Below are 174,799 nucleotides of genomic sequence, written 5' to 3'. Positions count from 1 at the left end.
GGCCTCTTTCATGCCACCTCCTTTCGAGTAGCCTGTCCGAAACGAACGTTCAGCGGGATTGTTCCGTGGCCTATGCACGCTCCAAAGTGCGGCGAGGGGCCGTCAACGCCCAGTAAAAGCCTTCCGGCCGGAAGGCGATTTCGACGGTGCCACCAAAAGCGGCGGCGGCGTGGTTCTTGATGATCGTCGTACCAAAGCCTGAGTTCTCTGGCGCCTGCGCGGGCGGACCGTCACGCTCCTCCCATGTGAAACGAAGCATGGGTTCGCTACGCTCTTCGTCCCGCACGTTCTGCCAGCTCAGCAGAACACGGCCATGTGGCACGGAAAGGGCACCGTATTTCACCGAATTCGTTGCCAGCTCATGCAGAACGAGGCCGAGGTTTTGCACCACCTCGGGCCTCAGCGTGAAATCCTTGCCCGATATCTCGGCCTGCTCGGCAGCCTGCGGAAAACTCTTGAAGTGGATGTCGATCACCCGCCGCAGCGATGCGCCTGCCCATTGCTCGCTGGTGAGCAGATCGATCGAGCGTGAAAGGCCTTCGAGGCGATCGACTACCGCTGCCTGGTATGCCTCGACACTGTCGGCGCGCTTGGCGACCTGGCGCATCATCGCCTGCACCAGGGTCAGCAGGTTCTTGGTGCGGTGCACGAGTTCGTTCATCACGAAGTGCAGGCGGTCCTCGGTCTGGCTCCGGTCGAAAGAGGCATTGGAGAGCGCGACCGCGACCTGGTTGGCCTCGATAACGCTGGTCTCGATCGGCGCCACGATGTGGCCTTCGCCCATGCGATTGGCCATGTCGGCGATCGCGCGGATCGTCGTGCGGACCTGGCGCGCCACCACATAGGCAGCCAGAATCGCGACAAGCATCAGCGCCAGGCCGCCGATGACCAGAAAGCGCCATGTCGTCAGTATCGACGCCTGCGCAGTGGCGACGGGTCCCCAGATCACCGCCTTCCAGGACCAGCCCGGAATCTGTGCATAGCCCAACATTGCCCTCGGCAGGACCTGCCTATCTTCGTAGACGCCGCTGGAATTGACCAGCGACGGCAGGATGCTCGGATTGAAAGGTTGGCCGAAGCCGATATTCGTGGCGCCGGCGGAGGCCACAACATGGCCGCTCTGATCGATGACCGCGGCGGACCAATCGTTCGGCAGGCCTTCCGTGGTGACAAGCCTCGCAAGGTCCCTGGCGTTCTGCGTGATGATCAACGCCCTGACCTTGCCAGGCCGCATCGGCATGGTGACGTTGTAGACGAATTCGCCGCTCGTTCGCCCCATGAAGACATCCGAGGCTTCGATCCTGCCGGATTTGATAGCCGCTTCGACAGACGGGAGATTGCCAGCCTTGCCAAGAGGTTCGCCATAGTCCCGGCGGGTGTTCAGGAGCTGCTGCCCGTTTTCGTCGATGGCGATGACATAGAGATTATCTGCCCGCAGGGATGTTTCGGTGCGCGCGTGGAAGGCAGCGAAGTCGTTGCTCTCCAGTTCCGGTGAATTCGACAGCAACCTTAAAGTTGTAGCCATGTCCTGAAGCTGGCGATCGATGGACCGGGCGAGAGCGGTGGCATCCTGCGCTGTTTCACGCTTCAAAATCGAGCGCTGGTTGTCTTCCAGCTGCGCCAACAAAAGTGCCACGAGGGCGAAAATCGGCAGAGCCGTCGCAAGCGCCATCGCGATCAGGTAAGTCCCGATCGACGCCTTCGGAAAGAAGCGGAAGCGGCCTTTCATGAGCCTATACTGCGCTGGTTTACGCAGCCGAAAACGCCGGCGCGCCCGCCGCTTACGGGCATGAAAGCAAAAAACTGGATCACCGCAATTGCCCTCAACGCGCCCCGGCTCTCCTGATAGCCTGCTATCGAAACGACTGCATGTTAGGGACAGGTGTTGCTCGTTGCAACACACTAAAACATGCCGCCCGGCAATTCGCAAATTTTTGTTCGATTTGTGGTTTCAGCCAAATCTTCCGAGGCGGAAGCAAGCGAGAGATGGATCCGCATCACCCGAAAGAATCTCGTTAGACGCGAGTAGACCGACGAGCGGCGCCAGCGTCACCCCGGAGTGCATCACGGCAATATAAAGGCCGCTCTGGCCGCAATTGCCGATGATCGGGAAGCCGTCCTTGGGTGTCGGACGGTAGCCAACGGTGAAGAATTCCATGCTCAGCCGGTCGCTCTGCGTCAGGCTGTCCTTCATCTTCGCAAAGAGTGCCGAGGCCGTCGCGCCCTGGTCGGCGCCCGGATCGGTGCCGCCGAAATCGGAGCCGGCGATGATGCGGCCGTCGGCCGTCTGGCGCATATGGAGGTCGGTCGCCATCACGAGGCCGTTCAGCCGCTTCTCGAATGGACGGGAGTGGACGATCAAGCCGGGCGGCGCCTCCAGGGGAAGTGTGACGCCGACGGAGGCAGCGAGGGGCGCACTGCCGGCGCCGGCCGCCAGGACAACATGGTCGGCGCCGATAATACCGGCCGAGGATACGACCCCGGAAATCCGTTCGCCACTGCGAATAAAACCATCGACGGCAGCGTTGACGAACGTGGCCCCTCTGGCTTCCGCATCGGCGAGCAGCAGCCGCGCTGCCGCCACCGGCTCAACCGCGCCTTCCTCCGCGACCAAGAGCGCAGAATCAGGCAGCTGTTTCAGGTAAGGCTCGCGGGCCGCAGTTGCTGCGCGGTCCAGCTGTTCGATGCCATAGCCCCACGACGCATGCTCGACGGCAAACGCCTCGAGCCGATCGGGCGGCAAATCCCAGCAGATGCCGCCGCACCAGGACAGCGGCAATCCGGGGAGCTCGCGGGCCAAGCGCTTCCATTCGGCCATGGAGCGGCGGCGAAAGTGAAAATAGAGTTCCGGGTTGCCCCAGCTCGCATTGATCCAGGCAAAGGAATTGGTGGTGGCTACACCGCCGATGTCCTCGGCAACGACAGTGACGGCGGCGCCGTCACGCGCCAGGTGCCAAGCGATGGAGGCACCGACAATGCCGGAACCGACGACGACCACATGTTGTTTGCCTGTCATCGTCGGTCTCCTGCTTATACCTTAGCCGGTCGTCGCTGCGCCCACGCGGGCGAGGCCGTCCTTCGCCGGCTGGTACTTCGGATCGAGACCGATCGCATGACGGTAGGAGCGGGCTGCCTTGTCCTTTTCGCCGCGACGCTCATAAACCAGCGCCTGATTGGCCCAGGATTCGGCGACATTCCCGTTGAGCTCGATCGCGTGATTGAAGTCGGCAAATGCGTTGTCGTCGTCGTTCAACGCGATGTAGGAGATGCCGCGACCATTGTAGGGTTCCGGCGCGTTCGGCGAGAGCGAGATCGCCTTCGAAAAGTCGTCGATCGCCTTGTCCTGCTGATTGCGCTTCTGATAGATCAGGCCGCGATTGTGATAGGCGCGGCCATCGGTCGTGCCGTTCTGGATCGCCTTGTTGAAATCGTTGAAGGCAGCATCGTCCTGGCCGGCGGTGCGGTAGACGTTGCCGCGGCCGATCAGCGCCACGTCGTAATTCGGGTTGATCTGCAGCGCGGTGCTGTAGTCCTGAATCGCCTGTTGCTGCTGGCCCATGTTGCGGTAGACCAGCGCGCGGTTGGCGTAGGCCTGGTAGAAACGCGGGTTGAGCTGTAACGCCGTATTGAAGTCGTTCAACGCTTGGCGGAAATCGCCGCCGCGGCCATAGGCGGAGCCGCGAACGTTGTAGCCTTCCGGATCCTTCGGATTGGCATTGATCACAGAGGTCAGCGAGGCGATGTTTTCCTGCGAGCCCTGCGCCTTATCGATGCGGATGATGGCATCGGACGTGTTGCTTGTCGTGCAGCCAGCAAGGCCTAGCGCGGTGACGATTGCGAAAACCGGTAGAACAGCGATTTTCGGCGAACGCAGAGAGCGGGTCTTGGTGATGTCAGCCATGCGGGCTCGTTTTCCCCCAGTGCAGCCGGTCCGTTTCAAGGACGGGCTTCAGCAGCAATTAAAAAGGCGGCGGCGAATAGATCGCCCCCGCCAACATGCATCTGAAAACGTCGAAATAACGACAGCTACGCTTAGCGTGCGACGAGACCTTCGCGCTGTGCCCGCTTGCGAGCCAGCTTGCGAACACGACGAACGGCTTCGGCCTTCTCGCGAGCGCGCTTCTGCGACGGCTTTTCGTAGTAGTCGCGCATCTTCATTTCGCGGAAAATACCTTCGCGCTGCATCTTCTTCTTAAGAGCGCGGAGAGCCTGATCGACATTGTTATCGCGGACAAGTACCTGCACGAGAATCACGTTCCTTCGGTTTGGTTGGTGCCGGCGTCGGCAAGGCGCCAGAGGCAAAAAATATACGGTTCGCGCGGCCGGAGCCTTGCGATTGAGGATGCGGATAGCAGAATGGCGGGTGGAAGTCCATATGCTCTCGCGGTTCTTGCCGTAAAAAACCGCGGCTTGTCCCCAGCCCCGCCCTTATTTGAGACCACACAAGGCCGCTATCCAGCATAGCTGGGTGTCCCTGACGCCTCGCGGATTGGCGTTGGCCGACCAGCCTGAACCCAAATAGCCCGCTTCCTTGCCTTGTTTATTCCGCAGTTTGCGTTATATCTAAGTCATCGACTGTTGGTTGTGACCTTTGTCAAAGAGCGCGAAGCTCCGTCAGATTTCCTCTCAAAATCGATCTTAGCCTTGTGAATAGACGCATGGCAGTAACGACCATTGAAAGGAGATCGTTATGAATTCAGGTACCGTTAAGTGGTTCAACAGCACCAAGGGCTTCGGCTTCATTCAGCCGGATGACGGAAGCACGGACGTTTTCGTTCATATTTCTGCGGTTGAACGTGCTGGTCTGGGCAATTTGTCCGATGGCCAGAAGATCACCTATGATCTGGTTCGCGACAAGAAGTCCGGCAAGAATTCTGCCGACAACCTGCGAGCAGCCTAATCTCATTCGGCCCAGCTGACCACGGATGTACTGGCAGCTGAGAGCCTGATGGCGAAGGTCGGGGTTAAACCCGGCCTTTTATGCTTTTTGACGATCAAGACAGTTCGGTGAGACCAATGGCACGAATGCCAAGATACGCTGTCGGCGACAGCATCGTTCTGAAAGACGGTTTCGTTCGTACCGAAGAGGCGAGCAGGACCTGTAAGATTGCGGCGATTCTTCCGTCTGACGGCAGCCGCCCGCAGTATCGTGTTCGATTCGAGACCGAAAACTTCGATCGGCGCATTCTTGAGAGCGATATCGACGTGAGCCAGTCGGCATCGCCGACGCCGAGAGTTGACGCGGCTGCTGATATCCAGGGCGGATCCTGGTTGAAAACTTCAAGCATTAGGGTGCGGAAGTAGTTTCCACTCTGACCAACCGGCAAACGAGTTTGCCGCATGAAAGGAAAGAATTTGCAGGTTCTCGTTCGAGACAACAATGTCGACCAGGCCCTCCGTGTCCTGAAGAAGAAGATGCAGCGCGAAGGTCTGTTCCGCGAGTTCAAGGCGCGCAGCGCCTATGAAAAGCCATCCGAGAAACGTGTCCGCGAAAAGGCCGAGGCAGTTCGCCGCCAGCGCAAGCTTGCGCGCAAGAAGCTTCAGCGCGAAGGTCTCCTTCCGGCCCCGAAGAAGGCAGTCCGTCCGGCCCGCTGAACTACCATCGGGCAGGCTCCGTCTAGATAGAGAGAGCAGATGACTTCAAAAGACGAATTCTTCAATCCGGCCAAGCTCTCCCCGCGCGATAAGGCGGCTGCCACCGATACGACAGCAAAAGCGATCATCACGGCAGAGGCCGCGGCGCGCGAAAAGAAGACGGAGAAGCTGAGGGCGCTGCGCTTGCAGCAAGAAGCCGAAGCGCCAACGCCCGCCGCCCCTGCCAAGAAGCGGCGGACTGCGCCCAAGTCGGCTCCATCCTCCTAGGAGCCTCGCGCCAGTGCGCGCGAGGGCTTTCTTGGCCTGATGGAATAGAGCCAGCCTCTCAGTCTGGTGGGCAGTCCACTCGGATCGTTTGAGGCAGGTGCGAAAGCGTCACTGCGCCGTGACCTGTTGGAGCGTTGGCACACCATTTCCACGACGGGCGGGTTCCATTTTCCTGTCAGCGCTTCACTTTTCGGCCCGTAAAGGCGCATGGTCAGGTTGAACGGCCCTGCGGGTGCCGGTAGCCAGTTCGCTTCTTTTCCCTCGCCCGGGCTCCTGTTCTGGAAGTAGGATCAAGCGACCCGTCCGCATTGTAGGCGAACGGCATCCAGCTGCTGACGGCAAACCGGTTCAGGCTGTTGGCGACCTGGAATCCCTCTGGATCGTAAAGCGTGACGGACCAGAACGCCTTGACTGGTGGCAGGCTCTCTTTGTCGAAGTGAATCTTATAGCTGCTCGCCCCGTTTAGCGGATTTCCTTTCTCGTCGCCGAGGTTGAGCGGATAGATCGCGTCCTCCGGCAGGTTTGCGCCAAGCCCGAGCTGCGCGACATCGCCCGTTTCAAGTAGTAATTGCCGTAGGCACCCATGGTGTCGGTGTTCATCGACCAGTTGTTGGCCACGCGAGCAAGCGTTGCGATTTTCCAGTCCATCAGCTTTTGAGCTTCGGCCGGAACATCTTTCAAGGCCTCGGCGATGTCGGGCGCGACCTTGCTTTTATCGAAGCTTTCGCCCGGCTCTATCCCGATCCGCTTCATCCGGCTTATGATCGGCTGGTCGGTGGCGTGCGGCTTCAGCAGTTCCGTTGCGTAGGCGAAGAAGTCCTCTGCCGCCATCCCGTCGACTGTCTTCTTTGGCGGAGTTTTCATATCGATGTCTGGATCGATCGTGACCTTGGCCGGCTCGGCCGTCTCCCCTCAACGCGCAAAGAGCGCTTGCGCAGCGCGTGAACTATGCGCTCAAAAATTGTAAGCGCCAATACTCTAAAATAAGAAGGATGGAGAGACCGGAAGCCGACGCAGGCCGGTCCGACTTTTCCCGCTGGTGTTTACCCGCCGCGAAGAGACTACGCGATCTCATTCATTCTTGCTGTGTGTCAAAACAAAAGCCGCTTCGCGTCGCAAAAGAAACGTTGTGCCGCATTTGGATTTGCGATTTGTATGGCCGACGAGAAGGGACCTTTCCCCGAAGGAGATGAAGGCGGATGCGCAGATACTCGGTTTTTGCCGTGGCACGGGAGGCCTTGCGAGGCCACAAGGGCTGGGAGAAGCAATGGACTTCGCCGGAGCCGCGCGCCGAATACGACGTCATCATCATCGGCGGCGGTGGGCACGGTCTGGGTGCGGCCTATTATCTCGCCAAGGAGCACGGCATCACCAATGTCGCGGTCCTCGAAAAGGGCTGGCTCGGCGGTGGTAACACCGGTCGCAACACGACCATCATCCGCTCGAACTATCTCTACGAAGAGAGCATGCATATCTACGAGCATTCGATGAAGCTCTGGGAGAACCTGTCGCAGGATCTCAACTACAATGTCATGTATTCGCCGCGCGGCGTGATGATGCTGTCGCACAATGTGCATGACCAACAGTCCTTCAAGCGCCATATCCATGCCAACCGCCTCTACGGTATCGACAACGAGTGGCTGACGCCGGAGCAGGCCAAGGCCTATTGTCCGCCGCTCGATATCTCTGCCAGCGCCCGCTATCCGATCAATGGCGCTGCCCTGCAGCGTCGCGGCGGCACGGCGCGTCACGATGCGGTTGCCTGGGGCTATGCCCGTGCGGCGTCCGATCGCGGCGTCCACATCATCCAGAACTGCGAAGTGACCGGCATCCGCCGCGGCCCGGACGGGCGCGTCACGGGTGTCGAGACGAACCGCGGGTTCATCGGCGCCAAGAAGGTCGGTGTTTCGGCGGCCGGCCACACGACGACGGTCATGAAGATGGCCGACGTGCGCGTGCCGCTGCAATCGAGCCCGCTGCAGGCGCTGGTGTCCGAGCCGCTGAAGCCGATCTTCCCCTGCGTGGTTATGTCCAACACGGTGCATGCCTACATCTCGCAGTCCGACAAGGGCGAGCTCGTCATCGGCGCCGGCACCGACCAGTACAATTCGTACAGCCAGACCGGCGGTCTGCAGATCATTACGCACACACTCGATGCGATCTGCGAGCTGTTCCCGATGTTCCGCCGCGTCAAGATGATGCGCCAGTGGGGCGGCATCGTCGACAACACGCCGGACCGTTCGGCGATCCAGTCGAAGACGCCGGTTGCGGGGCTCTACGTTAACTGCGGCTGGGGCACCGGCGGCTTCAAGGCGACGCCGGGTTCGGCCAATCTCTTCGCGCATCTGATCGCGCGCGACGAGGTGCACAAGTTCAATGCCGGCCTGACGCTGGACCGTTTCCGCACTGGCCGTCTCATCGACGAAGCCGCCGCTGCCGCTGTCGCCCACTGACACGAGGACACCATGCTTCTTATCTACTGCCCATACTGTCAGGAAGAGCGCTCCGAGCTCGAATTCCGTGGCGCCGGCGATGCCCATATCGCTCGCCCGACCGACATTGCTTCCATCTCCGATGAGGCGTTCGAGGAATATTTCTTCCTGCGCGACAACCCGAAGGGGCTGATCTTCGAACGCTGGCGCCACCAGCACGGATGCGGCCGCTTCTTCAACGCGGCGCGCGACACGATCAGCGACAAGTTCATCATGACCTACAAGGCAGGCGAGCCGAAGCCCGCGATCGGCGAAGCCGCCGTTCCACACGCTCCCGTCGAGACCTACGAAGCGCTCGAAGGAGAAGCACAATGAGCGGCACGAACCGTATTGCAGGCAAGGGCCGCCTGACGCCTGCCAGAACTGCGCGCTTTACCTTCGATGGCAAGAGCTACACGGCGCTCGAGGGCGATACCGTCGCCTCGGCGCTGATTGCCAACAACATCCATCTGGTCGCCCGCTCGTTCAAGTATCACCGCCCGCGCGGCATTCTCTCGGCCGGCGCCGAAGAGCCGAACGCGCTGATCGACGTTGCGCGCGACAGCGCCCGTAAGCAGCCGAACGTGCGCGCCACGGTGCAGGAAGTCTTCGACGGCATGATCGTCGAATCCCAGAACCGCTTCCCGTCGCTGTCCTTCGATATCGGCGGCATCAACAATCTGCTGTCGCCCTTCTTCGCGGCGGGCTTCTACTACAAGACCTTCATGTGGCCGAAGGCGGCCTGGAAGCATGTCTATGAGCCGATGATCCGTCGCGCAGCCGGTCTCGGCGTGGCCCCCAAGGAAGCCGATCCGGATCACTATGCCAGCCGCTACGCGCATTGCGACGTGCTGGTCGTCGGTGCCGGCGTCGCCGGTCTTTCGGCGGCCCTTGCTGCGGCTCATGCCGGTGCCAAGGTGATCCTCTGCGACGAACAGGCGGAAGCCGGCGGTGCGCTGCGTTTCGACAGCGGCGTCAAGATCGATGGTCTCGGCGGCTATGAGTGGGCGCAGAAGACCGTTGCCAGCCTGAAGGCAATGGACAACGTGCAGGTTCTCACCCGCACCACCGCTTTCGGCTATTACAATCACAACTTCGTCGGTCTCGCAGAGCGCGTTACCGACCATGTGGCAAACCCGAGCCGACACCTGCCGCGCGAGCGTCTGTGGCAGCTGCGCGCCAAGCGTGTCATCCTCGCCAACGGCGCGATCGAGCGCCATATGGTGTTCCCGAACAACGACCGTCCGGGCATCATGTTGGCCTCGGCCGCGCGCATGTATCTCAACCAGTACGGCGTCGCCGTCGGCCAGAAAGTCGGCGTCTACACGGCGCACGACTCTGCCTACGAGGCCGCCTTCGACCTGAAACGCGCCGGTGTCGAGATCGCCGCGATCGTCGATTGCCGGCAGACGCCGGGTGCCGTCGTTCTGGCGGAAGCCCGCTCGCTGGGTATCGACGTACTCGCCGGTCAATCGGTCGTCAACACCTCGGGCAAGCTGCGCATTTCGTCCATGACAGTTGCCCGCAACGGCGGCGGCTCTCCACGCAAGATCGCGGTCGATGCGCTGCTGGTCTCGGCCGGCTGGACGCCTTCAGTGCACCTGTTCTCGCAGTCGCGCGGCAAGGTGAAGTTTGAGCCGGAAACGCAGCGCTTCCTGCCCGGCACCTATGCGCAGGATTGTCTCTCCGTTGGCGCCTGCAACGGCACGGATGATCTGCAGCAGACGATCGAGGAATCGCTTGCCGCGGGTGAACTGATGGCCCAGGCGGTCGGCAAACCATCCGGCGGCAAGATCGCCATCACCGCCGAGCAGGCGCATCAGTGGACTGGCGGCATGATCGGCGCCGCCGAAGGGGCGGGTCCGGAGACCAGCACCAAGGCGTTCATCGATTTCCAGCACGACGTCTGTGCCAAGGATATCCGCCTTGCCGTGCGCGAAGGCATGCACTCGATCGAGCATATCAAGCGCTTCACCACGAACGGCATGGCGTCGGATCAGGGCAAGCTCTCCAACATGCATGGTCTGGCGATTGCCGCCGAAATGCTGGGCAAGGAGATCCCACAGGTCGGTCTGACGACCTTCCGTGCGCCCTACACGCCGGTCACCTACGGTACGCTGATCGCGCATTCGCGCGGCGAGCTGTTCGACCCGGCGCGCAAGACGCCGTTGCACCAGTGGGAAGAAGCGCAAGGTGCAGTGTTCGAGGATGTCGGCAACTGGAAGCGCGCCTGGTTCTATCCGCGCGCCGGTGAGACGATGCATCAGGCGGTCGCCCGTGAATGCAAGACGGCGCGCGATGTCGCCGGCGTGTTCGATGCTTCGACGCTCGGCAAGATCGAAGTCGTCGGCCCCGACGCCGCCGAGTTCATGAACCTCATGTACACCAACGCCTGGGACACACTGAAGCCCGGCAAGTGCCGCTACGGCATCATGACCCGCGAAGATGGCTTCGTTTACGACGACGGCGTCGTCGGGCGTCTGGCTGACGATCGCTTCCATGTGACGACGACGACCGGCGGTGCGCCGCGCGTTCTTCACCACATGGAAGACTATCTGCAGACGGAATTTCCGCATCTCAAGGTATGGCTGACTTCGGTGACCGAACAATGGGCGGTCATTGCCGTGCAGGGGCCGAAGGCACGCGAGATCATTGCCCCGCTGGTCGAGGGCGTCGATATTTCCAACGAAGCCTTCCCGCATATGAGCGTTGCCGAGTGCACGGTCATGGGCGTGCCGGCGCGTCTGTTCCGCGTGTCGTTCACCGGCGAGGTCGGCTTCGAAATCAACGTGCCGGCCGACTACGGCCAATCGGTGCTGGAAGCGGTCTGGGCCAATGCAGAGCCGCTCGGCGCCTGCGTCTACGGTACTGAAACGATGCACGTTCTTCGTGCCGAGAAGGGCTATATCATCGTCGGACAGGACACGGACGGTACCGTCACGCCTCACGATGCCGGTCTTTCCTGGGCGGTTTCCAAGAAGAAGACGGATTTCGTGGGCATTCGCGGGCTGAAGCGACCGGATTTGGTGAAGGAAGGCCGCAAGCAGCTCGTCGGTCTCGTCACCAAGGATCCCAATCTGGTGCTCGAAGAGGGTGCGCAGATCGTCGCCAACCCGAACGAGCCGAAGCCGATGACGATGCTCGGCCATGTGACCTCGTCCTACTGGTCGGAAAATCTTGGACGATCGATCGCCTTTGCGCTGGTCGCCGATGGCCGCAAACGGACGGGCGAAACGCTCTATGTGCCGATGCCTGACAAGACGATCGCCGTCGAGGTGACTGATATGGTGTTCTTTGACAAGGAAGGAGGCCGCATCAATGGCTGATATGGCAGTTCGCAGATCCGCTCTTTCCGGCCAGCATGGCGGCTCGGCCACGGTACGGCTGACGCCAGCCCCGGCGGCAAGCCGCGTGGCGCTTCGCGCGCCGGCGGAGTCGCTCAAAGCTCTTTCCTCCGCGCTTGGTGTCACGGTGCCGGCTTCCCCGAAAACCTCCGGTCGCAAGGGTGGTCGTGCCGCCCTCTGGCTCGGCCCGGATGAATGGCTTGTCATCGACGAATCCGGGGCAGACCTGATGGGTGCGCTCGCCAAGTCGGGCGTGCTGCATTCGGCCACCGACGTCTCGCATCGAAACGTCGCGATTATCGTCTCCGGCCCCGGGGCGGAAGCGACGATCTCTGCGGGCTGCCCGCAGGATCTGTCGCTCGAGGTCTTCCCGGTCGGCGCCTGCTCGCGCACGCTGTTCGGAAAGGCCGAGATCGTGCTCTTCCGCACCGAGGACGATACATTCCGAGTCGAATGCTGGCGTTCGTTTGCGGATTTCGTATTCGGCCTGCTGGCCGAGGGCGCCGAAGACGCGGCGCATTAAGCGCTGCTAACTTGCAATGCCCGGCCGGGGATGGTGCTCTTGTGCCGTCCCCGATCGGCTTGAAGTTGTATGACGGCTGTCATTCGTGTCATCATCCACCGGGTGCGCGCGGTCCGTTTCGAAGCGGCGTCGCAACGAGTGGGGGATGTCTTCGATGATGCTGCATCACGTTTCCATTGTCGCCATGGATCTCGACCGTTCGGTCGCGTTCTATCGCAATGTCTTCGGTCTCAAGCAAATCGAGAGGCCACCTTTCAGTAGTGTTGGAGCGTGGTTCGCCTGCGGGGCGTTGCAGGTCCACATCATTGTCAATCCGGCCGGAACCTTCCGGCGTGCGGCGACCATAGACACGACCGACGGACATTTCGCGTTCCGTACCGATGATTTCGAGGGATGTATCCGGGGGCTGATTGCGAAGGGTTTTCGCGAGGATGCTCCAGAGGGCGATCCCTGGCGGTTGCGTGTCAGGCGCAATGGCCCGGCGGGGTTTCCACAAGCCTATCTGCTCGATCCCGATCGCAACATCGTTGAAATCAACGGCGCGCCATAGCGACGCGTCAAACACCGCCCACCAATGTCAAGAGCATAAGGTCTACGCGTCGTCCGGCCGGTCCTTGGGGTCGAACTGGATGATGGTGATCCACCGCGCGGTGAGCGCCGGCTTCTTCTCGTTCTCGATCTCGATTGTGACCTCATAGGTCGTCATCAGCATGCCAGCGCCGCGAAAGCGAGCTTCGGCGAGGACAAAGTGGCCGCGGATGCGTGCCCCCGATTTGACCGGCGAGAGGAAACGGACGTTCTCGAAGCCGTAATTGATGCCCATGGTCTGTTCGCGGACCTTCGGCAGGCCGTTGTAGTTCATCGCCGAGAGCAGCGAGAGGGTAAGAAAGCCGTGGGCGATGGTGCCGCCGAAGGGACTTGACGCAGCGCGCTCCGGATCGACGTGGATGTACTGATGGTCGCTGGTCGCATGCGCAAACGCATCGATCATCGCCTGATCGACGACAATCCAGTCCGAGAGGCCGGTTTCAGTGCCGACCAACCCACGTACATCCGCGAGCGAAATTTCCTTGGCCATTGATTCCCCATGAGAAAGCGGCTGCGCAAGCCTTACAATGGGATTGTGACGATTGCGACAAGGAATTGCAGGCGGGAGCCCGTCAGATCAACTTTCGAGATAGAAAGCGACCGAGCGGCGCGGCACGATGGCAGAAGTTGCGGATTTCTTCGGCGCATCCGGGGCAAGAAGCCGCCATGACGGCGGTCCGGGTAATGTAAAGATTTCCTCGCCGCCCGAGCGATTGAAGAGAACCGCCAGCCGCGTGGCCTTATTGGTTTGGCCATCGCGCGTCGAAAGCACCATTCCGAGCGTGGAAAAGTTCGGCGTCTCCCACTCTTGCACGCTCATCGGCTGACCGGAGGGCGAGATCCATTCGACATCGCCGTTGCCGTTGAGGAAGCCCATTTCCGAGAAGGCGGAGAAGCGCTTGCGCAGGCCGCAGATGAATGCGGTATGGGCGATAAGTTCGTCGTCGAGCGCTGCCCAGTCGACCCAGGTGATCTCGTTGTCCTGGCAATAGGCATTGTTGTTGCCGCGCTGAGTGCGGCCGGCTTCGTCGCCTGCCGTCAGCATGATGCTGCCGCGGGTGACAAAGAGCGTGGAGAGGAGCGCCTTCAGGTCGTCATGGCGCTTGCGAATGATATCGGGGTAGCGGGTTTCGCCCTCGACACCGTTGTTCCAGCTGTGGTTCTCGTTGTGGCCGTCGCGGTTTTGCTCACCGTTCGCCTCGTTATGCTTGCCGCTGTAGGACACGACATCCCTCAGCGTGAAGCCGTCATGGGCGGCGAGGAAGTTGACGCTGCGCGTCCCTGTCCCGGCGTTTCGGGAGAAAATATCGGAGGAGCCGGCAAGGGCGGTCGCGAGCGGGCCGGTCTTGTAGTCGTCGCCGCGCCAGTAGCACCTGACATCGTCGCGCACGCGGTCGTTCCATTCGAGGAATGGTGCCGGAAAATTGCCGAGCTGATAGCCGCCTGGGCCGATGTCCCAGGGCTCGGCGAACATTACGCGGTCCGCCAGCACATCATCGGCGAGCATCGCCGTCAACGTTTCGCCATGTGCCACGAACCCGTTTCCCGTGCGGCCAAGCACGGGGGCGAGGTCGAAGCGGAAACCGTCAATCCCTGCGCCGAGTACAAAGTGGCGTAGGCTGTCGATGATCAACTGCCTGATATAGGGATGATCGCAAGCGACGGTGTTGCCGGTTCCGGTATCGTTGACCAGTTCGCCCGGCCGACCGGGCAGGTGGCGATAGAAAGAGAGATTGTCGAGGCCGCGCAGCGACAGCGTCGTGCCGAAGCGGTCGCTTTCGCCGGTGTGGTTGAAGACGAGATCGAGGATGACGGCGATGCCTTCCGCATGGAGCGTCGCAACGGTGTCGCGTAGTTCCGCCATGCCGCCAGGGACAAGCCGCGGATCCAGCGCCATGAAGGCAATGGGGTTGTAGCCCCAGCTGTTTCGCAGGCCGAGCGGCGGCAGATGGCGCTCGTCGATCCAGGCGGTGATCGGCATGAGCTCGACGGCGTCGACGCCGATGCGCTTGAGATGGGTAATCACCGAGGGATGTGCCAAAGCCGCGACCGTGCCGCGCTGGGCTTCGGGGACATCCGGATGCAGGATGGTGAAGGGCCGGACAGCGACTTCGTAGACGAAGCCGCCCGGCTTAAAGAGGGGCTTTGCCGGTCTCACCGTGATATCGCGGGTGACGACCGCCTTCGGCACGAGATGCTGTGTCTCGGCGCCGAAGGCGCCGAGCAGGGGATCGTGGTGGAAGGGGCGATCGAGTTCCTTGGCGTAGGGATCGACCAGCAGTTTCGACGGGTCGAACCAGAGCCCGCTGTCAGGCGCATAGACGCCATCGGCGCGGTAGCCATAGCGCGCGCCTTCCTTCAATCCGTCGACGAAAAGGCGATGGACATGGTCATCGCCGCGTTCCATCGGCAGGCGGGCCAGTTCCTTGTCGTCGTCGCTGAACAGGCACAACTCGATCTGTCCGGCATTGTGCGACCAGACGGCGAAATCAACGCCGGTCTCAAAGATGCTTGCCCCGCCTTGCCCGGATTTGTTCGCCGCCATGCTGCTCCGGTCAGGTGATCACGGAGGGAGCATCGCGGCCTGTGCGGCTGCGGATATCCGCGATGGTCTCGGCGGCGGCGATAAGATCGGCGAGCGCCTGCTGCGTCTCGATGTTGTGGCGGGTGGAATCCGGTTCGTACCGCTCGAGGTAGACGCGCAAGGTGGCGCCCGATGTTCCCGTTCCCGAGAGACGGAAGACGACGCGCGAGCCGCCTTCGAAGAGGACACGAATGCCCTGATGCTCGCTGACGGACTTGTCGACCGGGTCGTGATAGGCAAAGTCATCTGCCTTTTCGACTCTCAGTGGGCCGAAGGCTTGGCCCGGCAGGGAAGCAAGCTGGCTGCGCAGGTTGGCGATCAGGCCATTTGCTGCGTCGGTATCCACGCCTTCATAGTCGTGGCGCGAATAGTAGTTGCGGCCATAGGTCTGCCAGTGCTGGGTGACAATGTCCTGGACGCTCTCGCCGCGGACGGCCAGAATGTTCAGCCACAGCAGAACCGCCCAGAGGCCGTCCTTCTCGCGCACGTGGTTGGAGCCGGTGCCGGCGCTTTCCTCGCCGCAGATCGTCGCCATCCCGGCATCGAGCAGGTTGCCGAAGAACTTCCAGCCGGTCGGCGTCTCGTACATGCCGATGCCACGGCGCTCGGCGACGCGATCGGCCGCACCAGAGGTCGGCATGGAGCGGGCGATGCCGGCGAGACCGCCGGAATAGCCGGGCGCGAGATGGGCGTTGGCCGCCAGGATCGCAAGGCTATCGGACGGCGTCACGAAGATGTCGCGGCCGATGATGAGGTTGCGGTCGCCGTCGCCATCGGATGCTGCGCCGAAATCGGGCGCATCGTCGCCCATCATCTCGTCGTAGAGTTCCTTGCAGTGAACCGGGTTCGGGTCGGGATGGTGGCCACCGAAATCGGGCAGCGGCATGAAATTGCGGACCGAGCCGGACGGGGCGCCGAGGCGGTTTTCGAAGATTTCCTTCGCATAGGGGCCGGTGACGGCGCTCATCGCATCGAAGGCGATGCGGAAGCCAAGGCTGATGAGGTTGCGGATGGCTTGGAAGTCAAACAGCTCTTCCATGAGCGCCGTGTAGTCTTCGACCGAATCGAGCACCGAGAGAATCATGCCACCAGGCAGCTCGTCCTTGCCGATGCGATCGAGGTTCACATCCGCGAAGTCGGCGATCTTGTAGGTGTCGATCACCTTGGTGCGCGCATAAATCGCGTCGGTGATCTTCTCCGGCGCCGGACCGCCGTTGCTGATATTGTACTTGATGCCGAAGTCTTCGGTGGGGCCGCCCGGGTTATGGCTGGCCGAGAGAATGATGCCGCCGAAGGCCTTGTACTTGCGGATGATGTGCGAGGCTGCCGGGGTCGACAGGATGCCGCCCTTGCCGACGATCACCTTGCCGAAGCCATTGGCGGCGGCCATCTTGATCGCCTTCTGGATGACTTCCCGGTTGTAGTAGCGTCCGTCGCCGCCGATGACAAGGCACTTGCCCTGGAACCCTTCCAGCGAATCGAAGATCGACTGGATGAAGTTCTCGGCATAGTTCGGCTGCTGGAATACCGGGACTTTCTTTCGCAGGCCCGACGTGCCCGGCTTCTGATCCTGGTAGGGCTTAGTGGATACGGATTTTATCATTTTCTCTCACTTGCCTTTGGGGGCGAGGCTTGAATAGAGGGCAGCATAGCGCTCGGCGCTCTTTTCCCACGAGACATCCGATTTCATGCCCTGCTTTTGCAATTGGGTCCAGACTTTTTGATCGGCGTAGAGATGTAGCGCGCGGCGGATGGCCTGCAACAGGCCCGATGCCGTCACAGGCGAGAATTGTATCCCGGTTGCCACTTTCGCCGCAAGAGCGGCATGGTTGGCATCGATGACGGTATCGTTCAACCCGCCGGTGCGGGCGACGATCGGCACGCAGCCATAGCGCAGGCCGTAAAGCTGCGTCAGGCCGCAGGGCTCGAAGCGCGAAGGAATGATGATGGCGTCGCAGCCAGCCTGCATGAGATGCGACATCGGCTCGTTGTAGCCGATGGAAACGCCGATCCGTCCGGGGTGGCGGGCTGCGGCGGCGAGCAGCGAACCTTCCAGCGCCGCGTCTCCAGAACCCAGAATGGCGAGCTTTCCACCCATGTCGACGATCTGATCGGCTGTGGCGGCGATGACGTCCATGCCCTTTTGCCAGGTGAGGCGGCTGATAATGCAGAAGATCGGTGCATTGTCGTTGTGCAGTCCGAAGAACTCCGCGACCGAGGTGCGGTTTTCGACGCGGCTTTTCAGTGTGGTGCCGTTGTAATGCGTGTGGACGACAGGATCGGTCGACGGGTTCCAGACGTCGGTATCGATGCCATTGACGATGCCGTGGAGCGAATCGATTCGGTTTGCGATGACACCCTGGAGGCCCATGCCGAACTCGGGGGTCAGGATCTCGCCGGCATAGGAAGGGCTGACGGTGGTGATGGCGTGGGCGGTCTGCAGGCCACCCTTTAGGAATCCGATATTGCCGTAGTATTCGATGCTTTCCGTTGCGAAGGCATGCGGCGGCAGGCGGAGGCCGGGGAAGACATCGGCGCCGAACTGTCCCTGGAAGGCGATGTTGTGGATTGTCAACACGCTCGGCAATTCCGGCGTCGGGTTGTAGCGCATGTAGACTGAGGTCATCGCCGACTGCCAATCATGCGTATGCACGAGGTCGGGTCGCCAGCCCGGCATCAATCCCGCAGCAATCTCGGCGCCGGCAAGGGAAAGCGCTGCGAAGCGGCGCCAGTTGTCGGGGTAGTCCCTGCCGGTCGCATCGAGATAGGGACCGCCGGCGCGGTCGTAATAGGCGGGCGCATCGAGCACGAGGATATCGATCCCCTCGTGCTCCACTTCCAGGACCGTCGCAGGCTCGCCGAGCAGATCATCGAACTGAAGCCGGGCGACGGGATTGCGGATCGCCTTCATGACGGCAGGATAGCCCGGCATGAGGGTCTTGGTTTCGACGCCGAAACGCTTGAGGGCGATCGGCAGGGCGCCCGCCACGTCGGCGAGGCCCCCTGTCTTGATAAGTGGGAAGACCTCGGACGAAACCGAAAGAACTTTCATTGATCACAGACCCAGCTTGTCGATCATTGGCTGCGTGATGAGGCAAATTCCGCTTTCGGTTCGCCGGAAGCGCTTGGCGTCAAGAACCGGGTCCTCGCCGACGATGAGGCCTTCCGGGATGACGACGCCGTGGTCGATCACGACATTCCGGAGCTGGGCGTGCCGGCCGATCTTGACGCTCGGGAGAACCACCGCACCTTCGAGCTTGGAATAGGAGTTGGCTCGAACGCCGGTGAAGAGGAGGCTCTTGTTCAGCGTTGCGCCCGAAATGATGCAGTCGCCGGCCACGACGGACGAGGTCGCCGAACCACGGCGGTCCTCGTCGTCATGGACGAATTTTGCCGGCGGCGAGATTTCGGCGTAGGTCCAGATCGGCCAGGACTTGTCGTAGATATCCAGTTCTGGAACGATCGCGGTGAGGTCGATGTTGGCCTGCCAATAGGCATCGATCGTCCCAACGTCGCGCCAATAGGGCTCATGCTCGAAATCGGAGCGGACGCAGGATTGCGCGAAGCGATGGGCCACGGCCTTACCGTTCTTGACGATGTAGGGGATGATGTCCTTGCCGAAATCCTTGCTGGAGTTCGGGTCGGCCGCATCGCGGCGCAGCGCATCGATCAGGAACTTCGTGTGGAACACGTAGATGCCCATCGAGGCCAGCGCGAATTCCGGTTTGTCGGGAATACCCGGCGGGTCGGCAGGCTTTTCGATGAAGTCGATAATCCTGTCGTTCTGGTCAACATGCATAACGCCGAAGCCGACGGCTTCCATGCGCGGCACTTCCAGGCAGCCGATGGTGACATCGGCGCCGGAATCGACGTGCTGCTGTAGCATCCACTCGTAGTCCATCTTGTAGACGTGGTCGCCAGCGAGGATGACCATGTATTCCGGGCCGTAGGGCTCGATGATATCGATGTTCTGGTAGACCGCGTCGGCCGTGCCTTCATACCATTGCGTCTCGGAGACGCGCTGGGAGGCCGGCAGGATGTCGAAGCTTTCGTTTCGCTCGGGGCGGAAGAAGTTCCAGCCGCGCTGCATATGGCGGATCAGCGAGTGCGCCTTGTACTGGGTGGCGACGCCGATGCGGCGGATGCCCGAGTTCAGGGCGTTCGACAAGGCGAAATCGATAATGCGCGTCTTGCCGCCGAAATAGACGGCCGGCTTGGCGCGACGATCGGTGAGTTCCTTCAGGCGGCTTCCCCGACCGCCGGCAAGAACATAGGCCATTGCGTCGCGGGCAAGTGGCTGAACACGTTTTTCTACCATTTTTATCCTCCCACCAGTCTTCAGTTCTCAGGTTCAAGCATGATCGTCGCCAGCGGCGGCAAGGTGATCGACGCGGCGATGTTGCCGCCGGCGTTGACGGCCTGAACGCGGCCGCCATTGCCCTTGCCGCTGCCGCCGTAGATGTCGGCATCGGTATTCAAAATCTCGCGCCACCGTCCCTCGATCGGCAGGCGGACTGTATAGTTCTCGCGGTAAACCGGCGTCAGGTTGCAGATGACGGCGACCGGCTTTTCGCCCGGTGCCTTGCGGATCCAGGCGAAGACGGAGTTCTCGTGGTCGTCGGCGATCAGCCACTCGAAGCCATCGCCCTCGCAATCGCGGGCATGCAGCGCCGGCTTGCTGCGATAGGTAAGGTTGAGGTCGCGCACCAGCCGGCGCATGCCCTCGTGCATGCGGTACTGCAGCAGGTTCCAGTCGAGCGACTTCGCCTCGCTCCACTCGGCCCATTGCGCGAATTCCTGACCCATGAAGAGCAGCTTCTTGCCTGGGTAGCCCCACATGAAGGCGTAGTAAGCCCGCAGATTGGCGAACTTCTGCCAGTCGTCGCCCGGCATCTTGGCGATCAGCGAGCCCTTTCCGTGCACCACCTCGTCATGGGAGAGCGGCAGCACGAAGTTTTCCGAATAGGCGTAGAGCAGGCCGAAGGTCAGTTCGTTGTGATGGTGCTTGCGGTGGATCGGCTCGCGGCTCATGTAGGAGAGCGTGTCGTGCATGAAGCCCATGTTCCACTTGAAGCCGAAACCGAGGCCGCCTTCGTGCACCGGCTGCGACACTTTCGGCCAGGACGTCGACTCCTCGGCGATGGTCATAACGCCGGGATGCTCGGCGTAGATGCGGGTGTTCATGTTTTGCAGGAAGCGGACGGCCTCCAGATTCTCGTTGCCGCCGTACTCATTCGGGATCCATTCGCCGTGCTTGCGGGAATAGTCGAGGTAGAGCATCGAGGCGACGGCATCGACGCGCAGGCCGTCGAGATGGAACTTCTCGGCCCAGTAGAGTGCATTGTTGACGAGGTAGGAGATGACTTCGGTGCGGCCGAAATTGTAGATCGCGGTGTTCCAATCGGGATGGAAGCCCTTGCGCGGGTCTTCGTGCTCGTAGAGCGCCGTGCCGTCGAACCAGCCGAGGCCGTGTTCGTCGGTCGGGAAATGGGCGGGCACCCAATCGAGGATGACGCCAATGCCGACCTTGTGGCAGCCGTTGACGAAGCGCGCGAAACCCTCAGGCTCGCCGAAGCGGGCGGTCGGGGCATAGAGCCCGGTCGTCTGGTATCCCCAGGACGGGTCATAGGGGTGCTCGGTGATCGGCAGAAACTCGATGTGAGTGAAGCCCATGTCGACGCAGTAGGGGATCAGCCGGGATGCCAACTCGTCCCAGGAGAGAAACGTGCCGTCATCACGCCGCTGCCAGGAGCCGGCATGAACCTCGTAGATTGAAATCGGCTGACGACGCTTGTCGGTCTCGCTCCAGTGCTTCAGATGCGCTTCGTCGTCCCATTCCTGCAGCAGTTCGGACGCCGCGACCGAGGCCGTCTTCGGGCGCAACTCGCTGCGACGGGCAAAAGGATCGGCCTTCAGCGGCAGAAGAACGCCGTCGCGGCCGCGGATCTCGAATTTGTAGGCGACGTCCGTCGGAACATCAGGGGCGAAGATCTCCCAGATACCGGCGCCGGAGCGGAAACGCATTACATGGCGGCGGCCGTCCCAGCCGTTGAAATCACCGACGACGGAGACACGCTGGGCATTCGGCGCCCAGACCGCGAAATGAATGCCCTGTGCGCCCTCGTGCTTGATCCAGTGCGCGCCCATCTTGTCGAAGAGGCGCAGGTGGGAGCCCTCCCGCACGTAATAATCATCCATCGGTCCAAGGACCGGTCCGAAGCTGTAGGGGTCGGTCACAGCCCACTCGGCGTCCCCGCGCCGCGCGCGGTAACGCACCGGCTGCAGCTTCGTCACCGAAACCTGTCCGGCGAAAAAGCCGTCCGGATGCTGCCGACTCAGTTCCCCGATGACGCTGCCATCGAGCGCCATCGCCGTCACCTCTTCGGCACCCGGAATGAAGCAGCGGGCGACATAGGCATCGCCCGATTTGTGAACGCCGAGAACGGCGAACGGGTTGGAATGCGACCCTGCGAGGATTGCCGCTATCTCGTCTGCCGAAATCTCCCAGGGAAGTCTGACTTCAGGGGTGGCTTTCGGCGTTTTCATCCGGCTCTCCAGATTTCCTTGGCATATTGGCGTATCGTTCGGTCGGACGAGAACCAGCCCATCCGCGCCGTGTTACAGATTGCCTTCGAATTCCATGCAGATGGATCGGTCCAGAGTTGGTCGACGTCGCGCTGGGCCTGGGCATAGGCATCGAAATCGGCAGCAACCATGAACCAGTCATGCGCATAAATGCCCTCGATCAGCGCCGCGTATCGGTTTCGGTCGTCATGCGAGAAGACGCCCGAACTGATCGCCGACAATGCCTGAGACAGCTCACGCGACGCCTCGATGATGGCGCGGGGATTGTGGCCGTCGGCACGGGCGGCGGCGACTTCGTCGGCACGCAGACCGAAGATGATGATGTTGTCCTCGCCGACGTGATCGCGCATCTCGACATTGGCGCCGTCGAGCGTTCCGATGGTCAGCGCGCCGTTGAGGGCGAACTTCATGTTGCCGGTGCCGGATGCTTCCATGCCGGCCGTCGAGATCTGCTCGGACAGGTCGGCGGCGGGCACCATGACCTCGGCCAGAGAGACGTTGTAGTTCGGCACGAACACGACCTTCAGCAGCCCGCGGACGGCCGGGTCGTTGTTGATCGTGCGGGCGACGTCGTTGATCAGTTTGATGATCAGCTTGGCGTTATGATAGCTCGGCGCCGCCTTGCCGGCGAAGAGTTTGACGCGCGGCACCCAGTCCAGCTCGGGGTGCGAGCGAATCTGATCGTAGAGCGCGACGGCCTCGATGATGTTGAGCAGTTGGCGCTTGTATTCGTGGATGCGCTTGATCTGAATATCGAACATCGCCGACGGATCGAGCTTGATGCCCATGCGGCTGGCGACAAGATTGGACAAGGCCACTTTGTTGGCACGCTTAACCGCCGCAAACTTTTCCTGGAAGCTTGCATCGTTCGCGAACTTGTCGAGCGGTTTCAGCTTTTCGGCATCATCAAGGAAGTCGGCGCCGATCGCCTCGCGGATCAGCGAGGTCAGGCCGGGATTGCATTGCTGCAACCAGCGGCGCGGCGTAATGCCGTTCGTCTTGTTGTTGATGCGGTCGGGATAGAGCTTGTGCAGGTCGGCGAAGACCGTGACCTTCATCAGGTCGGTGTGCAGCGCCGAAACGCCGTTGATCGAATGGGCGCCGACGAAGGCGAGATTGCCCATGCGCACGCGCCGCTCGCCGCTTTCCTCGATCAGGGAAATCGAGCGGATCTCCGTCTCGGAGAAGGTCTTGGTCTTGCGCGCCTCGAGCAGCACCTTGGCGTTGATCGCGTAGATAATCTGCATGTGGCGGGGCAAAAGGCGCTCGAAGAGCGGAATCGGCCAGCTTTCCAGCGCTTCGGGAAGAAGCGTGTGGTTGGTATAGCCGATCGTGCCGCGGGTGATGTCCCAGGCCTGGTCGAAGTCGAGGCCGTGAACATCGCACAACAGGCGCATCAGTTCGGCGACGGAAACGGCCGGATGTGTATCGTTGAGCTGGATCGCAACCTTGTCGGGCAGCGACGTGAAGTCGTCATACTGCTGCAGGTGACGGCGCAGAATGTCCTGCAGCGATGCGGAGGAGAAGAAGAACTCCTGGCGCAGGCGCAGCTCCTGACCGGCCGGCGTCGCATCGGCCGGATAGAGAACGCGAGTCAGGCTTTCTGCCTTGTTGCTTTCGCGCAGCGCGCCGATGTGATCCCCGGCGTTGAAGGCATCGAGCAGGATCGGGTCGATCGGCTGGGCAGACCAGAGGCGCAGCGTGTTGACGCGCTTGCCGCGCCAGCCAACGACAGGCGTGTCGAAGGCCGCGGCAATGACGCGCTCGGCCGGTTTCCACACATAGCGCGGCTCGCCCTCGGGGTTGCTGACGACATCCACCGTGCCGCCGAAGCCGATTTCGTAAGCGCTTTCGCGACGCTCGAACTCCCAGGGATTGCCGTGCGCCAGCCAGCTCTCCGGCAGTTCAACCTGCCAGCCGTCGGCAAGCTGCTGGCGGAAGAGGCCGTGTACGTAGCGGATGCCGTAGCCATAGGCAGGCACCTCGACGGTCGCCATGCTTTCCATGAAACAGGCGGCGAGACGGCCGAGGCCGCCGTTACCGAGGGCTGCATCTGGCTCGAGGCCCGCAATGACGGAAACATCGACACCGAGCGAGGCGAGCGCGTCGCGAACCTGTTCCATGAGGCCGAGGTTCGAGATCGCATCGCGCATCAGGCGACCGATGAGGAATTCGAGCGAGAGGTAGTAAACACGCTTGTCGCCGGTCGCATAGACCTTGCGGGTCGATTCCATCCACTTGTCGATGATGCGGTCACGCACGACGAGGATGGTGGCAGTCAGCCAGTCATGAGGCTTGGCGACCTTCGCATCCTTGCCGATGCGGTAGGTCAGGCGCTCGATGATTTCTTCGGCGAGAATTTCAGGCTTGGAACTGCGGGGGGCGGGGGAAGGGATGGTCGGCTTCGAAACGGTGTTCATCGTCAGTCCTCGCCAATTCTGTTTGATTTCAGTGCGTTATGTCAATTTCAATCGGTTTACCGCGCACTAAAGACGCAGTTTATGCATCGTTACAACGCTCTTGCAACAAGGGAATTACCCAAACGAGAAAATTGACGAGGCTCGACGCTCCTCTGCGGAAAGAGCTTGATTTCAATCGGTTTTCCGATTTTGATACGCGGGTTTTGAAACGAAAAGCCGCTCCGGTTGGTTCCGGAGCGGCTTATTTGTTGGGAAACTGCGCGAAGATATCAGTTGATCAAGCGTGTCGTCTGATTGGAGGTCTTTGCGCCGATCTCCTTGAAGGCGGAGAGAAGATCGGACATGCTTTCTGCCTTGAAGTAGTGATTGTCGTCTGTCGCGCAATACTTCAGCAGCGCCTGGCCATTCTCAGGCGCCATGAAGGCGACCGTGTAGATTTCGATACCCTTGCTCTTGGCGGTATTGCACGTGTCCTTGGTCAGGGTGTCATACGAACGGCCACCCGATGGATCGTTGTTGTTGTCCCCGTCCGTCATGAAGACGATATATTTCTTGGGCGTCTGCTGAGTCTTGGCCTGGTGCAGCGCGGTTTCGTTGTCATTTCCGGCGTTGTTCAGGGCGGTCAAAGACGTGTAGGCCTTGTTCATAGCCCCGCTGGAATTCGTGCCGTTGGCCGCGACCAGTGCGTTGACGTAGGTGGTTACACCACTGGTTCCCCAGGCGAGCGCGGTTTCCGCATAGGTTTTGATGTCATAGGCGACGGCACCCGTGCGGGAGTAGATGTGGGTCGGGTCCGCCTTGTCCAGTTCTGCCGTCAGATTGCCTACCGCAAGCTTCAATGCTTCAATTTTAGTGTAATAGCCTGTGCAGGTCTTATTGTTGTTCCTGCCGCAGGTATAGCTGTAGGTGGTCGTCGTGAGCTCGCCCATCGACCCCGATTTATCGAGTGCGAGAAAGATCGAGACGGAACCCTGCTTTTCGGAGTAACCGCTCGCCGTTTCGCTTGCCGCGCCGATATTGGTGGTCTTGAAGCCGATGACCTGTGCCAGGCCGCTCAGATCCATGCTGTAGGAAGATGAGACACTCACGCTGTAGCTTGCGCCACCGCTGGAGGTCGTCTTGGTCGCCGTGGCAGTGGTGGCATTCCTCAGTGCGGTCGTGTCGCCAATAAAGTTTGCCATCTGCCCGGCAACGAAATCCTTCGCGAAGGCCGAGGCGGTCGTTGTGTCGATCTTTCCGTCAGCAAGGGCGGAGGCGGTGGCAAGCGCCGCCGCGTCGGAGGCTTCCTGCAACTGATGCTTCGCCATTGCAGCGTTCGTGATGTCAACGGCGAGCGCGCCCGCCCCTATTGTGACCGGCAGCAGAACTGCGCTTATGATCCCAAAATTGCCATGCCGGTCGTTCCGCAGCCGAGACAGGCTCGACTTCAGCGCTTGAAAGGTGCTCATCATGTTCACCTGAGTTAGTGCCCCGATAATGCTTAACTCATGCGCCTCAATTCTTGAGTTCACCTTTATCAGGTCGTTAAGATTCTAACGGAATGTCACTTTCTTGTGCGCAGCCTCGGTGAAAAAGCCTTCCCTGAGGGATGTGCAGCGCCAATACACCTATCGGATCTCAATCAACTCAGCGGGATCACATCCACTGCCTGGACGGCGCGTTGGCCGCCGTAGCTCTTCAGGACGCCGATGACAGGTGCGACGTCGGCGTAGTCGCGGCCATAGGCGACGACGATGTGGTCGGTGCCGGCTGGGATGTTGTTCGTCGGGTCGAGCTCGATCCAACCGATCGTTTCGCCGCACCAGACCCTGACCCAGGCGTGCATGGCGTCGGCGCCCTCCAGCCGCTCCTTGCCGGGCGGCGGAATGGTGCGTAGGAAGCCTGAGACATAGCCAGCCGGGATGCCGAGGCTGCGGAGCGCAAGGATCATCACATGGACGAAGTCCTGGCAGACCCCGCTCTTCAACTGGAAGGCCTCGAGCGGGGTCGTATCGACGGTCGTCGCTTCGGCGTCGTAGGTGAAATCCTGATGGATTTTGGCGCAAAGTGCCGTGGCGATCTGCAGCACGGTCAGTGACGGTTCGGCGCAGGCCTTCGCATATTCCGAGATCGCGCGCGTTTCCAAGAGGCGGGGGCTGTTGCCGAGAAAGTGGTGCGGGGCATCGGGCTTCAGCGACCAGACGCCCGCGACTTCATCCGGCAGCTTCGCAAGCACCGGCGAAAAATCTACCGAGATCGAATGGCTCTCCACCTGGACGCGGGCCTGCATCCGAATGTCCAGCTTCTCGTGCGGCGCGCGCAGCATGAAGGAGGTTGCCGGGTGCTCGAAGAAATCGACGAAGTGCGCCTGCTCGTCCGGCGTCGGCGAGACCTTGATCGAGCCGGCGACCAGCCGCTGACGGTTTGGCAGCGACAAGGGCATCAGCCGCATGATGTGGCGCGCGCCGGAAGCCGGTGTGTCGTAGATGTAGCCCATGTGCAGGGAGAGGTCGTATAGCACGCGCGTCACCCGAGATATGTGCGAGCAAGAAGGTCGGACAGCAGTTCCAGCTCGCGTTCGAGGCGACGATAGACATCGACACTCATCGTCTCGGGCGTCATGACGGCAAGGCCGGAGTGCAGGCGCATCGCTTCGCGGTAAAACGGCGACATCTGGCCGTTGACCAGTGCGTTCGGCAGTTGTTCGACCTCGCGGTGGATCTCGTTCATCTGGAAGAGGATCGAACGCGGGTTGAGCGGATCGAGCGCCAGAAGATCGGTCACCGTCAGGCGGGCGGTGTTGACGTTGTAGCGACGGCGATGGGTCATGACGCTGTCGCCGATCTCGAGCAGCATGTCGAGCGCGCCGTCCGGGGCGTCCGGCCCCGACATGTGGCCGAGCAGGCGCGTCATGTGCAGGCCGCGCTCGATATGGCGGCCGAGCGAGAGGAAGCGCCAGCCGGTGAAGCGATACATGTTTTCGTGCACCAGACCGGCGAAGCCCGCGAGCTTGCGCAGCAGGATCGTCATCGCATGGCTGGCGTCGTCGCCGGGCGAGATCGTCTCGTGGAACCGTCGCGCGGTCTTGGCGAGATCGGTGAGCGCCAGCCAGCCGTCCGGCGAGAAGCGGTCGCGGATATTACTGGCGGAATAGACGGCGCTGTCGATGTTGCGCAGCAGTGAGTTTGGCACCGCGTCTGCGGTGTCGATGTCGACGGCCGCCAGATAGGCAGTCACGTCGGCCAGCAGCGGCTGGCTCGGATCGGCGGCTTCCGCAAAGCGGGCGTGCCAGGCGCGTAGGATGCGCAGCGCGCCTTCCGCGCGTTCGATGTAGCGGCCGAGCCAGAACAGGTTGTCGGCGGCGCGGCTCGGCAAACTGCCCGGCATGTTGCGGGTGAAGCTGCCTTCGGCCGGCAGCAGCGTATGGCGTTCCACCGGCTTGTCGCTAACGATCCACACGTCAGCCGCAGCACCACCCGATTGCATGGCGATGGCTGAAACGTCGTCGCTGCCGCCGATGCGGGCAAAGCCGCCCGGCATGATCTGCCAGCCATTGGCCGTGCGGGCGGCAAAGACGCGCAAGGACATCGGCCGCGGCGTCAGCTTGCCGCCGATCCAGGCCGGTGTCGTCGACAGCGTCACGACTTCCTGCCCGACGAGTTTTGCGCCGTCGGAATTCAACCAATCGCCGATCGAGTCCTTGGCGGTAGCGCGCAAGCTCGAGCCGAGCACGGATTCGCCGCTGTCGTCGAAGAAGGGCGCGCGCGAATAGGCGGGGCCGATCACCATTTTCTCGATGTTCTCGGCCACATGCTCGCGCTCATCCTTCTGACCGCACCACCAGGTCGCAATCGACGGGAGTTGCAGTTCTTCACCGAACAGCCGGCGACAGATCGTCGGCATGAAGGCCAGGAGCGCACGTGTTTCGATGATGCCGCTGCCGAGCGCGTTGACGATTGTCACGCTTTCGGCGCGCAGCGCCTCGACGAGGCCGGGCGTACCGATATGCGAATTCTGGTTCAGTTCGAGCGGATCGGCATAGGCTGAATCAAGGCGGCGCCAGAGCACGGTGATCGGCTTGAGCCCCGAAACGGTGCGGACCATGACCTTGCCGTTGACGACGGTCAGGTCTTCGCCTTCGAGCAGCATGAAGCCGAGATAGCGGGCGATATAGGCGTGCTCGTAGTAGGTTTCGTTGGCGGGGCCGGGCGTCAGGACGGCGATACGGTCGTCGCCGCTGTGCTTCATGCCCTGCAGCGAATCGCGGAACGCGCCGAAGAAGGAGGCCAGCCGGTGGACGGACGTTTCCGCGTAGATGTCGGAGAAGGCGCGGGTCGTCGCGACGCGGTTTTCCAGCGCAAAGCCGGCGCCTGAGGGCGCCTGGGTGCGGTCGGCCAGCACCCACCAGTTGCCATCAGGACCGCGGCCGATCTCGAAGGCGCAGAAATGCAGATAATGGCCGCCTGCGGGAGTGACGCCAACGAGCGGACGCTGGTACTCCGGATTGGCGGCGATGAGTGCTGGCGGCAGGACGCCGTCCTCGACGAGCCGATTCTGGCCGTAGATGTCGGCAACGATCGCCTCAAGCAGGTCGGCGCGCTGAACGAGGCCGGCGGATACTGCCTCCCATTCTCGCGCATCGATCAGGACAGGCACATGCGAGAGGGGCCAGGAGCGCTCGGCGCTGCCGGTGCTGCCATAGGCGCGGTAAAAGACACCGGCATCCCGCAGGTAGCGGTCGGCCCGGGTGAAGCGCTCAGTCAGATCCTTTTCGGGCATGCCGCTCAGATGCGCGAAGAAACGCTGCCAGACGGGCCGGATGGCGCCGTTTGTGTCGACCATTTCGTCGGCGACGCCAGGCAGAGGGGCATAACCGAGTACCGCATCGTTTCCGGTGCGGCTGCGTGGCTCTTCCCTCAGTTCTGCCGTCGGTTTTTTGCCCATTTCGCCCTAACGTCTAGAATCCTACCGGTCGCCGAAGATCCAGCGTGAGCGGGAATTCCGGTGAAGCTGTCTCGGCACGCGGAATGAATTCACCTGCCGTATGCCCCCACGGCTCGAATCGCGCCAGACGCCTTGCTTCCGCTTCGTTACCATTGACCGGGAAGGTGTCATAGTTACGCCCGCCCGGATGGGCAACATGATAGATACAGCCGCCGATCGAACGCTTCGACCATGTATCATAAATGTCGAAGGTCAGCGGTGTGTTGACCGGCAAAAGCGGGTGCAATCCCGACGCCGGCTGCCAAGCCTTGAAGCGGACGCCGGCGACCGAGACACCCGCGCTGCCGGTCGGCGTCAGCGGCACGGTCCGGCCGTTGCAGGTAACGGTATAGCGGGAGGCATTGCTGGTCTCCAGGCGCACTTGAAGACGCTCGACGGAGCTGTCGACATAGCGCACGGTGCCGCCGATTGCACCTTCCTCGCCCATCACATTCCACGGTTCCAGCGCCTGGCGCAGCTCCAGTTTCGAGCCCTCGTATTCGACCTCGCCGCAGAAGGGGAAGCGGAATTCGAGCTGCGCCTTGAACCATTCCGGGCTGACGTCGAAGCCGTTCTGCTTGAGATCGCCGAGCACGTCGAGGAAATCGGTCCAGACGAAGTGCGGCAGCATGAAGCGGTCGTGCAGCGTCGTGCCCCAGCGTACAAACCTGCCGTCGGCGGGGTTCTGCCAGAAGCGGGCGATGAGCGCGCGCACCAGCAATTGCTGGGCAAGCGACATGCGGGCATTCGGCGGCATTTCGAAGCCACGGAATTCGACGAGGCCGAGGCGGCCGGTTGGGCCATCGGGGGAAAACAGCTTGTCGATGCAGATTTCGGCGCGGTGGGTGTTGCCGGTGACGTCGATCAGCGTGTTGCGGAACAGCCGGTCGGTGATCCACGGCAGCGGCGTCGGGCCGCGCCCGGGCGTGGGGACCTGGGCAAGCGCCGTTTCCAGCTCGTAGAGGCTGTCGTGGCGGGCTTCGTCGATGCGTGGCGCCTGGCTGGTCGGGCCGATGAACATGCCAGAGAACATGTAGGAAAGCGAGGGGTGGCGCTGCCAGTGCAGCACCAGGCTCTTCAGAAGGTCGGGGCGGCGCAGGAAGGGGCTGTCGCCGGGATTGGCGCCGCCGACGACCACGTGGTTGCCGCCGCCGGTGCCGGTATGGCGGCCGTCGATCATGAACTTGTCGGCGCCGAGGCGGCTTTGCCGGGCTTCCTCGTAGATCGCCGTGGTGATGTCGACGCAATCCTGCCAGTTGGAGGCGGGATGGATGTTGACCTCGATGACACCGGGATCGGGGGCGACGCGGATGACATTGATGCGCTCGTCCTGCGGTGGCGAATAGCCTTCGATGTGGACGGGCAGGCCGAGTTCGGCCGCTGCATTTTCGGCGGCGGCAATCAGCTCGAGGTAGTCCTCGATGCGCTCGACCGGCGGCATGAACACGCAGAGCCTGCCGTCGCGCGGTTCCACCGAGATCGCGGTGCGCACCGCGCCGCCGATTTCGCCGATCGTCTGCTCGACGCGGTTCTGGCTGCTGTCATCGGTCTGACGGGACGCTTCCGGCATGGCGCGGCCGCTGGGCACGAAGACTTCGGGCAGCGGCTGGCGCGGGATCGAGGGATCGGCGGGATGGATATAGGGAAAGCGGGCCGGCGGCACATAGGGCAGGGTGCCGAGCGGCAGGCGGTAACCGACGGGGCTGTCACCGGGCACGAGGAAGATCTTGCCGCGGCGGGTCTTCCATTTCTCGCTGACCCAGCGCCTGCCCGAAGCCCTGGCATTCCAGGCCTGCACCGGCAGAATGTAGCCGGTCGGTACCGTCAGGCCGCGTTCGAAGACGCGGGCGATGCGGCTGCGCTCTTCCGGATCCTTCAGCTTGGAATTGGACGGATCGACGTTTTCGGGTAGGCTGCCTTCCTTGATGATCCATTCGGCCGGATCTTCGTAGGCGGACAGCACCATGTCGGTTTCGATCGCCAGTTCCCGGGCAATGGTGTTCAACAGCTTGGCGGCGTCCTCGGCCTTGACGCCGGTGTCCCTGCCTTCGCCGGCGATCAGATCCGGGTTCTGCCAGATCGGCCTGCCGTCCTTGCGCCAGTAGAGCGAGAAGGTCCAGCGCGGCAGGCTTTCCCCGGGGTACCACTTGCCCTGGCCGTAATGCAGGAAGCCGCCAGGGGCGAAGCGCTCGCGCAGCTTGCGGATCAACATGTCGGCCTTCTCGCGCTTGGTCGGGCCGACGGCGGCGGTGTTCCATTCCTCGGATTCGAAGTCGTCGATGGAGACGAAGGTTGGCTCGCCGCCCATCGTCAGCCGTACGTCCTCGGCTTCGAGGATGCGGTCGACCTTGGCGCCAAGTTCGTTAAGCTCGTGCCAGCTGTCGTCGGAAAAGGGCTTGGTGATACGCGGATGCTCGGCAACGCGCGCGACCTTCATGTCGAAGGCGAACTCGGTGTTGGCCTCGCCGTACAGCGCGCCGGAGATCGGAGCGGCGTTGCGATAGTGCGGGGTAGCGGCGAGCGGAATGTGGCTTTCGCCGGTCAGAAGACCCGAAGTCGGATCGAGGCCAACCCAGCCGGCGCCGGGGAGGTAGACCTCGCACCAGGCATGCAGGTCGGTGAAGTCGACTTCGGTGCCCGAAGGGCCATCGAGCGCCTTCAGGTCGGGCGTCAGCTGGATGAGATAACCCGAGACGAAGCGGGCGGCGAGGCCGAGATTGCGCAGGATTTCGACCAGCAGCCAGCTGGAATCGCGGCAGGAGCCGAGCGCCAGCTTCAGCGTTTCCTCCGGGGTCTGGACACCCGGTTCCATGCGGATGACGTATTCGATGTCGTTCTTAAGCCGCGCATTGAGGCCGACGATGAAATCCGTGGTGCGAACCGGTGTGCGGTCGATGCCGGCGAGATAAGCGGCCAGCGCCGGCTCCACCGGCTGCGGCTCCATATAGATCTTCAGGTCGTCCTTGATGTCTTCGGGATAGGAGAAGGGCCACATCTCGGCGCTCTCCTCGATGAAGAAATCGAAGGGATTGTAGACCGTCATGTCGGCGACGAGATCGACCTCGATCTTGAATTCCGTCACCGGGTCGGGAAAGACGTAACGGGCGAGATAGTTGCCGTAGGGATCCTGCTGCAGGTTGACGAAATGATTGGACGGCGAGACCCTCAGCGCATGGCTGATGACCCGCGTCTTCGAATGCGAGGCGGGCTTGAGGCGGATGATCTGAGGCCCGAGGCGGACCGGCTTGTCGTATTTGTAATGCGTCAGATGATAGATACTGGCTTTGATCGACATGTATTGCCTTGTCCGCTGCCGTATCGTTGACGGCATTTGCTGTTCCCTGATGGTAGTGTGTGCAATGCAGCGAAAGAATGCAAGGCGGTAAGGTCAAGCCGGCTGAGCCTTTAGGCAGTCTTCGCAAAAGTCACTGAGGCTTTGAGGCCCTTGCCGTTCGCGCCGGGCTCCAGCGTCAGCGCCGCATTGAAGAGGCCAGCGATCTCCTCGACGATCGGCAGTCCGAGCCCGGCGCCCGGCGCGCCGGAATCGCTGCCACGCGAAAAACGCTGCCGGACGGCGGCAAGCTTATCGGACGGAATGCCGGGGCCATTGTCCTCGACGTCGAGGCAGACGGTGTCATCCGTCTCGGATATCCGGACGGTCACCTCTGCACCCTTGCCTGCATAGGCGATGGCGTTTCCAGCAAGGTTGCGTAGCAGTTCGCCGATCAGCAAAGGCTCGGCACGGACGAGCGCAGGGCGGTCACCTTCGAAACCGAGATCGATGCCAGCCTCGGCGGCGGCCGGGATGAGCTCCCCGGTGATTTCCTGCGCGATGGCCGTCAGATCGATCGAGGATGCAGTCAGCGCCTCCTTGGCCGTTGCGGCATCGATCTTTGCCATCAGCAGCAATTGCGCGAGGATTCGCTCGGCATGAGCAACGGCCTGGTCACCCTTCAAGGCCGATCCTTGTGCTTCGGTCAATGTGCCGGCACGGGCCGATAGCGCGAGCTGCGTGCGGATAATCGCAAGCGGGGTACGCAACTGGTGGCTGGCGTTGCCGGTGAAGTTGCGAAGCGCATCGAGCGCCGATTCCAGGCGCACCATGAAGCCGTTGACCGTATCGACCAGCGGCTGCACCTCGCTTGGAACCGATTGTTCGATCGGGTGGAGATCGTCGGGGCTGCGTTCGCCGATCGCGTCGCGCAGCTTGTAGAGCGGCCGCAGGGCAACTGTGACCGAGATCCAGACAATGACGGCGGCGCCTGCAATCATCAAGGAGAGGCGGAGCGCCGAGCGGAAGAGGATGGCACGGGCAAGCTGGCGACGGGCAATCGTGGTCTCGGCGACGGTTACGGCGAAGGGCACGGAGCGGATGCCTGTCGAGGCCGAACGCTTGAGCGTTGCGACACGGATCGGTTCGCCGCGGAAGGTATCATCGGCAAAGGCGGCGTTGTCGCCGACGGTTTCGGCAAGGACGGGCAGCGCCTGATAGCCGGTGATGAATTTCCCCGGTGGCCCGTCGACGCGGTAGAAGACGCGGTCCTGTGCTGCCGAGGTCAACATCTCCAGCGCGACATAGGGGATATCGACCTCGAGCGTGCCGTCTTCCGCAACGACGACGCGTTCGGCGATGGCGAGTGCCGAGCCGGCCAGCACGCGATCCGATACGATGTTGGAGGTCTGCACGGCTTCGCGGTACGTATCGGCCAGCGCGACCATGCCGATGATGGCGGTCGAGATCAGCAGCCAGAACAAGAGCCTTCGTCTCAGCGAATAAGCTGTCGTCATGGGGCCTCGGGCAGTTTGTCGAGGTAGTAGCCGATGCCGCGTGCGGTCTTTACCGTCAGGCCGTAGGGCGACAGGCGCTTCCTCAGGCGGCTGACATATTGCTCGATCGCATTGGCCGAAATGTCGTCGTCGAAGGCGGTCAGCGACTGGATGATCGCTTCCTTGGCAACGACCTTTCCTGCGCGCATGAAGAGGATTTCAAGAAGGCCAAGCTCGCGCGCGGGAATGTCCAGCGGCGTCGAGCCGGCGGAGAAGGCGCGCGAATTGAGATCGAGCGAGAGGCCGCCGAAGCTGACGGTCGCCGAATGCAGACCGGCCTGGCGGCGCAGCAGGACGCGAACGCGGGCTTCGAATTCCGAGATGTCGAAGGGCTTGATGAGGTAATCGTCGGCGCCGAGATCAAGGCCCTTGACCCGTTCTTCCGGTGCGCCCCGCGCCGTCAGGATGAGAACGGCCGACCGGTTCTGCCGGGCGCGCATGGCGCGCAGCACCTCCAGGCCGTCCATCTCGGGCAGGTTCAGGTCGAGCACGACGAGATCGAAATTCTCGGCCGCCGTGACAGCGTTAGCAGAGGCACCGTCATGCACGACGTCGACGGCATGGCCGGTGCCGCGCAGGATGGCCGAAAGCCCGTCGGCCAGCGCGATATTGTCCTCCACCAGTAGAATGCGCACGGATGTTCCCTTTATTTTTGAAAAGGATACAGGGTGGGTGCGAAGATGTCATAGCGATTTTTCGGTTTTGGTGGGGCGCCAGCTGCCGCGGCCGGAAATGGGCTGACGTGCTGGCTTGCTGGATCGTGGCCGCTGGTGCATTGTCGCGCAATGAGGAGCGTTCTTTTCCTGTTGCTGTGTCTCTGTCCCGGTTTGGCGGCTGCGGACGAGGTGTTCTATCGCGCGCGTTCCGGCAATGCGGAGGCTCCGACGCTTGTCGTCTATTCATCGCTCGACGAGCCTCTGGCGCAGCCGATGATCCATGGGTTCCAAGAGGCGAACCCTGATGTGGCGGTCAGGTACGAAGACATGCTAACGGGGGAAATCTACGACCGCATCGTGCGCGAGACGGATGCCGGCAAGCGTACGGCGGATTTCGCCTTCTCGTCGGCAATGGACCTGCAGGTGAAGCTCTCCAACGATGGCTATGCGCAGGTGAGCAACCTGCCGATGAGCGCACGCTGGCCGAAATGGGCCAATTGGCGCAATACCGCTTACGCGCTGACCTTCGAGCCGGCGGTGTTCGTCTATCACAAGCCGAGCTTCGCCAGTGAGCCGCCGCCGAGTTCGCGCGCCGAATTCGTCGATTACCTCAAGCGCAAGGGCGACGCAGTGCACGGCCGGATCGGCACCTATGACATCGAGCGCTCCGGCGTCGGTTTCCTGTTCATGGCACGCGACCAGGAGCAGTTCGGGGATATCTGGTCGGTGATCGGTGCCATGGGGGCGGCCGGCGTCAAGCTCTATTCAACGAGCTCGGCCATTCTTGAGCGCGTCTCGGACGGTCGTTTCGTTCTAGGTTACAACATTCTCGGCTCCTACGCCGCTGATTGGGCGAAGCGTCACCCTAATGTCGGGATCGTTTTGCCAAAGGACTATACCGTCGTGATGTCGCGTATCGGCCTTGTCCCGCAGGCGGCTGGTGAGCCCGAGCTGGGACGTCGCTACCTATCCTTCTTCATGTCGAAGGAGGGGCAGACGATCATGGCGCGGGAATTGCAGATACCGGCCGTCAGTCCTGAGGTTGCGGGGGAGAATACCGCCAATACGATGCAGGAACTCTTGGGCGCACAATTGCGGCCCGTTCCCGTCAGTCCTGGATTGATGGTCTATCTGGATCAGGTGAAGCGCGCGCGACTGATCGCGCACTGGAACGAAGTGCTACGCACGCAATAGGGAGTTCCTCGCGGAATGGGCTACCGGAACAGGCAGGGCCGCTGGGCGTTGGCCAGCAATTCCTGCTTGGTCGCGAAGGATCCGAAAAGCGCGAGAAGACGCTTCTCCTCTTCCTTGTCCAACCGGTGACGGCGCGCGAAGTCGCTAACGCTCCACACCTGTCGTAAGCCCTCATTTTCGATTTGCTTGGTATCGATGTGAGAACTCATGGCCCAATCCTCCTAGGCCTTACTAACGCCCGGGCGGCGGACAAGTTCCATCGAGGCCGCCGAATCGCCCGGCCAGAGCCAATTGCGGCAAAAAAGTGTCACTATGGGGTGGATACTTGGCCGGTGTCAGCTAAATGACAGCTTGTTGTGGTCCGCTTTGCAGAACTTCAGCTCCGTGGAGGCGGAGAGGTGAAGTTTCGGGAGGAGCTTGCCGGCCATATCGGACCTTGAAGTCCGTCTGCGGTGTCCTTCCCGATTCCATCGAGAACAACGCGCGGTTTCTCAGCCGCGCCCACGGAGGACATACTCGTGAGGCATACTTTCCTTGCAACCATTTTCGCAGCTGCGATCGCGTTGCCGGCCCATGCGGCCGACTACACCATCATCGCCCCCGCCGCCCCCGGCGGCGGCTGGGATCAGACCGCCCGTTCGCTCCAGACCGTCATGCAGAAGGAAGGCATCTCAGGCAACGTTCAGGTTCAGAACGTTCCTGGCGCCGGCGGCACCATCGGTCTTGCCCAGTTCACCGGCCAGAACAACGGCAACCCGAACGCACTGATCGTTGGCGGCTACGTCATGGTCGGCGCGATTCTGACCAACAAGTCCCCAGTTACCCTCAAGGACGTCACGCCGATTGCCCGCCTCACCGGCGAATACGAGGCGATCGTCGTCCCGGCTGCGTCCGACATCAAAACGATGGCCGATCTCGTTGCCAAGCTGAAGCAGGATCCGGGCTCGGTTTCCTGGGGCGGCGGTTCGGCAGGCGGCACCGACCATATCGCAGTCGGTCTGATCGCCAAGGCAGCCGGCGTCGACCCGACGAAGATCAACTATGTCGCCTTCTCCGGCGGTGGTGAAGCTCTGGCTGCTATTCTCGGTGGGCAGGTTACCGCGGGCATTTCCGGCTACGGAGAATTCGAATCGCAGGTGAAGGCTGGGCAGCTCCGGCTTCTGGCTGTTTCCAGTGATAAGCGCATCGAGGGCGTCGACGCGCCGACGCTGAAGGAGTCGGGCCTTGACGTCGCTGTCCAGAACTGGCGCATGGTTGCTGCAGCACCTGGTCTTTCGGCCGAGCAAACGGCTGCGATCACCGCCGATTTCGACAAGCTTTCGAAGTCCGCCGGTTGGCAGGAAATCCTGAAGACCAAGGGCTGGGCTGATACCTACCTCGCCGGCGATGCCTTCAAGGCACAGCTCGACAAGGACGTTTCGGCAACCGAAACCATCCTCAAAGAGATCGGACTTGTTCAATGAGCAGGGGTAACGAACCCTTGGCAACGAAGCGCCGCCCTGACTGGGCGGCGCTGGTCATCGCCATCTGTCTTTTCGTCGTCGCCGCCGTCATGCTTTGGGATGCTTGGCACATGCGCGCCATCGCCCAGTATGACCGCATCGGTCCGGCAACCGCACCCAAGGTCGTGGCCTTCGGGCTGATCGGTCTCGGCATCTGGACCATTTTCGAAGCCTGGCGCAACGAGTTTCCGGAGCGGGAGCATCAGGAAGTCGCTCCCGTCATCTGGATTGTCGCCGGCCTTGCCGCGCAGATGCTGCTTCTCAAGACAGCAGGCTTTTCGATCGCAACCGGCATTCTCTTTGCGTTCACGGCGGCCGGCTTCGGACGTCGCAAACTTTGGATCTCGATCCCTGCGGGCATCGCCTTCAGCTTCGTCGTCTGGGTGATCTTCGCGAAGCTTTTGCAGCTGACCCTGCCTGCCGGGCCGTTCGAACGAATCTTTTTCTAGGATTGGATGCGATGAGCACCTTCGAATTCCTCTTCCAGGGCATCCTGGTCGCCATGCAGCCGATGAACCTGCTCTATGCGTTCGTCGGCGTTACGCTCGGCACTGCGGTTGGCGTGCTACCGGGCATCGGCCCGGCGCTGACCGTCGCGCTCCTTCTTCCTGTCACCTACAAGCTCGATCCGGCCGGTTCGCTGATCATGTTCGCGGGCATCTACTACGGCGGCATGTATGGTGGGTCGACGACGTCCATCCTTCTCAATACACCTGGAGAAAGCGCCTCGATCGTCACCGCGCTCGAGGGCAACAAGATGGCGCGGGCGGGACGCGGTGGGCCGGCGCTCGCGACAGCCGCGATCGGCTCGTTCGTCGCGGGACTGATCGCAACGCTCGGCCTTGCTTTCATCGCTCCCTACATCGTCAAGCTTGCGCTGATTTTCGGACCGCGCGAATATTTTGCCCTCATGGTTCTTGCCTTCGTCACCGTCTCCTCGGCTTTCGGGGATTCGGCTCTGCGGGGCCTGACGTCGCTCTTCATCGGCTTTGCGCTTGCCATGGTCGGCATCGACCAACAGACAGGACAGGCGCGTCTTACGTTTGGCGTTCCCGATCTGCTCGACGGCGTCGAGGTGACGACGCTTGCGGTCGCGATGTTTGCGATCGGCGAGACGCTTTATATCGCTGCCCAGGGCAATCGTGGTGAGGAGAAGGTCGAGGCTGTCAGGGGCTCGCTGTGGATGACGGCGCAGGATTGGGGACGCTCGTGGAAGGCCTGGCTGCGCGGCACGCTGATCGGCTTCCCGATCGGCGCGATGCCGGCCGGCGGTGCCGAGATCGGTACGTTCCTCTCCTATGCTACGGAAAAGCGCCTCTCGAAGAACCCAGAAGAGTTCGGCAAGGGAGCTATCGAAGGCGTTGCCGGTCCCGAGGCTGCGAACAATGCGTCGGCGGCCGGAACGCTGGTGCCGCTGCTGACGCTCGGCCTGCCGACCACGGCGACGGCGGCGATCATGCTCGCCGGCTTCCAGCAATACGGTTTGCAGCCGGGTCCGCTGCTGTTTGCGAACAACCCGCAAATCGTCTGGGGCCTGATTGCCAGCCTTCTGATCGCCAATGCGATGCTGCTGGTGCTCAATCTGCCGCTGATCGGTCTCTGGGTTCGCCTGCTGACGATCCCGAAGCCATGGCTCTATGCCGGCATCCTGCTGTTTGCAACGCTCGGCACGATCGGCGCCAACCCATCGGTGTTCGAGCTCGGCATGCTGCTCGCCTTTGGCGTCCTCGGCTACATCATGCGGCTCTTCGGCTATCCGATTGCGCCTGCTGTCGTCGGCCTGATCCTTGGCCCGCTGGCCGAGCAGCAGCTGCGCCGCGCGCTCGCCATCAGCCAGGGCGATGTGACGACGTTGGTGATGTCGCCGATTGCCGCCGGATTGCTGATCGTTGCCGCGGCAGCCTTCATCATCCCGCTGATCCTGCGGTTGCGCGGACGCGGCGAAGTTCTGTCGCAGCTTGCGGCAAACGAGGATTAAAAGAAAAAGACTGCCCGAACCCCTCAATTGCGGCCGGCGATGGAAACATCGCCGGCCTTTTCGTCTGGTGACAGGGGCGACAGGTCCTGCCTGGTTTGAGGAGCAGCTCTTTCTTCAAGCCAGCGAAGCCCGTGATCGCGTGTTCTTGCATAGCAGGGCTGAATTTCCGTCGCTTGTGGGGCGGCCTGCGCCTCGCCACATCCAAGCTGTCAATCATAAAGCAAAGCGAGAAAAAAATGTCCTTTCGTAAGTCCGTTCGCGATGGTTTCCTTGGCCGCGCCTTTGCGGTGATCGGTGCCGCAAATGCCGTGAGCGCCAGCATCGAAGCTGGCCGTCGCCCGAAGGCCCGCGACCTGCGCGAGCTCGGCATCGACCCGAGCATGTTCGGCAGAATCAACCACTAACTTATCTGCGCTTCGGCGTGGTTTGGCGGTCCGCGATCGCCAAATACAAAACAGCCCGCAACCGGATGGTCGCGGGCTTTATTCTTTGTTCTGATGAAGCCGCACCATCGGGTGCGGCCTAGCGGATTCAGGCGTGCAGTTCCTTGTGCGCCTGCGCGCGCTCCTCTGCCTGCTCCTTTCTATTGTAGCGGATGGAGGACCACAGCGAGATGCCGATCAGGGCCGCGCCGCCAAGGCCGGTGACGACCTCGGGAATATGGAACATCGTCTGGACGTACATGATCACAGAGAGGATCAGGATCGCGTAGAAGGCGCCGTGCTCGAGGTAGCGGTATTCGGCAAGTGTTCCCTTTTCGACGAGCATGATCGTCATCGAGCGCACGTACATGGCGCCGATGCCGAGGCCGATGGCGATGACGAAGAGATTCTGTGTCAGCGCGAAGGCGCCGATAACGCCGTCGAAGGAGAAGCTGGCATCCAGCACTTCGAGATAGATGAAGGCACCGAGACCGCCCTTGGCGGCGGCGCTCATCGTCTGCTGCGAGGCATCGAGCAGACCGCCGATCACCTCGACCGCCAGGAAGGTCAGAAGGCCATAGATGGCGCAATGCACGAAGGTCGTGGCTTCTTCGTCGCCGAGGAACGACGAGAACACGAGAACCAGCGCCAGAACGAAGGCGATCTCGATACCCTTGATCGTTGCCGAGCGGGCCATGAGCTTTTCAAGCCCGGCGATCCAGTGGACGTCCTTCTCATGGTTGAAGAAGTAGTTGAGGCCGACCATCATCAGGAAGGTGCCACCGAAGGCGGCGATCGGCAGGTGCGCGTCGTTCATGATGCGGGCGTATTCCGCAGGCTCCCGCGCAGCGAGCACCAGGGCTTCCCATGGACCGATCTTGGCGGCGATCGCGACGATTGCCAGCGGAAAGATAATACGCATGCCGAAGACGGCGATGACGATGCCCCAGGTGAGGAAGCGATGCTGCCAGACCGGCGTCATTTCCTTGAGCTTGTTGGCGTTGACGATGGCATTGTCGAATGAGAGCGAAATCTCCAGCACGGCGAGCACCGTGCAGATGAAGAAGACGGTCGCCATGCCGCCGATGGTGCCGGTCGCTTGCCAGCCAAGGGCAGCCCCCAGGATCAGGCCGAGGCCGGTGAAAATGAAGGCCCAGGTGAAATAGCTGAGCGCTGATTTTTGCGGGGAACTGTTGTTCATGGCCGCACCTCGCAGCCGAGACCGATGTCGAACAGAAAACATGTGCTTGAAGAACGCGACATACCACGAAAGGCATGCGCGTGCGGCATGGTGAGCTTTTTCATCGATGAAAAATCCGCCGGCTATAGCTGCAGGCGGTACCGACATCACGAGAGCGCCGTAAAAACTCTCGCCAGAGGGGCCCGGCACCAGGTTGACCCATCGGCCGATGTCCGAGGCCGTGGGATAAGGCGAAGGTAGTGAACTTCTCGCGCCAGTCAAGATCGGCGCGATGCGCTTTATTTTTCTTTGGAACCATCCGACATTGCGGTCGTTAGTCCCTAGTTCACCAGTGTTATGCGCAATGAAAAAGGAGGCCGACGATGCACCCCTCGACCCACACTCCCGACAAACGCACGGAGAAATCCGACCGCATGAAGCGGGCGCGCCCCAACCGAATGCAGAAGGCGCAAGTGCTGCCTCCACATCAGGTCGACCTGACGCTGCCACACGGCGTTTTCGATGACGTCCACGTTCCCGCACACGTAACCGGCGGCGATCTTTCGAAGGGTGGGCCGAAGCCGGCTGTGGAGGACGATTCCACGATCGCAAAGCCGACCCGCTGACGTAATTGGCAATTGCAACCCTGACATTTTTACTCGCGACAAACAGTGAGAAAAGATGAAAACAACTTTGCTGCCGCACGACATTTGCATGAAGCACGAGATCGAATGGTAAGCGCTTCGCGCGGCCGCTGATATTCAGATCGATCTGGAAAGAATCGAGATCATGAATTCGCTGGGCTCTCGTTGGGATCCGCCGACGCGCTTGCGGCCGGACACGGCGTCCCCGGTGTAGCTCTAATGCCTTTTTGCCCGCGGTTTTCGTCGGGCGCTCCGGAGCATGATGGATCGTCACCCGGCGAGCGGGATCGTTGGAATGGCGGTTCCGCCCGCTTGCTCTACGACCAGCAGCAAATCGCGGCCATTGTCGCAAACAACCGGTAGCGGAGTGCAAGCTTGCGCCGGAAAGCCACCTGCTGGGCCCGGATGGAGCGACCCCAACTCAGAGAAAATGTCAGCACATCCGCTGCCCCTCGTCTTCCATACGAAAATGAAGCAACTGCCAACCTTTCGGAAAGGATTGCCCGGCGATAATCCGTGTGTTCACGGGAATCGGATAGATGGCAAAAACTGCGACACGCCGCCGCAAATCATCGGCACGATCGAAGAGAAGGGGAGGCGGAAGCGCTCTTCCCTGGACAATCATCGGCGTCATCGCCGTTGGTGGCATTGCGATTTACGACAACTGGAAGAGCGTGAGGCCGATGCTGGCCGCGCATGCGCCGGCCTCCATCGTTTCCCGGCCGGCCTCGGTCGCGCGGAGCGAACCTGCACGCGATTCCAGCCCAAAGCAGACCGCCTCGATCACCGCGGCGGCGCGCATGATGCCGCCTGCCACCGTGCCCATTCCGGCCAAAGCACCTGCCGTCCCGGAAAAAGCGATCCCGGCCTCCATCTCGCCCGCGCAGGCGCAGGCGCAGACCGGCAAGGCCGCGTTCGGTTATTGCGGGCAGGGAGAGCACATCAACTGCGTCGCTGATGGAGGCACGTTCTGGTACAAGGGCGAGAAGATCGCCATTGCCGACGTCGTGAGCCCTGGAATTGAGACGGCCCGTTGTGACAACGAGAAGCGCCTGGGCTTCTCTGCCAAGCTGCGGCTCCTGAACATCCTGAACTCCGGATCCTTCTCGATGAACCCGGCCGGGCAGCCGGGCAAGGCCGGCGCGCCGCATGTCGTGTCGCGCGACGGCCGGTCGATCGGCGTGCAGATGATCAACGAGGGCTTGGCCCGCAAACCCGGCTCGAATGGCGCCTGGTGCGCCTGAGCCTGGCACGTTGCCGCAAACGGTGGCCTACTTCTGCTTCGGCGCCTTGCCATTGGTGCGGAAGCTGCCCGCAAAGGCCGTGTCCTTGCTTTCGGCCGTGCATTCGATGGCAACCGGCTTGCCGCCGTAGGGATTGCCCATCGTGCAGGTGCCGGCAACTTTCACCTGACCCGTCATCTTCTGGCCGACGCCCGTCACCACAAGATTGAGTGGCATGCGGGCGTTGCCGTTGGAGGCGGGCTTGATGGCCGTGCCATCGCCTTGAAAGCCCAGCATCTTGCCGCCCGAGGTGAAGATGAAGGTGACTTGGCCATTCACAAGCGTCACGCTCGCAAGTTCGGCTTCGCAACCCTTCGTCGCGTCGACCTTGCCGACGACGAGCTTGGCGCATTTGCCGGCGAGCGTCAGGGCACCGGGCGCGCCGGGGAAATTCTGCGATGCCGCCTCCGCTGTCGTGGTCAGCGTCGCGGCGAGCAGCGAAGCGGCGGCCAAAGTTGCCAGTCTCATGTCTTTACCTCGTAGTTCTTGTCTCAGCAGTCCTGTTTGTCGGCAGCGACTTGCCATTGTTCTGTGTTCGAAATTGGTCGATAGGCCCGACTTTCAATTCTGGCAATCGGCAAAGAAAACCCGAACGAGAACGCCGGATGATCTCCCGGCGTACTTCGCGCTCCATACGGATGTCCTCTGCATGCGTGATATGGCGCTTAGGCAGAGCGATCACGAGCGATGGCTGCACGCTCGTCTGCCAGCGAGACTGCCAGTCTAGCTAAGATTGAGGGGCTGCCGATTTGTCGGTTCGCGGAAAGCGAGTATAGTCTTTTTCCGCCATGCACATTCGGGGGAGCGAAATGGGCGCTGGATCTCGCATTGCCGCCAATGCTGCGATCCTAGCTGCTATGCTGGTACTGCCATCGGCCGCGTTCTCCGCAGCGGCACTGAACGTCGATGCGCGCTCTTCAACCTGTAGCCAGATCTCCCAGATCATCCGCCAGAACAAGAAGGTGTTCGTCCGCTCCGGCTTCGGCGGCAGCAGCTTTCGCTATCCGCCTGCCAAATGCGGCTTGGGCTATACGCGCACCACGGCCAGTTTCCGGGATGCGGCGGGCAAGCAATGCGTCCTTGACTACGCCTGCGCTTACGACAGCGGATCCTTTTACAATAACCCGTAGCGTGGCGGGAGGCCGGCGCAAAGGTTGAGACGCAGTCAAGGCTCGAGCTGCACCGGAAACGAAAAAGGGCTTAGCGGTTTCCCGCTAAGCCCTTGAATTCGAATGGTGGGCGTGACAAGGATCGAACTTGTGACCCCTACGATGTCAACGTAGTGCTCTCCCGCTGAGCTACACGCCCATCCGATGGCGGCGCATAGACCACAAACCCTTTTTGCCGTCAATAGGCTTTTTTCGGTTTTGTGACATGCGCTGCCGGAAGCCTTACGCGGCAAGCATTTTGTTCACTTCCTCGACGAGGTCGCGCAGGTGGAAAGGCTTGGAAAGAACCTTTGCGTCCTTCGGTGCCTTCGAATCAGGGTTCAGTGCGACAGCCGCGAATCCGGTGATGAACATCACTTTCAGGTCCGGATCGAGTTCGGTCGCGCGGCGCGCCAGTTCGATTCCGTCCATCTCGGGCATGACGATATCGGTCAGGAGCAGCGAGAAGGGTTCTTCGCGAAGCCTGTCATAGGCGCTGGCGCCGTTGTCGTAGGAGAGGACCTTGTAGCCTGCCTTTTCAAGCGCCTTCACAAGGAAGCGGCGCATGTCGTTGTCGTCTTCTGCAAGAAGTATCTTCTGAGTCATTATCCAGACCGCTTATCAGTAATTTATGCGTGGGCTCCAGCCATTTACACTAGAGTTCGGCCAGTAAACAACCAATGAAGAGGTCATCCAAGGCGTCATCCCCATGAGATAGTATGGACTTGCCGTGCGGCAACTGGCAACATGGGCGAAGCAGTGGCCTCCTGGCAGGGTAAAGAGGGAAAAAGGGTGCAGGAAATCCCCGAATACGCACTTTTCGAGGTCCGGGAGCCTTTGTCGCACACCATTCCATTCGTCTACAACTCGCCGCATAGCGGGCGCATCTATCCTCCCGAATTTATCGCTCAGTCCCGGCTCGAGGGCGTTTCGATACGCCGCTCCGAGGACCACTACGTCGATGAGCTGTTCGGCGATGCGAGCGCGCTCGGCGCGCCGTTCCTGCTTGCGAATTTTCCGCGCGCCTATCTGGATGTGAACCGCGAGCCCTACGAGCTCGATCCGCGCATGTTCGACGGTCTCCTGCCGCCCTACGCGAACATCAATTCGCTGCGTGTCGCAGGCGGGCTTGGCACCATTCCGCGCATCGTTGCCGAGAACATGGAAATCTATGCGCGTCGGCTGTCGGTGCAGGAAGGGCTCGATCGCATCGAGGCCGTCTATAAGCCGTATCATGCGGCGCTGCGGCGGTTGATCGCCCGCACGCATGTCCAATTCGGCTTCGGCGTGCTGATCGACTGCCACTCGATGCCCGGCAATGTCCGTGTCGCCGGCACCAATGCGCGGCCGGATTTCATCATCGGCGATCGCTATGGCACCAGCGCTTCGGCCGAGCTGTCGCGCGCGGCCGTCGCCATCTTCGAGGAAATGGGCTTCACGGCGATCCGCAACAAGCCCTATGCAGGCGGCTTCATCACCGAGCATTACGGCCGCCCGTCACGCGGGCTGCATGCTCTGCAGATCGAAGTGAACCGGTCGATCTATGTCGACGAAATTACGCTGGAAAAGCGGGCCGACTTCGCCTTGGTTGCCGGAGCGATCACCGCCTTCATGCGCCAGTTGGCGGTCTATGTGGCGCAGTTCGCGACAGACTCTGCCCTGGCTGCCGAGTAAGCCTCCAAGACTGTCAAAAAAAGACCGCCTTGCGGCGGTCCAAGTCTAGGGAGGAAACACCCAAGGAGGGTATTTACAGTCGGAAGACTGTGTGCAAACGCTACTATTGCGGTGCACAATTGTCAATCAGAATTCTGCGATGCAAAAATATTGGGCAGCCGGCTAAATGCTGCCGCTCTCGTTTGCAACCGGCCGCAATTCCGCTATGAAAAGCGCCACTCGCGCGCCACCGATGGATTTCACCATGCTTCCTGATCGCTCGTTCTTCAACCGCCTTGCGGAAGCCGCCAGGGCCGAGACGCTGCCGCGTTTCCGTTCCGGGCTTGACGTGACCAACAAGCTGTCGAGCGGCTTTGATCCGGTCACCGAGGGCGACAGGGCTGCGGAAGTCGCCATTCGCGCGCTGATCGAGGAGCATTTTCCGGATCACGGCATTCTTGGTGAAGAGCACGGCAATGTCGGCCTCGACCGCGAATATGTGTGGGTTATCGACCCGATCGATGGTACGCGCGCCTTTATTTCGGGCGTGCCTGTCTGGGGAACGCTGATCGGTCTGCAGCGCGACGGTCGGGCCATTATGGGAATGATCGAGCAGCCGTTCACCGGCGAACGGTACTTCGCGGATGCGAATGGTTCCATCTACAGCGGTCCGGAGGGAGAGCGCCGGCTGCAGGTCCGCGATTGCGGCGCCCTTTCGAACGCCATCCTTTTCACCACCTCGCCGCATCTCTTTGTAGGCGTCGAAATGGAGAAATATCGGGAAATCGAAAGCCAGGTGAGGCTGTTCCGCTACGGAACGGATTGCTACGCCTATGCGCTGCTTGCAGCCGGCCACGTTGACCTGGTGATCGAGAACAGCCTGAAGCCCTACGATGTCGGCGGCATTATTCCCGTCATCGAGAATGCCGGCGGGATCATCACGACCTGGGATGGCGGGCGTCCGGAAAACGGCGGTTCGATCATTGCCGCAGGCAGCCGCGCCGTCTACGAACAGGCGATGGCTGTCCTCAATCGATAGCAGCAATCGGCACTTCCAGAGGTCACTCGGATAGCGATCGGGCTACGTGCCAAACCCTTCGACTTCCTCGACCGCCTCGGCATCGCTGCCGGGAATGAAGGCGTGAAATGCCGCAAGCGCTGCCTTGCGGTAGACATCGCGCTCCTGCAGCACCTCATGCCGCCCACCATTGATCGGCACGAACTGAGCTGCGCGGAAATAGCGTGAGATTCGCTCCTGCGCGATATAGGGCACGATGGCGTCGCGCGTCGGCGCGATCACGACCGTTGGTATGGTGATCGAAAACAGATGGCTCGGAGAGGTCACGCGGTCGATCGCCCGGAAGGAGTCGTGCAGCCAGCGCGCGGTCGGCGGGCCAAGCGTCAGTTCCGGATGGGCCGCGGCAATGGCGACGTTGCGCTCGAACCGCGTCTCGTCCGATGTTAGGGGGTTATCGCGGAACGGCTGCTCCTTGAGTTTGCGCGTTAGCGGAAACGAGCCGAGACCGAGCGAACAGGCGACCCCGGCAAGGGCGCGGATGGTGCCTTCCGACGCCGCCTGACCTGAGAGGCCGATAAAGGGTGCCGTCAGCACCATCCGCTCGATGCGTGTCGAAAGGTACGGGGCGGCGGACATCGCGATCAGCGCTCCGGTCGAATGCGCGAGAATGAAGAAGGGCAGGCGGGTATCCGGCAAAACGATCTTCTCAAGGAACGTGTCGAGGTCATGCTCGTAATCGATGAAGCGCCGGACATGGCCGTAGGTGCCCTTCTTCAGAAGCCGGTCGGAGCCGCCCTGGCCGCGCAGATCGAAGGTCGCGACCCAGAGCCCCTTGGCCGTCAGGTCGCGGATCGTCTCGAAATACTTCTCGATAAATTCGTTTCGGCCCTGGAGGAGGACGACAGTGCCCTTCGCGACCGGTGCATCAGAGCGGAAGACGGCATAGCGCAGCCGATGGCCATCGTGCGTCTCGAAGTAGCCTTCGGTGCGGTTTTCGGGTGCCGGATTGTCGGGGGTCGAAAAAAGGACCTGTTCCATGGTCGATCGATCGTGTCCTTCGCGGATTCGCCTCTAGAGTAAAGCGGATAGGCGATCGCGCTGTCAAATCAAAGAAAAAAGCTTCGGTAACGGGCGATGGATCGGAAGTTAAGTTTGGTCGCTGCCTTGCAAATCCTTGACCCCGGACGACCGGCCCTGCCTACTCCCTTTTCGGTAGGCGTTAGCGCTATTCTCCGAAGTTCAATGCAATACAACTTATTATAACATGGGCTGGCGTTACTCTTATCAAAGGAAGCCAGCATGTCATCCACGGAAGATCCGAAGCTGCCACGCAATACCGCACGAAGGCATTTTCTAGGTGTGGCCGCCGCCGCCGGTGCGCGGCTCGCCAGCGTCGCGGCGGCAGCAACGGCAGTTTCCACGTCTCCCGCGAGCGCGATGGGCCGGCGTTGGGGGAGGGGCAACTCCGGTAGAGGCGGGAACGGCTCTGGCGCAGGCGGACACGGCAGTTCCGGCGGCGGTGGTGGCGGTGGCGCGCAGTGCTTCCTGCGTGGGACGGCGATCCTTACGGATTGCGGCGAAAAGCCTGTCGAGGATCTTCGCATCGGCGATCGCGTTTCGCTTCCGGATGGCGATGCCCGCCCGATCAAGTGGGTCGGCCGCCAAGTCTTCAAGAAAAGTGGTGCAAGCTGGCACGAAGGCGTGGTGCCGATCCGCGTCTCGCGCCACGCGCTGGATAGCCGAACACCACATTCCGATCTCTACCTATCGCCTGGCCATGCGCTGTTCCTGAATGGCGTTCTGATCCGCGTGAAGGATCTGGTGAACGGCACGACAATTGCACCGGTCGTTCCTGCGGCCGACAAGTCGATCGAGTACTATGCCGTCCTGCTCAATACGCATGAAGTCATCCTTGCCGAGGGCGCTGCAGCCGAAACTTTCCATCCCTCGGACAGCAACCACGAAAACTTCTCCAATTTTGCGGAGTACGAACGTCTTTATGCCGGCCAGGCGCGCACTTCGATGACATCCTATGCGACGGTCCTCGGCGAGGAAGGCGGCTGGAAGCATTTGAAAGCGCTTCTTCTGCTTGGCGCTTCGCATTTGTTGCCGATTAGCGATCCATTCCAGGATGCCTGCAAGAAGATTAATGCGCGCGCCAAAGAGCTATCGGCCTGATTTCCTCGTCTTCGAGCTCGACCAATTAAAAAAAGACCGGCATGCGGAACTTGAGGGGTTTCGCGATGCCGGCCGGAGATCGGGCTGAAGACGAAGGGACGATACACTCCAGCCATCGGGCCAGTGTCACCCGATGGCACGATTCCTAATCCCCCACTCATGAACGGCTTCCGAACCGGCTATTCATATGCGGTTCACGCAACGTGAGTTCGCTCCTGTGCCAGGGTCTTGAACTGCGCAAATGCTATCCCCATCTCATTCCTGCAGGCGCCAAACGGGCTTGCCGAACCGTCCCGAAGCTGCCGAATAAGGGGTTTCAGGGGCAACTATCGCAACACGTCGCTTCCTTAAGGAGGACATCATGCGTCACGTAGACTTCTCTCCCCTTTATCGTTCCACCGTCGGTTTCGACCGTCTCTTCACTATGCTCGACAGTCTCGGTCAGCCTGACCAGGGCCAGACCTATCCGCCCTACAATATCGAGCGTACCGGTGAAAACACCTACCGCATTACTATGGCCGTTGCCGGTTTCGATGAGACCGAAATCACCATCGAGGCACAGGCCCACGCTTTGACCGTCAAGGGTGAAAAGAGCGAAGACAATGCGGAAGCCAGCGAGTTCCTCTATCGCGGCATCGCCAAGCGCGCCTTCGAGCGTCGCTTCCAGCTTGCCGACCATGTGGAGGTTACTGCCGCTTCGCTGAAGAACGGTCTGCTCCACATCGACCTGCTTCGCAGCATTCCGGAAGCCATGAAGCCGCGCAAGATCGCGATTGCGGCTGAGCCGGTCAGCGCGCCGAAGGCCATCGAGGCGCAGGTCGCCAACTAATCGGTCCTCCCAGGCCAATGATGCCGGCGGCGCTCGTTCGAGCGCCGCCTTTTTGTTATCGACGTCAGGCTGGGCTTGCCGTCTCCTCAACTTCCTCTTCGGTGATCCGATGCGCGGCCTTCGCCGCATACTTCTGCGCGATCACGGCGCAGACCATCAACTGGATCTGATGGAATAGCATCAGTGGCAGCACGATGGCGCCGACCGATTGCCCGGCAAAGATGACGCTGGCCATTGGCGCGCCGCTGGCGAGGCTCTTCTTCGATCCGCAGAAGGTGATAGTGATCTCGTCGGCCTTGCTGAAGCCGAGGAGGCGGCTGCCAAACATGGTGAAGCACAAGACGAGAGCAAGCAGACCCATGTCGGCGATAATGACCGCTGCAATGTCGGCGATCGAGAACGTGTGCCATAATCCCTCGACGACCGCCTTGCTGAAGGCAAGATAGACGACCATCAGGATCGAGCCGCGGTCAACCGGCATCAGCAGGGTCTTTTTCGCGCGGATCCAATTGCCGATCCAGGGCTGGAGCACCTGGCCGACGACGAAGGGCAGCAGCAGTTGCAGGAGGATCTGTCCGAGGATGTCCCATGAGAAGCTGCCATGGCCGCCGACCGAGAAGAGCAGTCCGACGAGCAGCGGCGTTAGGAACATGCCGAAGATGTTTGATGCCGAAGCCGAGCAGATGGCAGCCGGCACGTTGCCACCGGCCATCGACGTGAAGGCGATCGACGATTGTACCGTCGAAGGCAGGACGCTGAGATAAAGGATGCCGAGATAGAGGGGCTTCGGCAGGATCCATTCCGGCACGAAGCCGAGACCGAGGCCGAGGATCGGGAAAAGGCCGAACGTTGTCAGCAGGATCGCGAGATGCAGACGCCAATGCAGCAGACCGGCAATCACGACGTCACGTGACAGGCGGGCGCCGTGCAGGAAGAAGAGGAGAGCCACCGCCAGGTTCGTCGCGATCCCGAAATAGCCGGCAAAGGCGCCTTTGGCGGGCAGCAGCGAGGCGAGGATGACGGTGCAGACCAACAGCATCGTAAAGTTATCGGGTAGAAACCGGCGCATGACGGATACTCATCGAGATCGGTAGATCATTTGTCTTTCTTCCATTATGATACAGGATGCAAGGAATAACAGTTATCGTATTTCTGGATTGCCATGCTTGATCTTACGCAGCTGCGCAGTTTTGTTGCCGTCGAACAGATGGGAAGCTTCACACTGGCCGCCGAAAGGCTCGGCCTCGGCCAATCGACCGTCAGTCAGCACATCCAGCGGCTTGAAAGCGCGGTCGGACGGCGGTTGCTGGCGCGCGACACCCACAAGGTGCTGCTGACGACCGACGGCGAGGCGCTGCTTAGCCATGCGCGGGCGATGCTGGCGATCGAGGCACAGGTTCAGTCGCAATTCAGGGGACAGAGGCTGCGCGGCAATCTCCGGCTCGGCGTGTCGGAAGACTTCGTGACCAGCCAGCTACCGGCAGTGCTCGAGGATTTCGTTCGCTCGCACCCATCTGTTGATCTGGAGCTGACGGTGGCGCTCTCCGGCACGCTCTACGAGATGCAGGATAATGGTGAGATCGACCTCGTGCTGGCGAAGCGTCGGCTCGGCGATGCGCGCGGGCGGCTGGTCTATCGCGAGCCATTGGTCTGGCTTGCACGCGATCCCGAGCACGTCTTGAGCGGTGGGCCCCTGCCGTTGATCGCCTTCCCGCCGCCGAGCGTGACGCGCAGCATTGCACTCGAAGCATTGGGGCGCAGCCAGGTCGCGTGGCGGATTGTCTGTACCTGCGGCAGCCTCAGCGGACTAACGGCGGCAGCGCGGGCGGGCATGGGCGTGCTGGTGCAGCCACGCAGCATGGCGCCATCGGGGTTGAAGGAGATCGGCAAAGGCAAGCTGCCGGTGCTTGAGGATGTCGAGTTTGTGCTGGTGCCGCGCAAGGGAGCGGACCAGACACTGGTTTCGGCCCTATCGGACGACATCCTTGGCAAGGTGCGCAGCCTTCGCGCCAACGCATGACAAGCCGTTGGCTCTCAGCCGCCGGACGAACAATCGCGAGCCAGTTTCCTAACCCCAGTTATCGAGAGGCAGCGTGTCTTTAAGACCTCAGCTTCGCTATCAAGTGGCGTTGAAGCCATCGTGATAGCTGACTTTGCCCGCAGGCGTGTCGCCGTCGAACGCCAAGCGCATGAAATATTCCGCAGGCGCAGCCTCAAAGATCAGATTGGCGTCATTCTGGAAGCCGAAGCGCATGTAGTAGCCGGGATCGCCGAGAACGACGCAGCCTTTGGCTCCAATATCGGCGAGTCGCGATAGGCCGTCGCGGATGAGCTTTCCGCCAATGCCCCCTTTTTGACGGTCCGGTCTGACCGAGACCGGTCCGAGTCCATACCAGCCCTTGTCTTCGCCATCGATCGTGACGGGCGAAAACGCGACATGCCCAACAACGGCACCGTCCTCGACGGCGACGAGCGAGACGATCAGGGCGTCCGCATTACGCAGAGCGTCGACGATCTCTGCTTCTGTTTGGCTGCTATAGTCCATCGGTGCGAACGCCGCCTTTGTTATCTGGCGGATCGCCGCGATGTCGCTTAGCTGTTCAGGACGGATTTCCACTTGGGTCTCTTTCGCCGTTTTCCGATTTCAGACCGGTGCCCCGTGATAGCGCGGCTGCGGCAGGGCGGCCAGGGATAGGTAATCAACCACGCCGATCCTGCAACAAAGCTTCATGCCGGTGCAATTCTGGTTCGCCTCTTGCCTCAAAAGTTAATGGACTACTTACCATCTTAAGGCGCTTTCAACCCTATGGGTTAGGCATCTGGTTAGGTTCGGGGTCTAGGCTCCCCTGCTGGATGGTCGATCTTCGGGGCAAGGAGAACGGACCGATGACGTATGGCGTACTCTTCGTATCCGGGCTGGTTGCCTGTGTGATGCTGATTGTCGTGGCCGGACACGACGCGAAAACGACGGATAGCGGCAAGCCGCAATCCGCGGTGACGGGGCATCAGAATTGAGCCCTGCGATTCACCCTGCAAGGCAGCCCAGGAAGCCATCGACGTCTGCCTCATCAGTCGCAAAGCTGGTGACGAGGCGGACCAGCGTCTCACCCGAGCCGACGAGTTCGGGCGTTGCCGGCGACACCGGCCATTCATAGAACTTCGCGCCCTTCTCCTCGGCGGTTTTGGCCGCGCTCTTCGGGATGACGGCAAAGACTTCGTTGGCCGAGGTCGGCCATGCGAGGCGGGCCAGGTTGCTCGCGGTGATGCCGGCGCGCAGACGGTCGGACATGCCGTTCGCATGGCGAGCGAGATCGAGCCAGAGATCGTTCTCGAAATAGGCATCGAACTGGGCCGCGATGAAGCGTGACTTCGAGAACAGCTGGGCGGCGCGCTTGCGGATGAACGGCATCTCTTTCGCCTGCTCCGCATTGAAGAAGACGATCGCTTCCGCGCACCAGCAGCCGTTCTTCGTGCCACCGAAGGACAGCATGTCGATGCCGCGCTTCCAGGTCATCTCGGCCGGGCTGACACTGAGGGAGACGAGGGCATTGGCAAAGCGTGCGCCGTCCATGTGGAGGGGTAGCTTGTCCCTTTGGGCGATCGCGGCGATTTCGTCGATTTCCGACAGGCTGTAGACCGTACCGGCTTCCGTCGCCTGAGTGATCGTAACAGCCGTTGCGCGTCCGTGTTGCACGGCCGTTTGCGGGTAAGCTGCGACCTTCTCCTTCAGTTTAGTCGGATCGATCTTTCCTTCCGCGCCGGGGACGCCGAGCAGGCGGGCGCCGCTGAAGAAGTCTGGCGCGCCGCATTCGTCCGCAATCACGTGCGCTTCGGAATGGCAAAAGGTGATGCCGCCCGGCCGTTGGACGCTGGCGAGCGACAAGGAGTTCGCTGCCGTCCCGGTGCCGACGAAGACGACGGCGACCTCACGCTCGAAGACTTCGGCAAAGCGCCGCTCGACGCGCCGGTCGAGATCGCTCGCGCCATAAGCTGCGGCAAAGCCGTCGGATTCCCGGAGCAGACGTTCGGCTATGGATCGATGGGCGCCGGCCCAGTTGTCGGATGCGAAATACATGGAAGGAAACCGCTTGGGATGGATGAGGATCGGGTTCGGGGCGGGACATTACGCGATCATCCCGGCTGGTCAAAGAGGCGGCGTGGAATCCATCACAAAAATTGACTTCGGCAATCAATAAACAAAATAGTGCGGAAAGGCGTAATTTTATGTCGCATATATGCGTTGTTTCGGCAATATTAGGTCGCAAACCGCCGATTTTTTGAATCTGCACTCTTGCGTAGACAATATGTTTCTGGCATAGATCAGGTGAATTAGGACAGTGTTGCTGTCCTATTTTGGCCGCGATGGCCGAAGAGGCGCCAAAAAACCTTACACTTGTGGGGTTTCACGCTATAGTTCTTCAAAAGCGGGCAAAAGCCCGCGTGTGGAGGCGGATGGCAGGCGCGGGAGCGCACGGTTGCTTTCCCTGGAGAGCCTGCCGCCGGCGACCGGATCTTCGATAATGCAACAGCGCTGTCACGCGCCGAACCTAGGATCAGGGACGGCGCGCGACAAGAAGCCGCCCGCAGCCCCGCGGGCTCTGACAGGAGGGAAAGATGACGAAGGCGCCATCCACGGGTTTTGACGAGTTCGCGGCAGCAACGACGCGCGCGACGGCCAATACGCGTAAATTCACCTCCGGTCTGCCGCGAAAACAGGGGCTTTACGACCCGCGCAACGAGCACGATGCCTGCGGCGTTGGCTTTGTCGCCCATATGAAGGGTCAGAAGTCGCACCAGATCGTCAAGGACGGTCTCTTCATTCTCGAGAACCTGACGCATCGCGGTGCCGTCGGCGCCGATCCGCTGATGGGCGATGGCGCCGGTATTCTCGTACAGATTCCGGACCGCTTCTTCCGCGAGGAAATGGCCAAGCAGGGTATCACCCTGCCGAAGGTCGGCGAGTACGGCATGGGCCACATCTTCATGCCGCGTGACGAAAAGCAGATCGCGCATTTCAAGAAGGTGATCCAGGACGTCATCACGGAAGAAGGCCAGGTCTTCCTCGGCTTCCGTGATGTGCCTGTTGATAACTCCTCGCTGTCCAAGGCACCTGAGATCGCCGCGACCGAACCGCACCACGTGCAGGTCTTCATCGGCGCGGGCAAGGACGCTGCGACGAACGACGAGTTCGAGCGCCGCCTGTTCACGCTCCGTAAGGTGATCTCCAACCGTATTTACGACGAGTTCGACGGCGAGGAGAGCAACTTCTATCCGGTCTCGCTGTCGTCAGCGACGGTTGTCTATAAGGGCATGTTCCTGGCCTACCAGGTCGGTGCCTACTACACGGACCTGTCGGACCCGCGCTTCGAAACCGCGGTCGCCCTCGTGCATCAGCGCTTCTCCACCAACACCTTCCCGTCGTGGAAGCTGGCGCATCCCTATCGCATGGTCGCCCACAACGGCGAAATCAACACGCTGCGCTCCAACGTCAATTGGATGGCGGCGCGTCAGGCCTCTGTTTCCTCGCCGCTCTTCGGTGACGACATCTCCAAGCTCTGGCCGATCTCCTATGAAGGCCAGTCGGACACGGCCTGTTTTGACAACGCGCTCGAGTTCCTCGTGCGCGGCGGCTACTCCATGGCGCACGCCGTGATGATGCTGATCCCGGAAGCCTGGGCCGGCAACCAGTCGATGGCGGCCGAGCGAAAGGCATTCTACGAATATCATGCCGCGCTGATGGAGCCGTGGGACGGACCGGCGGCTGTCGCCTTCACCGACGGCAAGCAGATCGGCGCGACGCTCGACCGCAACGGTCTGCGTCCGGCACGTTATCTCGTCACCAGCGACGACCGCGTCATCCTCGCTTCGGAAGCCGGCACGCTGCCGGTGGCTGAAGAGGATATCGTGCAGAAGTGGCGCTTGCAGCCAGGCAAGATGCTGCTGATCGACATGGAAAAGGGCCGGATCGTTTCCGACGAGGAAGTGAAGTCCGAGCTTGCGACCAAGCATCCCTACCGCAACTGGCTGGATCGCACGCAGCTCATCCTCGAAGACCTGAAGCCGGTCGAGCCCCGCGCGCTGCGCCGCGACGTGTCGCTACTCAACCGCCAGCAGGCCTTCGGCTACACGACCGAAGACACCAAGATCCTGATGTCGCCGATGGCGACGACGGGTCAGGAAGCCGTCGGCTCGATGGGCACGGATACGCCGATCTCGGCGATGTCCGAGAAGTCGAAGCTGCTCTACACCTACTTCAAGCAGAACTTCGCGCAGGTTACCAACCCGCCGATCGACCCGATCCGCGAAGAGCTCGTCATGAGCCTCGTCTCGTTCATCGGGCCGCGTCCCAACATTCTCGACCATACTGGCATGGCGAACGCCAAGCGCCTGGAAGTGCGCCAGCCGATCCTGACAAATGGCGATCTCGAAAAGATCCGCTCGATCGGTCACACGGAGGACCGCTTCGACACCAAGACGCTCGATTTCACCTATGACGTCGAGCGTGGCGCCGAAGGCATGCCCGAGATGCTCGACCGCCTCTGTGAGCGCGCGGAAGCGGCGGTGAAGGGCGGCTACAACATCATCGTGCTCTCCGACCGCCAGATCGGACCGGACCGCATCGCGATCCCGGCGCTGCTGGCGACCGCTGCTGTCCACCATCACCTTATCCGCAAGGGTCTTCGCACCTCGGTCGGCCTCGTTGTCGAGACCGGCGAGCCGCGCGAAGTGCATCATTTCTGCCTTCTCGCAGGCTATGGCGCCGAAGCGATCAACCCTTACCTTGCCTTCGACACGCTGCTCGACATGCATGCCAAGGGCGAATTCCCGAAGGAAGTGGACGCTAGCGAAGTCGTCTACCGCTACATCAAGGCGGTCGGCAAAGGTATCCTCAAGGTCATGTCGAAGATGGGTATCTCGACCTATCAGTCCTATTGCGGCGGTCAGATCTTCGATGCGATCGGTTTGCAGCAGGAGCTGGTCGACAAGTACTTCTTCGGTACGGCAACGATGATCGAAGGCGTCGATCTCAAGGCGATCGCCGAAGAGACCGTTGCTCGTCACACCTCCGCTTTCGGCAAGGATCCGCTGCTGGCGACCACGCTGGATATCGGCGGCGAGTATGCCTTCCGCATGCGCGGCGAAAGCCACGCCTGGACGCCGGATGCGGTCGCGACACTGCAGCATGCCGTTCGCGGCAATGCCGAAGACCGCTATCGCGAGTTTGCCGAGATGGTGAACACCTCGGCGCTGCGCATGAACACGATCCGCGGCCTCTTCAACATCAAGAGCGCCGAACAGCTCGGCCGCACGCCCGTCTCGGTCGACGAGGTCGAGCCGGCGATCGATATCGTCAAGCGCTTCTCGACCGGTGCCATGTCCTTCGGCTCGATCTCCAGAGAGGCGCATACGACGCTGGCGATCGCCATGAACAAGATCGGCGGCAAGTCCAACACCGGCGAGGGGGGCGAAGAGAGTGATCGCTACATGCCGCTGCCGGACGGTTCGTCGAACCCGGAACGCTCGGCGATCAAGCAGATCGCATCGGGACGCTTCGGTGTGACGACCGAATATCTGGTCAATGCCGACATGCTGCAGATCAAGGTCGCGCAGGGGGCAAAGCCCGGCGAAGGCGGCCAGCTGCCCGGCCACAAGGTCGATGCGACGGTTGCCAAGACCCGTCACTCGACGCCGGGCGTCGGCCTGATCTCGCCGCCACCGCACCACGACATCTACTCGATCGAAGATCTGGCGCAGCTGATCTACGACCTGAAGAACGTCAACCCGACGTCCGATGTCTCGGTAAAGCTCGTCTCGGAAGTCGGCGTCGGCACGGTTGCCGCCGGCGTTGCCAAGGCGCGCGCCGACCACATCACCGTCTCCGGCTTCGACGGCGGCACCGGCGCATCGCCGCTGACCTCGCTGAAGCATGCGGGCAGCCCGTGGGAAATCGGCCTTGCCGAAACCCAGCAGACGCTGGTGCTGAACGGCCTGCGTTCGCGCATCGCCCTGCAGGTCGATGGTGGTCTGAAGACCGGCCGCGACGTCATCATCGGTGCGCTTCTCGGCGCTGACGAGTTCGGCTTCGCGACCGCGCCGCTGATCGCCGCCGGCTGCATCATGATGCGCAAGTGTCACCTGAACACCTGTCCTGTCGGCGTTGCCACGCAGGATCCGGTTCTGCGCAAGCGCTTCAAGGGCACGCCCGAGCACGTCGTCAACTACTTCTTCTTCGTCGCCAACGAAGTGCGCGAAATCCTGGCTTCTCTCGGCTTCACCAAACTCGATGACATCATCGGCGCTTCGGAGTTGCTCGAGAAGGACGAGATGCTGGCGCACTGGAAGTCCAAGGGTCTCGACTTCAGCCGCATCTTCCACAAGGTCGAGGCGCCGAAGGATGCGACCTACTGGACAACCCGCCAGAAGCACCCGATCGACGACATTCTCGATCGCAAGCTGATCGCGGAGGCCGAGTCGGCATTGTCTTCGAAGACGCCGGTTGCCTTCGAAGTCGATATCAAGAACGTCGACCGTTCGGCGGGCGCGATGCTGTCCGGCGAAGTCGCCAAGCGTTACAACCATCGCGGCCTCAAGGACGACACGATTAACGTGACGCTCAAGGGCACGGCAGGTCAGTCGTTTGGCGCCTTCCTGGCGCGCGGCATCACCTTCAACCTGATCGGTGACGGCAACGACTATGTCGGCAAGGGCCTTTCGGGCGGCAAGATCATCGTCCGGCCGCCGGAGAACTCGAAGATTGTCGCGGAAGAGTCGATCATCGTCGGCAACACCGTGCTCTACGGTGCGACCGAAGGCGAGTGCTACTTCCGCGGTGTCGCGGGCGAGCGCTTCGCGGTCCGTAACTCGGGTGCGATCGCCATCGTCGAAGGCGTGGGCGACCACGGCTGCGAATACATGACGGGCGGTGTCGTTGTCGTGCTCGGCTCGACGGGTCGCAACTTCGCGGCCGGCATGTCCGGTGGCGTCGCCTATGTGCTCGACGAGGCGGGCGATTTCGCCAAGCGCTGCAACATGGCGATGGTCGAGCTCGAGCCGGTTCCGGAGGAGGACGACATGCTGGAGAAGCTGCATCATCACGGCGGTGACCTCATGCACAAGGGCCGCGTCGACGTCTCCGGTGACATGACGCGCCACGACGAGGAGCGCCTCTACCAGTTGATCTCCAACCATCTGCACTACACGGGTTCTACCCGCGCCAAGCAGATCCTGGACAACTGGGCCGACTACCGTCCGAAGTTCCGCAAGGTCATGCCGGTCGAGTACCGCCGTGCCCTTGAAGAAATGGAACGCGCCCGCATGGGAATTGCGGCGGAGTAATGCTCTTGAATCGCTAGGTCTATAACTGCTCTGACGAGGGGCACGGAGATACCGGAAAGGACGCTGATGAGAAATCGATGGTCGCTGTTCCACTTCTTCATATCCCTGTGCCTCGCCGTCGCAGTTTGCGCCGGGACCTCATATCTCGGCGGTGACCTGAGAACGGAATTTGCAGCCCTGGGTGCGGTCATGGGACTCGCCTGCTGTTACTGGGGACCTCTGGGTCTTGGGCTTTGAGATGATGAGGGACGAAAATATGGGTAAGGTCACAGGTTTTCTGGAAATCGACCGGCAGGTGGCGAAGTATCAGCCTGCCTCGGATCGCATCCGGCATTTCCGCGAATTCACGATCCCGATGTCGGACCAGGAAGTGCAAAAACAGGCAGCCCGCTGCATGGACTGTGGCATTCCCTATTGCCATGGGCCGACGGGTTGTCCTGTCCATAACCAGATTCCGGACTGGAACGACCTCGTCTACAACAACAACTGGGAAGCGGCGATCCAGAACCTGCATTCCACCAACAACTTCCCTGAGTTTACCGGCCGCGTCTGCCCGGCGCCCTGCGAGGAAGCCTGCACGCTGAACCTCGAAGACACGCCGGTTGCGATCAAGACCGTCGAGCAGGCGATTGCCGACAAGGCCTACGAGCTCGGCTTCATCCGCCCGCAGCCGGCGACGGTCCATACCGGCAAGAAGGTTGCGATCATCGGGTCCGGCCCGGCCGGCATGGCGGCTGCGCAGCAGCTCGGCCGTACGGGTCACGAGGTTCACCTTTATGAGCGCGAGTCAAAGCCCGGCGGCCTGCTGCGCTACGGCATTCCTGATTTCAAGATGGAGAAGAACTTCATCGATCGCCGCGTCGAGCAGATGAAGGGCGAGGGCGTGACGTTCCATTGCGGCATCAATGTCGGGGTCGACGTGATGGTCGAGCAGCTGCTCGCCGATTACGATGCGGTGCTCTATTGCGGCGGTTCGGAAACGCCCCGCGAAGCGGGTATCCCGGGCATCGAGCTTTCCGGCGTCCATGATGCAATGCCCTACCTCGTGCAGCAGAACAAGCGCGTTGGTCGCGAAAACATCGACAGCGTCGGGTGGGCGTCCGACCCGATCCTCGCCGGCGCCAAGCATGTTGTCGTCGTCGGCGGTGGCGATACCGCGTCTGACTGTGTCGGCACGGCGTTCCGTCAGGGTGCCGTGAAGGTGACCCAGCTCGACATTCGCCCGCAGCCGCCGGAGAAGGAAGACAAGCTCGCCGTCTGGCCGTTCTGGGCGACGAAGATGCGTACCTCGTCCTCGCAGGCGGAAGGCGCGATCCGCGAGTTCCAGGTCGCAACGCTCGAATTCGTCGGCGAAGACGGCCAGCTTACCGGCGTGAAGTGCTGCGAAGTCGACGAGCGCCGCAAGCCGATTGCCGGCACGGAATTCATCATCAAAGCCGACCTCGCCTTCATCGCGATCGGTTTCAGCGGTCCGTTCAAGGACAGCGTGCTGAAGGAGCTCGACGGCAAGCTGACGCTCAATACCGACCGTCGGGGCTCGACCAACGTTGTTGCCAACGACCGCGACTACAAGACGTCGGTCGACAAGTTCTGGACGGCAGGCGACGTGCGCCGCGGCCAGTCGCTAGTCGTCTGGGCGATCCGCGAAGGCCGCCAGGCCGCCCGCGCCATCGATGAAGCCCTGATGGGCTCGACGGTTCTGCCGCGTTAAGCAAAGCCGTTTTATAATGAAGTTTGGGCCGCTTCGAGCGGCCCTTTTCATTCCATAGGCTCCAGATCGGGCGTCATCGTCGGCTCTTGGGGCCGTTCAACCATTCATGGTCGGGCTGGCATGCCGCAAGGCAGGTTTTCAGCCACAGACGTTCCGAAGCGGGCCGTTTCGGCAAGGCTTGCTGGAAGTCGATTTCATCCTTCGCGCGTCTGTATTTCGCCTTGAACAGCAGGACCGCAGCCGGCTTCAAATAGGGAATACCCTCAGCCGTCGTACCAACCATCTCTGCACGCGGCCGGGAGATGGTCGGATCCCGTTTGTAGACCCAGGTCTCGAACGTTCCCGGCTCGATCATCATGTCGACGCGCCAACGTCGCTCCGCCGTGTCCAGACACCATATCTGCGAGATTGCTGCCGGTGGCTCCTCGTCTGCTGGCAGGTACTCAACAACGCCATCTCCCGCCGTATGGAATTCCATGCCTTTCAGGGCGTAGCGAAAGATGCCGAGATCTTCGCGTAGAACCGTAAACTCCAGGTCCTCGTGCTCACGAGTCTGACAGCCATGCCAAAGGTCGAGCGCCCATCCGCCGACAATGCACCAGGGCCTTGAAATGCCACTCAACCGGCCTGCCAGTTCCGCTGGATTCCAAGCGGACCATGCGCCGTGATCAGTCGGTATTTCTAATGGCATGAAGTTTGTCTCCGTCTGCAGCGGCGAGCGGCGGTTGAGGTGAAGGTATCCGCGCAACGGCAGAGGCAGTGCCTGAGATTGGCGACGGGTTTTCGCTGCAATTGCCCTGCGAGGAAGCTGCTATTTGATGGAAACCTGTGCCGTGGGCCTCATCGGCATCATGCGGTAGTCATCGACACGGCCGGCTGGGGGAGGCGCCATCTCGCCGTCCTCAACCAGCATGTCGCGCGGTGACTTGGTTACGCTGACTGGCAGAGCTCTGCCGCCGAGAAGCTCCGCGCCGCCATCGAGGTTCGGGTCGGAGAGGCTGATCGGTTCGGTGCGGCCGGGCATTGCAACCGCGTCGATCGCCGGCGCATTGCCCGTGTCGAGGCGAACGAGGTCGGGGCTTGTTTGAATGCCGAGGATGCGTCGCACGGGCTTTTCGACGTAAAAGGCGAGCTTGCGCCGGCCGGCCTCGGTGAGATTGATGCCGTCGGACGTGCGCAGGCGCACCTGCTGGCCGTTGATATCAGAGCCGGTGACGATGAAGTCACCACCTTCGCTGACGAAGCCGTCCCAGATATCGACGAACTCGCCGCCGCCGCTCTCCATCTGCTTGCGGAACAGCTGGTTGAGCTGCACGGCATCGGCGGTCATCGCGGGCGAATCGAAGGCCGGCAGGCCGACCCAGAGCAGTGGGATCTTACGGCTGGTGACCTGCTTGCCGAAGGCCACGACGCGGCGCTGATATTCTGCATACCAACCGTCGGTCCTGAATTTCTCCTTGCCTACATCCGTTACCATCTGCTGGCGATCATTCGCGCCGAGCATGACGATGACCATCGCGGGCTTTGCCTCATCCATGAATTTCGTCAGCTGTTGCGGCCAGTCATAGTAGTCGTCTCGCACCAGACCGGAGGCGACGTTGCTATGTGTCTCGACGACAATGCCGGGAGAATCCTTGAACGCGGCATCCATGCCGACGCCAAGGCCGCCGGCGAGAAAGTCGCCGACGACAAGGATCTTCTGAGCGTTGGCAAGCTTTTCGACCACCTTCTCTTCAACGACCACGGGAGCGGCTGGGCGTGGCGCTGCAGCCGCCTTCGGCGCTGCCTTCCTCTTCGGCGCAGGCTGTCGCTGCGGCGCGTTCTGAGACGGTGCTTGTGGCGGATATTCCTGGATGTAGCGACGACCAAGGAAGAAGTCGAGAATGGAGCGGCGATAGTAATAGCGCTCCTGCGCATCGGCCACGTGCACCGGCAGCGCGCTGAAGACAAGCACCAGCGTCGCAGTGCCGATCGCACCCCAGCGGAGCGTTGCCCGGTTTACTCGTTTACGCATGGTCAGCAGCCTCGCATCTGCCGGCATTCTCGCATGGAGCGGGAAGGCGCGTCCACACCCCAAAATGCATCTCGCCGATTATTCCGTCTACTTGCGAAGCGCGTTCAAGAGCGGCAGCGATGGCACTCCGTCCTGCTGCATTCCCATGCGTGCCTGGACCGCCGCAATGGCTGCCTTCGATCCGCTACCGAAGTTGCCGTCGACCTCGCCGTCATAATAGCCGAGCGTCTTCAGGCGCGTCTGCAGTTCGAACTTCTCTTTCATGTCGAGTGTGCCGTCTGGTCGGGGCCAGCGTTGTTTCATGCCGCCGTAGCCGGCGAGCTCGTCCGCGAGCAGCCCGACGCCGATCGCATAGCTGTCCGAGGCGTTGTATCTCTTGATCGTGAAGAAGTTGCTGGTCATCAGGAAGCCGGGGCCGTTAGGACCGGCCGGCATCTTGAGGACGGCGTTGCCGCCGCCGTCGCGAAAACCCTTGCCGTTGGGCCGTGTCAGGCCGAGGGAGGCCCACTGAGCCAGTGTGTGGGTCTTGCCGACCTGCTTGCGTGCGCTCGCCGGCACGACGACCTCATATCCCCAGGTCTTGCCTCTGTCCCAGCCGTTCTTCATCAGCAGGTTCGCGGATGTTGCCAAGGCATCGGGCACGGAGTTCCAGATGTCGCGATGGCCATTGCCGTCCGCGTCGATGGCGTAGAGAAGATAGCTCGTCGGAATGAACTGGGTGTGGCCCATGGCGCCCGCCCAGGAGCCGGTCATGCCATTCGGGGAAATGTCGCCATTCTGAAGGATTTTCAAAGCCGCGATGAGCTGCTTCTTGGCGAACTTCGCGCGGCGTTCATCGGCATAGGCGAGTGTCGCCAGCGCCCGCGGCACGTAATGCAGGCGGTCGTCCTTGTCGAGAACTGCGCCATAATTGGATTCCATCGACCAGATCGCGAGGAGAATCGATTTGTCGACTCCGAAGCGGCGTTCGATCGCATTCAGCGTCGCGGCATGCTTGGCGGCCATCTGACGGCCGATCTGGACCGTGTAGGGATTTACACGGGAATCCACATAGTCCCAAATTTTTGTCGTGAATTCAGGCTGATAGGCAGCCTTTTCCAGCACGGTCGGGTCCGGATCGCTGACGCCTGCGAAGGCTTTGCGATAGGTTGCCTTGCTGATGCCATTTTGAGCGGCAGTTTGATAGAAGTCCGCGATCCACTTCTGGAACTGCTGATCTGCTTTCGCATTGATGGGAGCCAGGCCGGCGGATGCGGTCACGATGAATGCAATAGCAAGACCACGAAGGGAATTTCTGTGATTTTGAGTCATCGGCGGTCATCCGTCCTTTCGTTTCAGGCACAGCAGAGCGCGAAGTTCCGCTCAGGCCCGAGACTACCCGAACGGAGTCAACAAATTCTTTACCATGACGCAGGAACGCAGTCACCATTTGCAAAACGGTAGCAAATCTCATCTAGTCCAATCAAAAATGCCTTTTATTTCAAGCGGTGTAATCATCGCAGGAGGATTGTGTGGCAGAGCATAAAAAAGTTCGCAAAGCTGTATTTCCGGTTGCAGGTCTCGGGACTCGCTTTCTCCCGGCCACCAAAGCCGTGCCGAAGGAAATGCTGACTGTCGTCGACAAACCCATCATTCAGTATGTCGTCGACGAAGCCCTTGAAGCTGGCATCGAGCATTTCGTTTTCGTCACAGGTCGAAACAAGCACATCATCGAAGACTACTTCGATATTCACTTCGAACTCGAGCAGACGCTGCGCGAGCGCAGCAAGCAGGCGGAAATGACGTTGCTTGCCGGCCAGCTTCCCAAGGCTGGTACGGTCAGCTTCACCCGTCAGCAGGAGCCGCTCGGCCTCGGCCACGCCGTCTGGTGCGCCCGCGAGATCGTCGGCAACGAGCCTTTCGCGCTACTGTTGCCCGACATGATCATGAAGAGCGAAGGCAAGGGTTGCATGAAGGGCATGATCGATCTCTATGCCCAGAGCGGCGGCAACATCATCGCCGTCGAGGAATGCGCCCCCGATCAGGCCCACAAATACGGCATTGTCGGCGTCGGCGAAGCGATCGGCGATGGCTTCCGCATCACCGGTATGGTCGAGAAGCCGGCCAAGGGCACAGCGCCGTCGAACTACTTCATCAACGGCCGCTACATCCTGCAGCCTGAGGTCTTCAAGATCCTGGAAACCCAGGAACGCGGCGCCGGCAACGAAATCCAGTTGACCGACGGCATGCTGAAGCTGCTCAAGGATCAGACCTTCGCGGGCTATCATTTCCGCGGCACGACCTACGACTGCGGCGCCAAGGATGGCTTCATTCTCGCCAACGTGGCATTCGCACTGGAACGTGCGGATATCCGCCCGACGGTCGAGGAAGGCTTCAAGGCGCTGCTGAAGGGCCTCTGAGGCAAGTCTAGATAGTTCTTGAATAGATTGATCCGCCTTCAAGTCTCCCACTTGGAGGCGGATTTCGTTTCAGCGCTTCAGTTTGAGGCCGACACCGGCCCGCCACTGTTCGGAGTCAGTGCTCGTCTTGCGAGACGTCAGTTCGTAGCCGATCGTGCTGGTCAGATCGAGGTAGCGGTTGATGTTCCAGGTCAGGCCAGCGCTCGTAGTGTAGACCGTCTCGTCGCTGGTCGGGCTATCGGAGGGGTAGTCGCGGTAGGTGATGCCGCCGAGGACGGTGCCTGTCAGATTGTCACGCAGCTGATGCGTGACGCCCGTCGTCAAGGCATGGGAAACATAGCCGGATTCACCGGCGGTCGTCGACGGGTTGATGCTTGTCAGCAGGCCGATATTGACGTCGGTGCCTCTGAGCGGCGACCAAAGGAGTTGAGCGTCTACCACGGCCGTGTCGATATCCGAAAGGCGCGGATCGTCGAAGGTGGCCGTCTCGTAGCCAACCCCAACCTCCCCGCGAAGCTTTTCGCCCATATCAAGCTCGACGCCGACTTTGGCGCCATAGCTATCCCCCGACCGGCGGAAGCCGGCCGAATCAACTCTCTCGTCATAGACCGTCTTGCCGACATTGGCCTCGATGAAGGGGATGAGCGCGGGAGACAGCTCGTAGCCGATGCGACCGCGCATCGTGCCGCTCGTCTGGTTGCGGTCGCCCAGCGAAACGGTCGTGCCATCAGACAACGTGGCGTCGGAATAGATCGCGCGGTTGAGATCGATGCCGGTACTGCCGCGCAGGATGCCGAAATCGCGTTCAATCAAGGCGCCGGCGCTGAATTCCTGGACATCCGATTGCTGGTCCGCGTTCTGCACGGCATTCGGATCATCAGTGTCTTCGCGGTAGAAATGATAGCCGCCGGTAATGTGCGCCGTCGTATCCTCCCGAAGATCAAGGCGCAGATCGCCGACAATCCTGAAATCCGGCTGCTCTTCACCTTCGCCGCTGACGTTTTTCTGCCAGGCACCGTCGGTCGTCACCAGGAGCTGGTGCAAAGCCCAGTCGGATGTCAGCGTCGTGTGCATGTCCGTTTCGAGAAACGCGCGTGTCTGCTTGACGCCGCCATCGTCCTGCGTCTCGGTGTTGATGCTCTGGGTGATGGTGGGGCGCAGTACGAAGGTGCCGATGTGGATGCCTGGCGTTTCCTCGGTAGCCGGATTCTGCTCCGGCTTGCGGGGCGGCAGCCGCTCGTCTTGCGGCGCCTCGCGCGTGTTGAGGCGAATCATGTCCTCATCAAGGATCGCCCCGGTGGTTTCATCGCTCGGCTTCTGATCGGGCGCTGCAATGGTGGCGGTCGTGGCTCCTTGTGCGGCATTATCGGTCGCTGACGCGGTGCTATTCGGCGTTTCGGGGATATCGCTTTCATCCTCCGGCACCGTGGTAGCCGGTGCGTTCGATGAGCGTATCGAGCTGTTGGAGACCGGCGTCGACTGCGCAAATGTGGCTTGGGGAACAAGGAAAGCGCCTACGGTGAGAGCCATGGACACGGCAAAGCCCACCGCGCGGAGCGGCGTGAGACTGCTCGTGTCCTTCCAATGACTCATGTCGATCCTGGCATGCTTCGAAGCGTTACCCGAACGTAAAGGCTTGTGGTTAACCATTCGTTTCCCGGGCATGCCTTGAGGATCAGCCGATGGACTCGGCCAGTGAAAACCGCTAACCCAGTGCCATGATCAAAAGAGCCGTAAATGTCATCGAAGACGGTGTCCTGGAGTCTGCGAAGCGGACGATCGGCACCGAAAGGCGGGCGCTTGAGGCCCTGGAGCGTGCTTTTGGCGACGGCCTTGCCGCGCCCTTCATGCGGGCGGTCGAGACGATTACCGGGATCACCGGTCGCGTCATCGTGACAGGTGTCGGCAAGAGCGGCCATATCGGGGTGAAGATCGCCGCCACATTGGCTTCGACAGGCACGCCGGCCTTCTTCGTCCACGCTGCCGAGGCGAACCACGGCGATCTCGGGATGATTGGCACGACCGATGTGGTTCTTGCCCTTTCCAAGGGCGGGGAAAGTGCTGAGCTTCGCAGCATCGTTGCCTATACGCGCCGTTTCTCGATCCCACTGATTGCCGTCACTTGCTCCGAGAAATCGTCACTCGCGACTGCCTCCGACATCATCTTGCTGATGCCGAACGAGGAGGAGGCCTGCCCGCATGGGCTTGCGCCGACGACGTCGACGTTGATGCAGCTTGCAATGGGCGACGCCCTGGCAATCGCCCTTTTGGACGCGCGCGGCTTCTCTGCCCGCGATTTTCATGTTTTCCATCCGGGCGGCAAACTTGGTGCGAGCCTCAGCCACGTCGCCGATATCATGCATACGGGCGATCGCGTGCCATTGGTGGCGAGGGGGACGTCGGTGCCGGAAGCCATCTCGACGCTCTCGCGCAAGCATTTCGGCTGCGTCGGGATCGTGGAGGAGGACGGTCGTCTCTGCGGTATCGTCACCGAAGGCGACGTGGCGCGCAACCTGGCGCGCAACCTCTCCGAACTGCTGGTTGACGATATCATGACCCGGACACCGAAGACGGTGAAGCCGACGGTGCTGGCAACGGCCGCGCTGGCGATGCTCAACCAGCACAGTATCGGGGCGTTGATCGTGATCGACGATGACAACCGCCCGATCGGGCTCGTGCACTTCCACGATCTGCTGCGGATCGGCGTCGCCTGATCAGGCTGCTTCCACGGTGAGATCGCGGCCGCTGCTTGCCACTACCTTTACCTTGAAGGGGTTGACGGCCGGGGTGGTGCGCGGCGTTGGCTGCGGGCGCGGCGCCGGCGGCGTCGGATTGTCGCCAAAGACCTCCTTGGCGATCGCGCCGATACCGCCGAGCGATCCGATGAGGGAGGAAGCCTCGACCGGCATCAACACGACCTTGGAATTGCCGGCGGTGCCGATCGCGGCCAGTGCCTCGGTATATTTCTGCGCCACGAAATAGTTGATCGCCTGGACGTTGCCTGAGGCAATCGCCTCCGACACCATTTTTGTCGCCTTGGCTTCGGCTTCCGCGAGCCGCTCGCGGGCTTCCGCATTCCGGAATGCCGCCTCGCGCTGGCCCTCGGCCTGAAGGATTGCGGACTGTTTGGCGCCCTCGGCCCGGAGGATCTGGGCATTACGGGAGCCTTCGGCCTCGAGCACCTGCGCACGCTTCTCGCGCTCTGCCTTCATCTGCCGTGCCATAGCGTCCACCAGGTCGCGCGGGGGCTGGATGTCCTTGATCTCGACGCGCGTCACCTTGATCCCCCACGGCTGCACCGCGTCGTCGACGACGCGCAGCAAGCGGTCGTTGATCGCGTCGCGGTTCGAGAGCAGCTCGTCGAGGTCCATCGAACCCATGACTGAACGGATGTTGGTCATCGTCAGGTTGAGGATGGCGTTTTCGAGGTTTGATACCTGATAGGCGGCCTCGGCGGCGTTGAGAATCTGGTAGAAGGAGACCGCATCGGCAGAGACGGAGGCGTTGTCCTTGGTGATGACCTCCTGTGTCGGCACGTTGAGCACTTGTTCCATGACATTCATACGGGCGCCGACGCGTTCGATGAATGGTGTAATCAGGTTGAGGCCGGGCTCGAGGGTGCGGGTGTAGCGGCCGAAACGCTCGATCGTGTAGCGGTAGCCCTGCGGCACCGTCTTGATCCCGGCAAACAGCACCAGGATGACGAAGACGACCAGAGCAATAACGACGATATCAAAGCCGCCCAGAACCATAAAACTCCCCCGCGATAGAATCGACTGTCACAACCTTAAACGAGCCGACCCCAAACGCCAGTAGCTTCGGCCGGCGACGCCGTTCGATCATGGATTCGATATGGGATGTCCGGAGGCTATTCACAACGGGGTCGCTTTGGCATAGAAGTCCCGCAGAAAATACCGGTCGCAGCCCACCCGGTCAAAACAAGGGATCCTCATTATGAAGACTATCGTCATCTGCTCCGGCGGATTGGACTCCATTTCGCTTGCCCATCGCGTGGCGGCGGAGCATCAACTCATCGGCCTGCTTTCCTTCGATTACGGACAGCGCCACCGCAAGGAACTGGACTTTGCCACGGCCTGCGCCAAGCGACTCGGCGTGCCGCACCAGATCATCGATATCCGCACCATCGGCCGGCACCTGACAGGATCGGCGTTGACCGACGATGTCGACGTGCCTGACGGGCACTATGCCGAGGAGACAATGAAGGCGACCGTGGTGCCGAACCGCAATGCTATCATGCTGGCAATCGCCTTCGGCCTCGCCGCGGCCCAGAAGGCGGATGCGGTGGCCGTTGCCGTGCATGGCGGGGATCATTTCATCTATCCCGATTGCCGCCCGGGCTTCATCGATGCCTTCCAGGAAATGCAGAACCAGGCGCTCGATGGCTATGCCAGCGTTTCGCTGCTGGCTCCCTACGTCAACATCTCGAAGGCCGATATCGTCACCGATGGCGCGAAATACGGAACGCCGTTTGCCGAGACGTGGTCCTGTTACAAGGGCGGCACACGCCACTGCGGGCGGTGCGGCACCTGCGTTGAGCGGCGTGAGGCCTTTCATCTGGCCGGCGTCGCCGATCCGACGGAATACGAGGATCCGGATTTCTGGGTGGCCGCAACGTCAGGCTATTCGCCCAGGGAGGTGAAGTGATGTTTCGCATCACCAAGGAGTTCCACTTCTCCGCATCTCATCAGCTGACGCATCTGCCCGCCGATCATCAATGCGCGCGACTGCACGGGCACAACTATATCGTCGTGGTGGAGCTAGCTGCCGCCGAGCTCGATGAGAACGGCTTCGTGCGCGACTATCACGAGCTTTCGCCGCTGAAGCGCTACATCGACGAGCGCTTCGACCATCGGCATCTGAACGAAGTGTTCGGCCATGACCGCGTGACGTCGGAATATCTCGCCAAGCACTTCTACGACTGGTGCAAGGAGCGACTGCCGGAGACCTCGGCGGTGCGCGTCAGCGAGACGCCGAAGACCTGGGCGGAATACCGGCCATGAGCGCGGCTCGCGAGACGCAGATCCGCGTCAGCGAGATCTTCGGGCCGACGATCCAGGGGGAAGGCATACTGATCGGCCTGCCGACCGTCTTCGTCCGCACCGGCGGTTGCGATTATCGCTGTTCGTGGTGCGACAGCCTGCATGCTGTTGATAGCGAGTATCGCGATCAATGGCTGCCCATGACGGTCGATGGCATATGGGCAGAGGTGACACGGCTCTCCGGCGGTAAGCCGCTCATGGTGTCGCTTTCGGGCGGCAATCCGGCGATCCAGCCGCTTGGCGGTCTCATCGCGCACGGCCATGAGCAGGGCTACAAGTTCGCGCTGGAGACGCAGGGCAGCGTCGCCAAGGAATGGTTTGCCGATCTCGATGTGCTCGTGCTGAGCCCCAAGCCGCCGTCGAGCGGCATGGCGACGGACTGGGATGCCTTCGAGGACTGTCTTCGCAAAGCGGGCAGTGGGCCTGCCATCGCCTTGAAGATCGTCGTTTTCGACGATCCCGACTACGCCTATGCCCGGGAGGCGGCGGTGCGTTATCCACATCTGTCCGTCTACCTGCAGCCGGGAAACCACACGCCAGCGCCGCCTGACGACGACGATGCGCGCGTCGATATCGACGGTATCATGGACAGGATGTTGTGGCTGGTCGACAAGGTGACCGAGGACCGCTGGTTCGAGGCACGCGTGCTGCCCCAGTTGCATGTCCTGCTCTGGGGCAACAAGCGCGGCGTCTGATCAGACCCAGCCGAGCAGTTCACGGCGAACGACCTTTTCCAGCACCCGCATGCCGTCTTCGCTGTCGTTGAGGCAGGGGATGTGGGTGAACTTCTCGCCGCCATTCTCATGGAAAGAATGGGCAGCCTGTTCGGCAATCTCTTCCAGCGTCTCCAGACAGTCGGAAACGAAGCCGGGGTTCAGCACAGCGATCTTCCTGACGCCATCCTGCCCCAGCTTCTCGACCGTCTTGTCGGTGTAGGGCTGCAGCCACTCTTCCGGGCCGAAGCGGGACTGAAAGGTCACCATGAATTTCTCCTCCGGCAGTCCCAGCCTTTCGCGCAGCAGCTGACCAGTCTTCTGGCATTGCCAGTAATAGGGGTCGCCCTGCTCGGAGTAGGAGAGCGGAATGCCGTGGAAGGACGCGAGCACCATGTCCGGCTGCCAGTCGAGCGTCGCCAGATGGTTGGTCACCGAATTGGCAAGCGCCTCGATATAGGTCTCGTCGTCGTGATAATCCGGGACGGTGCGCAGCGCCGGCTGCCAGCGCATCTTGAGCAGCTGCTGGAAGGCCTTGTCGTTGACCGTCGCCGTCGTTGCGGCGGCATATTGCGGATAGAGCGGGAAGAGAACAATGCGGTCGCAGCCTTCGTCTTTCAGCGCCTGGATGCGGGACGGGATAGAGGGCGTGCCATAGCGCATCGCCCAGTCGACTCTTACGCTGGGCAGGTCCTTCAGGCGCTCGGCTATCAGATCGGACTGGTTGCGCGTGTAGGTGCGCAGGTAGCTCTCATTCCTGTCCTTGTTCCAGATCGTCTCATAGGCCTTGCCCACCTTCTGCGGGCGGGTGTTAAGGACGATGCCGAACAGGATCGGATACCATTTCCAGGGCGACCACTCGATGACGCGCTTGTCGGTCAGGAATTCCCGGAGGTAACGGCGCATGGAGGCGTAGTCGGTGCCATCGGGCGTGCCGAGATTGACGAGCAGGACGCCCACCTTGCCTGATTTCACAGGCGGATGGTCCGCCGGGCGGTGCGCAGTATCAACAGTCGTCATTTCAACCCCGGTATCGTTTGGTCTGCCGGCTCATACGCAGCCGGGCTTGGATGGTTCACCCTATAGGAACAAAAGCCGGCCCGGGAAACCCCGGACCGACTTTCAGGATCGAGACAAATCGTCTTACTTCGACGGAATCTGCAGTTCCTTGCCGATCGTCAGGTGGCGCGGCGCCGGCGTGCCGTTGGCCTCGGAGATCTTCTTCCAGAGCGCGCCGTCGCCGTAGAACTGCTCGGCGAGATCCCAGAGCGTATCGCCGGCGGCGATGACGTGGTTGGTCGGCGTATTCGGGGCAAGCGCAGCGGGAGCTTCCGCGGTCGGTGCCGCCGGGGAGGCAGGCGCAGCGGGCGCGGGTTCCGTCGTCGCCGGTGCTTCGGTTCCGGAGGCCGCGACCTCGGTCACGCGACCGTCGGTGTAGGGCTTGTAGGGCGAGTGCGCGGCAATGTACTCGGCCGTCACATCGGCTAGGTCGGGGCCGAAGTCGTAGGCGTTCTTGCCTGCTGTCTCGAAGATCGAATAGCCATCGCCACCGGCACGCATGAAGTTGTTGGTGACGACACCATAGGTTTTCGCGTCATCGAGCGTCACGAAGGCGTCGCCCTCCTTGGCCTCGACCGATACGAGACGGTTGCCGGCGGGCCTGTTCTTGTCGAAGGTGTATTTCAGGCCCGACACCTGTGGAAACCGGCCGGCGCCCTGTTCGATCTGGCTTAGACCGTTTTCCAACGCCTTGCGGATGTCGGCGCCCGTCAGCTGGAAGGTCGCCAGCGTGTTCTGGAACGGCAGAACGGTAATGACTTCGCCCTGGGTGACGTCGCCGGCATCGATTGATGCGCGCAACCCACCGCCGTTCTGGATGGCGATGGTCATGCCCTGGCTCTTGCCGCGGTCGAGCATGGCGTCGGCAACGAGGTTGCCCATCGAGCATTCCTCGACGCGGCAGACAGTGCGGTCACCTTGGATCGGAGCTTCGCTGGAGCCGATGACCTTCTTGCGCAGTTCCTCGATCGGCTTGGCGAGCTCGGCGATCCGGGCGGTGAGTGTCGGATCGGGCGTGAAGGAAGAATCGATCAGGATCGGGTCGCCCTTGGCGTCTTTGACGACGCCGTTGTCATCGAAGGTAACGACGAGGTCGCCAAGATACTTGCTGTAGGACGCGGCCTGGACCACCGGCACCTTGTAGCCGCCGGGATTGTCGACCATCGTCGGGTAGGGGCCCTCGGCCTTCGGATCGGTATTGGACAGCAGGCTATGCGAATGACCGCCGACGACGACATCCACGTCCGGGATCTTGGCAATGGCTGCGAGGTCGCGGGGATAGCCGACATGCGTCAAAGCGATGATCTTGTTGATACCTTGCTTCTTCAGATCTTCGACGGCAGCCGTGATCGTCTGCACGTCGTCGGCGATCATCACCTTCGGGCCGGGCGAGGACAGTTCTTCCGTGTCGTTGGTCACGGCACCGACGACGCCGATCTTCTGGCCGCCGACATCGAGCACCAACGAAGGCTTGATACGGTCGCCGAGCTTGGAGCCGTCGCCGGCCAGGACGTTGGCTGAAATGACAGGGAATTGCACCTTGTCGAGGAAGGTTGCCAGGCCATCCTCGCTGTCGTCGAACTCGTGGTTGCCGACGGTCATCACGTCGAACTTCATGTCATTTAGCACTTCGGCTTCGGCAGCGCCCTTGTAGGTGGTGTAAAAAAGCGAGCCCTGGAAATTGTCGCCGGCATTGAGCAGCAGCACGTTCTTGCCGTTCAGGGCGTCGCGACGCTGGTCGATCGCGGTCTTCAGGCGGGCTGCACCGCCGAAGCATTCCTTCTTGCCCTCTTCCTCGGTGGAGCAGGTGGAGTCGAACTTGTTGATCGACTCGATGCGCGAATGGAAATCGTTGATGTGAAGAATATTGAGTTCGTAATCGGCAAAAGCGGAGCCGCTCGACAGCGCCAGCATCGACGCGGTCAGCAGACCGAACTGAAATGATTTCGTCATCCTGCTCTCCTGATTTCTGGGCGAAGCCTTTGACCCCTGCGCTGCGCCGTCCCTGCGTGATCGATGTTTTCACCTAGCACTAGCGGCGGCAAGAGAAAAAGCTGTGACAGCCTCGGTGCTTTCCAAGAGCAGTAAACAAAAAAGCTCCCCGAAGGGAGCTTTTGTCGTTCGGTGCTGGCGACTTACATGCGGCGGGTCAAGGTAAATTGCGACCCGGCGTCCGAGGTGCAGTTTAGCTGGCTCTGGGTCACCAGCGCGCAGTTGACCTTGGATTGCGTCTTGCGCACCAGCGACGTCATATTGATCTCGACCAGCGACGGAGAGGTGTTCACGTAGGTGCCGGACGCCAGAAGCTGATTGCTGTCGGTCGTGCGGGTGGTGAATGTTCCCGCCTGGAAGGTGGAGATGATGCCGTTCGGATCCGCCCATGAGCCTTCGACGCCAGACGGAGCCGGATTTGCTGCAACCGGCACCGGGCGTGGCGACGACATAGTGCAAGCAGTCAAGGCTGCGGCGGCGCCGACAATGGCAACGAGGGTTCTGATTTTCATAGGCTTCTCCCGGAGATTCGGAGCAAAAACTATCCATGTGGTTGCAGAAAACATGGCGCGAGCACCCAAGGAAGGCAAGGCTGCGTCGAGATGAGACGGCATTTATACAGCAGGCGTTACAAAAATGCCCGCCTTGCGGCGGGCACCTTGGAATGCGGTTCTGGCTAAGATCAGCGAACGAGGATGTTCTTGAACTGCCAGGGATCCTTGGTGTCGATCTCTTCCGGGAAGAGTCCCGGGCGACCGTCCAGCGGCGTCCAGTCGGTGTAGTGGCCTTCGACGGGTCCGAGGTATTGCGTCTGCACCTCGAGGCAGCGCTTGTAGTCGATCTCGTCGGCTTCAACGATGCCGGCGTCCGGGTTTTCGAGCGCCCAGACCATGCCGGCGAGAACAGCGGAGGTTACCTGCAGGCCGGTGGCGTTCTGATAAGGCGCGATGCGGCGGGTTTCTTCCAGCGACAGGCGCGAGCCGTACCAGTAGGCGTTCTTTTCGTGGCCGTAGAGCAGGACCCCGAGTTCGTCGATGCCGTCCTCCAGTTCGTCCTCATCGAGAACGTGGTGCACCGGCTGCGACGTGCCGCCATTGCCGAACATTTCGTGCAGCGACAGCACGGCGTCGTTGGCCGGATGGTAGGCGTAGTGGCAGGTTGGGCGGAAGGTTACTTCGCCGTCCTTGTCGCGAACCGTGAAGTAATCGGCGATCGAGATCGACTCGTTATGGGTGACGAGGAAGCCGTACTGCGGGCCGGGCGTCGGGCACCAGGTGCGAACGCGCGTGTTGGCGCCAGGCTGCTCGAGGTAGATCGCAGCCTTGCAGCCCTTCTTGTGCTTCTTGCCGTTCTTCGGCATCCAGTTTTCGTGGGTGCCCCAGCCGAGCTCGGCCGGCTGCAGGCCTTCCGAGATGAAGCCTTCGACAGACCAAGTGTTCCAGAAGACGTTGAGCGGCTTCGGATGCTTGGTGCGCTGCGTGTCACGCTCGGCGATGTGGACGCCCTTGACGCCGACCTTCTTCATCAGCTTTGCCCAGCCTTCGCGGTCATGCTGATCCGGCTCCTCGAACTTCAGGCCGATATCGTTGGCAAGGTTGACAAGCGCCTTCTTGACGAACCACGAAACCATGCCCGGGTTAGCGCCGCAAGTCGAAACAGCAGTGGCGCCGCCTGGGCTCTTCGCCTTTTCCTTGCGCAGGGTTTCGCGCAACGCGTAGTTGGTGCGGTCGGCGTTCTTCATGCTCTTGTCGAAATAGAAGCCCAGCCAGGGTTCGACGACAGTGTCGATGTAGAGAGCGCCGAGCTTGCGGCAGAGCTTCATCAGGTCGACCGACCCGGTATCGACGGAAAGATTGACGCAGAAACCCTGTCCGCCGCCTTCGGTCAGGAGCGGCTTCAGCAGCTCCTTGTAATTGTCCTTGGTGACATGCGACTTGATGTGCCTCACGCCGTGCTTTGCCATGATTTCGGTGTGATCTGCGTCGTCGCGCGGGTCGATGACTACCATCCGGCTCTTGTCGAACTTGAAGTGGCGCTCGATCAGCGGCAGCGTGCCGCGGCCGATCGAGCCAAAGCCGATCATCACGATCGGGCCGGTAATTTCGGCATATACCGGGTGGGTCTGTTCCGTCATTCTTTTCTCCTGTGGAAGGCGACGAAGGCGATGAGCCTTAAGAATTAGAATTCATCTGAAATGGCGCAGATAATGCGAAGTGACCGGCTCTAACCATAAAACAGCGTCACAATAAAGAGCGTTCGGGCCGGGAACACAAATATCAGGCGGGAAAGAGGGCGGCTGCGAGTGCCCGAAGCTTGGCGGCGAGCTCCGCCTTCTGCAATGTCAGACCTTTATAGGCCGCCTGATGATCATCGAGACTGTCCAGTTGCACCGCGAAGCTTTCGGCAAGTTTGCCGGCGTTCGGATGATGGGCGATCGCCGCAATTGGATCGACGTAGACGCGGATCGTGAAAAGGATATCGCCCGACCTGGGCAGTCTGCGCAGTGTCTGCCGCTCGACCCGCGCAAAGCGCTCGGCGAGCGTAAACGGTTCGGCAGACGGCGGGCGGCGGTGTTTGGAGACCGGGAGGAAGAGATCGTCCGTGACGTTCACGGACCAATTCAGTCGTTCCACTGGCTGCGAGACCCGCAGGTTATCAAAGATGCGGGTGATGAGCGCCGCGTTACGCGTCCCTTTGCCGAAACCGGGCACGTCGGCGTGGATGGCCTGCATCGGACGACCGAACTTTTCTTGCAGTGACCATGAGGAAGGGAAGGCGACGAAGCCGGCAACGAGATGCCAGCCGTCCGGCTTACGCCGCATGATGACAAGATCGTCCTGCACCAGCAGGCCGGCGCGCAGCAGGGGCGGCGCGTCCCGGTTGGCGGCATCGGTAACGCTGTGGGCGAGCTCCGGATGGCATTCTGCAAGGTGAGCCTGCAGGAGATCGAAGACTTCCTGTTGCGCCTTCGCGGTCTCCTCCCCGGCAACGAAAATCTCGTCGCGATGGCTCTCGATCAGTCGTTTCTTCTCGCCGATATAGCGCGCCCAATCGCTATCCGGTTCGATCCAGCGGGCAAGATCGAGCGGCATCAAGCCGATAGTGAACGGGCGGGTGGAGCCGTCATAGGGCGTGTGGGTTAGAAGCGCCATGACAGCACTCTATGCCGTCAATGTCCCTTGATGGAAGACCATCCGCCACCGACCATCGGCATCATACCGCCAGACGGAACTGCGCAGCGATCTGACGGGCGGGCTGGCGGGAACGGTCCGCATCGCCCTGTAGGTGACGAGCGCCAGGTCGGGAGAGAGCAATTGCATCTCGAAATCGGTCAAAGTGCGCGCTGTACCGTCCGACGGCTCAGCGAGTAGGGCAGATATGATGTCCTCATAGAGATACAGGCCACCGGAAGCGCCGATTTCCCGGAATTCTGGGGCAAGAAGGGATTCGAGCGCGGAACGCGAGCTGCGGACTTCCGGCTCGAACAACAGCTGTTCCAGAGATTGAAGGTGTTCACAGAGGTCGTTCATACCGCTGCCACGTTGGTTTGGTGTTCAGTCTTTCAGAATATCCAATCCTGCCGCCGTCGTGGTGATGGCGACCTCGGTGATCTCGTATTCGGCGATGCCATTCACCGTGAACGGGTCTTCTGCGACATAGGCCTCGATTTCGGCGCGCTGTCCGATCGCAAGGACCACGCCTCCGGTGCGCGGTACTTTGCGTCCGGAGGCGAGGAACCAACCTTTTGCATAGCCTTCCCTGACCCAGGCCATATGCGGCTCCATGTGCTTGTCGGCTTCCTCGTTCGGCTTCACATAGGTTAGGGCGAGGATGAACATCGCAGAATTTCCTTTCAGGGTGTTACGTTCCGACGCATGTGAATATTCAATTGGCGCGGAGCCATCCATACTCTTTTCAGAATTCTGCTCCAAAGTGCGAACCGTTAATGTCAGCACGCCCGGAATAATCGGATGAACCAGATCTCTGAGCGGCTTGCCGAATTGCAGGAAGACAGTGGCGTCCTGATTGCCCTTTACGATCAGGAAGACCGACTGCGCTATGCAAATTCGGCGTTTCGTTCGACCTACGCCATCGAACCCGATGAAACGCCTTTGTGGTCGGAACTGATGCGGCGCAATACGCGCGCCGGCAAGGGGACAATCATTCGCACTGCCGATTTCGAGGTGTGGCTCGTTTCCGCGCAGTCGCGCCGCGGCAAGCTGCCATTTCGCGCTTTCGAGACGGACGTCGTCGACGGGCGCTGGTTCTGGATGACCGAGACAGTGCAGAAAGATGGCTGGATGCTCTGCATTGCCAGCGACATCACGCATCTGAAGCAGAGCGAACGCGATGTCAGGCAGGATCGCGATTTTGCGCTGCGGGCCTCGCAGACGGATGAGTTGACGAGTATTTCCAACCGTCGTTTCATGATGGCGGCGCTGGAAAGCCTGATTGCACGTCAGGGGTCCGCCAATGCAGGCGTCGTCGGCTGCATCTGCATCATCGACCTCGACTTCTTCAAGCGCATCAACGACATCTATGGCCACCAGTTCGGCGACGATGTACTGATCGATTTCTCGCGCCGCGTGCAGCCGGTCATCCGGCGACGCGACAGCTTCGGGCGGATCGGCGGCGAGGAATTCATGCTCATCCTGCCGGATACGACGCTGGCGCAGGCGGAACTGATTATCGACCGTATCATCAGAATGGTGCGTGGCGCTTGTCCGATACCGACCGTGCCATCCTTCTCTTATACCTGCTCGGCGGGATTGGCGGAGCTGCGGCCAGGCGAGACGGTGCGCGAGGTTTATGCCCGTGCGGACGAGGCCTTGTATAACGCCAAGCAGAGCGGCCGGGATCGGCTGAAGATCGTGGCCTAGACGAGCCGGGCCGGGATCAGCCCGCGTAGCGAGTTGCCCATATAGAGTTTTCCGGTTGTCAGATCTTTCACGCAGATGCGTCCAATGCGTGCCTTGCGCTGGCAGATCAACTCGGTGCGCAATACACCTGCGAGCAAGCCGCAGGAAATTGGCGGCGTGCGCAGCATTCCCGATCCGTCGTCGAGAAATATGGATGTGATCGTGCCTTCGCAGACGTCGCCGCGTTCGTTCAAAAGCAAGACTTCGTCGGCTTCGGAAGCCGGATGTTCGGCCCGCGCGGTCTCGTAAACATCACGGCGCGTCGTCTTCAGCCGCAGCAGTTTGTCGGCGGAATCGAGACGGGTTTCGGCAATCCGAACCTTCCATTCGGTGCCAGCCGGGGTCGGCACGAAGGGAGCCGAGGTCACCTCGACCCGCCCCAGCCGATCAAGCGTCAGCCGCATACGCAGGGCAGTTGTGGCGCCGGTAACGGTCTCCTCCAATTTCGCGGCAGCATTCGCAGCGTCGGGAAAGCCGATACGGCGGGCGGAGCGGGAGAGGCGCGCAAGATGCAGGCGCAGCCTGATGAAGCCAACCTCCGGTTCCCATCGCAGGGTTTCGATCAGCGAGAAGTCGTTCATCGAGCGATCTCCTGATCGCCGATCGCAAACCGCGCCTTCAGAAGGCACTCTTCGTATTCGGCCTCGGCGGTGGAATCGAAGACGATGCCGCCGCCGACGTTGAAGACCGCCTTGCCACCGGCAAACAAGCTGATGGTGCGGATCGCCACCGAAAAGCGCATGACGCCGCCGGGCGCAATCATGCCGATCGCGCCGCAATAGGCGTCGCGTGGCGCGTCCTCCAGCGTGTGCAGGATCTGCATGGCGCTAAGCTTTGGCGCGCCGGTGATCGATCCGCAGGGAAAAAGTGCGGCGAAGATATCGCGGATCGTTAGATCGGGGAGGAGTTTCGCCTGCACATGGCTGACCATTTGGTGCACGGTGGGATAGGTCTCGATGTCGAAGAGCTTGGGAACGTCGAGCGTTCCGACCTCCGTGATGCGCGAGATATCGTTGCGCAGCAGGTCGACGATCATGCGGTTTTCGGCCTGGGTCTTGATGTCCTCGCGCATCGCGGCAATGATCACTGCATCTTCGGCTTCGCTCGCCCCGCGTTTTGCCGTGCCCTTCATCGGATGCGTTTCGATCCAACCTTCCTCGTCCGTGCGGAAGAAGAGTTCGGGGGAGCGGGAAAGGAGGATCGGGCCGCCAAGATCGACAAGCGCGCCGTATTTCACCGGCTGCCGTTCGATCAGCGACCAGAAGGCGGCGCGCGGGTCGCCGCTGCAGTGGGCGGTGATCGGCATGGTGAGGTTCGCTTGGTAGCAATCTCCCTGGCGCAGATGCCAATGCAGGCGCTCGAAGCGCTCCTTATAGGTAGAAAAATCCCAGCCGGCTTTGGGTTCGCTCAGGAATTCGTCATTCTCGCTGCGGTGCTCGGGCTGGGCGAGGGGATGGGTGTCAGGCTGCGGGCCATCGAAGACGCCAAAGGCGAGGAGCGGCGTTTCGCGACCTTCCTGCAGGAAGTTCGCCAGCTTTTTCTCGAAGAGGTAGCCGGCTTCATAGGGCATGTAGCCCGCCAGCCATTTGCCGGCTGCCTTTGCCTCTTCCATGCGGGCAAGTCCAGCAAAGAACTCACTCCCCGTCCGGGCAATGATGATCTCCGACGGGTCGGAAAAGAGCATCACTTGCCCGGTCGTGTCATCCCGGAACAGAACGTGGCGTTCAGCGTTGGTCATGTCTGCCTTTGGATCGAGAGCCTATGCGCTCTTATCAAGCGCTTCCAATTCGTCGATCAGCCCTTCGATCATCGACAGCCCCTTGCTCCAGAACGACGGATCGGTGGCATCGAGGCCGAACGGTTTCAGGAGCTCCGAATGATGCTTGGTCCCGCCGGCCTTCAGAAGCTCGAAATACTTTTCCTGGAAGCCCTTGTCGGCCTTCTGGTAGACGGCATAGAGCGAGTTCACCAGGCAGTCGCCGAATGCGTAGGCGTAGACGTAGAAGGGCGAATGGATGAAGTGCGGGATGTAGGCCCAATAGGTCTCATAGCCCTCTGAAATCTTGATCGCCGGCCCGAGGCTCTCCGACTGCACGGAAAGCCAGAGTTCGCCGATGTCCTCCGACGTCAGTTCGCCGGCCTTGCGGGCGGTGTGAATCTTGCGTTCGAATTCGTAGAAGGCGATCTGGCGCACGACTGTATTGATCATGTCCTCGACCTTCTGTGCGAGCATGGCCTTGCGCTCACGCTTGTCCTTCGTCGTGTCGAGGAGGGCGCGGAAGGTCAGCATTTCACCGAAGACGGAGGCGGTTTCCGCCAGAGTGAGCGGCGTCTGGCACATCAGGGCGCCCTGGGCGCCAGCCAGAACCTGGTGGACGCCATGACCGAGCTCATGAGCGAGTGTCATCACGTCGCGCGGCTTGCCGAGATAGTTGACGAGCACGTAGGGATGCGCCGACGGGACCGTCGGATGTGCGAAGGCGCCCGGCGCCTTGCCGGGGCGAACCGGCGCGTCGATCCACTGTTCGTCGAAGAAGCGCTTGGCGATCGCAGCCATCTCAGGCGCGAAGTTGCCGTAGGCGGAAAGGACGGTGTCCTTCGCCTCATTCCAGGAGATGATGGCGTTAGAGGTTTCCGGCAGTGGCGCGTTGCGGTCCCAGAAGTTCATCTGGTCCATGCCGAGCCACTTTGCCTTCATTTTGTAGTAGCGGTGCGCGAGGCGCGGATAGGCTTCCTTGACCGCGGCGGCCAACGCATCGACCACTTCGCGCTCGACGCGGTTCGCAAGATGCCTGCTATCGGCGATGTCATCGAAGCCGCGCCAGCGGTCGGAGATGTCCTTGTCCTTGGCGAGCGTGTTGGTGATGAGGGTAAAGGTACGCAGGTTCTCCTTGAACGTCTGCGCGAGCGCCATCGCGCCCTTGCGGCGGACTTCGGGGTCCTTTTCCTGCAACATGTTCAGGGTGACTTCCAGCGGCAGCTTTTCGCCATCGACGTCGAAGCGCAGTTCCGTCATCGTCTCGTCGAACAGGCGATTGAAGGCCGCGGCCGAGGTCATCGACTTTTCCAGGAAGAGCTGCTCCAGCTTGTCCTCGAGCTGGTATGGCTTGTCCTTGCGCAGATCGACGAGCCACGGGCGATAGTGGCCGGCATCCGGGTCATCAGCCATGCAGGCATCGATGACGGCGTCGTCGATGCGATTGAGTTCGAGCGAAAAAAACAAGAGATGGCTGGAGAACTCGGTGATCTTCGCCTGGGCGTCGCCATAGAGCTTGCCGTTTACCGGGTTTGATGTGTCGGAGAAATAGGTGAGGCCGGTAAAGGAGCCGAGGCGGCCGATGATGTCGTCCAGCGCCTCGTACTCCTTCAGCGCCTGGCCGATGCCCTCGGTGCCCGTCTTGGTCGCGGCGTGGGCAAGCTTGCCCTTCCACTTCGCTTCGAAGGCGATCGCCTGCTTGCCGGCCTTCTCCATGTCGCCGGTGAAGGCCGTGGACGTCGCGGAAGGGTAGAGGTCCTGCAATTTCCAGGTCGGCAGGTCGCCGAGCGCGGCATCCGTCGCGGAGGCAGCAGAACTTGCCGAAAAATTAATGGCCGTGCCGGAGAGCGTGTTTTTCATCATCGGGGTCCTCTTCCTCTTTTGCGACAGGCTTGACTGTCTAGGCGCCTAAAGGCTTGGCATCAAGGGGCTTTCGGCTGCCGATAAGCTCCGTTTCGGGTCGGATTTGGCCCCGCCGCAAACGTTAAAATGCAATTGTTTCTCAAAACTGGATGTTCAAGCCTTTCTGCCAGAGTGCTTCTCAGGTTTCGCATGAAGTGAGGCAGCAATGACCGGTTACAATGAGCTCAAGGGTGCAGCGCAGATTCTTGTCGTCGAGGACGACCCGATCCAGCGTCGGCTGCTCAAGAACGCGATCGAGCGTCACGGCCACGTCGTCCATCAGGCGGAAAACGGCCGGATCGGCCTGGAGATGGTCAAGAGAGGCAGCGGCCTTTACAACATTATCGTTCTCGACCTGATGATGCCCGAGATGACGGGCCTCGAATTCCTCGAGGCACTGCACGAATTCGGCACTCATGTTCCGGTGATTGTCCAGACGGGGCAAGGCGGTATCGAGACTGTGGTGCAGGCGATGCGTGCCGGCGCCTTTGATTTCGTCGTCAAGCCGGTTTCTCCCGAGCGGATCGCCAACTCGATCTGGAACGCCCTGAAGCTCGACCAGCGCGAGGTCAAGGCGCGCGCCGGTCGCCGGTCGCGTTCCGGCTCGGTCGGCTTTGACGACATCGTCTCGGCAAGCCCGGCGATGATCCGCGTCATCGATCTGGCACAACGCGCCGCGCAGTCGAATATTCCCGTCGTGCTCGAAGGCGAGTCCGGCGTCGGCAAGGAATTGGTGGCCCGCGCCATCCAGTCCGGCAGCGACCGGTCCGGCAAGCCATTTGTCACGGTCAATTGCGGCGCCATTCCGCACAATCTGGTCGAAAGCATCCTCTTCGGTCACGAGAAGGGCGCGTTCACAGGGGCAACCGAGCGCCACATCGGCAAGTTCATGGAAGCCGATGGCGGTACCATCTTCCTCGACGAAATCGGCGATCTGCCACTCGAGGTCCAGGTCAAGCTGCTGCGCGCGGTGCAACAAGGTGAAATCGAAACCGTTGGTGCGCGCACGGCGCACAAGGTCAATGTCCGCCTGATTTCGGCGACCAACAAGGACTTGATCGAAGAGGTCAAGAACGGCCACTTCCGCGAGGACCTCTATTATCGCCTGAACGTCTTTCCGATCACCATCCCGGCGCTGCGCAAGCGCAAGGAGGACATTCCGCACCTGGTGCGGGTCTTCGCCGAGCGCTTCTCCAGCGAGCAGAAGGGCGGCCAACGAATGTCGGTGAGCTCCAGCGCGCTGGCCCTGCTTACCGCCTACGACTGGCCGGGCAACATCCGCCAGCTCGAGAATGCGATCTTCCGCGCGGTAGTGCTGGCCGAGGGGGGCGAACTGACCGAAGCAGACTTCCCGCAGATCGCGGCGCAGCTGCCAGAATACGAGGTCGTCGATCACCTGGCGCTGGTCGCCGACAACACGCGTCTCGACCGACAAAACAACCTCTCAACCGCCGATTACCCGGCTCACCAGGCCAGCGTCGAAGAGGCGGTCGCACGAATCACGGAGGCGCCTGATAACGCGATTGCGAGCACAAATCCTGCTGGAGACGTACGAAAGCTTGCGGATGTGGAGGAGGAACTGATCCGATTCGCCCTTAAATTCTATCGGGGGCAGATGAGTCAAGTGGCCCGAAAACTGGGCATCGGACGATCCACATTGTATCGAAAACTCAAGGATTATGGCATAGATCCGGACAATCCGCAGAAAGACGCCGCATAAATCGCCTAAATTAACACTCCGGCAATCATCTTTTGTTACCAATCATAAACCACTTGTTAGCGGCCTGTTCATTATGTAAGGAAAAGGTTGATCACGTGTGGCATTTTTGCCATCGTGTGACCGCATTTAACAGCCAACGGTGTCAAAGAGGGACCATCGGCTGTCTGACGGGGATTGAGTTTGCCGGATCTGAATGGGAATACGAGGCCTTCGCGCTTGAACGGGCGCACTAGGTACACGGACCTTTGCGGAAAGGTGTTTAGGACGGCGATAGCCGCCCTTCTCGCACTCGTTGTTTCGTCGCCGGTTCTGGTCAGCTCGCCTTCCGAGGCGGCCGGCGAAACACGCAGTCTCAAGCTCTATTTCATTCACACCGGCGAAAAGGCCGTTATCACCTACAAGCGCAACGGCCGGTACGATCCGAAGGGTCTCCAGCAGCTGAACCGATTCCTTCGCGACTGGCGCAAGAACCAGCCGACGAGAATGGACCCCCGCCTTTTCGACCTTATCTGGGAGGTCTACCGCCAGAGCGGCTCGCGTGACTACATCAACGTTGTCTGCGGCTTCCGTTCGCCGGCCACCAACGCCATGCTGAAGGGCCGCTCACGCAATTCCGGCGTTGCCGAAAAGAGCCAGCATATGCTCGGCAAGGCGATGGATTTCTTCATTCCTGACGTCAAACTCGCCACTTTGCGCGGCATTGGCATGAAAATGCAGGTCGGCGGCGTTGGATTCTATCCGAAATCCGGCTCTCCCTTCGTTCACATGGATGTCGGCGGTGTTCGCGCCTGGCCGCGCATGAGCCGCGAAGAACTGGTCCGGCTTTTCCCGAACGGCAACACGATGCACATCCCCTCGGATGGTCGTCCGCTGCCGGGTTACGAGCAGGCCGTGGCCGATTACAAGCGCCGCGTGAGCTCGTCGCAGGTACAGATGGCAAGCTCCGGCGCTTATACGGGCTCGTCATCGAGTGACCAGCCCAAGCACAAGACGCTGTTTGCAGCCCTGTTTGGGGGCGGCGCCGATGAGGCCGAAGACAGCTCCGATGATGATAGCAGCGCAGCAGTGGCGGTCGCCAAGGCGTCGCCGCCGAAGGTTGACATGCCAAACGCCGCCGATCCCGGCGAGCAAGCGCCCGCGCAGGCTACTGAAGTCGCAAGCGTAAACGCGCCGGTTCCGCAGGTGCGTCCGGCGTTCGCCAATCAGCCAGGCGGTAGCGAAATGGCCAGCGCCCTCGTCGCTCCGCAATCCGGAAACGCAGCGCAACAAGCGCTTTCTACAGTGACCGAGCAAGGTCAGCAGCAGTTCGCGGATCTCAGCGCCTACAGCGTACCGGTTCCTTCTCTGCTCGGACCGCGCCGCGCTCCGGGCGACGCGGAAGTCGCTTCGGCCGATCCGTCTGCGATGACGGGGAATCTCGCAGCGGTTCCGACGCCGGCTGAACGACCGGCGCTTGCCGAAAAGCTTCTGGCAGCGGCGAATGCCGATGCTGAAGCAAAAGACGACGTGGCAGACCAGGAGGATACGCTTTCTCCGGCCGTTGCCGATGCCCTTGACCAGCAGAATGGTGATGGCGACCGTCAGGTCGCGTCCAACCAGCCGCCGGTCACGAGCATCGAGCAGGCTATTAACGCGGCAACGCCGCAAAAGGTTCCAAGCGAGAAGCCGCCGTTGCAGCTTGCCGCTCTTGCTCCCACCACGAAGTCCGCAAGCTTCGGCGATGGCTTCGATGCACCGAATCCGACCGACTCGAATGGGCTGTCGCAGGGCCTGCCGACCAAGGGCGGACGCCCGACGAAGCATGAGGCCGCAGAAGCCGACGCCAGCCGCGCGACGATTCGCACCGAGCCGAAGCTGACGCAGAAGATCATCTCGCAGTGGGCGCTTACTAACTCCCGCATGGAAATGGTCACCAAGCCGGTCAAGGCGCCGCGCTTCGTCAGTCAGACGCTTCGTGCCCAGCCGACTTCGGTCTATGCCGAAGGCTTCACCAAAACGGCCTCCATCGATCCCGGCCGCTTCAGCGGCAGCGCGGTCAACTTCATGGAAGTGCGGAAGTTCGACTCGAACTGAGGCGGACAAGGAAGAATTTGAAAGAGCCGCCGGAGCGATCCGGCGGCTTTTTTGTTTTGCGGACTGTGGCGGAAAGTCGCGCGGTGAGGTGCGGTTTCGGCACAAGCGTGGCGTTGATTTTCATTTCCATATCGAGAATATGGAGCCTATTGTATTCTCCACAAGTGAAGATATGGATCTGTCGTCAATCGAAATTTTTAAGGCAGTCGCATCGCATTGCAGCGTCACGAAGGCTGCGGCGGCGGTAGGCCGTGTACCGTCGAATGTCACGACGCGCGTCCAGCAGCTCGAAGAGGATCTCGGAGTGGCGCTGTTCTGTCGCGACGGCAAGAAGATGTCGCTGACGCGCGAAGGCTCGATTTTCCTGTCCTATGCAACGCGTCTTGCTGACCTGGCAGAGGAAGCAAGGCAGGCTGTGCGGCCCCTGGCGGCATCGGGCATCCTGCGTGTCGGAACGATGGAAAGCACCGCCGCAAGTCGGCTTCCTGACGTCATCAGGCGGTTTGGATCGCTATGGCCTGACGTCTCCCTGCAACTGACGATGGGGGCGACACGGGAGCTCATGCTGGGCGTGCTGGCCGAAGAGCTGGACTGCGCATTGGTCGCCCGGCCGCCACAGGCTTCGCTCGACGAGACGCGCTATGCCGATCTCGACCTCGGCAGCTTCGATGCACGGCGCATCTATGTCGAGGACCTCGTTCTCGTCCTTCCTCCGAAACACCCCGACGTCAAAGCCGCGGCGGACCTGCGTGTTCGGACACTTGCAGTGATGGAGCCAGGGTGCACCTATCGCCGCATGGCCGAGGAGTGGGCACAGGACGCCGCCTCGCTGCGCACGCTGGAGCTCGGTTCTTATCATGCGATCCTCGCGAGCATTGTCGCCGGCAATGCCTTTGGTGTCATGCCGCGCTCGGTGTTCGATCTGCTGCGCTGGCCCTTCGATATCGTCACCCGCGAGATCGGCGCGGTGGAAACGTTTCTCGTGCGTCGAAAGGGCGACCGATCGGATTCGTTCGAAGCCTTTCACGATGTCCTTATTGCCTCGCGGGGCAGGGACGGCCCCTCACTTCCAAGCGGCTGACCTTGCATCCTTCTCTCAATCAAGACGCTTCGTTTCACAAACTGCCGGTTCGTCATGTCAAATTCCAGCAATCCCAACACCGATCCCGGTCGGCGCCTCCGTCTCCGCCTGTTTTCGCCGATCCTCGCCGGTGCCACGCTGCGCGAGCGCATGCTTGCGTGCCTTGGTGCGCTGATCGCGATCGCGCTGACTGGCATGGTCTGCGGTTACTTCTTCGGGCAGGGCTCGCACCTGCCGCTGATCGTTGCGCCGATGGGCGCTTCGGCGGTGCTGCTTTTCGCCGTGCCGGCTAGTCCGCTTGCTCAGCCGTGGTCGATCATTGGTGGCAATACGATATCCGCCATGATGGGCATCATCGCCGCACACTTCATCCATGAGCCGATCATCGCGATCGGCGTCGGCGTCTCGCTGGCGATCGGCGCTATGTCGTTCACCCGCTGCCTGCACCCGCCCGGCGGCGCTGCGGCGCTGACCGCTGTGCTGGGTGGTCCGGCTGTTGCAAGCTGGGGCCTGCTCTTCCCCTTCGTGCCGGTAGCCCTGAATTCCTGCATCCTGGTGGCGCTCGGCATTCTCTTTCACAAGCTCGGACGGCGAAACTATCCGCATGTGGCCGCTTCCGCGCCGGTCAATAAGCATCAGACGATCGATCGGCCGTCCGCTGTGCGGATCGGCTTCCGCGAGGAAGATGTGGACGCGGCGCTGGCGAAGTTCGAGGAAACCTTCGATATCGATCGCGGCGACCTCAGTCGTTTGCTGAGGCAGGTCGAGGTCGAGGCTGCCGTTCGTTCGCACGGCACCGTCAGCTGCGCCGACATCATGTCGCGCGACGTGATCGCGGTGGGCGAGAACGCCACGGCGGAAGAGGCGCGCGCGCTGCTCCTGAAACACAATGTCCGTACGGTGCCCGTAAAGGATAGCAGCGGGCGATTGGTCGGCACGGTGGGGCTGCGGGAATTGATGCAGGCCGAGCGGCTTGCCGATCACATCGCGACGGCCGCGACCGCTTCCCCGGATGCGCCTGCCATCAGCCTGTTGCCTGACCTGACCGACGGGCACACGCACGCAGTCGTCATTGTCGATGACGGCGACCACGTGCTCGGGCTCATCTCGCAGACGGATCTGCTGAGCGCCATGGCTCACCTGCTGCCGGAACAGACGACGCGAAGCGCCGCGTGAAATGCTAGCTAGAAGACAGTGGCCAGGCCGAACTGCAGGTAGGCGGCCAGGCTGAGCGTGGACAGCGACACGGCGAGCGGCGGCGCTGGCGTCCGCATCGTCCAACCGAGAAGCGGGCCAAGCGCCGCGATCAGCATGCCGAGCCATGGCCCGTTGCCGGCGAAGGCCAATCCGAGGGCGGAGAGATTGACCGCGCTGGCGATCATGGTGAGCGGGGCGGTTGTTACGGCATCCGTTCTGGGGCTGAAGATGCTGATGAAGCGCGGCCAGCTGAGGGCGATGGCGAGAACCAGGAAGACGGGAGCGATCGTCTGGAGTTGCATCAGCGCGCTCCGACGGCCAAGCGGAAATAGCCATCGAGATGGCCGACCTCGCCGGTGCCGCTCTGGCGTGCCGCAAGCGCGCTGCCGACAGCGATCAAGACAGGATTGTCATAGCCGATTTCCTCGATCCCAGAGGCGACGGTTGAGAGTGTGCCGTGCCAATCGCGCTGTGTCGACCGGCTGACGTCGCTGATGATGATGGCCGGCGTTTCAGGCGACAGGCCTTCTTCGATCAACCGATCGGCGATAAGCGGGGCCGTCCTGCCGCCCATGTAAAAGACGGTCGTCGTATGCGGATCGGCGACGGTGGCCCAATCGACATTGGCCGGCAGCCCGCCATGCCGAGAATGGCCGGTGATGAAGCGGACCGATTGCGCGTGGTCGCGGTGCGTCAGCGAAATGCCGAGACGGGAGGCCATGGCGCTCGCGGCCGTGATGCCAGGAATGACATCGACCGGAATGTTCTCGCGATCGAGATGGGCAATTTCCTCACCGGCGCGGCCGAAGATCATCGGATCGCCGGACTTCAGGCGCACGACACGTTTGCCTGCCTTGGCGAGCCTGACCATCATGTCGTTGATGTCTTCCTGGCGGCAGCTCGTGCGGCCGCCGCGTTTTCCCACCAGCATGCGCTTGGCTTCACGTCGGGAGAGCTCCAACACCTCGGTCGAAACCAAATCGTCGAAGAGGATCACGTCGGCCGCCTGCAGGGCGCGCACGGCTTTCAACGTCAGAAGTTCCGCATCACCGGGGCCGGCGCCGACCAGCGTCACACGACCTTTGGAGTGGGCGGGCGCTTCCCGAAGCCGCTCGGCCTCCTCGACAAGCAGCCCGCGGACGCCCTCCTCCGGCGTATCCGAACTTGAAAAGGCGCGATCGACAAACTTCTCCCAGAAGGCGCGGCGCAAGGGGCCGGGTGCGAGCCGCTCATTGACCGTCTCTCGCAGCAACTGGGCCAGTTCCGCCCAGCCCTTCAGCGCTCGCGGCAGCAATGTCTCGATCCGCCGGCGAATCGCCTGGGCAAGGATCGGTGCCGCGCCATCCGTTGAGATTGACACAACAACCGGCGAGCGGTTGACAATCGAGCCGAACTGGAACTGGCAGAAGGCGGGCTTGTCTATGACATTGACCGGCACGCCGGCTATGCGGGCGGCGTCGAAAAAGGCTTGGGCTTCATCCACCTCCTCGCAGTCGGCGATGGCGATGGCGGCGCCGGCGAACATCGCTTCGTTCCATCCGTGGCAATGATGGATGAAACCGCCCTGAGGGTGTTCGGCGCCTCGCAGGATCAGTTTGTCGAAGGTGTCGGAAAGCTCGTCTGCATAGATATGGACTTCCGCGCCGCATGCGGCGAGAAGCTCGGCCTTCCAGGCGGCGGCATCGGATCCGCCGGCGACGATCACGCGCTTGCCTTCGAGCGCCCAGAACACCGGCAGCTTGGCAAGCGGCTCCATGCGGGCGGGTGTTTCACTCCGCGGCGGCTGCAAGACATCCATCGATGATCCCCCTGATCTCGGCGCGGCAGGAGCCGCAGTTGGTTCCGGCATTGAGTTCCTTGCCGACGGCTTCGACGCTGTGGCAGCCGCCGCGAACGGCAGCGACGATCTGGTTGACGCCGACGCCAAAGCAGGAGCAGACGGTGGCGCCCGGATCAGGCTTGTCGGCACCCGGGCGACCGGCGACGAGAGCGAAGCGCTTGCGCAGATTGGTGTGTTCGGCGGTGAGCTGGGAGATCGCCCAGTTGCGGGCGACGGCCACCGGTTCGCGCGCCAGGAACAGGGCCGCAAGCAGTCGCTTGCCGTCGAAGAAGGCGAGCCTCAGATCGCCAGACTGCTGGTCGGCATAGCCGAGTGGTTCGACGTCGTCAGGGATAGCGAAAGTGGTGCGGCACCATGCGCACCAGTCCTCGATCGGCCGGTCGAAGGCGAGCTCCACCCGCCACCCGCCTTCGGCCTTTGCCAACGCCCAATACGCGGCATCGAGATTGTCCGGCTTGGCTTGGGAGACCGCAAAGCCGTAGCGCGCCGCTTTGAAGCGTTGGGCAGCGACTGCGACATTTTTCGAGGCGGGTTGGCCCGAGAGAGCGTCGGTCAAAGGCGCGACGACGACGTCGATGCGGGCCTTGGCGGCAAACTGATCGTTCCAGTGCATCGGCACGAAAATACTGCCGCGGGCCTGGCGCTCCGTGATCAGGGCGCGAACCACGGCCGTGCCGTGTGGGCTTTCGATCTCGACAAGATCGGCATTGCCGACGCCGATTTCGATCGCGTCACGTGGATGAAGCTCGGCGAAGGGCTCGGCGATATGGGATGAAAGCCGCGCACTTTTACCAGTGCGCGTCATCGTATGCCACTGGTCGCGGATACGGCCGGTGTTCAACGTGAAGGGATAGTCGGCGTTGGTGCGATCCGAGGCGACCGGTTTGACGGCGATGAAGCGTGCCTTGCCGTCGGCGTGGTAGAAGCCGCCCTTGGCGAAAAAGCGGGTCACATCAGTTTCACGGCCCGCCGGCTGCGGCCACTGAAAAGGGGATAATTCGTCATAAGACTGACGGTTCATGCCGACGTATGCGCCGATATCGAAGTCGCGATTGCTGTTGTTCTCGAAGGCGGAGAGGGCGGCGTGTTCGTCGAAGATCTCGGCATTGGAGGCGAAGTCGAAGGCTTGGGAAAAGCCCATCCGTTTGGCCACCTCGGCAAGCTGCCACCAGTCGGCCCGGGCTTCTCCGGGCGCATCGAGGACGGAGCGCTGGCGGGAGATGCGACGCTCGGAATTGGTCACCGTACCGCTCTTTTCGCCCCAGCCGAGCGAGGGCAGAAGGACGTGCGCGTGACGCGCGGTATCGGTGTCCTTCAGGACGTCGGAGACGACGACGAAGGGACAGGCCTTGATGGCGGCCTCGACGGCGTCGGCATCCGGCATGGAAACGACCGGGTTGGTCGCCATGATCCAGAGCGCCTTGATCCGTCCGTCTGCAACGGCCCTGAACATATCGACCGCCTTCAGGCCCGGCTTTTCGGCAATCGTCGGCGCACCCCAGAAGCGCTGGACGCGGTCGCGATCCTTGGCGCTTTCGATTGCCATGTGGGCGGCCAGCATGTTGGCAAGCCCGCCGACCTCGCGCCCGCCCATGGCGTTCGGCTGGCCGGTGAGCGAGAAGGGTCCCATGCCGGGCCGGCCGATCCGGCCGGTGGCGAGATGACAGTTGAGGATGGCGTTGACCTTGTCGGTGCCCGACGAGGACTGGTTGACGCCCTGGCTGTAGCAGGTGACGACCTTCTCAGTCGTGGCAAAGAGGCGGTAGAATTCGCGAAGCTGCATGGCTGGCAGGCCGGTCAGTTCCAGCACCTCGTTGAAAGCGACGCCCGACGCAGCCGTAAAAGCCTCGGCAAAGCCGTTGGTATGTTCGGCAACGTAGTTCTGGTCGATGGCGTTGCTTGCGATCAGATGCTCGAAAAGGCCGACAAAAAGAGCGACGTCGCTGTCCGGGCGGATGGCGAGGTGCAGATCGGCGATATCGGCGGTCATCGTGCGCCGTGGATCGATGACGACGACTTTCATGCCGGGGCGTGCTGCTTTGGCGGCGGCCAGTCGCTGATAGATGACCGGGTGGCACCAGGCGAGGTTCGAGCCGGTGAGGATCACCAGATCGGCGAGCTCCAGATCCTCATAGGTTCCCGGCACGGTATCCGAGCCGAAGGCGCGGCGGTGGCCGGCGACGGAGGATGACATGCAGAGCCGCGAATTGGTGTCGATGTTGGCCGAGCCGATGAAGCCTTTCATCAGCTTGTTGGCGACGTAATAATCTTCGGTCAGCAGCTGGCCGGAGACGTAGAAGGCAACGCAATCGGGTCCGTGCATCGCGATAGCATCCGAAAATCGTTGCGCGACGAGGTCAAGCGCCTGTCCCCATTCCGCCCGCTCCCCCGAAATCTCCGGATGGAGAGCGCGCCCGTCGAGATCGACGGTTTCGCCGAGCGCCGAGCCCTTCGAGCACAGCCGCCCGAAATTGGAGGGGTGGTCTGGGTCGCCCTTGACGGAAACCTTGCCGTCGTCTGCGACCTTGGCGATGACGCCGCAGCCGACACCGCAATAGGGACAGGTTGTCTTGACCTCTTTTTCCATCATTCGGCCGCCATCATCAGGCTTTCGAGCGCGATGAAGAGGGCGCCGTTTTCGTTGCGCACCGGGATGGTCCGCACTTCGCCCTCATCGGCGCCCAGCGCCTTGCCGGTTTCGAGCGAGATCACCCAGTTATGCAGCGGGCAGGTGACGGCCTTGGCATGGACGATGCCCTGGGAGAGCGGCCCGCCCTTATGCGGGCAGTGGTCCTCGATGGCGAAGATCTCGTTTTCGGCCGTGCGGAAGACGGCGATCTTGCCCTGGGGTGTCTTCACGCAGCGGGCCCCCCGCAGCGGAATTTCGGAGATGTCGCCGATTGCAATCCAATTCATGTCCATCTCCTTACTCAGCGGCCTGCGGGTAGCCGATCGTCGCCATCGGCTTGAACTCATGCTTGTCCTTGCCGGAGACGCGCTCCGACCAGGGGTCGACCTGGGCGAATTTTTGCGAGAAGACGAAGCGGTCGTAATAGGCTTGGCGCTTTTCGGCATCGCCCATGATCTGGCGGCGGATTTCGTCCAGGCCGACACGCTTCGCCCATTTGTAGATGCGCTCGAGATAGCGGGCCTGCTCGCGGTACATCTGCGTCAGCGCCACGATATGCTCCAGCGCTTCGTCCTCGGTCTTCACGAGGCCGAGAACCTCGGTGCCCTTGATGTCGAGACCGGCAGCACCGGCGAAATGGATCTCGAAACCGCTGTCGACGCAGATCACGCCGATGTCCTTGCAGGTCGCTTCGGCGCAATTGCGCGGGCAACCCGAGACCGCCATCTTCAGCTTGGCCGGCGTCCAAGACCCCCACATGAACTTCTCGATGCGGATGCCGAGGCCGGTGGAATCCTGCGTGCCGAAGCGGCACCAGTCGGAGCCGACGCAGGTCTTCACCGTGCGCAACCCCTTGGCGTAAGCCTGTCCGGAGACGAAGCCGGCTTTGCCGAGATCGGCCCACACGGCCGGCAGGTCTTCCTTCTCGATGCCGAGCAGGTCGATGCGCTGGCCGCCTGTCACCTTCACCATCGGGATTTCGAACTTGTCGACGACATCGGCGATGGCGCGCAGTTCGTTGGAGTTCGTGACGCCGCCCCACATGCGTGGAACGACGGAATAGGTACCGTCCTTCTGGATATTGGCGTGGACACGCTCATTGATGAAGCGCGACTGGTAGTCGTCGGCATACTCGTCCGGCCAGTCGCAGACGAGGTAGTAGTTGAGAGCCGGACGACACTTGGCGCAGCCGCACGAGGTCTTCCATTCGAGTTCCTGCATGACGGCAGGAATGCTCTTGAGGCCCTTGGCCTTGATCAGGCGGCGGACGTCGTCGTGGCCGAGTTCGGTGCAGGTGCACATCGGCTGGACGGCGGCCGGGTTGTAGCTGTCGCCGAGGGTCAGCGTCATCAGCTTTTCTACGAGGCCGGTACAGGAGCCGCAGGACGCGGACGCCTTGGTGTGGGCACGCACGTCGTCCAGCGACGTCAGGCCCTTAGCTGTGATCGTCGAGGTGATCTTGCCTTTGCAGACGCCGTTGCAGCCACAGATTTCCGCGTCATCCGGCAAGGCTGCAACGGCCGCCATAGGGTCCAGCGGCGACCCTCCCTGATAGGCCTGACCGAAGATCAGCGTTTCACGCATCTCCTTGATATCGGTCTGTTTCTTTTTCAGATCGTTGAACCAGGCGCCATCGGCGGTTTCGCCGTAGAGCACGGTGCCGATGATCCTGTTGTCCTTCAGCACGAGGCGCTTGTAGACGCCGGCGGAGGCGTCGCGCAGCACGATCTCCTCGCGGTCGTCGCCATCGGCAAAGTCGCCGAGCGAGAAGAGTTCGATGCCGGTGACCTTGAGCTTGGTCGGGGTGTCTGAATGCACGAAGGCGGCGGAGCGGTCGCCCGACAGATGCGAGGCGGCGACGCGGGCCATCTCGTAGAGCGGTGCGACAAGGCCGTAGACCATACCGCCAACTTCCGCGCACTCGCCAAGCGCCATGATGCTGCCGTCCGAGGTCTGCATGCCATCATCGACGACGATCCCGCGGTTGACGGCAATGCCGGCATCCTTTGCGAGCCCGACACTCGGGCGGATACCGACCGCCATGACGACCAGGGTTGCCGGAATGATGCGGCCGTCGTCGAGCTCGATGCCCTCGACTTTGCCGTTGCCGACGATCGCCTTGGTATTGGCCTTGGTGATGACCTTGATGCCGCGTTCTTCAACGGCCTTCTGTAGGAGATAACCGGCCGCCGGATCGAGCTGGCGCTCCATCAGTGTCGGCATGACGTGCAGGACGGTGACGTCCATGCCGCGCGACGCAAGGCCGGCCGCCGCTTCGAGGCCGAGCAGGCCGCCGCCGATGACGATCGCTTTCTCGCGCGACTGGGCGGCAAGCAGCATCGCCTGCACGTCGTCGAGGTCGCGGTAGGTAATGACGCCGGGCAGATCCTTGCCGGGCACAGGGATGATGAAGGGCACCGAGCCGGTGGCAATCACCAGCTTATCGTAGCTTTCAACGACGCCGTGATCGGAGGTGACCGTCTTGGCGGCACGGTCGATCGCAACGATCTTGTGGCCTTTGTAGAGCGTAATGCCGTGCTTGATGTACCATCCATCGCCGTGGATGATGATCTCTTCATACTCCTTCTCGCCGGACAGAACCGGCGAAAGCATGATGCGGTCGTAGTTGACGCGCGGCTCGGCGTTGAAGATCGTGACCTGATATTGGCCCGGTGCCTTTTCGAAGAGGTGCTCGAGCATGCGCCCGGGCGCCATGCCGTTGCCGATGATGACAAGCCTCTCAGTCATAGTTTTCAGGTCCTCAAAATCAGGTGGCAGCGACGGCTTGTGCGGAGAGGCCTCGGCGGTCGAGCTGCCTGACCGACAGGTGCATCCAGACCAGCGAGATGACGACGATCGCGAAGAGCAGCATGAAACAGCTCGACCAAAGGCCGGTCATGTCCTTCAGGAGGCCAAAAGCGATCGGCAGGATGAAGCCGCCAAGGCCGCCCATCATGCCGACGATGCCGCCGACCGCGCCGACGCTTTCGGGGTAGTAGGCGGGGATGTGCTTGTAGACGGCAGCCTTGCCAAGGCTCATGACGAAGCCGAGGGCAAAGATGACGACGATGAAAACACCAGGCGTGATCCCGAGTGCGGAGCCGGTGCCGGCGGCCGGGAGCGAAAGGATCAAGGTTGCCACAGCAGACACGGCAAACATGACGTACATGACACTGCGAGCGCCCTTCTTGTCGGAGAGGACGCCGCCGAAGGCGCGGAAAATGCTGCCCGGAATGGAATAGGCGGCTGCGACAATGCCGGCGACGCCCAGATTGAAGCCGTAGACACCAACCAGATAGCGGGGCAGCCACAGCGACAGCGCAACGAAGCCGCCGAAGGCGAAGAAGTAATAAAGCGAGAAGCGCCAGACTTGGGCATTCTTCAGCGGTGCGAACTCCTGCAGGAGGCTCTTGGAGGCGACGCCGCGCTCGCGGCGGAGGCGGAAGGACGGATCATCCGTCGTGGTGAACCAGAAGACGATCGCCATCAGCGCCAGGCCGATGGCCCAGATCTGGGCAACGGCCTGCCAACCCCATGCAATCAGGATGAACGGGGCGGCGAACTTGGTCACAGCAGCGCCGACATTGCCGGCGCCGAAGATGCCAAGCGCTGTTCCCTGCCTTTCCGCCGGAAAGAATGGCGAAACGTAGGCGACGCCGACCGCGAAGGAACCGCCGGCAAGCCCGACGCCGAGGCCGGCAATCAGCATCTGCGTATAGGTGTGGGCATAGGAGAGGAGGAAGGTCGCCACGGCGGCGGCCAGCATGGTGAGCGTGTAGACGAGGCGGCCACCATAACGGCCGGTCCAGATGCCAAGCACGATGCGGACCAGCGAACCGGTCAGGACTGGCGTGCCGACCAGCAATCCGAACTCGGCCTCGTTCAGGCCAAGGTCCTGTTTGATGCGGATGCCAATGATCGCGAAGATCGTCCAGACGGCAAAACAGAGGGTGAAGGCAATCGTGGACATCCACAATGCCTTGGCTGGTTCGCCGGCGGACATGGACTGCGTACTCTTGATAACAGACATGGCTTCTCCGGGGCCCGACAAGGTCGTGCCGATCCATCGCTAGGGGTTAAAAACAAAAAGCCGCTGGTCAGGGCGCAGGCACCTGAGGTGCGCGAAATATCCTGATCAGCGGCTTTGCTGTGAGCGCCCGTCGTTGGACGCCGAATTCGTGGCCTCGTGGCCCGCCTATAGCTAAGCAAGAGCCGTGCCAGTTTATTCAAGTGTTTGTTTTTTAAAGATTAAGATCGACACCGCAAATCGGGAGGGCATCTCTGCATCAGGGCATATGCAGCAGCGGATCTAAAAATTGTGCAATGCGCATAAAATAAGCGCGCGGTTAGGATCGGCTCTGAGCCGCAATGTAGCCATCCACGTCATCGGGATCGAACAGGTTGCCGTCGAAGAAGCCATCCGGCCCGAGCGTCAGCGCGCCGCTGGATCCGACGGGCGTTTCGGTGCGAAGCGCGCCTTCCACCTTGGAGCTTGCGGCCGGCATGGCGACGTTCAACGTCCGCAGCGCGTTTCGGTAGATATCCGGCCTGTAGGTGTCATTGGCGATCTGCTGATGCTGCGCCGTATGTTCGATGTGCCCCCAGCGAACCATCTGTGTGTAGAACCACAGGGCGTGGCTTTTCCATGGGAATGTCGCGGCCTTGGCATTGGGGACGAAGAAGTCCTTTACGTTCCGGATCTCGCCCCCGCCGGTATGCAGAAGGCCGGTCAATGCGGGCAGCAGGTCTTCTGCAGGCCGGTTCACATAGGCGGGCCTGGCCAGCAGATCGGCAAGCTCCAGGTGGTTGGCGGCGTCCGCGCACCAGAGGGAGGCCTTGTAGAGCGCTTGCAGAAGGGCAGCCAAGGCCTTGGGATGGCCATCGGCCCAACGGCTGTTGACGCCGAGCACCTTTTCCGGGCTCGATTTCCAGATGGCCGCCTTGGCCGTCGCCAGATGCGCGCCACTGTTGAGCACGCCAAGTGTATTCCACGGTTCGCCTGCGCAATAGCCGTCGATGAGGCCGGCCGTCAGGGCATCCGCCATGTCAGGGGGAGGCAAAATGCCGATCTCCACTTGCCGATCGGGATCGATGCCGCTCGCAGACAGCCAGTAGCGTAGTTCGTAGTTATGGCCCGAGTAGGGGTGGACGACGCCGAAGCGGAGCCGGTCCCCTTTGCGGCGACCGATGACCTGCTTCAAGGCAAGGCCGCTGGAGCGCGCATCGAGATCGGGCGAGGCGCCGCATTCGGCCATCTCGCTCCATAGACCGGCAGAGACAGTCACGGCATTGCCGCCAAGTCCAAGGGCCATCGGTACGATCATGCGCGGGGCCGGTGCGGTCAGTCCCAGATTGCAGGCGATCGGCATGGGGGCTAGAATATGCGCCACGTCGAAATGGCTGACCGCAAGTCGGTCGCGAATCGTCGCCCAAGAGCGTTCACGCACGAGCGTCAGCTCGATTTCCTCTGCCTCTGCAAAGCCCTTTTCCTTGGCGGCGACCAGTATGGCGCTGTCGAGAAGCGGCAGAAAGCCGGCGGTGATCTGATGTGTGCTCGTCATGCTTCGGTTCCCGGATCCAGAAGGCTTGCAGCGGTAATCAGGCTTTGGGCGATCTCGACGATCTTCCTGTTCTGGTTCATGGCCGTTCGCCGCATGAGCGCATAGGCTTCGTCCTCCGTCAGGCCGCGGGATCGCATCAGCAATCCCTTCGCCCGGTCGATCAGCTTGCGGTTTTCCAGTTCGCCGCGCGTCTCCTCCAGCTCGCGGTTCAGGCGCGAGAAGGCATTGAAGCGGCTGATCGCCATCTTCAGGATCGGGCGCACCCGTTCCTGCTTGAGGCCATCGACGATATAGGCGGAAACACCAGCCTCGACCGCCGCCTCGATGGAGGCTTCGTCCGACTTGTCGACGAACATCGCAATGGGGCGTTTTACCGCGCGCGAAATCTGGAAGATGCTTTCCAGCATGTCGCGGTTCGGGTTCTCGATGTCGATGACGATGACATCGGGATTGATCTCCATGATGCGCCTGGCAAGGCCATTCATGTCGTCGATGATGGTGACATTGTCATAGCCCGCCTCGCGCAGGCCGACCTCGATGATCGACGCGCGGATGCTATTCTCGTCGATGACGAGGACGTTGAGGTCGCTGGGCTTGGAAGAACGGTTGGCCACAGGTCTACCGCCGTTCACTGAGATCCGGGATGCGCGTGACTTCAGATAGCGCCGGTGTCGGTATCGGGGAAAGTGCCATGCTGTCGTTGCGCTACCCTGTGGCTCTGAGGCTTCTGGTGTGCCCGTCGTGCGGCCATTGAATGCGCGAATGGCGCCTCAAAATCAAGCAGTTTTTAGTGTGCCTATTTAATGGGCTTCCTCCTGGCGTCGCCGAATTGCCTTCGGGGCCCAAAACAAGAAAGCCGCCGATGGAGCGGCGGCTTTTGAGAAAGTGCGCAGAAATCAGCCTTCCGGCGGCGCCTCGATCATGCCGAGTGCGTGCAGATAAGTGTCGAGGATTGCGTCCTCTTCCATGCGTTCCTGCTCGTCCTTCTTGCGGAGCGCAACGACCTTCTTGAGAATCTTGGTATCGAAGCCCATGCCTTTTGCTTCGCCGTAGACGTCCTTGATGTCGTCGGCGATGGTCTTCTTTTCTTCTTCCAAGCGTTCAATGCGCTCCACAAAAGCGCGGAGCTGGTCGCGGGCGACGCCATGAGCATCAGACATCGTGTTCTCCTGATAGGGGTGTAAAATTCGGATGGCGTTGACTGCCGCGAAGCGTGTCCGGGGTCAAGCCGATTCAGGCCGCCAGAGATTTATTTGTGCGGCTTGTTCAGTTCAAACGCGGCTTTTTGCTCCGCCGAGGCGTCGTTCTGGTGAAGGTTCTTCCAATCTTCATAACGCATGCCATAGACGATTTCGCGCGATTCGTCCTTTGACAGCGGAACCCCTTCGGCCTCGGCCGCCTCGCGGTACCAGTTGGACAGGCAGTTGCGGCAGAAGCCGGCCAGGTTCATCAGATCGATGTTCTGCACATCGCCTCGTTCGCGCAGATGCTCCACGAGGCGGCGAAAGGCTGCAGCCTCGAATTCGGTCTGTTGTTGCTTGGTCAGGGCGGCCATTTCGGTCTCCTTCATTCGTACGGACCGGTGCGCGACACGTGGACATTATACTCGTGCAGCGCTGGATTGGCGTTCATTGTCTCGAAAATCGGCACGAGACGCTTTGCCCATGCGGCAATGCCGGGCTCGTCGCCGATCAGATCCTGGCGCACCTCGAGCAGCGCGTGCGGGATGCCAGTCAGCATGCAATGCCGATACATCGTGTCACCCTTCAGTGCGCCATCGTAAGGTTCGTTGTCACCCACCACGAGATCGGGATCGCTGCGCAACATATCAAGCAGGGGAGCGACTGCGCGATGATCGGTATCCCACAGGACCGCCGCGTGCCAGGGGCGGGGAAAGATTTTCCAGACCGGCGTATAGGAGTGAAGAGACAGAACGAGCGGGGCCTCGCCCGTCTTGTTCGCTACCCTGTCGATCGTTTCGCTGACGGCTTTGTGATAAGGCCGGTGGAACGTTTCGACCCGGTAATTCCACTCCTCAGCGGTGATCGGATGATTGCCCGGAACGATCGCTCCGTCCGATATCTTCATGATCAGTGTCGGGTCGTCCTCGCCACGATTGGGATCGATCAGCAACCGTGAAAAGCCGCCCAGCACGGCAGGCACCCCGAGCTTCGTCGACAAGTTCCTTATGAGTCCCTCGATGCCGATATCATAGGCGATGTGGCGTTCGAATGCGCTGTCCGGCAAGCCAAGCCTGCCATAGCGCTCCGGCAGTCGGTTCATCGCGTGATCGCCGAGCAGCACCATGCCTTTGTCATGATCGCCGGCTAACAGTTCGAATGATTTGAAAGTGCTCATGAAGGAAATGGCCGATCGCAGTTTATGGGGCTGCCTCTGATCGCACGGGCCATGGGTTGGTTCAAGCGCGCTCGACAAGCAAAGGCCCGAGCCCGGTCCAAGTACGGTTGAAGATCCAGAATATAATCGATTAGCATTGCGTTGACATTCGCCGGGAGGCAGCGCAAGAAGGCACACCTAAAGAAATAACCGGGAGCCCATTGGAAGTCGTGTTGATTCAGACCGCGCCAAGTTTCCTTACGCGTTCCGGGCCGCTTGCCCGTTTTGCATTGTTTGTTCTCGCGGCTTTCTCGCCGTTTTTTATTGCTGATGTAGCCCGCGCCGATTTCCGCGTGTGCAACGGAACGCAGAATCTGGTGGGCGTGGCGATCGGGTATCGAGCCAAGGGTGGCTGGATGACGGAAGGTTGGTGGCAGGTGCCGGCGACGACTTGCGCGACGCTGATCGAAGGCGAGTTGCAGTCGCGATATTACTATCTCTACGCCGAAGACGCCGCTCGGGGAGGCCGATGGACGGGTGACGTGCAGATGTGCGTGGCGGAAAACGAGTTCAAGATCACGGGTGTCAATGATTGCTACGCCCGTGGCTATCAGAAGATGGGGTTCAAGGAATATGACACGGGCCGCCAGGGCAGCTGGATGGTTCAACTTTCCGATACCCCCGGCACGCAAGAAAGCCCGAATTGATGAAGCGTAACCGCAAAATTAAAATCCTCGCCACGCTCGGACCCGCCTCGTCCGAGGAATCGATGATCGAGAAGCTGCACCAGGCCGGTGCGGATGTCTTCCGCATCAACATGAGCCACGCCAGCCACGACGTCATGCGCACACTGATCAAGCGCATCCGCGCCGTCGAGGCGCGTTCTGGCCGACCGATCGGAATTCTCGCCGATCTCCAGGGTCCGAAGCTGCGCGTCGGCAAGTTTGCCGAAGGCAAGGTCGATTTGAAGGCGGGCGACACGTTTACGCTCGACAACAAGGATGTTCCCGGCGACGCCAGCCGTGTATTCCTGCCGCATCCGGAAATCCTGGAATCGGTGCAGCCCGGCCACCGGCTGCTGATCGATGACGGCAAGCTCGCACTGCGCGCTGAAAAGTGCGACGGGAAGAGCATCGTTACGACGGTTATTTCAGGCACGAAGATCTCCGACCGAAAGGGCGTCAGCCTTCCCGACACGCTGCTCACCGTCGGCGTTCTGACGGACAAGGACCGTACGGACCTCGCAGCCGTTCTCGAAACCGACGACGTCGACTGGGTTGCGCTCTCCTTCGTGCAGCGCCCGGAAGATCTGGCTGAAGTGCGCAAGATCGCGCGTGGCCGCGTCGGCATCATGTCGAAGATCGAAAAGCCGCAGGCGATCGAGCGCATCGAGGAAATCATCGAGCTTTCCGATGCGCTGATGGTTGCTCGTGGCGATCTTGGCGTCGAAATGCCGCTCGAATCCGTTCCGGGCATCCAGAAGCAGCTGATCCGCGCCTGCCGTCGCTCCGGTAAGCCGGTTGTCGTCGCGACGCAGATGCTGGAATCGATGATCTCCGCGCCGGTTCCGACGCGCGCCGAAGTCTCCGACGTTGCGACCGCCGTCTTCGAAGGCGCCGATGCGGTCATGCTGTCGGCCGAATCCGCGTCCGGCGACTATCCTGTCGAAGCAGTCGCGACGATGGCGTCGATCGCCAGCGCCATCGAGCGCGAGCCGCACTATCCGGGCATCATCTACGCGCAACGCGCCCAGCCCGAGGCAACCGGCGCCGACGCGATTTCGCTCGCCGCCCGCCAGATCGCCGAGACGCTGCGTCTGTCGGCCATCGTCTGTTACACCTCATCAGGCACAACCGGTCTCCGCGCCTCCCGCGAGCGCCCGCAGGTGCCGATCCTGGCGCTGTCGCCCGTTATCCAGACCGCACGCCGCCTGGCGATCGTCTGGGGCCTGCACTGCGTCGTCACGCACGACGCGACCGACCTCGACGACATGGTCAACCGCGCCTGCCGCATCGTCGCCGATGAAGGTTTCGGCAAGCCTGGCGACCGGATCATCATCTCGGCCGGCGTGCCGCTCGGAACGCCCGGTGCGACCAACATGCTGCGTATCGCCTATATCGGCTCCGACGGCCAGAGCGGCGTCTGAGACTTTCCCTAGGAATTGAACGAAAGCCCGTCGCCGGACACAGGCGGGCTTTTTGTTTTCAGTCGACCCGATGCGCCCCTTGTGTGCGGCGGATGCACATGCAAGTCTCCCGTGCCGAGATCGGGAGGGCATCATGCAGACAGTCACGCTTCTTGCGTTCGCAGCCGTTTCCTTCGTTGGCATTGCGACGCCGGGACCAACGGTGCTTCTGGCGATGACCAATGGTTCGCGTTACGGCGTCAGGCGTGCCGCCGCCGGCATGGTTGGAGCGGTGCTCTCGGATTTTGTGCTGATCGGGGCCGTTTCGATCGGTCTCGGCGCACTGTTGGCGGCGTCGGAATTCTGGTTCTCGGCGCTCAAATATGTCGGCGCCGCCTACCTGGCTTTTCTCGGCATCATGATGCTGCGGTCGAAAGGCACGATCGATGCCGCCTTGAAGCAGGGGGCGGTGGCGGCGGGCGGAACGCCGACTTCGATCGCCCTGAAGAGCTTCCTGGTCGCGGTCACCAATCCGAAGGGCTACCTCTTCTTTTCGGCCTTCCTGCCGCAGTTCATCGATCCGACCAGCCCGCAGGCGGCGCAATATGCCGTGCTCGCACTGGTGTTCGCCTCCCTCGATTTCATCATCATGCTTGCCTATGCCGTGTTCGGCGCGCAGGCCGTCCGCTTCCTCAAGACGAAGGGAGCGCTTTGGCTTGAACGTGCCTGTGGCGGCGCGTTGCTTGCGCTGGCTGGATCGCTCGCGCTCTATCGTCGGGCGACGGTGTGACTTAGGGCAGGGAAACATGCCCGACCCGATAGATCTGGCTTGAGCCTGCAATGAGCGGAGCCGATCGCTGCAGGCTGAGGCGCACCAGCGTCCAACTGGTAGGCTCGAAGGCTGAAACGGAGGCGAGGACGTCAGCCTGTCGTGCCACGCGTTGCGCCCGTCTGGCTTCCTCGTCTCTGATGTCGGCGAGCGCGGAATAGGGATCGATGGCGATCACCTCCTCGGCAGCGAATTTGGCATCTGCCAACGCCGGTGCGTTTTCGGCGTGCCACACGATCCATGTCTTCACATGGGGCCAGCCGAAGGACTGGGTCAGTCCTTCGAAGCCGGGTCCGGTGAGATAGTCGCTGGCACCATACGGCTGCTGCCAGAGATAGAAGGGCGCATAGAGGTTTTCGCGGGATCCGAACTCGCCCTTGCGAGCGCTGAGATAGGCCTTGAAGCCGAGACCGGGAAGTCCATCCAACATCGGTCCCTTGTCGCGGAGGCGCCGGTCGATGATCGACATGTCGTAGTCGGCCGGCAGGGTAAAGCTGTACTGCATTGCGATCATGGCAGAGCCTCCACCGGCTCAAGCCAGTCGACGAAGCGGCCGGCTTCGGTGGCCTGGACGCTGAGATAGCTGAATGGACTGTCGTGCCCGGCGCCATGCCAGTGTTTCTCGCCGGCGGCAAGCCAAACGGCATCTCCGGCCCGCAACTCCTCGACCGCGCCGCCATCGCGCTGTGCCAGGCCCTTGCCGGACAAAACAAAAGAGCAGTTGCCCGCGCGGATGCGTGTGCCAATGCGTGGTCGTCCCTGGATCAAGGGGTGCCCGCATGGCCGTGTTCCCGCCATCGACAGCGCCCTCCTGCAGCATTTCCACCCAGAACGGCGCGGTGGCACTGCCGTCAGGCGAGCGAATGGCATTCCCCGGGCGGCGGATCGTCATGCGTTCGGGATTGCCCATCACGCCGCACTCACAAATGCACGGGCTTCCCAACCGGGCTCACTCATCTGCGCCTTTCCATCGCCGAAGGACCACTCATCCGGCGATGTGGTAGTGATGACGATCATGACGTCTTCCGGACGGATGCCGGGCGACTGTCCGAGAAGCTCGGCGGCGCGCTTGAAAAACGTCTGGCGGACCTCCGTCGAGCGAGGCTTCCCCGCGGTGATTGCGAAAAGCACGAAGTCGTCGGAACGCGGCCCGGCGAGATAGTTGCGATCGAAGATCAGTTCGCCCTCGTCATGCTGATGAATAGCCTGGAAGCGGTCGGTCGCCGGCACGTTGAACGTCTCGACCATGGCGCGATGTATGCTGTCCGAAACGGCGCGAAGGTACTCCGGCGACTTGCCACGCAGGAGAGAAATGCGAACGAAAGGCATGACAGCCTCCTCTCAGTGAGTTCTTGACAGGAGGAGCATCGCACGTCACGATAATGCATAAAATCAGAATTTTATGGATCAATTATCCACAAATTCGGGACTGTTGAGTTGCGACGGACGATCTTCGATCTCGATGTGCTGAGGACCTTTGCGACCGGAATGGAGCTTGGCAACTTCGCGAGAGCGGCCGACCGGCTCGGCCGCTCGACCTCGGCCGTCAGCGCCCAGTTGAAGAAGCTGGAGGAACAGACAGGAACGCCGATCTTCCGCAAGGCCGGGCGCGGCCTTGCGCTCACCGATGCCGGCGAGACGATGCTGGCTTATGCGCGCCGGCTGCTCGAGCTCAATGACGAGGCGGCTGCCGCCGTAAAGAGCATAGAGCTCGAGGGCTGGGTGCGGCTCGGACTGCAGGAGGACTTTGGCGAGACCCTGCTGCCCGATGTGCTCGGCCGTTTCGCACGTGCGCATCCGAAGGTCCGCATCGAGGCACGGGTTGTGCGCAATGTCGAACTGATCGAGCGCGTCACCTCGGGAAAACTCGATCTGGCGCTGGCATGGAGCGATGGCACGCTGACGCCACATTGCGACAAAATCGCCGACGTCCCGATGCGTTGGATCGGGCCGGCGGAAGGGGCGATTGACTGGAGCCTCGGCAGCGGCGAGCCGGTGCCGCTTGCCTCGCTGGAGGCCCCGTGCCTGTTGCGCACCGCGGCAACGAAGGCGCTCGATGAAGCTGGCATTTCCTGGCGCCTTTCCTTCGTCAGCCCCAGCCTTGGTGGATTGTGGGCGGCGACGGCCGCAGGCCTCGGCATTACCATCCGGACGCCGATCGGACTGCCCCGGAAGGTCAGGCCACTTCTCGCGAAGGAGGCCAGTTTGCCGGAGCTCCCGTCGCTCGGTCTTGTCCTGCATCGTGCCGAGGCGGAACCCGGGCCAGCGGCGGCCCGGCTTGCGTCAATCATGCTTCAATCAGTCGGCGAGGCCGTCGCCGATGTCGTGCCGCAGGCCGCCCGCCCGGCCGCGCGAGCCTACGCCTGATATTCGCGCTGCGCGTTGCGGCGGATCGCCTGCGGCGGCTGACCAAAGGCGCGCAGGAAGGCGCGGCGCATCCTCTCGCGGTCGGCAAAGCCCGTTTCGGTGGCAACGACATCGATCGGATGCCGGCCCTGTTCCATCATCAGCCGTGCCGCCTCGAGGCGCAGGTTCTCCACCGCCTTTGCCGGCGATTGCCCCGTCTCTGCCCGGAACGTTCGGCTGAACTGGCGGGGGCTGAGGTGCGCCGCTTCCGCCAGCTCCTCGACGGAGAGCGCGTTCTTCAGGTTACTGCGCGCGTGGACAAGCGCCTTCTGAATCCGGTCCGATTTCGGTTCCAATTCCAACAGCGCAGAGAATTGCGACTGGCCGCCGGCGCGGCGGTGGTAGACGACGAGCTTGCGGGCAACGGCGCGGGCAACCTCGGCGCCATGATCTTTCTCGACCATGGCAAGCGCCAGATCCACTCCGGCCGTCATTCCGGCCGAACTCCAGACGGAGCCGTCGATGATGAAGATGCGGTCTTCCTCGATCTTGATCCTGGGATAGCGCGATTGCAACTCGCGGGCGAGAAGCCAATGCGTCGTGGCGCGGCGACCGTCCAGGACACCCGCCTCGGCCAGCAGGAAGGCGCCGGTGCAGATCGATGCGAGGCGCCGGGAGGCGGTAAGCGCGCTGCGGATGAAGTCGCTTTCGCCGGGGGTCGGCAGTTTGATGCCGACGGCACCTGACACCACCAGCGTATCGAGGGCAGGATCGTCGAACCGCGTCGTCTCGACAGTCACCCCGAAGGAGCCCGGCACCGGCCCTCCTGTCTCCGAGAGGTAGGAGATGTCGTAGACCTGTTCGTCGAGTTCGAGGTTGGTGAACTCGAAAGCCGAGATCGCCGCAAGGCTCATCATCTGGAAGCCGGGGAAGAGAAGGACCGCGATGCGCTGCATGCTCAAAACTCCGTTTGTCCTAAAAGGAGGTTTATATGACATTCAAGACATTGGCAATCGGGCGTATGACTCCTTGCAAGCAGACAGCAGGTGCTGTTGCTCAACATGGAGAACGACAATGACCGATCATCACAAGGGCACGGCTCTCGTTACAGGCGCATCGTCAGGCATCGGTGCCATCTATGCCCACCGGCTCGCAAAGCGCGGCTACGACCTCATTCTTGTTGCTCGCAACGCCGATCGCCTGTCCGAACTTGCGACGAAATTGACCAACGAAACGGGCAGGACGGTCGAGACGCTCCCCGCCGATCTCGGCAACCAGGCCGATCTGGCGCGCGTCGAGGCGGTGCTGAAGACAGATCGCAGCATCACGCTTCTCGTCAACAATGCCGGCTTTGGCGGCACCGCGCCGCTGCTTGCCTCCGATGTCGACAGAATGGAGGCGATGATCGATCTGAACGTCACGGCGTTGATGCGGCTGACCTATGCCGCCATGCCTGGTTTTGTTGCGCGTGGCGGCGGTGCGATCATCAACATCGCCTCGATCGTCGCGATCGCGCCCGAAATCCTGAACGGCGTCTATGGGGCCAGCAAGGCCTTCGTTCTTACCTTCAGCCAGTCGCTGAACCATGAGTTGGCGGACAAGAACATTCGCATCCAGGCCGTGCTGCCGGGAGCAACGGCGACCGAATTCTGGGGCATCGCCGGCACGCCGGTCGAGCACCTGCCAACCGAGATCGTCATGCAGGCGGAAGACATGGTGGATGCGGCTCTTATCGGCTTCGACCAAGGCGAATTCGCGACCATCCCAGCCCTCGAAGATGCTGGACTGCTGAAGGCCTACGAGGATGCACGCCGGGCGCTGATGCCGAACCTGTCACGGTCGGCACCGGCTACGCGCTACAAGGCTGCGTGAGGAAAGTGGTGAGGCAAGCTTGTCCTGCCTCTATCCATGCCGCGCCAGTGCGTCCGCGAATATCTCGGCATCGACGTTGCCGCCCGAGGTAACGACGATCACGTTGTCTTCTTCCAGCTGATCGCTATGGAACAGGGCTGCGGCAAGTGCCACTGCGCCGCCCGGTTCAACGACGATCTTCAGTCGTACAAAGGCGAGCGCCATGGCACGGAGCGCCTCCTCGTCAGTGACGACGATGCCGGCGCCCGCGAGGCGCTGCAGGATCGGGAAGGTGATGTTGCCGGGTTGCGGAGTGATGATCGCATCGCAGATGGAGCCGGTCATCGCCGCGTTGCGCTCAATCTTGCCCGAGGCAAGCGACCGCGTGAAATCGTCGAAGCCATCTGGCTCACAGGGGCGCACGCGAAACGCAGGCGCGCTTGCCTCGAGCGCAAGCGCGATCCCCGATGACAGGCCACCGCCGCCGCAGGGGATCAGCACCTCGGCCGACTTGATGCCTTCCTCTTCCGCCTGTTCTGCAATCTCGAGACCCGCCGTGCCTTGGCCGGCGATCACCTGGGGCTCGTCGAAGGGCTTGATCAGAGTCAGTCCATGTGCGGCCGAAAGCTCTGCGCCAATCGCGTCGCGGTCCTGTGTGGCGCGATCGTAGAGCACGACTTCGGCGCCGAGCGCACGGGTGTTGGCGATCTTCAGTTTCGGCGCATCGGAGGGCATGACGATAACGGAAGGGATGCCATGCAGCTTCGCGGCGAGCGCAACACCCTGCGCGTGATTTCCTGACGAAAAAGCGATGACGCCGCGTGCGCGCACGGCAGGATCGAGTGCGGAAACGGCCGACCAGCCGCCGCGGAATTTGAAGGAGCCGGTATGCTGCAGGCACTCGGCCTTCACGAACACTCGCCGTCCGGCAAGCTCGTCGATGAAGGGAGAGGAGAGTAGCGGCGTGCGGCGCGCATGTCCGCGTAGACGGGCGCGGGCGGCAACGATCATTTCAATGCTGGTCATTGAGACTCTTTCAAATGATGGTACGCCCATGCATAGGACCACACGCGACGCTTGTGAACGGTGACTTTGTCACCGTGACACGAAAAGTGCAGGCCGTGTATCCCGCTCAGACACGATCCGGCAGGACGAGACGATCAGCATCAATGGGCAGTCGTTGCAGGCGGAGCTAGATTTCGGAGGTGGCGTGCCGGTGGACTATTCCGTCATCGCCAAGGCCCTCCTATGTCGATAGCCCGAAGGCAAGTGCGCCCGGCGCCAGGCCGGCCGTCAGCATCAAGGGCGATTTCGTCCATGCGCGTATCCGGTGATCAGTAGCCGCTGGCGGAACCCTCGGTGGCGCGGCTGTCCATCGCGCCATAATAGCGCGCGCGGCCGCCTTTCTCGATATCGGCGAGGCTCTTGCCCCCGACAAGGATACCTGCGGCCTGTCCCCATTGCGGCGGGCCGCTGCCGTCATCCAGCGTATGGCCCATCGCGACCAATGCCCGGATCGTATCGGGCGAGAGCGTGTAGGGCTCGAGATAGATCTTGTCCGGCTGCCACTGGTGATGGATGCGCGGAGCGTTGACCGCCTGGCTGATGTCCATGCCGAAATCGATGACGTTCAAAATCGCCTCGAGGGTAATGGTGATGATGCGTGAGCCGCCGGGGCTGCCGATCACCATGAAGGGCTTGCCGTTCTTGGTGACGATCGTCGGGCTCATGGAGGAGAGCGGCGTCTTCTTCGGTGCGATCGCATTGGCTTCGCCCTGCACGAGCCCATAGAGGTTCGGCACGCCGGGCTTTGAGGTGAAGTCGTCCATCTCGTTGTTGAGAAGGATGCCGGTGCCGGGGGCCACAACGCCGGCGCCGAAGGATCCGTTCAGGGTGTAGGTGACGGCGACGGCGTTTCCTTCATCGTCTATGATCGAATAATGCGTGGTCTCGACGCTTTCCTTGGCGCCCAGCGGCCTCAAGTTGGCCGAAGCGCCTGATTTGTAGGGATCGATCCTGGCACGGATCGCCTTGGCGTAGCTCTTGTCGAGCAATGTCGACACCGGGTTTTCGACGAAATCGGGATCGCCAAGCGCGGCGTTGCGGTCGACATAGGCATAGCGCATGGCCTCGACCATCAGGTGAACTGTCTCTGCCGAGCCGTAACCCAGGAAGGACAGCGGGTAGTCTTCCAGCACATTGAGGATTTCGCAGATGATGACGCCGCCCGACGAGGGGGGAGGCGAGGAGATGATGTCGTAGCCGCGGTAGCTGCATTCGATCGGCTTCAACTCACGCACCGCGTACTGCTCGAAATCCTCCTTGGCGAGAATGCCGCCTTTCGCCTGGCTCGCACTGACGATCGCGTCGGCCGGCATGCCCTTGTAGAAGGCGTCGGGTCCTTTGTCGGCGATGTTGGAAAGAACGGCGGCAAGGTCGGGTTGCGCGAGCTTTTCGCCGATGGCATAGGGCTTTCCCTCCGCCTTCAGGAAGATTTTTGCTGCCGCCTCGTCCTTGCCGAGCCGCTTGGCGGCGCCGGCGATACTGGCCACGTCCCCCTGTTCCAACGTGAAGCCTTCCTTGGCGTAGCGAATCGCCGGCGCCAAGAGATCCTGCCGCGACTTCGTGCCGTATTTCTCGCGCGCCATTTCGAAGCCCATCACGGAGCCGGGTACGCCGACGGCGAGATAGCCGTCGAGGCTGGCACGAGGGACGATATCGCCCTTGGCATCGAGATACATCGTCTTGGTGGCGGCCAGCGGCGCGCGCTCGCGGAAATCAAGAAATGTCGTCTTGCCGTCTTTCAGGCGGATTGTCATGAAGCCACCGCCGCCGATATTGCCGGCCGTCGGATAAACGACGGCGAGCGCGTAGCCGACGGCGACTGCGGCATCGACGGCATTGCCACCGCTCTTCAGCACATCGACGCCGACATCGGTTGCCAGGTGCTGGGCGGTTACAACCATGCCATGCTCGGCCTCAACGGGCGTGGGCGAGGCAGCGAGCGCCGGCGGTGCAAGAGCGAGTGACAGCGCGGCGACGACGGCAAATATTCTGATGTGGGGGTGATCCATGGCTTCCCTCAAAGCATGACGGTGCGATGGATATGGGACGCGGCGAGCGCTAGGCAATGCACGGCCGTTCGCTAAAGTATGTTCAGTCCGGGTTTCGCGGAAACGTCAGTTTCCCGTTGCCATGGGTGGCGTCAGTCCGGCCGGATGGCCGAAGGGTGCGGCAATGTCTGTCGGCGATGCGGGCTCTTCGTGCGCCAGGCGACGTTCGGCCTGGCGTGCGGCAGCTTGGAGATCGCGAACCGCGCCGCCGATCTTCTCCATTGCTGCAATGGCGACATCGGTGACGACATAGTCCGGCTTGTGGCCGAGGCCACGGATCTTCACCAGCTCGGAGCCGGCGATGTCACGGGCCAGCCCTTGCGAATGAAGGTGCTCCCAAACGATGGCATCGCTGTCGCCGGTGATGATGGCGGTCGGGGCGGTGATCTTAGAATATTGCGGGGAATGTGTCTTGAGATAGTCGAGCAGGTGTATGCAATCGACGGCGTTATTGTAAAAAGCTTGCGGGCGCAGCACGAGCGTGGGGCCTGTTCTGGCTATATAGTCCTCAGGGCGCGGATTAGGACGGAAGACATTCATCGTCGCCTGCTCCAACCGTCGCAAGCCGAGCGGCACGACAACGGCGTGATTGAAGAGCCAACCGAGGATGGGCATCACCGCGAGATGATAGTACCAGTCGATGCCGCCGGGCCAAGGATGCGTCGCCGGGGCGAGAAAGAGCAGCCCCTCGGTCATATCTGGATGCCGGACTCCGAAGGCGGCCGCAATGGCGCCGCCGAAGGAATGGCCGACGACAATCGCCCGCTTGATCCCGCGCTGTTGCATGAGTTTTGCGATCGCATCCGCCTGCCCGGAGGGCAGGGCATTCTCCGGGCCGCCGCGCTCCGAGTAGCCGTGTCCCGGCCGGTCGACGAACAGCATTTCCGCGCGGCCTTCCAGGGGCTGCAGGAAGGCGCCGACCTGATCAAGCAGATTGCCGGCCGCGCCATGGATGAACACGAGCGGGGGCAGATCGGCGCTCTTGGGGCGAGGGACGTGAACGGCGTTCAGCCGGTAGCCGCCGATATCCGTGAGTTGGCCGATGTTCGGGTAGCTGGCCTCGAATTGCCGCCTCTTATAGGAGGAGTAGCCGATGGCGGCGACGACAGGGGCAAGAAAAGCGGAAGCTTCGGCAAGCATGGCAATATCTGCTAAAATCACGTAACCGATACGTAAGATTGGGCCGCGTGGTTCACCGTCAAGATCAGGTGCGGCTGCCGGCCAGCTTTTCGGAGAGCGTGTTCATCTGTTCCTGGGCGCTTCGATTGGCCGGATAGATCTCAAGGAAACGCTCCCAGGCCTTCAGCGCCAGCTGGTCGTTGCCCGATTCGGTGAGAATGGCGGCCATGCCGGAGAGTGCGCCGAAGTGCCGTGGCTCGAGGTCGAGCACATGCTCGATGTCGGACATCGACTTACGATAGCTGTCATTGGCGTAGTTGAGCGTGGCCCGGCGATTCCAGCTTTCGGCGTAGTCCGGCTTGAGGGCGATAGCCTGATCGAGAAAGTCGAGGGCGGCAGCGGTGCGCTTCTCCTGGATCGCTTTGTCGGCCCATTGCATCAGGAGGTTGACGGTAGCACTCCCCGAGTCGTTCCAGACGGTGCGGATTTCGTCGGCGATACTGCTTGCCTTGTCCGGATCGCGTTCGCGCTTCAGCTGCGCATAAAGCTGATCCAGATGCTGCTTGGGTGTAAGGTTTGCGTCCGGCTGCTCGACGATGACTTCCTTTTCCGCGGCGGCGGCAGGAAAAACGGTAGCGAGCAGGGCAAGGGACAGCGGCAGCGCCGCGCAAGTCATAGCAAAAAAGCGCATGGCGGGCATACTAGCCCGCCATCGCTGAAGATCAAAGCAATTTGATTTGATTGCCGACGCAATCCCCGGACAGGCCCGCGCGCAAAATGCCGCGAAGCCGCCAGGCGCACTATATCAGCCCTGGCGAGCCTTGAAGCGCGGGTTCAGCTTGTTGATGATGTAGATGCGGCCCTTTCGGCGAACCAGGCGGTTGTCACGATGACGAGCCTTGAGCGACTTGAGCGAATTCTTGATCTTCATTGTTTTGATCCGCGATGTTTGAGGGGAATTCACATTCGCCCGTATCTATTACATTCAAAAGCGCGCTCGGGGCGCGCTCTTCAGGTTGGGCGTGCAGATAACCCGGCGACTTGCCTGTGTCAACCACGTGACGGTGTTTTTCCCATGGCCGGAGCGGCTTTTGTCAGGGAGAAACCGGCGATTTTGCCGTCAACGTGGTGACGTGACCCATCTTGCGGCCAGGGCGCGATTCCGTCTTGCCGTAGAGGTGAACCAGCGTGTCCGTCCGCCGCAGCCAGTCCGGGAGCGCCAGAATATCTTCGCCGATCAGGTTCTGCATCACGCAGTCCGAGTGGCGGTCGGCATTGCCGAGGGGCAGGCCGGCAACCGCGCGGATATGCTGCTCGAATTGCGAGATGACGCAGGCCGCTTCCGTCCAGTGACCGGAGTTGTGGACACGGGGCGCCATTTCATTGGCGATCGGGCTGCCGTCGGCGAGTACGAAGAATTCGATGCCGATGACACCGACATAGCCGAGCGCTGCCAGAATCTTCTCAGCGGCTTCGCGAGCGGAAGCTGCAGTTTCCGCCGAGATGGACGCGGGCACCGTCGAGGTGTGCAGGATGCCATCGCGGTGAACATTTTCGGCAGGATCGTAGCACACGACGGTGCCGTCGGTTGCGCGCGCCGCGATGATCGAGATCTCGCGTTCGAAGCAGACGAAGCTCTCGAGAATGAGCGGTACGCCGCCGAGCGCCGCAAAGGCGCCGTCCGGCGTATCGGCTGCGGAGCGGAATACCCTCTGTCCCTTGCCATCATAGCCAAGGCGGCGGGTCTTCAAGACACCACGGCCGCCGAAGTCCTTCAGGGCCGCCTCGAGATCGGCCTGACTGTCGACGGCGTGGAAGCCGGCGGTCGGAATGCCGCATCCGTTGATGAAGCGCTTTTCGACAAGCCTGTCCTGCGCGGCCTCCAGTGCTTTCGGCGGCGGGTAGACGGGAACATTGCTTGCAAGCGTCTCGGCGGCTGCGACCGGGACGTTCTCGAACTCATAGGTGACGACGTCGCAAGCCTTCGCAAGTTCGGTCAGCGCCGCAGGATCGTCGTAGGCGGCGACAATCTGCTCGTTGGCGACCTGCGCCGCCGGACAGCCGGCCTGCGGTTCCAGGACGACGGTACGGAAGTTCAGTCGTGCTGCGGCCATGGCAAGCATGCGGCCAAGCTGACCGCCGCCGATGATGCCAATCGTTCTTACGGTCATAGGTCGTCCATCGGATATTCGGCAACAGCCGCGCTCTGGCGCTCGCGCCAGTCGTCAAGCCGTTCGGCAATGTCCTCGTCCGACAATGCCAGAACTGCAGCGGCCAGAAGGGCGGCGTTGATTGCGCCGGCCTTGCCGATGGCAAGTGTCCCGACCGGGATGCCGCCCGGCATCTGAACGATGGAAAGAAGACTGTCCTGACCGGACAGCGCCTTGGATTGAACCGGGACGCCGAAAACGGGAAGCGGTGTCATGGCCGCGGCCATGCCGGGCAGGTGGGCCGCGCCGCCGGCGCCGGCAATGATCACCTTGAAGCCTTCGTCGCGTGCGGTCTTGGCGAAGTTCACCAGGCGATCCGGCGTGCGATGGGCCGATATGATGCGCGCGTCATAGGCAATTTCGAGCGCCTCCAGCGTATCGGCGGCGTTTTTCATGGTCTCCCAATCGGACTGGCTTCCCATGATGATGGCAACGGGTGGTCTGTCTGTCATCGTCACGGCATTCCCTTAGGCGATGATGTCCGGGATGATCTGGTCCTCAAGCTTCGTCAGCTTGTCCTTGATGACCAGTTTCTTCTTCTTCATGCGCTGGATGCGCAATGCGTCGCATCCGGTGGCAATCATGGCGTTGATGGCCGCATCGTAGTCCTCGTGCTCCTGGCGCAGTCTTGCAACCAAGAGCCTGATTTCCGCCTGTTCCTGATCGGCCATATGCATTCCCCATAACCGTCTTCGGACATCGTCCGCTCTGCCGATGATTTCCGCAAGCTCCTATCACCAAATAGAGGTAACGGCTAGCGGCTGTTCGTCATGATTTTGCCACGTGTTCTCCTTGTTTTCACCTTCGACAAGGCTTCAAAAATGTGTCACAGTCGAAAGGTTGACGCCTTGGATCTCCGGCGGTGTTGGCCGGGGAGAGGTAAGAGGAAGGAAGGGTCAAATGACTGTTCAAGCTCATCTTGAGTCACTCCAGAAAAAGCATGTTGCTCTCGAGGAGGAGTTGCATTCGCTTATGATATCCCCCTCCCGAAACGATAATGAAGTAGCTGAGTGCAAACGCAGAAAATTGCGGATCAAGGACGAGATTGAGCGCCTTAAATCATCCTTCCATTGAGTGGGATGCAATAAATCATCGAGCGCGGCCCTAGGCGAGGAGGGCGAAACTCCAATTTCACCAAAAGCTTAGACCAGTTCGTGTTCGACAGGCGATTATGACGCCGGTTCCGACGGAAAGTCGTGAGCCGGCGTCTTTCATTTGAGCGGTCGGGCTAAGCCCAGAACTGGTCGAGCCATAGATTGAGCCTGTCGAAGCCGCGATTGTTGACCGCGTAGATGCGTCGCGTGCCCTCTGCGGTGACCGAAACCAGATTGCAATCCAGCAGCGCCTTGAGGTGCTGGGAGACGGCTGGGCGGCTGATGGGGAGCCCTTCGGCCAGCTCGTTCACGGTCTTTGGCGCACGTCGAAGTTCTTCCAGCAGGAAGCGCCGGTGGGGATCGGCTATCGCAGTGAAGGGATCCGTGTTCGACATGGCGAAAAGCTACGTCAAACGGCGCAATCGGGCAAGGAAATTGTGCGGCGCAACGAAACCCGAAATTGTCAGAAACCCAAGCCTTCCTTGGCTATCAGCACGGCGGCAATCAGGGCCATGGCATACATGAAAGGATAGAAGATGGCGGGCTTCATGCGACGTACGCACCAGGCGCCGGCGATCGTCGCAAGCGGTGCAAACGGCAGAAGCGTGGCTGAGGTGGCGAGGTTGTGTGTGTCGAGCTGGCCGAGCGCGAAGTAGGGAACGAGCTTGACGGCGTTGAGGATTGCGAAGAAGCGGACGCTGGTGCCGGTATATTCGCGCGGTTGCATCTGCAGCGGTAGGGCGTAGATCTGGAAGGGTGCCCCGCCTGCGTGCGCGACGAAACTGCCATAGCCGGACAGGCTTCCCCAGATTGTCGCAAGCAGCGGCCGTTGCTCGTGGGGCGGCGTGTGCTTTCCGGCACCGGGGCCGTAGTTGCTCCAGAAATAGCGAAGGCAAAAGAGGACGGTGACGACGCCGATGACGACGCGAAGCACGTTGCCGGGAACGAGCGCCGACGTCGCCCAGCCGAGCGCGATACCGAACAATGCTCCCGGCAGCATTATGTTCAGGGTTGTCCAGTCGCCGTGCTTGCGCCAGATCGCCAGCGAGATCATGTCCATGAAGATGAGGATCGGCAGCAGGATCGCTGCAGCCTGGACGGGCGAGACGACGAGAGCGAGAAAGGGCAGCCCGATCAGCGACAGCGCATCGCCCATACCGCCTTTCGCAAGTCCGACCAAGATGACAGCGGGAACGGCGGCGTAGTAAAATGACAGTTCCATCGGCATGCTTTTGAAAATCCTCCCCTTGCCAGCCCCGTCTAACGGAATTACTCACACAAGACGAGTGCAGAAGGGCCGCGAAACGGCCTGTTCCGCTGTAAATGGAAAGAGGTCATGACCGAACCGGAAAACCGCTGCCGCCTAGTTCTGATCGTCCCCGATATCGCTGATGCCGATGAGCAGGCAAAGATTGTCGGCGATGCGTTAAAGGGCGGTGACGTCGCCTCGGTGATTGTGCCGCAATACGGTCTCAACGATGGCGAGTTCCAAAAGCACGCCGAGAAGCTGGTTCCAATTATTCAGGATGCGGGCGCAGCCGCCCTGCTTGCCGGCGACAGCCGCGTCGTCGGGCGGACCAAAGCGGACGGCCTGCATCTGACCGGACCGGCCAGCGAAATCTCCGAGGCGATCGACAAGTATGCCGACAAGCTGATCGTCGGCGGCGGCAATGCCGCCGACCGGCACCATGCGCTGGAGATCGGCGAGGAGCGGCCGGACTATATCTTCTTCGGCAAGCTCGACGGCGACATCAAGCCGGAGGCGCACCCCAAGAACCTGGCACTCGGTGAGTGGTGGGCCTCGATGATTGAGATTCCCTGCATTGTGATGGGCGGCACGGATCCGGCTTCCGCATTGGCGGTGGCAGAGACCGGTGCAGAGTTCGTGGCGCTGCGGCTTGCGGTGTTCGAGGACGCTGGTCGTGCGCCCTCCGTCGTCGCCGAGGTCAATGCGCTCTTGGACGAAAAAGCGCCACGGTTTGAGGATTGATATCGCGCTCATGCCGATTCTGCCCCGCTATTTGCGCCTTTCCGCTGCCTTGGCCGCCGTCATTCTGGCGGGGCTGACGCATGGCGTTTCGGCCCAGACGGTTGACAACATCGTGACCCGGCCACTGGCGACCGCTCCCGAGTCGCTGAAAACTGGGCGGCCGCAGACAGACGGCAGCGGGCCGTCGACGGGCGTCGGGGTTTTCGATCGCATGGGTGCGAAACTCCCCGACCTACCCCCGGAAAAAGACTACAAGGGGCCGGTCGACGACGCCTACGGCGCTTATCAGCGTGGCTATTATCTGACCGCGATGGAAAGGGCTCTGCCGCGGGCGCAGCTCGGGGATCCGGCCGCGCAGACGCTTATGGGTGAACTTCTGGCGGATGGGCTGGGCGTGAAGCGCGACATGAAGAACGCGGCCTTCTGGTACAGCAAGGGCGCAGAGGGCGGCGACGCCGCTGCGATGTTCAAATATTCGCTGATGCTGATCGAGGGCCGGTTCGTCAAGCGCGACAAGGCTAAGGCCGACGAATATATGCACAAGGCGGCTGACGCCGGAAACGCCTCGGCGCAGTTCAATTGGGGCCAGATCCTGACAGCTGACAATCCGGGCGACAAGGGATTGAAGCTCGCCTTGCCTTACTATGAGAAGGCTGCCGAACAGGGCATCGCGGATGCGCAATATGCAGTGGCGGAGATTTACTCCTCGCTGCCTGATCTGCCGGAGGAAAAGAAGCAGCTGGCGCGCGAATGGATGGCACGCGCAGCGCATGCCGGCTACGACACGGCCCAGGTCGATCTTGGTACCTGGTTGGTCAACGGTCAGAATGGACCGCGCGATTTCGTCAAGGGTTTCCAGTGGTTGCGGCTTGCCGCCAATCGCGGAAACGTGGTTGCCCAAAACAAGCTGGCGCATCTCTACATCAATGCACTTGGAACCAAGCCAGATCCTGTCGAAGCCGCAAAATGGTATGTCCTGTCGCGTCGCGCCGGCCTGCCTGACCCGGCCCTCGAAGACTTCTACCTCGGCATCGAGGAGGATCAGCAGAAGCAGGCGATCGAGGCCGCCAACAAGTTCCGCCGGATCCAGTGATTTAGAAGAGCGCGTCGGCGAAGAGGTCTTCGTCGTCCTCGACTTTCGTCTCGACAACCGTCGCAGCCGTTTCTTTCATGGCGGTAATGATGTCGCGGTGGACATCGCGCTCCTGCACCAGCGTGTAGAGCATGAAGATCTTCCGATCGAGCGGTGCCACCACGTCGGCGATGTCCGAAATGTCAGCGATTGCAGCGCCGGCGGCATCCTCAAGCACGTCGGCGCAGCGCGCCAGCACATCGCCGAGATCACGCTGGAAATCCAGCTTGCCGATCAACAAGCTGATCTTGTTCGCCACTTCGCGGCCGTGCTCGGAGAGAACCTTGAGCTCGTCTTCCATCGTGTCGGCGGCAGCACGGATGTTGCCAACGGCTGATGTCAGGTTGTCGCTGAGACCGACGGCCTTGTCTGTACCGGCGGGCGCAATCCGGCCGGCTGCCGCTTCCAGTGTCGGCAGTCCGTTGACGATCCCATCGGCGGATTCGTCGAGTTTGGCCGCAAAGATGCGCAGTTCCGCCGTGACAACGTTGATTGATTTTCCTTCTTCGCCCAAACGGCTGCAGCGCAGGTTTGTATTCAACGCCATGTAGTGGATGTCGGTCTTGACCACACGGATGTTGCCGATGGATTTTAGGAGTGTGGCGGCGGTGCCGAGCGTCGATTTGCTTACCTGATCGGCCTGCCGGGCCGCTTGGTCCACCTGCTTGACGATCTCGTGCGCGGCGGAAACGCTCGACTCTAGCGCGCGCATGAAATTCCCCTGACCGCCGCCGCCCATCTGGTCGCGCAGGCGCAGGATCTCCTGCGTATCCTGACCAAAGCTCGTGATCGTCTTGACGACATTCTGTGAGTCGCGATGAAAATCCTTGCACATATCGTTCATCTGCGCGGCCGTCAGATGATGAACGACATTCTCCAGGCGCCGGCGTGCATCCGCACAAAGCTTGCGGCCGTCTTCTCCATCGAGGAACTCGTCGAGGAGTGCAAAAGTGCTCTGGATATGCTCGATCCGTTGGCGGGCGATGTCTCCAACCTGCAGCGCAGACAGCGTGGAGGCCACTTTGCTCTGAATACCACGGGCAATTGCCGAGACATCGCGGGCGATGGCCGCGAGGTCTTTTCGGTGTTCGGCAATCTTCCGGGCGTTGTCCTGTAACGCTCTTGCGACGTCGGGCACTGTCTCGGAATAGCTGCGCGCGGTCGCTGCGCCAAAGCTCAGCGCGACTTTGACTTCCTTCTCGAGGCTGTCGAGATGGGCGGCAAAACCGTTGACTTCAGCCGTTCCGGAGTAGATGCGCTCGAGGATTTCCTGTGCGAAGCCGGCGAATTCGGGAAGACCGGCGCCGGTGATCTTGGCAGTCACTGCAAAGGTGCGCAGATAGCGCATCGTCTCCTGCATATCAGCGACATGTTTGCGCAACGAATTGCCCGTGTCGGCAAGCAAGGAGAGGGCATTCTGGCGCGCCTTTTCGGCGATCGGCAGATCGGTCAGGCTCTTGACCGTCGAGCGCAGATCCGCGCCCGTATCGCTCGACTCGTTGGCGTCTAGCGCCTTCGTGACATTGTCGAGTGAGCTCAACAAACGGTTGAGACCATCCATGACCGAAAGCAGCACCCTACCGCCTTCGAGGAAACGCTCCTCGACCTGGCTGCGGGCCGCTTCGAGCGTCACGCTGATGCCCGATCCTGAAGCCTGAAATGCCTGAAGTGCCGATGTCGCCCCGTTTGTCACGTTATTTCCTTTACTTATAACACTGGCAAATTCTGGCTCCATTTTTAGGGGCCGGAGGGAAACAGCGGGTAAATGCCGGAGACTCGTCAATGTTGTGCTTAACAGCGTGTGAAAAATATGACGTTACGACCGACGCGATAATCAAGACTTTCATAGTTTGTATGTAAAACAAATAGTTACACAAGACGAGTGAGCCTCATTATAAGTTAACTCAGGTAATAATTCAGAGTGTCTGGACACGCCTTGATTGCATGTTCCGGCAACCAAACTTACCCGCTGTTAACTGTCGTGAGAGTCCTTTTGGGGTTTGGAAGTATTTATTCATCCCATGAGGCCAAGTTTAGTACGTTTAGCCAATATAGTGAGTCAGTATCATTTAATTATGCTTTCCTAATTAGGAATATATCTGACATTTTTTCAAAAATTACTGCGAGTATCGATAGTAATATTCAATTGTCATCGATATTCCCGAACATGCAGAAGTGGATCTGAGTTTCATCCAGCTCATCGAGTCCGCTCGTCAGGCAAAGGCGCAGTTGAGCGCTAGACGCGCGTTACCACGTCCCGCTCGGCTGCGCGCAGCGCCGGCTCGAACGCGATGGGCATCATCCTGACAGCATGGGCGATGACGGCGCAAAGGGCATGGTGGAGATGCATCAGGCCGGCGCCTATACGGTGGCACAAGACGAGGCGACATCGGTCGTCTTCGGGATGCCCAAGGAAGCGATCGCCAAGGGTTGGCGTCGATCGCATTCTGCCGCTCGACCAGATTGCGCGTGAGGTGCTGATGGCGCAGCAGAAATTCTAGTTACTGTCGACGAGCCTTGAGGGCTGTGCGGCTCTCCTCTTGAAATTTTCCCGATTTTGTGGTCTTGAGGCCGCCAATCTTATCGAGCGCTGCCTTCTCCGGCGATCAGGGACCTTTCCCGCCCTGACAGCGCGTACCGTATTATCGCTCAAGGAAAAGTGCTCACATGGCTCGTTCTGCTCTCCTCAATGTCATGGTTCAGGCTGCCATCAAGGCAGGAAAATCGCTGGGGCGTGATTTCGGAGAAGTCCAGAACCTGCAGGTTTCGGTGAAGGGCCCGGGCGACTTCGTGTCGAATGCCGATCGCAAGGCGGAGAAGATCGTCAAGGACGAACTCCTGAAGGCTCGCCCGACTTACGGCTTCCTCGGCGAGGAGAGCGAGGAAATCAAAGGTACGGACGGTGCGCACCGCTGGATCGTCGACCCGCTCGACGGCACCACGAACTTCCTGCACGGCATTCCGATGTTTGCGGTATCGATCGCGCTTGAGCGCAACAATGAGATCGTCGCCGGTGTCGTCTTCAATCCGGCAACGGACGAGCTCTACACCGCCGAACGTGGCGGCGGCGCCTTTCTGAACGATCGCCGTCTGCGCGTCGGCGCCCGCCGTGTGCTTTCGGATTCCGTCGTTGCCTGTGGCGTACCGCACCTCGGCCGCGGCAATCACGGCAAGTTCCTCGTCGAGCTCCGTCACGTGATGGGCGAAGTTGCCGGGATTCGCCGCATGGGCGCGGCTTCTCTCGATCTCGCATATGTGGCCGCCGGTCGCTTCGACGGCTACTGGGAAACTGCGTTGTCGGCCTGGGATATTGCGGCGGGTATCCTGCTCATCCGCGAAGCCGGCGGCTATGTGTCCGACTGGGACGGCGGTACGTCCATTCTCGAGACGGGCTCGGTGGTTGCCGGCAACGAGTATATCCAGAAGGCGTTGCTCGAAGTCGCCAAGCGCCCCGTCCCGACTCGGTAAATCGCTGTTGTAAAGACACGGTTTTCGTTTCCGCATACTTCAATTCGGCACAATGTTGCTCTAGTCTCCGGCTGAAATGAATCCGGAGGCTGCGGAACCTATGGAAAATGTGAATGTGGCGGAGTTCGGCTCGACCGAAAAAACCACGGGCAACTACAGCTATAAGCTTTCCAGTCCGATGCCGTTTCTTTGGACGATGGTGCTGTTTCTGACCATCGTCGGGTTCATTGCCGCCATCCTCTTCCGGCAGACGCAGACTGCCTTCATGCACAATCCGGGCCTCAACGGCTTGATCCTTGGCATCCTGGGCGTTGGCATCATCCTCGTCTTCAGCCACGTGCTGTCGCTCAGACCGGAAGTGCGGTGGTTCAACTCGTTCCAGGCAGCGGGCAGCGCTGACAAAGTCGGCCGCAACCCCAAGCTGCTTGCTCCGATGCGGACGCTGATTGGCAGCCGCAATACCTCGGCAGGAATTTCGACGGCGGCGTTCCGCTCAATTCTCGACTCGATTGCCAACCGGCTCGATGAGTCACGCGATGTGTCGCGCTATCTCATCGGCCTTCTGATCTTTCTCGGCCTGCTCGGAACATTCTGGGGCCTCATCGGCACAATCGGCTCGATCAGTGCGGTCATTCAGTCGCTCGATGCGGGAGCGAACGGTTCCAGCGATGTTCTCAGCGCTCTGAAGGAGGGGCTTTCCATGCCGCTTTCGGGCATGGGGCAGGCCTTCTCGTCGTCCCTCCTTGGTTTGTCCGGCTCGCTTATCCTCGGCTTTCTCGATCTGCAGGCAGGCCGTGCTCAAAACCGGTTCTACATGGAACTGGAAAACTGGCTTTCCTCGGTAACCGACGTCGGGCACGATGTAGCCATGCCTGCCATCGGCGCGAATTCCGCAGTCTCTCCGGATGACGTTCGCGCGCTATCCGAATACATGCGCCGGATTTCGGAAGAGGGCAGCGGCGGCACCCAGAGATCGGTTGCGGCGATGGCCAATCTTGCCGAAGGCATTCAGGGCCTCGTCAAGAATATGCGCAATGAGCAGCAGATGCTGCGCGACTGGATCGAGGCGCAACAGGACGAGACGAAGGCGATGCGCCGCACGCTCGATCGCCTGGCCGAACGGATCGGTGCTCAGGAAAGGCACGGTTCAAGCGAACGCTCGCAGCGGATGCCGCAAACCGAAAAGACCGAGGGCAAGTAAGCCATGGCTCTCGCCCGCAATCGTCGCCCCCAACGCGCGGTGGACTACTGGCCAGGATTTGTCGATGCGCTGTCGACGCTGCTGATCTCCATCATGTTCGTCCTGACCGTCTTCGTCGTCGGTCAGTACATCCTGAGCCGGGAAATTACGGGCCGGGATGAGGTGCTCAACCGTCTGAACAGCCAGATCAACGAGCTGACGCAGCTTCTGGCCCTGGAGAAGGGAAGCAAGCAGGACCTCGAGGACAGCGTTGCCAATCTGCAGGCCTCCTTGGCGTCGGCTGAGAGTGAGCGATCGCGGCTGAAAGCGCTTCTTGATGCCGGCTCTGGGGGGCAGAGTGCGGCGCAGGCGCGGATCGGTAGCCTCACGAAGGAACTGGACGAACAGAAGCAGATGAGTGACCGGGCGATGAGCCAGGTCGAGCTATTGAACCAGCAGATCGCCGCATTGCGCAGCCAGATTGCTGCCGTGGAAGCCGCTCTGCAGGCCTCCGAGCAGAAGGATCAGACCTCGCAGACAAAGATCGCCGATCTGGGCCGTCGTCTGAACGTTGCGCTGGCGCAGCGCGTCCAGGAGCTCAACCGCTACCGGTCCGATTTCTTCGGGCGCCTGCGCGAAATCCTGTCCGATCGCGAGAACATCAGGATTGTCGGCGACCGCTTCGTCTTCCAGTCGGAAGTGCTGTTCCCCTCTGGCAGCGCGGATCTCAATCCAGATGGGCAGGGCGAGATGGCAAAGCTTGCGACGGCCCTTCTCGACGTTGCCAAGGAAATTCCGCCGGAGATCAACTGGGTCCTGCGTGTGGACGGCCATACGGATAACGTGCCGCTCACCGGCACCGGCAGGTATGGCGACAATTGGCAGCTGTCTTCAGCGCGCGCGATTTCGGTCGTCAAGTTCCTGATCTCGCGCGGTGTACCCGCCGACCGTCTCGTCGCCGCCGGCTTCGGCGAGTTCCAGCCGATCGCGCCGGGCGACACCCCGGAGGCGCGCGCCACGAACCGTCGAATCGAACTCAAGCTGACTGAGAAGTAGGCGTTCGGCCTGGCGCATCGTCAATGCCGTCAGTCTAGCCAGTATCCGAAAAGATCGGCGTCTCTCCGCGTCCGGTTGCCCGGTTGCAAAGAATGTCATCGAGGAAAAAGTGGCGTGGTCGCTGAGCGGGGCTCCGCGTAGGCTCGCGGAGATTTGGGGGAGAATGCTTTGATCGAATGCGATGTGCTGGTCATCGGCGCGGGTCTTGCCGGGCTTGTGGCGGCGGCGGAGGCGGCGGATCGCGGGCGGAAAGTCTGCATCGTCGAGCAGGAGGGCGAACAAAGCCTCGGTGGGCAGGCATTCTGGTCGCTGGGCGGACTGTTCTTCGTCGACAGCCCGGAACAGCGGCTGCTGGGCATCCGTGACACCCTTAGCCTTGCACGGCAGGACTGGATGGGGTCTGCGTCGTTCGACCGGCCGGAAGACTATTGGCCGCGTCGCTGGGCGCAGGCCTATCTCGAATTTGCCGCGGGTGAAAAGCGCTCATGGCTTTATCAGCAGGGAATGCGCTGGTTCCCCGTAGTCGGCTGGGCCGAGCGGGGAGGCGGCCTGGCGCACGGCCACGGAAATTCCGTGCCACGCTTCCATGTGACGTGGGGAACCGGGCCGGCTGTGCTTGCGCCATTCATTCGCCGTGTGCGCGAGGCGGAGGCGAAGGGACTTGTCACGCTTCTGTTCCGGCATCAGGTGGATGACCTTCTCGTGCAAGGCGGCATCGTCTGCGGCGCTCGTGGCACGGTCCTCCAGCCGGACGCTTCCGTTCGAGGGCGGGAGACGAACCGCATTTTTTCGGCACTTTTCGAGATAAGGGCCGACGCGACGATCGTCACGTCCGGAGGCATCGGTGGCAATCACGAGGCGGTGCGTAGGAGATGGCCGATCGATCGGCTCGGACGGCCCCCGGCTGATATGGTCGCGGGTGTGCCTGCCCATGTCGACGGACGCATGATCGAGATTACCGAGCGCGCGGGCGGGCGAGAGATCAATTCGGATCGGATGTGGCATTATACGGAGGGGTTGAAGAACTGGGATCCGATCTGGCGCAATCACGGCATACGTATCCTGCCCGGTCCGTCCTCCTTCTGGTGCGATGCCGATGGTAATCGCTTTGCCGCGCCTGCGATGCCCGGTTTCGATACGCTGGCAACGCTGAAGGCAATCTGCGCCACGGGGCATGACTACAGCTGGTTCATCCTGACCAAGGCAATCATCAAGAAGGAGTTTGCCCTTTCCGGCTCCGAGCAGAATCCGGATATCACGGGCAAGGATCTTCACCTGCTTCTCAAGCGATTGGGCAAGGAGCCGCCAGGTCCCGTTCAGGCCTTCATGGATAAGGGAGAGGATTTCATCGTTCGCGAGACGCTGGAAGCGCTTGTCGACGGCATGAACGGGTTGACGGGCGAAGGCCGCGTGGATGCAAGCCGTCTCAGGACGCAGATCGAGGCGCGCGACAGGGAGATCGCCAACGCCTTTTCGAAGGACGCGCAGGTTATCGCCATTCGCGGTGCTCGACGCTACCTTGGGGACCGGCTGATGCGTACGGCAAAGCCGCATCTGCTGCTTGACCCACGGGCCGGGCCATTGATTGCGGTGCGGTTGCATATCCTGACACGCAAGTCTTTAGGTGGTCTGGAGACGGACCTTTCCGCACGTGTGATTGGCCATAGTGGGGATCCGGTGCCGGGGCTCTATGCGGCGGGCGAGGTGGCCGGCTTTGGCGGTGGCGGCGTGCACGGTTATAACGCGCTCGAGGGAACATTCCTCGGCGGCTGCATCTTCTCCGGCAGGGTTGCCGGTCGGGCAGTGTAAAGGCGGCGCTTTTGGCGCCGCGTGATTTGGATCAGGCCTCAGCCTTCGTCGTGTCAACGACTTCTGCGCCGGGAGAATTCTTTTTGATGGATTCGATGGCGCTCAGCGCCGACGCCTTGGCCTTATAGCCTTCTGAGGCGAACATGGATTCACCATTCGGCGCCTTGAAACGGAAACGGAACTCGCCAGCCTTGTCCTTGTAAACTTCGAATTTATACATCGATTTTTCTCCCGGAATCAGGATGTTGTCCTATCTACAGGTGCAGCCTAGAACAAAAGACGCAACTATTCCATCGGGATATTTTTGCGCGTTACAACCAACACAAGCGAGGCCGCTCGCCGGGCGGAATGCGCCCGAAGTCGAACTCCCTAAGGCTTGAAGATCGAGAAGACCGACGAGAACGTGTTGATCAAGTATGGTGCGAGGGGAGTGGTCCTGTTGCAAGGGGGTGCCTGCGGCGTCAATGCGGGTTCCGGCCGCGTCGGCCTTCGTCAACTCGACTTTCTCGGACAACGCGTCGGCAAGCGACCAATCGCAGGCCTCCCGAAGCGCGCGATAGCAGCAGCATCGTTATGAGGACGGCCCAGGGGCCGAGCGCGATCAGCGTATCGGCAAAGTTTATCGAGTTCACCAGAGCCTCCCTCACAGCGCGGCGACGATAAAATCCGTCCATAAACCGAGTGTAATCTTCGCGTGTATAATGCAATATGCACGCAAAGATTACACGTCGATGCAACGGGCGGAGGCTGGCGGCGGAGGAGGAACGTGTAATCGGACGCTCACTTTACGGCGGCGAGAAAGTCTCCGGCGCCTGTCTCAAACTGCAGCTTGGCGAGCTTGGCATATATGCCGCCGTCTCGAATAAGGGTTTGATGTGTTCCCTCTTCGACGACGCGACCCTGATCCATCACGAGGATCCGGTCGGCCTTCAGCACGGTCGCGAGGCGATGGGCGATGACGAGGGTCGTGCGGCCGGTCATGAGCCCATCGAGGGCCTTTTGCACAAGGGTTTCACTTTCGGCGTCCAGCGCTGACGTCGCCTCGTCGAGGAGCAGCACCGGTGCGTTCTTCAGGATGGCACGGGCGATGGCGATACGCTGGCGCTGGCCGCCCGACAGGGTGATGCCGCGCTCGCCGACCTGTGTGTCGTATCCCTTGTCCAGGCGAGCAATGAATTCGTCGGCCTGGGCAGCGATTGCGGCGGCACGGACCTCTTCGCGGGTCGCCTCGGGGCGGCCGAAGGCGATGTTGTCGTGAATGGAGGCCGCAAAAATCGTGACATCCTGCGGCACGATCGCGAGGCGCTTGCGCAGCTCGTCGGGATTGGTGCTGTGTGCATCGACGCCGTCGATCATCACCGCGCCCTGCTGCGGATCGTAGAAGCGGAGCAGCAGCGAGAAGACCGTGCTCTTGCCGGCCCCGGAGGGGCCAACGATCGCCACGGTCTCGCCGGGGGAGACATTGAAGCTCAGGCCATGCAGAGCGGATCGTTCGGGACGCGAGGGATAGGCAAAGTGTACGTCGGTGAACAGGACGCGACCTTGCGCCGGAGCGGGCAGAGCAACCGGCGCGGTGGGCGCTGCAATCGGGGAGACTTCATCGAGCAGTTCCGTCAGCCTCTCGGCCGCACCAGCGGCTTGTGAAAGTTCGCCCCAAACTTCGGAGAGAGCGCCGAGAGAGCCGGCGGCGATGACGGCGTAGAGAAGGAACTGGCCGAGCGTGCCCGGTGAGAGCGTGCCGGCCAGGACGTTGTGGGCTCCAACCCAGAGAACGGCGACGACGCTGCCGAAGATAAGGGTGATGGCGATGCCCGTCAGCAGGGCGCGCGAGCGAATTGCGGCGCGGGCAGCGTCATAGGCGGTTTCGACGGCCGTCCCATAACGCGAGGCGGCGGCGTCCTCGCCGCCAAAGGCCTGGACGGTGCGGCTGGCGGCAATCGTTTCGTTGGCGAAAGCAGATGCGTCCGCCAGCGTATCCTGGGCAGAGCGCGAGCGCTTTCGGACCGAGCGACCGAAGCCGACGAGCGGAAAGACGATCAACGGAATCGCACCGATCACCAGGCTGGACAGCTTTGGCGAGGTAACGATCATCATGCCCATCGCACCGAGGCAGAGAATGAGGTTGCGCAAGGCGACGGAGGCGGTCGCGCCTACCGCCGACTTGATCTGCGTCGTGTCCGCTGTAAGGCGTGAGACGATCTCGCCCGACTGGTTGACGTCGAAGAAGGCAGGGGACAGCCGTGTCACGTGGCTGAAAACATCGCGGCGAAGGTCGGAGACCACACGTTCGCCGAGCGTGATAACGAAGTAGTAGCGAAGGGCGCTGGCAATCGCGAGCACGATCGCCATGATCATCAGCATGACAAAATAGCTGTTGATGAAGCTGCCGTCGGCCTGTGTGAAGCCATGGTCGATCATGCGGCGGACGGCGAGGGGCAGCGTGAGTGAGGTGACGGCGGCAAGCGCAAGTGAAGCGAGGGCGCCGGCGACCATGGCGCGGTAGCGCGCGACATAGGGCGTCAGCCGGCCGAGCGGCTTCAGCGATCTCGACTTCTTTTCTCCTGCTTGCCCTGCGTATGCCAATTCGTCTCCGATCGCCTACAACACCGCTCGTCCGCGGCTGATGGCTCTTGTTATCCTGCCGGCCTTCATGTATAGGCAGCCCATCCTAATGGGAAGCCGTAGCCTTTGCGTCTGCGGCTTCATTTATTCAATCGGTCCTCTTGTCGCAACGAGTATGCGCCAAATTGGACGTTGCATGGCAGGAAGATTGTTATGAAGGCAGATATCCATCCCGACTATCACACGATCAAGGTAGTCATGACCGACGGCACCGAATACGAAACCCGCTCGACCTGGGGTTCTGAAGGCGCAGTCATGAACCTCGAAATCGACTCCAAGTCGCATCCGGCATGGACTGGTGGCAACCAGCAGCTCATGGACCGTGGCGGCCGCGTTTCCAAGTTCAACAAGCGTTTCGGCGGCCTCGGCCTCTAATCGCTGCCACTTGGTGGAATTTGAAAAGCCCCGCTTCGGCGGGGTTTTTTGTGGAACCATGTGGCAAATGCCACCCAGCGGATTTCGAACATCCGCCAAGGCCGGTTTGCGTCGATACCGTTGGAAAAACTTGGCATTGCCGGTGCTTGAGACGCATGATTCACTCCTCTGAGTGATATGCAGGGGATCAGGCCAATGATGGGATGTCAGGCGGCTCGGGCGCGGCTCTTCTACGACTTCTGCCGCGATGATCACGTCCCTACAGGCCATCTGCTGCGCGGGATTGACCGCCATCTCGACCTCGACAGCGTCCGAGTACAGTTGAAGCCGTTCTACAGCAGCACAGGTCGTCCTTCGATTGACCCTGAGCTGATGATGTGGATGCTGATCATCGGCTATTGCATGAGTATCCGCTCGGAACGGCGGCTTTGCGATGAGGTCCACGTCAACCTCACCTATCGCTGGTTCTGTCGCCTTGGGCCAGACGGCAAGGTGCCGGGCCATTCCAGCTTCTCGAGAACCGTCATGGCCGGCTCCGGCAGAGCGACATCCTGCGGCATATGTTCGAGACGGTGGTGGAGCGTTGCCTAGCACAGGGTCTTGTCGGTGCTGAAGGCTTTGCGGTCGTCGTTGCGACAATTGTTACAGGACGTTTCAACGCTGCCATGAAGCACGGCGTCGGCAAGATTGGTTCCTTTTCCACCAGCAGCACGTAAAATCCGCTTGCTCGTTGTGGGCACAACAAAAAAACGGCTGCACGGATGCAGCCGTTTTCATGAATTCCGACTCAGGCGTTTCAGCTGTTGCCGAAGGCCGTTTGCAGCAGGCTCAGTTGGGCCTGAACGCTGTTCTGGTTATCGGGAACGATCGGTGCCTCGGCCGGGCGATAGATCTCGCGATCGAGCAGGGCGACGCGGTTCTGCAGGCGCAACGAGCGTTCGATCAGGTCGCGGAAGGATTCCGGCAGATCGCCCCAGCCCGGTGCGTTGCGATCGACGTTAAAGCCGTCGAGGCGAACCTTGTTCTTCTCCGCCAGAACCTGATCGCGCGACATCTCGCCATTGTTGACGGCTCGCTGCAGCAGCAGCCAGGAGGCCATCTGCATGAGGCGGGTGGTCAGGCGCATCGATTCTGCAGCATAGAGAACGGACGCCATGCGTGGCAGAACCTTCGAGGCGGCGCGGCCCTGGCCATCGAGATAGGCGGCGGTTTCTTCAACCAGCGACATGCCTTCCGAATACAGTGCCTTGAACTGCGAGGATGCGGCAGCGCGACCTGCAAAACTGATTGTGTTCAATCCAAGCTCTGACATTTAAACAGTCCCTGTTGCACGCATCTACTTATGGTCAGGTAACATCAGCCGAAGGGAAAAGGGTTCTCCGGCCGTTCTTTATGCTTTTAAGATGGTAGCTTTAGCGGAATTGCGCAAGGCGTTTCTTAAGAAAGGGTTAACTTCCACAGTTTCATGGAAATGGTCCCCAACGCAATAAAAAAGAAGAGCCGCAAAAGCGGCTCTCAAGGTAAAACAGGGAGAAAAATCAGACCAATTCACCGCATGGAAAACTGTCTGAGATCCAGAGAAGATCTGGATGAGTACAGTAATACCTTATAAAGCTTAATGGCAGCTTAAACCTGTCCCGGATTAACACTTTTCGAGCGCTAGATTGCTGTAATAGCCCGCTGGCGAATTACGAGCGGAAGAGGCTTTCTGCCGCCGATCTTGTCGATGTCTTGCTGGCGGCCTCGGCTTCGATTCTCACGATCTCGGCTTTGAGCAGCTCGACGCGCGCTCGCAACTCGTCGACCGATAGGGTGGAGAGGTCGCAACCGATCTCGTGCGCAACCTTCTTCTGCGGCCGGTCGTCGTCGATAAAGCTCATATGTAATCCTCCCTTGTCTGCCTCAGCTATATTTTAGGGCAGGATCGCCAGTTTCGGGAGTCTTGCTAGGTCCGGGGTTGGCAAGCGACATACTTTCGGGTGTCAGCGTTTGCGATGTGGCCGTCGGAATGGTCGTGTAGGCGTCGCGGTCGCCGACCGGAACGGCGGCACGCATGCGGCTGCGAATGATGGCATAGGCGGTGATCAGTACATGGGCGACCGCCGTCACCAGGAAGAGGGCGTGCGGGTTGATCATCGACATGACCGGGCCGCCGATGGTCGGGCCGATGATGGTGCCGATGCCGTAAAGGAGCAGCAGTCCGCCTGATACCTTCACGAAGTCCTCGGCGGAAGCATAGTCGTTGGCGTGTGCAACGGCGATTGGATAGAGCGTGTTGGCGACGGCGCCGTAGAGCACCACGAGACCGATGATGAAGTAGGGCGAGGAGGGCTGCAGGATCGCCAGCAGCAGGCCAGCGAGAGCAGCAATGGCAGACATTGCCGCAAGTACGTGGCGGCGGTCGATGCGATCGGAGAGGCGACCTGCCGGCAACTGCATCAGGGCACCGGCGAAAATGGTGGCACTCATCATGATGGCGATGCTGGTATCGGAAAGGCCGGAGCCTGCGCCGAAGACCGCGCCAAGCGTACCATAGGCACCGTTGGCGATGCCGACGAGGAGAATGCCAAGGCAGGAGACGGGGGAGTTGCGGTAGAGGGCCGGCAGATCGAGCTTCACGGCCTTCAGCGGCTGCGGCGAAGCGGCGGTGGAGAGCGTCGTCGGAAGCATCGCGATGCAGTAGAAGATGCCGCAGATCATGAACAGGACAGGCGTGCGCACATCTTCCAGCGGGATCATCATCTGGCCCGCCACGACGCCGAAGAGCGTGATGGCGATATAGAGCGAGAAGATCGCGCCGCGGCTCTCGTTGGTGGCGCGCTCGTTCAGCCAGCTCTCGATGATCATCGACGTGCCGGCGGTCGCAAAGCCGGTGACGGCGCGCAACAGCACCCACCAGACCGGGTGGATGATGATGCCGCTGACGAGCGCGATAATTGCGATGATGGCAATGAAACCCGAAAAGGCGCGGACGTGGCCGACACGGCGCACCAGCTTCGGCGCGACGAGGCAGCCGATGACGAAGCCGGCGGCCCAGGATGTGCCGAGCAGGCCGAGAGTCGTCGTCGCATAGCCTTCCAGGTTGCCGCGCACAGGAAGCAGGATGCCCTGCAACCCGTTGCCCATGAAGAGAAAGAGCGTCCCGAAGAGAAGCGAGGCGACGGACAGCAGATTTCTTTTCATATAACCAGACTCTATGCGTTGAATGTCAAAGGTCATATGGCGACACGCAGTGTCGCCCAGCCTCGAGAAGATTGATTGTGCCCCCAAATGCCTTTACGGCATGAATAAATGCAGTCGTGACGCGAAAAAATGTCCGTCCTGTGACATTCAGAAAAGATGGAAAAATAAAGACATGACGAAGCTGATCGCGCTGCTGCTCATCCTGGCGATGGCGATTCAGCTGATCAAGCCGCTGGGTGTTCCCGGGCTGCGACGACGCATGGATTTCTGGAAGATCGCGTTGATTGCCTTCGCCATCTGGGCGGTGGCGCTGATCGGGCGCGATCTTTTCGTCTAATACAAGACTTCGCCGCGCATGGCGGGCGTGCAGCTGCCCGAGATCGTCACGTCTGTAACAATGCCGTTCTTCTTGATGACATCGATACCGATGCTGCTGCGGCGTCCCATCTCGACGCCTTGCTCTATGGTCAGCGAAACGTTCATGTTCGCATCCGGCTCGAGCGAAACGAGATAGGCGCCAAGTGCCGCCGAGGCGCTGCCGGTCGCCGGATCCTCCGGCACGTTATCGAGCGGCGCAAACATCCGTGCGCGGATCGTCCATGGTTCTTCTTGAGAGCGAACGTAGACGAACAGCGAGAAGTCGTGGTTGCCTTCGACCGTCGGTCTGGCTGCATCCTGAAAATATGCAAGGTTTGGGCGGGCGCGGCCGAGGGCGGCAAGATCTGCAAGTTCGGCAACGACGAAGCTCAGACCTACCGATACGACAACCGGTCGATGCTTTGCTAAGCGGATATCCTGTGGCTCCATCGCGATGCAGCGGGCAACTGTCTGCTCAGGTATCGCGTTGCCGATGGCGAGCCGCTTCGGTGCGCGAATGGATGCCGACAGCACCTCATTGCCGCTGCGTTTCAAATCGACTTCGACGAGGCCGGCCTTCTCTTCGAAGCGCAGGCTATCGCCGACCGGTCGCCCGAAGACCTGGCCCTGCTGGCCGAGCACATAGGCTGTTCCGACGTTCGGATGGCCCGCAAAGGGAACCTCCATGGTGGGCGTGAAGATGCGGACACGGGCGGTGTTTGCCGCATCTTCCGGCGGCAGCACGAAGGTCACCTCCGAATAGCCGAACTCGGCGGCGATGTTCTGCATGTCAGTATCGGTCAGCCCGCGTGCATCCGTCATCACAGCTAGCGGGTTGCCCTCGAAGCGGGTGGAGGTGAAGACATCGACGGTCGTGAAGGCAACGGTTTTCATTGTGGCTCCAAACTGGCTGATGCCACGATCTCTACCGACGATCCGCCAGCTGAAGAAGAAGAAAACTTGTCGCGGTTACAATGGAAAAACCGGCCGCCTTGGCGACCGGTCTCTTCTCTTTCATCAGCGAGAACAGGCTTACGCGGCCTGCTCAAGGTCCTTCTTCCAGCTGCCCTTGGCGGCGAGGCTGTTCATCTCGGCGCGATGGGCAAAGGCGCGCTGGCCGGCGGCGACGTTTTCCGGCTTGCCGCCCCAGGCCTTCAGAGCCGTATCCTGCAGCGCGCGGCCGTAGGAGAAGGTGACAGCCCACGGCAGGTCGTAGCCGGAGTTGATTGCCGAAAGATGCGCCGTCGCTTCTTCGCTGGACTGGCCGCCGGAGAGGAAGGCAATGCCAGGGACGGCGGACGGAACGGTGCGCTTCAGCACCTCGACCGTGCGCTGGGCGACCTCGGCTACGGATGCCTTGCGAGCGTTCTTGCCATCAATGACCATGTTCGGCTTCAGGATCATGCCTTCGAGGCTGACGCGGGCGTCGGCCAGCTCTTCGAAGACAGTGCGCAGCGTCCACTCCGTGACTTCGGCGCAGCGATCAATGTTATGGTCGCCCGGCTTGCCGTCCATCAGGCATTCCGGCTCGACGATCGGCACGATGTTGGCCTGCTGGCACAGTGCTGCGTAGCGGGCGAGCGCGTGGGCGTTGGCCTTCATGGAGCCCCAGGTCGGAAGCGTGGAGGAGATTGCGATCACGCCGCGCCACTTGGCGAAGCGGGCGCCTGCTTCATGGTACTTCGCCAGGCGGTCCGCCAGGCCGTCGAGGCCTTCGGTGATGGTTTCGCCCGGATAAGCCGCCATCGCCTTTGCGCCAATATCGACCTTGATGCCGGGAATGCTGTCAGCCGCGCGGATGATATCGACGAAGGGCGTGCCGTCCGCTGCCTTCTGGTGGAGGGTCTCTTCGTAAAGGATCACGCCGGAAATATACTGACGCATCGCGTCGTCCGTGCGGAACAGCATTTCGCGGTAGTCGCGACGGCTCGTTTCCGTCGATTCAAGTCCGATCGTATCGAACCGCTTACCGATCGTGGCTGTCGATTCATCTGCTGCAAGCAGCCCGCGGCCACCAGCTACCATACGCACGGCAATGTCTTCCAAACGTTCGCTCATATCGTTCTCTCCACAGCAAAAAAAATCGTCAACCGGTAGATATAGGTCGCGGATAACAGAAGTTTATGGGTGGGAAAACGGCGGCAAAATTGTTTGAAACGTTTGAATTTTTTTTAATCGTTTGAAAGTTTGAGCTTTTGTATTCGTTGTGAGCAAAAGACCGCGGCGCTTTCGCGCCGCGGTCTATCTACATGTAAAATTTGTTAAATCTGCTTGTGCTGTTACTTGGCTTTGGCCAGGACGGCAACGCCGGGAAGCACTTTGCCCTCCATCCATTCGAGGAAGGCGCCGCCTGCAGTCGACACATAGCTGAAATCGTCGGCAACGCCGGCATGGTTCAGAGCCGAGACCGTATCGCCGCCGCCGGCAACCGAGGTAAGCTTGCCGGCCTTGGTGCGCTCGGCAGCATATTTCGCTGCCGCAACTGTTGCCTTGTCGAACGGTTCGATTTCGAAAGCGCCGAGCGGGCCGTTCCAGACAAGCGTATTAGCGCGCTCGATCCAGGCCTTGACCGCCTCGATTGATTTTGGGCCGACGTCAAGCACCATCGCATCACTTGGGATTGCATCGATCGCGACCGTTTCATTGGCGGCGTTTGCTTTGAATTCGCGGGCAACGACGCCGTCTTCGGGAAGAATGATGGCGCAGCCGGCCGTGGCCGCTTCGATCATGATCTGCTTTGCGGTCTCTGCAAGATCATGCTCGCAGAGCGACTTGCCGACATTGGTACCACGCGCGGCAATGAAGGTGTTCGCCATGCCGCCACCGATTACCAGTGCATCGACCTTCTTCACGAGGTTCATCAAGAGGTCGATCTTGGTCGAGACCTTGGCGCCGCCGACGATGGCGACGACAGGACGGGCCGGGTTGCCGAGACCGCTTTCCAACGCCTCAAGCTCGGCCTGCATCGTGCGGCCGGCATGGGCAGGAAGATGATGCGCGAGACCTTCCGTCGAGGCGTGCGCGCGGTGGGCGGCGGAGAACGCATCGTTGACGTAGATATCCCCATTTGCCGCAAGCGCCTTCACGAAGTCCGGGTCGTTCTTTTCCTCGCCCTTGTGGAAGCGGGTGTTCTCGAGAAGCAGGATGTCGCCGTTCTTCATCGATGCGACCGCGGCCGCCGCTGCATCGCCGATGACGTCGCTTGCGGTGGACACGGGGCGATCAAGCACCTCTTCGACCGACGGAGCGATCAGTGACAGCGAGAGGTCCGGCGACGGGCCGTCCTTGGGGCGACCGAAATGCGCGAGCAGGATGACCTTGGCGCCCTTCTGCGAGAGTTCCAAGATCGTCGGGGCAACGCGTTCGATGCGCGTGGTGTCGGTCACTTTGCCGTCTTTGACCGGAACATTGAGGTCAACGCGAACGAGGATACGCTTGCCGGCAATGTCGTTGAGGTCGTCGAGGGTCTTGAAGGAAGGCATGTAAAAGTCCGTTCGTTATTGCCCAAAGATGCGGGGACCATAGCAAGGATGACCGCAGACGCAAGGCGGTCATTGCGGGTTTTCATCGGCCCTGGCTGATGTCGCAGCGGCGGCTGCTTCCCGGTTCCTGCGACCCTTGAGACGGTCGCGGATACGGTCGATGATGTCGTGGAGATTGAGGAAGATCGGCAAGGCGGTGGCAGGCTCCAGAGCCTCGAGCGACATGCCGACCGAGGTAATGTGATCCTGGTCGTCGAGGTCGCGGACGATGAGGATGATGGAGCCGAGGCGCACCCGGTCGGCATAGTCGGCTTTGCCGCCCAGACGGTGTTTCATCAGCTCGGCGATCGTCAGGCCCTTCTCGGATTCGTTCAGCAGGCCGGGGCCATAGGCGGCGTCGAGATCGGCGGCCGGCCGGGCCGGAGACAGCGCGAAGGCACCGAAGAAATCGGCATCGTCCTCCTCGACCGGCGCACGGCTGGCAAAGAGCTTGTCGAGAAGCCGCGAATAGGAAGGAACGACGAAGAGATAGACGAGATCATTCTCGCGCAACCGGCCGGCATATTGGTAGCGCATTGACTTGCCGTCGCGGATGACGAGCGATGGCGTTGCCCAGCGCGGGATGCGCTCGCCGCGCAGCACCGGGCTGTCCTTGACGACGCGGTAGGATAGAAGCTCGTGGTTTGCTGCGCCAGGCAGATCGACTTCCACCTTGTCGACGGCCCCCATGCGCGGCGGGATGATGAGCCCAAGCTTCTTGGCGACGGGCTTGATCGTCCAGCCCTGCACCAGAAGCGAGACGAGCACGATGATGAAGGCGGTATTGAAATAGACCGGACCATTCTCCAGGCCGCCGAGAATAGGCATGATGGCGAGCAGGATCGAAACAGCACCGCGCAGACCGACCCAGGCGACAAAGCCGATCTCCTGCTGCGTGTAGTCGAAAGGCAGCAGCGAGAGCCAGATGGCGAGCGGGCGCGCGATGAAGATCAGGAACAGGGCGAGCAGCACGGCGGGGATGGCGATCGCCGGAAACTGCGATGGGGTCGCCAGCAGGCCGAGGACGAGGAACATGATGATCTGGGCAAGCCAGGTCATGCCATCCTGGAAGCGCTTGATGGAGGCATAGCCCTGCAGCTTGCGATTGCCCGCGTAGATGCCGGCGACATAGACAGCGAGGAAGCCGCTACCGCCGACCGCGCCGGTAGCCGAGAAGACCAGCAGCGCCAGGGCCAGCACGAAGATCGGGGTCAGGCCACGATCGGTTTCCAGCTGGCTGACGATTAGCGATATCATCATGCCGCCGAGCAGGCCGAGAATCACGCCGAGGCCCATTTGCTGCACGAACATGGCGAGCATGCCGATGTTGATGCCGTGGTAGCGTTCGCCGCTGGCCAGAATCTCGACGAGGGCGATGGTCAGGAAGATCGCCATCGGGTCGTTGGTTCCTGATTCCACTTCCAGCGTCGAGCGGACCTTGTCGCGAATGTTGATGCCGCCGATGCGCAGCAGGAAGAAGACGGCGGCTGCGTCGGTCGAGGCGACGATGGAGCCAAGCAGCAGGCCTTCTAGCCAAGTGAAATTCAGCAGCCACATGGCTGCGACGCCAATGAGTGCCGCCGTCATCAGGACGCCGACCGAGGCGAGCGTCAAAGAGGGCACCGCGGCAAGCTTGAAGGCTTGCACCGGCGTTCCGAAGCCGGAGTCGAACAAGATGACAGCAAGCGCGATGGAGCCGAGGATATAGGCGAGATAATTGTTGGTGAACTCGATGCCGAGGCCATCCGTTCCCGCAAGCAGGCCGATCGCCAGAAAGAGCAGGAGCAGGGGAGCGCCGAAGCGGAAGGCGAGCAGGCTGGAGAATGCGGCCAGAAGCACGAGCGTCGTCGATACCAGTACGACGATGTAGAACGCTTCCATGCCTGTCCCCTTACCCACAATTCAATGCAGACCGCCCCCGGTCCCGCAGCCCATTCCTGATCGCCCTTTCGTGGTCACTCAAGCCCGCTATGAGTAAACGGCAAAACAAACAGGATGGGTAGGCCTTGCGGTCAAACCCGTGCTGTTTTGCGGCTTCATGCTGCTGTTTTGGCGTGCCGGACGGCAAACCCGGATGAGCGCTCACGAAGGAGCTATGAATCGAGTGTATGAGCAAATCGGGCGATAGCAGGGCAGAAGCCGCGCTCTAGCGCTTTTCCTCGCAATCAGTGATGGCCACAAGAGCCGCGCCGGGCTTCAGCAGGCGCTTCTAGTGCGCTCGCTTATCTGATCGCTACGGCTCAGGCGTCGTCGCCCTCATCATCCCGGTCTTCGGTGATGTCGGAAATCGGGACCAGAAAGACGACAAATTCATCGTCGATGGTGCGCTCCGGATCGTCGTCGAACTCGTAGGCGTGTTCGACTTCGCTTGCCTCTTCGGCCGTCGCCTTGCGCAGCGTGAGCGTGGTGGTCCCATCCCAAACCGGCTTGCCCTTCGATTGCAGGACCGTCAGGTCCTCGCGAAAATCCTCGGCCTCGAAGAAATTCTTGGCATCATCGGCATTCTCGGAGCGAAAACTCGCGATCGCTTGTCCGCCGATCTCGATCGTAAAGTAGTCCATCAAATTCTCTTTCGCCTCTGTGCAGTCTGCCTTTGGTCGACAGTACGGTGATCGGCCGGGCCGCGCCAGTCCTATCGTTCTCGGGGAGCGGATTATCGAGGCCCCATGACGCGTGTGGACGCCATCAGCGGCTGCCCTTCGGCGATCTGCTTCGAACTGCGCCCGCCAACGACGCTCAAGCTCAACACGCTCGCGACCATAAGGAAAACGATGATCGTCATGAGAATTTTCACGGGTAAATCCGCCAGCCATTCATCCGGCATTTTCTTGTGGCTATGACGCTAGTCAGTTTGGCGCCAAAAGAAAAGCGGCCCGGTTACCCGAGCCGCTTTCGACGATTTATCTCGCGACGCTCTTAGATGAGCTTTGCGAAAGCAACGGCGGTGTCGGACATGCGGCTGGAGAAGCCCCACTCGTTGTCGTACCAGGACAGGACACGCACGAAGTTGCCTTCCATGACCTTCGTCTGATCAGTTGCGAAGATCGAGGAGTGGCTGTCGTGGTTGAAGTCGCGGGAAACGAGCGGCTCGTCGGTGTAGCCGAGGATGCCCTTGAGCTTGCCGTTTGCGGCAGCCTTGATCGCTTCGTTGATTTCGCCGACGGTCGTTGCCTTCTTGGCGACGAACTTGAAGTCGACGACCGAGACGTTCGGGGTCGGAACGCGGATCGAGGTGCCGTCGAGCTTGCCCTTCAGATGCGGCAGGACGAGGCCAACGGCCTTCGCAGCGCCCGTCGACGTCGGGATCATCGACAGGGCCGCAGCGCGGGCGCGATAAAGATCCTTGTGCATCGTGTCGAGCGTCGGCTGGTCGCCGGTGTAGGAGTGGATGGTGGTCATGAAGCCGTGGTCGATGCCGACGGCGTCATCGAGAACCTTCACGACCGGCACGAGGCAATTCGTCGTGCAGGACGCGTTGGAGATGACCAGGTGGTCCTTGGTCAGCTGGTCGTGGTTGACGCCGAAAACGACGGTCAGGTCGGCACCGTCGGCAGGAGCCGAGACGATGACGCGCTTGGCGCCGGCCGCCAGGTGGAGGGCCGCCTTGTCGCGAGCGGTAAAGATGCCGGTGCACTCCATCGCGATGTCGACGCCGAGTTCCTTGTGCGGCAGCGTTGCCGGGTCCTTGATCGCCGTCACCTTGATCGGCTTGCCACCGCCTACGGTGATCGTGTCGCCCTCAACCCTTACCTCGGCCGGGAACTTGCCGTGGATGGAGTCGTAGCGCAGCAGGTGGGCGTTGGTCTCGACCGGGCCGAGGTCGTTGATGGCAACGACTTCGATGTCGGTGCGGCCGGACTCAACGATAGCGCGGAGAACGTTACGGCCGATGCGGCCGAAGCCGTTGATGGCAACCTTTACAGTCATGTGCATTCACTCCCTAGAGATGGGGCTTGCGGATTGAGATGGAGAGCGCCTGAGCGCTCCCCTATAGCGCTGCGCGCATATGACGCGCAATGGACGCTATAGTACTTGGAAACTGCGCATAATCCTTTCTTCAAATCGGAACCGATTTGAAGGGTTATGCGCTGAGTTTTGCTTCTGCGGCAGCGACCACGGCGTCCGCGGTGATGCCGAAATGCTTGAAGACTTCCTTGGCCGGGCCGGACGCGCCGAAGCCCTTCATGCCGACGAAAGTGCCTTCCGGCCCGATGAAGGCATCCCAGCCTTCGCGGACGGCAGCTTCGACGGCGATCTTGACCGGCGAGTTGCCGATGACTTCCTTGCGGTAAGCGACCGGCTGCTCGAAGAACAGTTCCGTGCAGGGGACTGAGACGACACGGACGCTGACGCCCTTGGCTTCGAGCGTTGCACGGGCGGCAACGGCGAGCTCAACCTCGGAGCCCGAAGCGAAGATCGTCACCTTTGCGTCGGCCTTGCCGGCGAGCGTGTAGGCGCCCAGTTCGCAAAGATTCTTCTCGCTATACTCGGTGCGCACCGTCGTCAGGTTCTGGCGGGTGAGTGCGAGTGCGGACGGATGGTTCTTCGCCTTGATGGCTATCTGCCAGCACTCAGCCGTTTCGGTGGCGTCGGCCGGGCGGAAGACCTGCAGGTTCGGAACCGCGCGCAGGCCGGCGATCTGTTCGACCGGCTGGTGGGTCGGGCCGTCTTCGCCGACGCCGATCGAGTCATGCGTCAGGACGTGTACCACGCGGATGCCCATGAGAGCTGCCAGACGGATCGGCGGGCGGCAATAGTCCGAGAAGATCAGGAAACCGCCACCATACGGAATGAGACCGCCATGCAGCGCGATGCCGTTCATGGCCGAAGCCATGCCGTGCTCGCGGATGCCCCAGTGCATGTAGCGACCGGCAAAATCCGTCGGCGTGATCGAATGCATCTGGCTGGTCTTGGTGTTGTTCGACGGCGTCAGGTCGGCCGAGCCGCCAAGCGTTTCCGGCAGGAAGCCGTTGATGACCTCAAGCGCGTCTTCCGAGGCCTTGCGGGTGGCGATCGTCGGCTTGGTTTCGACGAGCTTCTTCTTGTAGGCGCTGATAGCTGCATCGAAGCCTTCCGGCAGGTCGCCGGCGAAGCGGCGGCTGAACTCAGCCTTGTGCGCGGACTTGGCGAGCCCGTCTTCCCACGACTTTACGAGGTCAACAGAACGGCTGCCGGCAGCGCGCCATGCATCGAGAACGTCGGAGGGAACGACGAAGGGCTCGTATTCCCAGTTCAGCGCCTCGCGGGTGGCTGCGATTTCTTCGGCGCCGAGCGGGTTGCCGTGGACCTTGTGGGTGCCCTGTTTGTTCGGGGCGCCGAAGCCGATGATCGTCTTGCAGGCGATGAAGGTCGGACGGTCGGACTTGTGGGCGGCTTCGATGGCGGCGGCGATGGCAGCCTGGTCGTGACCGTCGATCTCGATCGTGTTCCAGTGGACGGCCTTGAACCGGGCAATCTGGTCGGTCGAGTCCGACAGCGAGACGGCGCCGTCGATGGTGATCGAGTTGTTATCCCAGAAGAGAACGAGCTTGTTCAGCTTCAGGTGGCCGGCGAGCGCGATCGCTTCATGGCTGATGCCTTCCATCAGGCAGCCGTCACCGCAGATGGCGTAGGTGTAATGGTCCTGAAGCTCAGAGCCGAATTCATCGCGTAGCTTGCGCTCGGCGATCGCCATGCCAACGGCGTTTGCAATGCCCTGGCCGAGCGGGCCGGTGGTCGTTTCGATGCCGGTCGCGTGGCCGTATTCCGGATGGCCGGCGGTCTTGGAGCCGATCTGACGGAACTGCTTCAGGTCCTCGATCGTCATGTCGGGGTAGCCGGTCAAATAGAGCAGCGAATAGAGCAGCATCGAGCCGTGGCCGGCCGACAGTACGAAGCGGTCACGGTTCGGCCAATGCGGCTTCGTCGGGTCAAACCGCAGATACTTGGTAAACAGAATCGTCGCCACGTCGGCCATGCCCATCGGCATGCCGGGATGCCCGGAATTGGCCTTTTCGACTGCATCCATGGCGAGGAAACGGATTGCATTTGCCATCCGGTCGTTTTGTTCAAGGGAGGTCATGGCTATTCCACGGGTTCCGGTGTCGGGGGATGGCCTCAAGCCTGTGGAGACCATCAATGAGAGCGGGTGACACATAGCAGTTGGAACGGCCAAGTCAACAAATGGAAGGCCCTCCAAAGGCCTCTCCAATCGATTTTAGACATTTGACCATCAGTTTTTACAAAAGTTGAATGGTGGCGCCGCCGGTAGTTTGATTTTCGTCATCCACAGAATAGGTCGGCAGCCGCGGCGCCGGCTTTATTGACGCACCGTTGGCGAGGTGCGTATCCTTTTGGAAATGCTCGATCGGTCTCGGGCGCCGATTCGCGGGTCTTGTGCGGGGAACCGGAAGAGACATGACGCCTACAGGCAAAATCATGGAAGCAGCACTCAACGAGCTGCGGCAAGCAATCTCGGGGCTCGAGAACGCAGTTGAGATGCGTATCGAGCACCAACGAGAACAAGGCGAGATCGAAGGCGAGGTTCGCCGTATTCATGCCGATCGCTCGAAGCTTGCCCAGGAGCTGGACCAGGCCGAGTTCCGCGCGAACCGGCTCGAGGAAGTCAATCGCGAGGTCTCGCGGCGGCTGGTAACGGCCATGGAGACGATCCGCGCGGTTCTGGACCGATAGAAAGGCGCGGCACATGGCGCAGGTAACTGTAACGATCGACGGCAAGGCCTATCGCATGGCCTGCGAGGAAGGGCAGGAAGACCACCTGACAGACCTCGCGACTCGCTTCGACAACTATGTCGGCCATCTCAAGGGCCAATTCGGCGAAATCGGCGACCTTCGCATTACCGTGATGGCAGGCATCATGGTCATGGACGAAATTTCGGAGCTGAACCGCCGCGTCGCGGATCTCGAATCCGAACTGGGCACCCTGCGCAACACCAGCGACACTGTGTTGGCAGCGAATGCCCGCACTGAAGAGAGTCTTGCAGCGGCGCTTGGAGAGGTGACGAGCCGTATCCGCGGCATTACCGACAAGCTGAACGGCAGGACGCCCGCCGAGCTCAATTAAATAAGGGTGGCCTCCCGGGCCCTCTGGCGCGCCGCGGAAATCGGCCTTATATATCGGGATGCGGTCTGCGCCTCTCGACAGGAACCACAATCCCTGGGGCCATACTCGATCCAAAGGGAGCTGTCCCTGACCAGGCTCGTGGGCCTGGACACACGGTGCCCACCTACGTTTGTAGGCGCCCAGGATCGTAAACATCCATCGGTTGCCGTGGATCGCACTTTCCTATCTACCTCCTTTCGTGCTGTGCTGCTGGCGCAACGCAGATGTGACGCACACTTCACTTGCTTGCAGCGATCCGAATGCTAATTTCCGGAATTATATCGATTTAATTTCCAGGAGATTTCAGATGCAGCTTGGCATGGTTGGTTTGGGCCGCATGGGCAACTACATGGTCCAGCGATTGATGCGCGATGGCCATGAATGCGTCGTCTACGACGCCAAGCCGGAAAGCGTTGCCGATCTCGTCGGCAAGGGGGCCCTTGGCAGTGCCTCTCTTGAAGAGTTCGTCTCGAAGCTGACGCGGCCACGCGCTGTCTGGCTGATGTTGCCGGCAGCCATCACCGATAAGGTCATTGCCCAGCTTCTGCCGCTGCTGCACGACGATGACATCATCATCGACGGCGGCAACTCATACTATCATGACGATATCCGGCGTGGTGCCGAACTGATCACCAAGGGCATCCACTATGTTGATGTTGGTACCAGTGGCGGTGTCTTCGGCCTGGAACGCGGCTATTGCCTGATGATCGGTGGCGAGAAAGGGATCGTCCAGTCTCTGTCGCCGATTTTTGCGTCTCTGGCGCCAGGGCAGGGGGACATCGCTCCTTCCGCGGGTCGCAGCGCGCATCCGGAAAGCACTGCGGAGCAGGGCTATCTTCATTGCGGTCCGCACGGCGCCGGGCACTTCGTCAAGATGGTGCACAATGGCATCGAGTATGGCCTAATGGCCGCCTATGCCGAGGGGCTGAATATCCTGAAGCATGCCAATGTCGGTGCGGTCACGCACGAGGTCGACGCCGAAACCGCACCTTTGGCGCATCCCGAATACTATCGCTACGATCTCAATTTGCCTGATATTGCCGAAGTGTGGCGCCGCGGCAGCGTCATTACGTCGTGGCTGCTCGATCTGACGGCCGACGCGCTGCATGCGGATCCCGTCCTCACGAAGTATACGGGCCGCGTTTCCGATTCCGGCGAGGGCCGCTGGACGATCATGGCTGCGATCGATGAAAGTGTGCCGACGCCGGTACTGAGCGCCGCGCTCCACGGCCGCTTCTCGTCGCGCGACAATGACGAGTTCGCCAACAAGGTGCTCTCGGCGATGCGTGCGGGCTTCGGCGGCCACGTCGAGAAGCCAAAGGCATAGAGCCGCGATCCCTTGCTGGTAATCAAGCCCGCGCAGCGTCATCTGCGCGGGCTTTTCTTTCATACAGCACGATATATTGTTGAAAGATCGTATCGGGGGCAAGGAAGATGGGTTTCGCAATTGGCGCACGTGGGATGTTGCAGCGGCTGATATTGGCGGTGTTCGTGCTTGCCGTCGCGGGGGCTGCCGTTGCCCAAACTGCCACTCCTCCTTCGGCTCCCCCCGCAACCACCGCTGCTCAAGCACCGGCGGAAGTTCGGCAGATGCTCGAGCTGATGCAAACGCCGCAGGTGAAAGAGTGGATGGCGACCCAAATGAAGGCGGCGCCGACTCCCACCCAGACAGAAGCTGGCGAAATGTCGGCGCTCTCGGAACTCGTCGATCACGCCCGCCGCCATGTCGAAATGGTCTCCGATGCCGCAATGGAGCTTCCCGGTGAAGTCGAGTCCGCTTCTGATATCGTCGAGCGTGAGGTTGCGCCGACCGGTTGGGTGCTGATAACGACGAAGGTCATTGCCCTCTTTCTGACCGGAGCGGTTGTCGAGCTGCTGTTCCGTCTGATCGTGCCGAAACCGCGAATCCGACGGACCGACGACGAAGTCGTCACCGTTGCCCATCACGCGACAACAAACCTGCTTTATCGCATTGTCCCGGCAATCGTCTTTTCCATGGCGACGTTGGTACCTTTGCTTGCTTTCAACTGGCCGCCGATCACCCGATCCATGGCCATCGCGATTGCGATCGCGCTCGTGGTCGCCCGCTTTACCGTCGCGTTCGGACGGCTCCTAGTCGCCCTTGCCACCTTGCCGCGCGCGGATGGCGAGCGCCAGATTTCGCGAGCCCAGGCCCTTTTCTGGTTCCGGCATTGCGCGCTCTTCGTGATTTACTTCGCGTTCGGCTGGGCGGCGATCCAATTGATGGTGCCGCTTGGCTTTTCCGAAGGCGCGCGCTACTTCGTCGCCTACATCCTCGGTATCGGGCTGTTTGCCATCGCGGTCGAGGCAGTCTGGTCCCGCCCAGTTGAGGAGGGACAGCATCGTAGCATCAGCGTGTCCTGGGGACTGACGCTCTATTTCGCTCTGCTCTGGATTCTCTGGGTTTCGGGGTTCAACCTACTGCTGTGGCTTGGGATTTATGCCGTGCTTTTGCCGCGCGCACTTTCCGTCGCAACGCTGGCGGTTCGTTCCTTGCATCAGGCGGAGGCAGGCTTTCTCGCCGGGCGCCGGATCGCTACCGTGCTGCTCGACCGCGGTGTACGCGCGCTCATCATCACAGCTGCAGCCTTCTGGTTCGGTCGCATGATCGGGCTCGTGGCGGACCGGATGGCGGCGGGAGAGACCATGATCGACCGCCTTGCCCGTGGTGCGATCGGCGGCATCGTCATCCTGCTGGCTGCCGATTTGTTGTGGCACCTGGCGCGTGCCTACATCAACGGCAAGCTCGATGACTCTCGTATCGAAGGCGCGATGACGGACGAGGAGAGGGCCAGCCGCGCCCGCCTGCAAACCTTGTTACCGATTTTCCGCAATATTCTCGCCGTCGTTATCGCGGTTATTGCTGTTCTCATGGTGCTCTCGGGCTTGGGGGTCCAGATCGGCCCGCTGATTGCGGGCGCCGGCGTGGTCGGCGTTGCCGTCGGTTTCGGGGCGCAGACCATCGTGAAGGACGTCATCAGCGGCATGTTCTATCTTTGGGACGATGCCTTTCGCGTCGGCGAATACATCGAGAGCGGCAGCCACAAGGGCGTCGTCGAGGCCTTCAGCCTGCGTTCGGTGCGGCTGCGGCATCACCGTGGGCCGCTGACGACGGTGCCCTTCGGCGAACTCGGCGCGGTCAAGAACCTCAACCGTGACTGGACCATCGACAAGATCACCCTCAACGTGACCTACGACACCGACCTTGTGAAGGCGAAGAAGGTGATCAAGCAGATCGGGCAGCAGTTGCTGGATAATCCCGATTACAGCCCGCACATCATCGAAACACTGAAGATGAAGGGCGTTGAACAGTTCGGCGAGTTTGCGATCGTCATCCGGCTGGCAATGATGACCAAGCCCGGCGAACAGTTCGTCATCCGCCGCAATGCGTTGGCCATGATCCGCAATGCCTTCAAGGAAAACGGCATCGAATTTGCTGTGCCGACGGTGCAGGTTTCCAGCGAGGGGCACGACGCTGAGGCACACGCGGCCGCCGCCCGCCATCTTTCGCAACGCCCAAGCTCGGATGAGCCTGCAGTGTAACGTCCGACGTCCTTGCTGTCGGATCAAGCCGACCTCGCGCAATCCTCTTATTGCCGCCCCGGCCGTGTCAACGTTACGAAATTGCAATGTGCGCGGGCGCGCCCTGCGCCAAATTTGCCCCAATTGGAGATGAAGCAGGCGACAACGGCGGGTCAGAGCGGGGCAGGCTACGCAGTCATAGAGCTTGCGTGCCGCCCATGTTACGGGTTTCGAACATGATTCCCACCAAACTGGAATATTGCGACGGTACGAGATGTCGGGACACGGCAAGTTGGAAGAAATCGAAGACGCCGACGAATCTTCGGTGCGTGGATTGTTCAGACGCTATCGCGCGCTCCTGACGGCATTGGCGACACTCGCGCTCTTCTGTCTCGTTGGCTTTGCGATTGTGCAGCTGACGAACGAAGTGCGTTACGACGATGTGGTTCAGGCGCTGGCCGACACCAAGGTCAGCTCGATCGTGCTTGCGCTGGTCTTCACGGGCCTGAGCTTCCTCGCCCTTGTCTTCTATGACGTGAACGCCATCGAATATGTTGGCCGCAAGCTGCCGTTTCCACAGGTGGCGCTGACCGGCTTCAGCGCCTATGCGGTCGGCAACACGGCAGGTTTCGGGGCACTGAGCGGCGGTGCAATCCGGTATCGCGCCTATTCGCGCCTCGGCTTGACGCCTGAGGAGATCGGCCGGGTCATTGCATTCGTGACGCTGTCGTTCGGGCTCGGGCTTGCAGGGGTCGCGGCAATCGCGCTCCTGATCATTGCTGATGAAATCGCGCCACTGTTCAATGTCGGTAGCCTTACTCTCAGGCTGTTGGCCGGTGCCGTCATCGCGGGCCTTGGCGTCATCATGTTCATGGGGCGCGACGGGCGCGCGATCCACCTTGGGCCGATCGAGATCCGACTTCCGGACTCGCGTACTTGGTCGCGGCAGTTCCTGGTCACCGCCTTCGACATCGCCGCCTCGGCGACTGTCCTCTATGTGCTGCTGCCGCAGGCGGCGATCAGCTGGCCGGTGTTCCTGGCCGTCTATGCGATTGCTGTCGGCCTTGGTGTCTTGAGCCATGTGCCAGCCGGTCTCGGCGTGTTCGAGACCGTTATCATCGCCTCGCTCGGCAGTGCTGTGAACATCGACGCAGTGCTTGGCTCGCTGGTGCTCTATCGCCTGATCTATCATGTTCTCCCGCTGTTGATCGCCGTCCTTGCAGTGTCGGCGACCGAGCTTCGCCGATTTGCGGATCACCCGGTTGCGTCTGGCATCCGGCGGATTGGCATCCGGTTGATGCCGCAGCTGCTCTCGACGCTGTCGCTGCTCCTCGGCGTCATGCTGGTCTTCTCGAGCGTGACGCCGACGCCGGACCAGAACCTCGAGTTTCTTGCGAACTATCTGCCGCTGCCGATCGTCGAAGGCGCGCATTTCCTGTCGAGCGTTCTAGGGCTGGCGTTGGTCGTTGCCGCACGAGGCCTCGGCCAGAAGCTCGACGGCGCCTGGTGGGTATCGATCCTGTCGGCCGCAGCGGCGCTGACGCTATCTCTGCTGAAGGCGATTGCGCTGGTCGAGGCATGTTTCCTCGGATTCCTGATTTTCGGCCTCTTCGTCAGCCGCCGACTGTTCCGCAGACATGCGTCCCTTCTCAACCAGACGCTGACGGCCTCGTGGCTGACGGCCATCGCCGTCATCTGCGTCGGTGCGATCGTGATCCTGCTCTTCGTCTACCGCGACGTCGAGTACAGCAGCGAGCTCTGGTGGCAGTTCGAATTCGCCGATGAAGCGCCACGTGGTCTGCGTGCTGTGCTCGGCATCTCCATCATTTCCTCGGCGATTGCGATCTTCAGCCTCCTTCGTCCGGTGGCGGTCAAACCGGAGCCCGCGTCAACGGATGCCTTGGAGCGGGCGGTGGACATCGTCGAGAAGCAGCGCTTCGCCGACGCCAATCTGGTGCGCATGGGCGACAAGAGCATCATGTTTTCCGAGAAAGGCGACGCCTTCATCATGTACGGCAGGCAGGGGCGATCGTGGATCGCTCTCTTCGATCCGATCGGCGAACGCAGCGCCATTCCAGAGCTGGTCTGGCGTTTCGTGGAGTCCGCGCGAGCCGCCGGCTGCCGCGCGGTCTTTTACCAGATCTCGCCGGCGCTTCTTTCCCACTGTGCCGATGCGGGCCTGCGCGCGTTCAAACTGGGTGAGCTTGCCGTCGCCGATCTGAAGACTTTCGAGATGAAAGGCGGCAAGTGGGCAAATCTGCGGCAAACCGCGAGCCGTGCGCAGCGTGACGGCCTTGAATTCGAAGTGATCGCGCCGGAAAACGTTCCCGCTGCGATGGATGCGCTTGCCGCGGTTTCGAATGCCTGGCTCGAGGATCACAATGCCAAGGAGAAGGGCTTCTCGCTCGGTGCGTTCGATCCTGACTATATCGTTGCCCAGCCGGTTGGCATCCTGAAGCGTGAAGGCAGGATTGTCGCTTTCGCCAATATCCTGATAACGGCAGCGAAGGACGAGGGGACCATCGACTTGATGCGGTTCTCACCGGACGCGCCGAAGGGGGCGATGGATTTCCTCTTCGTCCAGATCATGGAATACCTGCGCGACCAGGGATTTTCGCATTTCAATCTCGGCATGGCGCCGCTCTCGGGCATGTCGAAGCGCGAGATGGCACCGGTATGGGACCGCATCGGCAGCACCGTTTTCGAGCACGGCGAGCGGTTTTATAACTTCAAGGGCCTCAGGGCTTTCAAATCAAAGTTTCATCCGCAATGGCATCCGCGATATCTTGCGGTTTCGGGTGGAGGCAATCCGATGCTCGCTCTGATGGACGCAACATTCCTGATCGGCGGCGGATTGAGAGGGGTAGTGAGGAAATGATGAAAAGACACCTTCTTGCAGCCGTCTGCGCCCTGTCACTGTCCGTTCCGGCTGCAATGGCGGCGACCGAGACGACGCAGAGCTTTGAGACCGGGCTTATCCTTTCCCCGCATATCTTCCTGCCCGATGGCGACGTGAAAGGGGCCGTCGTGCTGATATCGGATGGCGCCGGCTGGGGCGACAACGAAAAGGCGCAGGCCGAGCGGCTCGTCGAACAAGGGGCCGTCGTCATCGGCATCGACTTCGCCTCCTACATGGAAGCGCTCAGGAACTACGACGTCAGCCAGAATGATGGCTGCATCTACATGGTGTCCGATATTGAATCGCTGAGCCAGCAGGTCCAGCGCGCGGCTGGTAACAGCGCATACCATCTGCCGATCGTGGCCGGCGTCGGCGAGGGCGGCGCGCTGGCACTCGCAATCGCTGCGCAGACCCCGGATGCGACCATCGGCCAAACCCTGGTGATCGATCCGGTTGCGGGCATCCCGCTTACCAAGGAGCTCTGCACGCCGGCGAAGAAGCACACGGTCGGCGATCGCATGATCTATGGGCTGAGCGACACATCGCTGCCCGACCCGATCATCGCTGCGCTCACGCCATCAGCAAACAAGGACGGTCGCGCGCATGTCGAGGAGCTCAAGAAGCAGCATTCCGACATCGAGATTCGCGACTCCGGCGATGATGCGCAGACCACGCTTGGGGACACCCTCTCGGACCTGATCGACGCCTCCGGCAGTGCCGACAATCCGCTCGGCCTGCCGCTCACCATTCTGGATGCCAAGCCGGCCTTCGATACGATGGCGATCATTTACTCCGGTGACGGCGGCTGGCGCGACATCGATAAGGAGGTCGGTGCGGCGCTGCAGAAGCAGGGCGTCCCTGTCGTCGGCGTCGACTCGCTTCATTATTTCTGGTCGGAACGGAAGCCCCAGCAAACGGCGGACGATCTCAGCAAGATTATCGAGCTTTATCGCAAGCAGTGGAACGTGAAGCACGTTCTGCTCATCGGCTACTCCTTCGGCGCCGACGTCGTGCCTGCCGCCTATTCACGTCTGAAGCCTGCCGCCAGGGCGGCTATCGCGCAGATGTCGCTGCTGTCCCTCTCGCACGAGGTGGATTACCAGATCTCCGTCATGGGATGGCTCGGCCAGAAGACCGAAGGTGCCGGTGGCGACCCCGTTGATGATCTGAAGAAGGTCGATCCGAAGATCGTCCAGTGCATCTACGGAAAGGAAGATGACGACGAGGTGGCTTGCCCTGATCTGAAGGAAAGCGGTGTGGATGTGATCGCCCTTGCCGGCGACCACCACTTTGATGAGAACTATGAGCTCCTGAGCAAGACGATCATCGACGGGCTGAAGGCGCGACTGCAGGACTAGAGCGCATCGGTCCCTTCAGAGGTTAGCGCATCAAATAGTCTTCACTCCAGCCGAGAGCGGCAAGATCGCCGCTCCGGAAGCGACCATCGTCTGCAACGATGAATTCGTCGAGCTGTGGCGGCGGCACGCTCGTTCCCGCGAGCATCGCGTGAACCTGGCCGCGATGATGCGTCTGATGCTGGAACAGATGGTTTAAAACGTCTTCCATCCGCTCGCGCTGGATGCGTTCGGTGCGATGGATCTCGGTCACCGACGCCAGCTTTTCCGGGGTGGCGGCTTCGCAGAGCGCGACCAGCCGACGATCGACTTTGGCCTGCTCGGCTGCAAGCTTTGCGATATCGTCGAACGGTTCCTCGACGTCCCAGGCGGCAGGCCCAAGCGTGCCGCCTTCGAGCGCGTCGATGTAAAACCAGTCGACCGTCAGAATATGGTTGAGTGTCGCCTTGATCGACGGAAAGAAGCTTACCCGCGCAGCCTCGAACTCTCCCGGCAGCAACCGGCCGCAAGCCTCATGCAGCCGATGGTTCGCTAGCGCATTGTTAAAGGCAAGCTTGCGGGCGGTCCTGCAGGGGTCGAACGTCGGCATCAGATAACTCCCTTTCTTGACGGGGCCACCCGCAAGCGTCAGTCGTCTTCCTGGAACAAACGAAACTGCGCCGCCTCGAGATCCTTCGGGGGCTGCATGCCGAGATGCTTCCAGGCGGTCGCCGTCAGAACGCGGCCGCGTGGGGTACGCTGGATGAAGCCCTGCTGAATCATGTAGGGCTCGATGATGTCCTCGATAGCATCGCGCGGTTCGGAGAGCCCCGCGGCGATGGTCTCGATTCCAACGGGGCCGCCGCCGAAATTGACCGCGATCATGTTGAGATAACGCTTGTCGAGCTGGTCGAGGCCCATATTGTCGACGAGCAGCCGCGTCAACGCCTCGTCGGCAATCTCGCGGGTGACGGCCTCGGCCTTCGCCACTTCGGCGAAATCGCGCACGCGGCGTAACAGGCGACCGGCAATACGCGGCGTGCCGCGGGCGCGACGGGCGATTTCCCGCGCACCCTCATCGGTCATGGGAAGGTTCATAAGGCGCGCGCCGCGACGAACGATCAGCTCCAGTTCCTCGACGGTGTAGAAGCTCAGACGGACGGGAATGCCGAAACGGTCGCGCAGCGGCGTGGTCAAAAGGCCGAGACGTGTCGTTGCCGCGACGAGGGTGAACTTCGACAGGTCGATCTTGACCGAGCGCGCGGCAGGGCCTTCGCCGATGATGAGATCGAGCTGGAAATCCTCCATCGCGGGATAAAGGATTTCCTCGACAGCCGGGTTGAGGCGGTGGATTTCGTCGATGAAGAGCACGTCGCGCTCCTCGAGATTGGTCAGAAGGGCCGCAAGATCGCCTGCCTTGGCGATAACCGGGCCGGAGGTGGAGCGGAAATTGACGCCGAGTTCCTTCGCCATGATCTGCGCAAGCGTTGTCTTGCCGAGGCCGGGCGGGCCGACGAAAAGCACATGGTCGAGTGCTTCGCCGCGATTCTTCGCCGCCTCTATGAAGACCTTCAGGTTCGCACGCGCCTCCGCCTGGCCGGTGAACTCATCAAGCGATTGCGGCCGCAGCGTCACATCCAGGTCCTCTCCTCGCTTTTCCGAGGATATCAGGCGCGCGGCTTCACTCATGCTGACATTTCCCAATCTTCAAACGCTCGTGACCAATACACCAAGCCAGCGGCTTTGACACCCGCCTGGGCAGAGGGATCAGCGAGCCAATTCCTTCAACCCGAGCCGGATGAGCTTCGCGCTGTCAGCGCCTTCGCCGGCGGTTTTCATCGCTGCGGCGACGGCGTTGGCCGCCTGATCACGCGAATAACCGAGGTTTGTCAGCGCGGAAACCGCGTCCGCGACTGGGGCGGCGGCGACGCCTTCGCCGAGCTCCTGCTTGAGGCCGATGGTGCCGGAGGCTTCGCCTGCGAAGGCCGGCGCCTTATTCTTAAGTTCGGTGACGATGCGCACGGCAACCTTGGGGCCAACGCCCTGGGCGCGCGAGACGGCCGTACGATCCTGCAGCGCGATGGCGTTGGCAAGTTCGCTCGGGGGCAGCGTCGACAGCACGGCAAGAGCCACCTTCGCACCAACCCCCTGAACGCTTTGCAGAAGATTGAACCATTCCCTCTCCAGGGCGGTCATGAAACCGAAGAGTTTCAATTGGTCTTCGCGAACGTAGGTCTCAATGAAGAGCACACAGGCCTCGCCCACCGAACCGAGGCGCGACAGGGTGCGCGCCGAGCAGAAGGCGACGTAGCAGACGCCGTGGACATCAACGAGGACATAGTCGTCGCCGATTTCTTCGATGGTGCCTTTAAGCTTGCCGATCATGCATTTGGTCCGTTCGGTGGTTTACAGTGAAGATTAGCCGGCAAGCGCTGCCTGCCGCATGCGGCCGCTACCGCGGTTGTGAGCATGGCAGATGGCGATCGCCAGCGCGTCGGCTGCGTCGTCGCCTTTGAATTCGACCTTCGGCATCAGGATCTTCAGCATCATGTGGATCTGTTTCTTCTCGCCGTGGCCGACGCCGATGACCGCCTTCTTGACGGCGTTCGGGGCATATTCGGCAACCGGCAGGCCGGAGCGAGCGGGGACGAGCATTGCAATGCCACGGGCCTGGCCGAGCTTCAGCGTCGCAACGGCATCCTTGTTGACGAAAGTTTGTTCGACGGCAGCCTCATCCGGCTGGTAGCTATGCACGACATCCGCCAATCCATCGTGCAGTTGGCAAAGGCGCGAGGCTAGATCCATGTCTCCGTCCGAGGTCACCGTGCCGGATGCGACAAAGCGCAAGGAGTTGCCGAGCGTGTCGATAATTCCCCAGCCCGTGCGGCGCAGGCCCGGATCGACGCCGATGATGCGAATCGTATTTTGCATGCTTCACCCTATTGCAGTCACGAAATAACTGCCATCGATAAGTGAACAAAACAAAAACATTCCTTGTTTTTCAGGGCGGCTGTTTACGGCAATTTAAGCTCCATAGCCGACTTTGAACCATAAAATGTCAGAGGAGCTCCCTTCCACAGAAGGCAAGGCTCCCGTGTTCTGTTTACAGGTCAACCGGTCGGACGTTCCGCGTTCTGCCGGCATGTGCCGTTCCGGAAGGGTTCATCGTTCATGGTTCAGAGATTTCAATCCCTGTCCTTCAAGGTTATCGCTACCTTCATTCTGCTCACCGCGCTCTCGATTGCGGTCATCAACGTTCTCGCTTACTTCGCCAGCAGCCGTATTTCCGGCGAACAGGCCCTCAAGGCAAAGGAGAGCGTCCTGATCTTCCGCGGCGACATGCTGCAGGATCAGCTGAAGCAACTGGAAAACCAGGCAAACTCGATTGCGCGCATAGAAGCGCTTCAGATGTCGATCACGAGCCTGAAGAGCGGCTGGAAGACCATCGAGAAGACGTCGGGCGATACCCGTGCCGAATTGAAGAAGGTGTTCATTACCAGCAATCCGAACCCGGCAGACCAGCGCGAGAAGCTGATGAAGCCGGAGGCGCCAAGCGGCTTCTACTATTCCAACCATGAGACGACGCAGAGCGAAGTGGCTCGTGACCTCGAAAACACCGCCTTCAGCGACCTGCTGATTGCCGATCTCGACGGGAACGTCCTCTACTCCTACAAGAAGAACGACGATTTCGCCGAAAACCTGAAGACCGATGCATGGAAGTCGACCGGCGCCGGTCTCGCCTTCGCCAAGGCGATCGAGAACACCGCGAAGGCGACGGATGATTCCGCCCCCACGGGCTTCTCCGGTCTTCGCGTCGATGCCGCAAGCGGCAAGTCGGCAATCTTTTATGCCGTGCCGATCGTCAAGCTCGGTGCCGCGAAGGGCGTGATGCTCTTCAAGGTGCGCGAAGACATCATTACCAGCATTCTCGCCAAGGGCATCGTGACCGGCAGTACGGCGCAGGCGGCAATCATCTCGGATGACGGCTCGGCGATTGGCGTCAACGCGACCGGTCAGCTCGTGACGCTCGATACCGCGCCTTTCACGTTCGCGAAGGACGCATTGTCGGCAACGGGCATGACGGTCGACGACTTCGATCGCGCCGATGGCTCGGCGCGAGCCTATGTCCGCGGCATCGATTATAAGGGTTCGCGCTTCCTCGTCGTGGAAAGCGTGCGCCTCAGCGAGCTTAACGCCGGCTCCTTGGAGATCGCCACTCTGCTGACGATGATCGCGTTCGGTGTCCTCGTCGTCATGGCTGTTGCGACGTGGGCAATCACCAAGTTGCTCTTCTCGCCGCTTGCTCGCCTTGCCGGCGCCACCCGCGATGTTGCCGATGGCAACCTCGAAGTCGAGATCGGTAGCCAGAACCGCGGCGACGAAATCGGCACGATGGCCAAGGCCTTGGCGCGGTTCAAGCAGTCGCTGGTCGAAAGCCGCGAGCTCGAAGCTGCCAGCAACGAAACGCGGGCGCGCGCGGAACGGGATCGCCAGCAACATATGGCCGAGCGCGAGGCTGAGGCCCGGACACTGCAGGAGGTCGTTCAAGCGATCGACGAGGGTCTGCACCATCTTGCCAGTGGCGATCTTGCCTATCAGATCGAGGCGCGCTTCCCGAACGAACTCGAAAGCCTTCGCATCAATTTCAATGAAGCCCTGGCGGTGCTCAGCGAAACGATGACGGCAATCGGTGGCAACTCCATGGCGGTGCGTGCGGGCTCCGAGGAAATGCGCACCGGTGCCGATGAGCTGGCCGGGCGCACCGAGCGTCAGGCCGCCTCGATCACCGAGACTGCAAACGCCATCGATGCAATCACGCAGTCGGTCCGCGTTCAGATCGAGCGTGCCGAACAGGCCGAACGGATCGCCCGTGACGCCAAGCGGGAGACGACCGGCTCCAGCCAGATCATGCGCGAGACGGTTGCCGCGATGGAGGCGATCCAGGCCTCGTCGCGCCAGATCAATTCGATCATCGCCGTTATCGATGCGATTGCCTTCCAGACCAACCTTTTGGCGCTCAATGCCGGCGTCGAGGCAGCGCGCGCCGGCGAATCCGGCAAGGGCTTTGCTGTCGTCGCCATGGAAGTGCGTGAACTGGCGCAGCGTTCATCGAGCGCTGCAAAGGAGATCGCGAGCCTACTGCAAAAGTCCACGCATGAGGTGGAAATGGGCGTATCCCTCGTCGAGCGCGCCGGCGACGCGCTGACCGGGATCGGCAGCCATGTCGAGGCGATCAACGGCCAGATCAGCGAGATCATGGAAACGACCCGCGAGGAAGCCGACACGCTGCGCCAGATCAACACGGCGGTATCCGAACTGGAGGCGATGACGCAGCAGAACGCTGCCATGGTCGAGGAAACCACGGCAGCGATTCACCGGCTAGCCACCGAAGCGGTCGAAATGGACCGTCAGCTGGCGAATTTTACGCTGACGCAGGCGCATCAGAGTGCCGAGGTGCACGTCCTCAGACGTCGGGCCTGAACAGGGCGATTGGCAGATGAACGAAAGGGCCGGGAGACCGGCCCTCTTTCTTTTCCGAGTTGTTTGGAATGGGCGGCGTCCACACCTACATAAACCTGTCCTTTCAACGACCGACAGGCTTCGCCATGGTTCCCTTTTCCATTCTTGATCTCTCTCCCGTTCCAGAAGGCGGGACGATCCGCCAATCGCTCGAGAGTTCGGCGCGCATGGCGCAGAAGGCCGAAGAATTCGGATACAGCCGCTTCTGGCTGGCGGAACATCATGGCATGCCGGGGATTGCCAGCGCGGCGACGGCTGTCGTGATCGGCCATGTCGGCGCCGCGACCAAGCGCATTCGTATCGGCTCGGGCGGCATCATGCTGCCGAACCATTCGCCGCTGGTCATTGCCGAGCAATTCGGGACACTGGAGGCGCTGTTCCCGGGCCGGGTCGATCTCGGTCTTGGCCGGGCGCCCGGCACCGACATGCGTACCGCACAGGCGCTGCGGCGCAATCTCGACGCCGGGGCACAGAGCTTCCCGAACGATGTCGTCGAGTTGCAGCAGCTGCTTGGCGCGCCGATTGAGAATCAGGCGACCCTCGCTGTTCCAGGCATGAATTCCAACGTGCCGATCTGGCTGCTTGGCTCCAGCCTCTATAGCGCCCAGCTCGCCGCGATGCTCGGGCTGCCCTATGCCTTCGCCTCGCACTTCGCCCCGGATTCGCTGCTCGATGCGATCGACATCTACCGCAGCCGATTCAAGCCGTCTGCCGTACTCGACAAGCCCTATGTCATGGTCGGCGTTATGGGTTCAGTCGCCGCGACGGATGGGGAGGCGCAGTATCATTTCACCTCCGCCCAGCAGCAGTTCGTCAACCTGCGTCGCAACGTGCGCGGTCAGTTCCCGCGCCCGGTCGAGGATATGGAGAGCTTCTGGTCGCCGATGGAAAAGCTGACAGTGGAGCATACGCTTCGCTACGCCGTCGTCGGTTCGCAGAAGACGGCCGAAGCAAAGCTCACGCAGTTCCTGGCCGAGACGGAAGCCGACGAGGTCATCATTTCGATGCCGATCCATGACATCGAGGCAAGATTGAAATCGGTCGAGCTTTTCGCTGGGCTCGGAAACTTCCTCCGCGCTGCGGCCTAATGTCGCGCATCCCGGGCGGTTCAGGTCCCACAGCCATTTGTGCGAATTGACTTAACGCAGCCGGACCATAGCTTTGCATGATCACACATGTCGTTTGCACGACATTGTGGCGATAGAAATGTGATGGACGGCGCACGCCGCAAATCGCGCGCGGTCGGTTTCGAGCAACCTTTGGAGGATCAGGCTTGCTATGCGTTACCGTGGTCTTGCTGTTTTGATTTCGCTGATCTGTCTTCCCGCCTCGGCCGCCATTGCCCAAGAAGGCGATGCGGCGGCAGGGGAAACGGTATTCAAGAAGTGCGCGGTCTGTCATGTGGCGGATACCGACAAGAACAAGGTGGGTCCGTCGTTGAACCACCTGTTCGGCCGAACCGCCGGCACACATCCGGATTTTGCCTATTCGCCCGCGATGAAGGCCGCAGGCACAGCCGGGTTGGTCTGGGATGAAAATTCGTTGCGCGATTATCTTCACAACCCAAAGCTGAAGGTTAAGGGCACGAAGATGGTGTTCGTCGGTCTGAAGGACGACGGCGAGATTCTCAATCTGATCGCCTATCTCAAGCAATTCTCGAAATAAAATCAGCTTATTGAAGCTTCGTCGACAGTCTGGCGAGGTTCCTCTCGTACCATTGCCGTGATGTCCTGTTTGTGAGATAGTCCTAACGTAAGTGCCGACGGATTGCGGGTATTTTCCGCGGCCGGCAGGGGCTTGGGAGGAACGCATGGTTGTCGTGCTGGTTCTCGTTCTGATCGTTGTCGGGTCGGTGGCATTCCACTTGTTCAGCCCGTGGTGGTGGACTCCGATCGCCTCGAACTGGAACTACATCGACAATACCATCATCATCACGTTCTGGATCACCGGTATCGTCTTCGTCGCCGTGATCTCTTTCATGGCCTATTGCATCTATCGTTTTCGGCATAAGCCTGGTAACCGGGCGGCCTACGAGCCGGAGAACAGGCGCCTGGAATGGTGGCTTGCCGGCAGCACGGCCCTTGGCGTGGGAGCGATGCTCGCGCCGGGCCTCGTCGTCTGGAACCAGTTCGTCACCGTCCCGGCGGGAGCGGCAGAAGTCGAAGTCATCGGTCAGCAATGGCTGTGGAATTTCCGGTTGCCGGGCGCCGACGGGCGGCTGGGAAGGGCGGACAATCGTGCCGTTTCCGCCGACAACCCTCTCGGCGTGATCAGGAACGATCCAGCTGGCCTGGACGACATCATCATTGCAGGCGGCGAACTGCATCTCCCCATCGGCAAGCCGATCCGTGTCCACCTGCGCTCGATCGACGTGCTGCATGATTTCTATGTTCCGGAGTTCCGCGCCAAGATGGACATGATCCCCGGCTCGGTCACCTATTTCTGGTTCACGCCGACGCGAACGGGCACCTTCGAGGTGTTGTGCGCGGAGCTTTGCGGCGTTGCACATGCGCAGATGCGAGGAACGGTCGTCGTCGACGAGGCGGACGCCTATCAGGAGTGGCTGGCGCAGCAACAGACATTCTCGCAACTGATGGCAGCGGTTGAACCGGCCGAGTAGGCCGGCGTCGCGGCCGAGGAGCGGCCGCGACGGGAGGAGGAAGGAAGGCATGCGATGGTTGATATTCCGACCAGTGCCGGCGACGTCATCCCGCCCGCCGAGGTCGCGGACGTCGAGCTCTATCATCCGAAGAGCTGGTGGACGAAGTATGTCTTCAGCCAGGATGCCAAGGTCATCGCCATCCAGTATTCCCTGACGGCGTTCGCCATCGGTTTCGTAGCGCTCGTTCTATCCTGGCTGATCCGCCTGCAGCTCGGCTTTCCCGGCTATTTTTCCTTCATCGACGCGGATCATTATTACCAGTTCATCACCATGCACGGCATGATCATGGTGATCTATCTGCTGACGGCGCTCTTTCTCGGCGGCTTCGGGAACTACCTCATTCCGCTGATGGTCGGCGCGCGCGACATGGTGTTCCCCTATGCGAACATGCTGAGCTATTGGCTCTACCTGCTCGCCGTCATCGTTCTCGTCGCGGGCTTTTTCGCGCCGGGCGGTCCAACGGGTGCGGGCTGGACGCTCTATCCCCCGCAGGCATTGACATCAGGCACGCCGGGTGGGCGCGACTGGGGCATCATCTTGATGCTGTCGTCGCTCATCATCTTCATCATCGGCTTCACGATGGGCGGGCTGAACTATGTCGTCACCGTACTGCAGGGGCGCGCGCGCGGCATGACACTGATGCGGATGCCATTGACCGTCTGGGGCATTTTCACCGCGACCGTGATGGCGCTGCTTGCCTTTCCGGCGCTCTTCGTCGCGGCGGTCATGATGCTGTTTGACCGGCTGCTCGGCACCAGCTTCTTCATGCCGGCAATTGTCGAAATGGGCGAGCAACTCCCGTCGGACGGTGGAAGCCCGATCCTCTTCCAGCACCTCTTCTGGTTCTTCGGGCACCCCGAGGTCTATATCGTGGCGCTTCCCGCCTTCGGCATCGTCTCCGATCTTATCAGTACGCACGCGCGCAAGAACATTTTCGGCTACCGGATGATGGTCTGGGCGATCGTGATCATCGGAGCCCTGAGCTTCGTTGTCTGGGCCCACCACATGTATGTCAGCGGCATGAACCCGAACTTCGGATTCTTCTTTGCCACGACGACCCTGATCATAGCCGTGCCGACTGCGATCAAGGTCTACAACTGGGTGCTGACGCTGTGGCGAGGCGACATCCACCTGACACTGCCGATGCTGTTTGCCATCGCGTTCATTGTGACATTCGTCAATGGCGGCTTGACGGGACTGTTCCTTGGCAACGTCGTGGTCGATGTGCCGTTGTCCGATACGATGTTCGTGGTCGCGCACTTCCACATGGTGATGGGTGTGGCTCCCATTATGGTGGTCTTTGGCGCGATCTATCACTGGTATCCGAAGATCACCGGGCGGATGCTGGATGAGGTTCTCGGGAGGATCCATTTCTGGGTCACCTTCGTCGGCGCCTACGCGATCTTCTTCCCCATGCATTACGTTGGTCTCGTGGGTGTCCCGCGCCGCTATTTCGAGCTTGGCGACACGGTCTTCATTCCGCCTTCTGTGCATACGCTGAGCATGTTCATTTCGGTCGCCGCGCTTGTTGTCGGCGCAGCGCAGATGGTGTTCCTGTTCAATCTTGTTTGGAGCCTGTTCCATGGTCGCGAGGCCGGCGGCAACCCGTGGCGCGCGACGACGCTCGAATGGCAGACGCCTGAGACGCCGCCTGCTCATGGCAACTGGGGCAAGGATCTTCCGATCGTCTATCGCTGGGCTTACGATTACAGTGTACCCGGCGCTCCCGAAGACTTCATACCCCAGAACCAACCGCCCATGGTCGGACTGTCGAGGGCGCCGGCATGACCGTCATCCTCGTCTTTCTCGCGGGAGTAGCGGCGATCATCATCTGGTGGCTCTCCGGGCAAAGGTTGATGTCGAGGCCATGGGCGGAGATCGGGACGCTTGACGACATCCAGGGCGCGGCGAGGCCGCCTATCCCCGTCGCCAAGTTCGGTCTCGGCATTTTTCTCGCGGTTGTCGGTGCACTCTTTTCTCTGTTGGCCAGCGCGTATCTTTCGCGAATGAGCGGCTCCGATTGGTGGGCGATCCCCATTCCGCGGCTTCTATGGGCAAATACAGTCATGCTGATCGGCAGCTGTGCAGCTCTGCAATGGGCTGTCGTCGAAGCGCGCCGCGGCGCCGAGGAAGGCGTGCGACTGGGGCTCGACGTGGCGCTCGCCACAACGGTTCTTTTCCTCGCCGGGCAGATCGTGGCCTGGCTGCAGCTCGTCGCGGCGGGCTATCTGCTCATCGACAATCCGGCGAACAGCTTCTTCTACATGCTGACTGGGCTGCATGGCCTCCACATAGTCGGCGGGTTGGCAGTGCTCGCGCGAACCAGAGTGAGATCGCGCGGAGCGGGCACCGCAGCATCAGCCAGGCTGCGCCTCGGCATCGAGCTCTGCGCCACCTACTGGCATTTCATGCTCGTCGTTTGGCTGCTTCTCTTCGCACTCTTCACTGGCGTGGGGAACGACTTCGTCGATCTTTGCCGCCAACTCGTTTCCTAAGGGGTAGACGATGGCCGAATTGACCCGAATGGACACCGAAGATGTAGCCCTTCATCCCCCCGCAGGTCTGCGAGGGGTCGCTGCCGATTTTGCCTCGGACCAGCGGGCATTCAAGAACGTTTCCTGGGGGAAGGCCATGATGTGGATCTTTCTCCTCAGCGACACCTTCATCTTCGGCTGCTTCCTACTCGCCTACATGACCGCGCGAATGTCGACGCCGGTGCCGTGGCCCAATCCAAGCGAAGTCTTTGCGCTTCATATCGGCGGGCAGGACGTTCCGCTGATCCTGATCGCAATCATGACCTTCGTTCTGATCAGCAGCAGTGGCACGATGGCCATGGCCGTCAACTTCGGTTATCGCCGTGAGCGCGGAAAAACGGCTGCCTTGATGCTTCTGACTGCAATACTTGGCGCCACATTTGTCGGAATGCAGGCCTTCGAATGGACAAAGCTCATTACCGAAGGCGTGCGTCCCTGGGAAAACCCATGGGGGGCGGCGCAATTCGGATCATCCTTCTTCATGATCACCGGCTTTCACGGAACGCACGTGACCTTCGGCGTGATCTTCTTGCTGATTACCGCGCGCAAAGTCTTGCGCGGGGACTTCGATACCGGTCGCCGCGGCTTCTTCACCAGCCGCAAGGGCAATTATGAGATCGTCGAGATCATGGGCCTCTATTGGCACTTCGTCGACCTCGTCTGGGTCTTCATCTTCGCGTTTTTCTATCTGTGGTGAGGTCGCAATATGGCACAGGCACAAGCGCATTCCGGCCAACAGCACCCGATCCGGCTCTACCTCGTCGTCTGGGGATTGCTTTTCGTCCTCAGCACCTTCTCCTATCTCGTCGACTACCTCGGCATTCAAGGCTATCCGCGCTGGACGCTCATCGTCGTCTTCATGATGCTGAAAGCGGGGCTGATCGTTGCCATCTTCATGCACATGGCATGGGAGCGGCTGGCGCTCGTCTACGCGATAATGTTGCCGCCGCTGCTCGTTCTGGTCTTCGTGGCGATGATGGCGTCCGAGTCGCACTACACGATCTTCACCCGGCTTGCCTTCCTCGGCGGCGCCGGTTCCTGACCGGCGCGCCCTGGCTAGGGATAACGAAGGTGTCACCGATCGATCGGATGTGAATGGAAGGTCGAAAACAACAAAGCCGGCCACGTTTCCGTGACCGGCTTGCAGAAAAAATGGTGATTGGTCAAGCCGAAAGCTTGGCCAGAACGTCTTCGTCGACTTCGAAGTTCGAGTAGACGTTCTGGACGTCGTCATCGTCTTCGAGGCTGTCGATGAGTTTCAGCAGCGATTGCGCCTTTTCCTCGTCGACCGGCACGTTGTTCTGCGCACGCCAGACGGCCTTGACGGTCTCGGCTTCACCGAGAGAGCCTTCGAGGGCCTTGGCGACTTCACCGAGAGATTCGAAGGCGGTCGTGATGTAGTGGCCTTCTTCATCGGTTTCGACGTCGTCGGCACCGGCTTCGATGGCAGCTTCCATCACCTTGTCGGCATCGCCAGCGGCAAGCTTGTAGGTGATCTCGCCGACGTGATCGAAGGAGAAGGAAACCGAGCCGGTTTCGCCAAGTGCGCCGCCGGCCTTCGTAAAGATCGAACGGACGTTCGACGCGGTACGGTTGCGGTTGTCGGTCAAGGCTTCGACGATGATCGCCGTTCCGCCCGGGCCGTAACCTTCGTAGCGGACCTCATCGTAATTCTCGCTGTCGGCACCGGCTGCCTTTTTGATGGCGCGGTCGATATTGTCCTTCGGCATGGACTGGGCCTTGGCGTTCTGGATAGCCAGGCGCAGGCGGGCGTTCATCGTCGGGTCGGGCAGGCCGGCCTTGGCGGCAACGGTGATTTCGCGCGCGAGCTTGGAGAACATTTTCGACCGCACGGCATCCTGACGGCCCTTGCGATGCATGATGTTTTTAAACTGTGAATGGCCAGCCATGGCACCCCTGTTCACGTCCTATTGTCGGAATGGGCCGCCTTATAAGAGCGAAATGGGCCGTATTCAAGGGAAAACGGCTTCATTCTCCCGGGGCTCGCTCGTCGGGAATTACGGAACAAAGCCCCGAAGCTGGCGTTTCAAAACACGGACCCTTGAAACGGAAGGAAGTGCTATGGCTAGCCTCAACGAGGCGCGGAAACACCCAGCACGTCAGCTCTGGGATCAGGTCAACGACATTCATGCCGGCATGCTCGGCGTGGACGGAGTGGACATGCATATGCAGCCAATGGCGCCACATCCCGATCCGAAGACCAATACGATCTGGTTCTACTCGAAATCGGACGCAGAAATCGCCCGTGCCATCAAGCCGGGCACCAGGGCACATTTCTGCGTCGTCGGAAAGCATCACGACTATCACGCTTGCCTTGCCGGCAAGATCGAGGTGCGGTCCGATCCGTCGAAGATCAATGAGTATTGGAACTCCGTCGTCGCCGCCTGGTATGAGGACGGCAAGAAGGATCCGAAGCTGACGATGCTTGTGATGCATGTTGACGACGCGGAGATCTGGGTCTCTACCGGCAGTAAGCTCAAATTCGGTTGGGAGATTGCCAAGGCCAATCTCGATGATGACAAGATGCCCGATGTCGGCATCCGGCAGCACTTGCAGTTCGCTTGAGAATACTGGACCCGGCGCGATCCCTAGCCCTAACTGGAATATGGAATACTTTCAGTCGCAAATATCTGTCGCGAAATTCTGACTTTTTCGAGTAAGTGTTGCGACAGAAATCGACAGGAGGTTTTAGTGCTGGTGGTTTTGTCGCGAACGTCCGGGAGATTTGCGACAAAGGGCATCGCGTTGATTTCTCGCTAAAACAACGCCAAGAGAGATCCAATCGACAACGCAGCTCGGGCCGGCCTTCCCTATCTTGAATGTCTTTTGGGCAATGGCGGCAACACAAGCTCCCCGTCGACAAGCCACGAGAGCCTACACCGGTTTCTGCCAATGCCTCGCCTTGCGCAATTGCGGAAACCAATACCATAGAGCCGACGCCTGCCAAATTCGGACATGATGGGGAACAGCTAGAAGTCGATTTGCTTTGCTCTAACAGGCGCTGGCGCTGTCCTTTACGGCAGATGGAAGCCATACCTTGATCTGTTGATCCGTGAGGTTAGCACCACACAACATGGTCGCTACACGGCAGCCTTTCAGGGCAGATGCCTGCACAAGAATGGCCGCGAGCCCCGCCGCCCCGGCTGGCTCGACGAGACGCTCCCAGGTATCAAGAGCAAACCGCATTGCGTCCAGAAGTTGATCATCATCAACGAGAACGACGTCATCGATAGTATCTTTAAGCCATTCGATCGCGGGCGGCACGGGATTCCGGACGGCAATTCCATCGGCAATCGTGCGTGCCTCCGACGTCGAGATCACGTCACCCGCATGGTAGGACAGAGCCATGCATGGCGCACCCTTTGCGGCAACGGCGATGACCCTTGTTCGCGGTGATCGCGATTTGAACCAGCATCCTATTCCCGCCGCCAAAGCACCGTTTCCAAGCGGGACGAAAACGGCGTCGATATTTGCGACGTTTTCAGTCAGTTCCGCCGCAATCGTTCCAGCCCCTTCCGCAATGGCTGCACTCGCGCCGTCCTCCACGAATTGCAGCTTCCGTTCGACGGCGTAGATTTTGGCAGCCTCCTCGCAGCGTCAAAATCCTCCCCGGCGAGCAAGACCTTCGCCCCAAACCTGCGCATGGCCTCGATCTTCAGCGGATTGGCGTTTGGACTGGCGAAGACGATCAGAGGTCGCCCATGCCGCGCGGCATTATAAGCAAGCCCCTGACCGAAGTTCCCGGCCGATGCCGAGACCAGAGGAGTTCTCTCGTCGGCGAGATCGGCGAGAAAATATCCCGTACCTCGCCCCTTGAAGCTGCGGATCGGATTTTCCGTTTCGGCTTTGACGACTAGCGACAGCGCGAGCCTATCGAAACACAACAAATTGGTGTTCAGAAAAATCGGATCGATGCGCTTGCGTGCGTCTTCGATGTTGATGGCTGAAAGAGGTGCTTGTTTTGTCATGGAGCGATGGTATGAACTTCTGACGCGGGAAAATCGCGCCAATGTCGAATTTATAGAGGATTTTCCGCATAGGAGCTTGGTTGCGCGCTGTGGACGATATCGACCGAACTATTCTTTCGATGCTGCAGGAGAATGCCGACATTCCCGGCAAGGTCATTGCTGATGCGGTCAATCTTTCTACCTCGGCCATCGAACGCCGAATCAGCAAATTGAAGCAGGATGGGATCATCGAGAGGATCGTGGCGGTGGTCAGTCCGAAAGCCGTCGATCGCACCCTGTCCGTTCTGGTCGAGCTTGAAATCCAGAACGAACATCGACACTCGCTGCAGCAATTCCAGCGATGGTTGGACCGTGCGCCTGAAGTTCAGTCATGCTGGTATGTGACCGGCGATATGGATTATGTCCTGCTTGTAGCCGTCCGCAACCTTGAGGAATATAATATCTTCATTGAGCGACTTATGAGTGAGCAACAGGCGCTCGTGCGAAAATACAAGAGCCTGATCGCACTCAAAACGGTCAAGCACGGCCTGGGACTTCCCGTCATTGAATGAAAAGGCCTTTTACTGGCGTGGCCTATGTAGCGATCCTGTCGAAAGGGGTTGGGGCGATCCGGGTTTTTTAATGCATGCCTGTCGCGACATAGATCAGCGGCTTTTTCGGCAAGGTGCGTAGCGACACGGTGATCGTGTTCGTCGGTGCGTAGCTGATTTCAAAGTCGGGTCCGAACATCGACAGGAAGCTTTGCAGCGGCCTCGGCTGGTGCATCGGCAGGATGAGAGAGGCGCGCAGGCGCTTGATCACCCGGCTCATGCTATCGGAACCCATCGTCAGGCCGCCATCCACCGGAACCATCACGACATCCAGTCTGCCGATCTCCGTGTAGTGGGTTTCCGTCAGTTCGTAATGCAGATGGCCGAGATGACCGATGCAGAGACCGGCCACCTCGAAGATGAAGATCGAGTTCCCATCCTGCTGCGGCGCGCCGAAACCGCCCCTGATATCGGTAGTGACGTTGCGGATGTAGGTGTCGCCGACCACGAGGTTTACCTTCGCCTTTTCCCCTGGCACGTCGCTCCATCCATGAAGCACGTATTTAATGGCCGGGTCGGTCACCAAACTATAATGCGAGGAATGGGCGCGGTTCATGGTGACGACCATTGGAACCTGCGGCGGCGAATACCAGCCGCTGTAGTCGGTCGCGATCGTTACGCCGCCCGGCGTTTCGATAAGGAAGGTGGAATGTCCGATGTAGGTCAGCGTGACCGATTGGTCGGTAGCGCCGGTGCCAGCAATCGGTGCTGGGCCCGTGAAACTGGCAAAAGTCGCTTGCGGGATCGATTGGGCGACGGCCTGGCACTGGCTGACGTTTCTTCGTTCCTCCTGGGCAGCGGCTGCCTCCGCGGCGACCAAGACCATCAGGCAGGCGATTGCGAAGACAAGAAAACGCGGCTTCATGCCACTTCCTCCAGCGCTCTCACGGTAAGCTCGGGAGGATGCGGCAAGGCGCCGCAGCGGTCCAGTTGAAATCCCGAGCCACTGCTCACTTTTGCGTCATGGCGCGAGGCTGCCTGAACTAGCGCCAAAACTCCGGAATGGTTTCGGCGAGCCGAGGACCGAGGCGCAGCGGCGCGATCTTTTCCGCGAGGCCGGTCGCATCCGATATCTCGACGCCGACGCCACAGATGGTAGCCGGGCCGGTCGCCGCCTCCATGCGGCCTTTCGGCATCTTGGAGATGAAACGGTTCAGCGGCTCCTCCTTGTCCATGCCGAGGGAGGAATCGTAGTCACCGCACATGCCTGCGTCGGACATGTAAGCGGTGCCGCCGTTCAGGATCTGATGATCGGCTGTCGGCACATGGGTGTGCGTACCGACGACGAAGCTGGCGCGGCCGTCGACGAAATGGCCGAAGCACTGTTTCTCGCTGGTCGCTTCGGCATGGAAGTCGAAGATGATCGCATCCGCCTGCTCCTTGAGCGGGCAGGCATCCAGGATCGTCTCGGCGGATTTGAAGGGATCGTCGAGTTCGGGATGCATGAAAACGCGGCCCATGACATTTGCGACAAGCACGCGTGCACCGTTGCGGGCATAAAAAAGCCCCGAGCCGCGCCCCGGCGTGCCCTGCGGGTAGTTGGCCGGTCGCAGGAACTGGTCATGACGTCCGGCAAAGGCGACGGCTTCCTTCTGGTCCCAGACGTGGTTGCCCGTCGTGACGACATCGGCACCCGCGTTGATCGTCTCGAGGAAGATATCCTCGGTGATGCCGAAACCGCCTGCAGCGTTCTCGCCGTTGACGACGACGAAATCGAGCTTCAGGTCAGAAATGAGGCCGGGGAGGCGGTTCCAGACGGCGGTGCGTCCGGTCTTACCCACCATGTCACCCAGAAAAAGCAGTCGCATTGCTATCCAATCCAAGAGGCAAAAAAGCGCAGCCCGCTTTCTGTCAGGAGGGCGTCCAGGCTGACGTCGTGCGGCTCGTCGGGCACATGTGCCACTTCCTGGCAGTCGAATGCAATGCCGATCAGTTTCGGATGCAGGCCTTTTTGCCGCAAACGCTCGATGGCGCGGTCATAATAGCCGGCGCCATAGCCGATGCGGTGGCCGCGATTGTCGAAAGCGGAGAGAGGCACCAGCATGATCTCGGGATCGAGCACGGCGGCGTCCGCGGGCGGACCCGAGGTACCGAAGCCGGTGCTGACCAGTGGAACGCCGCGCACCAGCTCGCGAAAGACAATCGTCTGCTTGTCGAGGATGGCGGGCACGCAAAGCCGTGCTCCACGCGTCTGGAACCGTGCCATAAGCGGCCGGATATCCGCTTCGGAGCGGATCGGCAGGAAGCCGGACACGGTCGTCCCGGGCTCGAATGCGACCGCCTCGCCGGCATGCTCGGCCATGGCAAGGCTCATCTCGATGCGAGTATCTTCCGGGATCGCGTCGCGCAGTGCGAGCCGGCCGGTACGCATTTCGGTTTTCAATTCTCTCGGGGTCATGCGGTCCATCGCGCTGTTTTCAGCAGACGATAAAGGTCTTGCCGATCATTTCAACGGGACAATGCGACCTTTGACCGCGTGTCTGAGTCGATCAGGTCAAATCGTGATACTGGTTGGTATGACTGAGGCGCCGGCCTGTGCCTCAAGCGGATAGTCCGTGCCCGATCCCTGCTGGCCGGGTCTTGCGCGCAGTTCGCGCATCGCCTTGTCCATCAGCTGCCGGACGTCCTGCAGGATGGCCTTGAACTCTTCCATCGTCTTGCGATCTTCGGTCGAGACACGAACAGATGCCTGCCTTCCATCTTCGATCACGCTTTGGTAGGCATTGCGCGCGGCGGTTGCACCATCGGGTTCGTCTGTCTGCTCCGCGCTACCTTCGGAGCTATCCGAAGAAGCCGTTTCAGTTGTCGCCGACGCATAGGTCGTAGCGTCTGTCGCGCCAGCCCCGGTATCGACCGTTGCAACGGTGGCATTGGCTGCAGATGCGGCAGGCGTCGCGCTGGCAGCGACCGCGGAGGCGAATTCAGCAGCGGCGGCGCTGATCTTGTGGGCAAGTTCGGCCGCAAGCCGGGCGACGACCTCTGGCGGGTAGCCGCCGCTCTTCAGCATTTCGAGCTGCTGCTTGGCTTCCTCAAGCTTGCGTGCGGCACGGGCTTTCGCGGCTTCGGCCGATGTCGTCATGCTTTCGCGCAGGCTTTCCTGTGCCTTTGCCGAATTCTGCAATATCTTCAGTCGCGCGCTGGTGCCGTCGGCCGGCGTATTGAGATTATCGGCCGAGTAGGTGTTGCGCAGGATGTTGAGCGCTGATGCGGAACCGACTTGCATACTATCCTCCGGATTGCACTATCCGGAATAGTCTGCAACTTCAGGCTTGCGTGGGCCTGTGCGTTATCACCTGCCGCCTATGTGCCCGTGGCCAGCGCATGGATCGTTTCATTAAACAAGGGCATGCCCCCAGGCAACCAACCGAGCGCGCGGATTTTCGTCGTGTCCATCGGTGTGAGCAGCGATTTGTCGGCGGGCAGCGGCAGCCTGTTCAGGCAATCGTGCTCCCATCGAATGGGTTCCAGGATGTCCCAGGTATCCAGCGCCACGTCGGACACGTTGAAGGTCTCGCCGGAGATACGCGGGGGGTCTGTTTCCAACATGAGCCGCACCGCTTTGCCGACGTCTCTTCCGTGGACCTCGGTGCCGGCACGTGAAGGCAAGGGACGACCAGCGAGGTAATCTCCGATCAGCTTGTCCCATTTGCTGGGTCGAAGGTCGCCGTAGACGCCGGTCAATCGGAGACTGGCCGTTGCGAAACCCGGCGCTGCAAGATGTGCCAGACTGCGTTCGGCATCCAGTTTGACCTGACCATAAAGCGTCTCCGGCTTGTCAGGCATCCCTTCTTTCAACGTGGTTCCAGGCGCGTGCTCTCCATAGGCGGCACGGCTGGAAATGAAGATGCAGCGCCGCGTGCCGGCGCGTTTTGCCGCTTCGAAAAGCCGGACGCTGCCGTCCAGGTTGAAGCGCTTGAACGTCTCTGGGTCGTTACCCTCCCCACCGCGGTATTTGCCGGGCACGTGGTGGAAGGCGGCGTGAACGAAGAAATAGGCGTCGTCGAAGGCTTCGATATGATCGTGCGCCGGATCGAGCGAGAGCGGGGCGAACTCGACCGGGCGCGAAAAGAAGCGAGCTAGCGGCGCGTGGCGGCCGCCGATGATCACGGTATAGCCGCCGGCGAGCAGTTCTTCGACGATATAGCGTCCGACGAAACCCGTTCCGCCCGATACCAGTACCTTCATGCCGCCTCTTTAGGGTTGGCCATTGCCGAGATATCCGGCGGATCATCACCGGCATAGAACGCGTGCCACAGGTCGATCAGCGGCCGCAGTTTCTCGGCCTTCGGATGATTCGCCTCCCATGGCTTCTCGTACTGGTAGTGCAGGACGGAAATGCTCTGCCAGTCCCAAAGCCGAGGCATGGTAAACCATACATATTGGAGCATGTTGAAATAGACCGGCAGGCCGTGCCAATCCGGGAAAAAATCCTGCAGGAAGGTCTGGTCCGTCCGCTTCCAGAACATGCCTGGCTTGTCCAGTCGCTCCAGCATGCGCTGAAACGTGGCTTCGGACGGTTGCGCGACGAAGACGCCGGAATTCAGTCGGTGGAAGTCTGCAAGAGATTCATAGACATTCGGGGCGGCCGAAAACTCCGGATAGCGAAAGAGCTTGTCGATGTTGCGCAGCACGATCGCATCGGCATCGATGAAGACGCAGCTGGTGTACTCGGTCAGCTGCCAGAGGCGCAGCTTGCAGAAGTTGTCGAGCGGCGAGTGAAACTGCGGCTTGTGTCCCTTCGTGAAGGGGGCCGCGGCGTGCAGATTGGATCGAGCGTGGCGCTCATTGAACTCGGCTGACAGCGGCAGATGCTTGACCGGCACCAGGCGGCAGTCGAGCTGCAGGAGCGGGGCAAGACTGGCCAGCTCAGCGCCTGGCGTATGGAGGATGACGATATCGGCAGGGGTGTCGGTTCGGCGCAACGACGCAGCGAGCGCCTTGGCACCCATGGCGTAGTCGTTGTTGGTGACGAGGGTGACGTAGGCGTGCCGCAGGGACTCACTCATGAAACGGACTTCAACCTCTTGCCTTCCGGATCGTGGTTGATCGTGGCGGCAATGTCTTTCGTCCAGGCGGAAACGGCGGGCACGCGCGACCGATCGACGCGATAGCTAAACTTCTTGGCAACGTCGACGATTTCACTGAGAAGCCCCGCCTGCAGGGTGATCGGATCGAGGCCAAGATTACGGAACTTCTCGTTCTTGACGATGAGCTCATTCTCCGGCGCCTCCTTGCGCGGGTTCGGCAGCCAGGCGATCTCGGCGCCACTCATCTTGGCGATCATTTCCGCCAGATCGCGCACGCGATGGGTCTCCGTCATCTGGTTGAAGATTTCGACACGGGCGCCGCGGGCTGACGGATTGTTCAACGCCAGCTCGATGCAGCGTACGGAATCCTGGATGTGGATGAAGGCGCGGGTCTGGCCGCCGGTGCCGTGAACGGTCAGCGGGTATCCAATCGCCGCCTGGATCAGGAACCGGTTCAGCACGGTGCCATAGTCGCCATCATAGTCGAAGCGATTGATGAGTTGGGCGTGCCGGCGCGTCTGCTCGGTGTGCGTGCCCCAGACAATCCCCTGGTGCAGGTCCGTGATGCGCAGACCGTCGTTCTTGGCGTAGAAATGGAAAAGCAACTGATCCAGGCACTTGGTCATGTGATAGATCGAGCCGGGATTGGAGGGATAGAGGATTTCCTGGCTGACGGTCTCGCCATCCGCCGTCTCGATGCTAACGGGCAGATAGCCCTCGGGGATCGCCGCTCCGACCGTCGAATAGCCGTAGACGCCCATCGTGCCGAGGTGGATCAGATGCGCGTCGAGTTGGAGTTCGACGAGCGCATTCAGGAGGTTATGGGTGGCGTTGACGTTGTTGTTGACGGTGTAGTTCTTGTGGCGGTCGCTCTTCATGGAGTAGGGGGCGGCACGCTGCTCAGCGAAATGAATGACGGCATCCGGACGGTTTTCGGCCAGCCACTTCTTCAGGAGCTCGTAGTCCTTGGCGAGATCGATGAGGTTGAAGTGTATGCGCCGGCCAGTTTCGGCGTGCCAAATGCGCGTGCGCTCCTGGATCGAGTCCATCGGCGTCAGCGACTGGACCCCGAGTTCGGTGTCGATCCACCGTCGCGAGAGATTGTCGAGGATATGAATGTCATGTCCCGCGTCGGAAAGATGCAATGATGTCGGCCAGCCGATGAATCCGTCTCCGCCCATCACTGCAATCTTCATCGTGTCGTCTCCTGCTTGATTGTCTCTGTCAAAAATTACTTAGGAAGCGTGACAATTGTTCAATGCTTGCAAGGCGGAAAGTCTTCCGCCAAAGAGGGCGCGTGACTTTGGAGAAAATTATGGCGGACAACGGTTTTTCGATTTCGGGTGAACTCACGGAAACGGGTCACCGGCTCCTGCAGCGCGTCTATTACGAGGACACGGATTTTTCCGGCCTCGTCTACCATGCCCGTTATCTGCACTTCCTCGAGCGCGGCCGCACCGATTACCTGCGTTGTCTCGGCGTCGAGCAGCGCGAACTCATCAATGCGGACGAGGAGGGGCTTGTCTTCGTCGTCCACCGCATGGAGATCGACTTCAAGCAACCGGCGCGGATGGATGACATCCTGATGGTGCTGACCCACACCGAAAAAGCAGGTGGCGCCAAGATGGTCCTCAATCAGGAAATCCGGCGCGGCGAAACGCTGCTGATCGCCGCCAAGGTGATCATCGCCGTCATCAACGCCAATGCAAGGCCGCGACGACTGCCGGAAGCGCTTGCCGAGAAATTTCTGGAAGGCAGCAAGCCGCTCCGCGGACCGTGAGCCTTTGCGGCCGCAGCCGCGATCCCGCCGTTTCAACATCGTTTGCCTGCGGCGATTCGCGCAGCTTGATCGCGAAGCGATGAAAAGACGCTGGATTCCGGCCTTGCATAAACATGAGTTTTGTGTGAAGGAATTCGCGCGCTGGAAGATAAGCGCTGTTGTGGTCATCGACCTAGATCTGACCAAGTAATCCAAGGGATAAATCTTTCGCCGATAGTTTCGCTGTCATGATCCGGCGCTAACGAACTGTTAACCATAATAGTGTCTTACTCGGATTGTCAGAGTTTGTGCGGTGCACGCCTTCCTTTGACCAAATTTGACGGCAAGGAAGGCGGATAAGAGCTTGGAAGCTTGACCAGGGCTTTGGGCGGCGGCCGCCAGACACTTCTTGCGAGATCACTTTGTGCCGCCCGGTCAAGTGCCGGGCGTTTGGATTCGGGGATTTTGGATCAATGGAACAAGTAGGATTGGCAGCAGCAACGGCCGACGTCAGCCTCTGGTCGCTGTTTATGCAGGCAGGTCTCGTCGTCAAGCTGGTCATGCTCGGGCTCATCGCAGCCTCGGTCTGGACCTGGGCGATTGTCATCGACAAGTATCTGGCTTACGGCCGCGCGCGGCGCCAGTTCGACAAGTTCGAGCAGGTGTTCTGGTCGGGTCAGTCGCTGGAAGAGCTTTATCGGACGCTGTCGGAACGCAACAACACCGGCCTTGCCTCCATCTTCGTCTCTGCCATGCGCGAATGGAAGAAGTCGTTCGAGCGCGGCGCGCGCTCGCCGATCGGTCTGCAGATGCGTATCGACCGGGCCATGGACGTCACGCTCGCTCGTGAATCCGAATATCTCTCCGCTCGTCTCGGCTCGCTGGCAACGATCGGTTCGGCCGGTCCGTTCATCGGGCTCTTCGGCACGGTCGTCGGTATCATGACCTCGTTCCAGGCGATCGCCGGTTCGAAGTCGACGAACCTCGCGGTCGTCGCTCCCGGTATCGCGGAAGCGCTGCTCGCAACCGCAATCGGCCTTGTTGCCGCTATCCCGGCCGTTATCGCCTACAACAAGTTCACTGCCGATGCCGGCAAGCTTTCGGCTCGCATGGAAGGTTTCGCGGATGAATTCTCCGCCATCCTTTCGCGCCAGATCGACGAGAAACTGCAGCCGCGCCAGGCCGCGCAGTAATCGACGGGAACGGAGTCAACGATATGGGTATGGGTGCTCCAAGCGGTGGCGGTAGCGGTGGTGGCCGCGGTGGTCGTCGTCGCGGTGGCCACAGAGGTGGTGCCATCTCCGAAATCA

Annotated in this window: 156 protein-coding genes, 1 tRNA gene, 1 other RNA gene and 7 pseudogenes (1 of these 165 running past the window's edge); 72 read left to right on the top strand and 93 right to left on the bottom strand. The window is 61.1% G+C overall.

The features are described from left to right. Window positions 1-70: 70 nt before the first annotated feature. The 4 genes from K9B32_RS15715 to rpsU (K9B32_RS15700) form a co-directional block, all read right to left on the bottom strand. Window positions 71-1,729, bottom strand: coding sequence for a sensor histidine kinase (locus tag K9B32_RS15715; RefSeq protein WP_224563606.1), 1,659 nt, complete (start codon window positions 1,727-1,729; stop codon window positions 71-73). 222 nt (window positions 1,730-1,951) lie between these two features. After that, window positions 1,952-3,016 (bottom strand): NAD(P)/FAD-dependent oxidoreductase, encoded by a 1,065-nt coding sequence (locus K9B32_RS15710; protein WP_224563604.1) that lies wholly within the window; start codon window positions 3,014-3,016, stop codon window positions 1,952-1,954. Between the two features lie 21 nt (window positions 3,017-3,037). Further along, a complete protein-coding gene (locus tag K9B32_RS15705) occupies window positions 3,038-3,901 on the bottom strand; it encodes a tetratricopeptide repeat protein (RefSeq protein ID WP_007797686.1) in 864 nt (287 codons plus the stop codon). Between the two features lie 131 nt (window positions 3,902-4,032). Beyond that, the gene (gene rpsU, locus K9B32_RS15700; protein WP_003585885.1) at window positions 4,033-4,245 is read right to left on the bottom strand and encodes a 30S ribosomal protein S21; all 213 of its coding nucleotides are present in this window, start codon (window positions 4,243-4,245) and stop codon (window positions 4,033-4,035) included. A gap of 445 nt (window positions 4,246-4,690) precedes the next feature. On the opposite strand from rpsU (K9B32_RS15700), the gene K9B32_RS15695 reads away from it, so the two are divergent. The 3 genes from K9B32_RS15695 (at window position 4,691) to K9B32_RS15685 (ending at window position 5,862) form a co-directional block, all read left to right on the top strand. Continuing rightward, window positions 4,691-4,900 (top strand): cold-shock protein, encoded by a 210-nt coding sequence (locus tag K9B32_RS15695; RefSeq protein WP_007797690.1) that lies wholly within the window; start codon window positions 4,691-4,693, stop codon window positions 4,898-4,900. Between the two features lie 455 nt (window positions 4,901-5,355). Continuing rightward, window positions 5,356-5,595, top strand: a complete 240-nt coding sequence (gene rpsU, locus K9B32_RS15690) for a 30S ribosomal protein S21 (RefSeq protein WP_007527643.1) — start codon at window positions 5,356-5,358, stop codon at window positions 5,593-5,595. A 39-nt stretch (window positions 5,596-5,634) separates the two neighbouring features. Then, window positions 5,635-5,862, top strand: a complete 228-nt coding sequence (locus K9B32_RS15685; RefSeq protein WP_224563602.1) for a hypothetical protein — start codon at window positions 5,635-5,637, stop codon at window positions 5,860-5,862. A 149-nt stretch (window positions 5,863-6,011) separates the two neighbouring features. Here the strand turns inward: K9B32_RS15685 and K9B32_RS15680 are convergent. Beyond that, window positions 6,012-6,774: pseudogene (locus K9B32_RS15680) on the bottom strand (DUF1254 domain-containing protein); the annotation flags it as partial. Between the two features lie 287 nt (window positions 6,775-7,061). On the opposite strand from K9B32_RS15680, the gene K9B32_RS15675 reads away from it, so the two are divergent. From K9B32_RS15675 to K9B32_RS15655, 5 genes are all read left to right on the top strand, one after another. After that, complete coding sequence (locus tag K9B32_RS15675) at window positions 7,062-8,315, top strand: sarcosine oxidase subunit beta family protein (protein ID WP_224563601.1); 1,254 nt, start codon at window positions 7,062-7,064, stop codon at window positions 8,313-8,315. Window positions 8,316-8,327: 12 nt separating this feature from the next. Continuing rightward, window positions 8,328-8,669 (top strand): sarcosine oxidase subunit delta, encoded by a 342-nt coding sequence (locus K9B32_RS15670; protein WP_224563599.1) that lies wholly within the window; start codon window positions 8,328-8,330, stop codon window positions 8,667-8,669. Beyond that, window positions 8,666-11,659, top strand: a complete 2,994-nt coding sequence (locus K9B32_RS15665) for a sarcosine oxidase subunit alpha (RefSeq protein ID WP_224563597.1) — start codon at window positions 8,666-8,668, stop codon at window positions 11,657-11,659. The genes K9B32_RS15670 and K9B32_RS15665 overlap by 4 nt, the downstream gene beginning before the upstream one ends. After that, window positions 11,652-12,200 carry a sarcosine oxidase subunit gamma gene (locus K9B32_RS15660; protein ID WP_224563595.1) on the top strand — a complete coding sequence of 183 codons (549 nt, stop codon included), beginning with the start codon at window positions 11,652-11,654 and terminating at the stop codon, window positions 12,198-12,200. Before K9B32_RS15665 ends, K9B32_RS15660 begins: the two co-directional genes overlap by 8 nt. A 154-nt stretch (window positions 12,201-12,354) precedes the next feature. After that, window positions 12,355-12,750, top strand: coding sequence for a VOC family protein (locus K9B32_RS15655; protein WP_224563593.1), 396 nt, complete (start codon window positions 12,355-12,357; stop codon window positions 12,748-12,750). A 42-nt stretch (window positions 12,751-12,792) separates the two neighbouring features. On the opposite strand, the gene K9B32_RS15650 is transcribed toward K9B32_RS15655, so the two are convergent. The 13 genes from K9B32_RS15650 to K9B32_RS15590 form a co-directional block, all read right to left on the bottom strand. Further along, the gene (locus K9B32_RS15650; protein ID WP_224563590.1) at window positions 12,793-13,278 is read right to left on the bottom strand and encodes a MaoC family dehydratase; all 486 of its coding nucleotides are present in this window, start codon (window positions 13,276-13,278) and stop codon (window positions 12,793-12,795) included. Window positions 13,279-13,365: 87 nt separating this feature from the next. Further along, window positions 13,366-15,333 (bottom strand): glycogen debranching protein GlgX, encoded by a 1,968-nt coding sequence (gene glgX, locus K9B32_RS15645; protein WP_224563587.1) that lies wholly within the window; start codon window positions 15,331-15,333, stop codon window positions 13,366-13,368. Between the two features lie 10 nt (window positions 15,334-15,343). After that, entirely contained in the window at window positions 15,344-16,975 is a 1,632-nt protein-coding gene (locus K9B32_RS15640; protein WP_224563585.1) for an alpha-D-glucose phosphate-specific phosphoglucomutase, read from the bottom strand. A gap of 6 nt (window positions 16,976-16,981) precedes the next feature. Next, the gene (gene glgA, locus K9B32_RS15635) at window positions 16,982-18,424 is read right to left on the bottom strand and encodes a glycogen synthase GlgA (RefSeq protein WP_224563583.1); all 1,443 of its coding nucleotides are present in this window, start codon (window positions 18,422-18,424) and stop codon (window positions 16,982-16,984) included. Window positions 18,425-18,427: 3 nt separating this feature from the next. Next, complete coding sequence (gene glgC / locus K9B32_RS15630; RefSeq protein ID WP_224563581.1) at window positions 18,428-19,690, bottom strand: glucose-1-phosphate adenylyltransferase; 1,263 nt, start codon at window positions 19,688-19,690, stop codon at window positions 18,428-18,430. 20 nt (window positions 19,691-19,710) lie between these two features. Further along, entirely contained in the window at window positions 19,711-21,918 is a 2,208-nt protein-coding gene (gene glgB, locus K9B32_RS15625) for a 1,4-alpha-glucan branching protein GlgB (protein WP_224563579.1), read from the bottom strand. Then, window positions 21,915-24,377 carry a glycogen/starch/alpha-glucan phosphorylase gene (locus K9B32_RS15620; protein ID WP_224563577.1) on the bottom strand — a complete coding sequence of 821 codons (2,463 nt, stop codon included), beginning with the start codon at window positions 24,375-24,377 and terminating at the stop codon, window positions 21,915-21,917. The genes glgB and K9B32_RS15620 overlap by 4 nt, the downstream gene beginning before the upstream one ends. Window positions 24,378-24,646: 269 nt before the next feature. Next, window positions 24,647-25,825 carry a vWA domain-containing protein gene (locus tag K9B32_RS15615; protein WP_224563575.1) on the bottom strand — a complete coding sequence of 393 codons (1,179 nt, stop codon included), beginning with the start codon at window positions 25,823-25,825 and terminating at the stop codon, window positions 24,647-24,649. Between the two features lie 173 nt (window positions 25,826-25,998). Beyond that, complete coding sequence (locus K9B32_RS15610) at window positions 25,999-26,886, bottom strand: transglutaminase domain-containing protein (protein WP_224563573.1); 888 nt, start codon at window positions 26,884-26,886, stop codon at window positions 25,999-26,001. Continuing rightward, a complete protein-coding gene (locus tag K9B32_RS15605; RefSeq protein ID WP_224563571.1) occupies window positions 26,883-29,300 on the bottom strand; it encodes a circularly permuted type 2 ATP-grasp protein in 2,418 nt (805 codons plus the stop codon). Before K9B32_RS15605 ends, K9B32_RS15610 begins: the two co-directional genes overlap by 4 nt. Window positions 29,301-29,313: 13 nt before the next feature. Then, on the bottom strand, window positions 29,314-32,634 hold the full coding sequence (locus K9B32_RS15600; RefSeq protein ID WP_224563569.1) for a DUF2126 domain-containing protein: 3,321 nt from the start codon (window positions 32,632-32,634) through the stop codon (window positions 29,314-29,316). Between the two features lie 110 nt (window positions 32,635-32,744). Beyond that, window positions 32,745-34,127, bottom strand: a complete 1,383-nt coding sequence (locus K9B32_RS15595; RefSeq protein WP_224563566.1) for a sensor histidine kinase — start codon at window positions 34,125-34,127, stop codon at window positions 32,745-32,747. Then, window positions 34,124-34,801, bottom strand: coding sequence for a response regulator transcription factor (locus tag K9B32_RS15590; RefSeq protein WP_007797751.1), 678 nt, complete (start codon window positions 34,799-34,801; stop codon window positions 34,124-34,126). The genes K9B32_RS15595 and K9B32_RS15590 overlap by 4 nt, the downstream gene beginning before the upstream one ends. A 150-nt stretch (window positions 34,802-34,951) precedes the next feature. Here K9B32_RS15590 and K9B32_RS15585 point away from each other — a divergent pair, with 150 nt between their 5' ends. Further along, window positions 34,952-36,016: an ABC transporter substrate-binding protein gene (locus K9B32_RS15585; RefSeq protein WP_224563563.1), complete on the top strand. Its 1,065-nt coding sequence runs from the start codon at window positions 34,952-34,954 to the stop codon at window positions 36,014-36,016. A gap of 20 nt (window positions 36,017-36,036) precedes the next feature. Here K9B32_RS15585 and K9B32_RS15580 read toward each other — a convergent pair whose 3' ends face one another. Continuing rightward, a complete protein-coding gene (locus tag K9B32_RS15580; RefSeq protein ID WP_224563561.1) occupies window positions 36,037-36,225 on the bottom strand; it encodes a hypothetical protein in 189 nt (62 codons plus the stop codon). A gap of 309 nt (window positions 36,226-36,534) precedes the next feature. Between K9B32_RS15580 and K9B32_RS15575 the strand changes: the two genes are divergently transcribed. The 4 genes from K9B32_RS15575 (at window position 36,535) to K9B32_RS15560 (ending at window position 39,900) form a co-directional block, all read left to right on the top strand. Beyond that, window positions 36,535-37,479, top strand: coding sequence for a Bug family tripartite tricarboxylate transporter substrate binding protein (locus tag K9B32_RS15575; RefSeq protein WP_224563559.1), 945 nt, complete (start codon window positions 36,535-36,537; stop codon window positions 37,477-37,479). After that, window positions 37,476-37,967: a tripartite tricarboxylate transporter TctB family protein gene (locus K9B32_RS15570; protein WP_224563557.1), complete on the top strand. Its 492-nt coding sequence runs from the start codon at window positions 37,476-37,478 to the stop codon at window positions 37,965-37,967. Before K9B32_RS15575 ends, K9B32_RS15570 begins: the two co-directional genes overlap by 4 nt. Before the next feature lie 11 nt (window positions 37,968-37,978). Continuing rightward, complete coding sequence (locus tag K9B32_RS15565) at window positions 37,979-39,496, top strand: tripartite tricarboxylate transporter permease (protein ID WP_224563555.1); 1,518 nt, start codon at window positions 37,979-37,981, stop codon at window positions 39,494-39,496. Between the two features lie 236 nt (window positions 39,497-39,732). After that, window positions 39,733-39,900, top strand: coding sequence for a hypothetical protein (locus K9B32_RS15560; RefSeq protein ID WP_007797771.1), 168 nt, complete (start codon window positions 39,733-39,735; stop codon window positions 39,898-39,900). Window positions 39,901-40,027: 127 nt separating this feature from the next. Here K9B32_RS15560 and K9B32_RS15555 read toward each other — a convergent pair whose 3' ends face one another. After that, window positions 40,028-41,119, bottom strand: a complete 1,092-nt coding sequence (locus K9B32_RS15555) for a DUF475 domain-containing protein (protein WP_224563553.1) — start codon at window positions 41,117-41,119, stop codon at window positions 40,028-40,030. Between the two features lie 362 nt (window positions 41,120-41,481). Here K9B32_RS15555 and K9B32_RS15550 point away from each other — a divergent pair, with 362 nt between their 5' ends. Then, on the top strand, window positions 41,482-41,724 hold the full coding sequence (locus K9B32_RS15550) for a hypothetical protein (protein WP_224563551.1): 243 nt from the start codon (window positions 41,482-41,484) through the stop codon (window positions 41,722-41,724). Between the two features lie 557 nt (window positions 41,725-42,281). Further along, complete coding sequence (locus K9B32_RS15545; protein WP_224563549.1) at window positions 42,282-42,986, top strand: hypothetical protein; 705 nt, start codon at window positions 42,282-42,284, stop codon at window positions 42,984-42,986. A 27-nt stretch (window positions 42,987-43,013) separates the two neighbouring features. Here K9B32_RS15545 and K9B32_RS15540 read toward each other — a convergent pair whose 3' ends face one another. Then, window positions 43,014-43,493 carry a hypothetical protein gene (locus K9B32_RS15540; protein WP_224563547.1) on the bottom strand — a complete coding sequence of 160 codons (480 nt, stop codon included), beginning with the start codon at window positions 43,491-43,493 and terminating at the stop codon, window positions 43,014-43,016. Window positions 43,494-43,834: 341 nt separating this feature from the next. Between K9B32_RS15540 and K9B32_RS15535 the strand changes: the two genes are divergently transcribed. Then, a complete protein-coding gene (locus tag K9B32_RS15535; protein WP_224563544.1) occupies window positions 43,835-44,155 on the top strand; it encodes a hypothetical protein in 321 nt (106 codons plus the stop codon). A gap of 103 nt (window positions 44,156-44,258) precedes the next feature. On the opposite strand, the gene K9B32_RS15530 is transcribed toward K9B32_RS15535, so the two are convergent. Both K9B32_RS15530 and cpdR1 read right to left on the bottom strand, forming a co-directional pair. Further along, a tRNA-Val gene (locus tag K9B32_RS15530) sits at window positions 44,259-44,333 on the bottom strand. An 83-nt stretch (window positions 44,334-44,416) separates the two neighbouring features. Next, on the bottom strand, window positions 44,417-44,779 hold the full coding sequence (gene cpdR1 / locus K9B32_RS15525) for a response regulator CpdR1 (protein ID WP_007527565.1): 363 nt from the start codon (window positions 44,777-44,779) through the stop codon (window positions 44,417-44,419). A gap of 186 nt (window positions 44,780-44,965) precedes the next feature. Here cpdR1 and K9B32_RS15520 point away from each other — a divergent pair, with 186 nt between their 5' ends. After that, entirely contained in the window at window positions 44,966-45,847 is an 882-nt protein-coding gene (locus tag K9B32_RS15520) for an N-formylglutamate amidohydrolase (protein WP_224563630.1), read from the top strand. Window positions 45,848-46,091: 244 nt separating this feature from the next. Then, window positions 46,092-46,865 (top strand): histidinol-phosphatase, encoded by a 774-nt coding sequence (gene hisN / locus K9B32_RS15515; RefSeq protein ID WP_224563541.1) that lies wholly within the window; start codon window positions 46,092-46,094, stop codon window positions 46,863-46,865. Window positions 46,866-46,907: 42 nt separating this feature from the next. On the opposite strand, the gene K9B32_RS15510 is transcribed toward hisN, so the two are convergent. Then, window positions 46,908-47,882: an alpha/beta fold hydrolase gene (locus K9B32_RS15510; RefSeq protein WP_224563539.1), complete on the bottom strand. Its 975-nt coding sequence runs from the start codon at window positions 47,880-47,882 to the stop codon at window positions 46,908-46,910. A 261-nt stretch (window positions 47,883-48,143) separates the two neighbouring features. On the opposite strand from K9B32_RS15510, the gene K9B32_RS15505 reads away from it, so the two are divergent. After that, window positions 48,144-49,022: a Hint domain-containing protein gene (locus tag K9B32_RS15505; RefSeq protein ID WP_224563536.1), complete on the top strand. Its 879-nt coding sequence runs from the start codon at window positions 48,144-48,146 to the stop codon at window positions 49,020-49,022. Window positions 49,023-49,383: 361 nt separating this feature from the next. Further along, a complete protein-coding gene (locus K9B32_RS15500) occupies window positions 49,384-49,851 on the top strand; it encodes an Hsp20 family protein (protein WP_224563534.1) in 468 nt (155 codons plus the stop codon). A gap of 64 nt (window positions 49,852-49,915) precedes the next feature. Here the strand turns inward: K9B32_RS15500 and K9B32_RS15495 are convergent, their stop codons facing one another. Next, window positions 49,916-50,920: a bile acid:sodium symporter family protein gene (locus K9B32_RS15495; RefSeq protein WP_224563532.1), complete on the bottom strand. Its 1,005-nt coding sequence runs from the start codon at window positions 50,918-50,920 to the stop codon at window positions 49,916-49,918. Between the two features lie 93 nt (window positions 50,921-51,013). On the opposite strand from K9B32_RS15495, the gene K9B32_RS15490 reads away from it, so the two are divergent. Continuing rightward, a complete protein-coding gene (locus K9B32_RS15490) occupies window positions 51,014-51,871 on the top strand; it encodes a LysR family transcriptional regulator (protein ID WP_224563530.1) in 858 nt (285 codons plus the stop codon). Window positions 51,872-51,970: 99 nt separating this feature from the next. Here K9B32_RS15490 and K9B32_RS15485 read toward each other — a convergent pair whose 3' ends face one another. Next, window positions 51,971-52,468 carry a GNAT family N-acetyltransferase gene (locus tag K9B32_RS15485; protein WP_224563528.1) on the bottom strand — a complete coding sequence of 166 codons (498 nt, stop codon included), beginning with the start codon at window positions 52,466-52,468 and terminating at the stop codon, window positions 51,971-51,973. A 269-nt stretch (window positions 52,469-52,737) separates the two neighbouring features. On the opposite strand from K9B32_RS15485, the gene K9B32_RS28955 reads away from it, so the two are divergent. Continuing rightward, complete coding sequence (locus tag K9B32_RS28955; RefSeq protein WP_259128832.1) at window positions 52,738-52,866, top strand: hypothetical protein; 129 nt, start codon at window positions 52,738-52,740, stop codon at window positions 52,864-52,866. Between the two features lie 10 nt (window positions 52,867-52,876). On the opposite strand, the gene K9B32_RS15480 is transcribed toward K9B32_RS28955, so the two are convergent. Continuing rightward, window positions 52,877-53,926, bottom strand: coding sequence for a threonine aldolase family protein (locus tag K9B32_RS15480; RefSeq protein WP_224563527.1), 1,050 nt, complete (start codon window positions 53,924-53,926; stop codon window positions 52,877-52,879). A gap of 539 nt (window positions 53,927-54,465) precedes the next feature. Here K9B32_RS15480 and gltB point away from each other — a divergent pair. Both gltB and K9B32_RS15470 read left to right on the top strand, forming a co-directional pair. Further along, window positions 54,466-59,187, top strand: coding sequence for a glutamate synthase large subunit (gltB, locus tag K9B32_RS15475; RefSeq protein ID WP_224563525.1), 4,722 nt, complete (start codon window positions 54,466-54,468; stop codon window positions 59,185-59,187). Window positions 59,188-59,443: 256 nt separating this feature from the next. Continuing rightward, window positions 59,444-60,898: a glutamate synthase subunit beta gene (locus tag K9B32_RS15470; protein ID WP_224563523.1), complete on the top strand. Its 1,455-nt coding sequence runs from the start codon at window positions 59,444-59,446 to the stop codon at window positions 60,896-60,898. 73 nt (window positions 60,899-60,971) lie between these two features. Here the strand turns inward: K9B32_RS15470 and K9B32_RS15465 are convergent, their stop codons facing one another. The 3 genes from K9B32_RS15465 to K9B32_RS15455 all read right to left on the bottom strand — a co-directional run bounded on the left by K9B32_RS15465 (window position 60,972) and on the right by K9B32_RS15455 (window position 64,223). Further along, the gene (locus K9B32_RS15465) at window positions 60,972-61,589 is read right to left on the bottom strand and encodes a nucleotidyltransferase domain-containing protein (protein WP_224563520.1); all 618 of its coding nucleotides are present in this window, start codon (window positions 61,587-61,589) and stop codon (window positions 60,972-60,974) included. Between the two features lie 120 nt (window positions 61,590-61,709). Next, window positions 61,710-62,939 (bottom strand): SGNH family hydrolase, encoded by a 1,230-nt coding sequence (locus K9B32_RS15460; RefSeq protein WP_224563518.1) that lies wholly within the window; start codon window positions 62,937-62,939, stop codon window positions 61,710-61,712. A 60-nt stretch (window positions 62,940-62,999) separates the two neighbouring features. Continuing rightward, window positions 63,000-64,223, bottom strand: coding sequence for a lytic murein transglycosylase (locus K9B32_RS15455; RefSeq protein WP_224563515.1), 1,224 nt, complete (start codon window positions 64,221-64,223; stop codon window positions 63,000-63,002). A gap of 200 nt (window positions 64,224-64,423) precedes the next feature. Here K9B32_RS15455 and galU point away from each other — a divergent pair, with 200 nt between their 5' ends. Then, window positions 64,424-65,311, top strand: a complete 888-nt coding sequence (gene galU, locus K9B32_RS15450) for a UTP--glucose-1-phosphate uridylyltransferase GalU (protein WP_007797839.1) — start codon at window positions 64,424-64,426, stop codon at window positions 65,309-65,311. A gap of 69 nt (window positions 65,312-65,380) precedes the next feature. Here the strand turns inward: galU and K9B32_RS15445 are convergent, their stop codons facing one another. Beyond that, complete coding sequence (locus tag K9B32_RS15445) at window positions 65,381-66,904, bottom strand: outer membrane beta-barrel protein (RefSeq protein WP_224563512.1); 1,524 nt, start codon at window positions 66,902-66,904, stop codon at window positions 65,381-65,383. A 125-nt stretch (window positions 66,905-67,029) separates the two neighbouring features. On the opposite strand from K9B32_RS15445, the gene K9B32_RS15440 reads away from it, so the two are divergent. Beyond that, window positions 67,030-68,025, top strand: a complete 996-nt coding sequence (locus K9B32_RS15440) for an SIS domain-containing protein (protein WP_224563509.1) — start codon at window positions 67,030-67,032, stop codon at window positions 68,023-68,025. Here the strand turns inward: K9B32_RS15440 and K9B32_RS15435 are convergent, their stop codons facing one another. After that, on the bottom strand, window positions 68,026-69,063 hold the full coding sequence (locus K9B32_RS15435; RefSeq protein ID WP_224563507.1) for an SPFH domain-containing protein: 1,038 nt from the start codon (window positions 69,061-69,063) through the stop codon (window positions 68,026-68,028). Between the two features lie 202 nt (window positions 69,064-69,265). On the opposite strand from K9B32_RS15435, the gene queC reads away from it, so the two are divergent. The 3 genes from queC to queE are packed head-to-tail and all read left to right on the top strand — an operon-like array spanning window position 69,266 to window position 71,066. After that, the gene (gene queC, locus K9B32_RS15430; protein WP_224563505.1) at window positions 69,266-69,976 is read left to right on the top strand and encodes a 7-cyano-7-deazaguanine synthase QueC; all 711 of its coding nucleotides are present in this window, start codon (window positions 69,266-69,268) and stop codon (window positions 69,974-69,976) included. Then, the gene (gene queD / locus K9B32_RS15425) at window positions 69,976-70,332 is read left to right on the top strand and encodes a 6-carboxytetrahydropterin synthase QueD (RefSeq protein ID WP_088693321.1); all 357 of its coding nucleotides are present in this window, start codon (window positions 69,976-69,978) and stop codon (window positions 70,330-70,332) included. Before queC ends, queD begins: the two co-directional genes overlap by 1 nt. Then, the gene (gene queE / locus K9B32_RS15420) at window positions 70,329-71,066 is read left to right on the top strand and encodes a 7-carboxy-7-deazaguanine synthase QueE (RefSeq protein ID WP_224563503.1); all 738 of its coding nucleotides are present in this window, start codon (window positions 70,329-70,331) and stop codon (window positions 71,064-71,066) included. Before queD ends, queE begins: the two co-directional genes overlap by 4 nt. Here queE and hemH read toward each other — a convergent pair whose 3' ends face one another. The 7 genes from hemH to K9B32_RS15385 all read right to left on the bottom strand — a co-directional run bounded on the left by hemH (window position 71,067) and on the right by K9B32_RS15385 (window position 77,974). Then, window positions 71,067-72,104 (bottom strand): ferrochelatase, encoded by a 1,038-nt coding sequence (gene hemH / locus K9B32_RS15415; RefSeq protein ID WP_224563501.1) that lies wholly within the window; start codon window positions 72,102-72,104, stop codon window positions 71,067-71,069. 123 nt (window positions 72,105-72,227) lie between these two features. After that, a complete protein-coding gene (locus K9B32_RS15410) occupies window positions 72,228-74,096 on the bottom strand; it encodes a 5'-nucleotidase C-terminal domain-containing protein (RefSeq protein WP_224563499.1) in 1,869 nt (622 codons plus the stop codon). A 182-nt stretch (window positions 74,097-74,278) separates the two neighbouring features. Continuing rightward, window positions 74,279-74,647, bottom strand: coding sequence for an outer membrane lipoprotein Omp10 (omp10, locus tag K9B32_RS15405; protein WP_007797867.1), 369 nt, complete (start codon window positions 74,645-74,647; stop codon window positions 74,279-74,281). A 170-nt stretch (window positions 74,648-74,817) separates the two neighbouring features. After that, window positions 74,818-76,269: a homospermidine synthase gene (locus K9B32_RS15400; protein WP_224563498.1), complete on the bottom strand. Its 1,452-nt coding sequence runs from the start codon at window positions 76,267-76,269 to the stop codon at window positions 74,818-74,820. A 142-nt stretch (window positions 76,270-76,411) separates the two neighbouring features. Further along, window positions 76,412-77,287, bottom strand: coding sequence for a heme-dependent oxidative N-demethylase family protein (locus tag K9B32_RS15395; RefSeq protein WP_224563496.1), 876 nt, complete (start codon window positions 77,285-77,287; stop codon window positions 76,412-76,414). A 9-nt stretch (window positions 77,288-77,296) separates the two neighbouring features. After that, window positions 77,297-77,665 carry a DUF4440 domain-containing protein gene (locus K9B32_RS15390; RefSeq protein WP_224563494.1) on the bottom strand — a complete coding sequence of 123 codons (369 nt, stop codon included), beginning with the start codon at window positions 77,663-77,665 and terminating at the stop codon, window positions 77,297-77,299. A 24-nt stretch (window positions 77,666-77,689) separates the two neighbouring features. Next, entirely contained in the window at window positions 77,690-77,974 is a 285-nt protein-coding gene (locus K9B32_RS15385) for a YciI family protein (protein ID WP_224563493.1), read from the bottom strand. A gap of 132 nt (window positions 77,975-78,106) precedes the next feature. Between K9B32_RS15385 and K9B32_RS15380 the strand changes: the two genes are divergently transcribed. Further along, window positions 78,107-79,015: a sensor domain-containing diguanylate cyclase gene (locus tag K9B32_RS15380; RefSeq protein WP_224563492.1), complete on the top strand. Its 909-nt coding sequence runs from the start codon at window positions 78,107-78,109 to the stop codon at window positions 79,013-79,015. Here K9B32_RS15380 and K9B32_RS15375 read toward each other — a convergent pair. From K9B32_RS15375 to K9B32_RS15365, 3 genes are read right to left on the bottom strand one after another with little or no spacing between them, the layout of a single operon-like run. Then, the gene (locus K9B32_RS15375; RefSeq protein ID WP_224563491.1) at window positions 79,012-79,635 is read right to left on the bottom strand and encodes an aminotransferase class IV family protein; all 624 of its coding nucleotides are present in this window, start codon (window positions 79,633-79,635) and stop codon (window positions 79,012-79,014) included. The genes K9B32_RS15380 and K9B32_RS15375 overlap by 4 nt on opposite strands. Beyond that, complete coding sequence (locus K9B32_RS15370; protein ID WP_224563490.1) at window positions 79,632-80,792, bottom strand: aminodeoxychorismate synthase component I; 1,161 nt, start codon at window positions 80,790-80,792, stop codon at window positions 79,632-79,634. The genes K9B32_RS15375 and K9B32_RS15370 overlap by 4 nt, the downstream gene beginning before the upstream one ends. 21 nt (window positions 80,793-80,813) lie before the next feature. Continuing rightward, a complete protein-coding gene (locus tag K9B32_RS15365; protein ID WP_411969711.1) occupies window positions 80,814-82,670 on the bottom strand; it encodes a M3 family oligoendopeptidase in 1,857 nt (618 codons plus the stop codon). A 208-nt stretch (window positions 82,671-82,878) separates the two neighbouring features. On the opposite strand from K9B32_RS15365, the pseudogene K9B32_RS15360 reads away from it, so the two are divergent. The 5 genes and pseudogenes from K9B32_RS15360 to K9B32_RS15345 form a co-directional block, all read left to right on the top strand. Beyond that, window positions 82,879-84,142, top strand: a pseudogene (locus K9B32_RS15360) (sigma-54-dependent transcriptional regulator); the annotation flags it as partial. A gap of 65 nt (window positions 84,143-84,207) precedes the next feature. Further along, window positions 84,208-84,432 (top strand): annotated as a pseudogene (locus K9B32_RS29120) (helix-turn-helix domain-containing protein); the annotation flags it as partial. 180 nt (window positions 84,433-84,612) lie between these two features. After that, the gene (locus K9B32_RS15355; protein ID WP_224563485.1) at window positions 84,613-86,505 is read left to right on the top strand and encodes a DUF882 domain-containing protein; all 1,893 of its coding nucleotides are present in this window, start codon (window positions 84,613-84,615) and stop codon (window positions 86,503-86,505) included. A gap of 172 nt (window positions 86,506-86,677) precedes the next feature. After that, entirely contained in the window at window positions 86,678-87,586 is a 909-nt protein-coding gene (locus K9B32_RS15350; protein WP_224563482.1) for a LysR substrate-binding domain-containing protein, read from the top strand. Window positions 87,587-87,640: 54 nt separating this feature from the next. Further along, complete coding sequence (locus K9B32_RS15345; RefSeq protein WP_224563479.1) at window positions 87,641-88,762, top strand: HPP family protein; 1,122 nt, start codon at window positions 87,641-87,643, stop codon at window positions 88,760-88,762. 8 nt (window positions 88,763-88,770) lie between these two features. Here the strand turns inward: K9B32_RS15345 and K9B32_RS15340 are convergent, their stop codons facing one another. The 11 genes from K9B32_RS15340 to K9B32_RS15290 form a co-directional block, all read right to left on the bottom strand. Next, window positions 88,771-89,085 (bottom strand): hypothetical protein, encoded by a 315-nt coding sequence (locus K9B32_RS15340; RefSeq protein WP_224563475.1) that lies wholly within the window; start codon window positions 89,083-89,085, stop codon window positions 88,771-88,773. Continuing rightward, window positions 89,085-90,581: a siroheme synthase CysG gene (gene cysG, locus K9B32_RS15335; RefSeq protein WP_224563473.1), complete on the bottom strand. Its 1,497-nt coding sequence runs from the start codon at window positions 90,579-90,581 to the stop codon at window positions 89,085-89,087. Before cysG ends, K9B32_RS15340 begins: the two co-directional genes overlap by 1 nt. Next, a complete protein-coding gene (locus tag K9B32_RS15330) occupies window positions 90,553-93,210 on the bottom strand; it encodes a nitrate reductase (RefSeq protein ID WP_224563627.1) in 2,658 nt (885 codons plus the stop codon). Before K9B32_RS15330 ends, cysG begins: the two co-directional genes overlap by 29 nt. Continuing rightward, window positions 93,210-93,545, bottom strand: a complete 336-nt coding sequence (gene nirD, locus K9B32_RS15325) for a nitrite reductase small subunit NirD (protein ID WP_085990691.1) — start codon at window positions 93,543-93,545, stop codon at window positions 93,210-93,212. The genes K9B32_RS15330 and nirD overlap by 1 nt, the downstream gene beginning before the upstream one ends. Window positions 93,546-93,549: 4 nt before the next feature. Next, window positions 93,550-96,000 carry a nitrite reductase large subunit NirB gene (gene nirB, locus K9B32_RS15320; protein WP_224563471.1) on the bottom strand — a complete coding sequence of 817 codons (2,451 nt, stop codon included), beginning with the start codon at window positions 95,998-96,000 and terminating at the stop codon, window positions 93,550-93,552. A 19-nt stretch (window positions 96,001-96,019) separates the two neighbouring features. Further along, entirely contained in the window at window positions 96,020-97,282 is a 1,263-nt protein-coding gene (locus K9B32_RS15315) for an MFS transporter (protein ID WP_224563469.1), read from the bottom strand. 316 nt (window positions 97,283-97,598) lie between these two features. Then, a complete protein-coding gene (locus K9B32_RS15310) occupies window positions 97,599-98,813 on the bottom strand; it encodes a CmpA/NrtA family ABC transporter substrate-binding protein (protein ID WP_224563466.1) in 1,215 nt (404 codons plus the stop codon). After that, window positions 98,810-99,427: an ANTAR domain-containing response regulator gene (locus K9B32_RS15305; protein WP_224563465.1), complete on the bottom strand. Its 618-nt coding sequence runs from the start codon at window positions 99,425-99,427 to the stop codon at window positions 98,810-98,812. The genes K9B32_RS15310 and K9B32_RS15305 overlap by 4 nt, the downstream gene beginning before the upstream one ends. A gap of 282 nt (window positions 99,428-99,709) precedes the next feature. Next, a complete protein-coding gene (locus K9B32_RS15300) occupies window positions 99,710-99,973 on the bottom strand; it encodes a DUF2312 domain-containing protein (RefSeq protein ID WP_007527482.1) in 264 nt (87 codons plus the stop codon). Between the two features lie 89 nt (window positions 99,974-100,062). Continuing rightward, the gene (locus K9B32_RS15295) at window positions 100,063-100,368 is read right to left on the bottom strand and encodes a DUF1244 domain-containing protein (RefSeq protein WP_224563463.1); all 306 of its coding nucleotides are present in this window, start codon (window positions 100,366-100,368) and stop codon (window positions 100,063-100,065) included. Between the two features lie 11 nt (window positions 100,369-100,379). Then, window positions 100,380-101,171 (bottom strand): N-formylglutamate amidohydrolase, encoded by a 792-nt coding sequence (locus K9B32_RS15290; RefSeq protein WP_224563461.1) that lies wholly within the window; start codon window positions 101,169-101,171, stop codon window positions 100,380-100,382. 200 nt (window positions 101,172-101,371) lie between these two features. Here K9B32_RS15290 and K9B32_RS15285 point away from each other — a divergent pair, with 200 nt between their 5' ends. From K9B32_RS15285 to K9B32_RS15275, 3 genes are all read left to right on the top strand, one after another. Continuing rightward, the gene (locus K9B32_RS15285) at window positions 101,372-101,857 is read left to right on the top strand and encodes a DUF1036 domain-containing protein (protein WP_224563459.1); all 486 of its coding nucleotides are present in this window, start codon (window positions 101,372-101,374) and stop codon (window positions 101,855-101,857) included. Continuing rightward, on the top strand, window positions 101,857-103,296 hold the full coding sequence (pyk, locus tag K9B32_RS15280; protein ID WP_224563456.1) for a pyruvate kinase: 1,440 nt from the start codon (window positions 101,857-101,859) through the stop codon (window positions 103,294-103,296). The genes K9B32_RS15285 and pyk overlap by 1 nt, the downstream gene beginning before the upstream one ends. A 133-nt stretch (window positions 103,297-103,429) precedes the next feature. After that, window positions 103,430-104,065 (top strand): LysE family translocator, encoded by a 636-nt coding sequence (locus K9B32_RS15275; protein ID WP_224563454.1) that lies wholly within the window; start codon window positions 103,430-103,432, stop codon window positions 104,063-104,065. 1 nt (window position 104,066) lies between these two features. Here K9B32_RS15275 and K9B32_RS15270 read toward each other — a convergent pair whose 3' ends face one another. From K9B32_RS15270 to K9B32_RS15260, 3 genes and pseudogenes are all read right to left on the bottom strand, one after another. Then, complete coding sequence (locus K9B32_RS15270) at window positions 104,067-104,618, bottom strand: DUF4865 family protein (protein WP_224563453.1); 552 nt, start codon at window positions 104,616-104,618, stop codon at window positions 104,067-104,069. Next, a pseudogene (locus K9B32_RS15265) lies at window positions 104,615-105,014 on the bottom strand (cupin domain-containing protein). Before K9B32_RS15265 ends, K9B32_RS15270 begins: the two are co-directional and overlap by 4 nt. Continuing rightward, window positions 105,014-105,433 carry a tautomerase family protein gene (locus tag K9B32_RS15260; RefSeq protein WP_224563452.1) on the bottom strand — a complete coding sequence of 140 codons (420 nt, stop codon included), beginning with the start codon at window positions 105,431-105,433 and terminating at the stop codon, window positions 105,014-105,016. Before K9B32_RS15260 ends, K9B32_RS15265 begins: the two are co-directional and overlap by 1 nt. Before the next feature lie 108 nt (window positions 105,434-105,541). Between K9B32_RS15260 and K9B32_RS15255 the strand changes: the two genes are divergently transcribed. After that, window positions 105,542-106,471: a LysR substrate-binding domain-containing protein gene (locus tag K9B32_RS15255; protein ID WP_224563451.1), complete on the top strand. Its 930-nt coding sequence runs from the start codon at window positions 105,542-105,544 to the stop codon at window positions 106,469-106,471. On the opposite strand, the gene K9B32_RS15250 is transcribed toward K9B32_RS15255, so the two are convergent. Next, a complete protein-coding gene (locus tag K9B32_RS15250) occupies window positions 106,462-107,406 on the bottom strand; it encodes a GlxA family transcriptional regulator (protein WP_224563450.1) in 945 nt (314 codons plus the stop codon). The two genes, K9B32_RS15255 and K9B32_RS15250, sit on opposite strands and share 10 nt — an antisense overlap. Before the next feature lie 118 nt (window positions 107,407-107,524). On the opposite strand from K9B32_RS15250, the gene K9B32_RS15245 reads away from it, so the two are divergent. Beyond that, on the top strand, window positions 107,525-108,322 hold the full coding sequence (locus K9B32_RS15245) for an SDR family NAD(P)-dependent oxidoreductase (RefSeq protein WP_224563449.1): 798 nt from the start codon (window positions 107,525-107,527) through the stop codon (window positions 108,320-108,322). Between the two features lie 30 nt (window positions 108,323-108,352). Here the strand turns inward: K9B32_RS15245 and K9B32_RS15240 are convergent, their stop codons facing one another. The 8 genes from K9B32_RS15240 to K9B32_RS15205 form a co-directional block, all read right to left on the bottom strand. Then, window positions 108,353-109,327: a threonine/serine dehydratase gene (locus tag K9B32_RS15240; RefSeq protein ID WP_224563448.1), complete on the bottom strand. Its 975-nt coding sequence runs from the start codon at window positions 109,325-109,327 to the stop codon at window positions 108,353-108,355. Between the two features lie 308 nt (window positions 109,328-109,635). After that, window positions 109,636-111,375, bottom strand: a complete 1,740-nt coding sequence (gene ggt / locus K9B32_RS15235) for a gamma-glutamyltransferase (RefSeq protein ID WP_224563447.1) — start codon at window positions 111,373-111,375, stop codon at window positions 109,636-109,638. Between the two features lie 105 nt (window positions 111,376-111,480). Then, entirely contained in the window at window positions 111,481-112,554 is a 1,074-nt protein-coding gene (locus K9B32_RS15230; protein ID WP_224563446.1) for an alpha/beta fold hydrolase, read from the bottom strand. 64 nt (window positions 112,555-112,618) lie between these two features. Further along, entirely contained in the window at window positions 112,619-113,233 is a 615-nt protein-coding gene (locus tag K9B32_RS15225; RefSeq protein WP_224563444.1) for a hypothetical protein, read from the bottom strand. A 105-nt stretch (window positions 113,234-113,338) separates the two neighbouring features. Further along, the gene (gene ykgO / locus K9B32_RS15220; protein WP_003566454.1) at window positions 113,339-113,464 is read right to left on the bottom strand and encodes a type B 50S ribosomal protein L36; all 126 of its coding nucleotides are present in this window, start codon (window positions 113,462-113,464) and stop codon (window positions 113,339-113,341) included. Window positions 113,465-113,627: 163 nt separating this feature from the next. Then, window positions 113,628-114,704, bottom strand: a complete 1,077-nt coding sequence (locus tag K9B32_RS15215; RefSeq protein WP_224563442.1) for a 5-(carboxyamino)imidazole ribonucleotide synthase — start codon at window positions 114,702-114,704, stop codon at window positions 113,628-113,630. Continuing rightward, on the bottom strand, window positions 114,701-115,195 hold the full coding sequence (purE, locus tag K9B32_RS15210) for a 5-(carboxyamino)imidazole ribonucleotide mutase (protein WP_224563441.1): 495 nt from the start codon (window positions 115,193-115,195) through the stop codon (window positions 114,701-114,703). The genes K9B32_RS15215 and purE overlap by 4 nt, the downstream gene beginning before the upstream one ends. 15 nt (window positions 115,196-115,210) lie before the next feature. Further along, window positions 115,211-115,414 (bottom strand): YdcH family protein, encoded by a 204-nt coding sequence (locus K9B32_RS15205; protein WP_224563440.1) that lies wholly within the window; start codon window positions 115,412-115,414, stop codon window positions 115,211-115,213. 229 nt (window positions 115,415-115,643) lie between these two features. Here K9B32_RS15205 and K9B32_RS15200 point away from each other — a divergent pair, with 229 nt between their 5' ends. Next, window positions 115,644-115,817, top strand: a complete 174-nt coding sequence (locus K9B32_RS15200) for a YdcH family protein (RefSeq protein ID WP_007802505.1) — start codon at window positions 115,644-115,646, stop codon at window positions 115,815-115,817. Window positions 115,818-115,971: 154 nt separating this feature from the next. Here K9B32_RS15200 and K9B32_RS15195 read toward each other — a convergent pair whose 3' ends face one another. Both K9B32_RS15195 and K9B32_RS15190 read right to left on the bottom strand, forming a co-directional pair. Next, entirely contained in the window at window positions 115,972-116,232 is a 261-nt protein-coding gene (locus K9B32_RS15195) for an ArsR/SmtB family transcription factor (protein ID WP_007802507.1), read from the bottom strand. A 68-nt stretch (window positions 116,233-116,300) separates the two neighbouring features. Then, window positions 116,301-117,065, bottom strand: a complete 765-nt coding sequence (locus tag K9B32_RS15190) for a sulfite exporter TauE/SafE family protein (protein WP_224563439.1) — start codon at window positions 117,063-117,065, stop codon at window positions 116,301-116,303. Between the two features lie 108 nt (window positions 117,066-117,173). On the opposite strand from K9B32_RS15190, the gene K9B32_RS15185 reads away from it, so the two are divergent. Together K9B32_RS15185 and K9B32_RS15180 are read left to right on the top strand one after the other, a co-directional pair. Then, a complete protein-coding gene (locus tag K9B32_RS15185; RefSeq protein WP_132589200.1) occupies window positions 117,174-117,827 on the top strand; it encodes a thiamine phosphate synthase in 654 nt (217 codons plus the stop codon). Between the two features lie 10 nt (window positions 117,828-117,837). Further along, window positions 117,838-118,920, top strand: a complete 1,083-nt coding sequence (locus K9B32_RS15180) for a tetratricopeptide repeat protein (protein ID WP_224563438.1) — start codon at window positions 117,838-117,840, stop codon at window positions 118,918-118,920. 1 nt (window position 118,921) lies between these two features. Here the strand turns inward: K9B32_RS15180 and K9B32_RS15175 are convergent, their stop codons facing one another. After that, window positions 118,922-120,652 carry a chemotaxis protein gene (locus tag K9B32_RS15175; RefSeq protein ID WP_224563437.1) on the bottom strand — a complete coding sequence of 577 codons (1,731 nt, stop codon included), beginning with the start codon at window positions 120,650-120,652 and terminating at the stop codon, window positions 118,922-118,924. Window positions 120,653-121,217: 565 nt separating this feature from the next. Here K9B32_RS15175 and K9B32_RS15170 point away from each other — a divergent pair. From K9B32_RS15170 to K9B32_RS15150, 5 genes and pseudogenes are all read left to right on the top strand, one after another. Further along, window positions 121,218-121,460, top strand: a pseudogene (locus K9B32_RS15170) (chemotaxis protein CheB); the annotation flags it as partial. A 166-nt stretch (window positions 121,461-121,626) separates the two neighbouring features. After that, window positions 121,627-122,427 (top strand): inositol monophosphatase family protein, encoded by an 801-nt coding sequence (locus K9B32_RS15165; RefSeq protein WP_007802520.1) that lies wholly within the window; start codon window positions 121,627-121,629, stop codon window positions 122,425-122,427. A gap of 100 nt (window positions 122,428-122,527) precedes the next feature. Next, entirely contained in the window at window positions 122,528-123,628 is a 1,101-nt protein-coding gene (locus K9B32_RS15160) for a flagellar motor protein MotA (RefSeq protein WP_224563436.1), read from the top strand. 3 nt (window positions 123,629-123,631) lie between these two features. Then, complete coding sequence (locus tag K9B32_RS15155) at window positions 123,632-124,663, top strand: peptidoglycan -binding protein (RefSeq protein ID WP_007802524.1); 1,032 nt, start codon at window positions 123,632-123,634, stop codon at window positions 124,661-124,663. Window positions 124,664-124,831: 168 nt separating this feature from the next. Further along, a complete protein-coding gene (locus tag K9B32_RS15150; protein ID WP_224563435.1) occupies window positions 124,832-126,472 on the top strand; it encodes an FAD-binding dehydrogenase in 1,641 nt (546 codons plus the stop codon). A 31-nt stretch (window positions 126,473-126,503) separates the two neighbouring features. Here the strand turns inward: K9B32_RS15150 and K9B32_RS15145 are convergent, their stop codons facing one another. Beyond that, window positions 126,504-126,692, bottom strand: coding sequence for a YegP family protein (locus tag K9B32_RS15145; RefSeq protein WP_224563434.1), 189 nt, complete (start codon window positions 126,690-126,692; stop codon window positions 126,504-126,506). Between the two features lie 560 nt (window positions 126,693-127,252). Beyond that, entirely contained in the window at window positions 127,253-129,055 is a 1,803-nt protein-coding gene (locus tag K9B32_RS15140; RefSeq protein ID WP_224563432.1) for an ABC transporter transmembrane domain-containing protein, read from the bottom strand. A gap of 192 nt (window positions 129,056-129,247) precedes the next feature. On the opposite strand from K9B32_RS15140, the gene rpmE reads away from it, so the two are divergent. Next, window positions 129,248-129,469 carry a 50S ribosomal protein L31 gene (gene rpmE, locus K9B32_RS15135; protein ID WP_007527409.1) on the top strand — a complete coding sequence of 74 codons (222 nt, stop codon included), beginning with the start codon at window positions 129,248-129,250 and terminating at the stop codon, window positions 129,467-129,469. Between the two features lie 195 nt (window positions 129,470-129,664). Then, a pseudogene (locus K9B32_RS15130) lies at window positions 129,665-130,110 on the top strand (transposase); the annotation flags it as partial. A gap of 155 nt (window positions 130,111-130,265) precedes the next feature. On the opposite strand, the gene K9B32_RS15125 reads toward K9B32_RS15130, so the two are convergent. From K9B32_RS15125 to K9B32_RS15115, 3 genes are all read right to left on the bottom strand, one after another. Next, entirely contained in the window at window positions 130,266-130,781 is a 516-nt protein-coding gene (locus tag K9B32_RS15125; RefSeq protein WP_224563431.1) for a DUF1465 family protein, read from the bottom strand. Between the two features lie 376 nt (window positions 130,782-131,157). Continuing rightward, window positions 131,158-131,349, bottom strand: a complete 192-nt coding sequence (locus tag K9B32_RS15120) for a DUF1192 domain-containing protein (RefSeq protein ID WP_224563430.1) — start codon at window positions 131,347-131,349, stop codon at window positions 131,158-131,160. A gap of 22 nt (window positions 131,350-131,371) precedes the next feature. Next, window positions 131,372-132,652 (bottom strand): MFS transporter, encoded by a 1,281-nt coding sequence (locus K9B32_RS15115; RefSeq protein ID WP_224563429.1) that lies wholly within the window; start codon window positions 132,650-132,652, stop codon window positions 131,372-131,374. A gap of 172 nt (window positions 132,653-132,824) precedes the next feature. Here K9B32_RS15115 and K9B32_RS15110 point away from each other — a divergent pair, with 172 nt between their 5' ends. Beyond that, window positions 132,825-132,989: a hypothetical protein gene (locus K9B32_RS15110; RefSeq protein WP_007802544.1), complete on the top strand. Its 165-nt coding sequence runs from the start codon at window positions 132,825-132,827 to the stop codon at window positions 132,987-132,989. Here K9B32_RS15110 and K9B32_RS15105 read toward each other — a convergent pair. From K9B32_RS15105 to K9B32_RS15085, 5 genes are all read right to left on the bottom strand, one after another. Then, on the bottom strand, window positions 132,986-133,903 hold the full coding sequence (locus K9B32_RS15105) for a PhzF family phenazine biosynthesis protein (RefSeq protein ID WP_224563428.1): 918 nt from the start codon (window positions 133,901-133,903) through the stop codon (window positions 132,986-132,988). The genes K9B32_RS15110 and K9B32_RS15105 overlap by 4 nt on opposite strands. A 138-nt stretch (window positions 133,904-134,041) precedes the next feature. Beyond that, window positions 134,042-135,067 carry a class I fructose-bisphosphate aldolase gene (locus tag K9B32_RS15100; RefSeq protein WP_224563427.1) on the bottom strand — a complete coding sequence of 342 codons (1,026 nt, stop codon included), beginning with the start codon at window positions 135,065-135,067 and terminating at the stop codon, window positions 134,042-134,044. A gap of 221 nt (window positions 135,068-135,288) precedes the next feature. Continuing rightward, entirely contained in the window at window positions 135,289-136,491 is a 1,203-nt protein-coding gene (locus K9B32_RS15095) for a phosphoglycerate kinase (protein WP_224563426.1), read from the bottom strand. Between the two features lie 69 nt (window positions 136,492-136,560). Continuing rightward, the gene (locus K9B32_RS15090) at window positions 136,561-138,411 is read right to left on the bottom strand and encodes a potassium/proton antiporter (protein WP_132589220.1); all 1,851 of its coding nucleotides are present in this window, start codon (window positions 138,409-138,411) and stop codon (window positions 136,561-136,563) included. Window positions 138,412-138,770: 359 nt separating this feature from the next. After that, window positions 138,771-139,091, bottom strand: coding sequence for a hypothetical protein (locus K9B32_RS15085; protein ID WP_224563424.1), 321 nt, complete (start codon window positions 139,089-139,091; stop codon window positions 138,771-138,773). Between the two features lie 105 nt (window positions 139,092-139,196). Between K9B32_RS15085 and K9B32_RS15080 the strand changes: the two genes are divergently transcribed. Continuing rightward, complete coding sequence (locus K9B32_RS15080; protein WP_224563421.1) at window positions 139,197-139,370, top strand: hypothetical protein; 174 nt, start codon at window positions 139,197-139,199, stop codon at window positions 139,368-139,370. Between the two features lie 76 nt (window positions 139,371-139,446). On the opposite strand, the gene gap is transcribed toward K9B32_RS15080, so the two are convergent. Beyond that, on the bottom strand, window positions 139,447-140,457 hold the full coding sequence (gene gap / locus K9B32_RS15075) for a type I glyceraldehyde-3-phosphate dehydrogenase (protein WP_224563418.1): 1,011 nt from the start codon (window positions 140,455-140,457) through the stop codon (window positions 139,447-139,449). A 154-nt stretch (window positions 140,458-140,611) separates the two neighbouring features. After that, window positions 140,612-142,591, bottom strand: coding sequence for a transketolase (gene tkt, locus K9B32_RS15070; protein ID WP_224563415.1), 1,980 nt, complete (start codon window positions 142,589-142,591; stop codon window positions 140,612-140,614). A 335-nt stretch (window positions 142,592-142,926) separates the two neighbouring features. Here tkt and K9B32_RS15065 point away from each other — a divergent pair, with 335 nt between their 5' ends. The 7 genes from K9B32_RS15065 to K9B32_RS15035 all read left to right on the top strand — a co-directional run bounded on the left by K9B32_RS15065 (window position 142,927) and on the right by K9B32_RS15035 (window position 151,432). Further along, a complete protein-coding gene (locus K9B32_RS15065; RefSeq protein WP_024315384.1) occupies window positions 142,927-143,202 on the top strand; it encodes a DUF4164 domain-containing protein in 276 nt (91 codons plus the stop codon). 13 nt (window positions 143,203-143,215) lie between these two features. Then, window positions 143,216-143,593: a cell division protein ZapA gene (locus K9B32_RS15060; RefSeq protein WP_224563412.1), complete on the top strand. Its 378-nt coding sequence runs from the start codon at window positions 143,216-143,218 to the stop codon at window positions 143,591-143,593. Window positions 143,594-143,652: 59 nt separating this feature from the next. Beyond that, window positions 143,653-143,811: non-coding RNA, 6S RNA (gene ssrS, locus K9B32_RS15055), on the top strand. 128 nt (window positions 143,812-143,939) lie between these two features. Beyond that, window positions 143,940-144,959, top strand: a complete 1,020-nt coding sequence (gene gnd, locus K9B32_RS15050) for a phosphogluconate dehydrogenase (NAD(+)-dependent, decarboxylating) (RefSeq protein ID WP_224563411.1) — start codon at window positions 143,940-143,942, stop codon at window positions 144,957-144,959. Window positions 144,960-145,066: 107 nt separating this feature from the next. Then, window positions 145,067-147,196, top strand: a complete 2,130-nt coding sequence (locus K9B32_RS15045) for a mechanosensitive ion channel family protein (RefSeq protein WP_411969710.1) — start codon at window positions 145,067-145,069, stop codon at window positions 147,194-147,196. A gap of 253 nt (window positions 147,197-147,449) precedes the next feature. After that, complete coding sequence (gene mprF / locus K9B32_RS15040) at window positions 147,450-150,053, top strand: bifunctional lysylphosphatidylglycerol flippase/synthetase MprF (protein WP_224563407.1); 2,604 nt, start codon at window positions 147,450-147,452, stop codon at window positions 150,051-150,053. Next, on the top strand, window positions 150,050-151,432 hold the full coding sequence (locus K9B32_RS15035) for an AcvB/VirJ family lysyl-phosphatidylglycerol hydrolase (protein ID WP_224563406.1): 1,383 nt from the start codon (window positions 150,050-150,052) through the stop codon (window positions 151,430-151,432). Before mprF ends, K9B32_RS15035 begins: the two co-directional genes overlap by 4 nt. A gap of 22 nt (window positions 151,433-151,454) precedes the next feature. Here K9B32_RS15035 and K9B32_RS15030 read toward each other — a convergent pair whose 3' ends face one another. The 4 genes from K9B32_RS15030 to ruvC all read right to left on the bottom strand — a co-directional run bounded on the left by K9B32_RS15030 (window position 151,455) and on the right by ruvC (window position 154,339). After that, the gene (locus K9B32_RS15030) at window positions 151,455-152,018 is read right to left on the bottom strand and encodes a DinB family protein (RefSeq protein WP_224563403.1); all 564 of its coding nucleotides are present in this window, start codon (window positions 152,016-152,018) and stop codon (window positions 151,455-151,457) included. 38 nt (window positions 152,019-152,056) lie between these two features. Continuing rightward, entirely contained in the window at window positions 152,057-153,097 is a 1,041-nt protein-coding gene (ruvB, locus tag K9B32_RS15025; RefSeq protein ID WP_007802580.1) for a Holliday junction branch migration DNA helicase RuvB, read from the bottom strand. A gap of 78 nt (window positions 153,098-153,175) precedes the next feature. Further along, on the bottom strand, window positions 153,176-153,793 hold the full coding sequence (ruvA, locus tag K9B32_RS15020; RefSeq protein WP_007802582.1) for a Holliday junction branch migration protein RuvA: 618 nt from the start codon (window positions 153,791-153,793) through the stop codon (window positions 153,176-153,178). A 33-nt stretch (window positions 153,794-153,826) separates the two neighbouring features. Beyond that, complete coding sequence (ruvC, locus tag K9B32_RS15015; RefSeq protein ID WP_224563400.1) at window positions 153,827-154,339, bottom strand: crossover junction endodeoxyribonuclease RuvC; 513 nt, start codon at window positions 154,337-154,339, stop codon at window positions 153,827-153,829. A 240-nt stretch (window positions 154,340-154,579) separates the two neighbouring features. On the opposite strand from ruvC, the gene K9B32_RS15010 reads away from it, so the two are divergent. The 8 genes from K9B32_RS15010 (at window position 154,580) to K9B32_RS14975 (ending at window position 163,166) form a co-directional block, all read left to right on the top strand. Next, complete coding sequence (locus tag K9B32_RS15010; protein WP_224563397.1) at window positions 154,580-156,889, top strand: methyl-accepting chemotaxis protein; 2,310 nt, start codon at window positions 154,580-154,582, stop codon at window positions 156,887-156,889. Between the two features lie 125 nt (window positions 156,890-157,014). Then, window positions 157,015-158,016, top strand: a complete 1,002-nt coding sequence (locus K9B32_RS15005; protein ID WP_224563621.1) for an LLM class flavin-dependent oxidoreductase — start codon at window positions 157,015-157,017, stop codon at window positions 158,014-158,016. Between the two features lie 190 nt (window positions 158,017-158,206). Continuing rightward, the gene (locus K9B32_RS15000) at window positions 158,207-158,593 is read left to right on the top strand and encodes a c-type cytochrome (RefSeq protein ID WP_224563394.1); all 387 of its coding nucleotides are present in this window, start codon (window positions 158,207-158,209) and stop codon (window positions 158,591-158,593) included. A 145-nt stretch (window positions 158,594-158,738) separates the two neighbouring features. Beyond that, window positions 158,739-159,548 carry a cytochrome c oxidase subunit II gene (locus tag K9B32_RS14995; protein WP_224563391.1) on the top strand — a complete coding sequence of 270 codons (810 nt, stop codon included), beginning with the start codon at window positions 158,739-158,741 and terminating at the stop codon, window positions 159,546-159,548. 54 nt (window positions 159,549-159,602) lie between these two features. Next, window positions 159,603-161,378 carry a cbb3-type cytochrome c oxidase subunit I gene (locus tag K9B32_RS14990; RefSeq protein WP_007802596.1) on the top strand — a complete coding sequence of 592 codons (1,776 nt, stop codon included), beginning with the start codon at window positions 159,603-159,605 and terminating at the stop codon, window positions 161,376-161,378. Next, the gene (locus tag K9B32_RS14985) at window positions 161,375-162,085 is read left to right on the top strand and encodes a cytochrome c oxidase subunit 3 (RefSeq protein ID WP_224563388.1); all 711 of its coding nucleotides are present in this window, start codon (window positions 161,375-161,377) and stop codon (window positions 162,083-162,085) included. Before K9B32_RS14990 ends, K9B32_RS14985 begins: the two co-directional genes overlap by 4 nt. Window positions 162,086-162,095: 10 nt before the next feature. Beyond that, window positions 162,096-162,821 (top strand): heme-copper oxidase subunit III family protein, encoded by a 726-nt coding sequence (locus tag K9B32_RS14980; protein ID WP_007802601.1) that lies wholly within the window; start codon window positions 162,096-162,098, stop codon window positions 162,819-162,821. 9 nt (window positions 162,822-162,830) lie between these two features. Further along, window positions 162,831-163,166 carry a cytochrome C oxidase subunit IV family protein gene (locus K9B32_RS14975; protein WP_224563386.1) on the top strand — a complete coding sequence of 112 codons (336 nt, stop codon included), beginning with the start codon at window positions 162,831-162,833 and terminating at the stop codon, window positions 163,164-163,166. Between the two features lie 121 nt (window positions 163,167-163,287). On the opposite strand, the gene K9B32_RS14970 is transcribed toward K9B32_RS14975, so the two are convergent. After that, the gene (locus tag K9B32_RS14970) at window positions 163,288-164,034 is read right to left on the bottom strand and encodes a YebC/PmpR family DNA-binding transcriptional regulator (protein ID WP_224563383.1); all 747 of its coding nucleotides are present in this window, start codon (window positions 164,032-164,034) and stop codon (window positions 163,288-163,290) included. Window positions 164,035-164,206: 172 nt separating this feature from the next. Between K9B32_RS14970 and K9B32_RS14965 the strand changes: the two genes are divergently transcribed. Next, window positions 164,207-164,710 carry a pyridoxamine 5'-phosphate oxidase family protein gene (locus tag K9B32_RS14965; RefSeq protein ID WP_224563380.1) on the top strand — a complete coding sequence of 168 codons (504 nt, stop codon included), beginning with the start codon at window positions 164,207-164,209 and terminating at the stop codon, window positions 164,708-164,710. 426 nt (window positions 164,711-165,136) lie between these two features. On the opposite strand, the pseudogene K9B32_RS14960 reads toward K9B32_RS14965, so the two are convergent. After that, window positions 165,137-166,113 (bottom strand): annotated as a pseudogene (locus tag K9B32_RS14960) (threonine/serine dehydratase). An 89-nt stretch (window positions 166,114-166,202) separates the two neighbouring features. On the opposite strand from K9B32_RS14960, the gene K9B32_RS14955 reads away from it, so the two are divergent. Further along, window positions 166,203-166,664: an Lrp/AsnC family transcriptional regulator gene (locus tag K9B32_RS14955; RefSeq protein ID WP_224563377.1), complete on the top strand. Its 462-nt coding sequence runs from the start codon at window positions 166,203-166,205 to the stop codon at window positions 166,662-166,664. 67 nt (window positions 166,665-166,731) lie between these two features. On the opposite strand, the gene K9B32_RS14950 is transcribed toward K9B32_RS14955, so the two are convergent. From K9B32_RS14950 to K9B32_RS14920, 7 genes are all read right to left on the bottom strand, one after another. After that, window positions 166,732-167,568: an MBL fold metallo-hydrolase gene (locus K9B32_RS14950; protein ID WP_224563375.1), complete on the bottom strand. Its 837-nt coding sequence runs from the start codon at window positions 167,566-167,568 to the stop codon at window positions 166,732-166,734. Window positions 167,569-167,686: 118 nt separating this feature from the next. Further along, the gene (locus tag K9B32_RS14945; protein ID WP_007802617.1) at window positions 167,687-168,511 is read right to left on the bottom strand and encodes a TIGR00282 family metallophosphoesterase; all 825 of its coding nucleotides are present in this window, start codon (window positions 168,509-168,511) and stop codon (window positions 167,687-167,689) included. Window positions 168,512-168,513: 2 nt separating this feature from the next. Then, window positions 168,514-169,101, bottom strand: a complete 588-nt coding sequence (locus tag K9B32_RS14940) for a 5-formyltetrahydrofolate cyclo-ligase (protein WP_224563372.1) — start codon at window positions 169,099-169,101, stop codon at window positions 168,514-168,516. A 96-nt stretch (window positions 169,102-169,197) separates the two neighbouring features. After that, a complete protein-coding gene (locus tag K9B32_RS14935) occupies window positions 169,198-169,926 on the bottom strand; it encodes a hypothetical protein (protein WP_224563369.1) in 729 nt (242 codons plus the stop codon). A 77-nt stretch (window positions 169,927-170,003) separates the two neighbouring features. Next, the gene (locus tag K9B32_RS14930) at window positions 170,004-170,888 is read right to left on the bottom strand and encodes an NAD-dependent epimerase/dehydratase family protein (protein ID WP_224563368.1); all 885 of its coding nucleotides are present in this window, start codon (window positions 170,886-170,888) and stop codon (window positions 170,004-170,006) included. Next, window positions 170,885-171,709 carry a glycosyltransferase gene (locus K9B32_RS14925; RefSeq protein WP_224563365.1) on the bottom strand — a complete coding sequence of 275 codons (825 nt, stop codon included), beginning with the start codon at window positions 171,707-171,709 and terminating at the stop codon, window positions 170,885-170,887. The genes K9B32_RS14930 and K9B32_RS14925 overlap by 4 nt, the downstream gene beginning before the upstream one ends. Next, complete coding sequence (locus tag K9B32_RS14920; RefSeq protein WP_224563363.1) at window positions 171,706-172,926, bottom strand: NAD-dependent epimerase/dehydratase family protein; 1,221 nt, start codon at window positions 172,924-172,926, stop codon at window positions 171,706-171,708. Before K9B32_RS14920 ends, K9B32_RS14925 begins: the two co-directional genes overlap by 4 nt. 119 nt (window positions 172,927-173,045) lie before the next feature. Here K9B32_RS14920 and ybgC point away from each other — a divergent pair, with 119 nt between their 5' ends. The 3 genes from ybgC to tolR form a co-directional block, all read left to right on the top strand. Beyond that, window positions 173,046-173,510, top strand: coding sequence for a tol-pal system-associated acyl-CoA thioesterase (gene ybgC, locus K9B32_RS14915; RefSeq protein ID WP_224563360.1), 465 nt, complete (start codon window positions 173,046-173,048; stop codon window positions 173,508-173,510). A 452-nt stretch (window positions 173,511-173,962) separates the two neighbouring features. Next, complete coding sequence (gene tolQ / locus K9B32_RS14910; protein ID WP_028749424.1) at window positions 173,963-174,682, top strand: protein TolQ; 720 nt, start codon at window positions 173,963-173,965, stop codon at window positions 174,680-174,682. Between the two features lie 29 nt (window positions 174,683-174,711). Next, window positions 174,712-174,799: the start of a protein TolR gene (gene tolR, locus K9B32_RS14905; RefSeq protein WP_224563618.1), read on the top strand. The gene runs 368 nt beyond the window's last position; only the first 88 of its 456 coding nucleotides appear in the window; it begins with the start codon at window positions 174,712-174,714; its stop codon lies beyond the right edge, outside the window.

The sequence above is a fragment of the Rhizobium sp. 3T7 genome (genome assembly GCF_020166565.1).
Classification (GTDB): domain Bacteria; phylum Pseudomonadota; class Alphaproteobacteria; order Rhizobiales; family Rhizobiaceae; genus Rhizobium.
The sequence above is the reverse complement of the archived record's forward strand: the minus strand, read 5'-3'. Positions and strand labels throughout refer to the sequence as shown.

Coding starts and splice junctions, on each gene's coding strand:
- K9B32_RS15715 (WP_224563606.1), bottom strand. CDS start 1,729: ATGAAAGGCCGCTTCCGCTTCTTTCCGAAGGCGTCGATCGGGACTTAC.
- K9B32_RS15710 (WP_224563604.1), bottom strand. CDS start 3,016: ATGACAGGCAAACAACATGTGGTCGTCGTCGGTTCCGGCATTGTCGGT.
- K9B32_RS15705 (WP_007797686.1), bottom strand. CDS start 3,901: ATGGCTGACATCACCAAGACCCGCTCTCTGCGTTCGCCGAAAATCGCT.
- K9B32_RS15695 (WP_007797690.1), top strand. CDS start 4,691: ATGAATTCAGGTACCGTTAAGTGGTTCAACAGCACCAAGGGCTTCGGC.
- K9B32_RS15685 (WP_224563602.1), top strand. CDS start 5,635: ATGACTTCAAAAGACGAATTCTTCAATCCGGCCAAGCTCTCCCCGCGC.
- K9B32_RS15675 (WP_224563601.1), top strand. CDS start 7,062: ATGCGCAGATACTCGGTTTTTGCCGTGGCACGGGAGGCCTTGCGAGGC.
- K9B32_RS15670 (WP_224563599.1), top strand. CDS start 8,328: ATGCTTCTTATCTACTGCCCATACTGTCAGGAAGAGCGCTCCGAGCTC.
- K9B32_RS15665 (WP_224563597.1), top strand. CDS start 8,666: ATGAGCGGCACGAACCGTATTGCAGGCAAGGGCCGCCTGACGCCTGCC.
- K9B32_RS15660 (WP_224563595.1), top strand. CDS start 11,652: ATGGCTGATATGGCAGTTCGCAGATCCGCTCTTTCCGGCCAGCATGGC.
- K9B32_RS15655 (WP_224563593.1), top strand. CDS start 12,355: ATGATGCTGCATCACGTTTCCATTGTCGCCATGGATCTCGACCGTTCG.
- K9B32_RS15650 (WP_224563590.1), bottom strand. CDS start 13,278: ATGGCCAAGGAAATTTCGCTCGCGGATGTACGTGGGTTGGTCGGCACT.
- glgX (WP_224563587.1), bottom strand. CDS start 15,333: ATGGCGGCGAACAAATCCGGGCAAGGCGGGGCAAGCATCTTTGAGACC.
- K9B32_RS15640 (WP_224563585.1), bottom strand. CDS start 16,975: ATGATAAAATCCGTATCCACTAAGCCCTACCAGGATCAGAAGCCGGGC.
- glgA (WP_224563583.1), bottom strand. CDS start 18,424: ATGAAAGTTCTTTCGGTTTCGTCCGAGGTCTTCCCACTTATCAAGACA.
- glgC (WP_224563581.1), bottom strand. CDS start 19,690: ATGGTAGAAAAACGTGTTCAGCCACTTGCCCGCGACGCAATGGCCTAT.
- glgB (WP_224563579.1), bottom strand. CDS start 21,918: ATGAAAACGCCGAAAGCCACCCCTGAAGTCAGACTTCCCTGGGAGATT.
- K9B32_RS15620 (WP_224563577.1), bottom strand. CDS start 24,377: ATGAACACCGTTTCGAAGCCGACCATCCCTTCCCCCGCCCCCCGCAGT.
- K9B32_RS15615 (WP_224563575.1), bottom strand. CDS start 25,825: ATGAGCACCTTTCAAGCGCTGAAGTCGAGCCTGTCTCGGCTGCGGAAC.
- K9B32_RS15605 (WP_224563571.1), bottom strand. CDS start 29,300: ATGGGCAAAAAACCGACGGCAGAACTGAGGGAAGAGCCACGCAGCCGC.
- K9B32_RS15600 (WP_224563569.1), bottom strand. CDS start 32,634: ATGTCGATCAAAGCCAGTATCTATCATCTGACGCATTACAAATACGAC.
- K9B32_RS15595 (WP_224563566.1), bottom strand. CDS start 34,127: ATGACGACAGCTTATTCGCTGAGACGAAGGCTCTTGTTCTGGCTGCTG.
- K9B32_RS15585 (WP_224563563.1), top strand. CDS start 34,952: ATGAGGAGCGTTCTTTTCCTGTTGCTGTGTCTCTGTCCCGGTTTGGCG.
- K9B32_RS15580 (WP_224563561.1), bottom strand. CDS start 36,225: ATGAGTTCTCACATCGATACCAAGCAAATCGAAAATGAGGGCTTACGA.
- K9B32_RS15570 (WP_224563557.1), top strand. CDS start 37,476: ATGAGCAGGGGTAACGAACCCTTGGCAACGAAGCGCCGCCCTGACTGG.
- K9B32_RS15565 (WP_224563555.1), top strand. CDS start 37,979: ATGAGCACCTTCGAATTCCTCTTCCAGGGCATCCTGGTCGCCATGCAG.
- K9B32_RS15560 (WP_007797771.1), top strand. CDS start 39,733: ATGTCCTTTCGTAAGTCCGTTCGCGATGGTTTCCTTGGCCGCGCCTTT.
- K9B32_RS15555 (WP_224563553.1), bottom strand. CDS start 41,119: ATGAACAACAGTTCCCCGCAAAAATCAGCGCTCAGCTATTTCACCTGG.
- K9B32_RS15550 (WP_224563551.1), top strand. CDS start 41,482: ATGCACCCCTCGACCCACACTCCCGACAAACGCACGGAGAAATCCGAC.
- K9B32_RS15545 (WP_224563549.1), top strand. CDS start 42,282: ATGGCAAAAACTGCGACACGCCGCCGCAAATCATCGGCACGATCGAAG.
- K9B32_RS15540 (WP_224563547.1), bottom strand. CDS start 43,493: ATGAGACTGGCAACTTTGGCCGCCGCTTCGCTGCTCGCCGCGACGCTG.
- K9B32_RS15535 (WP_224563544.1), top strand. CDS start 43,835: ATGGGCGCTGGATCTCGCATTGCCGCCAATGCTGCGATCCTAGCTGCT.
- cpdR1 (WP_007527565.1), bottom strand. CDS start 44,779: ATGACTCAGAAGATACTTCTTGCAGAAGACGACAACGACATGCGCCGC.
- hisN (WP_224563541.1), top strand. CDS start 46,092: ATGCTTCCTGATCGCTCGTTCTTCAACCGCCTTGCGGAAGCCGCCAGG.
- K9B32_RS15510 (WP_224563539.1), bottom strand. CDS start 47,882: ATGGAACAGGTCCTTTTTTCGACCCCCGACAATCCGGCACCCGAAAAC.
- K9B32_RS15505 (WP_224563536.1), top strand. CDS start 48,144: ATGTCATCCACGGAAGATCCGAAGCTGCCACGCAATACCGCACGAAGG.
- K9B32_RS15500 (WP_224563534.1), top strand. CDS start 49,384: ATGCGTCACGTAGACTTCTCTCCCCTTTATCGTTCCACCGTCGGTTTC.
- K9B32_RS15495 (WP_224563532.1), bottom strand. CDS start 50,920: ATGCGCCGGTTTCTACCCGATAACTTTACGATGCTGTTGGTCTGCACC.
- K9B32_RS15490 (WP_224563530.1), top strand. CDS start 51,014: ATGCTTGATCTTACGCAGCTGCGCAGTTTTGTTGCCGTCGAACAGATG.
- K9B32_RS28955 (WP_259128832.1), top strand. CDS start 52,738: ATGACGTATGGCGTACTCTTCGTATCCGGGCTGGTTGCCTGTGTGATG.
- K9B32_RS15480 (WP_224563527.1), bottom strand. CDS start 53,926: ATGTATTTCGCATCCGACAACTGGGCCGGCGCCCATCGATCCATAGCC.
- gltB (WP_224563525.1), top strand. CDS start 54,466: ATGACGAAGGCGCCATCCACGGGTTTTGACGAGTTCGCGGCAGCAACG.
- K9B32_RS15470 (WP_224563523.1), top strand. CDS start 59,444: ATGGGTAAGGTCACAGGTTTTCTGGAAATCGACCGGCAGGTGGCGAAG.
- K9B32_RS15465 (WP_224563520.1), bottom strand. CDS start 61,589: ATGCCATTAGAAATACCGACTGATCACGGCGCATGGTCCGCTTGGAAT.
- K9B32_RS15460 (WP_224563518.1), bottom strand. CDS start 62,939: ATGCCGGCAGATGCGAGGCTGCTGACCATGCGTAAACGAGTAAACCGG.
- K9B32_RS15455 (WP_224563515.1), bottom strand. CDS start 64,223: ATGACTCAAAATCACAGAAATTCCCTTCGTGGTCTTGCTATTGCATTC.
- K9B32_RS15445 (WP_224563512.1), bottom strand. CDS start 66,904: ATGAGTCATTGGAAGGACACGAGCAGTCTCACGCCGCTCCGCGCGGTG.
- K9B32_RS15440 (WP_224563509.1), top strand. CDS start 67,030: ATGATCAAAAGAGCCGTAAATGTCATCGAAGACGGTGTCCTGGAGTCT.
- K9B32_RS15435 (WP_224563507.1), bottom strand. CDS start 69,063: ATGGTTCTGGGCGGCTTTGATATCGTCGTTATTGCTCTGGTCGTCTTC.
- queC (WP_224563505.1), top strand. CDS start 69,266: ATGAAGACTATCGTCATCTGCTCCGGCGGATTGGACTCCATTTCGCTT.
- queD (WP_088693321.1), top strand. CDS start 69,976: ATGTTTCGCATCACCAAGGAGTTCCACTTCTCCGCATCTCATCAGCTG.
- queE (WP_224563503.1), top strand. CDS start 70,329: ATGAGCGCGGCTCGCGAGACGCAGATCCGCGTCAGCGAGATCTTCGGG.
- hemH (WP_224563501.1), bottom strand. CDS start 72,104: ATGACGACTGTTGATACTGCGCACCGCCCGGCGGACCATCCGCCTGTG.
- K9B32_RS15410 (WP_224563499.1), bottom strand. CDS start 74,096: ATGACGAAATCATTTCAGTTCGGTCTGCTGACCGCGTCGATGCTGGCG.
- omp10 (WP_007797867.1), bottom strand. CDS start 74,647: ATGAAAATCAGAACCCTCGTTGCCATTGTCGGCGCCGCCGCAGCCTTG.
- K9B32_RS15400 (WP_224563498.1), bottom strand. CDS start 76,269: ATGACGGAACAGACCCACCCGGTATATGCCGAAATTACCGGCCCGATC.
- K9B32_RS15395 (WP_224563496.1), bottom strand. CDS start 77,287: ATGGCGCTTCTAACCCACACGCCCTATGACGGCTCCACCCGCCCGTTC.
- K9B32_RS15390 (WP_224563494.1), bottom strand. CDS start 77,665: ATGAACGACCTCTGTGAACACCTTCAATCTCTGGAACAGCTGTTGTTC.
- K9B32_RS15385 (WP_224563493.1), bottom strand. CDS start 77,974: ATGTTCATCCTCGCCCTAACCTATGTGAAGCCGAACGAGGAAGCCGAC.
- K9B32_RS15380 (WP_224563492.1), top strand. CDS start 78,107: ATGAACCAGATCTCTGAGCGGCTTGCCGAATTGCAGGAAGACAGTGGC.
- K9B32_RS15375 (WP_224563491.1), bottom strand. CDS start 79,635: ATGAACGACTTCTCGCTGATCGAAACCCTGCGATGGGAACCGGAGGTT.
- K9B32_RS15370 (WP_224563490.1), bottom strand. CDS start 80,792: ATGACCAACGCTGAACGCCACGTTCTGTTCCGGGATGACACGACCGGG.
- K9B32_RS15365 (WP_411969711.1), bottom strand. CDS start 82,670: ATGAAAAACACGCTCTCCGGCACGGCCATTAATTTTTCGGCAAGTTCT.
- K9B32_RS15350 (WP_224563482.1), top strand. CDS start 86,678: ATGGATCTGTCGTCAATCGAAATTTTTAAGGCAGTCGCATCGCATTGC.
- K9B32_RS15345 (WP_224563479.1), top strand. CDS start 87,641: ATGTCAAATTCCAGCAATCCCAACACCGATCCCGGTCGGCGCCTCCGT.
- K9B32_RS15340 (WP_224563475.1), bottom strand. CDS start 89,085: ATGCAACTCCAGACGATCGCTCCCGTCTTCCTGGTTCTCGCCATCGCC.
- cysG (WP_224563473.1), bottom strand. CDS start 90,581: ATGGATGTCTTGCAGCCGCCGCGGAGTGAAACACCCGCCCGCATGGAG.
- K9B32_RS15330 (WP_224563627.1), bottom strand. CDS start 93,210: ATGGAAAAAGAGGTCAAGACAACCTGTCCCTATTGCGGTGTCGGCTGC.
- nirD (WP_085990691.1), bottom strand. CDS start 93,545: ATGGACATGAATTGGATTGCAATCGGCGACATCTCCGAAATTCCGCTG.
- nirB (WP_224563471.1), bottom strand. CDS start 96,000: ATGACTGAGAGGCTTGTCATCATCGGCAACGGCATGGCGCCCGGGCGC.
- K9B32_RS15315 (WP_224563469.1), bottom strand. CDS start 97,282: ATGTCTGTTATCAAGAGTACGCAGTCCATGTCCGCCGGCGAACCAGCC.
- K9B32_RS15310 (WP_224563466.1), bottom strand. CDS start 98,813: ATGACGAGCACACATCAGATCACCGCCGGCTTTCTGCCGCTTCTCGAC.
- K9B32_RS15300 (WP_007527482.1), bottom strand. CDS start 99,973: ATGTCTGATGCTCATGGCGTCGCCCGCGACCAGCTCCGCGCTTTTGTG.
- K9B32_RS15295 (WP_224563463.1), bottom strand. CDS start 100,368: ATGGCCGCCCTGACCAAGCAACAACAGACCGAATTCGAGGCTGCAGCC.
- K9B32_RS15290 (WP_224563461.1), bottom strand. CDS start 101,171: ATGAGCACTTTCAAATCATTCGAACTGTTAGCCGGCGATCATGACAAA.
- pyk (WP_224563456.1), top strand. CDS start 101,857: ATGAAGCGTAACCGCAAAATTAAAATCCTCGCCACGCTCGGACCCGCC.
- K9B32_RS15275 (WP_224563454.1), top strand. CDS start 103,430: ATGCAGACAGTCACGCTTCTTGCGTTCGCAGCCGTTTCCTTCGTTGGC.
- K9B32_RS15270 (WP_224563453.1), bottom strand. CDS start 104,618: ATGATCGCAATGCAGTACAGCTTTACCCTGCCGGCCGACTACGACATG.
- K9B32_RS15260 (WP_224563452.1), bottom strand. CDS start 105,433: ATGCCTTTCGTTCGCATTTCTCTCCTGCGTGGCAAGTCGCCGGAGTAC.
- K9B32_RS15250 (WP_224563450.1), bottom strand. CDS start 107,406: ATGCAGCGCATCGCGGTCCTTCTCTTCCCCGGCTTCCAGATGATGAGC.
- K9B32_RS15245 (WP_224563449.1), top strand. CDS start 107,525: ATGACCGATCATCACAAGGGCACGGCTCTCGTTACAGGCGCATCGTCA.
- K9B32_RS15240 (WP_224563448.1), bottom strand. CDS start 109,327: ATGACCAGCATTGAAATGATCGTTGCCGCCCGCGCCCGTCTACGCGGA.
- ggt (WP_224563447.1), bottom strand. CDS start 111,375: ATGGATCACCCCCACATCAGAATATTTGCCGTCGTCGCCGCGCTGTCA.
- K9B32_RS15230 (WP_224563446.1), bottom strand. CDS start 112,554: ATGCTTGCCGAAGCTTCCGCTTTTCTTGCCCCTGTCGTCGCCGCCATC.
- K9B32_RS15225 (WP_224563444.1), bottom strand. CDS start 113,233: ATGCCCGCCATGCGCTTTTTTGCTATGACTTGCGCGGCGCTGCCGCTG.
- ykgO (WP_003566454.1), bottom strand. CDS start 113,464: ATGAAGATCAAGAATTCGCTCAAGTCGCTCAAGGCTCGTCATCGTGAC.
- K9B32_RS15215 (WP_224563442.1), bottom strand. CDS start 114,704: ATGACCGTAAGAACGATTGGCATCATCGGCGGCGGTCAGCTTGGCCGC.
- purE (WP_224563441.1), bottom strand. CDS start 115,195: ATGACAGACAGACCACCCGTTGCCATCATCATGGGAAGCCAGTCCGAT.
- K9B32_RS15205 (WP_224563440.1), bottom strand. CDS start 115,414: ATGGCCGATCAGGAACAGGCGGAAATCAGGCTCTTGGTTGCAAGACTG.
- K9B32_RS15200 (WP_007802505.1), top strand. CDS start 115,644: ATGACTGTTCAAGCTCATCTTGAGTCACTCCAGAAAAAGCATGTTGCT.
- K9B32_RS15195 (WP_007802507.1), bottom strand. CDS start 116,232: ATGTCGAACACGGATCCCTTCACTGCGATAGCCGATCCCCACCGGCGC.
- K9B32_RS15190 (WP_224563439.1), bottom strand. CDS start 117,065: ATGCCGATGGAACTGTCATTTTACTACGCCGCCGTTCCCGCTGTCATC.
- K9B32_RS15185 (WP_132589200.1), top strand. CDS start 117,174: ATGACCGAACCGGAAAACCGCTGCCGCCTAGTTCTGATCGTCCCCGAT.
- K9B32_RS15180 (WP_224563438.1), top strand. CDS start 117,838: ATGCCGATTCTGCCCCGCTATTTGCGCCTTTCCGCTGCCTTGGCCGCC.
- K9B32_RS15165 (WP_007802520.1), top strand. CDS start 121,627: ATGGCTCGTTCTGCTCTCCTCAATGTCATGGTTCAGGCTGCCATCAAG.
- K9B32_RS15160 (WP_224563436.1), top strand. CDS start 122,528: ATGGAAAATGTGAATGTGGCGGAGTTCGGCTCGACCGAAAAAACCACG.
- K9B32_RS15155 (WP_007802524.1), top strand. CDS start 123,632: ATGGCTCTCGCCCGCAATCGTCGCCCCCAACGCGCGGTGGACTACTGG.
- K9B32_RS15145 (WP_224563434.1), bottom strand. CDS start 126,692: ATGTATAAATTCGAAGTTTACAAGGACAAGGCTGGCGAGTTCCGTTTC.
- rpmE (WP_007527409.1), top strand. CDS start 129,248: ATGAAGGCAGATATCCATCCCGACTATCACACGATCAAGGTAGTCATG.
- K9B32_RS15125 (WP_224563431.1), bottom strand. CDS start 130,781: ATGTCAGAGCTTGGATTGAACACAATCAGTTTTGCAGGTCGCGCTGCC.
- K9B32_RS15120 (WP_224563430.1), bottom strand. CDS start 131,349: ATGAGCTTTATCGACGACGACCGGCCGCAGAAGAAGGTTGCGCACGAG.
- K9B32_RS15115 (WP_224563429.1), bottom strand. CDS start 132,652: ATGAAAAGAAATCTGCTGTCCGTCGCCTCGCTTCTCTTCGGGACGCTC.
- K9B32_RS15110 (WP_007802544.1), top strand. CDS start 132,825: ATGACGAAGCTGATCGCGCTGCTGCTCATCCTGGCGATGGCGATTCAG.
- K9B32_RS15105 (WP_224563428.1), bottom strand. CDS start 133,903: ATGAAAACCGTTGCCTTCACGACCGTCGATGTCTTCACCTCCACCCGC.
- K9B32_RS15100 (WP_224563427.1), bottom strand. CDS start 135,067: ATGAGCGAACGTTTGGAAGACATTGCCGTGCGTATGGTAGCTGGTGGC.
- K9B32_RS15095 (WP_224563426.1), bottom strand. CDS start 136,491: ATGCCTTCCTTCAAGACCCTCGACGACCTCAACGACATTGCCGGCAAG.
- K9B32_RS15090 (WP_132589220.1), bottom strand. CDS start 138,411: ATGGAAGCGTTCTACATCGTCGTACTGGTATCGACGACGCTCGTGCTT.
- K9B32_RS15085 (WP_224563424.1), bottom strand. CDS start 139,091: ATGGACTACTTTACGATCGAGATCGGCGGACAAGCGATCGCGAGTTTT.
- K9B32_RS15080 (WP_224563421.1), top strand. CDS start 139,197: ATGACGCGTGTGGACGCCATCAGCGGCTGCCCTTCGGCGATCTGCTTC.
- gap (WP_224563418.1), bottom strand. CDS start 140,457: ATGACTGTAAAGGTTGCCATCAACGGCTTCGGCCGCATCGGCCGTAAC.
- tkt (WP_224563415.1), bottom strand. CDS start 142,591: ATGACCTCCCTTGAACAAAACGACCGGATGGCAAATGCAATCCGTTTC.
- K9B32_RS15065 (WP_024315384.1), top strand. CDS start 142,927: ATGACGCCTACAGGCAAAATCATGGAAGCAGCACTCAACGAGCTGCGG.
- K9B32_RS15060 (WP_224563412.1), top strand. CDS start 143,216: ATGGCGCAGGTAACTGTAACGATCGACGGCAAGGCCTATCGCATGGCC.
- gnd (WP_224563411.1), top strand. CDS start 143,940: ATGCAGCTTGGCATGGTTGGTTTGGGCCGCATGGGCAACTACATGGTC.
- K9B32_RS15045 (WP_411969710.1), top strand. CDS start 145,067: ATGGGTTTCGCAATTGGCGCACGTGGGATGTTGCAGCGGCTGATATTG.
- mprF (WP_224563407.1), top strand. CDS start 147,450: ATGTCGGGACACGGCAAGTTGGAAGAAATCGAAGACGCCGACGAATCT.
- K9B32_RS15035 (WP_224563406.1), top strand. CDS start 150,050: ATGATGAAAAGACACCTTCTTGCAGCCGTCTGCGCCCTGTCACTGTCC.
- K9B32_RS15030 (WP_224563403.1), bottom strand. CDS start 152,018: ATGCCGACGTTCGACCCCTGCAGGACCGCCCGCAAGCTTGCCTTTAAC.
- ruvB (WP_007802580.1), bottom strand. CDS start 153,097: ATGAGTGAAGCCGCGCGCCTGATATCCTCGGAAAAGCGAGGAGAGGAC.
- ruvA (WP_007802582.1), bottom strand. CDS start 153,793: ATGATCGGCAAGCTTAAAGGCACCATCGAAGAAATCGGCGACGACTAT.
- ruvC (WP_224563400.1), bottom strand. CDS start 154,339: ATGCAAAATACGATTCGCATCATCGGCGTCGATCCGGGCCTGCGCCGC.
- K9B32_RS15010 (WP_224563397.1), top strand. CDS start 154,580: ATGGTTCAGAGATTTCAATCCCTGTCCTTCAAGGTTATCGCTACCTTC.
- K9B32_RS15005 (WP_224563621.1), top strand. CDS start 157,015: ATGGTTCCCTTTTCCATTCTTGATCTCTCTCCCGTTCCAGAAGGCGGG.
- K9B32_RS15000 (WP_224563394.1), top strand. CDS start 158,207: ATGCGTTACCGTGGTCTTGCTGTTTTGATTTCGCTGATCTGTCTTCCC.
- K9B32_RS14995 (WP_224563391.1), top strand. CDS start 158,739: ATGGTTGTCGTGCTGGTTCTCGTTCTGATCGTTGTCGGGTCGGTGGCA.
- K9B32_RS14990 (WP_007802596.1), top strand. CDS start 159,603: ATGGTTGATATTCCGACCAGTGCCGGCGACGTCATCCCGCCCGCCGAG.
- K9B32_RS14985 (WP_224563388.1), top strand. CDS start 161,375: ATGACCGTCATCCTCGTCTTTCTCGCGGGAGTAGCGGCGATCATCATC.
- K9B32_RS14980 (WP_007802601.1), top strand. CDS start 162,096: ATGGCCGAATTGACCCGAATGGACACCGAAGATGTAGCCCTTCATCCC.
- K9B32_RS14975 (WP_224563386.1), top strand. CDS start 162,831: ATGGCACAGGCACAAGCGCATTCCGGCCAACAGCACCCGATCCGGCTC.
- K9B32_RS14970 (WP_224563383.1), bottom strand. CDS start 164,034: ATGGCTGGCCATTCACAGTTTAAAAACATCATGCATCGCAAGGGCCGT.
- K9B32_RS14965 (WP_224563380.1), top strand. CDS start 164,207: ATGGCTAGCCTCAACGAGGCGCGGAAACACCCAGCACGTCAGCTCTGG.
- K9B32_RS14950 (WP_224563375.1), bottom strand. CDS start 167,568: ATGAAGCCGCGTTTTCTTGTCTTCGCAATCGCCTGCCTGATGGTCTTG.
- K9B32_RS14945 (WP_007802617.1), bottom strand. CDS start 168,511: ATGCGACTGCTTTTTCTGGGTGACATGGTGGGTAAGACCGGACGCACC.
- K9B32_RS14940 (WP_224563372.1), bottom strand. CDS start 169,101: ATGACCCCGAGAGAATTGAAAACCGAAATGCGTACCGGCCGGCTCGCA.
- K9B32_RS14935 (WP_224563369.1), bottom strand. CDS start 169,926: ATGCAAGTCGGTTCCGCATCAGCGCTCAACATCCTGCGCAACACCTAC.
- K9B32_RS14930 (WP_224563368.1), bottom strand. CDS start 170,888: ATGAAGGTACTGGTATCGGGCGGAACGGGTTTCGTCGGACGCTATATC.
- K9B32_RS14925 (WP_224563365.1), bottom strand. CDS start 171,709: ATGAGTGAGTCCCTGCGGCACGCCTACGTCACCCTCGTCACCAACAAC.
- K9B32_RS14920 (WP_224563363.1), bottom strand. CDS start 172,926: ATGAAGATTGCAGTGATGGGCGGAGACGGATTCATCGGCTGGCCGACA.
- ybgC (WP_224563360.1), top strand. CDS start 173,046: ATGGCGGACAACGGTTTTTCGATTTCGGGTGAACTCACGGAAACGGGT.
- tolQ (WP_028749424.1), top strand. CDS start 173,963: ATGGAACAAGTAGGATTGGCAGCAGCAACGGCCGACGTCAGCCTCTGG.